Source organism: Streptomyces sp. NPDC012508 (assembly GCF_042902595.1).
Taxonomy (GTDB): Bacteria; Actinomycetota; Actinomycetes; order Streptomycetales; family Streptomycetaceae; genus Streptomyces.
Genome location: NZ_JBIBEO010000002.1, coordinates 727,400 through 948,668, shown reverse-complemented (window position 1 = coordinate 948,668; position 221,269 = coordinate 727,400). Strand labels below are relative to the sequence as shown.

Here is a 221,269-nt window from a genome sequence, read left to right as displayed (position 1 = left end):
GACCTCGCCGAGGACGGCATGACGATGATCGTCGTCACCCACGAGATGGGCTTCGCCCGCGAGGTCGGCGACAACCTCGTCTTCATGGACGGCGGAGTGGTGGTCGAGTCCGGCCACCCGCGCGACGTCCTGGGCAACCCGCAGCACGACCGGACGAAGGCATTCCTGTCCAAGGTGCTGTAGTTCGAAGGCACGGAAAGGGGCGGTACGGGGATCCCGTACCGCCCCTTCCCCATACCGGCCCGTCCCTGTACCGCCCCATACCCGTTACGGCCCGGGCGCGCCGCGCAGGACGTGGACGACGAAGGAGGCGACGTACCGAAGGGAACCGCCTGACCCTCGCATGCCCGGTCAGGGCCGGGTCGGACGCCGAGGGTGTCCGACCCGGCCCTTCGTGGTTCAGGTGCGCCTGGCAGCCAGCTCGGTGCGGACCTCGCGGGCGGCCGTGACGAGGTTCTCCAGCGAGGCGCGGGTCTCGGGCCAGCCGCGGGTCTTCAGGCCGCAGTCGGGGTTCACCCACAGCCTGTCGGCCGGGATGGCCTCAAGTCCCTTGCGCAGGAGAGCCGCCGCCTCCTCCACGCCGGGCACGCGCGGGGAGTGGATGTCCCAGACACCGGGTCCGGCCTCCCGGGGGTAGCCGTGCGCGGCAAGTTCACCGGCGACCTGCATGCGGGAGCGGGCGGCCTCCAGGCTGATGACGTCGGCGTCGAGGTCGTCGATCGCCTGGACGATGTCGCCGAACTCCGCGTAGCACATGTGCGTGTGGATCTGGGTGTCCGGCCGTACGCCGCCGGTGGTGAGCCGGAAGGCCTCCGTCGCCCACGCCAGATAGGCGGCGTGGCCGGCGGCCCGCAGCGGCAGCGTCTCGCGAAGGGCCGGCTCGTCGACCTGGATGACGGACACGCCTGCCGCTTCGAGGTCCTCGACCTCGTCGCGCAGGGCGAGCGCCACCTGCCGCGCGGTCTCGCCGAGCGGCTGGTCGTCCCGTACGAACGACCAGGCGAGCATGGTGACCGGACCGGTCAGCATGCCCTTGACCGGCTTCGAGGTCTGCGACCGGGCGTACGCCGTCCAGCGCACCGTCATCGGCTCGGGGCGGGAGATGTCCCCGGCCAGAACCGGAGGCCTGACGTAACGGGTGCCGTAGGACTGCACCCAGCCGTGCCGGGTGGCCAAGTAGCCCGTCAGCTGCTCCGCGAAGTACTGCACCATGTCGTTGCGTTCGGGCTCCCCGTGCACCAGGACGTCGACCCCCACCAGCTCCTGGAAGGCGAGGACCTCGCGGATCTCGTCCTTGATCCGCTCCTCGTACCCTTTGGCGCCGATCCGGCCGGCCCGCAGCTCGGCCCGCGCGGTGCGCAGCTCGGGCGTCTGCGGGAACGACCCGATGGTCGTCGTCGGCAGCAGGGGAAGGCGCAGACGGGCGCGCTGCGCGGCGGCTCGCTCCGCGTACGGGTGCGAGCGCCGCCCGTCGGCGTCGGTGACGGCGGCGGTACGGGCCCGCACGGCGGGATCCCTGGTCAGTGCGGACCCGGCCCGTGAGGCCAGGTCGGCCCGGTTCGCCGCGAGTTCGGCCGCGATGGCGGCCGTGCCCCGGCCGAGTCCGCGCGCCAGAACGGCGATCTCCGCCGTCTTCTGGCGGGCGAAGGCGAGCCAGCGGGCGACCTGCGGATCGATGTCCCGCTCGGCGGTGGCGTCCAGCGGTACGTGCAGAAGGGAACAGGAGGCGGCGACGTCCACCTGGCCGGCGAGGCCGAGGAGCGTGCCGAGAACGGCCAGGGACTTCGTGAGGTCGTTGATCCAGATGTTGCGGCCGTCGACGACGCCCGCGACCAGCCGCTTGCCGGGCAGGCCGCCGACGGAGGCGAGGTCGTCGAGGCTGGCGACGCCCGACTCGGTGAAGTCGAGGGCCAGTCCTTCGACCGGCGCCTTGGCCAGGACGCCCAGCGCGTCGCCGAGCCGCCCGAAGTAGGAGGCGGCGAGCAGCTTCGGCCGGTCGGTCGCGGTGCCCAGGTCGCGGTAGGCGCGGGCGGCGGCGCTCAGCTCGGCCGGGGTGCGGTCCTGGACCAGGGCGGGCTCGTCGAGCTGGACCCACTCGGCGCCGGCCCCGCGGAGATCGGCGAGCACCTCGGCGTACACCGGCAGCAGGCGGTCCAGCAGGGTCAGCGGCTCGAAGTCCGGGGCCACGCCCGGCGCGGGCTTGGCCAGCAGCAGGTACGTGACGGGACCGACGAGGACCGGGCGGGCGGTGTGGCCGAGCGCCAGGGCCTCCTTCAGCTCGGTGACCTGCTTGCCCGAGTCGGTGGAGAAGACGGTGTCAGGGCCGAGTTCCGGGACCAGGTAGTGGTAGTTCGTGTCGAACCACTTGGTCATCTCCAGCGGGGCGGTGTCCTGGGTGCCCCGGGCCATCGCGAAGTAGCCGTCCAGCGCGTCGGCCGCGACCGCGGAGCGGTGCCGCTCGGGCACGGCGCCGACCATCACGGTGGTGTCGAGGACATGGTCGTAGTACGAGAAGTCGCCGGTCGGCACCTCGTGGATGCCGGCATCGGCCAGGTCCCGCCAGTTCGACCGGCGGAGGCCGGCCGCAGTCTCCCGAAGGGCGTCGGCGCAGACGCGGCCCTTCCAGTAGCCCTCGACGGCCTTCTTCAGTTCGCGGTTCTGCCCCTGACGGGGATAGCCGTACACGGTGGCTCGTGCTGCCGCGGCTGCGGACTTCGGTGTCACGGAACTCTCCTTCGCGAGATGTGCCCTTGAACGCCCCGGTGACGGGACGCGGACGCGAAGGAACGCACGACCGGGCGGACCACGTCGCGGACCTGCCGCATGTGCCGCTCGAGATACGCCGACCCGCCCACGAGGTCACCGGGATCACCGCACGCGAACGGTCGCGTACGGGCAACGGGCAGGTCTTCGGACTCGCGGGCACGTCTGCCGAGGCAGACACCTAATGGCCGTCGCTTCCCAGACCCGTACGGGCCCAGTGCGTATGACGGCGGTCGTTCCCGCTCACCGCTGCGGGGCAGTCCCGGATTCCCACCGGGTTCCCTCTTACGACGCATCCCGCCATGGGGTCCCCCCATGCCGTTCAGGCCATGGGGGAGGACGGGGCGAACCAGCTGCAAGGGCCACCTTAGGCGGACGGACGGCGCCACCGCACACGCTTGCCCGCATTCCGGAACGCGCCGTGACGCGCCGGGCCGGCTCTCCTCCCGTATCCCGGCGCGTCGCGGGGGCCCGGCCGGGTCAGTTGCGGCTCGCGGTGCAGTCCGCCGGGGTGGGGCGGCCGGTCGGCCAGGCGAGGCCGACGAAGCGGATGCGGCCGGGCGCGTCGGGCGCGAGTTCCACCACGGAGACCGCCTTGTTGTACGGGTTGCCGTAGTTGTCCAGGCAGATCCAGCCGCTGGCGCCGTCGACCTTGCCCATCCCGTGCAGCCGCAGCCATGCGTCGCTGATCCGGCCCAGGGTGGGGATGACCGGGTCGCCGTCGTCACGCATCCGGATGGCGGTGACCGCGGTGAGCCCCGCGTCGTAGAACGTGATCGTCCGCGAGTCGGTGAGTTCCACCGGGCCGATGTCCCCGATCTCCTTGCCGGCCGCCAGCTCGGCCAGGGTGCGGAAGGCGGCCGCGGAGCCGCCCGTCGCGGGTGCCTCGGGGCCGCTCCAGGCGTCGGGGTGGGCGACCGCGGCGTACTGGAGCGTCACGCCCTTGCGGAAGGCGTTCCAGTCGAGGAGCTTGTCCGAGGAGAGGGTGGAGGCCCCGGAGCCGGTGATGATCGTGTACTTCTTCTCGGTGCAGCCCCGGTTGCCCAGTTCGTTGACGAACTGCCGTAGCTGGACGGGCCGTCCGGCGAAGTAGATGACCTTGGCCGCCGAGGTGCAGATGGTGTCGACCATCTGGTCGAAGGCGTTGGCGGTCGTGCCTTCCTCGTGGAACTCCTCGGGCGCCCGGTACTGCTCGGGGGCGCGGGGCGATCCGGCGGTCCGTTCGGCGAAGGCGCGCTTGAGCGCGTCGACGTAGTTGTCGCCGGTGCGGATGTCCTCGACGACCAGGGTGTGCTTGGGGTCGATGCCCTCGTTGAAGTGGGACAGGGCCCTGGCCTGGTCGGTCGTGGTGGGGACGACCCGGGCGAGGCCCGGGTACGCGTCGGGCCTCTGCGCACTGTTGCCCGAGTCGTCGGCGGTGATGGGACCGCCGACGACGGGAATACCACGCTCGCGGGTGAGATAGCCGATGGCGGCCTGGGTGGTGGCCGTGGAGACGTCGAAGCCGATCACGGCCCGGAGGTTGTCGGTCGCCGACTCCGACATGGTGCCGAGCTGTTCGGCGACGGGCCGCCAATGCGTGTGGCTGCGGCCGGGGTTGGCGAGCAGGAGCCGTATCGCCGGCTTCTTGCTGTTTGAGTCGTGGTTGGCGCGGTACTGCGCCAGGTAGGCGCCCTGCACCTCGTGGAGCGTCTTCTGCTGCTCGAAGGCCTGCGCAGGTGCCATCGGCAGCATCACGGCGACGGAGACGTGCGGTTCGCCCTTGATCCGCTCGTTCTCCGCCTTGATCCGCGCGCTGACCTCCCTGAGGTTGTCCGCGAAGACGAAACTGCCGTCGGTGACGCCCGTGCACTCCCGGGATCCCTCGGGTCCCCGTTCCTCGACGCCCTTGCCGCAGGCCGGATCCGGACCGAGGACGACGATGCCGGCCCATACGGCGGCGCCGAGCACGGCCAGGGCGACGACGAGGGCGGCCGCCTTGGTGAGCGGTCCGCCGGGGAGTCTTGCGATGAACGACGTCATGACGCGGCACCTTCCTGGACGGGCAGGTCGGGAGCCTGAACTCCGGCCCGCAGACGGGCAGGCCAGGCGGCGGACGCCTCGCGGTAGGCTGCGTGCGCGGCCTTGTTGCCGTACAGCGTCTCCAGCGCGATGCGGACGGTGGTCAGCTCGTCCTCGCGCGGCGCGAGGGTGAGCGGGTCGGAGAGCCGCCACAGCAGCGGCACCAGGGAGGCGATCGCGTCGTGGTGCGGCCCGGGAGGGTCGCTGCGGCAGGCGGTGCACGAGAGGAAGGGGCTCCCGGCCGGGGGCGCGTACCCCTCGCGCGGGTGGGGCGCTGAGCAGACGAGATTGAGCGACGTCAGCCATGCGCCGGGCGGGACGACGGTGAACCGGTGGTGCAGGACGCCGACCACCTCGTCGACCCGGCCCAGTGCCAGCGTGTGGTGCAGATACGTGTCGCCGCGCGGATCGCACAGGGAGCGCAGCCGGAGCTGGGTGTCGCGCCAGCGGTCGTGGGTGACGGCGGCGGCGAGCCGGTGCCGCAGCAGCAGATCGAGAGCACGGTCGCCGTCGAGACAGGAACGGGTCCGGTACTCGTCGGCCTCACGCACACGGACGGCGACCAGCTCCTCGGAGTGGTCCTCGGGATGGGAGTACGTCCACAGCCCGCGCCGGGTGCCAGCGTCGGCCGCGGCGGAGAGCAGCACCAGTCGCTCCCGTAACACCGGATCGGGCAGCAGCTTCGCGAGAAGCGCGGGCGCGGCCTCGTCGAGGAGTTCCCCGCCTCGTATCGTGCCCACCTCCTCGACACGGCGCACGGCCGCGTCCGCGAGGATGCGGGCGCTCGCCGCGCGGCCGCCGCTGTAGCGGGCGACGACGCGGGGGAGGTGGTCGGGGTAGTCGACGGAGCTGAGCATCTCCGCGATGTGGGCGGGTTCGATGTCGGGGATGCTCAGGACCAGCGGCCGCGCCGGCGGTACGGCGTCGCCGCCGACCTCGCTCAGCGGCGGGTAGCCGTGGCCCCTGCCGAGCAGCGTGGCGAGGGCCACGGGCCGGGTCGGGGCCTTGCCCGGCGCGGCGCCGTGTCCGGGGAGTCCGGCGTCGAGCAGGTCGAGGAAGACGCGTCCGACGTCGGTGTGGGCGTTGTCCAGAAGCAGCAGCGGGCGTGGCTTCCTGTTGAGCCTGCGCAGGGTGCCGTAGTTGGCGTCGATGTCGTCGAGGAGCGCGGCGACGAGGTGTTCCTCCGCGCTGCGTCTGCGGTCGTCGAGCCGGCGGAAGCCACGGACGAACTGGAAGAGCCGCTGCAGCGAGTCGCCCTGATAGCCCTGGTTGCGGTGCAGCCGGGCGCCCCACCAGGCGAGCGCGCCCTTGTCCGGCTCGCTCCGCACGAGCTGCGCCCGGGCGGTGTCGAGGACGATCCCGGCGATGGTGTCGAGGCCGGGGACGGCGGACAGGACCAGCGGGAGGTTGTCCGTGACGACGTCGAACCAGCGGCCGAGGCTCTCCCTGCGGCGCCGTACGTCGGGGTCCTCGGCGGTGATGAGGGTACGCAGATCGGCCTCGGCCCGGCGCAGATCGGGCGGTCGTACGTCGGTCTCGTCACTGTTCAGCGGCCGCCAGGCGGTGACGACGAGGAGGCCCAGCGACAGCCGTGGGAAGGCCATCGGCTTGCCGAAGTGCCTTACCTCGAGGCCGAGTTTGTACGCGAGGAGATACAACAGGTGCGTGATGCGGGAGGCGTTGGGTACGTCGTCGTCACCGTCGGCCACGCCGGGCTCGCCGAAACCCGCTGCCCCGAGGTCGACCCGGGCGAGCGGCACCCGGCCGTTGTACGCGTCATGGACGGCGCCGAGGAGGGCGGTCTTGCCGCTGCCCCGCCCCCCGACGATCCGTACGACGGGCGCGCCCCTGGGATAGGCGAAGGGGACGAGGTACCCGTCCTTGTGATGCAGCCCCACCAGCCGCGGGACGAACCCCTCCTGCAGGGCCTGCTGACCGTACAACCTCCCGCCCATGGCGCTACCGCCTCCCCCTGTCAGCCGCGCGTCAAGAGATCAACTGGTCGTGCACAAAGGGAACTTACCCGAGATGCGCCTGTTCGGCAGTGGGGTTGTGGGCGATCAGCGGGTCGAATCGGCAGACGACACGAGGGCGCCCCGGGTCGGCCCGCGCGCAGGCGGCCGCCCCTGCGGAACGGGTCGCGCCGACACGGGCCGCTTGAGTCGGGCTACCCGCGCCGACACGGGCCGCATGAGTCCGGCTACCCGCTTCGTCCGTTTTGATGCGGACGAGCGCGATCGTCCGACGACGCCGCTCCGGGAGCGGTAAGTGCCGGTCCGCTGGGTAGCCGCCGCCATATGGAAGCCAACGAGACCACCTCGCTGAGTGCCGTCGCGCTCGTCTGCACCCTGTCCCCGTCCCCGGCGCCGTCCAGCTCACAGCTGCTGGCCGAGCAGACCATGCGCGCCCTCGCCGAGCACGGGGTCACCGGAAAGGTGATCCGTGTCGCCGACCACGACGTCAAGCCGGGCGTAGAGGTGGACATGGGCGACGGTGACGCCTGGCCGGACATCCGGGACACCGTCCTGGCCTCGGACATCCTCATCCTGTCGACGCCGATCTGGCTCGGCCACCCCTCCAGCATCGCCCAGCGCGTCCTGGAACGGCTCGACGCGGAGCTCGGGGAGAGCGACGACGAGGGCCGCATGCTCACCTACGGCAAGGTCGCCGGTGTCTGCGTGGTCGGCAACGAGGACGGCGCCCACAAGGTCGGCGCCGATCTCTTCCAAGGCCTGAACGACATCGGTTTCACCCTCCCCGCGAACGCCATCACCTACTGGGTCGGCGAGGCCATGCAGGGCACCGACTACCAGGACCTCGACAAGGTCCCGAAGAAGACGGCGGCCACCACCGCCACCCTGGCGGCCAACGCCTCGCACCTCGCCCGCCGGCTCAAGGGCGCGCAGTACCCGCCGAGCTGACGCACTCCGCCGCCGGACGCAGATGAAAGGAGCGAACCATGACGGAGTTCGGCTACTTCCTCGCCTGCGAGGAATTCACCCCCGCCCAACTGCTGGACCAGGCACAGAGCGCCGCGGACGCCGGCTTCACCCGGCTCGCGATCTCCGACCACTACCACCCGTGGAACGACGCCCAGGGCAGTAGTCCCTTCGTGTGGTCGATGATCGGGGCCCTCTCGCAGAAGGTCGCTCTGCCGGTCACCACCCTGGTCACCTGCCCCACCGTCCGTATGCACCCCGCCGTCACCGCACAGGCCGCGGCCACCTCCGGCGTCCTGCTCGACGGCGGCTTCACCTTCGGGGTGGGCACCGGTGAGGCGCTCAACGAACACGTACTGGGCGATCGCTGGCCTCGCCACGAGGTGCGGGCCGACATGCTGGAAGAGGCCGTCGAGGTGATGCGCAAACTGTTCACCGGCGACCTCGTCAGCCACCAGGGCCGGCACTACACCGTCGACAACGCGCGCCTCTACACCGTCCCCCGCGTCCCGCCCCCGGTCTATGTCTCCGCGTTCGGCCCGAAGGCCGCCGAGCTGGCCGGACGTGTCGGCGACGGCCTCGTCCTCATGACGCCCGACGCGGAACTGATCGAGGCGTTTCGCGAGGCAGGCGGCGAGGGCAAGCCGGTCATCGGCGGACTGAAGGTCTGCTGGGACACCGATCGCGAGAGGGCCGTCGACACCGTCCGCCGCCTGTGGTTCAGCGAGATGCTGCCCGGCGAACTCGCACAGATCCTGCCGACCCCCACCCACTTCGAGCAGGCCGGCGAACTCGTCACCCGCGAACAGGTGTCCGAGAACGTCCCCTGCGGGAACGACGCCGACGAGCACATCGCGGCGATCCGCGCCTACGTGGACGCGGGCTTCGACGAGGTCTACGTCGGACAGATCGGCCCCGACCAGCAGTCCTTCTTCGCCGACTACTCCAAGACCGTCCTGCCGGCGTTCACCTCCTGACGAGAGGAAACACCCGTGTCCATCAAGGTGTCCGACTACGTCCTCCAGCGGCTGCGCGAGTGGGACGTGGATCATGTCTTCGCCTACGCCGGCGACGGCATCAACGGCCTTCTCGCCGCCTGGGGCCGCGCCGACGACAAGCCCCGGTTCGTCCAGTCGCGCCACGAGGAGATGTCCGCGTTCCAGGCTGTGGGGTACGCCAAGTTCTCGGGGAAGGTCGGCGTCTGCGCGGCCACCTCGGGCCCGGGCGCGATCCACCTCCTCAACGGCCTCTACGACGCGAAGCTCGATCATGTTCCGGTGGTGGCGATCGTGGGCCAGACCGATCGCAGCGCCATGGGAGGCTCGTACCAGCAGGAGGTCGACCTGCTGAGCCTGTACAAGGACGTCGCCTCCGCGTTCTGCGAGATGGTGACCGTCCCGGAGCAGCTGCCGAACGTCATCGACCGCGCCATGCGGACGGCGTACGCGCAGCGGACCGTCACCGCGGTCGTCATCCCCGCCGACGTGCAGGAACTCGACTACTCACCGCCGACGCACGCGTTCAAGATGGTCCCCTCCAGCCTCGGCACATCGTCCTACGCCGCCGTTCCGGCCGAGAGCGATATCGCGCGCGCGGCCGAGGTGCTCGACGCCGGCGAGAAGCCGGCCATCCTGATCGGGCAGGGAGCGCGCGGCGCACGCCAGGAGGTCGAGGAACTCGCCGACGTCCTGGGCGCGGGCGTGGCCAAGGCCCTGCTCGGCAAGGACGTGCTCCCGGACGACCTGCCCTATGTGACCGGCTCGATCGGGCTGCTCGGCACCCGGCCCTCCTACGAGATGATGCGGGACTGCGACACCCTGCTCGTGGTGGGCTCCAGCTTCCCGTACACGCAGTTCCTGCCCGAGCTGGACCAGGCCCGCGCCGTGCAGATCGACATCGATCCCTTCATGATCGGGCTGCGCTACCCCTTCGAGGTGAACCTGGTCGGAGACGCGAAGTCGACGCTCAGGGCGCTCCTGCCTCGGCTGAAGCGGAAGAAGCACGGGGGGTGGCGCAAGAAGATCGAGAAGGACACCAGCCGCTGGTGGGAGGTCATGGAGCGCAGGGCCGCCGTGGACGCCGACCCCGTCAACCCCGAGTACGTGGTCCACACCCTCGACGCCCTGCTGCCGGACGATGTGATCCTGGCCGCCGACTCCGGTTCCGCGGCCAACTGGTACGCCCGCCACCTGCGGATGCGTGGCGCGATGCGCGGCTCGCTGTCCGGCACGCTCGCCACGATGGGCCCCGGGGTGCCCTACGCGATCGGCGCCAAGTTCGCCCATCCCGACCGGCCCGCGATCGCGCTCGTCGGCGACGGCGCGATGCAGATGAACGGCATGGCCGAACTGATCACCGCCGCCAAGTACAGCTCCTCGTGGCAGGACCCGAGGCTGATCGTGGCGGTGCTGAACAACCAGGACCTCAACCAGGTCACCTGGGAGATGCGGGCGCTGACCGGAGCGCCGCAGTTCCTGCCCTCGCAGGCGCTCCCCGACGTGCCGTACGCGGACTTCGCCCGCTCCATCGGCCTCGGCGGGGTCCGTGTCGAGAAGCCCGAGGAGGTGGAGGGCGCCTGGCGGCAGGCCCTGGCGGCCGACCGGCCCTTCGTCATCGACTTCCGCACCGATCCCGCGGTGCCGCCGATCCCTCCGCACGCGAGTCTCGACCAGATCGAGGCCGCCGCCACGGCGATCGTCCAGGGCGACAGCGACCGTAAGGGCATGATCAGGCAGGGCCTGAAGGCGAAGGTCCAGGAGATGCTGCCCGGCCGCCGCCACCGTGACGACGGTCCGGACGCCGAGTGAACGGTCCGGACGCGAGTAGACACCGCTGGTACGGCGCCCGCGTACGGGGTACGCGGGCGCCCGCGTGAGCGGGGCGGTCCCGGGTTCTCCTGGTCAGAGCGCGAGCACGATGGCGTACACGAGGAAGAAGAGGGCGACCAGTACGGCCAGTCCCACGATGATCACCAGCGGGCCGCGGCCCCAGCCGGCCTTGAGCGGCCGATAGGGTCCGGCGCCCGTGCCGGTGCTGGCCTCTCCCGGGGGAGTCTCCCCGGGCGGCACGCCGCCGCCCGGTTCCAGCCCTGGTGTCGTACGGGGATCGGGGTCCGGGTTGCTTTCCGGGTATTTGTCGGTCATGTCGGGCGGGTCCCCGCCGTGGGCAGGACCATGCCTGACCGGCGCCGCGGGTTCTCCGCCAGGGACCGGGGGGCGGGTCAGACGCCGTCGATGCCCGTCTCCTCGTGGACCGCGGCCTCCTCCGCCGAGGTGATGCCGTCGTCCGGGCCGACGTCCTCGGCCACGATCGTGGTCGTACTGCCTCCGGAGGGCACAGCGAGGCGGCCGGCGAGGGACAGGCCCGACTCCGCGTCGACGGGCTCTCCCTCGCCGTCCTGAAGGTCTCCGATGTCGTCGCCCCCCGCGGCCTCGACGTCCGGGTTCTCCTGGGCGAGGCGGTCGTCGAGGGACTCGCCTTCGCGCTGTTCCCGTACGGTCGTGCCGTGCCGGGTCACGCCCCGGGGGAGATCGGGTGGGGAGTAGCCGGGCTCACCCATGTCTTCCGTGGCCGGTGTGCCGAGCGTGTTGTCCGGGTCGAGCTCGCCGTCCGGATGGTCGGCGCTGTCCGTGCTCGCGGGCTGGTAGACGTCGTCTCCGCGGGAGGTGGGCTGGTTCTCGGACATGGTCCGGATCTCCTCTCGGTGGGGTCGTGCCCCGCCCCGCCCAGGGCCGACGATCGGCCGTCCCCGCCCCCCGTCTCCGTGCTGATCGACATCCTCAGGGTATCCCCGGCAACGCCGGCAGGGCGGATCCTGGCCCGCCTCTCGCCTGCCCGCGGCTGCCCTCCTCATGCTCCCGTCGCGTCCCCGGAATCGATCGCCGACCGGGGCTACAGTGCCGAAGAGGCACGCATAACCGCCCTTCCGGAACATTTGGGGTAGAACTCATGAGCCTGAGCATGCGAAACCAGCTCCCTGGCACCGTCACGTCGGTCACGACCGGCGAGGCCATGGCCACCGTCAAGGTTCGCCTGGACGGCGGACAGGACGTCACCGCCGCCATCACGGCCGACGCCGTCGAGGACCTCCGACTCGGTGAGGGTGCCGCGGTGCGCATCCTGGTGAAGTCCACCGAAGTGGCCCTGGCCACCGGCCCCGTGGACGGACTGAGCATCCGCAACCGGATTCCCGGCACCGTGAGCGAGGTGTCGGCCGGTGCCGCCATGGCGAGCGTCAAGGTGGCCGTCGAAGGCGGCAGTCTCACCGCCGCCATCACGAAGGACGCCGTCGCGGACCTCGGCCTCGCGGCCGGCGCCTCGGTCGTGGCGCTCGTCAAAGCCACCGAGATCTCCCTCGCCAACGCCTGACCGCGACCTCGGTCGACCGGACGACAACGAGACCTTGCATATGTCAGGTCTCAGCCCTCAAACACCTCATAGATGCGGACGGCTTCGGCTGCTACGGTACGCAGCTGCCGCCCACCACACTGGGCTGCGTCCCTGCGGAGATCCCAGGAGATGGATCCCATGCACGCTGTCGTCCACCGCCGCCCCCAGTCCCGACGCACGGCCAGGGCCCTCGCCCTCGTGGCAGGAGCGGCCCTCGCCGTAACCGTCCCGTTCGCCGCGCACGCCAATTCCGTCGGGGTCACGGTCCGCACCCCCGTGCCACCGCCGGCCCCGCGTCCACGTTCGCCGAGATCACCACCGACGCCGCCTGCTCCAGCGGCCTGATCTCCGGAGGCGGCATCAGCCAGACCATCGGCACCGGCACCTCCTCCAACGGCAACAAGATCATCGGCACCGTCCCCAGCCCCGACGGAAGCACCGAGTACCTCGGCTCCACCGGCGTCGTCGGTACCGACGTCACCCACTGGCTCGGCATCGGCGGCAGCGGAGGCGCGGTCAACGCGTCCTTCTCCAGCACCCCGTACGCCATGTGTTTCAGCAGCACCCTCGTCGCTCACACCCAGGTGGTGATGAACAAGCTCGCCGGCCCCACGAGCAGCGGCACGGTCGGCCTCGTCACCGCCACCTGCCCCGCGAACACGCGACTGCTCGGCGGAGGTGCCCGCATCACCCCCGCGAGCGTCGGCAGCCTCAAGCCCATCGCCGGCTTCCCCACCGTCAACGACTCCGCCCACGGCTTCGGACAGAAGGCCGCCGCCCACGGCGAGACGAACCCCGACTCCTGGTCGGCGGTCGGCTGGAACGGCGGGGGCGGCAACAGCAACAACACCACCTACGCCTACGCCATCTGCAGCGGCACCGGCATCGACGTCAGCGGCGTCACGGTCACCGTCCGGCACACCTCGGTGAGCGGCCCCACCGCCGCCACCACCGGACAGAGGGCAACCGCCGGCTGCGGCGAGGGCGACGGCACCCTCGTCAGCGGCGGCGCGGCGATCAGCGGCGGCAGCCTCACGACCACCGGCTTCACCGGCCCGGGCTCGGTCGGCGACCACCTCAACGGCAGCTATCCCAGCACCTCCGGCGGCAGCCCCCTCGGCGACAGAACCACCACGGCCGCGTACTGGACCGCCGACGCCCACACCGGCGCCGGCAGCTCCCCGAACACGTACACCGACGCATGGGCACTCTGCGCCGACGACGGCATCTGAGTCCGTACCGCTCCCCGACGAACCGGAATCAGCAGAAGAACTGACACATGAACACATCCAGCCCCGCGCCGACCGCCGTCCTGGCCCTGGCCGGCGTCGCCGCTTCCCTGCTCGCCGCAGGCACGCTCCACCCGCCCACCCCGGCAGCCCCCCGACGGCCGCCATCGCCCACGCCGTCGCGGCCGAACCCGGCTGCGGCACGACGGGCGTTCCCACCACCGGTGCCGGAGCCGGATGCGACTGGACCGCACCCGGAACCGACACCTTCACCGTCCCGGCCGGAGTCAGCTCCGTGACCGTGGACCTGTCCGGTGCGGAGGGCGGCAGCGCCGTCGGCCACGTCACCCCCAACCCGCCCACGTCCGGGGCCCCCGGCGGCCTCGGCGGCCACACCCGCGCCACCCTCGCCGTCACCCCGGGCCAGGTGCTCCAGCTCACCGTGGGCGCCGCCGGCATACCCGGCAGCTCCAGGCGGGGGGAGTACGCCCGACCCGGCGGGTACGGCCACGGCGCGGGCGGCGGCGGTGCGCACGGTGGAGGGGGCTCCGGCGGCGGGGCCTCCGATCTCCGCCTGGGAGCGTTCGGCCCGGCCGAGCGGGTCCTGGTCGCCGGCGAGGGTGCGACCTCGACCTCCCACGGCACCGGCAGCCCCAACTCCCGTCTGGGCGGCCCCGGAGCGCCCGGCGGCGACACCGACCCCAACACCGGACTGCCCAATCCGGGCAGCGGCGGCAACGGCGGCGGTGGCGGGGGCGGCGGCTGGTTCGGCGGCGGTGGCGGTTCCGGCGGAGGCAATCCCGACAACCTGCCGGGCGCCGGCGGAGGCGGCGGCAGCGGCTATGCCGGCCCCGCCACCATCGGTGCGCGCCTGACGTCCGGCGTCCACCGCGGCAACGGCCGGGCCGCCCTCACCTGGCGGTACGACACGAGCCTCGCCCTCACCGCGGACACCACCACCCCGCTGTACGGGCGTTCCACGACCCTCACCGCCACGGTCACGTCCCCCGGCCCCACCCCGAGCGGCGGCGTCGCCTTCTTCGACGGTGACGCTCCGCTCGGCACCGTGCCGCTCACGGACGGGCGGGCCGTGTTCCGTACGCCGGTCCTGCGGCCGGGAAGCCACGCGCTCACGGCCCGGTACGAAGGCGACCGGGCGCACCACGCGAGCGGCACGCCCGAACCGGTCGCCGTCACCGTCGGGTTCAGCCGTCCCTGCCTGACCGGACGCCACGTGGGCCCGTTGACGGCGCGCGCGGGGGAGTCGCTCTGTCTCGCGGCGGGAGCCCAGCAGTACGGCCCGGTACGGATCGAGCCCGGCGCCGCCCTGGCGGCCTCGGACGCCGTGCTCACCGGAGGGCTCCGCCGACGGCGCTCTCGCGCTGTCCCTGTGCGGAGTGCGCGTCACCGGACCGCTGACCGCGCGGGGGACGACAGGACCGGTCCCCTGTGCGAAGGCGGCGCGGGCACCGGCCCGGTCACCTTCGAGTCCAACACGGGCGGCACCACTCTGGCCGGCACCACCGTCACCGGCCCGTTGAGGTGCGAGGGCAACACCCCCGCCCCCGAGACGGCGGGCATCACCGTGCGCGGACCCCGCCACGGCCAATGCCGCTGACCGCGGCGGTCCGATCGAGGTGAACGCCGACGCGGGCCGGGGATCCACGTCCCCGGCCCGCGTCCGGCCTCATGACAACTCGGCGACGCCGGGCCTGCGTCACGCCCCGTCCGGGTCCGTCCCGCCCGGCTCCTCGAAGGCGCGGAGCAGCCGTTCGGCAGCCACCGTCGCCGTCAACCCGCCTTCCCTGACCTGCTGTTCGAGCGACGGGGTCAGCGCCCGTACGGCGGGGTGCGCGTGCAGGCGCCCCAGCAGCTCCTCCCGGACCATCGCCCAGGTCCAGTCGACCTGCTGGTCGCGGCGGCGGGCGGCGAGGCGGCCCGTCGAGTCGAGGAGCGTACGGTGCTGTTCGAGGCGCTCCCAGACCGTGTCGAGACCGGTCGACTCGCGGGCACTGCAGTGCAGCACGGGAGGCGTCCAGGCGGCGTCCGCGCCGTGCATCAGCCGCAGCGCCCCCGAGAGCTCACGAGCCGCCGTACGGGCGTCCCGCTCGTGCGGTCCGTCCGCCTTGTTGACGGCGACCACGTCCGCCAGCTCCAGGACACCCTTCTTGATGCCCTGCAGCTGGTCTCCCGTCCGCGCGAGGGTGAGCAGCAGGAACGAGTCGACCATGTCGGCCACGGCGGTCTCGGACTGCCCCACACCGACCGTCTCGACGAGGACCACGTCGTAGCCGGCGGCCTCCATCACGATGATCGACTCGCGCGTCGCCTTGGCGACGCCGCCCAGCGTCCCCGCCGTCGGAGACGGCCGTACGAACGCCGCCGGGTCCACGGCGAGCCGCTCCATCCGCGTCTTGTCACCCAGGATGGAGCCGCCCGTCCGGCTCGACGACGGGTCGACGGCCAGCACCGCGACCCGGTGGCCGAGTCCGGTCAGCATCGTGCCGAACGCGTCGATGAACGTCGACTTCCCGACCCCCGGCACGCCGCTGATCCCGATCCGCCGCGCCTTCCCGCTGTGCGGCAGCAGCTCGGTCAGCAACTCCTGAGCCAGCAGACGGTGTTGGGGGCGGGTGGACTCGACGAGCGTGATCGCGCGGGCCACGATCGCCCGCTTCCCGCCGAGCACACCCTTCACATACGCGTCCCGGTCGATCACAACTCGTGCCCGAGGCCGTCCGACAGCCGCCGCACCAGGTCGTACGCCGCGTCCGGGATCACCGTCCCGGGCGGGAACACGGCCGCCGCGCCCATCTCCAGCAGCGTCGGCACGTCCTGCGGCGGGATGACACCGCCGACGACGATCATGATGTCCTCGCGCCCCTCCGCCGCGAGCTCCTCACGGAGCGCCGGCACGAGGGTGAGGTGTCCGGCGGCCAGCGACGACACCCCGACGATGTGCACGTCCGCCTCGACGGCCTGTCGCGCGACCTCGGCGGGCGTCTGGAACAGCGGGCCGACGTCCACGTCGAAGCCCAGGTCGGCGAAGGCCGTGGCGATCACCTTCTGGCCGCGGTCGTGGCCGTCCTGGCCCATCTTGGCGACCAGGATGCGGGGGCGGCGGCCCTCGGCCTCGGCGAAGGCGTCCACGAGGGTGCGGGTGCGCTCGACGGAGGGGGACTCGCCGGCTTCGTTGCGGTACACGCCGGAGATCGTACGGATCTGGCTCGCGTGCCGCCCGTACACCTTCTCCAGTGCGTCCGAGATCTCACCCACGGTCGCCTTGGCGCGGGCCGCGCGCACCGCGAGCTCCAGCAGGTTGCCCTCGCCGCCCGCGGCGCGGGTCAGCGCGTCGAGCGCGTCCCGGCAGGCGGTCTCGTCCCGCTCCTCGCGCAGCCGCCGCAGCTTGGCGATCTGCTGGGCGCGTACGGAGGAGTTGTCGACCTTGAGTACGTCGATCTGCTCGTCGGAGTCGACCCGGTACTTGTTGACGCCGATCACGGGCTGCCGCCCGGAGTCGATACGGGCCTGCGTGCGTGCCGCGGCCTCCTCGATGCGCAGCTTCGGGATGCCCGCGTCGATGGCCTTGGCCATGCCGCCCGCCGCCTCGACCTCCTGGATGTGCTGCCACGCCCGGCGCGCCAGGTCGTACGTCAGCTTCTCCACATAGGCGCTGCCGCCCCAGGGGTCGATCACACGCGTCGTGCCCGACTCCTGCTGGATGAGCAGCTGCGTGTTGCGGGCGATGCGCGCCGAGAAGTCGGTCGGCAGGGCGAGCGCCTCGTCGAGGGCGTTCGTGTGCAGAGACTGGGTGTGGCCCTGCGTGGCCGCCATCGCCTCCACGCACGTGCGGGTGACGTTGTTGAAGACGTCCTGCGCGGTGAGCGACCAGCCCGAGGTCTGCGAATGGGTGCGCAGAGAGAGGGACTTGGCGTTCTGCGGATCGAACTGCCTGACCAGCTTGGCCCACAGCAGCCGGGCCGCCCGCATCTTGGCGATCTCCATGAAGAAGTTCATGCCGATGGCCCAGAAGAAGGAGAGCCGGGGCGCGAACGCGTCCACGTCCAGGCCCGCTTCCCGCCCCGCCCGGATGTACTCGACACCGTCGGCGAGCGTGTACGCGAGCTCCAGGTCGGCCGTCGCACCCGCCTCCTGGATGTGGTACCCGGAGATGGAGATCGAGTTGTAGCGCGGCATCCGCTGCGAGGTGTACGCGAAGATGTCGGAGATGATCCGCATCGACGGCTTCGGCGGATAGATGTACGTGTTGCGGACCATGAACTCCTTGAGGATGTCGTTCTGGATGGTCCCCGCCAGCTTCTCCGGCGGCACGCCCTGCTCCTCCGCCGCCACGATGTACAGCGCGAGCACGGGAAGCACGGCGCCGTTCATCGTCATCGACACGGTCATCTTGTCCAGCGGGATGCCGTCGAAGAGCTGCCGCATGTCGTAGATCGAGTCGATCGCCACACCGGCCATGCCGACATCGCCGGTCACGCGCGGATGGTCGCTGTCGTAGCCGCGGTGCGTCGGCAGGTCGAAGGCGACCGAGAGCCCCTTCTGACCGGCGGCCAGATTGCGCCGGTAGAAGGCGTTGGACTCCTCGGCGGTGGAGAAGCCGGCGTACTGACGGATCGTCCAGGGCTGGTTGACGTACATCGTCGGGTACGGGCCGCGCAGATACGGCGCCATACCCGGATACGTCTCCAGGAAGTCCAGGCCCTCCAGGTCCTGCCCCGTGTAGAGGGGCTTGACCGCGATGCCCTCCGGGGTCTCCCAGAGCAGGTCGTCGCCCCCGGCGGCCTTCTTGACGGCCGACCGCCATTCGTCGGCGCCGGCCGCGGCGGTCGGAGTCCCCAGACCGATCGCGGAGAAATCGGGGATGGACATCAGGACACTCCCATGCGGTCGAGCGTGGCGGAGAGTACGGCGACGGCGTCGCAGCCGGCGAAGACGTAGGAGTCGACACCGGCGTGAGCGGCGGGCCGTCCGGCGAGGAAGACATGGCGGGCGCCGAGCGACCCGAGCTCCTCGGCCCGGGCCTCGGCCTGCTCCTCGTACAGCGCGTCGCTGGAGCAGAGACAGGCCTCGCTCGCCCCGCTCTCCTCGAAGGTGCCCTCCATGACAGGCTCGATTCCGCCCGCCTGGAAGAGGTTGGCGGCGAACGTGGCCCGCGCCGTGTGCGCCGCCGCGGGGCCGAGCGTGGCCAGGAAGATCCGGGGCCGGGTGCCGGTCGCGGCGAGGTGGGCGTCGGAACGGGCGCGCAGCGCCTCGAACGCGTCGTCGCGACGCACACGCGGCAGACCGCCGGCCGGCTGCTCCGTCGCCGGCTCGCGGACGACGGGCTTCTCGGTCAGGTTCGGGAACTCGCTGACACCGGTGATGGGTTCGCGCCGCTTGGCGAGCTTCGCGCTGCGCGCCTCCCAGGTGGCCGCGAGCTCCCGCCCGAGACGGCCCGAGCGCAGAGCGTCGGCCTGACCGCCCGTCCGCTCGATGCCCTGGAAGAACTCCCAGCCGGCCTGGGCCAGTTCGTCCGTCAACCGCTCCACGTACCAGGAACCGCCCGCCGGGTCGATCACCCGGGACAGATGCGACTCCTCGATGAGAATCGTCGAGGTGTTACGGGCGATACGGCGGGCGAACGCGTCCGGCAGACCGAGCGCGTGGTCGAACGGCAGCACGGTGACGGACTCGGCGCCCCCCACACCGGCGGCCAGCGTGGCCACCGTCGTACGCAGCATGTTCACCCACGGGTCGCGACGCGTCATCATCACCGACGACGTCACCGCGTGCTGCGTCTGCGCGCCGGCGCCACCTGCTCCGCACACCTCGGCCACCCGGGCCCACAGCCTGCGGGCGGCCCGCAGCTTGGCGATCGTCAGGAACTGGTCGGCGGTGGCCGCGTACCGGAACTCGAGCTGCCCGCAGGCCTGTTCGACGCTGAGCCCCGCCTCGGTCAGCTGCCGCAGATACGCGACTCCGGTCGCCAGCGAGCACCCCAGCTCCTGCGCGGCCGAACCTCCGGCCTCGTGGTACGGCAGCGCGTCGACGGTCAGCGCCCGCAGGCCCGGGTACTGCTCGGCACACCGCCGCGCGAGGCCGGCCACCGGCGCGAAGTCGAACGACCGGCCCGTACGCGCCTCGAAACCGAGCGGATCGGCGCCCAGGCTGCCGCGCGCCGCCTCCTTCGCGACACCCCGCTCCTCGTACAGCCGCAGCAACTCCCGCGCGGCGTCCTCGACCTCGCACCCCGCGTCGAGGACGACCGGTGCCAGGTCGAGGTACACACCGTCCAGGACCCGGCCGAGCGACGACACGGGCATACCGCCCTCGCCGACGACCAGCCAGAGCGAGGTGACACCGTTCTCCAGGTCGGTCAGCACCGCACCGCCGTCGGCGGTCGTGTGGCGTTGCCGCACGTCCCAGCCGCCCAGCGTGTTGCCCTCGGGGCGGCCGGACCGTACGAAGGGCGCGAAGCCGGGGAAGCCGGGATCGGACGCGGTATCACCGGCCGCGTAGAGGGGACGGACACGCAGTCCGTCCTCCAGGGTCGTCGTCAGGGCGTCCTCGGCCGCCGCGCCCTCCACGTCCTTGCCCGACTTGCTCAGCACGCCTGCCACAAGGCGCTGCCACTGCTCACGGGTTGCGTCGGAGAATTCGGCGGCGAGGCTGAGCCCGTCGTCGGGAAGGACTGTCATGCTCGGATGTTAGGCCAGGTAAACAAAGGGGCAGCAGGGCGCACGGCTGTGACCTTGCCCTCTCCCGGAAACCTTGAAGCGCAGGTCGCTTCCGGTCTAGGGGCCCGACCGCGCCTCGATCCGGTGCCGGACGACGGTCGTCAGCACCCCCAGGCGCGTCGACATGGCAGGGACGGGGGCCACGGCGTCGTCGATCCGACGCGCCGACTCCGGAAGCAGCGCGAGGTCGGCCTCGAAACGGGCGCGCGCCGCGTCCAGCGTGTCCGGCGGCTCCGTCCGCAGCCCACCGCGCATCACCGTCCGCAGCAAGGGCTCCGTACCCGCCGGCGGCTCCTCGTTCGCGAGGCCGAGGACGTCCCGGAGACCGGGGCCCCTGAACACCTGCTTCGGACCCGGCGCCGTCGTCTTCCCCGGCGAGAACTTCATGACCGGCGTGCCGTCGTACTCGACCAGCTTGTACACCGCGTCCAGGTACGGGGCGTCCGCCGCCACGCCCACCCGCGTCCCCACCGCGAAGACGTCGATCGGCGCCCCGTCCCGGACGAGCCCGGCGATCGCGTACTCGTCGAGACCACCGCTCGCGATGATCCCGACGTCCCGGAGTCCCGCCGCGTCCAGCGTGGCGCGGGCCCGGTGGGCGAGTGCGCCCAGGTCACCGCTGTCGAGACGGACCGCGCACCCCGGGCCGCGCTCCAGCTCGCCCAGGACGCGCGCGGCCGTCTCGACCCCACGGTCGGTGTCGTACGTGTCGACGACGAAGGTGACCGGCCCGGGGTGGGAGCGGGCGAACGCCCGGAAGGCCTCCTCCTCGGTCGGGAACGCCTGGACGTACGAGTGGGCCATGGTCCCCGAGCCGGGAATGCCGTACCGGACCGCGGCGGCGACGTTGCTGGTGCCGGCGAAGCCGACCAGCGCGCCGAGCCGCGCCGCCTGCGTCCCGGCCGCCGGTCCGTGGCTCCGGCGCAGCGAGAAGTCCACCAGGGGCCGTCCGCCGGCCGCGAGCACGCACCGCGCCGCTTTGGACGCGACCGTCGTCTGGTGGCAGAGCAGGGAGAGCAGGTACGTCTCGACGAGCTGGGCCTGCGGCAGCGGCGCGGTGACCTCGACGAGAGGCTCGCCCGCGAAGACGAGCCGCCCTTCCGGGACGGCGCGGACCTGCCCGTCGAAGGACAGGCCGTGCAGCGGTTCGAGCGTCTCGGCGGGCCATCCGAGGACTTCGGCGAACTCCCGCACGTCCGCCCGGCCGATCCGGAAGCGGGAGAGGTGCTCGAGGACAGGTTCAAGACCGGCGGCGACGAGGAACCCGCGGCCCGGCGGCAGCTCGCGGACGAAGAGGCTGAACGTGGCAGGCGCCCGCATGCCCTCCCGTAGATACGAGAGCGCCATCGTGACCTCGTACAGGTCGGTGGTGGTCACCTGCATGCTTCGAGCATGCGCGGCCGGCCGGCGCCCCGCACGGGGGCGCTCGGCCGGCCGGGCGGTGTCAGCCGATCGTCCACCGCTGCAGGACGGAGCCGGTGTCCGGCTGCTGGGTCGCCGGGGCGCCGTTCGCGGTCGACGCCGTGGTCAGGAGCAGCCCGCTCCTCACCGAGGCGACGGTGTACGTACCGTCCGGACGGCGCGTCATGGACCAGCGCTGGTTGGTGCCGCTCGTACAGGTCCACTGGATCACCCGCGCGCCGGCCGCCGTGGAGCCGCCGTCGACATCGGCGCAGAGCCCCGACTCGACGTTGACCAGCTGGTACGAGCCGTCCGGCTGCCGGGTGAACCGCCAGTTCTGGTTGGCGCCGCCGTTGACGGCATAGGTGATCAGCTGCGTGCCCGGGGTGGTGCTGTGACCGGGGTTGTCCAGCGCCTTGCCGCCCGTGACCAGGGTCCGGACGCCGTCGAGGGAGTCGGGTGCCTCGCCCACCGGGGTGAGCGTGAGCGTCTGCTCCGCCGCCGTGCGCGCCCCGCCGACGCCGCTGCCCGAAACGTCGGTCCAGGAGCGGGCAGGGGTGGTCTCGGCCGGCCGCGCCGAGTCCGCGGACATCCCGATCACCAGGCCGCTGTAGCGGTTGACCAGCCGGTACGTTCCGGTCGCCGAGCCCGCCGCGGTGGTACCGGGGACCACGAACCACTGCTGACCGACGGCAGGCCCGCCCGGCCCGGCCGCGGTGACGGACGGCCGGGTGCCCCAGGCGCGGCTGCCCGTGACGGTGGAGTCGACCCCGAGGAGCCCGCCGGTGGAGGCGTTCGCGACGCGATAGGAACCGTCACCCAGCGAGGTGAAGATCCATGCCTCCAGGGCCGCGCCGGATCCGGCCGGCAGCGAGGTGGTGGCGGACCCGCCGGAGACCTGGGCGAGGACCCGGCCGCCCCCGGAGGCGATGCGGTAGGTGCGGCTCGGGTCGACGGGGGCGGCGGGCGCCGACGTGCCGATCGTGACGTCGACGTACTCGCCCGACGAGCCGCCCGAGCATCCGAAGGAGCAGTACGAGCGGAAGTTCCTGCCCACGATCGCGGAGCTCGTCCGGCTCGTGCTGTCCAGGAACCAGCGGTACCACGAGGCGTTGGTGTGGCCGCCGGTGTCGCCGATCAGCCGCCACCGCTGCTTCGACAGGTCGTCGGTGGCGTAGAACTGCTGCGGCGCTCTGCCGCTCTGATCGACGGCCTGCGGTTCGCCGATGTACAGCCCGAGATACGCGTTGTACGTGATGTCCATGACGAACAACGGCGAGGTGGGCGGCATCAGCCCGGCCGCGACCTGCTGGCTCACGGTGCCGGTGTTCGCCGGGTCGTACTCGTCGGAGACGGGGGTGTAGCCCCTCGTCGTGCCGGCGGCGTCGACCGGGACCATGTTGCTCTCGCGTCCGCCCACGCCCGGCTCGGTCCAGGCGCCGTCGTACCACTTCCGCCAGGTACCGGGCGCCATCTTGCCGGAGATCGGGGCCCGGGCCACGTGCGCGTGGAAGGCCTTCCAGCCGCCGCCCTTCTCCACGATCCGAGAGCCGTAATACACGTAGAAGTATCCCGAGGCGGTGTCGACGAACAGGCGAGGATCACCGTCGCCGTAGTGGTACGTCTGCTGCGGGAAGGCCGCCGTGTCACCCCGCTTCGTGCTGTACGGAGAGGTGATGACATGGGACTTGATGCTCCAGGTCCGGCCCTGGTCGGTGGAGATCGCGTAGTCGATGCCGTCGTAGTGGACACCGTCACCGAAGGGCTGCGGGGTGAACTCGTTGTGCACCAGGCCGTACCAGGCGCCGGTGTCCGGGTCGACCCACACCCCGGCCAGATCGCAGAAGTTCCGCTGGGAGTATCCCGACCCGGCGGGCGGGGCGGTGGACTCCAGGCCCGTCGGGCTGTTGTTGCACCGCCAGGTGGTGTCGTTGTTCCGGTCGTCGCCGTTGGCGGGGTTCACGGCGTCGCTGATCGCGCTCGACCGGGTGGCGGTGTCGAGGTTCGTACCGGTGTAGAAGGTCCAGCGGCGGGGCTGGGTCGCTCCGTAGAGCGCGTGCGCCTGTTGGAAGTAGAAGGTGCCGTCCTTGTCGAGGTAGGGGGCGGCGGGGGTGTCGTCCGGGTGGGTCCAGGAACCCTTCGAGCCGACCGTGACGGTGTAGGTGGCGGCGGCCGGGGCGCTCTCGGCCGATGACGTCCCGGACGCGGCGCCACCGCCGCCGGTCAGGGTGAGGGCCACGGCGGCAAGAGCCGTGACCAGTACGGATCTTCGAGCGGGCATGCGTACTCCTCCCGGGGCGGCCCGCGATGCCCGCGGCGACCGCCCGTCGCGGAACCGGGCGTACCGCAGCCTGCTCGGCCCGACGTGCCGCGCACATGGACGGGCGCGAGGGAGGGCTTGGACTTTGGAGTCGCCCGGGGCCGCCGATCGCTCGGCGGTGCGCACCCAGAACCCTTGCGCGCCCGTGCCGTTGGAACACATGAGCATGGTCAACGAATCGAGGAGCATCGACATGTCGGATCAGTCCGCCGTGGTGGACCGCAGTCACCGCGTGCGCGTGGCGGAACGATGTCGCGAGATCACCGAGGCCCGCTGGTTCGCCACCGCCGTCTTCCTCCTCATCCTCGCCAACGCCGCGGTGCTCGGGGTGGAGACGTACGCCGGCGTCAGCGCCCGCTGGCACGCCGAGCTGCAGACGATCGAGCACCTCTTCCTGGCGGCGTTCACGACCGAGATGGTGCTCCGCGCCGGAGCGCACGCCGCGCGCCCGCTGGACTTCTTCCGGGACCCCTGGAACCTCTTCGACCTGGTCGTGGTCCTCGCCGCTTTCGTGCCGGCCGCGCGCGAGAACTCCACGGTCCTGCGCCTCCTCCGCCTCGCCCGCGTCCTGCGCGCCGCGCGCTTCCTCCCCCAGCTGCGGATCGTCCTCGTCGCCGTCGGCCGCAGCCTCCCCGGCACGGTCAGCTTCCTGCTCGTCGGGGCGCTGCTGCTGTACGTGTACGCCATGGTCGGCTGGGTCTTCTTCGCCGGGCACGACCCCGAGCACTTCGGCTCCATCGGGCGGGCCGTGCTCACGCTCTTCCTCCTGATGACCCTCGACGGGCTCGGTGACGCGGTCCACGCGGGCCTGGCGATCTCACGGTGGAGCTTCCTCTACTACGTCACCTACGTCCTCATCGCCTCGTTCGTGCTCGTCAACGTGCTGATCGGCGTCGTGATCAATTCCCTGGAGGAGGCCCGGGAGATCGAGAAGGCGGAGATGGAGGCGGCGGACAGGAAGGCGGCCGGCAAGACCGCCCCCGCTGTGGTCGGTGCTGGTGATGCCGGTGCCGATGTCGGTCCCGAGGCCGGCGTCGGCGTCGGCGTCGGCGTCGGTGTCGGTGTCGGTGTCGGTGGCGGCCTCGCCGTCGACGAGGCGGGCGTGCGTGAGCGGATCGCGGCGGCCCGGCGGGCCCTGGACGACGTCGAGTCCGCCCTCTCCTCGCTCCCGCCGCCGCGCGCTCACGCGCGCGTGGACGGACCATGGGAGTAGGAAGGGACGCGCGGCGGGCCTACGCGTCCCGACGGTGCGAGGAGGCAGACCATGACACGGACTCTTGAGTGGACGGTCGGCCTGGAACTGGTCGAAGAGGACGGCAGGACCAAGGCCGAGGCACATCTCAACACCGGCACGTCGACCCTCACCGGCCACGGCAGCGCACGGTGCAACCCGTCGGACGTGGACGTTCCGGCGATCGGTGACGAACTCGCGGCGAGCCGGGCCATGAGGGACCTGGCCGGGCAGTTGATGCGCGAGGCCAACCGGGAGATGGAGGCGGTGGGCGCGGGGACCGTACCTCAGCACACCGGTCCCGGATACGGGTGGCCCGAGGCGGTCTCGTAACAGGATCGCCTCACGCACCGGGCCCGCCGGCATCTCACCGACGGGCCCGTCCGCGTCACACTCCCGGCGGCCGCAGACCCTCGACCGGCGCGCCGTGACCGGGGCCCGGGTCCCCGAGCCGCTCCTGCCCCAGCTCCGGCGCCCGGTCCTCGGCCATGTGCTCGTCCTCGTCTCCGGCCTCGGCCTCGTCGTCGTACGACAGCCGGTCCACGACCTCCACCACGCCGTCGACGCTCTCGCAGAGCCGGACGAAGACCGGTGACAGACTCCGGCGCGTCAGCGTGCCGCTGAGCGTCACCCGGCCCTCGTCGACGTCGACGTGGAGCGCGGCGGGGGAGAGGCCGAGGATGCGGATGACGACGTCCTCCAGGATCTCCTCCTGGATCGAGCGGTCACGGCGAAGGAACAGCTGCAGCAGATCGCTCCGGCTGAGCACCCCGATGAGCTGACCGCCCGCGTCCACCACCGGCAGCCGCTTCACACGGTGCCGCTCCATCAGCCGCGCCGCCTCCACCGCCGTCCAGGACGGACGGGCCACCACCACGGGGCTGGACATCATCGCTCCGGCGGTGCTCGGGCCGTCCTTGGCGCTGTGGCGGCGCAGCAGATCCGCCTCCGACACCACGCCGACCGGGCGGTTGGCCTCGTCGACGACCGGTACGGCGGTGATGCCGTACTCGTCGAGCAATCGCGCGATCTCCTTGAACGACGTCCCCGGCTGCACGGCCACCGCGGTCGGCGTCATCAGGTCGGCGACAGTGCGGTTCCGCATCGTCCGTTCCGTCCCTTCTCCGCTCCTCCGTCCATGATCCCTCACATGGCGGGGCCGCCCGTGACACGGATGTTCCGCTGCGCGTCGACGTACGCCACCCCACCGCCGAACCTGTCGACGGCCCGGTCCCGTCACCCGGGGGAAGCGGCGCGTCCGCACCGCCCGCGTACCGCGCTAATTGGATTGCCCCCGTCCACCCGTTCGGATAGGAAGATCGCATGCTGAGGGGCAAGAAGGTCGGGCTCAGGGCCCGGCACGAGGACGACATCCCGATTCTGCGGGCCGAGCTCTACGACGACGTGGTCAACGCCTCGCGGGCCGAGAGCGGGCCGTGGCGGCCGATCACGCCCGGCTCGAAGGACCCGCGGCTCGCCGTGGACGACAAGGAGCAGGGACATGTCCCGTTCTCGGTGATCGAGCTGGACGGAGGCACGCTGGTCGGCACCGCGACGCTGTGGGGCATCGACAACCACAGCCGATCCGCGCACATCGGCCTCGGCCTGCTCCCCTCCTGCCGCGGCAAGGGCTACGGCACCGACGTCGTCGCGGTCCTGTGCCACTACGGATTCGTCGTGCGCGGCCTGCATCGGCTGCAGATCGAGACCCTGGCGGACAACGCCGCGATGCTCCGCTCCGCCGAGCGCAACGGCTTCGTCCGCGAGGGCGTGCTGCGCTCCTCGGCCTGGGTGATGGGCGAGTTCCTCGACGAGGTGCTCCTCGGGCTCCTCGTCGAGGAGTGGAAGCCGGAACCGAAGGCCTAGGGCTGCCACCCGGCGGTCAAGCGCGCCCGGCGGGGCCGCACTTGACCGTCGTGGCGGACTGGGGCGAACGCTCCCCTCATGCGGCCCTAGTTGAAGGGGTCGAGCGTGACGTACGCCTGCTGCGGACTGCCGTCGTGCACCAGGGACTCGTGCGCGCCGACGTCGTCGAAGGCGAAGCCGTAGGCCTTGCCGTCCGCCATGCGCGCGTGGATCTCGCGGGAGTAGTGGTTGGTGACGGCGTCCTGGTAGAAGCCGGCCGACGTGGTGTCCGGCTGCTGGGGGTTGGTGAGGAGCGTGGAGCGGTTGTAACCCGCGCAGAGAGTCCGGGAGATGGGGCCGCGAACCTGGTCGTTGGGGGCGTCCAGCCGCTTGTAGCAGCCGAAGACGCTGTCGGAGTCGGGCTTCTGGAACGAGGTGACGACCGCGCCCGCGGTATTGGTGAAGTTCATGACGTTGCCCGAGACGCGGCCGAAGTACTTCACGGACGGCTGGTTGGCGAAGGGCGTCACGGTGAGCGTCGAGGAACTGTACTTGGCCCAGACACGGTTGATGTAGTCGTCCATCACGGTGGACGGCAGCGCGCCTGCCTCGATGCCGTGACCCGGTGCGAGGGCGCGCAGCACGGTGCCGTCGGAACGGGTCTGGATCAGGTTCGCCCAGCCGCCGGGCCGGGCCCGGAGTGCGTTGAGGAAGCCGTTGTAGCCGCCGGGCTTGAGCCGTCCCGTGGTGGCGACGCTTCCGTCGGGGCGCTTGACGCCGACCGCGTACGGGGCCGAGACCATGTCGACCTGGGTGCTGTTGAGCCAGAGACCCGAGTCGTTGAGCGTGTACTCGGACCAGTTGAAGAGGATGTTCCGGTTGGGGTCGCTCGGGTTCTGGACGGCCGGCTGCACGAGGCCTCCGGTCGCCAGCTTGAAGACGAGCTTCTGGCCGTAGCTGAAGTAGATCCGGCCGGAGAACTTCGGCAGCCGGATCGTCATGGCCTGCCCCTGGGCGGGGCCGGGGATGGCGGCGTCGGGTGCCGGGACGGGGACCGAACCGCCGGCGGGCCAGGGGTGGAAGGTGCCGTTCGCATCCGCCCAGCCCTGACGGCCGGTGGAGAGCTCGGTACCGAGGTTGTAGACGTAGATCTGCTCGTTACGGCCGGAGTTGTTGGTGAACGTGAGCGGAATCGTGGCCGGGACGGCGGCGGCCCCGGCGGTAGCTGTCTCGGCCGTCGCGGCCTGGACCGTGGGGGAGGGGCCGGCGAGCGTGACGGCGGTGCCGATCAGGGCGGCGGCGGTGGCGGGCGCGAGCAGGACAAGCCTGCGCCGACGGCGGTGGGTTGGCACGTGGGGGCTCCTCGGGGTGGGGGATGCGAGGGCGTTGAGAGCGCTCTGAGAGCGCTCTCAGAATGGTGAGGATGTTATGGCCCTGTCAATGCTTCGGACGTCCGGGATGCTACGAGGGCCAGGCGCCGCGGTCGTTCAACCCCAGGACCAGCGCGGCGATGTTCCAGGCGTCGTCCTCACCCCGGTGGTGCCGGCCCTCCAGGGGCAGGCCCGCGATCTGCAACGCACGGGCCATGCCCGGGCGTCTGGGCAACCCGTTGGCCTCGGTGAAGACCGCCTTGGCATTGGTGTGCCGGTGACCGAAGGGGTACTCCGTACCCGTCACCCGGCACTGGTGCGTGAACTGCTTGCGGTCGTAGTCGCCCCAACTGGCCCACGGGCGGAGCCCGGCGGCGTGCTCGACGGCGAGCAGCCGGCAGGCCGCGGCGAAGTCCAGTCCGGTGTCGACCTCCGCCTGCGTGAGGCCGGTCAGCTCGGTGCAGAACTCGCTGACCGTCGAACGGGCGGGCCTGACCAGGATGCCGTGACGGGCCGTTCGCTCGCCGGCGTCCAGGTCGACGACGGTGAGCCCGATCTCGATGATCTCGCTCACGGCCCCGGGCGGGCGTTCACCGTCCCGCTCCCAGCAAGTGGCCTCGACGTCGACGATGTTGACCAGGCGTCCGTGGTTCATGACCACGAGGCTAGAGGGACGGCAGGCCGGCGGGCATCCGGATTTCGCGGCCCCGGGGCCATGGCTACTCCAGGTCCAGAATCTCCCGCAGGGCCGCGACCGCGTGTGCCCGGTGCTCGTCGAGCCACTGCACCGCTGCCTCCTCGTCACCGTTGCGCACCGCCGAGATGACCGCGCGGTGCTCGCGTACCGCCAACTCCCGGTTCGGCTCCTCCGTGTAGTACAGCGAACGGTAGGCGTCCGTGGCGTCCCACAGGGTGGTGATCAGCCGGACCAGACGCGGCATCCCGGAGGCCTCGATCAGGGCGAAGTGGAAGCGGCGGTTGGCCGCGGCCATCAGCGTGACATCGCCGGCGTCGGCCGCCCGTTCCACCTCCCGCTGGATCTTCTCCAGGGAGGCGAGCAGCCCGTCCTCGCCCCGCCGGACACCCATGCGGACGGCCTCGGTCTCCAGGAGCTGCCGGATCCGGTAGACCTCCTCCAGATCCGCGAGGGACAGCTCGGCGACGAAGTAACCCCGGTGGATGTGGTGGACGACGAGGCCCTCGCCCTCCAGGATCTTCAGGGCCTCCCGCAGGGGCACGCGGCTGACGTCGAGGCGGGCGGCGAGCGCGTCCTGGCGGATCTGCCCGCCGGGCCGCAGCTCACCGGCGGTGATCGCGCGCCGCAGTTCCTCGAGGACGAACTGCTGGGCGGTCGGCGGCCGCCCCTTCCGCACCGCGCTGCTCATCGCCTGTGACCCTTCCGTCGTTCGGTCGTTCGGTCGTTCGGTCGTCCGGTCGTCCGGTCGTCCGGCCGTGCTGTCGGTTCCGTCGGTCTCCGACCTGATCCGTATATCTTCCTACGGACCCTCGGGTGAGCCTTCCAGCTCGGCGAGCAGCGACGCGGTGTGCTCTCCCAGTCGCGGGGGTGCGGCGCGGTAGGAGGGCGGGGTGACGCCGAGCGTGATCGGGTTGACGACCTGACCCGGGCCGGCCGCCCCGTCCGGGACCCGGGGCGCGAGGCCCAGCCGGTCGGCCAGGTCGAAGGCCGCGGCGAGATCGTTGATCGGCCCGCAGGGCACTCCGGCGGCGGTGAGTTCCTCGAACCAGCTGTCGGCGGGCCGTTCGGCGAGTGGACCGGCCAGCGCCGCCACCAGCTCCTCGCGGTGGGCGACGCGGGCGGTGTTGGTGGCGAAGCGCGCGTCGTCGGCGAGGCCGGGCAGACCGAGGCGTACGCAGAGCGCCCGGAACTGGCGGTCGTTCCCCACGGCGAGGACCAGGGGGCGGTCCTGCGCCTCGAACACCTCGTACGGGGCGATGCTCGGGTGCCGGTTGCCCATGGCCCGTGGGACGACACCGGCGCCGAGGTGGGCGGCCGACTGGTTGGTGAGCGCGGACAGGAGCGAGGTGAGCAGGGAGACTTCGACCCGCTGGCCTTCGCCTGTACGGTCCCGGTGCCGCAGGGCGGCGAGGACGCCCATGCCCGCGTGGAGGCCGGTGATCACGTCGACGAGCGCGACACCCGCCTTCGTGCCCTGCCCGCCCGGCTCGCCCGTCACGCTCATCAGTCCGCCCACGGCCTGGACGAGGAGGTCGTAACCGGGCAGACGGGCACCCTCCGCGGCGCCGAATCCGGTGACCGAGCAGTAGACGAGTCCGGGGTTGGACGCGCGTACGTCCTCGTAACCGAGACCGAGCTTCTCCATCGTGCCGGGCCGGAAGTTCTCCACGAGGACGTCGGCGCGGTCGACGATCGCCCGTGCCCTCGCCAGATCGGCCGGGTCGGTCAGGTCCAGCGCGACGGAGCGTTTGTTCCGGTTCACGCCGAGGAAGTACGTGGCCTGGCCGTCGGCGAAGGGCGGACCCCAGGCCCGGGTGTCGTCGCCGGAGCCGGGCCGCTCGATCTTGATGACGTCGGCTCCCAGATCGGCCAGCAGCATCGTCATGTACGGCCCGGCCAGCACGCGCCCGAAGTCGGCCACCACGATCCCGGACAGGGCCCCGGGGCCGGGCTTCACCTGCTGATCTGCGTGCATCAGGCTCTCCTCCGGGGGTGATCGGATCCAGCTGGAACGTACGCATCGGAGATCAGATATTCAATACTGGATCCAAAATCCGATCTGCCGATACGCTGCGGTACGCCGAGTAGCCGCACGAGCCTGGAGGCCGTCCGTGAAGCCGTCGCCGCAGTCGTCACAGTCGCCGAACGCGTCGAAGTCGACTCCCGTCCACCCCTTCGATCTGCTGGCGATCGACGGCCTGTTGAGCGACGAGGAGAGGGAGATTCGCCGGACCGTGCGCACCATGGCGGACAAGGAACTGCGCCCCCACGTCGCCGAGTGGTTCGAGTCGGGCGCCATCCCCGCGCGCGAACTCGCCAGGCAGCTCGGCGGCATCGGCGTCCTCGGCATGCACCTGGAGGGCTACGGCTGCGCCGGCACCAACGCCGTCGCGTACGGGCTGGCCTGCCTCGAGCTGGAAGCCGTGGACTCCGGGCTGCGCAGCCTCGTCTCCGTACAGGGCTCCCTCGCGATGTACGCCATCTGGAAGTTCGGCTCGGAGGAGCAGAAGCAGCAGTGGCTGCCCGGCATGGCGGCCGGCGAGTACATCGGCTGCTTCGGGCTCACCGAACCGGACGCGGGATCGGATCCCGGAGCCATGCGCACCCGCGCCCGGCGCGACGGCGACGACTGGGTGCTCAACGGCACCAAGATGTGGATCACCAACGGCTCGGTCGCCGACGTGGCCGTCGTCTGGGCCCGTACCGACGAAGGCGTCCGCGGCTTCCTGGTGCCCGCCGGCACCCCCGGCTTCAGCGCGCCCGAGATCAAGCAGAAGCTGTCCCTCCGCGCCAGCGTGACCAGCGAACTGGTCCTGGAGGACGTACGCCTGCCGGCCGACGCGATGCTGCCCGAGGCGCGTGGACTGTCCGGCCCGCTCGGCTGCCTCAACGAAGCGCGGTTCGGGATCGTGTTCGGCGCCCTCGGCGCCGCCCGCGACTGCCTGGAGACCGCCATCGCGTACGCCCGCGACCGGATCGTCTTCGAGCGGTCCCTCGCCTCCTACCAGCTGACCCAGCAGAAGCTGGCGGACATGTCCCTGGAGCTCGGCAAGGGCATGCTCCTCGCCCTCCACCTGGGACGCCTCAAGGACGCGGGCGGCCTCACGCCCGAGCAGGTCAGCGTGGGCAAGCTGAACAACGTACGGGAGGCGATCGCCATCGCCCGCGAGTGCCGCACCGTCCTCGGGGCGAACGGCATCACCCTGGAGTACCCGGTGATGCGCCACGCCAACAACCTCGAGTCGGTCCTCACCTACGAGGGCACCAGCGAGGTGCACTCCCTGGTCATCGGCAAGGCTCTCACGGGCGAGCAGGCCTTCCGCTGAGCCCGGCCGTGCCGCTTCAGCCCGCCGTCACCCTGGCGAGGAACGCGTCCAGGTTGCCGGTCGTCCGCTCGATCCGCTCCTCGACGGTGAGCGACTCCTCCTGGCGGCCGGCCCGCAGTTTCGGCTGGCGCTTGCCGCGGATGTAGAGGGAACAGGCCAGGTCGGAGCAGATGTAGATGCCGACCGTGTTCCCTTCGCGTCCGCGGCTGCCGGCGAGCGGCGCCGCGAGCAGGGTCACGCCCGACGAGGCGTGCCCCGTCAGGCAGACCTGGCACAGGCTGGACTTGACCGCGCTCGTGCGGCTCGTGGCGGGGACCCGCAGGGTGATGCCGAGCGGGCCGTCCTCACGGGCCACCACGAGGTGCGCGCGCAGCGGCGCGCCCGGGTCGACCCAGCCGAGGAAGTCGAGGTCCTGCCAGGGGAGCTCGGCGAAGTCCAGCGGGAGCTTGAGCCTGCTTGCCTCACCCTTCGTGCAGTTCACGAAGGACGAGCGGATCTGTCGGTCGGTGAGAGGTTCCACTCGGTGGACCGTACACGGATCGCGGGGGCCCGGGCATCCGGATATTTCCCGAGCCCCGTCGGGCGGTCGCCTCAGGAGACCGGCTGCGCGTCCATGGCGTGCGCGAAGGTTTCCTCGCCGGCGTCCGGCCCGGACTGTGGCGCCGGCGGCGAGCTGTCCGCCGGCCCCGGGCTGATCACGGAGGCCGACTGGTCCGTCGTGCCGCCGGTGGGCGGCCCGTCCGTGGCGGGCCCCGACGGCGTATCGGGCGACTCCGGTGAGACGGGCGCTTCCGGAGACGCTGGCGATTCCGGCGAGACGGGCGACTCGGGGACCGGCGGCGACGTGTTCGGGGAGATCGAGGGGGGCTCCGAGGTCGGGGAGCCCGTCACCGAGCCGGAGACCGAGGGCGACGGGGGAGCCGTCGGCGGGGACGTCGGCTTGTCCTGACGCCCCGTGTCGCCCGGCTCCCGGGCGAACCAGCCGTCTTTCTCGGGGTCGTACACGATGAAGACGTTGACCACGGTCACCGCGGGCGTCACGACGACCACCTGGGAGGGCTGGTACCCCGCCCACCGGGTGCCCGTCGTCTTCGGAGCCTGCTGGGCGACCGGCGGTGTCAGCGGATTGCCGCAGGCGCAGCGCACCCGGGGCACACCCCGGTCGTCGACGAGCACCGCGGTACCGGCCTGGAGGACCGCCTGGTACGAGGTGGGGGCGCCGTCCCTGAAGCCGTGGTTGGTCACCCGGGTGTCGACCCGTAGCTGAAGCGGGGTCAGTGCGCGCAGATACCCCGGGACTTCGTTGGCCGAGATGCCGAGGACCGAGGCGAAGGCCGCGTTCTTGGCGGGCTGGTCGGCGAGATAGCGCACCTGTTGCTCGACGTCGCAGCTCGCCACGTTCTGCGTACCGCCGTACAGGCCCGCCGCCGAACCCGACACGCTGCGCGTGGCGTTGGCGTCCCCGGACCTGGTCGCGCTGGGCAGCGGGGCGGGCGACTGCGAGGCGTCGGCGGCGCGGGCCGTCGACTTGGTGTACGGGTCGGGGCCGGTGGCGCTGGCGTTCTGCAGGAACACCTCGCCGCCCGCCGACCCTCCGCCGTCGCCCCCGTTGCCGTCCGGACGGGTGAGGACGACCACCAGGGCGATGGCCGCGACCAGGACGGCGGCGATCGAAGCGACCTTCGGTACGGAACGCCACCAGGGTCCACCGCCACCCCCTTGGCCGCCGCCGGCTCCCTCGTCCGGTCCGCCGGGTGTCCCACCACCACCGGTTCCGTCACCGCCGCCGGGTCCGCCCCCGCCGCCCGGTCCGCCCCCGGAACCGCCCGAACCGCCCCCCGAGGCGCCGCGCGGCGGCCCGGAGGGCGGTGGGGGGCCGACCGCTCCTGGTGTGGTGCTCGGGCCCGACAGCGGACCCGAAGGGGGACCTGAGGGGGGTACTGAGGGACGGTCGGACGGCGGGTGGGAAGTCACGTTTTTTCCCTTTCTTCCGTTCCGCGCCCATTGTGTGCGCGGAACGGGTGCCGCCCGCAAGCGGACGGCGTCCACCGGTGCGGCGGAGGTCGACCAGCTCTCCTGCGGAGATCAACCCCCGGCACTAGCGTGGGGAGCGTGAGCAGTCAGCTCCCCACCACACCCCGCCCGGCGCACGACGCCCAGCACCTCGCCCGTCACTGGGGCGAGGCATTGGCCGCCGTCCTCGCCGGCTTCGTCGCGATGGCGATCGTCGCCGCGTTCGGCCTCTGGGCCGCGGGCGCCGCCGATCTGCCCAGCGGCTTCGTGAACATCGTCGCCGCGGTCGTCGTCATGGCCGCGGGCGGCCAGATCGACCTCTCCGGTGACGCCGGCGCACTCGCCGGCACCAACGCCGAACTGACCGCGATGCCCCTCACGGTCACCCTGGTGGGCGCACTGGTCACCGGTTTCTTCTTTCTCCTCCCGTTGCGCCACCACGCCGTCGCCCGGACCCGGGACCTGCTCGCCCGGGCGGCACGCGTCGTCCTGCTCTGGCTGGCCGCGCTCGCCGGCCTCTCCGCCCTCGCCCGCCACGACTTTCCCGTCTCGGTCGGCGGCGGCGAGAGCCAGGACACGATGTCCGACCTCTTCGGCGAACTCCTCGACGCGGTGAACCCCACCGTGGGATTCCGCACCGACGTGGGACCCACCCTGTTCTTCGGGCTGCTGTGGATCCTCGGAGTCCTCCTCATCGCGCTGCTGGTCTCGCGCGGGACCCCGCTTCCGCCCCGACTCGTCCGCTACCACGAGGCCGTGCGGCCGGTCGCCTCCGCGATGCTGCTCCTGCTCCTCGCGTACGTGCTCGTCGGCCTGGTCATCGGGATCGTCGTGGCGGCCACCCGGGGCCACGCGGCCGAGACCCTCGCCGTGATCCTGCTGGGCCTGCCCAACGTCAGCTGGCTCGCCCTCGGCGTCGGCATCGGAGGCTCCTGGGAGGGGACCGTCGAAGGGCCGTTCGGGCTGCCGATGCCGCAGATCCTCGACTCGGTCCTGCGCACCGACACCGGCGGCCTCTCCACCGTGGACCTGTCGTCCCTCGCCTCGTACGACTCAAGGGCCTGGTGGCTGCTGCCGGTCGCGGCCGTCCTCGTCCTGGCCGTGGCCTTCGTGGCCGCCGTCCGTTCGCCCTCCCGGACTCGACTCTGGCAGCACGCGCTCCACCTGGGCATCGCCTTCGCCCTGACCATGCTGGTCGTCGCCCCGGTCACTCTGGTCGAAGCGCGCTTCGGGCTCTCCATCCTGGGCATCGGCGAGCTCGAATCCCTAGGAGGCCAGGTCGTGCTGCGCCCCCACGTCTGGAGGACGGCCGGCTTCGCCGCGCTCTGGGGGCTCGCCGCGGGCTTCCTCGGCGGGCTCCTCGCCTCCCGCGTCCACCGCCGCGGCGAGGTGGACCCCTCTCGGGAGAGGGCGCCGAAGGGCTGAGATGGTCAGCGGCCGTTCGACCGTCCTGAATTCATCGGACCCGTCGGACTCATCCAGCCACCGGAGTCACCGGAGTCACTGGGCTCACCGGTACGAGGCGACAAGGCGCGCCAGATGCCGCCCCGCGACCTCCAGAGGAATCGTGCTGCGGGCGGTCTGGGCCGCCAGCTCGGCGCCCTCCAGCGTGGCGATCACCGTGTGTGCCAGCTCCTCGGCGTCGGCCTCGGCGAACCCTGTGGCGGCCAGCCTCCCCGCGACCACCGCCCGCCACCGTGCGAACGCCTCTGCCGCCGCCTGCTGGATGGCGGGGGCGCTCGTCGCCGTACCCACGACCGTGGAGGTGACCGGACACCCGTCGAGCCAGTCGGATTCCCGCAGCCCCTGGGCGAGGGCCGTGGTGAGCGCGACGAGGGCCTTCTCCGGCTCCGACTCGGCGTCGAGCGCCTCGCGCAGGAATTCGGTGAACTCCTCGTCGCCGAGCCGCACGGCGGCGGTGCCGAGCTCCTGCTTGCCGCCGGGGAAGAAGTGGTACACGGACCCGAGCGTCGCCCCCGCCTCGCGGGAGATCTGCTTGATACCGGTGCCTTCGTAGCCCTGGCGCTGCATCAGGCGTGACGTCGTACGGACGATCCGCTGCCGGGTTCCGGCGGTCTCGGGATCAACGGGGGCCATGGTCTTCACCCGGTCACCCTACCTAACTTGAGCGATCGTTCTAGTGCTGTGCTACGTTCCTCACCAGATAGAGCGTTCATTCTAGTGACGCTCCCGGGGAAGGGGATCTTTGTGAGCACGTCTGCTGTGAACACCCTGTCCGTGACGGTCATCGGTCTCGGCCCGATGGGCCAGGCGATGGCCGGTGCCTACCTGGACGCCGGCTACCGCGTCACCGTCTGGAACCGCACCGCGCGGCGGGCCGACGATCTGGTCGCCAGAGGTGCGGTGCGCGCCGCCACCGTCGAGGAGGCGCTGACGGCCAACGAGGTGGTGGTGCTGAGTCTGACCGACTACGCCGCGATGTACGCCATCCTGGAGCCCGCCGCCGCGGCGCTGGAGGGCCGTGTCCTGGTCAACCTCAGCTCGGACACCCCGGAGGGGGCCCGCGAGGGGGCCGCCTGGGCGGAACGGCACGGGGCGAGGCACCTCACCGGCGGGGTGATGACGCCGCCGTCCGGTATCGGCTCGACGGAGTTCGACACCTACTACAGCGGCCCCCGGGACCTCTTCGAGGAGTGCGAGGCCACTCTGAAGGTGATCACGGGTACGGACTACCGCGGGGAGGACCCGGGGCTGGCCGCCCTCTACTACCAGCTCCAGATGGACCTCTTCTGGAACAGCCTGACCGCCTGGCTGCACACCGTGGCGCTGGCGAACGCGCATAGCATCGGCGCCTCGGAGATCAGGCCGTACGCGGTCCAGACGCTGGGCGGGATGGGTCGGTTCATCGACTTCTACACGCCGCGGATCGAGTCGGGTCAGCACGGCGGCGACGTGGAGCGGATCTCGATGGCCGTGGCGAGCATGGACCACGTCGTGCACACGGCGCGGGACGCGGGCGTGGACACGGCCCTGCCCGCCGCGACGCTGGAGGCGTTCCGGCGGGCGGCGGCCGAGGGCTTCGAGGAGGACAGCCTCACGCGACTGATCGCGGTGTTCGGGCGGGGCGGGACCGACGCCGCCGCGCCGGCGAAGTAGCCCTGGGTCAGGACCAGATCGCGGGTGGTGCCCGGAACACGGGGCGGGCCCAGGCCGGCGGCTCGGGCGGCGGGGACGGCGGCTCCGGCCCGAGCGGTCCGGTACGGCCGCCCGGGCCGGGTCCGCCCCGTTCCAAGGCCGCCCGCAGTGCCGCGACGAACTCCAGACACGTCCCGTAACGCTCCTCCGGGGCCTTCGCCAGAGCCTTCGCCAGCACCTCGTCCGCCGCCTCCGGCAGCTCAGGCCGTTCCGCCGACAGCGGGGGCGGCGGATCGTACTGGTGGGCCCAGAGCAGCGCCATGTCGTCGTCACGGCGGAACGGCGGCATTCCGGTGAGCGTCTCCTGGACCACGCACGCCAGGCTGTACACATCGCAGCGGCCGTCCACCGGCTTCCCCGAGATCTGTTCGGGCGCCACGTAGTCGAGCGTTCCGACGAACTGCCCGACCGTCGTCAGACCCGTCAGGGACAGGGACTTCTTCGTGAGTCCGAAGTCCGTGAGATAGACGTGTTCCGGATGGTCGCGGTCCGTGCCCTCGGCGACCAGGATGTTGCCCGGCTTCACGTCCCGGTGGACCAGGTCGTGGGCGTGCGCCGCGTCCAGCGCGGATGCCACCTGTACGGCGATCCGACCCGCCGTCACCGGTGGCAGCGGGCCCTCGCGGTCGAGGAGCGCCCGCAGATCCCGCCCCGCGACGAAACGCATCGCGATGTACAGCACGCCTTCCGTCTCGCCTGCCTCGAAAACCGGCACGATGTGCGGATGGTCGATCGCGGCCGCCACCCGCGACTCGTGGGCGAACCGTTTACGGAAGGTGTCGTTGCGGGCCAGTTCGGGCGCCAGCAGTTTCAGCGCCACGGTCCGCTCGAGCCGCAGATCGAGAGCCCGGTACACGACAGCCATCCCGCCACGGCCGATCTCGGCCTCCACCACATAGCCCGCGATCTGCTTGCCGATCAGCCCCGACTCCCGGCCGGCGGGCAGATCCGTGTTCCGCGCCGCGTCGGCCATCAGCTCTCACCCGGCTGGTTCGACCGGTTCACGACCCGGGTCGGCGGCGGTCCCGCGGGGCTCTCCGCCGGCTTGTCCCCCTCATCGATACGGGGCACCACCCGCGTCGGCTCGTGCCCGGCCTCCGCCACCTCGCCCTCCGGCGGGGCGGAGGCGGCCGAGGGGCCGGCCGAGGCCGCGTACGTGCTCAGTGCCTTCCCGTCGCAGTAGACCCAGCGCTCGTGCTCCGCGTCGAACAGCCAGAGCGAATCGCCGTCGACGACGATCCCCACCCGCAGTCCGTGCGTACGCCGCCCGAAGGTGTCTCCATCGGCCCGGCCGGCCGCCAGCTCCTCCGCCGCCCGCCGATAGCGGCCGAGCGACTCCTCCGCACGGGCGATCAGAGGGCGGGGGTCGGCGGTCCTGGCGAGCGCCTGACGGGCCTCCGGCGGATCCACGGGTACGGAGACGAGCAGGCGGGCATCGACCCACGCGGTCCAGCCGTTGGAGCAGAGGATCTGGCCCCAGTCTCCGACCCGGTCCGTGAGCTGCACGGGCAGGAACGCGTCGAGGGGCACGGTCGGCATGTCCGGATCGGGAGCCTCCCAGGTCGGCAGACCGTCGCGCGGCACGACATGGGTCGGCCGGAAGTCCGGAATGTCGTCCGGTACCGGGGGAGTGACCGGGATGCCCATGGGCCGCCTGCCTTCACTGTGCCGGATAGTGGGTTTCTGATCCTGGACAACTGATCCTGGATCTTGGATCCAATATCCAGGACGTCGGTCGGGGGATATCGGCTACTTCCGCATGATCACCGGCTCCTGGCGCCGCAGCAGCCGCGCCACGATGAAGCCGAGAACGAGACAGAGCACGACGAGCATCCCCATGTCGAAGAGCCACGCGCCCAGCGTGTGATCCATGAGCGGATCCGTCGTCTTGTCGCTCGGTGCGATCGCCCCGATGTCGATGGTCGCCCCCATCGCCGCGAACGCCCACCGCGACGGCACCAGCCACGCCAGCTGTTCGAGGACGGGCGTCCCGGTGACGGTCAGCAGCGCCCCGCAGAACACCACCTGCACGATGGCGAGGAGGACGAGCAGCGGCATCGTCACCTCCTCCTTGCGCACCAGGGCGGAGACGAACAGTCCGAGCATCATCGCCGTGAACGAGAGCAGCGCGACCGCGAGCGTGAGTTCCACGAGAGGCGGCATGAGCACGCCCTTGCCGTCCGGGACGTTCAGCGGCACCCCGATCAGCGCGACCAGCGTGAGAACCACCGCCTGGACGACCGTGATCGTGCCCAGCACCACGACCTTCGACATCAGATACGCCGAACGGCTCAGGCCGACGGCTCTCTCCCGCCGGTAGATCGTGCGCTCCTTCACCAGCTCCCGTACCGCGTTCGCCGCGCCCGTGAGCACCCCGCCGACACACAGGATCAGCAGGACGTTCAGCGTCGACTCGGGGTTGAGGCTGCCCTCGGACAGCGCCCGGGCCATCGCACCCATCACGAACGGCAGAGCGATCATGATGGCGATGAACGTCCGGTCCGCGGCGAGCGCCGCGGAGTAACGCCGGACGAGGGTACGGAGCTGGGAACCCCAGCTCTGCGCCTTGCGCGGCGGACCGGGCTCCGGCGCGGCCTCCGCGGACGGCAGCCCCGGCCGTTGCATCGCGTCGGCGATGTACCGCCGGTGCTGGCGGGAGGAACGGTACTGCTCCGCCCAGTCCCGTCCGCGGTCGGTCTCGAAGGCCTCGAACGCCTCCGGCCACTGGGCGAAGCCGAAGAAGTCCAGCGACTCGTCCGGCGGTCCGTAGTACGCGACGCGACCGCCGGGCGCGAGCACGAGCAGCCGGTCGCAGACGTCCAGGCTCAGCACACTGTGCGTGACGACGATGACCGTACGGCCGTCATCGGCGAGCCCGCGCAGCATGTGCATCACGGAGCGGTCCATGCCCGGGTCGAGCCCCGACGTCGGCTCGTCCAGGAAGAGCAGCGACGGCTTGGTGAGCAGCTCGAGGGCCACGCTGACCCTCTTGCGCTGGCCTCCGGAGAGGCTGTGGATGGGCTGATCCACGCGCTCTCCGAGGCCGAGTTCGCCGATCACCTCGTCCACCCGGGCCCGGCGCTCGTCTGCCGCCGTGTCCTCGGGGAAACGCAGCTCGGAGGCGTATGTCAGGGCCTTCTTCACGGTGAGCTGGAGGTGGAGGATGTCGTCCTGCGGTACGAGACCGATGCGCTGGCGCAGTTCCGCGTAGTCGCGGTAGAGGTCCCGGCCGTCGTAGAAGACCGTGCCGTGGTCGGCGGGGCGTTGACCGGTGAGCGCCCCGAGCAGCGTCGACTTGCCCGCCCCAGACGGCCCGACCACCGCGAGCAGGCACTTCTGCCCGACGGGGAAGGACACGCCCTCCAGGAGGGTCTTGCGGCCCTGGTCGACCGTGACGGCCAGATCCTGCACGTCGAGGGAGACCTCGCCGGTGTCGGTGAACTCGACGAGCTGCCCTCCGATGAGGCAGAACGCGGAGTGTCCGACGCCGACGATGTCGTCCGGGGTGACACGGGCTTCGGCGACGGGACGGCCGTTGAGGAAGGTGCCGTTGTGGCTGCCGAGGTCCTTGATCCAGTACGTGCCGTCGGCGTGCGCCTCCAGTTCGGCGTGGTGCCGGGAGACGACCAGGTCGTCGACGACGAGGTCGTTGTCGGGAGCGCGCCCGATCTGCACGGTGCGGGTCGGCAGCGGACGCACGGACGTCGGCTGCCGGAAGGTGCCGGTCGCCGCCGGATACGAGACCGAGGACGGCCGGGGCGGGGTCCGCGGCGGGGCGGGAGCCGGGGGCTCCGGGGTCGGTACGGGCCGGGGCGAAGGGGCCGGCTCCGGACCCGGTACGGGTGGAGGCGCCGGCGTCGCGGGCCCGGGCTCCCGCGCGGGGGCCTCGGGCGATCCGGCCGAGGGGGCCTCCGCGACGGGGGCTTCGCCGAAGGGTGTCTCGGCGGCGGGGGCTGCCACGGCCGGCGGATCCGCCTCGGAACGTATGGGCTCAGCGGGTACGGGTGCGGAGGGCTCGGGCTCGGGCGCCACAGGCGCGGGAGCCTCGGGCTCGGCACGTACCGGCGCCGGTCCCGGTTCCTCGGACGGGGCGCTCGGTTCCTCGGGTGGGGCCTTCGGCTCCTCGGGTGGGGCCGTCGGTGCCGCAGCCCCCGACAGGACGGCGCGAGGACCGTCTCCGGGGTGCCCGAACCGTATGACCGTCCCCGGACCGACCTCGCGCACGGCGATGCGGTGGCTGTCGGCGAAGGTGCCGTTCGTGCTGCCCTCGTCCGCCAGCGTCCAGTGGTCGCCGACGGCCCGGAGGACCGCGTGGTGCCAGGATGCTCGGTCGTCGTCGAGGACGATGTCACTGGTGGGGTCGCGCCCGATGCGGTAGACCCGGCTCGGACTCATCACGGTCGCGTCCCCGGCGATCTCGAGGACGAGCTCGGGTGCGGCGGGCGCGACGGGCCGCTGTCCCATGCGTGAATTTTATCGTCCGGCGCTGATCCGTGCCTGCGAGAGCCGCCGGTATCGTGGGCGCCTCCATGCGACCGAAGGAGGCTCACCCGTGCCGAAAGGTGTCACCAAGCGCCGTCCCCGGACGCGGGCAGCCCTGCTGAGAGCCGCTCTGGAGACCTTCGCCGAGCACGGCTTCCACGCCACCACGATCGAGCAGGTCTGCGAGCGCGCCGGCTACACCCGTGGCGCCTACTACTCGAACTTCGCCAGCAAGGAAGAGCTGTTCCTCGCCCTCTTCGACGAGCACAGCGAACGGACCGTACGGCGGCTCGCGGAGGCCGTCGACAGCCTCGCCGCCGAGGAGTACACCCTGGAGCGGCTCGCCGAACTCGCCTCCCGGATCGAACCGGACGAGCGCGACTGGTATCTCGTCACCACCGAGTTCACTCTGCACGCCATCCGGGACCGGCAGGCGGCCTGGGTGCTCGCCCGGCACGACGCCCGGCTGCGGGCCGAGATCGCCCGGGGCCTGACGGACGTACTGCGCCGGGCGGGACGCGAACTGACCGTGGACGCGGACCGGTTCGCCCGGATGCTGATCGCCGTGCGGGAGGGCGGACTCGCGCAGAGCTACGTCGAGCCGGAGGAGCTGCCGCCCGGTTCTCTCGAACGGGACTTCCTGGCACCCCTGCTGGCGGCGTCGACGCGGGAGATCGACGTCGAGAAGTAGGCGACAGGGCCGTGGCCGAGGGCAGGTCAGTCGAAGAGATCCGGGTCCGACGCCGTGATCTGGTCCCACAGCGGCCGTGCCTGGAACCAGCCGGCCAGCGGGGTGCCGACCTGGCCCCGGGTGATCAGCGCCGTCTCGCGGTCGATCGACTGCGGCGTACCGGCGGCCATCGCCAACAGCTGGGCCTGGCACGAGCGTTCCATGGTGACGAACCACCAGACGGCCTCGGCGACCGAGTGCCCGACCGTGAGCAGCCCGTGGTTCTTGAGGATGACCGCCTTGTGCCCGGCGAGGGCCTTGGCGACGCGCTTGCCCTCGTCCAGCTCGTTGACCACGCCGCGGTAGTCGTCGTAGATCCCGTGATCCTCGAAGAAGGCGCACGCGTCCTGCGTGATCGGATCGAGCGGGATGCCGAGGCTGGAGAACGCCTTGCCGTGCAACGAGTGCGAGTGCGCGGCGGCGATCGCGTCGGGCCGGGCCGCGTGCACCTGGGAGTGGATGACGAACGCGGCACGGTTCACAGGGCGGTCGCCGTGGAGCAGAGTGCCGTCGTGCCCGACGAGGATCAGGTCGGAGGCCTTGATCTGGCTGAAGCTCATCCCGAACGGGTTGACCCAGAAGGCGTCGGGGTTCTCCGGATCGCGGACGGTGATGTGCCCGGCGACCCCCTCGGAGAACCCGAACTTCCCGAAGAGCCGGAAACCCGCCGCGAGTTGCTCCTTGCGGTACCGGCGCTCCTCCTCGACCGTGTCGAAGGTGGGCGGCAGGGGGAGGGTGACACCTTCGGGCAACGGGCCCACGGCGGCGGCCAGGGCGGGCGGGAGAGTGCTCACGGGGGCTCCTCACGGCGGTGGAACGCGATGCCGCCAAAAGATACAGCGGTGTATCCGATTCGCCAATGGTTGCGGCGTGGGGGTACGGGTGGCTACGGTCGGGCCAGAAAGCGCTTTCCTCCTCCCAGGGAGACGACCTCGTGCCGACAGCGGACGTCCTGATCTACACCCGCACCGCCGGCTACCGCCACGACTCGATCCCGGCGGGCGCGAAGGCGCTAGCGGAGCTCGCGGGGGCGGCGGGACATGAGGCCGAGGTGACCGAGGACCCGGCCGCCTTCACACCGGAGCGGCTCGGGCGGTGCGCGGCGGTCGTCTTCCTCTCGACGACCGGCAGGGTCCTCGGCGCGCCCGGCCGGTCGGCCTTCGCGTCGTACGTCATGAGGGGCGGGGGATTCCTCGCGATCCACGCGGCGGCCAACGCGGAGCCGGACTGGCCCTTCTACGGCGAACTGCTCGGTACGCGCTTCGACGGCCACCCGGAGATCCAGCCGGGCGTGGTGTGCGTGGACGCGCCCGACCACCCCGGAACGGCCGCGCTGCCGGGCCGGTGGGCCTGGACGGACGAGTGGTACAACTTCACGTCGAATCCCCGGGACGAGGGCGTACGGGTCCTGGCCCGCGCGGACGAGTCGACGTACCGGGGCGGCACGCTGGGCGCGGACCACCCCCTGGTGTGGTGCCGCGAGGCCGGCGACGGCCGGGTCTTCTTCACGGCGCTGGGGCACGCGGCGGAGGCGTACGAGGACCAGACGTTCCGGGAGCATCTGGCGGGCGCGCTGAGCTGGGTTTCCGGCGGGAGCGCCGCTCCCTGAGGCTCTGACCGTACGGGACGGCCCGCATCCCCCGAGCGACGGCGACCGTCCGCCCGCAGCCCCTGTCCCACGGCGGCCGGTCTCCGCCCGCGTCCGGCGCGCCGGATACGGGACCGGCCCGTCCCCGCCCCGCCCCGCCCGCGTCCGCAGTGCCGCCGTGACCGCCCCGCCCGCCCCCGGGCGACCGCCCTCTCGCAGGCAGAATCTCACCCCCGTGCCCCCTCCCCGATTGCGATCGGCCGCCGGGCGCGGGAGGGTGCCTGTGGGGCGGACGGGCAGGAGGAGACCGCATGGCCATCGCCACCGTGAATCCCGCCACGGGCGAGACACTGCGAACGTACGACGCGCACGGGCACGACGAGGTCGAGCGGCGGATCGACGCCGCGCACGAGACCTTCCGGCAGTACCGCACCACCACCTTCGCCGAGCGCGCCCGCCTCATGCGCCGTGCCGCCGATCTCCTCGACGAGGACGCCGAGGACGTCGCCCGCACGATGACCACCGAGATGGGCAAGACGATCAAGGCCGCGCGCGCCGAGGCCGCCAAGTGCGCCAAGGCCATGCGCTGGTACGCCGACCACGCCGAGGCGCTGCTCGCCGACGAGCACCCCGCCCCGGGAGACGTCCGGGACTCCGGCGCCGACACGGCCCGTGTCCACTACCGTCCCCTGGGCACGGTCCTCGCCGTCATGCCCTGGAACTTCCCCCTCTGGCAGGTCATCCGGTTCGCCGCGCCCGCCCTCATGGCCGGCAACACCGGTCTCCTCAAGCACGCCTCCAACGTGCCCAGGACCGCCCTCTACCTCGGTGACCTCTTCCGCCGCGCCGGCTTCCCCGAAGGCTGCTTCCAGACTCTGCTCATCGGGTCCGGCGCCGTCGAGTCCGTCCTGCGCGACCGCCGGGTCGTCGCCGCCACCCTGACCGGCAGCGAGCCCGCCGGACGCTCGGTCGCCGCCATCGCGGGCGACGAGGTCAAGAAGACGGTCCTGGAGCTGGGCGGAAGCGACCCGTACATCGTCATGCCCTCCGCGGACGTGCCGCGCGCCGTCAAGACCGCCGTCACCGCCCGCGTCCAGAACAACGGTCAGTCGTGCATCGCGGCCAAGCGCTTCATCGTCCACGGCGACGTCTACGACGACTTCGCCGAACGCTTCACCGCCGCCATGACCGCGCTGACCGTCGGCGACCCCCTCGACGAGTCCACCGACGTCGGCCCGATCGCCACCGAGCAGGGCCGCGCCGACCTGGAGGAACTCGTCGACGACGCCGTGGAGAAGGGCGCGACGGTCCTCTGCGGCGGCGCCCGTCCCGACGCGTTCCCGCGCGGCTGGTTCTATCAGCCGACCGTGCTCACCGGCATCACGCCCGAGATGCGCATCCACCACGAGGAGGCCTTCGGCCCGGTCGCCACGCTCTACCCGGTGAGCGACATCGAGGAGGCCGTGGCCGTCGCCAACGACTCGCCGTTCGGTCTCAGTTCGAACGTCTGGACCCGTAATGACGAGGACATCGCCTTCTTCGTACGGGACTTGGAGGCGGGCGGTGTCTTCGTGAACGGTATGACGGCCTCCCACCCCGCGCTTCCGTTCGGCGGTGTGAAGCGCTCCGGCTACGGCCGCGAGCTCTCCGGACACGGCATCCGCGAGTTCTGCAACGCGACCACCGTCTGGCAGCGCACCTGACCCTCGTCCGGCGGGGGGGGGCACCTGACCCTCGTCCGGCAGCGCACGCGACCACCGTCCGGCAGGGCACGCGAGCCACCGTCCGGCCCCCACGCCGCGTGGCGCGGGACCCGTCCTACCGGTCCCGGGTCCACGCCAGCAGCTGCTCCGCGGGCCAGGTGTTGATCACCCGCTCCGTCGGCACCCCGCACTCCTCCGCCCGCGCGCACCCGAAGATCTGCCACTCCAGCTGGCCCGGCGCGTGCGCGTCCGTGTCCACCGCGAACCAGACGCCTGCCTCCACCGCCTGACGCAGCAGCCGACGCGGCGGATCGAGCCGCTCCGGGCGGCTGTTGATCTCCACCGCCGTCCCCGACTCGGCGCAGGCCGCGAAGACCCGCTCCGCGTCGAAGACCGACTCGGGCCGCAGCCGGCCCCCGCTGACCAGCCGCCCGGTGCAGTGACCGAGGACGTCCATCAGCGGATTGCGTACCGCCTTCTCCATCCGCCGCGTCATCGCCGGAGCGTCCATCCGCAGCTTGGAGTGGACCGAGCCGACCACCACGTCCAGCCGGTCGAGCAGCTCCGGCTCCTGGTCCAGCGAACCGTCCTCCAGGATGTCGCACTCGATCCCCGTCAGCAGCCGGAACGGCGCCCACTCCTCGTTCAGCCGCTCCACCACGTCCAGTTGCTCGCGCAGCCGCTCGGGAGAGAGACCGCGGGCCACCTTCAGGCTGGGCGAATGGTCCGTCAGGACGGCCCACTCGTGCCCGATCCGCGCCGCCGTCCGGCCCATGTCCTCGATCGGGCTGCCGCCGTCCGACCACTCCGAGTGCAGATGACAGTCACCCCGCAGCGCGGCCCTGAGGGTCTCGCCGCCGTTGGCCTCCGGCACGGGGATCTCGGCCTCCAGGCGCTCCAGATACTCCGGAATCCGCCCCTCGAGGGCCTCCCGGATCACCGCCGCCGTCTTCGGCCCGATGCCCTTGACCGACTCCAGAGTCCCGGCCGCCGCACGCTGTCGCGCCTCGCCGTCCCCCATGGCCCCGACGGCGGCGGACGCGGTACGGAACGCCCGTACGCGGTACGTCGGCGCCTGCGAGCGCTCCAGGAGGAAGGCGATCCGGTCCAGTGCCGCAACGGGGTCCACAGCCGCTCCTCACTCACCCTCGGGCGGACGGCTCGGGCACGGCCTCCGCGTGCACCGGGCCGATCTCGCACCACACCGCCTTGCCCTCACCACGCGGCTCCACGCCCCACCGTGACGCGAGCGCGTCGAGCAGCATCAGTCCGCGCCCCGAGGTCGCCGCCTCGCCCGGTGTACGCCTGCGGGGCCAGGCGCTCGACCGGTCCTGCACCGACAGCCGTACCCGCCGGACCGGCTCCGGCAGCACCTCCAGCGTGAGCACCGCGCCGCCCTCGGTGTGCAGCAGTACGTTGACGAGCAGCTCGCCGGTCAACAGCTCTGCATCATCGGCGAGTTCGGCCATGTTCCAGTCCCGCAGCGCCTGCCCCACCGCCGCCCGCGCGTCCGAGAGGCCCTGCGGATCGGCCTGGTGGATGTACTGGTGGATGCGCGGCGCCCGCGGCGTGCCGGGGTCGGGGCTGCGTCGCAGCACGAGCAGCGCCACGTCGTCGCCCGCGCCCCAGCGCTCCCACAGCTGCTCCGACAGATGGTCCGCGAGCGCCTCCGCCTGCGGCGGTCCGCTGCTCATCGCCGACGACAGCGCCTCGAGGCCGGACTGGATGTCCGAGCCCGGCTGTTCGACGAGCCCGTCCGTGCACAGCACCAGCGTCTCGCCCGGTACGAGGTCGAGCCGGGTCTCCGGGAACTCCTCGTCCCCGAACACGGTCGCCAGCCCCAGCGGCAGCCCGCCGCGAAGCTTCGGCTGCCCGACCCGGCCGTCCGTGTGCCGGATCAGCGGCCCCAGATGGCCGGCCCGCACCGCGCGCAGGGTCCCGGTGCCCAGGTCGACCTGGGCGTAGGTGCAGGTCGCGAACCGGTTGGTGTCCAGCTCGGCGAGGAAGCGGGAGGCACGTGCCAGTACGGTCGAGGGCGCGTGGCCCTCACCCGCGTACGCCCGCAGCGCGATGCGCAACTGGCCCATGATCGCGGCCGCGTGCGTGTCGTGCCCCTGGACGTCCCCGACGACGATCCCGACCCGGCCCCGGGGCAGTGCGATCACGTCGTACCAGTCACCGCCGACCTGCCGTCCGCTCCACGCCGCGTGGTAGCGGACCGCGATCTCGCCGCCGGAGATCGCCGGGATACGGCGCGGCAGCATCGTCTCCTGCAGCCCGGTCGCCAGCTCCCGCTCCTCGTCGAAGAGGATGGCGCGCTGGAGGGACTGCGCGACGATCGCGGCGAGCCCGAGCAGCAGGTTGCGTTCGTCGGCGTTGAACGACGAGCGGCGCCGGTAGAACAGCGCCATCCCGCCGAGCGAACGTGCCTGGGCGACGAGCGGCAGATAGCAGGCGGACTTGAACCTCAGGCGTTCGACGTACGGCGCGAGTTCGGGGAAGTCACGCCCGATGGTGGAGAACGACGGCACGAACCGGGGCCGCCCGCTCAGCACCGTCTCGGCGAGCGGCAGGCCACGGTCGAGGCGGCGCTGGCGGAAGTCGTTCAGGGCGTCCAGAGACTCCCCGCTGAGCGCGATGATGTTGAGCGAGCCGTTCTCCACCAGGCCGAGCGCGAGCCCGTCCGCGCCGAGCCGGGCGAGCCCGCCGGGCCCGGTCATCGCCGCCGTCACGTCGTCGACCGTCACGGCCCGCGACAGCGCGTGCGTGGTCCGCTCGACGATGCTCGTCTGGACCTCGCGGCGCTTCTCCAGATCGAGGACGAACTCGGAGTGCGCGACCTCGGTGGTGGTGTCCCGGACGATCCCCACGATCCGGTGCGCCATGCCGTCGGCCGTCCGCAGAATCCGTGCCTGCACATGCGTCCACTGGGGTGTACCGTCCTCGTCCTCCGTCTGGAAGTGCGCGGAGTACGAGGTTTCGCCACTGGTGATCGCATGGCGGATCACCTGGTCGAGGCGGGCGCGCTCCTCGGCGTCGAGGCGCTGGACGAGCGTGGCGGGGCGCCCGTCGAACCCGCCCGAGTCCAGCCCGAAGACCAGCAGCCCGGCCTCGTCGACGTCGATCGTGCCCGTGTCGAGATCCCAGTCGAAGCTGCCGGTCCGGTTCATGGCGAGCCGTTCGGTGGGCCCGATCTCGCCACTGTGCGTGCGCCGGTCGTCATCGGTCATCCTCACCATTGTCGAACCCGCACCCCTCCGACGCCATGGCGGCGACACACCGCGTGCCGGAGTTGTGACCGAGCGGGGGAGAATGGGCCGGTGATCATCGCGTACCGCGTCCTCGGCCCCTGCCGGGCCAGGCTTGCAGACGGCCGGGAGGCCCAGCTCGGCGGCGCCCGGCTGAGGGCCCTCTTCGCGGCGCTGGCCGCCGCCGGCGGGCGCGACGTCCGGACGGGTGAGCTGATCGAGCTGATCTGGGAGGACAACCCGCCCGGGGACGGAACCGAGGCGCTCCAGGCACTGGTCGGGCGGCTGCGCCGGGTGCTGGGACGGGACGCCGTGGTCTCGCTCACCGGTGCGTACCGGATCACGGCCGAGCCCGAGGACGTGGACCTGTACGTGTTCGAGCGGCTGGCCGCCGAGGGGGCCGCGGCACTGGCGGCGGGGGACGCGGTGCGGGCGGCGCGGCTGCTCGACGACGCGCTCGGGCTGTGGCGCGGGCCAGCGCTCGCCGATCTGCCGGGCCGGGACGGCGAGCCTCTCGTCGTACGTGTCGAACAGCGCCACGCGCAGGCCCGCAGGGACCGGCTCGCCGCTGCCGTTGCCCTGGGCCAGGCCGGGACGGCCCTCCCCCCGCTGGAGGCCCTGGCCGCGGAGCACCCCATGGACGAGCCCCTCCAGGCGCTCCGCATCCGCGCCCTGCGGGCCGCGGGCCGCACGGCCGAGGCGCTGAAGGCCTACGAGGAGGTCCGTACCCTCCTCGCCGAACGCCTGGGGGCGGATCCAGGGAGTGAACTGCGCGCGCTGCACGCGGAGTTGCTTGCCGGTGAGACGTCGGAGGTGCGCCCACCTCCGCGTCTTCCCGCCCGGCTGACCTCCTTCGTAGGGCGCGGAAGTGAACTCGAAGCCCTGGTGGCCGAGGTGGCCGAGCGGCGTCTTGTCACCCTGCTCGGGCCCGGCGGCGTGGGCAAGACACGGCTGGCCCTGGAGGCCGCCGAAGGCGTGGCGGAGCGGGAGCCGGACGGGGTCCGCATCGCCGAACTGGCCTCCGTGCGCGAGGAGTCCGACGTCGCCGACGCCGTCCTCACGGCACTGGGCGGCCGCGAGACGCAGCTGTGGGCCGGTCCCGCCCGTGACGCGCTCACCCGGATCGTGGAGTACTGCGCGTCGCGCCGGCTGCTCCTCCTCCTGGACAACTGTGAGCACGTGGTGGGCGCGGCGGCGGAGCTGGTGGAGCAGGTGCTCGCGCGCTGCCCGGGAGTGACGGTTCTGGCGACGAGCCGCGAACCGCTGGGCGTACCGGGGGAGTTCGTACGAGCGGTGGAGCCGCTGCCGCAGGACACCGCGCTGCGGCTCCTGGGGGACCGGGGTGCGGCCGCCCGTCCCGGCTTCGACCCGGCCGGCGACCCCGAGGCGTGTGCCGAGATCTGCCGGCGGCTGGACGGTCTCCCGCTCGCGATCGAGCTGGCGGCCGCGCGGCTCAGGCTGCTGTCCCCGCGCCAGATCGCCGACCGCCTCGACGACCGATTCCGGCTCCTGACCTCGGGCGCGCGTACGGTCCTGCCCAGGCAGCAGACGCTCCGGGCGGTGGTCGACTGGTCCTGGGACCTCCTGACCGAGCCCGAACGCGCCGTGTTGCGCCGTATGTCGGTGTTCTCGGGCGGCTGCGACCTGTCGGCGGCGGAGGCGGTCTGCTCGGCGGGAGACGACGGGGTGTCGGGGCCGGGCGGTTCGGCGAGGGCCGGGGCGCCCGGGCCGGGTGGTTCGGTGGACGACGGGGCGTCCGGGGCGGGTGGCTTGGTGGACGATGGGGCGTCGGGGCCGGGCGGTTCGGCGGGGCGTACGGGTGGTGGTGCCCACGGTTCGGGGGCAGGCCGCTCGGCCGACGCCGTGGTGGACCCGGGTGCTCCGGCCGCCGGTGTCCGCGTCGGGGCCGTGACGTCGAGGGGCGACGTGCTCGAGCTGCTCGGCTCGCTCGTCGACAAGTCGCTCGTCGTCGCCGCGCCCGGCGACGACGCGAGCATGCGCTACAGGCTCCTGGAGACGGTCGCCGAGTACGCCGGCGAGCGCCTCGACGAGGCCGGGGACCGGGGTGACGCCGAGTGGCGGCACCTCGTCCACCACCGGGAGTTCGCCCGCACCGGGGACCCGGCACTCCGGGGGCCCGGGCAGGACGTCTGGCTGCGCCGATTCGAGCGCGAGCACGACAACCTGACGGCCGCCCTGCGGACCGCCGTCGACCGCGGCGAGGAACAGGAAGCGCTCTGTCTCGTCCACTCCATGAGCTGGTTCTGGCAGCTGCGCGCCCGGCAGACCGACGCCCGCGTCTGGTCCCACGCCGCGGCCGCCCTCGGCCCCGACCCGTTCGCGCCACCCGTACGGCCCGCCCTGCCGCTCGCGGACCGCTGCACCGACACGCCGCCGCCGTGGTCCGAGGAACAGCTGTGGGAGGCGCGACGAGGGTGCCGGCTGCTCGTGCTCGCGTCCGAGGGCGGCGAGGGCGCCACCGCGCTCCAGCGGCCCGGGATCCGCGCCCGCCTCGACGCCGTCGTCTCCGCGTACCGCCCCGGCCTGCCGCAGAACTGCCGCCAGCCGGGAACCATGTGGTTCTTCGCCCGCCTGATGACAGGCGAGTTCCACGATCTCGACGAGACCCTCGGCGCCCTCCTCGCCGCGTGCCGTACCGAGGGCTTCGACTGGGAACTCGCCTTCACCCACCTCGTACGGGCCAAACTCCTCGGTGGCCGCCCCGACGACGCCGAGGCGGCGCTCACCCGCTTCGAGCGGCTCCAGGACGCCTGGGGCATCGCCGAATCCCTCTCCGCGCGCGGCGAGGCCTACGAGCGGTCGGGCCGTCTCGCCGAGGCCGTCGCCGACTTCGAGCGGGCCGCGCACGCCACCGCGGGCCTCGGCGCCCGCTCCCAGCTCCCCGCCTTCAAGGCCAGGCTCGCCGCCGTACGGCTGAGGATCCCGTCCGACGACTCGGCGCGGTCGGCGGCCGAACAGCTCCTTGTCGAAGCCGCCGAGGAGGCCTCGACGGAGCCCGGCGGAGAGCCGGTCAGCCCGGCTCGGCTGCTCCTTGCCCAGCACTACGGACACACCGGACGCACCGCCCTCGCTCGGGAACAACTCGACCGGATGGAGGAGGAGTTCAGCAGCGACACGCCCGACCTCTTCATCGGCCTGACGGGGGGACTGCGCGGCTGGCTCGCGTGTCTCGACGGCGCGTACGCCGAGGCCGCCGCGAGGCTGACCCGTTCCGTGAGGGACGTGGAGAGCCTCGCCTACCTGGTGGCCCCCTATCTCGTGGTCGGTCAGTTCGCGACGGCCGCCTGGGCCAGGGCGGGACTCGGCTCGCCGAGCGACGCCGAGGACGGCGCCCGTCTCCTGGGCGCGTACGACGCCCATGCCGCGGACCCGGGCGGCGGGGGTTTCCGCCCCCTCACGGAGCAGACCGAGTCGTCGGTACGGGAACGCGCGGAGGACGCGCTGCGCGCGGTTCTGGACCCGGAGACGTACGAGCAGCGGTACGCGGAAGGCCGCGGCCTCTCGGTGAAGGAGGCCGCGGCACTGGTCTGAGACGTGAGGCTGCGCAGGCCGCTGCCGGGGTGGCGGGCCGCTCCACCGCCGACCGCCCGGGGCTCAGGCGGCCCACGGCCGCCCACCTGGGGGGCTTCAGGCGACTGGCCCCGCCCGCCTGGGGGGCTTCAGACGATCGCCCGCCGCCCACCTGGGGGCTTCAGGCGACCGCCCGCCGCCCGCCTGGTTTCAGACGACCGGCCCCCGCCCGCCTGGCTTCAGGCCGCCCCACCACCACCGTCGCCGCCGCCCGCCGCCTTCAGGCGCTCCCGGGCCTCGGCCAGGTCCTCTGGCGTCGGCGCGTCGTCCTGGGTGAGGCGGTGCCGCCAGTACCCGGTGAAGTCCACGGCGCGCCTGTCGTACCCCCGCTCCTCGACCAGGTGGCGCCGCAGCGCCCGTACGGCCCCGGCCTCACCCGCCAGCCAGGCGTACGGCTTCCCGGACGGCAGCGTGGCCCGGCGTACCGCGTCGACCACCGCCTCGGACCCCGAGGCCTCACCGTGCAGCCAGTGCACGCTCAGCGCGCCGTCCGTCACCAGGGCCTGCTCCTCGGTGGCGTCGGCGACCTGGACGTAGGCGACGGCCCGGTGCCCGGGCGGGAGTGCCTCGACGACCGTGGCCAGCGCGGGGAGCGAGCAGCCGTCGGCGGCGAGCAGCGTCCAGTCCGACGCGCCGAGGGGGATCGGCGTGGCGAAGTACGCCGAGGGTCCGAACATCCCGAGCGTGTCGCCAGGCCGCGCGGCCCGTGCCCAGCGTGTCGCGGGGCCTTGGTGCGCGCGGCCGCCCGCGCCGTGCAGGTAGAAGTCGATGTCGACGGTCCCGGCCGCCGGGTCGTGGGCGCGGATCGTGTAGCTGCGCATCCAGGGGCGCTCGGCCTCCGGGATCGCCCCGTACGCCGCGTACCAGCGCATGATGTCGCCGTCCGGGTCGGGGGCGGGCAGCACGGGCTCGGTCTGGCGGGGGCGCGGGAAGTAGAGCTTCACCTGCTGGTCGGGACCGGCGAGCGTGAGGCCGACGAGGGCCTCGCCGCCGAAGGTGACCCGCAGCATGCGCGGGGTGACGGAACGTACGGCAGTGACTCGGATTCGGCGGAGGGGGAAGGGATCGGGCTCGGGCCGGGACATGGGGGCTCCTGTTCGACGGCGTGTCCACGTCGGCGCGTGGAGGTGGTGGCCGGCCACCACCCTCCCGACGCGCGCCGACACGCACCCGACACGACGAGGGGCCGGTGCGTGTCACCCGCCCCGCACCGCCTCACGCCGGCCCCGATCCGGCCCGGATGCGATCCCGGGACCCGGACACGAGAATGGCCGGTACCGAAAGAACTCCTAGGAGGCGGCATGAACGCTGAGTCCGACAAGACATCTCCGGGGGACAGCCCGACGCCCGACCGCCTCTTGCATGCCGGGTCGGAGGGCGAATACACGGCTGAGGACCTGGTCCTCGCCTCAGGTCGTGACGTGAATCCGAAGAGCCTCGCGTGGGCGGAGCGCCGCATGGCGGAGAAGGGACGCGCCTCCCTGGACGAGCTCCTGCCCTGACCCACGCCCAGCAGAGTCCCCGACCGCCTTGGCCCGGCCTCTTCCCCCACCGGACCAAGGCGGTCGTCGTCGCCCCCGGCCGTCCGGGACCGTCGCGGGGCTTCCCCATTTGTGGAACACGTTCTACCGTGGCCGCCGTCGCGCGCACGGTACCCAGGACGCCGCCACGGGAGGCCCCCATGCACCTCGAGTACACGCCCGCCCAGCACCGCCTGCGCGAGGAGCTGCGTGCGTACTTCGCGGAACTCGTGCCGGACGACGTTCACGCTCGCTACGCCGACCCCGCCGCGCAGAAGCGGTTCTACCGCGAGACGATCCGCAGGCTCGGCACCGACGGCTGGCTGGGCGTCGGATGGCCGGTCGAGTACGGGGGGCGAGGGCTGAGCCCCATGGAGCAGTTCATCTTCTTCGACGAGGCGGCCCAGGCCGGTGTCCCGCTGCCGTTGATGGCGCTGAACACCGTGGGTCCGACCATCATGCAGTTCGGCACCGACGAGCAGAAGGCGTACTTCCTGCCGAAGATCCTCTCCGGTGAGATCGACTTCGCCATCGGCTACAGCGAGCCGGACGCCGGTACGGACCTTGCCGCCCTGAAGACACGGGCGGTCAGGGAAGGCGACGAGTACGTCGTCGACGGACAGAAGATCTGGACGACGAACGGGGACACCGCCGACTGGGTCTGGCTCGCCGTCCGCACCGACCCCGACGCCCCGGCGCACAAGGGCATCACGATGCTCCTGGTGCCGACGAGCGACCCCGGCTACTCCTGCACCCTCATCAACACCCTCGCCTCGCACGACACGACTGCCAGCTACTACGAGAACATCCGCGTGCCCGTCTCCCGCCGCGTCGGCGAGGAGAACAAGGGCTGGCGGCTCATCACCAACCAGCTCAACCACGAGCGCGTGACCCTCGCGGCCCACGGCACGATGGCGATCCGCGCCCTCCACGACGTCCAGCGCTGGGCCGCCGACACCAAGCTCGCCGACGGCCGACGGGTCATCGACCTCGGCTGGGTCCGCCGGAGCCTCGCCCGCACGCACACCAGGCTCGACGCGATGAAACTCCTCAACTGGCAGATGGTGAACGCCGTCCAGCAGGGCACCCTCACCCCCCAGGACGCCTCCGCCGTCAAGGTCTACGGCTCCGAGGCCCGCCGCGACGCCTACGCCTGGCTCATGGAGATCGTCGGCTCCGCCGGCGCCCTCAAGGAGGGCTCGGCAGGCACGGTCCTCCACGGCGAACTCGAACGCGGCTACCGCTCGGCCGTCATCTTCACCTTCGGCGGCGGCAACAACGAGATCCAGCGGGAGATCATCTCCTGGATCGGCCTCGGGATGCCCCGCGTCCGCCGCTGAACCCGGGGCGAGCCGATCGTCACGCGTTCTGCGTTTGACGACAGTCCGGCACGGGGCTGCACTGGAATCATGGACGCTGCGGCGACTCCGTCCTAGGGAGAGCAGCGATGACAACCCTGGAGAGTTTCAACCTTCTGCAGCCGTACAAGATCGCCGAGGAGACGTTCGTCATCCCGTGGGCCCTTGAGGCCCCGCCGGTCGGCCACTTCCCGATGAACTCGATGGTGATCCGGGGAACCGAACCGGTCCTCGTGGACACCGGGGCGCCCGCCGTGCGCTCCCAGTGGCTGGAGGCGGCCTGGTCCGTCGTGGATCCCCTGGACGTACGGTGGATCTTCCTCACCCACGACGACCGCGACCACGCCGGCAACCTTCTGGCGGTCCTCGCGGAATGCCCGAACGCGACCCTGCTGACGACATGGTTCTCCATCGGCCGCATGGCCGAGGAGTGGGAGACGCCCATCAACCGGTGCCGCTTCATGACCGACGGCGACACGATCGACGTGGGCGACCGCACCCTGGTCGCCAAGCGACCGCCGTTGTACGACAACCCCACGACCCGCGCCCTGTTCGACCCGAAGACCGACGTCCTGTGGGCCGTCGACACCTTCGCCACGAACGTGCCGACCCCCCTGCCCGAAACTGCGGCGCTGTCGCCGGACGAGTTCCGCGAGGGCCAGTTGTTCGGCGGAAGGCTGGTCTCCCCGTGGGTCGCCCTGCTGGACGCCCAGAAGTTCGGGACGGTCGTCACCGACTTCCAGCACCTGAACGCCGAGGTCATCGCCGGCTGCCACTGCCCGGTCCTCCGCGGCCCCCAGATCCCCGAGGCCTACGACCTCCTCCGCCGGCTCCCCGAAATGCCACCATGGACGGAGTTCACCCAGGCCGACCTGGACCAGTGGATGGCGGTTGCCGAGAGCTCGGTTCCCCCGGAGCAGCCGCGGCCGTCGGGGACGTGAGCGGCGCTGCCGCGCGGGGTTGGGACCTGCTGCCCGCCGGCGCCCACGACCGGAGACCCGCCACTCGGCCAGGCCGTGCTGATGACGGCCGACCCAGCACAACAGCGCCTGCTGGAACGCGCCCTAGCTCTGCGTCGGATTGCTGTTCAGCTTGCGGCGTTCACGCCGGTTGGGGTGGCGGATGACCACTCCTCCCATGCCGGCGGAACCGGTGAGCCGGACAAGCGGAGTTCCCGGCAGCCGGGCGGACGTGGTCTCGTCCGTCAGGCCACCGGCGCCGGGATCGATCCCACTGGTGTCCGCAGCCCAGCCGTCAGGGATGACGACCGTGACACCGGCCGTGTCCCCGTGCGCCTCCACCTCGACCTCCCTGAGGCGGCACTCCACCCGGGTGAAGTCGACCCTCACGCCTCCCACGCCACCATGGGCGATCACGCGCTCGGGAACCTCCCAGCGCCCAGGGCCGTGGGACACGCCGTACACGCCCCCCTTGAGCACCAACGGCGACGGGGCTCCGGAGGAACTCGGCCCCGGCAGATCGGCAGTCACCACGGCCAACTCGGCGTAGGTTCTGGCCTTCAGCGCCACCTCCAGGCGCGCGTCCAGCTCGTCGAGATCGATCCTTCCCTCCGCTGCCGCCTCCTGCAGCCGCTCCACGACCGCTTCACGGTCGTCGTGAGAAGCGCGAAGGTCCCCTGCTTTGACTCGGCGCGGAGAAGGCTCCGAAGATCGGAAGATCATGCCCCAAGGATAGCCAGCCCACGGACCGGACGGGCCAGGACCGCACATCCCGAACACCACGTGGGACGCCTCCCTCGGATCTTGCATGATGACCGGCATGAACACGGAAATCTGCGACCCGGCTGAGCTGGCCGCCCTCCGCGAGATCTTCGCGGCCCGCCCCGAGGCAGCGCCGCCGGCCGGCTGGGAGGCGGTGCGGTCCTTCGAGGCGGAGCACGGCATCGTGCTCCCGGAGCCGTACCGCACGTTCGTGGCGGAGATCTGCGACGGACTGCGCGCCGGACCGCCCTACTACGGTCTGCTGCCTCTCGCGCAGACGCCCCCGGACTGGGGCTCCGGCCGCCCTGAACGCCTGCTTGCCGAGCCTTTTCCGCTCACGGCGGCGTGGCTGTGGGAGGCGGAGGGCGATGAGGAGGCGCTGTCGGTTGAGGAGTTCGAGGCCCGGACGGACCCGGTGTTCGACCACGGCTCCCTGCTGCTGGGCACCGACGGCTGCGGCATGTACTGGCACTTGATCGTCACCGGCCCGCAGCGTGGTCACGTCTGGCAGATCGCCGGCGAGGGCGCGATGCCCTTCGGTCCCGAGTCCCCGGACGCTCTGATGCCGGGAACCCCTGGCTTCACCGGCTGGGCGACCCACTGGGCCCAGGGCCGCTCGTGGTTCGCGGGCACCTAGGACGTCTCCTTCGGATCGTCTGATCGCTGATTGACGGGTGTCGTCGGCTGATGCCCTGTGGGCGCGGTTCTGTTGGGGCGCGACGGCGTATTCGACGCAGCCGCGTGACCGTCGTCGTGCCCGAGCCCGTCCTCGTGAGCATGCCGCCTGCTCGTGGCCGATACTGCCCGCATGGGGGATCACGACACCGTCCGGGTACGTCTCCGCGCCGCCCTTGGCGCCGACGACCCGTGGACCGCGCTGTACGCGCTGAGCACCGACCCGTCCGGCCCTCTCGCCGAGGCGGTCGAGGAGCTGTACCGCACGGACGCGGACCGGGCGGCCTTCCGTCCGTATCTGACCTGGCTCCTGCGGAGCCTGGGCGAACCGGGCGACGCGGTGCTGCTGCGGTTGTTCGCCGACCCCGAGGTCGGCGCGGACGACCGCCGGGACGTGCTGAGGGCCGCCGTGGCGCGCGGGCTGCGGCTGCCCGCCGAGCTGCTGCGCATGCACGCGGACGAGGCCCCGGCGTCCCGTGAGGGCGATGCTCGTGCCGGCGGCTCGCCCGCCCCCGAGCTCGTCGACGCCATGGGGCTCTCCGGCGACCTTTCCTTCGCACCGCGCCTCGGTGCTCTCCTCGAGGACTCCACGGCCCCGCGCGGCCGCGCCGCGCTCGCGCTGGGCCGGCTCGGTGCCCGCCGGTGGACGGCGTCGATCGCCCGGGGGCTGTCCGACGTGACCGGACTCGACCGCACCGCGTTCGCCGTCGCCCTGGAGCTGATGGGCGATCCGGCCGCCGTACCGCACCTGCTGCGATGGCTGGCCGAGAGCGCCGAGGAGCGGGTGTACGACGTCCACCACGTGCTCGTACGGCTCACCGGTCGCGACCCGCTCCTGCCGGAGGGGGCGAGCGGGGCTGCGTACGCGGCGGCCGTGCGCACCGCCTGGGCCGACGGCCGCACCGAGCGCGCGCCCGGGACGATGCGGGACGTCGTCGTCGAATCCGGCGCGCGTGCCCGGTTCTCCGTCGACGGGGGCGCGGGCCGGATCCGGGTCGCCTTCGACCCGCCGTCGCCCGGCTCCACCTGGCCGCGCTGGGACCGGTCCCTGATGTTCGACCGGAAGCCGCTCTACCGGGTCGGCTCGCTGTGCGACACGTGTGAGCTGGGCCTGACGTTGCTGGACTGGCCGGACGACGAGGCGTCCCGGATCGCGGCCCGCATGCGCGGACGGCTGGCCGGCCTGGACCGGCTCGACACCGCGCTGCTCGTCGAATGGGCCCCCGTGCTGGGCGAGCTGGAGACCGGTCACTACCGCGCTCTCCTGCTCGACCTCCCCCTGGAGCAGGTGACAGACCCGGCCCGGTCGTGGTGGTACCGCCGTGCGGCGGCCAGGGCGCAGGAGGACGGCGACGAGTGCGAGTACGGTGACGACCTTCCCGGGGACCACTGGCCCGGCGTCGCGCACTTCCAGCTCACCACGCCTGTTCCGGGCGGCCGGGTGCCGTTCACCTACGGCGCCTTCCTGCCCTCACAGCCGCCCGAAACGCTCGACCCGGCGACCCTCGCCCGGCACGCGGCCGCGATAGCGGCGGGGGAGCGGCCGGCCGCCGTGGTGCTCGGCTGGATCGACGACCGGTACGTGGAAGCCCGGCACGAGGAGCGGTGGCTGGTCGGTGCGGTCCTGGACGGTCATCACCGGCTCGCCGCGTACGCGGCCGCCGGCGTGCCGGCCCGGGTGCTCCTGATCGCCCGCGTGGGCGGGGGCGGTGGCGCGGACGGCGGCCTGGAGGGACTGGCGGAGGTGGCCGCGGCGTACGGCTGCCGGGACTGAGCGCCTTCGCGGGGATGCGCCACCCGGTAGACGTCCGGATCTCTACGCACCTGGAAAGGCCACGAGCACGTCGATGGCGGCTCAGTCGGAGTCGGGGTCGCAGTCGCAGTCGTGGGAACGCGCGTCTTGATTCCGGCCCGGGCCGTCATCACGACCCGGACGTCCTGGCAGCCCCAAGGCGACCCGCTTTACGGCAACGAGCGCGTGAGCCACACCACTTCACCGTTCTCCTCCGTGGACACGTGGTCCCGCTCGAACCCGAGCTTTTCAAGGACGCGGAGGGAGGGCGTGTTCCACGTGGCGACGGTCGCCCAGAGCCGCCTCCGCCCGGTCGCGACAGCGGCATCCAGCACCGCGGCGGCCGCCTCGGTGGCATAGCCGCGCCCATGCGCGCGCTGGAACAGCTCGTACGCGATCTCGGGCTCCTCCACGGTGGACCGGCCGATGATCAGCCCGCAATACCCGATGAAGTCGCCTTCTTCACGGCGCTGGATGGGCAGGAGGGCGATCCCCGTGCTCTCCGTGGCGGAGAGCAGCTCCGCGATGGCCGTTCGGGTGTACTCGACCGTGGGCGTTTCCTTGCCGCGTTCGGAGAGGAGGGCGCGGAACTCGGCGGCGTCCGACTCGGCCCACGGCCGCAGTATCAGCCGCTCGGTCTCCAGGTGGAACGACATCGTCGCGTACGTAGGCATGCCCCCACTCTGCCGCATCTGTGCAACCGGCTCCGCCCGCGCTTTCGTGAGCCCCGTCCAGCAGGGCCGGCGGATCCGTCGGGACCATCGGGGGCTCGGCCATCCGCGCGCCGCCGACAGCGCCGCGCGGTCAGTGGTCGGCCGGTACGGGATCCGCGTTGCGTCGTGCGGCTCGCTCCTCCGCGTCAGCCAGGACGAAGAGGAGTGGAGGCAGGCCGAGTTCGAGAACCGTCAGTGCGATCTGGAAGCCGTGCGGGCGGCCGCGGGTGGCGAGGGAGAGCAGTCGGCCCACGCCGCCCAGGAGGAAGACGCCGGCCAGCCACCGCACCGCCTGTGCCGGGATCGGGCGCTGTCGTGCGGCCCAGAGCCAGGCAAGGCCGTAGCCGGCGAAGCATGCACCCATGAACCGGCCCCAGCTGTCGACCGTCGCGCCCGCGGAACCGAGCCCGGGGGTCGCCGCGTTGCCGAGTGCCACGTGGAACAGGCCGATCGCCACGCAGGACCAGCCCATCAGGTGTGTGAGTAAGCGCAGAGCCCTGGCCATTTCCCCCCCAAGCCGCCATGGCGGAGCTTAGTTGACATGTGTCTACTACAGTGGAGCGCCAGTAGACACATGTCAACTAAACTTCCCGCGTGCCTCCCCGCCAGCGGCTCACCCCCGCCGACCGCCGCGCCCAACTCCTCACCGTCGGGGCGCGGCTCTTCGCCGCGCATCCGTACGCCGACGTACTGATGGAGCAGGTCGCCGAAGAAGCCGGTGTCTCCCGGGCCCTGCTCTACCGTCACTTCCCCAGCAAGCACGACCTCTTCGCGGCCGTCTACCAGCAGGCCGCGGACCAGTTGCTCGCGCGGACGAGACTCGACCCCGCCGACTCCCTGGTGGAACAGCTCATCCAGGGAATGGACGTGCACCTCGACTACTTCGTGGCGAACCGCAACGCCGTCCTCGCCGCGAACCGGGTCCTCGCGGGCGACCCGGTGATCCAGACGATCATGACGAACGAGCTGGACGCGCTCCGAGCGCGGCTGCTGGCCGTCCTCCCGCTCGCGGACGAGAGCGCTCGCGAGGCCGTGTCCGCCGTCCTGAAGAGCTGGCTGGTCTTCGTCCAGGTCCTCTGCGTCGACTGGCTCACCCACGAGACCTGCCCCCGCACCCAGGTGCGCGACGTCTGCGTCGGCGCGGTCGTCGGCGCCCTCCGGCCGCTGCTCGCCGAGGACCCCGCGCCCGACTGGCCTCGACCGGCGTCCGGCGCGGGAGTACAGGCCGCCTGCCGTGCCACCACGCGGCCAGGTGGCGCGAGGGCGCCCGGGTGCGGCTCCTTTTCGGATGAACGTGGGCCGATCATCGAGTAGGGGAGGTGCTGGGGCGGGTAGGCCGGAACATCGAGTGCCGCCGTCCCCGACCGAGAAGAGCCCCATACGTGACGTTCGACGCCCCTCTCCCCGCGGACCTGCGGCAATGGGTTACGCACCTTCTGCCCGGCTGCCTTGCACAGGTCCTGGACGTCTCCTGGTCACGCGGTGACTCCAGGGTCTGGCGCGTGGATTCCGGGACGGCCGCGGCGTTCGTGAAGGTGAGCCCCAACCCGGAGAACTTCGCGCGCGAGGTGCGCGGCTACGACCACGCGGCCCGCTCCCTCGCCGACGGAGAGGCGCCTCGGCTCCTGGCCTGCGATCCGGGCCTGCGCGCCATTCTGAGTTCGCCGCTCCCGGGCCGCGTCGTCAGGGGCCTCCCCCTCACGGCCGCCGAGGAGACCCGCGTACACGAGCTCGCCGGACGGCTGCTCAGACGGTGGCACGATCACCCGGTGCCGACCACGGGCGGGGAACGCGCACGCATCCTGGCATCGGTCGCCCGGCAGGCCGAGGAGGCCGCGGCCTGCCTGGAGCACACCGCGCACCACCTCACCGACGCCCAACGTGCCCTCGTCCAGCGGGTGAGCCACGAGCTGCCTCGGCTCGCCGAGGATCTCCCGATCGTGTTCCGGCACGGCGACTACTCGACCCGTAACTGGCTCTGGGACTCTCGGCGCGACACCCACAGCCTGATCGACTTCGAGAAGTCCGACCACGGCATCGCCGTCGAGGACTTCGTGTGGCTGTGTTGCGCTGCTTGGCCCCCACGCCCCGAACTCGAGTCGGCGTTCCTCGGCGGATACGGACGGGGGCTGACCGACACCGAACGGCAGGCCCTGCCCCTCTTCACCGCACGTCTCGGCGTCTCCTACCTCGACGCGGGCGTCACGAACCAGGAACCGAAGCTCATCGACCGCGGCCGGACCATCCTCACGCGCATGGTGCACGCCACCGGGTGAGCGCCACGTGGCAAGCGCCACCGGGTCAGCGCCGTTCCGGCCGGGGACGCACCCCGTCGACGCCGATGCGCAGATGGCGCGGGCCGCGCAGCACCGCGTTGTGACGGTACGGCGGCGGGTCCTCCAACAGCCGGGGGTTGTCGAGGCGGCGGGCCAGCGTGGACAGCGCGATCTGGGTCTCCAGCCGGGCCAAGGGCGCGCCGAAGCAGGAGTGGACTCCGCTGCCCAGGCCGAGGTGCTGGATGTCCTCGCGGTCCGGGTCGAAGCGGTCGGGCTCCTTGAAGCGCTCCGGATCCCTGTTGCCCGCGGCGAGTACGAGCCAGATCCGTGAGCCCTTCGGAATGGTCACCCCGCGCACCTCGATGTCCGTGATGCAGGTGCGCTGCGGTACGAGCTGGACGGGAGGCTCGTAACGCAGCAGCTCCTCCACGATGCTGACGGCGAGGCCCGGGTCGTCGCGCAGCCTGTCGAGGACGTCCGGATGGCGGAGCAGGGTGAGCATGCCGTTGGTGATGAGGTTGACCGTGGTCTCGTGCCCTGCGATCAGGAGGAGTACGGCGGTGCTGAGCACCTCCATCGTCGTCATGCGCCCGTCCTCGTCATGACCCGTCACCAGTTGGGACAGCATGTCGTCACGGGGTTCCCTGCCCCGCTCCTCGACGAGCCCGGCCAGATACATGCCCAGCTGCAGCCGTGCCTCCTGCGCCTCCCGCCGCCGCTCGGCGGTGTCCCCGCCCGCGTCCGGGTCCAGACCGGCCACGATCGGGTCGACCCAGGAGCGGAATCGCGGCTCGTCCTCGCGCGGGACCCCGAGCAGCCGGCAGATCACGGTCACGGGAAACGGGTATGCGAGCTGGTCGACCAGGTCGATCTCCGTCGCACCCCCCAGGTCGTCGAGCAGCCCGGCGACGATCTCGGCCAGTTCGTCGCGCATGGAGTCGATCCGGTGGGGGCTGTGCGGCGGGCCGAAGGGGCGGTTGGCGAGCCGCCGCAGCCGGTCGTGCTCGGGCGGGTCGAGCCGGATGAAGCTCGGCGGCAGTCCCGTCTCCTCCGCGCCGCCCATGCCGGCGGTGCCTCCCTCGGCGCTCGCCGTGGTGAGGTTGGCGGCCTCCGAGCTGATACGGGGGTCGTGCAGCAGATGGAGGATGTCGTAGTAGGAGCTGATGACGTACGGGCCGCCCTCCTCCTCCTGAAGCACCGGGGTCCCGCGGAGCTTCTCGTACAGGGGGTACGGGTTCGCGCGATGGGCGTAGTCGGTGATCTGGCGCAGGAGCGGGACGGCGTGCGACATGAGGTGTCCTCGGGTCGAGAGGGCCGGAGCGGGCGGCCGGGTGTCGGTCGGCGGTGGGCCGGCCGGGTGTCGGTCGGCGGTGGGCCGGACGGGCGTCGTTCAGCGGTGGGCCGGGGTGAAGACCAGCTGTTGGTCGGTCGGTGAGTAACCGCTGAGGGTCACCGTCGGGCCGTGCGTCGGCAGGGACGGGTCGGGGAAATCCGCAGGGACCGGCTTGCGGCCCTCGGGCCGCCGGTCCACCGTCGGGAACTCCACGGGGAACGACGCGCCGGTCTCGATCAGCCGCCGGTAGAAATCCAGCCACCGCGAGTTGTCGAAGCTGACGGCCCCGACGACGCGGCCCTGATGGCCGTACACACCGATGAAACGCCGCTCGGCCGGCGTGCCCTGCGTGATCATGATCTCGTCGCCCATCGAGGGCACCCCGACCGACTTGATGTTCACGCCGAACTGGGACGACCAGAAGGCCGGCACCCCCATGTGCGGACGACGCTCCGCACTGGCGCTGATCATGTTGTGCGCGGCCACCTCGGCCTGCGCCACGGCGTTGCCCCAGTGCTCCAGGGACAGGAACTGGTAGTTGAACAGGGCGTTCGGGGACCGCGCCACATCTCCGGCGGCGTAGATGTCGTCCGTCACGATGCCCCGGACGTCGAAGGCACGGCAGCCCGCGTCGCAGGCGATGCCGCGGGGGCCCGCGCCGAGGCCCGAGCCCGCAAGCCACTCGGTGTTGCGGATCGCTCCGAGCGAGACGACCACGACATCCGCCTCGACCACGCCACCGTCGGAGAGATGCGCGGCCCGGATCCGGCCCGCCGCGTCGCCCTCCAGCGCGGTGACGGTGACACCCGTCCGCAGATCCACGCCGTTCTCGCGGTGCATGTCCGCCGCGACCACGCCGACCACCCCGCCGAGCGCGCCCACCAGGGGAGCGTCGGCGCGCTCCGTGACGGTGACGTCGATGCCCCGGTCCCGGCACGCCGAGGCGATCTCCGAGCCGGTGAACCCGGCGCCGACGACCAGCACGCGACGGGGCGCGGCCTCGATCCGGCGATGAAGCCCCACCGCGTCGTCACGGGTCCGGAGCGCGAAGACCCCGTCCAGCCGGGCTTCCTCCTCGTGTGGCCAGGGCCGGGCGCGCACGCCGGTCGCGATCAGCAGCCGGTCGTACTCCACCGCGTCCCCGTCGGCCAGGCGCACCTGTCTGGCCGCCATGTCGAGGCCCGTCGCCGCGACCCCGAGCCGCCAGGTGGCGTCGATCTCGCGGCGCCGGGGCAGCTCGGTGCGGTCGGGCGAGGCCTTACCCAGGAGGACCGCCTTGGAGAGCGGGGGGCGGTCGTACGGCTCGTACGGCTCGTCCCCGATCAGCGTGAGCGAGCCGGCGAAGCCCTCGGCGCGCAGCGTCTCCGCCGCCCGCAGCCCCGCCAGGGACGCCCCGACGATCACGATCCGGCCCTCGCGCCTGAGCCACGCGTGGAAATTTTCAGCCGACATCCGACGACTCCTGCCGGGGCGGAACGGGCCGAGGGGGCTGACCGGGCCGATCGGGCTGAACGGGCCGAGAGGGCCGATCGGGCTGACCGCTTGGAACGGCCTGTGAGGCCTGCGCCGCGGGGGTGTGTGCCGCTTCGGCCAGGCCCTCCACCATGATCGCCTGCACCGGGCAGGCCGCGACGGCACGCGCCACCTTCTCCCGGTGCTCTTCCTCGGCGCGTGGGTCGTAGACGAGGGACTCGTCACCGTGCATGGTGAAAACCTCGGGCGCGAGGAAGGCGCACTGGGCGTACCCCTGGCACCTGTTGAGATCGACGACAAGCCTCATCAGCGCTCCGGTCATCCGCGGCCAGGTCCCAGGGAGCCAGGGTTCGAAGGCGGCCTCGGACAGCGGTCATCTCCCCCGGACCAGCATGGAAGCCGCGGCGGGCTCCGCGCTCGCCGAGGGCAGCCGAAGGAGTGGTCCCCCGTGTCCCTGTGGTCGCCGTGGTCCCTGTGGTCCCCTGGCCACGGCGTGGACCGACGGCTGACGGTTCGTACGGACCGGGGAACGGCCCGCGGCCGTCGTCCGTGACGTCGACGCCTGGACGCCCGCCCAGGCGGGACCGGACCGCGCGGACCCGGACCCATCGCGAGCCCCAGCGCGGCGATCCGCAGCGCGGATGCGCTGAACCGCACGCGGAACCCGTCGACGCCGAGATCGAGGGGCCCTCTGTGCCTCACACCCCGGGACGGTGAGGCAGCGCCTCGCCGACAGCACCTGCCCTGCCGTCGTCCGCCTCGAACCGAGCACGGCAGACTGTGCGGTTCACCGTATGAATGGAGACCCCATGACGGACGCACCCCACCCCTCCCAGCCGGCCGACCCCGCCGACCTTGCCGACGTCGCAGACTCGACCGACCCGGCCGCGCCCGCCGACCCGGCTGCCGAGGGCGCCCCCGTCCACCCGCCGTACCCGGTGCGTACGAAGCGGCTCAGCCTGCGTCCGGTGCGTATGGACGACGTCGAAGCCATCTACGCGCACCGCTCGTTGCCGGAGGTCGCCCTCTATCTGCCGCACGAGCCGCACACGCGGGAGGTGACCGCCGAGGTCATCGAGCGCGTCATCGCGGGGGAGGCGCTCGCCAAGCCCGGTGACTGGTTCGACCTGGCCGTGGAGGACGAGTCCGGCCGGGTCGTGGGCGAGGTCCTGCTCCGGCGTGAGACCGACGAACCGGACACTGGGCAGGTGGGGTTCGCCTTCCACCCGGACGTGCACGGCACCGGGATTCCCTCCGAGGCCGTCGCCGCCGCGCTGGACATCGCCTTCGAGCACTTCGGCTGGCACCGCGTGATCGGGATCTGTGACATCCGTAACCGGGCGTCCGCCGCGCTCATGCGCCGCATCGGCATGCGCCATGAGTCCGTCCTCCGCGACGGCACCTTCCTCAAGAACGCCTGGTGCAGCGACTCGGTGTTCGCGGTCCTGTCCCGCGAGTGGCGCAGGACCCCGGAGCGCTCCGCGGACGAGCGTGCCGTCGACACGGCGGTCACCGTCTTCCTCTCCGCGTTCACCCGCCGCTCGGGAGAGCCGGTCAGCCTCGCCGCGGCCCGTGAGGTGCTCGCGCCGGACGCCGTGATCGAGTACGTGACGGCGGACGGGCAGGTCACGCGGATGGACGTCGACGAGTTCCTGGTGCCTCGTCAGGACTATCTGAACGGACCTGAGATGAGCGACTTCGAGGAGTTCGAGGTCCAGTTCTCGACGGTCGTCGGCGCCGATCGTGCCCTGCGGAGCTCCCTCTACTACAAGCATGGCATCCGTGACGGCGTCCCCTTCTCCGCGTGGGGCCGCAAGCACACCCGGCTGACGCGCGCCACGGGCGACTGGCTCATCGAGTCCGTCACCTGGACCGACGACCCCGAAGTCCGAGGCTGAGACGACCCCCACCCGCGCCCCACCACGACCCGCTGCATCGCCCCCTTCAGCGCCGTCCGGCGCTGACCCCGCAGCCCCGCACCCCCTCCGTCCTTCCCTCCGGATCAGGAGCCGATCACCCGGGTCCAGTTCGACTTCGTACAGACGATCCGGCGTCAGCACCCGTAGCCTGAACGCCATGAGGCAGGACGCCGACCCCGGGCTCTTCGGTCCCGAATCCGTCACCTGGCAGCTGCACGGCGACCCGGTGATGTGGATCGCCGGCGTCCGTGCCCTGTATCTCCAGGCCCTGCACCCCGTCGCGGTGCGTGGCGTCATGATCAACAGCGACTTCAGGAAGGACGCCTGGGGCCGACTGCTGCGCACGGCGAACTTCGTCGGCACGATCAGCTACGGCACCGCCGACGCCGCCGAGGCGGCCGGCGCACGGGTACGGAAGATCCACCGGCTGCTCGGGGTCGACGACCCCGAGCTCCTCCTCTGGGTGCACTGCGCCGAGGTCGACTCGTACATCTCCGTCGTGCGCCGCGCCGGCATCCCCCTCACCGACGCCCAGGTCGACCGCTACATCGACGAACACCGCGTCTCCGCCCGGCTCGTCGGACTCGACCCGCGTACCGTCCCCGCCACCGCCGGTGAACTTGCCTCCTACTTCGATGACGTTCGCCCGCGACTCGCCGCCGGGGAGGACGCCCGCACCGTCGACGCCTTCCTGCGCCGTCCACCCGTCCCGCCCGCCCTCGTCCCGGCGCGCGAGATCATCTGGCGGCGCGTGGCAGCACTCGCGTACGACTCCCTGCCCCTCTACGCCCACGAGCTCTACGGCCGGCCCGCGCCGCCGGCCGACACCGTCACGTACCGGCTCACCGCCGCGGCCAATCTGCTGCGCTCCGTCCCGGCCAGGCTCCGCTGGCGGCTGCCGCCAGGTCACATCTTGAACGCGATGGACCGACTGGGCCCTGACGCGCGCCCCGCGCCGTACACACTCAGGCACAAGGCGGCCATACTGGACCCGCCGGGGAGGGCGCGGAACATCAACGGGGGCGACAGCACGCGATGGCGGACACCAGGCTGATCCAGGGCCGGTACCGGCTGCACGACGTGATCGGACGCGGCGGTATGGGGGAGGTGTGGCGGGCCACCGACGAGTCGCTCGGCCGCAGGGTCGCGGTCAAGTGCCTCAAGCCGCTGGGACCGCAGCGGGATCCGGCCTTCATGACGGTGCTGCGGGAACGATTCCGGCGCGAGGCCCGGGTCGCGGCCTCCCTCCAGCACCGCGGTGTCACCGTCGTCCACGACTTCGGCGAGTACGACGGGGTGCTCTTCCTCGTCATGGAGCTGCTGGAGGGCCACAACCTCAGCCAGCTCCTGGAGGAGAACAAGCAGCACCCGCTGCCGGTGCAGGACGTCGTGGACATCGCCGAACAGGTCGCCGACGCCCTCGCCTACACCCACCGTCAGGGGATCGTCCACCGCGACCTCAAGCCCGCCAACATCATGCGCCTCGGCGACGGTGCCGTGAAGATCTGCGACTTCGGGATAGCACGCCTCGGCGAAGACATCGGCTTCACCTCCAAGCTCACCGGCACCGGCATCGCCATGGGCACGCCGCACTACATGTCGCCGGAGCAGATCAGCGGCGGCGAGATCGACCACCGCAGTGACCTGTACTCGCTCGGGTGTGTGCTGTACGAGATCGCCACCGGTGCCCCGCCCTTCGACCTGGAGGACGCCTGGGCCATCCTCGTCGGTCACCGGGACACCCCGCCCGAGCCCCTGCGGACGCACCGCGCCGAGCTGCCCGACTACCTGGAACGGATCGTCCTCGACCTGCTCGCCAAGACGCCCGACGGCCGGCCGACGGACGCGAGCGACCTGCGCCGCAGGATCGTGACCGCCCGCACGGGGCCGGGGCATGGATCGGTACCTGTCCATGGACCGGGGCCCGGACCTGCTCCGTTGCCTGGCCGTGGACCCGGACCTGCTCCGTTGCCTGGCCATGGGCCCGGACCCGGACCTGCTCCGGTGCCTGGACACGGAACGGTGCTCGGACCGGAGCCGGGGCCTGCCCACGGACCGGGTTCCGGCCCTGGTCCCGCCGCCGGGCCCGCTCTCGCGCCGCCTCCCGTACGGGTGCCCGGGGCGGCCCCGCGCCGACTCCCCTCCTGGGCACGGGGGATGACCACGGGGCACCGCGTCACCGCCGGTTCCCGCGCGTCGGGCACCGTGGCGTACGACCCGGCGGCCGAGCTCACGGGGGAGTGGACGACCGCGTCGCGAGTGCTTCCCCCGCGGAGCGCCGACCGTGCCGAACGGCCCGCTCCGCCGCGGGAGCTCCTCGCCGTGCTCGCCAGTCGGCACAAGGCGGGTCTGAGCCTCGGCCGGCTCGGCCGCTGGAACGAGGCGGAGGACGTGCACCGGTCCGTCGTCGAGGACCGTCGCCGCGTCCTCGGACCCGACCACCCAGACACGCTCACCAGCGGGTACGAACTCGGGTTCACGCTCAGCAGGCTCGCCCGCCCGGCCGACGCCCTGCGCGAGTTCGGCCGGGTGGCCGAGGCGCGTGAGCGCGTCCTCGGCGCGGACCACCCCGACACCCTGGCCGCGCGCCAGGAGACGGCGTACGTCCTCGGCCGCCTCGGGCGGCACGTCGAGGCGCACCAGGTCTACGCGGCGGTGCTCGCCTCGCGGGAGCGCACGATGGGCCCCGAGCACCCCGACACCCTGCGCTGCCGCCACAACCTGGCCTTCAACCTGGGCCGTCTCGGGCGCCTCGACGAGTCGTACCGGATGGCCGCGGAGGTGGCCGAGGCGCGCGGTCGGCTGCTCGGCGACGAACACCCGGACACGCTGGTGACCCGGTACGAAGTGGCGTACACCCTCGGCCAGTTGGGGCGCTGGGCGGAGGCGCTCACGACGTATCGCGAGGTCGCCACGGCGCGGGGCACCGTGCTCGGGCCGGACCATCCCGACACGCTCGCCGCCCGCTACGAGGTTGGCATCTGTCTGGGCCGGCTCGGCCGCAGCGCCGAGGCGCTGGATCTCTACCGCGACCTCGTCGACGCCCGCACCAGGGTGCTCGGCCCCGACGATCCGGAGACGCTGCGCGCCCGACACGGCCTCGGCGTCAATCTCGGACGTCTCTCCCGGTGGGAGGAGGCCGTGGAGGAGGCCCGTGACGTGTGGTCGACCCGCGAGCGCGTTCTCGGCGTGGACCACCCGGACACGCTCGTCAGCCGTCGCGAGATCGCCGTGGGCCTCGGCTGGCTTGCCCGCTGGGAGGACGCCCTCACGGTCTACCGCCAGGTCGCCGAGGCACGCGCGCGTGCGCTGGGCGACGGTCACCCGGACACCCTCGACAGCCGCCACGACGAGGCCCACTGTCTCGAACGCCTCGGCCGGCACACGGAGGCCGTCGAGCTGTACCGCCGGGTCGCCGCCCTGCGCGACGACGGCGGCGGCGGAAAGGGCGAGGGAGAAGCAGCGGGGGATCCGCCCCCACGCTAGACGCGTGGCGCTGGTCGCTTCGCGCTGAACACGCCCCGCCCCGGTGCGGGCCCCCGAGCCGCAACCCATCCCCGCTCGCGGGGTTCCGTGCGCGATCTTCGCGTGTTAGCAAGAGACATGACCGCACAGCGCTCGTACGACGCCGTCATCGTCGGCGGTGGCCACAACGGACTGGTCGCCGCCGCCTACCTGGCCCGCGCCGGACGTACCGTCCTCGTCCTGGAACGCCTCGGATCCACCGGCGGTGCCGCCGTCTCCACCCGGCCCTTCGCCGGGGTCGACGCCCGGCTCTCCCGGTACTCGTACCTCGTCTCGCTCCTGCCGCGGAAGATCGTGCGCGAGCTGGGGCTGCGGTTCGCGGTGCGGAAACGGTCCATCTCCTCGTACACACCGAAGGGCGACAGCGGTCTGCTCGTCGGCGGCGGCCCCGACCGCACCCGCGCCTCCTTCGCCGCCCTCACCGGCTCCGACCGGGAGTACGAGGCCTGGCAGGCGTTCTACGGCCGTACGGGAGAGGTGGCCGAGCGGGTCTTCCCCACGCTCACGGAGCCGCTGCCCTCCCGCGAGGAGCTCCGGGCCCGCGTGGCCGACGAGACGGCCTGGCGGATGCTCTTCGAGCAGCCGATCGGCGCCGCGGTCGAGGAGAACTTCGCCGACGACCTCGTCCGGGGCGTCGTCCTGACCGACGCCCTGATCGGCACCTTCGCCGACGCCCACGACCCCTCGCTGCTCCAGAACCGCTGCTTCCTCTACCACGTCATCGGCGGCGGCACCGGCGACTGGGACGTCCCCGTCGGCGGCATGGGCGCCCTCACCGACGCCCTCGCGGACGCCGCCCGCGCCGCCGGCGCGGAGATCCGCACCGGTCACGAGGTGACGCGTATCGAGACCGACGGCGTCCGCGCCGAGATCACGTACCGAACGGCGGAGGGCGAGGGGGTGGTCGCGGCAGGGCACGCGCTGGTGAACGCCTCACCCCAGGCCCTCGCCGGCCTCCTCGGCGAGACGCCCCCGCCGCCCGCCGAAGGCGCCCAGCTCAAGGTCAACATGCTGCTCACCAGGCTGCCGAAGCTCCGGGACCGCTCCGTCGACCCGCGCGAGGCCTTCGCCGGCACCTTCCACATCGCCGAGGGATACGGTCAGTTGGCCACGGCCTACGCCGAAGCCGCGGCGGGCCGGCTGCCGAGCGCGCCGCCCTCCGAGATCTACTGCCACTCGCTGACCGACCCGAGCATCCTCGGCCCGGACCTCGTCGAGCGCGGCTACCAGACGCTCACGCTCTTCGGACTGCACACCCCCGCCCGGCTGTTCGCCGCCGACAACGATTCCGCCCGCGCCGCCCTCCTCAAGGCGACCCTCGCCGAACTCGACGCCGTGCTGGACGAGCCGCTCGCCGACTGCCTCGCCGTCGACGCCGAGGGCCGCCCCTGCATCGAGGCGAAGACCCCGCTCGACCTCGAACGCGATCTGCGGCTGCCCGGCGGCCACATCTTCCACCGCGACCTCTCCTTCCCCTACGGGGAAGAGGGCACCGGCCGCTGGGGTGTCGAGACCGCGCACGCCAACGTCCTCCTCTGCGGCGCCGGCGCGGTCAGGGGCGGAGGTGTGAGCGGAGTTCCCGGGCACAACGCGGCGATGGCGGCGCTCGGCCGCTGACGCGCCGTTGCCCCTGGCACCCGTGGCACCCTCGTGTCACGGGTGCCGTTGACGCCGCTGGTGCCGTCCCGCTGGTGCCGTCCCGCTGGTCCCGTCGCCGCCGGTGCCGTCGACGCCCCTGGTGCGGCGCCCGGCCCGAGGCCCGGCCCCGCCCGCGCGGCGGGTGGCGTGAAGCTCACCTGTGGCGGTGCTTAAGAAAACCTCGATGGACCGGGAGCCTGACGTACGGAAGATTTCCTTCAGGGATCTTGGGCGCGAACCCGCGCCCGGACCCCGAAGGTCACAGGACACGCACGTCGGGAGCCATGGCATTGAAGGCACTGGTCAAGCAGAACGCGGAGCCGGGACTCTGGCTCATGGACGTACCGGAGCCGGAGATCGGCGCCGGAGACGTACTGATCAAGGTCAAGCGGACCGGTATCTGCGGGACCGACCTGCACATCCGCTCCTGGGACGGCTGGGCGCAGAAGACCATCGCCACGCCGCTGACGCTCGGCCACGAGTTCGTCGGCGAGGTCGTCGAGATCGGCCGTGACGTCGCCGACATCGCGGTCGGTGACCTGGTCAGCGGCGAGGGCCACCTCGTGTGCGGCAAGTGCCGCAACTGTCTGGCCGGCCGCCGCCACCTCTGCCGCGCCACCGTCGGCCTGGGCGTCGGCCGCGACGGCGCGTTCGCCGAGTACGTCGCCCTGCCCGCGTCCAACGTGTGGGTGCACCGCGTCGACGTCGACCTCGACGTGGCCGCGATCTTCGACCCCTTCGGCAACGCCGTCCACACGGCGCTCTCCTTCCCGCTCGTCGGCGAGGACGTCCTCGTCACCGGCGCGGGCCCGATCGGCATCATGGCAGCCGCGGTGGCGAAGCACGCCGGCGCGCGCAACGTCGTCATCACCGACGTCAGCGAGGAGCGCCTCGCGCTCGCCCGCAAGGCCGGCGTCTCGCTCGCGCTGAACGTCGCCGAGCAGACGATCGCGGACGGCCAGCGCACGCTCGGCCTCAAGGAGGGCTTCGACGTCGGCCTGGAGATGTCCGGCAACCCCCGCGCGATGCGCGACATGGTCGCGAACATGACCAACGGCGGCAAGATCGCCATGCTGGGTCTGCCCGCGGAGGACTTCTCCGTCGACTGGGCGAAGATCGTCACCTCCATGATCACGATCAAGGGCATCTACGGCCGCGAGATGTTCGAGACCTGGTACGCCATGTCCGTCCTCCTGGAGGGCGGCCTGGACCTCGCCCCGGTGATCACCGGCCGCTACGCGTACACCGACTTCGAGGCCGCCTTCGACGACGCCGCGTCCGGCAAGGGCGGCAAGATCATCCTCGACTGGACCGTCTGATCCCCTCAAAGGACCGAACCATGTTCACTTCCGTACGCGACGACCTCCGTACCACCCTCGACGAGATCCGCGCCGCCGGGCTGCACAAGCCCGAGCGCGTGATCGGCACGCCCCAGTCCGCGACCGTCGCCGTCACCGCGGGTGGTCAGCCGGGAGAGGTGCTCAACTTCTGCGCCAACAACTACCTCGGCCTCGCCGACCACCCCGAGGTGATCGCCGCCGCCCACGAGGCGCTGGACCGCTGGGGCTACGGCATGGCGTCCGTCCGCTTCATCTGCGGTACGCAGGAGGTGCACAAGGAGCTGGAGGCCCGCCTCTCCTCCTTCCTCGGCCAGGAGGACACGATCCTCTACTCCTCCTGCTTCGACGCCAACGGCGGCGTCTTCGAGACGCTGCTCGGCCCCGAGGACGCCGTCATCTCCGACGCCCTCAACCACGCCTCCATCATCGACGGCATCCGCCTCTCCAAGGCCCGCCGCTTCCGCTACGCCAACCGCGACATGGCCGACCTGGAGCAGCAGCTCAAGGAGGCCACCGAGGGCGGCGCCCGGCGCAAGCTGGTCGTCACCGACGGCGTCTTCTCGATGGACGGCTACGTCGCCCCGCTCGACGAGATCTGCGACCTGGCCGAGCGCTACGACGCCATGGTGATGGTCGACGACTCCCACGCCGTCGGCTTCGTCGGCCCCGGCGGCCGGGGCACCCCCGAGCTGCACGGCGTCATGGACCGGGTCGACATCATCACCGGCACCCTCGGCAAGGCCCTCGGCGGCGCCTCCGGCGGCTACGTCGCCGCCCGCGCCGAGATCGTCGCCCTGCTGCGCCAGCGCTCGCGGCCGTACCTCTTCTCGAACACCCTCGCCCCGGTCATCGCCGCCGCCTCCCTCAAGGTCCTGGACCTGCTGGAATCGGCCGGTGACCTGCGCGAGCGGCTGCGCGCCAACACCGAGCTCTTCCGTACCCGGATGACCGCGGAGGGCTTCGACATCCTCCCCGGCGACCACGCCATCGCCCCCGTCATGATCGGAGACGCGTCCGAGGCGGGCCGCATGGCGGAGCTGCTCCTGGAGCGCGGTGTGTACGTGATCGGCTTCTCGTACCCGGTCGTCCCGCAGGGCCAGGCGCGCATCCGCGTCCAGCTCTCGGCGGCCCATTCGTCCGATGATGTGAACCGGGCTGTGGGCGCGTTCGTCGACGCGCGCGCCGCCCTGCGAAACTAGGGGAATGATCGAAGCGCGGCGGCTGCACATCCTCCGGGCGGTGGCCGACCACCGCACCGTCACGGCGGCTGCCGCCGCGCTCTATCTCACCCCCTCGGCCGTCTCCCAGCAGCTCGCCGCCCTGGAGCAGGAGACCGGCCACCGCCTCGTCGAGCGCAACGCCCGCGGGGCTCGGCTCACCCCGGCGGGGGAGATCCTCCTCAGCCACGCCAACGCGGTCCTCGCCCAGCTGGAGCGCGCCGAGTCCGAACTCGCCGCTTATGGCTCGGGCGAGGCGGGCACGGTCACGGTCGCCGCCTTCGCGACCGGTATCGGCCTGGTCGTCGCCCCCGCCATCAGCGGCCTCGCCCGCACCTCGCCCGGCATACGGGTGCGGGTACGCGACGCGGAGGGCGACGAGAGCCTGCTGATGGTCCTGGACCGTCAGGTCGACGTCGCCGTGGCCGTCGAATACCGCGGCGCGCCGGGTGAGGACGACGCCCGGCTCACTCGCGTACCGCTGTACGCGGAGCCGTTCGACGCCGTCCTGCCGCTCGGGCACCCACTCGCCGGCGACGAGCAGGTGGCTCTGGCCGATCTCGCCAAGGACGCCTGGATCGGCCAGTCCGCCGGCAACCCCTGCCATGACGTGACCGTCCTGGCCTGCGAGTACGCCGGCTTCGCACCCCGTCTGGAGCACTCGTCCGACGACTTCCGGGCCGTCGTCGCCCTCGCCTCCGCGGGCGCGGGTGTCGCGCTGGTCCCGCGCTCGGCGCTGCGAGGCACGGTGCTCGACGAGGTGGTGATCCGGCCGGTGGACGGTGTCGCGCCCACCCGCCGCGTCTTCGCCGCCGTGCGCAGAGGAGCCGAGGAGCACCCCCTCATCAGCCCGGTCCTCGCAGCCCTGCGCGCGGCGGCGGAGCCGGCCGGCTGAGAAGCGTCCGGGGCGGCCCGTGCGCCCGGAGGCCCGGTGGGCCGGTGCCGCACGGAGTGCGTCCCCCCGGCTGCCGCCCACCGCGTGCGCCGTCCTCCGAGCCCTGTCCATCATGGGAGGAATGCCGGATCTCTCCAGGAGGCGCCATGGCCGTCACCGAAGGCACTGTGCCGTTCCGCGGCTTCCACACCTGGTACCGGGTCGTCGGCAGGCTTCACGACCCCGACGGGAAGCTCCCTCTCCTCGTGGTGCACGGCGGCCCCGGCCTGTCCCACGACTACCTGGAGGACCTCGGGGAGCTCGCCGACGGCGGCGGTCGTGCCGTCATCTTCTACGACCAGCTCGGCTGCGGCAGGTCCGACCAGGCGGAGGACCCCGGCCTGTGGACGCTGGACACGTTCGTGGCGGAGATCGACGCCGTGCGGCAGGAGCTCGGACTCCACCAATTCCATCTCCTCGGCCACTCCTGGGGCACCCAGGTGGCTCTCACCTACGTCCTCGGCAAGCCGTCCGGGGTGGCGGGTCTCGTCCTGGCGGGCGTCGTCGCCGACGCGCCCGCGTACGCCGCCGCGGCGCGACAGCTGAAGGACTCCCTTCCCGCCGAGGTCCGCGAGGTCATCGACCGGTGCGAGGCCGAGGGGAGGACCGACGACGAGGCCTACCTGGGCGCCACCATGGCCTTCTACCAGCGATGGCTCTGCCGCCTGGACCCCTGGCCCGAACATCTCGTCCGCTCCGCTCTCACCGTGCGGGAGGACATCAACGCGGCGCTGTGGGGCCCGGAGTGGAACGTCACGGGCAGCCTGAAGGACTGGAGCGTCGCCGACCGGCTGGGCGAGATCGACCTTCCCGTCCTGGTGACCTCCGGCCGCTACGACATGGTGACCCCCGACGTGGTCCGCCCCGTGGTGGAGAGCATCCCGGGCGCCATGTGGACGCTCTTCGAGAAGAGCGCCCACATGGCGTCCGCCGAGGAGCCGGAGTACTACCGCCAGGTGGTGGAGAGCTTCCTGACCAGAGTCGAGGGGGAGCACCCGGAGGCGTCCGGCAGATGACGGGCCCGCGGCCGGGTCAGTCCGCCGACCTGGTCCACCCCACCGCCTCGATCCGGGACCCGTCCGCCGGTCGCGCCTCCTCGAACACCCGGCGCCCGGAGGCGTCCAGGACCCGCAGGCCGTCCACGTACACCCCACGTCCGACATAGAGCCTGTCCGTCGTGTACCGCCATCGCAGGCGTACGGACGCGGCGCCGCCCACGTTCGTGAGGTCGGCGGCAGCCTCGTGCCAGACGCGCCCGGACCAGCCGCTCACCGAGCCCGCCGGGCGCGGCTGCGGTTCCTGCCCTCGCCGTACGGTGGTGAACGGCACCGGCCCCCAGGTCGCGCCCCCGTCCGTGGACGCCTCCAGGACGGAGGCGTCCACGCCCGGCTCGGTGTCCCACCACAGCGCGCACTCCAGACGCCTCGCCCCGTGGAGCGGCGGGAGCGTCAGCGTGGCGGTGGTCGCGCTCGCCATGCCCGAGAACCACGAGGTCCGGCCGCGCGCGGGGCGGACCGGGACGGCCCGGGCCAGGTTGTTCGCCGCGGCGACGCGGGGAGCCGAGCCGGAACGCCACGAACGGACCGGATGGACGGAGTTGCCGAGCACGACGAGGAAGGCGTCCGTCGTCGGGTCCAGGACCAGGCTCGTACCGGTGAAACCGGTGTGGCCGGCCGAGCGCGGGGTGGCCATCGCGCCCATGTACCAGTGCTGGTAGAGCTCGAAGCCCAGGCCGTGCTCGTCGCCAGGGAAGTCGGTGTTGAAGTCGGTGAACATCAGCTCCACGGACTCGGGGGCCAGGATCCGCGCGTCGCCGTAGGCGCCGCCGTTGAGCAGGGTGCGGGCCAGGACCGCGAGGTCCCAGGCGCAGGAGAACACGCCCGCGTGGCCGGCGACCCCGCCCAGGCTGTACGCGTTCTCGTCGTGGACCTCGCCCCACACCATGCCCCGGTCGAGGCCGGACCAGGGCAGCCGGGAGTCCTCCGTCGCCGCGATCTTCGGCTTCCAGGAGAGCGGGGGATTGAATCGCGTGCGGTGCATCCGCAGTGGAGCGGTGATCTCGCTTCGGAGCAGTGTGTCCAGGGTGCGACCGGTGATCTCCTCCAGGATCAGCTGGAGCGAGATCAGATTCAGATCCGAGTACAGGTAGCGGGTCCCGGGCGGGTTCGCCGGCGTCTCGGCCCAGATCAGCCGCAGCTTGCCCTCCCGCGTCGGCTCCTTGAAGAGCGGGATCCAGGCCCGGAACCCCGAGGTGTGAGTGAGCAGCTGACGGACCGTGATGTCCTGCTTCCCGCCACCCCCGAACTCCGGCAGGTACGTGGTGACCCTCGCCTCGAGGTCCAGGGCTCCACGCTCGATCTGCTGCACCGCCAGGATCGAGGTGAAGAGCTTCGAGACGGACGCCAGGTCGAAGACCGTGTCCTCCGCCATCGCGATCTGCTGCTCCGCCGGCAGCTCGATCCCGCTGTCCGTGGTCTCGTCGTACCGCGCGTACCGCACCGCAGCCCCGATCGGCCGGTGCAGCGCGACCGTCCCGCCCCGCCCGGCCAGCAGCACGGCTCCCGCGTACCACGGATGGATGGGGGAGGGCCCGAGGAACGCCTCGGCGTCGGCGACCAGCCGGTCCAAATGCTCGGGAAGCAGCCCGGCCCGCTCCGCGGACCCGCGCCGCAGGGTCGTCCGACCGCCCCCGGGCGTGGAGGCCGCGGCGGTCCCCGGGATCGAGCCGACCATCAACGCACCTCCCAGGGCGAGAAGCCGGCCGCCGAACGCCCGGCGACCGATTCCCCGGCCCACCGCAACCCTTGCCGATTCCTCCGTCATCCCTACCCTCTCCCACGCCTCTGAAAGAATCCTTCGGCCACACGCGCAACGGCTGAAACTTTCTTACCGGGGTGAGGGTGCGTCAAGGAAGCGGGCGGCGGAGCAAAGAATCTGACACAGCATCAGAAAATCTCTTCCCTCGGCCGATCCCCTGCGGCATCCTGCCGCCCATGAAGACGGAGCTGAGCCAAAAACTGGGGATCGAGCACGCCATCTTCGGCTTCACGCCCTTCCCCGCGGTGGCCGCCGCCATCACCAGAGCCGGCGGGTTCGGCGTCCTCGGCGCGGTGCGCTACACCGCCCCCGACGACCTCGCGCGCGACCTCGACTGGATGCAGGACCACACCGACGGACTGCCCTACGGCCTCGACGTCGTCATGCCCGCGAAGAAGGTCGAGGGGGTGAGCGAGGCCGACGTCGAGGCGATGATCCCGGAGGGGCACCGCGAGTTCGTCCGCACCACCCTCGCCAAACACGGCGTCCCCGAACTCGCCGAGGGCGAGGCCTCCGGCTGGCGCATCACCGGCTGGATGGAGCAGGTCGCCCGCAACCAGCTCGACGTCGCCTTCGACTACCCCATCAAGCTCCTCGCCAACGCCCTCGGTTCCCCACCCGCCGACGTGGTCCGGCGCGCCCACGATCACGACGTCCTGGTCGCGGCGCTCGCGGGCAGCGCGCGGCACGCCCGCCACCACGCGGAGGCCGGCATCGACATCGTCGTCGCCCAGGGGTACGAGGCCGGCGGGCACACCGGTGAGATCGCCTCCATGGTCCTCACCCCCGAGGTCGTCGAAGCCGTCTCCCCGCTGCCCGTACTCGCCGCGGGCGGCATCGGCAGCGGCGAACAGATCGCCGCCGGGTTCGCGCTCGGAGCCCAGGGTGTCTGGCTCGGCTCCCTCTGGCTCACCACCACCGAGGCCGACATGCACTCCCGTGCCCTGACCGCGAAACTTCTCGCCGCCGGCTCCGGCGACACCGTCCGCTCCCGCGCCCTGACCGGCAAGCCCGCCCGTCAGCTGCGCACCGAGTGGACCGACGCCTGGGACGACCCCGACGGCCCCGGCACCCTCCCCATGCCGCTCCAGGGGCTGCTAGTCGCCGAGGCCGTCTCCCGGATCCAGAAGTACGAGGTCGAGCCGCTGCTCGGCACGCCCGTCGGGCAGATCGTGGGCCGGATGAACTCCGAGCGCAGTGTGCAGCAGGTCTTCGACGAGCTGACCAGCGGGTTCGAGAAGGCCGTCGACCGTATCAACCGCATCGCCGGAAGGAGTGCCTCGTGAGCGAGAAATGGGGGTCCACCCGGACGGAGTCCGCAGGAGGGTTCTGGTCCCAGGCCGCCGCCGACCCCACCCGTACGGTGCTGATCGCGCCGGACGGCGAGGAGTGGACGGCCGGACGGCTCCACGCCGACGTGAACCGGCTGGTCCACGGGCTGCGCGCGGCCGGCCTGGAGCGGGGAGACGCCTTCGCGGTCGTCCTGCCCAACGGGGTCGAGTTCCTCACCGCCTATCTCGCCGCCTCCCAGGCCGGGTTCTATCTCGTCCCCGTCAACCACCACCTCGTCGGACCCGAGATCGCCTGGATCGTCGCCGACTCCGGCGCCAAGGTCCTCGTCGCCCACGAGAGGTTCGGGCCCGCAGCGACGGCCGCGGCCGACGAGGCGGGGCTGCCCGCCACCCACCGCTATGCCGTGGGCTCCGTGCCGGGCTTCCGGCCGTACTCCGAACTCCTCGACGGGCAACCGGAGTCCGTCCCGGAGGACCGCACCCTCGGCTGGGTCATGAACTACACCTCCGGCACCACCGGACGCCCCCGCGGGATCCGCCGTCCTCTGCCGGGCAAACTCCCCGAGGAGGCGTACCTCGGCGGCTTCCTCGGCATTTTCGGGATCCGGCCCTACGACGGCAACGTGCACCTCGTCTGTTCGCCGCTCTACCACACGGCCGTGCTGCAGTTCGCCGGCGCCGCCCTGCACATCGGCCATCCGCTCGTCCTCATGGACAAGTGGACCCCCGAGGAGATGCTGCGGCTCATCGACACCCACGGCTGCACCCACACGCACATGGTCCCGACCCAGTTCCACCGGCTGCTCGCGCTGCCCGAGGAGGTACGCAGCCGGTACGACGTCTCGTCGATGCGTCACGCCATCCACGGCGCCGCGCCCTGCCCCGATCACGTCAAGCGGGCGATGATCGAGTGGTGGGGGAGCTGCGTGGAGGAGTACTACGCGGCGAGCGAGGGCGGCGGCGCCTTCGCCACCGCCGAGGACTGGCTGAAGAAGCCGGGCACGGTCGGCAAGGCCTGGCCCATCAGCGAGCTCGCCGTCTTCGACGACGACGGCAACCGCCTCCCGCCCGGCGAACTCGGCACCGTCTACATGAAGATGAGCACCGGCGGCTTCTCGTACCACAAGGACGAGGCGAAGACCGCGAAGAACCGGATCGGTGACTTCTTCACGGTCGGCGACCTCGGCGTCCTCGACGAGGACGGCTATCTCTTCCTGCGTGACCGCAAGATCGACATGATCATCTCGGGCGGGGTCAACATCTATCCCGCCGAGATCGAGTCGGCGCTCCTCACCCATCCCGCGGTCGCCGACGCCGCCGCCTTCGGTATCCCGCACGCCGACTGGGGCGAGGAGGTCAAGGCCGTCGTCGAGGCGGCCGAGGGCCACGAACCGGGCGACGCGCTCGCAGCCGACATCCTGGCGCACTGCGAGGAGCGCCTCGCCGGCTACAAGCGCCCCAAGTCGGTGGACTTCATCGCCACCATGCCCCGCGACCCGAACGGCAAGCTCTACAAGCGCAGGCTCAGGGAGCCCTACTGGGAGGGTCACGAGCGCCCGCTCTAGCCGGGTTCCGGTGCCGGGTCACGTACAGTCGAACTGTCGTGCCCCGGCGCCGGACGGTGTGCTCCCGCTGTGCGTCGCCGAACGCCACCGACGCCACCGGACACCTCAGGGACATAGGCCACAAGTCGGTCGATGTCTCCTATATGGCAGGATGCAGGGCATGAGTTCGAGCGAGGCGGGGCTGGCACGGCAGTGGTCGACATGGGGACCGGTCCTTGCGGCCGTCGCCCTCGGGCTGACGTGGGGACGTGGCCTTCCCGGCTTCGTCGTCGGACTCGTCGCGGTCTGTCTGATCGCCGCCGTCCTCGCCGCTGTCCACCACGCCGAGGTCGTCGCCCATCGCGTCGGCGAGCCGTTCGGCTCGCTCGTCCTCGCGGTGGCGGTCACGGTCATCGAGGTCGGACTGATCGTCACCCTCATGGCGGGTGGTGGCGACAAGGCCTCCACCTACGCGCGTGACACCGTCTTCGCCGCCGTCATGATCACCTGCAACGGCATCGTCGGTCTCTCCCTCCTCGTGGGCGCCCTCCGCAACCGCGTCGCCGTCTTCAACGCCGAGGGCTCCGGCGGCGCGCTCGCCACCGTCTGCACCCTCGCGACCATGACCCTGGTGCTGCCGACCTTCACGACCAGTCATGCCGGCCCCGAGTTCTCCGGGGCGCAGCTGGCCTTCGCCGCCGTCGCCTCGCTCTGTCTGTACGGCGTGTTCGTCGCCGTCCAGACCTTCCGGCACCGCGACTACTTCCTCCCCGTCGCGCGCCCGGGCCACGAGTCCGAGGAGGACCACGCCGATCCGCCGACCGACCGGGCGACCCTGGCGAGCCTCGGCCTCCTCGTCCTGGCGCTCGTCGCCGTCGTGGGCCTCGCCAAGATCATCTCGCCGACCATCGAGGACGGTGTCGAGTCGGCCGGTCTGCCCAAGGCCGTCGTCGGCGTGATCATCGCCCTGATGGTGCTGCTCCCCGAGACGCTCGCCGCCGTGCGCGCCGCGCGCCGGGACCGGATGCAGACCAGTCTCAACCTCGCCTACGGCTCGGCGATCGCCAGCATCGGCCTGACGATCCCGGCGATCGCCCTCGCCTCGATCTGGCTCTCCGGACCCCTGGTCCTGGGCGTCGGAGCGGTCCACATAGTGCTGCTCGTGCTCACCGCCGTGGTCAGCGCCCTGACCGTGGTGCCCGGGCGGGCCACCCTGCTCCAGGGCGGCGTCCATCTCTCGATCTTCGCCGCCTTCGTGTTCCTCTCGTTCAGTCCCTGACGCAGGATCACCCCTGAGGTGGTGCCGCACCTCGTTCCGCTCAGGCAGGTGACCGGCTCCGGTACTTGACCCGCCGCCCCGGGGCCGACGAGGATCCCGCCTTGGAACGACTCCTCACGCGGACCGTCGACGGCGTCCTGCGCATGAGCGCCCAGCGCACCCCCGAACGGATCGCCGTACGGTACGCGGACCGCGCCTGGACCTACGCCGAGCTCGACGCGGCCGTGAGCACCGCGGCCGCCGTGCTCCGCGAGCGGTACGGGCTGGAGGCACGGGCCCGCGTCGCGACGTACGGCCACAACTCCGACGCGCCTCTCATCGCCTTCCTCGCCTGCTCCCGCGCGGACCTGATCCACGTTCCGGTCAACCACCACCCACGCCCGCGAGAAGCTCGCCCACTTCAAGGCTCCGGAGAGGGTCCTGTTCGTGGACGAGCTGCCGCGCAACGCCAGCGGGAAGATCCTCAAGCGGGAGCTTCGCGACCGCTTCGCCGCCTCCTGACGCCCGCCGACGCACGCGTTCGCCGCACCCGGTCCGTCCCCGTGCTCAGTGCTCGCCGCGCAGGTCCACGATCCGCTTGATCTTGCCCACCGACCGCTCCAGCGTCTCGGGATCGACCACCTCGACCCCGACCGAGACCCCGATGCCGTCCTTGACCGACTGCGCGATCGCCCGGGCCGCCTCCGCCCGCTGCTCGGGGGAGGCGTCCGGGCGTGCCTCGGCCCGTACCGTCAGCGCGTCGAGCCGGCCCTCCCGGGTCAGCCTCAGCTGGAAGTGCGGGGCCACCGCCGGCGTACGCAGCACGATCTCCTCGATCTGGGTGGGGAAGAGGTTCACCCCGCGCAGGATCACCATGTCGTCGCTGCGCCCCGTGACCTTCTCCATCCGCCGGAACACCCGCGCCGTACCCGGCAGCAGGCGGGTCAGGTCGCGGGTCCGGTAGCGGATGACCGGCATGGCCTCCTTCGTGAGGGAGGTGAACACCAGCTCGCCCTCCTCGCCGTCCGGCAGCACTTCGCCCGTGAACGGGTCCACGATCTCCGGGTAGAAGTGGTCCTCCCAGATGTGCAGGCCGTCCTTGGTCTCCACGCACTCCTGCGCGACGCCGGGGCCCATCACCTCCGAGAGCCCGTAGATGTCGACGGCGTCGATGGCGAAGCGCTCCTCGATCTCCCGGCGCATCGCCTCCGTCCACGGCTCGGCGCCGAAGATGCCCACCTTGAGCGAGGTCGTCCGCGGATCCACGCCCTGCCGCTCGAACTCGTCGAGCAGGGTGAGCATGTACGAGGGCGTCACCATGATGATCTCGGGCTCGAAGTCCTGGATCAGCTGCACTTGACGTACCGTCATGCCGCCCGACGCCGGGATGACCGTGCAGCCGAGCCGCTCCGCGCCGTAGTGTGCGCCGAGGCCGCCCGTGAACAGGCCGTATCCGTACGCCACATGGACCTTGTGGCCCGGCCTGCCGCCCGCCGCGCGGATCGAGCGGGCGACGACGTCGGCCCAGGTGTCCAGGTCGCGTTCGGTGTAGCCGACCACGGTCGGCCGGCCGGTGGTCCCGCTCGAGGCGTGGATGCGCCGGATCTCGGACTGGTCGACCGCGAACATCCCGAAGGGGTAGTGGTCCCGCAGATCGGTCTTGGCGGTGAAGGGGAAGCGGGCGAGGTCGGCGAGTGAGCGGCAGTCGTCGGGGTGGATCCCTGCCTTGTCGAAGGACTGCCGGTAGAAGCCCACGTTCTCGTACGCGTGACGCAGCGTGGACCGCAGCCGCTCCAGTTGGAGCGCCTCCAGCTCCGCACGACCGAGTCGTTCGCCGCTGTCCAGCAGATCCGTCATGTCCCGCCCACTCCCGTCCGAACGCCCTGAACGTCTGAAATCGGACTACCGATCATTCGGTAGATCCTTTCGAGGTCAGTAAATCCGGCCGGACCCGGCCCGTGGCAAGGGGGTGGCGCCGATTTTCTGAACCCGTGAGAGTCCCCCTACTCTCGGTGACCATGGTCCTCTGGCTGCTCAACCACCTCGGTACGCTCACCCTCGCCGTCCTGATCGTCGGAGGAACCGTCCTCGCGGCACTCGCCGGCAGCGTGCTGCTGCGCCGCAGACATCCCCGGCTCGCCGACGGTGAGCACAACGACATGGTGGGTGTCGTCCTCGGAATGTTCGGCGCCATCTACGGGATCATCCTCGCCTTCGTGATCGTCACCCTCTGGACCCAGATGGAGAACACCCAGAACGTCGTCGCGGCCGAGGCCACCGGCGTCGCGCTCATCGTGCGGGACGCCCGCGCGTTTCCGCCCGCGGAGCAGGCCCGGGTGAACGCGGCGGCCTCCGGATATGTGCACGCCGTCGTCGAGGTGCAGTGGCCGCTCATGCGGGAGGGCGCCGCGGACTACTCCGTCACCGGGGCGAAGCTCGAGTCGCTGTACGACGCCCTGCAGGCGTACGAGCCCGTCACCGAATCGCAGAAGGTCTTCTACGGTCAGGCCGTCGCCAAGCTGGACGACGTGGCCGGTGAGCGCCGGGCCCGGCTGACCATGGCCGGTCAGCAACTGCCCCCGCTCCTCCAGGTGCTCGCTGTCGGCGGCGCCCTGGTCATCATTCCGCTGACCTTCCTCTACGGCATGCGGAGCCGGCGCATGCAGCTGCTGTTCGTCGGGGCGGTTGCGGCGCTCATCGGGTTCAGCCTCCTGCTGGTCGTCGTCCTGGACCGGCCCTTCGCGGGGGAGCTGAGCGTCAGCCCCGCCCCGTACCAGGAGGGCGCGCTGGCGCAGTTCTGGGAGCCCGCCCAGGAGGTGTCCGCCGTACGGTGACGCGCTCGGACGGCGGAGCGCGCACGGCGCTCGCGGGGCGCCCCTGGCGGCCGAGTGCTGCGGCGCGGCCACACCGCATGCCTATGCCGTTGGCAACAATGCATTACATCTGGATGCGGAGAGTGACGAGCCTAGAGACTGTCAGGAACGGAGTCAGACCCCATGTCGGTCGACACAGAGCAGGCGCCCGCGGCACCCCCCGCCCCCTCCGCCGAGGTGCGGCAGATCCAGCTCAGCCTCAGCACGGCCGCGGCGTGCAACCTCGCGACCACGACCAAGTCCGAACCCCAGATGCAGGGCATCAGCTCCCGCTGGCTGCTGCGCAAGCTCCCCTGGGTCCACACCCCCGGCGGCACGTACCGCGTCAACCGGCACCGTACGTCGTCGGCGACGGCCGCGTGACCTTCGTCAAGAACGGCTCCGAGGTCGAGGTCATCCCGGCCGAGCTGACCGAACTGCCTCTGCTGCGCGGCTTCGACGATCCGAACGCTCTGGGCGCCCTGGCCGACCGGTTCGTGCAGAAGGAGTACGAGCCCGGCCAGATCATCGTGCATTCCGGCAAGAAGGCCGACCATGTCTACCTGATCGCACACGGCAAGATCGAGAAGCTCGGCACCGGCAAGTACGGCGACGAGACCCTGCTCGGCCGGCTCGGTGACGGCGACACCTTCGGCGGACAGATCCTCGGCGGGGACGGCACGTGGGAGTTCACGGCCAAGGCCACGACCGCGGTCACGCTCCTCGCCCTGCCCCAGTCGGCGTACAAGGCCGTCGCCGAGCAGTTCGAGAACCTGGGCCACCACGTCCGGGGCGTCCGCTCCGACGGCCACCGCCGACCCCTCAACAAGGCGGGCGAGGCGGCCATCGAGCTCAGCGCCGGCCACGTCGGCGAGGCCACCCTGCCCCGCCGTTCGCCGACTACGAACTCAGGCCGCGTGAGTACGAGTTGAGCGTGGCCCAGACCGTACTGAAGGTGCACAGCCGGGGCGCCGACCTCTACGACCAGCCGATGAACCAGACGCAGCAGCAGTTGCGCCTGACGATCCAGGAGCTGCGCGAGCGGCAGGAGTACGAGCTGGTCAACAACCCGGAGTTCGGGCTGCTCCACAACACGGACTTCGACCAGCGGATCCAGACCCACTCGGGTCCGCCCACCCCCGACGACCTCGACGACCTGCTGAGCATGCGCCGCGGCACCCAGTTCCTCTTCGCCCACCCCGGGCCATCGCCGCCTTCGGCAAGGGGTGCAACAAGCGCGGACTCATGCTCGGTTCCGCCGACGTGGACGGGCACGCCATCCCGGCCTGGCGCGGTGTCCCGATCCTGCCGTGCGGCAAGATCGGCGTCAGCGACCACCAGACCTCCTCGATCATCGCGATGCGGACCGGGGAGAACAACGAGGGCGTCATCGGCCTGTACCAGACCGGGATCCCGGACGAGATCGAACCCGGCCTCAACTGCCGTTTCATGGGGATCGACGAGAAGGCGATCATCTCGTACCTCGTCTCCACCTACTACTCGGCCGCCGTCCTCGTCCCGGACGCCATCGGCATCCTCGAGAACGTCGAGGTGCGCCCACGCGCCTGACCGCCGCCACCGGGCCGGCTGCCCCCACGACGTGACCGGGCAGCGCACCAAGGCGGCCCGACCCACTGTCGGGACATACAGGCCCTCGGAGCGCGGAAACCCACTTGCCGCGCGCCGAGGCCCGGTGCTGGAGTGCCGCCATGGACCAGACAGCGATACGCGCCCTGTTCGACCGCCAGCTGCGGCTCGGGGCCCGGCCCGACGGGCCCGGCAGCCGGGTGGAGCGCGACGGGCAGGTCGTACGGCAGACCGGTCCGGCCCACGCCTGGAACGGCATCCTCTGGTCCGGCCTCCGGGAGCAGGACGCCGACGAGGCCGTCGCCGGACAGATCCGCCACTTCACGGCGCTCGGCCTGCCCTTCGAGTGGAAGGTGTACGGACACGACGGCCCGGCCGACCTCGCCGCGCGACTGCTCGCCGCCGGGTTCACCCCCGAGGACCAGGAGACCCTGATGGTCGCCGAGGCGGCGTCGCTGCCGACGGCCGTGGACCTTCCCGAGGGCGTCGAGCTGGTCCCCGTCACCGACGCGGCCGGGGTGAAGCGGGTGACCGAGGTCCACGACCGTGCCTTCGGCGGCGACAGCTCCCACGTCGGCCGTCAGCTCCTCGACCAGCTGGCCGCCGCCCCCGACACCGTCGCCGCCGTACTCGCCATGGCCGGCGACGAACCCGTGAGCGCCGCGCGCCTGGAGCTGTACCCCGGCACGGACTTCGCCGGTCTGTGGGGCGGCGGCACGGTCGAGCCCTGGCGGGGCAAGGGCCTCTACCGTGCCCTGGTCGCGTTCCGTACGCGGATCGCCGTCGAGCGGGGACATCGCTTCGTCCAGGTCGACGCGGCCGACACGAGCCGCCCGATCCTCCAGCGCCTCGGCTTCACGGCCCTGACGACGACCACGCCGTACGTGTACGTCCCCTAGGACTCCTTGGCGCACGGGCGCCGGGCCGACGAGCGGAAGGGCCTACGGACGCGCCCAGTGGGTGGGACGCTCGAAGCCCTCCGGCAGGCGGGTCGCGTCGTCGCCGCGCGCCGCGTTCAGCTGGGGCTGGGTGAGGAAGAGGGCGCCGGTCAGGTTCGCGCCGGACAGGTCGGCGTCCCGCAGGTCGGCTCCGATCAGATCGGCCAGGGACAGATCCGCTCCCGTCAGGTCGGCGGCGATCAGCAGAGCCCCGCGCAGGTCCGCCCCGCGCAGCTCGGCCCCCCGGAGCCGGGCGCCGATCAGATCCGCGCCGCGCCGGCTCTTGGCCCTGCCGCCCGCCGTCGCCCGCACCAGGGCGCTGGTCTTCAGCAGGAGCGGGTTGACCTCGCCGCGTACGGCAGCGACGTCGAGCTTCTCCAGAGCGTCCGCCGACCCCTCGGTCAGCTGCTCCACCCGGGCCAGGGACCGGCGAAGCTCGGCGTGGACCGGGCGGGCGGCGGGCAGGGCGAGGGCCTCGGTGAGGTAGCGCAGCAGCTCGTGGAGCTGCCGCATCACGGGGAACACTTCGTACATCTGGCGCGAGGTCTCCGGGGCCTCGCGCCAGGAGACCCCGTGGAAGGTGACCTGGGAGACCTTCTGGCCCGCGCCGAAGCAGTCGTACACCGTGCACCCCGAGAAGCCGCTCGGCCGCAGCCTGGTGTGGATGCCGCAGCGGAAGTCCTCCTGGAGGTTCCGGCACGGCTCGCCCGAGGACTTGTTCACCGCGAAGTCCGCTGACTTCGCGAAGGGGAGTGCGACGCAGCAGAGTCCGAAGCAGTTGGCGCAGTCGCCTCGGAGGGTCTCGGGCATGGGTGTGGCGTTCCTTCGTCGATGGGGTGTACACCCACCGTATCGTGCTGTCGGCGAAATCGGTTGCGAAGATCATCAAGCCTCGCCGACGATCGGTGCCATGCCGATCTTCACGACGTACGACGGGACCGAACTTGCCTATGACGTGCGGGGCGTGGGTGAGCCGCTCGTCTGTCTCCCCGGCGGCCCGATGCGCGACGCCACGTACCTGGGCGATCTCGGGGGCCTCGACGCCCGTCGCAGCCTGATCGTGCTGCACCTGCGGGGCACCGGTGCCGCCGCGGAGCCCGCCGACCCCGCCTCGTACCGCTGCGACCGGCAGGTGGCGGACGTCGAGGCGCTGCGGCTCCACCTCGGCCTGGAGCGCGTCGATCTGCTCGGCCACTCGGCCTCGGGGAACCTCGCCACGCTGTACGCGGCGGCCCACCCCGAGCGGGTGCGCTCCCTCGTCCTGGTCACCCCGGGCACGCGGGCGGTGGGCATCGACATCACGGACGAGGAGTGGGACAGGGCCACCGAGGTCTTCGCCGGCGAGCCGTGGTACGCGGAGGCACGTGCCGCGCTGGCGACCATCGGCGCCGACACCCCGATGCCACGGGCCGTGGAGATCATCGCCCCCTTCGCCTACGGACGGTGGGACGAGGCCGCCCGAGCCCACGCGGCGGCGGGCCTGACGGAGAGGAACTGGGACGCCGCGGCCGCCTTCCACGCACCCGGCGCCTTCGACCCCGGGACGACCCGGGCAGCCCTGGCCGCCCTCACCGCGCCGGTCCTCATCCTGGCGGGCGAGTACGACGGCGGGCCGACACCGGCACGGGCGGCCGAGCTCGCGGAGCTCTTCCCTCATGCCGAGGTGGTTGTTCAGCGCGGTGCGGGTCACTTCCCCTGGGTGGACGACGCGGGCGCCTTCGCCCGCCCGGTCGCCGCGTTCCTCGACCCGGAGGTGCGCACGGTCACCGTCGACGGGGTGCGCCTCGCGTACCGGGTGTGGGGCGACGAGGACGCGCCGCCCGTCGTCCTGGTCCATGGCCGCGGCGCGAGCAGCGCCGACTGGACGCGCATCGCCGAGGAACTGGCCACGGACCGCCGCGTGTACGCCGTCGATCTGCGCGGACACGGTCTGAGCGACTGGACCGGTCCCTACGGGTTCGACGCGTTCCGCGACGAGCTGCGCGGGTTCCTGAAGGCCCTCGACCTCGGCGGCGCCGATGTGGTCGCCCACTCGATGGGCGGCGCCGCGGCCTACCTCCTCGCCATGGACGAACCCGGTCTGATCGGCCGGCTGGTCCTGGAGGAGGCGCCCGTCTTCTTCCCGCTGGACCCGCCGCGCGGCCGCGCGGCCCGCCCCGAGGGGCCGCTCGGCCTGGACTGGGACGTCGTGCTCGCGACGGACGCCCAGCTGAACGAGCCGGACCCCGCCTGGCGCGAGGGCCTCGCGGCGATCACGTCCCCGACCCTGATCCTGGCCGGCGGTGCGGCCGGCCACCTCGCGCAGGAGCGGCTGTCCTGGATGGCGGACCGACTGCCCGAGGGCCACCTCGTCACGATCGGTACGGGCCACGAGATCCACGCGTCCCGTCCGGCCGAATTCCTCACGGTCATCCGCGAGTTCGGGATCTAGCGCAGGGCGGACGTCGTCAGAGCACGTCGTACGTCAGATGCGTCGCGGTCGATGTCGTGATCACGCTCCGCTGCACCAGCGTGCGCGGAGTTCCACCGGTGAACAGGGGCGTCCCGGCGCCCAGCACGACGGGCGCGAGGTGCAGCGACAGCGCGTCGACCAGCCCGGCTTCGAAGGCCGAGCCGATCGTGGCTCCGCCGCCCATGAGGACGACGTCGAGGTCCTTGCCGCCGGCCGCCGACGCCGCCTCGGCACGCTCGCGCGCGGCGGTGACGGCGTCGGCCAGACCGGTGGTGACGAACGTCCAGTCGAGGCCGCTGAGCCGTACCGAATCCGGCGGCGAGCTCGTGACGACGACGAACGAGGGCTTTCCGACCTCGCCGGCGCCGTAGCCGGTCGTGTCGTCCCAGCCGTCCGGCCCGTCGACCAGCTCGAAGAGCCGACGCCCGAGAACCACGGCCCCCGAACGGACGGTCCCCTCGCGCAGGATCCGGCGGTCCTCGGGGTCCTCGGAGAACGCCCAGGCGTGCAGGGCCTCGCCACCGGTCCCCAGCCCGTTGTCCGGACCGGGGTCGGGCCCGGTGACGAAGCCGTCGAGCGAGACGGAGATGTCAGCGATGATGCGCGTCATGTTCGAGTCATACCAGCAGGGACCCGGTCCACCGGTGCCGTGCCCCGCGGCGCGCCAGGCGAAGGCTCGTGCGGTCCGAGGCGCCCCGAGCGGCCCCGCCAGGTCCTGGGCCCTGGGCCCTGGGCGCTGGGTCGCCCCGGGGGGCTCCCGGGGCGGTGTCGGCCGGGGGCGGGGTCATTCGGAGCCCTGGGCGTCCTCGGTGGCGGCGACCGAGCGGGCCCAGCGGTAGTCCGCCTTGCCGCTGGGGGAGCGCTGGATGCGGTCGGTGATCACCAGCTGGCGAGGGATCTTGTAGCCGGCGAGTCGTGTACGGCAGTGGGTCTGGACGGTCTCCAGGTCGAGCGCGGGGGCCCCGGCGCGCAGCTGGACGACGGCCGCCACATGGTTGCCCCACTTCGCGTCGGGCACCCCGGCGACCAGGGCGTCGTACACGTCCGGATGGGACTTGAGCGCCTGCTCGACCTCCTCCGGATAGACCTTCTCGCCGCCCGTGTTGATGCACTGCGAACCGCGGCCGAGGACCGTGACGATGCCGTCCTCGTCGACGGTTGCCATGTCGCCGAGCAGTACCCACCGCTCGTCGCCCTTCTGGAAGAAGGTCTCGGCCGTCTTCGCCGGGTCGTTGTAGTAGCCGAGCGGCACATGGCCGCGCTGGGCGAGGCGCCCCACTTCTCCGACCGCGACCTCCGCGTACGTCGCCGGGTCCACGACCCGCGTCCGCTCGTTGACCTCCAGGCGGAAGCCCTTCTCCGGGCCCGAGTCGTCCGTCGCCTTGCCGTTGGAGCCGGACTCCGAGGAACCGAAGTTGTTCAGGAGCAGCACGTTCGGTACGAGCGCCTGGAACTGGGCACGCACCGTCTCGGACATGATCGCCCCGGAGGAGGAGACGCTGAAGAGGGAGGAGAGGTCCGTTCCCTTGAGCGGTCCGTGGAGCGCGTCGATCAGCGGCCTGAGCATGGCGTCGCCGACCAGCGAGACGCTGGAGACCTTCTCCTTCTCGATCGTCCGGAGCACCTCCTCGGGCGCGTACTTGCGGTGGATCACCACCCGCTGGCCGTAGTTGAAGGCGATGAACGAGGTCAGCGTCGAGGTTCCGTGCATCAGCGGGGGAGCGGGGAAGAAGGTGATCCCCGAGCCGCCCGCCGCGACACGCTCGGCCAGCTCCTCAGGACGTTTGACCGGCTCGCCCGCCGGGTCGCCGCCGAAGAGCCCGGCGAAGAAGAGGTCCTCCTGACGCCACATGACGCCCTTCGGCATCCCCGTCGTACCGCCGGTGTAGATGATGAAGAGGTCGTCGGCGGAGCGCGGCGCGAAGCCGCGTTCCGGGGAGCCCCCTGCCTCGGCGTCCACGAACGCGGTGCAGTCGAGCGCGGGCGCGTCCTCGGGCGGGGTCCCCACCCGCACGAGGTGCCGCAGCTTCTCCGTCTGCGGCAGCGCGGCCGCGACCCGTCCGGTGAACTCGGCGTCGAAGACGAGCGCGGCGAGATCGGCGTCCGAGTAGAGGTAGACCAGCTCCTCCTCCACATAGCGGTAGTTCACGTTCACCGGCACGATCCGTGCCTTCAGGCAGGCCAGGACGGTCTGCAGATACTCGATCCCGTTGTAGAGGTGCAGGCCCAGATGCTCGCCCGGCCGGATGCCGGCATCGATCAGATGGTGGGCGAGCCGGTTGGCGGCGGCGTCGAGTTCGGCGTACGTGAGCCGGCGCTCCGCCCCCGTGCCCGGGTGGTCGACGTAGACGAGCGCCTCGCGCTCCGGGACCACGTCCACGACCGATTCGAACAGGTCGGCAAGGTTGTACTCCACCGTTCCTCCTGACCTCGCTGGTCGTCCGGGGCCTGACTGACTCGGCGGTCATTAGAGCGCCGGGCGGCGGAGGTGGGAAGGGGTCGCGCAGAAGAATCTGACTGAGTGTCAGAAAACTATTGAACTGGACCCGCACCTCCTGCAACCTGTTCTAGGTCTGGAGACGGGAGAACGCCCATGGGTGGGACCGAACACCTCACCGTGCAGCGCGAAGGCGCCACACTCGTGCTCACGCTCAACCGGCCTGAGGCCAAGAACGCGCTCTCACTGCCCATGCTGGTCGGGCTCTACGACGGCTGGCTCGAGGCCGACGCCGACGACTCGATCCGCTCCGTCGTCCTCACCGGCGCCGGTGGCACCTTCTGCGCCGGGATGGACCTCAAGGCGCTGGCGGGCAAGGGGATGGAGGGCGAGCGATACCGGGACCGGATGAAGGCCGACCCCGATCTGCACTGGAAGGCGATGCTGCGCCACCACCGCCCCCGCAAACCCGTCATCGCCGCCGTCGAGGGGTACTGCGTGGCCGGCGGCACCGAGATCCTCCAGGGCACCGACATCCGGATCGCGGGCGCCACCGCGACGTTCGGGCTCTTCGAGGTGGTGCGGGGGCTGTTCCCGATCGGAGGCTCGACGGTCCGGCTGCCCCGCCAGATCGCCCGCACCCACGCGCTGGAGATGCTCCTGACGGGGCGTCCGTACAGCGCGGAGGAGGCGGCCAGGATCGGACTCGTCGGCCGGGTCGTCCCCGACGGGACCGCGCTGGAAGCGGCCCTGTCCGTCGCCGAACAGATCAACGCGTGCGGGCCGCTCGCGGTGGAGGCGGTGAAGGCGTCGGTGTACGAGACGGCCGAGATGACCGAAGGGGAAGGGCTTGCGGCGGAACTGAAGCGCGGCTGGCCGATCTTCGAGACGGCGGACGCGAAGGAGGGCGCGCGGGCGTTCGCGGAGAAACGGCCGCCGGTGTACCGCCGCGAGTGACGCCCCCCACCCGCGCCGGTCTACCGCCGGGAGTGACGCTTCCCCACCCCCGTCGGGCTACCGCCGGGAGGGACGCTTCCCCACCCCCGTCGGGCTACCGCCGGGAGTGACGCCCCCCCCACCCGCCCCCTACGCCTGGGGCCGGGGCTCGCCCTCGGTTCGGGAAGGCGGGTGGGGAGAGAGCCCCGCGCAGCGGCCTCCGACCGCACCCCCAGCCCCCAACAAGGAGCCACGCTCATGACAGTCGCCCCCGTCCCGGAAACGCTCCGTGCGCCGCTCGTCGTCGAGTTTCCGTTCACCCGGTCCCTCGGGCCCGTGCAGGCCGCCTTTCTGACCGGGCTGCGCGAAGAGACCGTTCTCGGCGTCAAGGCCGAGGACGGGCGCGTGCTCGTACCGCCCGTCGAGTACGACCCCCGGACCGCGGCCGAACTCCGCGAACTCGTCGAGGTCGGCGCCACCGGCACCGTCACCACCTGGGCCTGGAACCCCGAACCCCGCACCGGACAACCCCTGTCCACCCCCTTCGCCTGGGTCCTCGTCCGGCTCGACGGCGCCGACACCGCCCTCCTGCACGCCCTGGACGCGCCGGGACCCGAAGCCGTCCGCACCGGGATGCGTGTCCGGATCCGCTGGGCCGCCGAACGGGCCGGCGCCATCACCGACATCGCCTGCTTCGAACCGTACGAGAGCGAAGAAGGCCACCGCCTGCCGCCCGCGCACGACGGCGCCTTCGACGACCCCGTCACCGGCATCGTCGCCCCCGCCCGGCTCGACTACACGTACAGCCCCGGCCGCGCGCAGACCGCCTACCTCCAGGCCCTCGCCGACAACAGGACGGTCGGCGAACGGTGCCCGTCCTGCACCAAGGTCTACGTCCCGCCGCGCGGCGCCTGTCCCACGTGCGGCGTGGCCACCACCGAACAGGTCGAGGTCGGCCCCCGCGGCACGGTGACCACCTACTGCATCGTCAACATCAAGGCCCGCGGCCTCGACATCGAGGTGCCGTACGTCTACGCCCACATCGCCCTCGACGGCGCCGGGCTCGCTCTCCACGGCCGGATCGGCGGCATCCCGTACGACCAGGTCCGGATGGGGCTCCGCGTCGAACCCGTGTGGAGCGAGGACGGCCGCTACCCCGACCACTACCGGCCGACCGGCGAACCCGACGCCGACTACGACACGTACAAGGAGCTGCTGTGACGCCGGACCGATCGGACCGACCGGACCGCGAGGTGGCCATCGTCGCCTTCGCCCAGACCGACCACCGGCGGCGTACGGACGAGTTGTCCGAGGTCGAGATGGTCATGCCCGTCCTCCACGACGTGCTGCGCCAGACCGGCCTGAAGACCTCCGACATCGGCTTCACCTGCTCCGGCTCCTCCGACTACCTCGCCGGGCGCGCCTTCTCGTTCACCATGGCCCTCGACGGCGTCGGTGCCTGGCCGCCGATCTCCGAGTCCCATGTCGAGATGGACGGCGCCTGGGCGCTCTACGAAGCCTGGGTGAAGCTGCTCACCGGCGAGGCCGACACCGCGCTCGTCTACTCGTACGGGAAGTCCTCACCCGGCTCCGTACGCGATGTCCTCACCCGGCAGCTCGACCCCTACTACGTCGCCCCGCTCTGGCCCGACTCCGTCGCCCTCGCCGCCCTTCAGGCACAGGCGCTCATCGACGCCGGACACACCGACGAACCCGCGCTGGCCGCCGTCGCCACCCGCAGCCGCCAGGACGCCACCGCGAACCCGCACGCCCAGCTGCCCGGCGCCCGCGACCAGGGCCCGTACGTCGTCGGCCCGCTGCGCACCGGCGACTGCCCGCCCATCGGCGACGGGGCGGCCGCCGTGATCCTCGCCGTCGGCGACCGGGCCCGCGAACTGTGCGAGCGCCCCGCCTGGATCCGCGGCATCGACCACCGGATCGAAGCCCACTCCCTCGGCGTACGGGACCTCACCGACTCGCCCTCCACCCGCTTCGCGGCCCAGCGCGCCGGGGCCTTCGACCAGCCCGTCGACACCGCCGAACTGCACGCGCCCTTCACCTCCCAGGAGGTCGTGCTCCGCCGAGCCCTCGACCTCGACGAGAGCGTGAGGGTCAATCCGTCCGGCGGAGCGCTCGCCGCCAACCCGATGATGGCCGCCGGCCTGATCCGCCTCGGCGAGGCCGCCGCCCGCATCCACCGGGGCGTCTCCGACCGCGCCCTCGCCCACGCCACCTCCGGGCCCTGCCTGCAGCAGAACCTGGTCGCCGTCCTGGAAGGGGAAGCCCGTGGCTAAGGAGCCCGTCGCCGTCGTCGGGATCGGCCAGACCAAGCACGTCGCCGCCCGGCACGACGTCTCCATCGCCGGACTCGTCCGCGAGGCCGCCCGGCGCGCCCTGGAGGACGCCGAGCTGACCTGGGCGGACATCGACGCCGTCGTCATCGGCAAGGCCCCCGACTTCTTCGAGGGCGTGATGATGCCGGAGCTGTACCTCGCCGACGCCCTCGGGGCGGTCGGCAAACCGATGCTCCGCGTCCACACCGCCGGCTCCGTCGGCGGTTCCACCGCGCTCGTCGCCGCGAACCTCGTGGCCGCCCGCGTCCACGGCACCGTCCTCACCCTCGCCTTCGAGAAGCAGTCCGAATCCAACGCCATGTGGGGCCTCTCCCTGCCGGTCCCGTTCCAGCAGCCGCTGCTCGCCGGGGCCGGCGGCTTCTTCGCCCCGCACGTCCGCGCCTACATGCGGCGCACCGGCGCCCCCGACTCGGTCGGCTCCCTCGTCGCGTACAAGGACCGGCGCAACGCGCTGAAGAACCCGTACGCCCACCTCCACGAGCACGACATCACCCTGGAGAAGGTCCAGGCCTCGCCGATGCTCTGGGACCCGATCCGCTACTCCGAGACCTGCCCGTCCTCCGACGGCGCCTGCGCGATGGTCCTCACCGACCGTGCGGGCGCGGAGCGTTCGCCCCGGCGGCCCGCCTGGGTGCTCGGCGGCGCGATGCGCAGCGAACCCACCCTCTTCGCGGGCAAGGACTTCGTCTCGCCGCAGGCCGGCAAGGACTGCGCCGCCGACGTCTACCGGCAGGCGGGGATCACCGACCCGCGCCGGGAGATCGACGCGGTCGAGATGTACGTCCCGTTCTCCTGGTACGAGCCGATGTGGCTGGAGAACCTGGGCTTCGCCGAGGAGGGCGAGGGCTGGAAGCTCACCGAGGCCGGCGTCACCGAACTCGACGGCGACCTGCCGGTGAACCCCTCGGGCGGCGTGCTCTCCACCAACCCCATCGGAGCCTCCGGGATGATCCGCTTCGCCGAGGCCGCGCTGCAGGTGCGCGGGCACGCGGGCGAGCATCAGGTGGACGGCGCACGCAGGGCGCTCGGGCACGCGTACGGAGGGGGCGCGCAGTTCTTCTCCATGTGGCTCGTGGGCGACCGTCCGCCCGGCGCGTGAGGTCTGTCGGCGCCGGATCCCGCTCGCTACCCTGAGCTCCGGACGACGACGTTGCGCTATGCGGGAGGAGCACGGACGTGGCGGAGAGCACCACCACCCAGCACGCCTTCGCGGGCTGGGACAAGCCCGAACTCGACCTCAGCGGGGCCGACTGGCGATCGAGCAGCCAGGGCGCGGGAGACGTCCAGATCGCCTTCGTCGAGGGCTTCATCGCGATGCGGAACGAAGGGCGTCCGGAGGCGCCGTCGCTGATCTTCACGCCGGCCGAGTGGCGGGCGTTCGTGGTCAACGCCCGCGAAGGTGAGTTCGACCTGACCTGACACGTCGTCGCCGCCCCTGTGATCCCACCCGCCCTAGGGTGGTGATCATGAGTGCAGAACGTGATCTGACCCGGCTCGTCGCCGGGATGCGGCCGGAACTCAACCCCGGCCGCTATGTCTTCACCACCGTGGACGGCCCCGCTCCAGGGGGAGTCGCCCCGGTCGTCACCGTCGCCGAGAGCGAGGGGCTCACGCTGGTCGTACGCCAGGAGGAGGCCGACGCCGCCGGGCTGCCGTACGACTATGTGGCCGCCTGGATTACGCTGCGGGTCCACTCCGCGCTCGATGCTGTCGGACTGACCGCGGCGTTCGCGCGTGAACTCGCCAGGGCCGGGCTGAGCTGCAACGTCGTGGCCGGATTCCACCATGATCACCTGTTCGTCGAACACGCCCGCGCGGACGAGGCGTTGGCCGCGCTGAAGGATCTCGCGGATCACCCGCACCGGTCCGCCTTCTGACCCTCGCAGGGGGCGTATACGGGCGTACGCTGGGGTCCTCGCGGGGCCCATCGGCCCGGCCGCACTCATCCGCGCGCCGGGTGTGCGCCCCCGGCGTGGGGGTGGAACGTGGCAGTACACAGTGGCAGGGCGGGCCGTCGAGGCTCCGGCCTCTTCGAGCGTGAGGCGGAACTCGCCGCGGCGGAAGAGGCGTTGAACCAGCTGACCGGCCTCGGTGAAGACGATCCGTGGCCGGAGCCGGAGGACCCGGACGAACGGGTCCCGCTCCCGCGCCAGACCCCACAACCCGGCGCGCCACCGGGCCCGCCGCTGCGCCTCCTCCGGGATGTGGCCGAGCCGCGCGATTCCCAGGCGGAGGACCGGGTCCCCGACGCGCGGGACGCGGCCGGGCCGCTCGACTCTCCGGGGGAGGCCCGAGTCGCCGACGCGCGGGACGCGGCCGAGCCGCGCGATTCCCAGGCGGAGGACCGGGTCCCCGACGCGACGGTGCGCCCGATCCGGACCGCCCGCACGCCGCGCGGGGGCATCCTCGCCTATGCCGCGCCGGCCGGGCTCGGGAAGACCACGCTGCTCGCCGAGATCCGGCGGCGCGCCGCCGCCAAGGGGTGCACCGTGCTCGCGGCGCGCGGTGGTGACCAGGAGCAGCGCGTCGCCTTCCACGTCGCCCGCCAGCTGCTCCAGCCGCAGCTCGCCGCGGCATCCGACACCGAACTCCGCTCCAGGCTGGGCAGTTGGTACGACATCGTCGGACCCGCCCTGGGGCTGTGCGCCGCCGGCGACGGAGGACCGCCGGACCCGCAGGGCCTGCGCGACGGGCTCGACTGGGTCCTGACCCACCTGGCCGTCCGACGCGCCCCGCTCGTCGTCGTCCTCGACGACGCCCACTGGGCCGACCCCGAGTCCCTCGGCTGGCTCTCCGCCTTCGCGCCGCGCGCCGAGGAGCTGCCCATGCTCCTCGTCGTCGCCTACCGGCCTGACGAACTCCCCGACAGCGGCGACGAGTTCACCGGACGGCGGTCCGGCAGGCGGCCCCTCGGCCTCGAACCCCTCACCTCTTCCGCCATCGCGAGCCTCGTCCGCGACCGGGTCGGGTCGCACGCCGACGACACCTTCTGCCGGGAGTGCTGGGCCGTCACCTCGGGCAACCCCTTCGAGGCCGTCGAACTCGCGGCCAAGGTCCGCGACCGCGGTCTCGAACCCCGGGCCGAGGCCGCGCACGAGCTCCGCGATCTCGCCGCAGCCGTCAAGGGCAGCGGTCTCGTGGCGACCCTCGAACGGCTCGGCACCGCCACCGTCCGCCTCGCCTGGGCCTGCGCCGTCCTCGGCACCGAGATCTCGCCCCAGCTCGCCGGCGCCGTCGCGGGGCTGGGCAGCGAGGCGGTCGCCGACTGCGCCGGACGCCTGCGCGACGCGCGCGTCCTCGCGGGCACCGAGACCCTCGAGTTCGTCCACCCGCTGATCGCCACCGCCGTCTACAAGGCCATCCCGCCCGCCACCCGCGTCGCGCTGCACGGCCAGGCCGCCTGGTGCGTCATCGACGCCGGCCTCGGCGCCACCGCCGCCGCCCGTCACCTCCTGGAGACCCACCCGGAGGGCGACCCCTGGGTCGTCGGCCATCTGCGCGAGGCCGCCCGCGAGACCCTGCGCGCCGGCGCCCCCGACGCGGCCCGCCGCTTCCTCGCCCGCGCCCTGCGCGAACCTCCCGCCGACGACGAGCGCGCCGCCGTCCTCTTCGAACTCGGCAGCGCCTCCCTGCTCACCGAGCCCGCCACCACCGTCAACCACCTCCGCGCCGCCCTGGAGGAGCCCGTCTCCGACCCCGCGCTGCGCCACGGCATCGTCTACCGCCTCTCCCAGGTCCTCGCCCACAGCGACCGGCTCGTCGAGGCCTCCGAACTCCTCGGCCGCGAGTCCCGGCTCACCACCGACGCCCGCAGCCGGCTCCGTATGCAGTCCGAGAAGTTCATGTGGGACGCCTTCCGCGCCGACGAACCCGACTCGCCCGCCCGCTCCCGCCGACTGGCGCGGCTCGCCGACCGGCTCACCGGCCGCGACCTCACCGAGCGGTACGTCATCGGCCTGCGGGCCTGGGACGCCACCCTGCGCGCCGAACCCTCGGCCGTCGCCGTCGGCCACGCCGAACGCGCCCTGGACGGCGGCCTGAGCTGGGCCGACGAGAGCCGCGGCTTCGAGGTCCCGGTCCTGGTCGCCCTCACCTTCCTCTACGCCGACCGGCCCGGCCGTGCCGAGGAGCTCTTCGCGGCCGGCACCGCGGAGTTCGAGCGCCAGGGCTGGCGCGGCGCCCACCTCTCCTTCGCGTACACGCTCCTCGGTTACATCAGGCTGCGTCGCGGCCGGCTCGTCGAGGCGGAGGACTTCGTCCGCGCGGGGCTTCGCCTCGCCGAGCGCGTCGGCCCCCGCACCCCCGCCCACTGGTACGCCGTCGGCGTCACGATCGAGGTGCTGCTCGCCCGCGGCCGTGTCGAGGAGGCCGCGCGGATCGCCCGTACCCACGACTTCGGCGAGCCGTTCCCCGCCGCCGTCACCTTCCCCGACTCGCAGACCGTCCACGCCGAACTGCTCCTGGCCTCCGGTCGTGTCGAGGAGGCGGCGGCCGAGCTGGCCGCCGTCGGCCGGCGCCTCGACCCGCGCGGCATGCGCAACCCGGCCTGGTGCCCCTGGCAGCTCCACCTCGCCCTCGCCGAGGCCCGGGAGACCCCCGAGCGGGCCACCGCGACCGCCCTGGAGGCCGTGGCCCGCGCCCGCCAGTACGGCGCGCCCTCCGCCATCGGCCAGGCGCTGCGCGTGACGGCCGAGGTCGTCGGCGGCGACGAGCGCGTGAAGCTCCTGGAGGAGTCCGTCGACTGGCTGGAGCGGTCGCCCGCCGCGTACGAGCTGGCGCGCTCCCTCGTGGCTCTCGGCGGCGCGATGCGCCGCACCGGACGCACCGGCGAGGCCGCCGAGTATCTCTACCGAGGTCTGGAGGCCGCCCAGACCTGCGGGGCGGACGGCCTGGGGGAGGAGGCCAGGGCGGAGCTGGCGGCCGCCGGGCTCAGGCCCCGCACCCTCCACTCGGCCGGCACGGACGCGCTCACCGCGCGTGAGCGCGCCGCGGCCGAGCTCACTGTCCGTGGCGAGGACGCGGCGGCCGCCCTGGGCACCGACGAGGCCACCGTGACCCAGCTCCTCTCGGCGGTCTACCGCAAACTCGGCACGGACCGCGCAGGCCTCACCCAGGCCCTCACCAAAACCGGCCGAGACCCCAGCGAAAGCCCCCGACACCCCTGACCCGCCAACGGCACGACCGCCCACCCGCCGACCGGGCGCCACGTTGGCGACGGGGTTCCCGTCCGGCAGGGGCCGACGGCCTGCCGGTCGGGAGTGCGACGAGCTGCGGACCGGGGCGACATGCCCCGCCGCGGCGGGATGGCGACGGGCTCCGCCCGGCGTAGTTCGAAGGCACGCCGCGCAGGCGAGCGGTTGCCTGCCGACAGGGGCGGCACGCCACGTCGGGCAGAGGAGCACATGCCCCGTCGCGGCGGGTCGTGGCGGATCCGTTCGGCAGGGTTCGGCGGGCCGCCGAGCGGGCGCGCGGCTGGGCGCCTAGCAGGGGCGCGGCGGCGCGTCGGACCGGGGCGGTGCGCCATGCCGGGCGGAGGGGGAAATGCCCCGCCGCGGCGGGTCGTGGCGGAGCCGTTCGGTGGGGGGCGGCTGGTCGTCTCGCGGGAGCGCGGCTGGCCGCCGGGCAGGGGCGTGGCAGCGCGCCGGACCGGGGCGGCGCGCGCCGCCGGATCGCGGTGCGACGGCTCGCCCGGCGCCTCTGTCATGGCGTGCCGTCGCGGCCCTCCGACGCCTCCGTCACCGCGTGCCCTCGCGGCCCTCCGGCGGACCCGCCCCGGCGCGTCGCGATGGGCGTCGGGGCACGTACCATGGCCGTATGTCCTTCCTCCGCCGCCGCAGCGCCGCCACACCCGCGGGCCCGGACTTCGACGTCCTGGCCATGGACCCGGGGGACTGGCCCGGCAACCTCGGTGCCGGTCTGCTGCCCGCCCCCGACGGCAGCTGCCAGGGCGTCTTCCTGCGCTACGACCTGTTCGGCGGCCGCGGCCCCGCGATGATCATCGGCAACCTCCCGGAGGGCTCCCCGGCCCGCGAGCTCGCCGATGGCCAGATCCCGTTCGAGGTGGCGCAGCTCCTCGCGGCCCTGGACAACGACGAGCCGGTCGAGGTCCTCGACACCGAGGACATGCCGGTGATGCAGGGCGACAACCTGCTGATCGTGCGCCGGCTCAAGCTCTCCGAGAGCCGCATCGCCTGCGTACAGTTCGACCGCAGCGACAACGTCCTGGTGACGATCGCCAGTTGGGACCGGCCGATCACCGACGATCTGTACGCGCTGCTCAAGCCGCTGCCCGCCGAGCTGTTCCAGCAGGGCTGACGAGGGGCGGGGGCCGATGAGCGCACGCGTCGACAGCTGGATCTGGGCGGTCCGCCTCACCAAGACCCGCTCGCAGGCGGCCGCCGCCTGCCGCGCCGGACACGTCAAGGTGAACGGCGAACGCGCCAAGCCCGCCCAGCCGGTGAAGCCCGGCGACGAAGTACGCCTCTTCCACGGCGGCCGGGAGCGGATCGTCGAGGTCAAGCAGCTCCTCACCAAGCGGGTCGGCCCGCCCGTCGCCGCCGAGGCGTACGTCGACAACAGCCCGCCGCCGCCCCCGCGCGAGCACGTGGCCCTGGCCGCCGTCCGCGACCGCGGCGCCGGCCGCCCCACCAAGCGTGAGCGCCGCGAACTTGACCAGCTGCGCGGCCGCCCCGCCTGACGTCGCCTCGCGGCGGGGCGTGAGACCACCGGGGGCACCCGCCCCTTCCGCGCTCAGGACACCTCGACGACGGTGCCTGTCTCGCGGGCGCGTTCCGCGGCGAGCACGGACAGGTGGCTGAGCAGCGACTCACGCGGACCGGACGAGACGAGCGAGGGGTCCTCGGCGGCGACCGCCGCGACGAAGGCCTCCATGAGGCCTTCGTCGCCGCCGCCGTGACCGCCTCCGGCGGACATGCTCCCGGTGGGCAGGGTGTCGACCGCCTCAGTGGTCCCTGTGCGGAAGTCGTGGATGTGCAGCATGCGGCCGTCGCCCCGGATCTCGCCGCGGGTGCCGAAGATCTGGGTGCGTCGGTTGGCCATCTCCGTGAAGCCCGTCATGGTGAACGTGGCGGTGGCGCCACCGGCGAACTCCATGGCGACCACCTGATGGTCCACGACGTCGTTGTCACAGGCGTACACGCAGCGCCCGTACGGGCCGGTGCGCAGCGCTTCCTCCAGGGCCGTCCCGGTGAAGTCGTCGAGCACGACCGACAGCGGCCAGCCCTTCTGGCCCGCGGCGAGCCGGTCGCCGTAGAACCGCACCGCGTCGAAGACGCACTCGCCACGCACGGGGCACTCCACACAGCGGTCGGCGGCGTCCTGGGGGCGGTTGGCGGGCGTGAAGTGCGTGAGGCGGCCGAAGCTGGAGACGCGCGCGGGCGGCTCTCCGACGATGTGCTGCAGCCAGTCCAGGTCGTGGCACGACTTCGCCATCAGCATGGACGTGGACTCGTCCGTACGCCGCCAGTTGCCACGGACGTACGAATGCGCCTGGTGCCAGTGGCCGACCGGTTCCAGGTGCTGCACGCTGATGACGTCCCCGATGCGGCCCTCGTCGACGACGCGCTTCAGCACCCTGGTGTACGGGGTGTACCTCAGGACGTGGCCCACGGCCAGGATCACTCCGGCCCGCTCGACGGCGTCGACGATGGCGCGGCAGGACTCCTCGTCCACAGCCATCGGTTTCTCCAGCATGATGTGGTAGCCCTGCGCGGCGAAGGCCAGAGCGGGCTCCAGATGGTCGCGGTCCAGGGTGCAGAGCAGGACCGCGTCCGAGACGCGTCCGCGCTCCACGATCTGGCGCCAGTCCGCCACGGCGGCGTCGGCGGCGAGGCCGTGCTCGGCGGCGAACCGTTCGCGCCGCACGCGCAACGGCTCGGCCACGGCCACGACCCGTGCGCGGTCCGGATGGCGCAGGGCGTAGCGGGCGTGACTGGTTCCGCGGTCACCCGCTCCGACCACCAGCAGCGTTGTTGCGTCGGGCATGTGTCGCTCCTTCTGTCGCGGACAGCCGGGGAGGGGGCGTCCGGGTCCGGGCCGAGGTGTACGGGGCCGGCCGGTGCGCGGGCCCCGACCCGCCGGCGAGGCCGGCCGTTCGTCAGGTCACAAGCTTCAGGGACTCCGGATCGTCCAGGAGTTCGCGGTTCACGGCGTCCAGGGCGATGCGGACGGCGCCGCGCGCCACCACCGCGTCGCCCAGAGTGCTGGTGGTGACGGGCGGTACGTGTTGGGTGATGTGGTCGAGCTGCTCGTTCAGCGAGGGGACCAGGGCGTCGGCCAACGGACTGATCCCGCCGGCGAGGACCACGAGCTCCGGGTCGACCGCCAGGATCAGGGCCGCGATCGCCGGGGCCAGCCGCCGTGCGAAGTCGTTGATGGCCGCGAGGGCTTGTGGATCCTTGTCCGCCGTCGCGCGGGTGAGTGCCTCGATGTCCGACTCGCCGGGCAGACGCTCACCGCTCCAGCGCAGGCACTCGAGGGCCGGCCCCAGGCCGAGGTGGGGGAGCGTGCTCATCTCGCCCGCGCCGCCACGGCGCCCTCGGTGCAGGCGCCCCGACAACAGCAGCCCGGCGGCGATCCGGCGACCGGCCAGGATGCAGACGGCGTCGTCCACCAACGCGGCTGAGCCGCGCCAATGCTCGGCCACCACGGCCAGATTGGCATCGTTCTCCACGAGGATCCGGCAGGAGAACGTGTCCGCGAACCGCCTGGCGAGGTCGACGTCGTTCCAGTCCGGGATCACCTGTGACCTGACCCTGCCCGTGGTGTCGACCATGCCGGGTACGCCGACGGCGATCGCGAGCAGCCGGCCGGAGGCCACGGAGTGTGCGGACAGGGTGGCGTCGAGACGGGCGCGCAGGAACTCGAGACGTGCCAGCCCCGTCATCTCCGGGTCGGTGTCCTCCCGTACGCGGGCGATCGTCTCGCCCGTGAGATCGGACAGGTCCATCACCACCTTGTGCAGGCCGATGTCCACGCCCACCACGACGCCGGCCTCGCCCCGGAACCGGAAGGAGCGGGCGGGCCTGCCGCCGGCCCTTCCCGAAGGGCTCCCTTCGCTCTCCGCCACCCAGCCGAGCGCGGACAGCGACTCCACCAGACCCTCGATCGTGGGCCTGGACAGGCCGGTGGCGGCGGTCAGCTGGCTGACCGTCTGAGGACTGCGGGCGTGCAACGCGCGGATCACCACGGCGGCGTTCATCTTCCGCAGACCGGCCAGGTCCCTACCCCGTATGCCACTGGGCACGTCCACGTCCTCCATCAGCCCGTCGCGGGTCCGTTGATGAAAGAGAGTTACACAACCTCTGCCGGGGGCGTCAATGGCAGACCATGAGGCGAACAGGTGCGGTTCCCGAGGTTATTCAAGAGACTTCGCTTACGTCCTTGACGAGGTCGCGCGAGAGAGCCATGCTCCCCCTGCGCAACCTCACCCCCGGCATCCGGCGCTCTCGACGGGGGTGTCCCGGTGATGCCCGCCCACGACACGTGACGCACCTGATCGCGACGCGACCCGCACAGCCTGATCACTCGTCAACTCTGTCTCTTTCGCTGGAGGCGTGCCATGTCCGGACTCCCCAACCCTGACCGTCGGGCCGTACTCAGACGTGCGATGGCCGTGGGCACCACCCTTGCCGCCGGTGCGTCCTTGGGTGGTTGTGCCATGGGCGGCGGAGGTGGTTCCGACGCCCCGCCCCGGGTCGCCGAGGGCGAGAAGACGGCGGACAACCCCCTGGGGGTCAAGAACGGTTCCACCGTGGAGCTCGTGTGGTTCAAGGGCGGCAACCCGAGCTATCTGCCGGACTCGGTCGACCCGATCTTCCGGAAGAAGTACCCCGAGGTGACGCTGAAGCGCGGCGCGACGGAACGGATGTCGCAGACGCTCCAGCCGCGATTCGTCGGCGGGAACCCGCCGGACTACGTGGACAACGTGGGTGCCGACAGCCTCGATCTCGGCGCGCTGATCCAGGGCGGGCAGGTGCTCGACCTGACCGAGCTGTACGAGGCCCCCTCGGTGGACGACCCGAAGAAGAAGGTCAAGGACACCCTTCTGCCGGGCGCCTACGAGAACGCGCTGATCGACGGCAAGCCCTACGTGCTCTCGTTCTACGCCCGTGCCTTCGGTCTGTGGTACGACGCGAAGCTCTTCGAGAGGGAGGGTTGGAAGGTCCCCACCACATGGGACGCCTTCCTCTCGCTCTGCGCGGAGATGAAGAAGGCCGGCATCACTCCCTACGGTTTCGCCGGCAAGAACGCCGCCGACTACCACTCGCAGGTCATCCTCACCTCGGCCACCAAGATCGGCGGCCATGACGTGATGCGCGCGATCGACAACCTCGAACCGGGGGCCTGGACCGCGCCCGCGGTCAAGCAGGCGGCCGAGGCGTGGGCGGAGGTCGGCGCCCGGTACACGGACAAGAGCTGTCAGGGTCTGATCCACACCGAGGTGCAGCTCCGTCAGAACCAGGGCAGGATCGCCCTCTACCCGTCGGGCGACTGGCTGGAAGCGGAGCAGAAGCTGTCCACGCCCAAGGGCTTCACCTACGCGATGATGCCGGTCCCGAGTGTCACCAGCTCGGACGCCCTTCCGGTACACGCCATCCACACGGCCATCGGGGGCGGCCAGACGTTCGTCCCCGCCAAGGCCAAGAACCCGGCGGCCGCCATGGAGTACATGCGGCTGATCTTCTCCCGGCAGGGTGCCAGGGCCTTCACCGCCGCGAGCGGCTGGCTGACGACGGTTCAGGGCGCGGCGGACGGTGTTCCGCTTCCTCCGGGAATGGCCTCGTCCCAGCGGGCTCTCGACACGGCCGCGGCGGACAAGTCCATGTTCGAGGGCAAGTACGCCGTCTGGTACAAGCCGTTGGCGGAGGAGCTGAAGAACGCCACGCTGGAGTTGATGTTCCAGGGCGGGTCGGGCGAAGCGTTCGCCAGGCGCATGCAGAAGAAGGCCGACGAGCTCAAGAAGGACTCCTCGGTCAAGAAGTTCAGGCGCTGAGCGGAGGCCGGACATGCGGCATGGCAGATACCCGTTCATCGGCGGCTTCCTCGTGGCCCCGGTGGTCCTCTACGTCGTGTTCGTCCTCGGCCCGTACGCCCAGGCCTTCCAGATCGCGCTCACGAACTGGCGCGGCGTCTCGGAGCAGGCGGACTACGTCGGCCTGGACAACTTCACCCGGCTCCTCCAGGACGACATGTTCTGGAAGGCGATGCGCAACCACGGCCTGATGCTGCTGGCCGTGCCGCTGTGCACCATCGGTCTCGCCCTCGTCTTCGCCTTCCTGCTCAACGTGGCCGGCAAGAGGCGTTCCGGCGGCACCAGCGGCCTGCGCGGGGCGGGCATCTACCGGGTGGTGTTCTTCTTCCCCCAGGTCCTGTCCATCGCCGTCGTCGGCGTGCTCTTCCAGGCGGTCTACCGCCCCGACGAATCCGGAGTCCTCAACGGTCTGCTGACCCGGTTCGGCATCGAACCGGTCGGATTCCTCACCGAGCCCGCCGTCGCCCTGTGGGCGGTCATGGCCGTCATGGTCTGGGGCGGTGTCGGCTTCTACCTCGTCCTGTTCGCCGCGGGCATGGCCGCCATTCCCAGAGAGCTGTACGAAGCGGCGGAGCTGGAGGGCGCCGGGCGGATCCGGACCTTCTTCTCCATCACGCTGCCGCTGCTGCGCGGCACCGTGCAGGTGGCCTGGGTCTACCTCGGCATCGCCGTCCTCGACGGCTTCGCGCTCGTCCAGGTCCTCTCGGTGAACATGGGCGGGCCCGACGGAGCCACCACCGTCGCCGGCCTGCAGGTCTGGCAGAACGCCTTCACCTACTACAAGTTCGGCTATGCCTCCGCCATGGGCGTCGTGATGTTCTTCGTCGTCATGACCTTCGCCGCCCTCACCATGCGCCTCACACGGCGCGAGCAGCTCGAGTACTGAGAGGGAGCTACGACAGCGATGCCGACCCGCACCGAAGCCCCGGCGATCTCCAAGGCGTCCGAACCCGGCCCGGATCCGCAGCCCGCATCCAGAGCACGTCGGGACCGCGAGCAGGTCGGCCTCCTCACCGGAATGGCCCACCTCTCCCTCGCCCTGTGGGCGCTGGTGGTGATCGTGCCGCTGCTCTTCACCTTCCTGAGCTCCTTCAAGAACACCGAGGAACTCTTCGGCGACCCCTTCACCCTGCCCGCAGCTCTGCGCTGGGACAACTGGGTCCGCGCCTGGGACACCGCCCACGTGGGGCAGTACATCCTCAACAGCGTCGTGGTCGTCTTCTTCGGCGTCGTCGGCACCATGCTGCTGGGTTCGATGGCCGCCTACGTGCTGGCCCGGTACGAATTCCCCGGCAACCGGTTCCTCTACTACATGTTCGTCTCCGGGCTGACCTTCCCCGTCTTCCTCGCCCTTGTCCCGCTGTTCTTCGTCGTGAAGAACCTCGGCCTCCTGGGCACCCACACCGGTCTCGTTCTCGTCTACATCGCCTACTCGCTGCCGTTCACCGTCTTCTTCCTCGCCGCCTTCTTCAAGACACTGCCCAAAGAGATCGCCGAGGCGGCGGTGGTCGACGGCTGCTCCCACACCCGCACCTTCTTCCAGGTGATGCTGCCGATGGCGAAGCCGGCCGTCGTCAGCCTCACGATCTTCAACGTGCTCGGGCAGTGGAACCAGTACCTCCTGCCGCTCGTCCTGCTCCCCGGCGACGCCCAGGACAAGTGGGTCCTGCCCCAGGGCATCGCTTCCATCTCCACCGCCGCGGGCAACCAGGCCGACTGGGGCGCGCTGTTCGCCGCCCTGACCATCTCGATCATCCCGATGCTCGTCATCTACGTCGTCTTCCAGCGCCAGATCCAGTCCGGCCTCACCGCCGGCGCGCTCAAGTGACCGACGCTGCCCACGGGTGAGGTGCCGGCTGTCAGCCGGCACCTCAGGGACGCCCGCTCTTCGCGAGCTACGGGGCGAACGCCGAGGCCAGCCGCGCGGCCGAGGTGCCGATACCGGTCGGGCCCCTCCTCGCCAGCGTCGCACCCCTGCCCGAGCGCGCGTCCTCGGGGCAGTAACGACGCACGCCCCGGTGCCAGTTGAGGATTCCGGCGAGCCAGTCCTCCAGCTCGCGCACATACGCCTCGAAGGCTGCCCGCCCTTGCGCGTCCAGAGCGAAGTCCTCGTAGAGCAGAGGCAGTTCGTGCCTCTTCACGTGCTCGAACTGGCGCAGCCGCCCGCGCATCAGATCGTCGACCATCGACACGGCCGTCGGGTAGTCGCAGTCGAAGAACTTCTGCAGGACGAGGACCCCGTTGTGGACCTCCCCCTCCACCTCGATCTCCTTCTGGTACGAGAAGAGATCGTTGAGGAGCGCCGCGTAGTCCGCGGCCGAGTTCTCCAGAGCCCGGACCGCGCCGCTGTCAAAGATTCCGGACGGCAGCCCGTCCGTGCGCCGGAGCTTGCACAGCAGCATGGTCATGTCCGAGCCGAAGGTGAAGCGGCGCATCTCGATGTAGTCGACGGGGTCGGGGACCCGGTGCTGCGCCTGGTTGTGCAGCTCCCACATCCAGCTGTCGAGCATCCCGTCCATGGCGCTGCGGAACCTGGCCCTGGCGTCGGCGCTCATCGGCCCGGCGGTCCGCGCCCACAGATCGGCCAGCGAACGCTCCATCGGACTGACGGCCGATGCCCGCGCCGCGTCCGGATCGGTCGGCGACATCAGGGACTTGAGGCGCTCGGTGCACTCCTTCGCGCCGATCAGGTTCCGCGGCCGGCCGAAGACCAGCGGATAGTAGTCGTCGCCGTACGTGCCCCAGGTCAGCCACTCCGCACTGAGCTCCAGCTCCTCGGGTGTGGCGTCGGGGTCAAGCCCCGCCGAGCAGAGCGCGAGGTCGAAGCCCTCCATCATCGGCCGGTCCCAGATGTCGTCCAGGAGCCCCATCCGCTCCGCCCAGTCCTCCGAGCGGCGCTTCGCCTCCTGGTGGTGCGGGTTGAGCGTCAGCGGGTAAGGCAGGTCGAAGTCCGGCAGCAGCGAGGCCCCGAACTTCTGGTGCGGGACGTGCGTCAGGGCGCGCAGGCGCGAGGCCGCGGGGCGGCCGAAGAGGGTCGTGATGTCCAGGGCCGACGTGCCCAGCACCCCCTCGAGACGCGAAGGCCCGGTGTCCAGGCCCTCGTTCATGTACCGGCTGGAGCGCATGTGCCATTCGTGGCCGCCCGACTGCCAGTCCTGCAGCCCCTTCGTGTACGCCGCGACCGCCGCGCACTCCGCGGGGGTCAGCCTCTTCTCCAGGCAGAGGCCGGGGACTTCGGTCAGCGCCGTGTTCTCGAACTGCTGGAGCCGTGAGGTCAGCAGGTCGTTGACGGCCTCGGCCGCCTCCTGCGTCGTACAGCCGAGGAACTTCTCCAGGACGAGCACGCCGTTGCTGTTCTCACCCTCGTCCTCGACCTCCCGCTGGTACGAGAAGAGGTCGTTGCGCAGATGCACCGCGTCGGAGAACGTGTCGCGCAGCACGAGCAAGGGCCTGGCGTGCGCCACCTGCTCCGGGACCTCGGCGCCCGCCGCGTACTCGACGAGCCCCGCCGACCAGGGGGCTCCGCCCACCTTGCGTCGCATCTCGATGTACTCGACGGGGTTGGCGATCCGCCCCTCGTTGATGTTGTCGAGCTCCCACAGGGACTCGTACAGCAGCGCCTCGGTCGCCGTGGCGAACCGTTCCCGCCAGGCGGTGGACATGGACGGGACCGTGCGCAGCCACAGGTCCGCGAGGCCGGCCTCCACCGGGTTGGTCGGCTCGGGCATCGGGGCCGAAGGGTCCTTCGGCATGAACAGCGGCAGCCGGTCCAGATACGCCTTGCTGCCCGGCCGGTCCTGGGTGCGCTTGAAGACCTCCAGGAAGTGGTCGTCGAAGAAGAACACCCAGGTGTACCAGTCGGTGACCAGCGACAGCGCCTGGGCGTCGCAGTCGGGATGGGTGTACGAGCAGAGCAGCGCGTAGTCGTGGGAGTCGAGGTCGTGCTCCTCCCAGACGCCGGAGCCCTCCAGCATCCCCATCTCCCGCGCCCACTCCCGGGTGTGCGTGCGAGCGGTCTCCACATGGGGATTGAGCCGCGCCGGATACGGAACATAGAAATCCGGCAGGACGAAGGGCTGAGCCATGCGTGCGGGGCCTTTCGGTGGGCGTGGGCGGTGACCGGCCGAGCCCTACCCCCCGCCCGTGTGCCCCACGCGACGCCGAAGTTAGTCATATGAACGGCGAGGAGTGGCGCCCGGAATCCCCGCCCCGGCACCACCCCTCGCCCCCTGGCCGGATTCGGCTCAGGCGCGGGAGACCCGCACGTCAGCCGCCTTCACGAAGGCGACCCGATGGCCGAACTGGATCTCGTAGTACTCCTCCTGGCCCCGGACGACCCGATGCCCCGTGGCGTCGAACACCGGAGCGAAGTAGTACTCGCCCGGGGTACGGTCACCCACCACGTACGACTGGCCCGCGAGCAGCTTGTACGGCAGCGGCGACACCGCCTGGACCGGCACACCGGCCGGGTACGCCGAGGCCTCCGGATAGGCGCGCCCGTACACCGGGACCTCCGCCAGGCCCTCCTTCGGGGTCAGGACCAGCCCTCGCGAGTTCACCGCCGTACGCTGCCCCTTCGGGTTGTGGAACCAGGCCTTCTGGCCCAGGTACCAGATCGCCGTCCAGTCGCCCCGGCGCTCGGCCACCGCGTACTGCTGGCCCGTCGAGGCCCGCGCCCCCGTGTCGTTGACCCCGGTCGTCGAGTCCTGGCCGTCCGGCCGCAGACCGGCGTCCTTCACCAGCGGGGCCTCCGCGCCCGGCGCCGTGTGCAGCCGGACCGCGCCGCTGCCGTGCGGGGCGCACGCCTCTCCCGCCTTCACACACCCCGTGTACACCGGCTGGTGCGCGGTGTACTCCGGACGGATCGTCACCACTCCCGCGTTAGCTCCCGCGGTCGAGGTAAACGGCCGCCCGAGCAGCTGGAAGTAGTGCGCCCAGTCCCAGTACGGCCCCGGATCGGTGTGCATCCCGCGGATCGTCGACGCCGTCGTGCCCGGCACGTTGTCGTGACCGAGGATGTGCTGCCGGTCGAGCGGGATGCCGTAGCGCTGTGCCAGATACCGCACCAGACGCGCCGAGGTGCGGTACATCGCCTCCGTGTACCACGAGTCCGGCGCGGTGAGGAAGCCCTCGTGCTCCAGGCCCACCGACTTGGCGTTCACGAACCAGTTGCCCGCGTGCCAGCCGACGTCCTTCAGCGGCAGATGCTGGGCGATGTGGCCGTCCGACGAGCGCAGCGAGTACTGCCATGACACGTACGTCGGGTCCTGAACGAGCCGGAGCGTGACGTCCCAGGTCGCCTCGGTGTCATGGACGACGATGTACTCGATCGACTGGGAAGCGGGCCGGTTCGCCTTGTCGTGGTTGCCGTAGTCCCCGTCCCCGAACTCCTCGTACGGCGCCGGGATCCACTCGCAGGCCACCGTCTTCGGACACTCGGTCCGCCCCGCCTCCGCCGTCCGCAGCCCCAACGACTGCACCTGCCCGGTCTCGGGCACGAGATCCGCGTCGCCCGCGAGGGTGACCACCTGACCGCTGTCGGTCCGCCGGGACTCACCGGACCGGATCACGTCGAACACGTCGTTCGCGTACGTCGTCGCGGTCGCCGTGTCGTCGGCGCCGGAGTAGCGCGCCACCGCGCCGAACCAGTCGGCCGGGTCGGCGCTGAGCGGCCGGCCCGAGGCGCGCTGGGCGGCGGCGAGCAGCGCCGCCCCGCCCTCGATGTTCGCCGCCGTCCCGGTCCGCAACTCCCGCGCCGGAATCCCCGTCAGCGCGGCCGCCCGGTCCAGCGTCCTCAGCCGCTCCGGCAGCTGCGCAGGCGTCGGCAGCGGGGTCTCCGCCTCCGTTCCGTGCCGTGGCGCGCGGGAGGCGTCCCCCCGCGCGTCCTCCTCGCCGTGCGAGTGGTGCGGGGCCTCGGCCAGCGCGGTCGCCGCGTCCGTGAGGTGCATCGGACCGTAGCCGCCGGTCACGCTCGGGGCGCCGCCGTGCGCGTCCCACCGTGACTGGAGGTACGACACCGCGAGCAGCACGCTCTGCGGCACGCCCTGCCGCTCGGCCGCCGCCGCGAACTGCCGCTGGAGCGAACCGGTTTCCAGCGGCTCGGCCGTGGCCGGCGGAGCGCCCGAGAGAAGGGGGAGGAGCAGGGCGGCGGACGCCACGGCGCCCACCGCTCGGGGAACCCGTCTGCGCGACGCGGAACGGTGCAAGGCAGCCTCCAGGTACCAGGGGTGATGAGGGGGCGTGCGGGGCCGGTCCTGTACAGGGGTATCGGCTTGCCGACGTTCCGTCAATCACCCGGCTCGACACGGGTCTTCCCATGTCAAGGGGGCTGTCAGGGCCGTCTCGCGGAGTTTCGCGACGGCGACGCGCCGGCCTGCGGCGCGTCAGTGGCGTGGACCAATGGGCGCGGGCGGGGCGCGGTCCAAAGTGGTGGGTGCCGGGGCGGTGGGTGCCGGGGTGGTGGGTGCCGGGGTGGAGCAGGAGCTTCGGCACCTGGCTCACACACTCGGAACGCCGCGCACCCGGTGTGTCGGCACCGGGCGCACGGCGTGTCACCCCCGTGAGCGGTCGGCGCGCGTCAGCGCGTACCGACCGCGGCGCGCACGGCCCGCCGTGCCATGGCGCAGTCGTCGTGCAGCCGCCGCAGCAGCCGCCGCTGTTCCTCACCGGGCGAGACCGCTCCCGAGGGGACGGGAACCGAACCGGCGGGCGGGGCCTCCTTGATGGTGCGCTGCACCGCCGTCTCGTACGTACGGATCTCCCGGGTGAGCACGATCATCAGGTTCACGAGGAAGGCGTCCCGGGACGCCGGCCCCGCCTGCTGGGCGAGCTGACTGATCTGCCGCCGGGCCATCGGCGCGTCACCGAGCACCGACCACATCGTCGCCAGGTCGTAGCCGGGGAGGTACCAGCCCGCGTGCTCCCAGTCGACCAGGACCGGGCCCGTGGGAGAGAGCAGGATGTTGGAGAGCAGGGCGTCGCCGTGACAGAACTGGCCCATGCCCTGGCGGCCACCGGCATGCGCGAGCCCGTGCAGCAGTTTCTGCAGGTCGTCCCGGTCACGGTCGGTGAAGAGACCCAGCTCGTGGTAGCGCGCGATCCGGGACGGGTAGTCCAGCGGCGCGTCGAAGGTACCCGCGGGCGGCCGCCAGGCGTTCAGCCGGGCGATCGCGCCCAGCGCGGCGCGCAGATCCGTACGGGGCGGAGCCTCGACGGGGTGGCGCGTCAGCGCCGCCGCCCGTCCCGGCATCCGCTCGATCACCAGCGTGCAGTTCTCCGGGTCCGCGGCGATCAGCCGGGGGGCTCGCACCGGTGGCCGGTGCCGGACGAAGGAGCGATAAGCAGCTATTTCGTGCTGGAACCGCTCGACCCACGCGGGGGAGTGGTCCAGTAAACACTTCGCGACGGCCGTGGCCCGCCCGGTCGTGCCGACGATCAGTACGGAACGCCCACTGCGCCGCAGGACCTGCACGGGGTTGAACTCCGGGCAGATCCGGTGCACGGAGGCGATGGCCATCCGCACCTGCGCCCCTTGAGGGCCGGACAGGTCGATTCTTCCGCTGAGCGGCTGAGCGGCACTGCCCGCCCAACGCCTCGCGCGGGCCGCCGGAACGACGGGGGCGAGGTACGGTCCGCTGCCGACCGGTACGGAACGGTGCTGGGGCCGGGGCGGGGCGGACACGGAGGACGATGCTGTGTACATGGAGGAGACAGATCCCTTCGTGTGCCGACGAGTTACGTGCGTCGCCCCGCCCGACCTCCGGGCCGCACCCTGGGGAATGTGGGCCGGTTGCCGGGGCGGGGTGGCGCGTTCCTACCTGACACCCGGGCGCGGGTGGCGGAACATCGGGCGCACCCTGGCGAAGCCTGGCGAATAGTCGCCAGCCCTATGACAGGGGGTTACTGTCAACTCAGCCGAGAACCTGGGGGCTTAGACGTGACCGGACAGACCAACACCCGCCTGGCAGACCTCTTCGGCCTCGCCGGCTGGTCCAAGGGAGAGCTCGCGAGGCTCGTCAACCGGCAGGCGGCGGCCATGGGCCATCCGCAACTGTCGACCGACACCTCACGGGTGAGGCGATGGATCGACATGGGGGAGACCCCGCGCGACCCCGTACCCCGGGTGCTGGCTGCACTGTTCACCGAGCGACTCGGCCGTGTCGTGACCATCGAGGACCTCGGGTTCGTACGACACGGGCGTGCCGGGAGACGGCAGAACGTCAGGAACACCGACAACCCTGACGGGCTGCCCTGGGCGCCCGAGCGTACGGCAGCGGTCCTCACCGAATTCACGGGAATGGACCTCATGCTCAACCGACGCGGCCTGATGGGCGCGGGCGCCGTGCTCGCCGCCGGCTCCGCACTCAGCAGCGCCATGCACGACTGGCTCCACACCGACCCCGCACGCGCCGCCGCGCAAGCCCCCCGCGTGAACGATCCCCTCCACGCCGACCCCGCTGGGTTCGACCGCTACGAGGCCGCCCCTATCGGGTCGGAGGAGATCGAAGCACTGGAGCGATCGGTGGAGGTGTTCCGCGCCTGGGACGCCTCCCGCGGTGGCGGCCTCCAACGCAAGGCAGTCGTAGGACAGTTGAACGAGGTGGGCGGCATGCTCGCCTACCGCCACCCCGACCACCTGCAGCGGCGCCTCTGGGGCGTCGCGGCCAACCTGGCAGTCCTGGCAGGCTGGATGTCCCACGACGTGGGCCTGGAACCCACCGCCCAGAAGTACTTCGTCATCGCCGCCCACGCGGCCCGGGAGGGCGGCGACCGGCCACGCGCCGGGGAAGCCCTGTCCCGCGCGGCGCGTCAGATGGTCCACCTGGGCCGGCCCGACGACGCACTCGACCTGATGAAGCTCGCCAAGTCCGGCTCCGGCGAGCAGGTCCTGCCGCGCACGCAGGCGATGCTGCACACCATCGAGGCCTGGGCGCAGGCGTCCATGGGCAAGGGCCAGGCCATGCGCCGTACGCTCGGCGAGGCCGAGGACCTGTTCGTCTCCGACCGGTCGGACGTGCCGCCGCCGAGCTGGATGCAGAACTTCGACGACGCCGACATGCACGGTATGCAGGCCCTCGCGTACCGCACCCTCGCCGAACACGACCCCACCGCCGCGGTCCCCGCCCAGCGCCACGCCAAGCTGGCTCTGGAGCTGCGCCGCAACGGTCACAACCGATCGAAGCTCTTCGACTACATCTCCCTCGCCTCGGCCTGTTTCATCGCCGACGACCCGGAGCAGGCCGACCGGTACGCGCGGCTCGCCCTGGTCTCCATGGGCGAGACCTCCTCGCACCGCACGTGGGACCGGCTGCGCGAGATGTACCGGCTGACCGGGCAGTACGCCGGCTACGCCAAGATCGAGGACCTGCGCGAGGAGATCGCGCTCGCGCTGCCCGAGCCGGCGTCGAAGCGGCCGAGGGCCCGCGGGATCTGAGGGCCGGCCCGACTCCTGTACGCACGAGAAAGGGCACACCGGCGCCTGCCGGTACGCCCTCCTGAGGGGTGCTTGCTCGCCGGGTGCGGGGCGGGCGCGCCGGGGCCTTTTCCGGCTGTGCGTGCCGACGCCTCACGGGCCTGGCTGACGCCTCACGGGCCTGGTTGCGTGGGTCTCATCGGCCGACCGGGACCAGTGGCCGACGCGGACCGGAGGCTGACGCTGACATGTGGCCGGCGCGTACCTGTGGCTGACGGGGCCTGGCCGGCCCGCGTGGGGCCCTGCTCGTCGGCGTGACCTTTCTCGTTGCTGTGGGCCTCGTCGACCGACCGGACCTAGTGGCCGACGCGGACCACCATCACGCAGGCGTCGTCCTCGCGCGGTGCCTCACCGAACTCCTCGACCACCGACCGTACGCAGTCCTGCGCGTCCCGGGCCTCCGTCAGCCGCGGAGCCAGGGCGAGCAGCCGCTGCGTACCCGTGTCGTCCATGCTGTCGCGGCGGGTCAGTCCGTCCGTGTGCAGCACGAGCAGGTCCCCGGGGAGCAGCCGGATCTCGGCCTCCTCGTACGCGGCCCCGGTCGTCGCTCCCAGGAGCACACCGTCGGGCCGCTTCAGGGCACGCCCTGTCCCGTCGCGGAAGAGCAGCGGGGCGGGGTGGCCCGCCTGGGCCCAGGAGAGGGTCTGGCTGACCGGCTCGTAGCGGCAGCACATCGCGCTGCCGAGCGCCGGCTGCACTGCGGATTCGAGCAGCTGGTTGAGATGGCCCATCAGGGCACCAGGGCGAATTCCGGCCACGGCCATGCCGCGCAGCGCGCCGAGGAGCATCGCCATGGACGACGTCGCGGAGACACCGTGGCCCGTGAGGTCACCGACGGTGAGGAGCGCATCGCCGTCCGGGAGCGCCAGCGCGTCGTACCAGTCGCCGCCGATCAGACCGGTCGAGGCGGCGGGCAGGTAGTGGCCCGCTACGTCGAGCGGGGCGCCCGGGCCGCCGTGGGCGAACCGCAGGGAGCCGCGCCACGGAGGCAGCACGGCCTCCTGGAGCTCGACGGCGACGCGCCGCTCTGTGCGCTCGATGTGGCGACGGCGCTGGAGGCTGTCCCGGGACTCGCGGACCGCGCGCTCGCTGCGGCGCAGCTCGCTGACGTCACGCAGGACGGCCCACATGGAGGCCGTGCAGCCGTCGGAGTCGAGGACCGGCTCGCCCATCATGTGGAGCGTACGGACCCGGCCGTCGGTGCGGACGATGCGGAACTCGCCGTCGATCGGCTTTCCGTCGATCAGACAGTCCGTCACCATCGCCTGGAGTACGGACTGGTCCTCGGCGAAGACCATCGAGGGCAGCTCGTCCAGCGACATCGGGCCGCTCTCGGGGTTCCGGCCGAAGATCTGGTACAGCTCCTCGGACCAGCTGACCTCGTCGTTCAGCAGGTTCCACTCGGCGCTGCCGACGCGGCTGAGGAGGGAGCCGGTGCGCGGGGCCGGGACGCCGTAGGCGGCGCCGGGGTCGGAGACGCCCTCGGCCTCGACCTCGATGACGTCGGCAGCGGGGGCGGCGGGGAGCTCGTCGGGGATGCCGGCCTTGAGCTGGCCCAAATGGGCGCCCAGATCGTCGAGCTGATGCACGGCCAGGTCGCAGAGGGCACGCTGCCAACGGTTCTTCGGGTCGTCCTCGTCCATCACGGCGTCCCGGCGCACGGCGTCCACGTCACCGCGCAGACGGCGGGTCTGCGAGATCAGCGCGTCCACGGTGCCGGGCTCCGGCGGCTGGGCTGGACGGTCCGCGTAGAGAGGGGACGGCATGTCGTACTCCGATACAGGCGCGACGCGGGCGAGCGGTGGAACGAGGCCCGGATACGACTGTTGCACAGGCGGAGACAGCCCGTAAGGGATTTGGCAACACTCGATACGGTGGTGCTTCTGGCACATGCCAACGGCCCGCCGATTATCGGCCATCGGGGTGGTAACGGAACGACACGGTGGGAAGGTTACGGTGCCGGTGTGGTGAACGACGAGATGGACACGGTGGGGACGGCGTTGCTGCTGGCGGCGGCGCCGGCGGGGCGGGGGCGAGCGATCGACGCGGCGTCCGTACTGCCCGCGCTGGCGGCCGTACCGCCGGGCGCGCTGACCGGCACGCCCGTGGCGACGGTCGTCGAACTGGCCGACCCGCTGGACCCGCAGACCGTCCTGACGCGTCTGCGCGCGGCCGCGGCGACACCGGGACCCCTCTCCGTCCACCTCGCGGGCCAGCTCCAACTCGACCGCCGTCAGCGCCTGCCGCATCTCGCGCTGGCGCGGAGCACCGCGACGACCCTGCGGTACACAGGGCTGCCGTGGCACTGGCTCGCGGCGGAACTCGCGGTGCGGCGGCCGGGAACGACGAGCGTGGTGGCCGACCTGGTCGCCGACACGGAGGTCTGGGACGGACTTGGCTCCACGCCGGGGCTCCTCTCGCTCGGGCCGGGCGTACAGCTGTACGGACGTGTCGCCCCGGCGCCGCGTCGTGGCGCGCCCACGACGCCCGACTACCTCCGCCACTTCGCCACGATCTGGCGCACGGGTGCCCGGCCCCCGCTACCGGACCTGCACGCTGCGGCGGCCGCGCACATGGGCTCGGCGCCGGCGCTGTATCTGACGCCGCAGACGGGAGCGTCCGCGAACGGATTCCTGGCCGCTCCGGCCCGGCCGGCCGCTTCTCCCGCCGACACCGACCCCCACCCCGCGATTCTCGCCGCCGCGCAGGCGGGGCGGCACGGGGAGGCCGTGGCGGTGGCCGTGGCCTGGGAGCAGGAGGCGCTGCGGCGTCACGGGCCGAGGTCACGGGAGGCCGTGCACTGGATGGAGGTGCGGGCCGACCTCGCGCGGCTCGCGGGGGAGGCCGCCCGCAGCTGCGAGTTGTGGATAGGAGCGGCGCAGGCCCGGCTCGACATGAGCCAGCCGCCGCAGGACCCGGACGTCGAAGGCGCCGTGGACCGGGCGCACCACCAATGGGAGCGCATCGCGGACCCGGCCCGCGCCCGCGCACTCGGCCCCACCCTCGTGGCCCTGCGCCGCCACGTCCCGGGCCGCAAGGCCGGCGCCCTCGCCGCACTCGAGCGCAGGATGGGCTGACCAGCCGAACCCCGCTCGCCCGCGGGGGTCCGCCCGCTCTCACGTGGCCGTGCCGGGTCCCTGGGTGGTCGCGGGGTGCAGGCCCGGTGGCCCCGGGCGAGGTGCCCGGGAGCTCGGCGCTGCTCGGCCCGGTGGTCCGGCTGAGATGATCGTACGTATGCACGCCTCTTCCTCCTCCGCCCCGGCCGACGCCCTCACCACCGCGCGTCTGCTGCTGCGCCCGGTGCGCACGGCCGACGTGCCGGCCGTCACCCGGCTGTGGACCGACCCCGAGGTCCGGCGCCATCTGGGCGGGCCGGTCACCGAGCAGGTCGTACGGATCCGGCAGCGGCGCGTCGTCGGCGCGGCCGGCGTGCACGCCGTGGTGCGGGCCGCCGACGGCGTACTGCTCGGGCTCGTGACCGTGGAGCCCGGAGCGCGGGACGGGGAGACGGAGATCTCGTACCAGTTCCTGCCCGAGCACTGGGGCCACGGCTACGCCCGCGAGGCCGTCGCCGCCGTCCTCGACGCCACGCTCCGCGACACTCCCAGCGTCGTCGCCCTGACCCAGGAGGCGAACCACGCCTCCCGGCGGCTCCTCGAAGCCGTCGGCATGACCCACGCCTCGTCCTTCATCGAGCACGACGCCCATCAGGTCCTCTACCGGCGCCGGCGCTGACCCCCGCGGCCCCCGCCCCTCAGCGGACCTTCTCGCCCGCCGCCAGCTTCGCCACCATCCGCTCCAGCCGCTGCGCCCGCCCCTTCGGGGTGCGGGCCTGCCACAGCCGCAGGATCACCAGGTACTGATCGGTCTTCCCGAGCCCCTCGTAGAAGGCCCGCGCCCGCTCGTCGGCCGCCAGGGCCGCCGCGAGGTCGTCCGGTACGGTCGCCTCCGCCTGGGACGGGTACGCCGCCTCCCACCGGCCGTCCGCCTGTGCGGCCCGGACCTCCGCGAGCCCCGGCTCGCGCATCCGGCCCGCCGCCGTGAGCGCCTCGACCTTGCGGACGTTCACCCGCGACCAGAGACTGCCAGACCTCCGCGGGGTGTACTTCTGGACGTAGTACACCTCGTCCCCGCCCTTGCGCTGCCCGTCGATCCAGCCGAAGCAGAGCATGCAGTCGAGGATCTCCCCGATCGCCGGCGACTCGCCGCCCTTGCCCTTCTTCGCGACCCGCAGCCAGACCCCGGGCGTGTCGGCGTGGTGGGATTCCAGCCATGCCTCCAGCTCCGCGATCGTCGTGACGGTGATCAGCTCGAGCCCCTCGTACCGCTCCACCGGATCGGTCCCCTGTCGTCGTCGGACGTCGCCCACGGACATCGCTCATGGACGTTGTCCGGGACGCTCATGACCACGATATTCGCCGACCCCGAATCACCCGCGGACGCCTCGTAACGGCGTGGTGACGCCTCGTCAGAAGCGCGCGTGCGTCGTGATGTCCGACTCGAACTGGGTGATCATCTCCGGCGTCACCGTCGGCCGGCACTGGCCGATCGCCTCCAGGTAGTCCGCCGTGGTCGCACCCGGCAGCCGTTCGTCGGCCGCCGCGCGGCCGCCGACGGCGACCAGATCCCGCTCGAAGGAGTTCTGGGCGGCGATCCGCGCCGCGTGCTCGATGTCGGCAGGTGTGAACAGGTCGCTCGCCGCCACCAGTTCGTCGATGTCGACGTCCGTCCGGCCCTCGGTGTACCGCGCCCAGATCGCGGCGCGGGCCGCCTTGTCCGGCGTACCGATCGGGATCAGGTAGTCGAAGCGCCCCGGGCGCAGAAAGGCAGGGTCGAGGGAGCGGATCGAGTTCGTCGCACAGACGAGCAGCCGCTCGTCCCGCTCACGGAACCCCGGGATGAGCTTGAGGAGTTCGTTGGTCACTCCGTGCATCCCACCGGGCTGCGCGGGCTCCTGACGGACCGGGGCGATCTCCTCCACCTCGTCGATGAAGACCAGTACGCGCTCCAGCTCCGCGATCCGGGCGAACGCCGAGCGCAGCGCCGCCGCCAGGTTTCCCTCGTCGGCGAGCCGGGACGGCAGGATCTCCACGAACGGCCAGCCGAGGCGCGAGGCGATGCCGCGTGCGAACGTCGTCTTGCCGGTCCCCGGCGGACCGAACAGGCCCACCGCGCGCGGTGGCCGCACACCGTGCCGCGCCGCGCGCTCCGGCTCGGCGAGCGGGAGCACGACACGCCGTTCGATCAGGTCCTTCTCGCGCTCCATGCCGGCGACTTTGGCCCACAGATCGCCCGGCAGCAGCCGGCCTCCGAGGTCGTCGAGGAGATTGGCGGCCGGGCCGTGCAGCGGCTCGACCTTCTCGAAGTACGCGACGGCCGGCTGTCGGGTGTAGCCGGCGTTGAGCAGGCCTTCGCCGAGCAGGTCCTCCTCGGGCAGGACGTACGCGATCCGGCCGACCCGTGCCGCGACCAGCCGCCGCTCCAGCTCGACGAGCAGGGCGCTGGCGAGCCCCCGGCCACGCCAGGCGGAGGAGATCGCGATCCGCATCACCCAGGCCCGTTCGCCCGAGACGCAGGCGAGCGCGGCACCGATGGGCACGCCCTGGTGGACGGCGACGACGGCCGGCTGGCGGGAGGTCAGGGCGCTGATGCACTCGGCCAGGGAGAACACGGACTCCTGTCCGAGCTCGGCCGTGGTGTCGATCAGATGGACGACCGCGGCGAGATCGCTCTCGCGGTAGTCGTGGATGAGCCAGTTCACCGGTACCGCCCCTCGTTCGTTCGATTTCGAACCGATGCGGCGAGGCTAGGGGCGGGGGAGGAGGCGGGTCGTGTGCCACGGTGCACAAGGAGCGCCCGGCAAGTGCTACGAAGCGTCACTGGCCGTACGGCGTCAGGCGGCGTCCGGCGGCGTCAGGGACGCGTAGGGGACGCGTAGGGGACGGCTTCCCGATCGCTTCCGGAACGGGCGAGGCCCCCGGAGGGAATCCTCCGGGGGCCTCGTCGGGGTGCAGCTCAGTACGCGGGCGCGAGCTTCGGGTTCGGGCCGTAGGCGTTGTCCGTCTGGTTGCCCTCGGTCGCGTGGAACACGATGAGGATGATGGCACCGACCAGCGGGATCATGCCGAGCAGGAGCATCCAGCCGGAGCGACCCGTGTCGTGCAGACGGCGGACGTTCACGGCGAGGGTCGGCAGGAACACGCCGAGCGCGTAGATGCCGGTCAGCAGCGGGGCCGTGGTGAGCACCACGTCGACGATCACCACGACGATGTAGGCGATGAAGTTGAACAGCGTGTACATCCAGTATTCCTGGCGGCGCGCACGGCCGGTGAATACCGCGTACTTCTTGAGAACGTCGAGGTACCAGTTCACTTAGTCCCCCCAAGGACTGGGAAATGCGAGCGGGAGCCTGTCCCTGTGGAGCAAGCTTACGCAGAACTTATGTGGCCGAAACGCGGCGGGTCAATTCGTTACCTGGGGTGGGGTGTTGGTGGCGGATGTGTCTGCATTTGCGCCCGTGGCGCGGCGACGGCGCCGTATCTCATTCGAGACACGGCGCCGTTCTGAGGGGGAATCAGAGATTCATCACGATTTTCTCGTCTTGCTCATGAGCAGCCCGCCCGCCGTGAGAGCGAAGAGGCAGACGCACGCACCGGTGATGACGTTGCTCAGGATCGCGCCAGTTCCGGCGTCGGCGGTGGCGACCACCCAGGGAGAGATGATCAGCCATGCTCCGAGCGCCAGGACCACGAAGTTGAGGTCCTGAGACCGCTCGGGGGCCATCGACATGCACAGGCCGAGGACCGCGAGGGCGATGCCGGTGACCAGGTTGCTGAGAGCGAGTTCTGGCCTGGCGGTTGAGAAGTGAACCACCCACCCGGAGACCGCGGCGTAGATGCCGGCGAGGATCACGAGCTCCTCGACCGCCGCCACACCTCGGGTCTGGAGGATTTGGGAGTATCGCTCCCGCATTTCCGTCGCGTCAGGGTGTCCCCTGATATCACCAGGACGGTGAGAGACGTCAGACATACGACTCGCCTCCTTCTGGCGTCTTGCACGTCTGACCGCGCTTGCGGCGTCGTGCCGCGGTTTCATTGTGCGCTTATCTCGCCTTTATGTGTAGATGTGCCCGATAAGCGATTCGCACAGAAATGGCGTCACGGATCTGCGCGTAACCGACAAGGAAGTGATCATTTCATGAACATCCCCTGAACAATCGCGCGCATCTCCGTATCGGTATGCGCTGCTATCGGTGATCGTCAGCCACGGCTGTACGGGCGGGTGATGATCTCCATGTTGTGACCGTCGGCGTCGTCGAAATACGCGCCGCGGCCGCCGAAGAGGCGGTTGACCTGCCCGGGCTCGGTGTGGTTCGGGTCCGCGTAGTACGTGACCCCCATCCGCTCGAGCCGCCCGATCATGGTGTCGAACTCCTCGTCGGGTACGAGAAAGGCGTAGTGCTGAGGGGTGAACGTGGCGTCGGCCGACTCGTAGTAGTCGAGGGTGACGCCGTTGCCGGTCTCCACCGGCACGAACGGTCCGAAGGGTGCGCCGACCTCCAGGCCGAGCACCTCGGCGATGAACGCGGCGGATGCCTGCTTGTCACGGGCGTATACGACAGTGTGGTTGAGCTCGATGGCCACGGAGGGTCCTCTCGAAAAGGCTGCGTCGGTGTCTTCCTGATGGGCTTGTCGCGCGCGTACGTGGCGTATGAACGCGTACGCGTACGTGGAAGACGACCGAGGCGGGCCTCGCGCCCGCCCGGCGGCGGTCACGCCAAGGCCGGGTGCCTCACTCGCTCACGGCCCATGGCCGACCCGGCAGTCATAAGGTCAGGCTAGCCAATGATCATCGGGGCGGGCAACGGCATTTCGGGGAGCGCGACGGAGCGCGGGGAGAGGTCCCGCCGGGCCCTGCGGCGTAATCTGGAAGTGGACTCGGGGGCTGGTACGTCCGATCGCCGGGAGGCGGACGAAGATGACCGGAATCGTGTCCCAGAGCTTCGACTCCGCAGATGAGACGCGTCCCTTCGAGGACGCCAAGGGCAGGCTGGACCTGATCAACGCGGACAGTGGTCCGGTCGGGCGTGCCGTGTTCGAGCCCGGCTGGCAGTGGTCCAAGCACGTCAAGCCCATTGCGGGAACCGACAGTTGCCAGGCCTCGCACGTCGGGTATGTCGTCAGTGGTCGGATGAAGGTCGTGATGGACGACGGGGAGTCGGCCGAGCTGGGCCCCGGCGACTTCATGGCCGTCGAGCCGGGACACGACGCGTGGGTCCTCGGCGACGACACCTGCGTGGTGGTGGACTGGTCCGGCTTCCGGGACTACGCGGTACGGAAGTGAGGCCGGCCGCCACAGACCGCAGCCGAGGGCGCCGGTGGTGTGCCCCGCGGCGGGTGCAGACCGCAGCCGAGGGCGTCGGTGGTGTGCCCCGCGGTGCACGCCGCCCACCGCGTGAGGCCGGCTGGGCGTACCCCGGTGGCTGCCGAAAAGCCCTGATCAACGGGGGCATTGGCCTGTTATCGTCGCCCGCATGCCCGAACTGATCGCCCCCACAGCTCGACTTCACCGCTCCTGGCTCGAAGCGCACGCCGAGTGGAGCCCAGGCGCCCATCAGTCGGGCGCGGGGATGAGACTGGCGGTGGAGGAAGCCTTCGCGATGCCCGAGGTCTTCGCCGCCTGGGTCGGGCGACTGCGGGAACAGGCCGACCCGGAACGGCCGTTGGCCAGGGGGTGGGTGCACGCCACGCACTGGTGGATCGTCGAGGACGGGGCGTACGTCGGCGCGATCGATCTGCGCCATGAGCTCAACGACTTCCTGCTGCGGGCCGGCGGGCACATCGGTTACAGCATCCGCCCCTCCGCCCGCCGACGAGGCCTCGCCACCTGGGCCCTGGGGGCGGTCCTTCCCGAGGCCCGAGCCCTCGGTCTCGACCGGGTCCTGGTGACCTGCGACGACGACAACGTGGCCTCCGCCCGCACGATCGAGCGCAACGGAGGGGTCCTGGAGGACACGCGCGACACGGAGATCGGCCGCAAGCGTCGGTACTGGATCGACCTGTGAGCGCGAAGGCGGGCGCGATGGAGGGGACGGACGGATTGGACGGCTTGGGCGGCATGGACGTGCCGGGTGAGGTCGACGAAGCGATCGCGGCGGAACTGCGCCTGTTGGAGCCGTCGGTGCGCTCCTCGCGCGCGCTCTCCGCGGAACTGCTCGACCCCGACTTCGTGGAGGTCGGGGCGTCGGGGCGCCGCTGGACGTACGAGGAGATGCTCGCCGCGCTGCCCGAGATGGCGGGCGGTTCGGAGGAGGGCCCGCGCTACGAGCCCTCGGGGATGACCGGCACGGCCCTGGCGCCCGGCCTGGTCCACCTGACGTACGACACGCACATCGACGGCCGGCACGCCCACCGCAGCTCCCTCTGGCGCCGCCACACCGACGGCACCTGGCGCATGTACTACCACCAGGCAACCCCGTTCCCGACGTAGCCCTCCGCGATGCGCCGTCGGCGCGGGCCCCCGGCGCCGCGCCCCCCGCTTGGAGCCGGCCGGGCGCAGGCGTCCTCTGCGCGGAGGCCACCAGGCGCCGCGCCCTCCTCTCGGGGGCCGGTCGGGCGCCGGCGTCCGGCGGTCCGTGGCACTACAGGGGTCTCGCTGGGGCAGATGCGTGCGGCGGTCGGTGTTGGGCGGCCCCCTTGGCCGGTCGGCATCGGCGTCCGGCGGTTCGTCTAACCGCTGGACGGCCGCGTCGGGGTCGCTGCGTGCGACCGTCGCGCGCGCCGCCCTTCGCCGAGCGCTCGGCCCCCAGCCACCGCCTGGCCGAGGAGCCGCCCGTCGGCCACGATGGATTGGCCCGGCCCGTCCGCCACGGCGCGCCGGTTCGGTCCGCGGGGGCGTCACGGCGCGCCGGTCCGGGGCGGGGCGAGCCGGAGGCACCCGCGCGACGCCCCGTCAGCCGTACGCGTCCGTCACGCAGGCGGGGTGAGCCGGAGGTACCCGCGCGACGCCGCGTACGCGTCCGTCACGCAGGCGGGGTGAGCCGGAGGTACCCGCGCGACGCCCCGTCAGCCGTACGCGTCCGTCACGCAGTCCCTCGCGCACGCGCCGCGTTCGTACGCGTCGCGGAGGGCGGCCGCCGCCAGGTGAGGGTCCGCGTTCGGGTGGGCGAATTGTTCGTCGGCCAGGCGGAGCACGTCGTCGACCGTGACGATCGCCGGCTCACCCGCTCCCGCCGCCCCGCGCGCCGACGCGATCGCCATGCCCGCCGCCCTCCGCAGCACCCGCTGCTGTTCCCGCTGGGCGGCGGCCCACGCCCGCGCCGGGGCCAACGGCCGGACCGCACACCCCTGGCGCGCGGCGCCCAGTGCCATGAGGCCCGCCCCGGCGGCCACGACCAGGATCCCCACCACCGTCTCCGCGTGCAGCCCCGTCACCCGGCCCCCTCCCGTCGAGGGACCCGTACCCAGTTCGACCCGAATCCAGGCACCGCCCTCCCTGACACGCGTAAGTGACACGTGTCACCTTCCCGCTTCAAGCGTTGACGCGGCCGATCCGCGGCCGGACGCTGCTCCCATGACCGTCACCACCGTCACCACGACCCGCGGCCCCGTCCGAGGCGAGCGCCGGACCGACGGGAGCCTCCGCTTCCTCGGCATCCCCTACGCGCAGCCGCCCGTCGGCGACCTCCGGTTCGCGGCGCCCGTACCGCCGGAGCCGTGGACCGAGCCGCTGGACGCCACCACCTACGGGCCGACCGCGCAGCGCCGCCCGTTCGCCGACGTCACCACGATTCCCGAGCCCTCCGTCCCGGGCGCCGGGGTCCTCAACCTCAACGTCTTCACGCCGCGCACCGACCCCGAGGCCGGGCTCCCCGTCCTCGTGTGGATCCACGGCGGCGGATACGTGGCGGGGTCGGCGGCCAGCCCCTGGTACGACGGATCGGCCTTCAACCGCGACGGTGTCGTCCTGGTCTCCCTCGGCTACCGGCTCGGCATCGAAGGGTTCCTGCACCTCGACGACGCCCCCGACAACCGTGGCGTCCGCGACTGGATCGCCGCCCTCGAATGGGTCCGCGACAACATCGCCCGCTTCGGCGGTGACCCGGCCAAGGTGACCGTCGCCGGCCAGTCGGCGGGCGGCGGAGCCGTGCAGACCCTGCTCGCCGTCCCCTCCGCCCAAGGCCTGTTCCGCGGCGCGCTCTCCGTCTCCGGGGCCGTCATGCGCCCCGACGGCCCCGAGGTCGCCCGCTCGGCGTCCCGGCTGTTCACCGCGCGTACCGGCGTACCGGCCACGGCCGAGGCCCTCCGCGACCTGAGCGACGACGAACTCCTCGACCTCCAGGACCGGATGGGCGCCCCGGGCCCGGACCGCGAGGGCCTGCCGCCGCTGCTGTCGCTGGCGCCCTTCGCGGACGGCGAGCTCATCCCGGAGCCCGTCCTCGACGCGCTGACGGCCGGCGAGGCGGGCGCGGACATCCCGCTCATGCTGGGCTTCACCGCCCACGAGTTCAACGCCTTCCCGGCCCCGGGCCCCGACGGCCCGCCCATGCCGCTCATCCTGGGCGCCCTCGGTCTGACCGAGGACCGGATGGACTCGTTCACCTCGGCGTACGGGGCGGCCGACCCGGACACGCTGTTCGGCCAGGCCCTGACCGACGTCACCTTCCGCGCACCGTCCCTGGCCCTCGCCGACGCCCGCGCCGCGCGCCGACGCCCCACCTGGCTCTACGAGTTCGTGTGGGAGTCGCCCGTCAACGGCACGGCCTTCCACTGCCTGGACCTGCCGTACGCCTTCGACCTCCTGGAGGCGGAGGGCGTGGCCGCCGTGGCAGGCGACGCCCCGCCCCGCGCCCTGGCCGACGCGATGCACCGTGCCTGGGTCGCCTTCGTACGGGACCAGGACCCGGGCGCGTCCTGGCCCCGCTACACGGCCGACGAGCGAGCCACGATGATCTGGGACTCGGAGCCGCGCGTCGAACGGGACCCGCTGAGTCGGGTCCGTGAGATCTGGCTCGCCTGACCGGAGTACTGCACGGCCACCCTGACCAGGTAGAACGGGTGCCTGACCGGCCATCGCACGGCTCGCCCGGCCGGGCCGTGCGCTGCCGACAGCGCCCTCTCACGTCGGTGGGTCCCGCTGAACGCTTCGACGATCGCCCCCGAGAAGCGCTCGGCGTCGGCGGGCCGGCGCGAGGTGATCAGCCGGAATCCCGTCGGACGCGGCGACCACGAACCGTTCGTGGGAACAGCGGTCAGGGCGAGGTGCGCGGAATTTCCTGGCCGGGCGCGGCCACGGGCGCGGTCATGTCGAGCAGCATCACGGCGTCGTGGTCGGGGGTGCCGGGTTCGGCGGTGTAGACGCCGATGCGCTGGCCGGGTGTGCCTTCCAGGTGCATGGACTGGGAGGTGAGCGTGACCGTGCCGACGCGGGGATGGTGGAAGGTCTTCTGCGCGGGCTTGCGGCCGGTGACCTCGTAGCGTTCCCACAGCCGGGCGAAGTCGGGGCTCTTGAGGAGCAGCTCACCGACGAGGTTGGTCAGGTCGGGGGCGTCGGGGGCGGTGCCGGCGACGGCGCGCAGCCGGGCGACGCAGCCGGTGATCTGGCGCTCCCAGTCCGGGAACAGGTCCCGCGCGGCCGGGTGGAGGAAGGGGTAGCGGGCGAGGTTGCGGTGCTTGGCCGGCCAGTCCTCCAGGCCCGCGTACAGAGCGAGACCGCCGGGGTTCCAGGCCGATGCGAGGCGGGTCCTGCTGGCCTACTTCTCCCGCCGGGGCGAGAACTACTACTACGGCGGCCGTACCGACCTGAAGGTCGGCAACACCGAGGTACTGGCCCGACAGATCGCCGGCCGCGTCACTTGGGACACCTATCGCATCCAGGCCGCCGACCCCTACCCGCACGACTACGACGCGACCGTCCGGCGCAACGTCCGCGAGCAGGACACCGACGCCCGCCCGGGCATCGAAGGCCGCCTGCCGTCCCTCGACGACTACGACACCGTCCTCCTGGCCGGCCCCATCTGGAACGTCCGAGCACCCATGATCATGACGACGTTCACCGAAGCCCTCGACTTCCGCGACAAGACCGTCCACCCGATCACCACCCATGCCATGAGCGGCCTGGGCACCACCGAACGCGACTACGCCGCCTCCTGCCCCGGCGCGAGCATCGCCGAAGGCCTCGCCGTACGCGGCGAAGAGGTCGAGGACGCCGACACCGAAGTCGAGGCATGGCTGCGACGCACCGGACTGCCCGCCCGGTGACCGCTCCTGCCGCGCACGCACCGGACTGCCCGCCCGGTGACCGCTCCTGCCGCGCACGCCGCACCCTCGAGGGTCTTAGACGTCGTTTCTTATGGCGTGATCGTTCGTTGAGCTGTGCATGACGGATCTCGTCGAGCAGCTGGTGCCGGATGAGTTGTGGGTGTTGTTCCGGCGGGTGGTGCCCCCAACGGTGGTGATACGTCCGCAGGGCGGTGGCCGGCGTCGGGCGGGTGACCGTGAGGCCCTGGCGGCGATCATCTTCGTGGCGACCTCGGGCTGCACCTGGCGGCAGCTGCCACCGGTGTTCGGTCCTGCCTGGCCGACGGTCTACCGCCGGTTCGCCCAGTGGAGCCGGGACAGAGTCTGGGCGAAGCTCTACCGCGTGATCCTTGACGAACTCGGAGCGAGAGGTGAGCTGGACTGGTCGCGGTGTGCGATCGACTCGGTCAGTCTGCGGGCCGCAAAAGGGGGCACCGCGGCAAGCCGGGATCGAAAATTCACCTGATCTGCGACCGGAATGGGCTGCCGCTGTCCCTGGGCATCTCCGGTGCGAACATGCACGACAGCCAGGGCCTGGAACCGCTCGTGCGCGGCATCCCACCCATCCGGTCCCGCCGCGGCCCCCGGCGCCGACGCCCGGCGAAACTGCACGCCGACAAGGGGTACGACTACGACCACCTGCGCCGATGGCTCCGTCAGCAGGGCATCCGCCACCGCATCGCCCGCAAGGGCATCGAGTCCTCGCAGCGCCTGGGCCGGCATCGCTGGGTGGTCGAGAGAACCGTGTCCTGGCTGGCGGGCTGCCGACGGCTGCACCGCCGCTACGAGCGCAAGGCCGAACACTTCCTCGCGTTCGTCGGCATAGCCGCAACTCTCATCGGCTACCGCCGTTTGACGACCCTGCTCACGGCCTGAGCCGGTCCTGCTGCACATCGAAGCAGTTCAACCCCATGGACTCAGCCACGGCTGCCGCATAGGCCGACGCCTCCTCGGCCATGCTGAACCGCATGGGGAAGTAGATCAGCGGACCACTGGCCTCGTCGATCAGCGGGCCGGTCGACCAGGGCGAGGTGTCCTCCTCGTCCTCGGTGAGGTCGCACCACCGGTCAAGAAGCGCCGCGACGTAGGCCGTGATGCGTTTGGACGGAGGCTCCTTGACCTCGCCATCGAGATAGCGGTCGTACAGGTCGCTGAAGGACTGGCGGGCGCTCTTGCCGTCCGCCGGTCGCACACCTTCCCAAACAGCCAGGTCGTAGCTCATGCCAGGAGGCTCTCACACCGCTCTGACAGCCATAAGAAACGATGTCTTAGCGCCGCGCGCCGCTAGACGGGGACGCTCCGGTAGTGGGTGGTGATCCTGCCCCCCTCGGCCAATACGTGGAAGGCGAGCGAGGGCGCCATCTCGTCCCGGTACACATGGACGCCAGGGCTGCCGTCCGACTCCCAGGGAAGCTTCGACATCGAGATCACGCCCGGGGCGACCAGCAGCGGGAGCCCGGCGAAGGTGGTGGCGGCCGCGGTGTGCGCGTGCCCGCACAGGAACGCGGCGATGCCGGGCCGGCGCTCGGCAAGCTCGGCGAGGCGGTGCTCGCCGAACTGACGGATCCCGTCCACGAACGGGATGTGCAGCGCCGTCGGCGGGTGGTGGAAGCCGACCAGGACGGGCACCTCCTCCGGCGTCTCTTCCAGTACGGACTCCAGCCAGGCGAGGGTCTCCTCCTCCAGGAACCCCTCGTCCTTCCCCGGCACCGACGAATCGCCGAGCGCCAGCACGAACCCGGCCCCGCGCAGCACCTGGTTCACCGGTGCCCCGGCCCGCGACACGCGCTCGCCCAGGAGCACCTGGCGGAAGACGTCCCGCCGGTCGTGGTTTCCCGGACAGACGAGCAGCGGGTGCCGGGTCCGCAGCAACTCCCGTACGTGGAGGTACTCCGACTCCAGGCCGTGGTCGGCGATGTCACCGGTCACCACGACCGCGTGGAGGTCGGTGTCGAGCGACTCCAGGTAGGCCATCACGGACCTGGTGCGCTCCGCGCTTCGCGGTGTGCTGTCGATGTGGATGTCGCTGAGATGCGCGATCACGATCACGGTGGGAACCCCTCTCCGGCGCGAGGCCGCGAGCACCGCGCACGGCCCCCGCGCCCCCCGACCCATGGGACGGCCTCCGCGTCCCCGCCGCGAAACTACTGTGCCCGCCCGGCAGTTGCGCGGGCCACCTCCGCACAAGTGGCCCGGGACCGCGCCGCACTCCGGCACATAGCATCGGGCGACAGCCGCCGTCCGCGCCTCCCGAGGCCTCGGTCGCGGGGCGCGGGCATCACGTCAGAGAAACGGACAACACCGATGCTGAAGGACTTCGCCGAGCTCTCCACACCCCTGATCGCCGACGCCTGTGTCCGGCTCGGTGAACCGCTGCGCGTCGCGCCCACCGGTATCGCCCCCGTCGTGCCGGGGCAGCGCCTCGCCGGACGCGTGCTGCCCGCCCGGCACTACGGAAGCGTCGACGTCTTCCTGGAGGCCTTCGGTGGGGCCGAGCCCGGGGACGTGCTCGTCGTCGACAACGCGGGCCGCCGCGACGAGGCCTGCGTCGGGGACCTGGCCGTGCTGGAGGCCGAGGCGGCCGGCGTCGCCGGTCTTGTCGTCTGGGGGCTGCACCGCGACACCCCCGACCTCGTCGAGATCGGGCTGCCCGTCTTCTCCTACGGCCGCTACGCACCCGGACCCGTACGCCTGGACGACCGGGAGCCGGAAGCCCTGCGTACCGCCCGGTGCGGCGAACACCGGGTGAGCGCCGCCGACGTCGTCTTCGGCGACGACGACGGCGTGCTGTTCGTCGCCGCCGACCGGGTCGGTGCCGTCCTGGAGACCGCCCGCGAGATCCACCGCACCGAGCGCGGACAGGCGCGCAGGATCAGGGCCGGCGAGACGCTGCGCGCGCAGACGCGGTTCGCGGAGTATCTCGACCGGCGGGAGGCGGACCCGTCGTACACCTTCCGACAGCATCTGCGCCGGATCGGCGGCGCCATCGAGGAGTAGAGGCCGTGCGGTGGATCAGCCGGCCCGGAAGCCGACGGTCCCGTCCGGCAGGACGGCCTCCACCGTCGCGCCGTGTTCGACGGTGCGGCTCACCGTGCAGAACTTCTCGTGCGTGAGCCGCACCCCGCGGGCGAAGACCTCGGCGGCCCGGGGGTTGCTCTCGGGCAGCTCGAACTCGTAGCTGACCCTGATCCGGCCCACCCGTCCGTCGTCCTCGGGTGCGGAGACCGACTCCACGACGATCCGCAGGTCGTCGTGGTCCACCGCGCGCGCGGTCCGGTCCACGACCATGCCGCCGCAGCCGCCCATGGCCGCGAGCAGCAGCTCGACGGGGGTGAACGAGGGCTGTGCGTCCGCGTCGTCCGCCGCTCCCATGCGCACCTCCGCCCCCCGGTCGTTGCGGGCGGTCCACTGCCGGTAGCCGGTGCGGACGGTCTCGATGCGGTAGTCGGCCATGGTGTCGTGGGCTCCTCGGTGTGCGTAACGGTTCGTACGGTGCGGTGGACCGACCACGCAACCCCACCGGGCCCGGCCCGCCAAGCTGGCGCGCCGGGTCGGCGTCGCCGCAGGGTATCCGTCCCCACTCGCGGTCCCGACCTGAGTACCTGGGCAGGTCCGAGTGAGTACGTCGTCCGATACCCGGCCGGTGGCCGCGCTGGTCGAATAGCACCATGATCTCCGACGCCCGGCGCAGCAGCCGCATGCAGCACGTCACGACCACCGGCACGGCGCTGGCGGGCGCGCTGCTCCCGCTCGTCGTCGGCATGCTGCTGGCGAGGAGCGTCGGCGCGGACCCCATGGCGCCGGTGAACGCCCTGATCACGAGCGGCGGCCAGCGGGCCCGGCTGGACCGCTGCCAGTTGCGCGCCGTGCGGCCGACGCGCGAGGGCCGGGGAACGGTGTTCGGCCGGACACGCCCGGTCCCCGCCCGACGATCGCTTCCCGCGAAGCCCGCGATGCCCGCGATGCCCGCGATGCCCGCTCTGCCTGCCCTGCGCGTACTGGGCGCCCGGCGTGAACTGCCCGCCCTGCGCGAACTGATCGCTCTTCCGCGTCGGTGAAACGTGCGCCAACGTTTGGCCAACTCCCGGTATAGCCACCTGCGTTGGGTCATAGCTGCGTAGCCTTGGGGGAGGGGAGTCGGCTGCGCGGGGGTGAGGCGTGTGACTGCTGGATCCGGGTCGATACGGCGGGGGAAGGGTCCATCGCGCGGCCGCTTCGCCCTCTGGCTCCTGGTCATGGCCACCCTCATCGTCGCGGCTCCCGCGGCCGCCGTCACGGCCGGTCCGTCGGACGCCCCACGCCCGACCGCCGTCAGGACCGCCGCCGCGCCCGCCGCCCGCGCCCCCTCGTGCGACCCACGGCGCGCGAGTCCGCGCCCCTCACGCGTCGACGGCGAGGCCGTGCGGCGCATCCGTGAGCGCGGTCATCTCATCGCGGGCGTGGACCTGAACAGCTACCTGTGGGCCTCGCTGGACCAGGACGCGCAGGAGCCGGCCGGCTTCGACATCGACCTCGTGCGGGCCATCGCGCGCGACATCCTCGGCCCGAAGGCCGCGGTCCGTTTCGTCAGCATGCCGCCCAGCCAGCGGATCCCCCGTCTCCAGGCCCGCCAGGTCGACGTGATCGTGCGCACGATGAGCATCACCTGCGAGCGACTGGCCGATGTCGCCTTCTCCAGCGTGTACTTCGAGACCGGTCACCGCCTCCTCGTGCCCGAGGGATCCGAGATCGCGGGCTTCGACGCGAAGCTGCGCGGCAAGCGCGTCTGCCTGAGCAAGGGGAGTTCGGCCTCCCCCCTGCTGGGCTCGTCCGGTACGGGAGCGGTCGCGGTGGAGACCTCGAGCCATCTGGACTGTCTGGTCGAGCTCCAGCAGGGAGACGTGGACGCCGTACTCACCCACGCCACGCTCGCCGCCGGGCTCGCCGCGCAGGACCCCACGCTGCGGATCGTCGGGCCGCGTCTCGACACCTCGCTGTACGGCGTCGCCATGAACAAGGGCGACACGGACCTCGTCCGCCGGGTCAACGCGATCCTGGAGGACTACCGCGAGGGCGGCGCCCGCAGCCCCTGGATGATCTCGTACAACCGCTGGCTGGCCCCGACCCTGGGCGCCCCTACGCAGGGCCCGCCGACGGCCGAGTACGCCGACTGAGCGATGAACGCGCCGGCCGACCCACGAACGCGCCGACCGACCCCCGGACGCCGACCGACCCCCGGACGCCGACCGACCCCCGAACGCCGACCGGCCCACGGAAGCCGACCGGCCCACGGAAGCCGACCGGCCCACGAGCGCGCCGGCCGCTCCCATGGCCCGCCCAGCCCCCGCGCCGTCAGCCCCGGAACGTCGCCGGCCGCTCCGGGGAGGCCTCGGCGAGGGCCTTCACCACTGCCTCCGCTCCGGCTCGCAGGCCGTAGACCGGGGTGTCGGGCTGCTGGCGCCACGACTCGTCGATGCCGCCCGCGTCGACCGTGTCGAAGCCCAGCTGGTCGATGAGGGCGCGGACCGTCTTCTTCGCGACCTCGTCGTCGCCCGCGACGGGGAGCGCCATACGCTCCGGGTCACCGGCCGGGAGCGGCCTGTCCAGGATGTCCTGCGCGTAGGTGCCGTTGAAGGCCTTGATCACGGGGTGGCCGAGGTGGCGCTCGGTCCAGCGGCTCTCGGTCAGGCCGTCGTCCTCGATGGCGGCGATCCGGCCGTCGCGCTGCTGCGGGTAGTAGTTGTTGGTGTCGATGACTGCGAAGCCCTCCGCTGCGCCGTCGAAAAGACCCGACGGCAGGTCGGGGACGGCCTTCAGCGGGACGGTCACGATCACGACCTCGGCGCCGCGCGCCGCCTCGCCGACCGTGACGGGCGTGGCTCCGGTCTCCTCGGCGAGTGCCGCGAGGGTCTCGGGGCCGCGGGAGTTCGCCACGGACACGTCGTGGCCGAGCGCCGTGAGACGGCGGGTGAGGTTGCCGCCGATGTTGCCTGCGCCGATGATGCCGATCTTCATGGAGCGTCCTTTCGAGCGGGTGCGGCGAGCTGCCACGCAAGACCGGAACCGCAGGCCCGGGTGCGCTATTCCCCGGTTCAGCGCCACCCCGACGTGAGGGCTTGGCGTGTCCGGAGTGAATCCTGTGCCGTTCCGGGGCCGGAGTGGTCGCCAAGTGCGCGATGATCCTGACGACTTCGTGTTTCGTCGAGAGGACAGCCGATGACAGCGCGCGACGAGGCGCGGCAGCATCCGCAGCAGGAGGAGTCCGTGCCGGGCGACGGCATGGTCCGGCGCCGGTTCCTCGGCTACGTCCTGGCCGCACCGACCCTCACCGTAGCCGCGCAGCTCGGCGAGGCTGTCCTGGCACCCGCCCCTGCGGCCGCGGCGGCGCCCGCCCTGGTGCCCTCACTGCCCGGACCGTCCGAGATCTACGACCTCAACGACATGCTCACGCATGCCGCCCTGCCCACCGCCAACCTGATCACCATCCGGATCGACCCGGACGGTACCGCCTCCTTCGCCCTCCCGAGGGCCGAGGTCGGTCAGGGCATCACCACCTCCAGCGCGATGCTGATCGCCGAGGAACTCGACCTGCCGCTGGAGAAGGTTCGCGTCACCCTCGCCGACGCCCGCCCGGAGCTGCTGTTCAACCAGCTCACCGGCGGCTCCAACACCACCATCTCGACCTTCACGCCCATCCGGATCGCCGCGGCCGTCGCCCGGGGCCGGCTGCTGCGCGCCGCCGCCCTCGAACTCGGCGAGCTGGCGGGCTCGCTCACCGCCAAGGCCGGGGCGATCGTCTCCTCGACGACGGGCCGGAGCCTCACCTACGGCCAACTCGCCGTGAAGGCGGCCTCCGTCACCGACACCGCGGTCGGCGTCGCCCTCAAGAAGCCGTCCGAGTTCAAAGTCATCGGCACCGCGCAGCGGCGGATCGACGCCCTGGAGGCCGTGACAGGACGCAAGAAGTTCGCCATGGACGTCCAGGTGCCGGACGCGCTGCCGACCATGGTCTGCCGGCCGCCCACCATCAACGGCACCGTCCGCTCCGTCGACAACGCGGACGAGGTCCGGGCCATGCCCGGCGTCACCGATGTCGTACGGATCTCGACCGGCGTCGCCGTCCGCGGCCGTACCTTCGGCCAGTGCATCGACGCCGTCCGCGCCCTGCGGGTCACCTGGGGACCCGGCACCGCCGAGGGCGACTCCGACGCGACCGTCCTGCGGACGCTGCGCGCCGCCGAACTCCCGCTCGTCGTACCGCCGTTGCCTCTTCTGACCAAGGCCGTCGACGCCCGGTTCACCTTCCACTTCGCCAGCAACAGCGCCCTGGAGACCAACTGCGCCGTCGCCGACGTGCGCGCGGACTCGGCCGAGATCTGGGCGAGCCTGAAATCACCCATCGTCGCGCAGGAGCAGATCGCCCTCCAGCTGGGTCTGCCGATCACCGCCGTGAAGGTCCATGTCACCGAGGGCGGCGGATCGTTCGGCCGCAAGCTCTTCCACGACGCCGCCCGTGAGGCCGCCGAGATCTCGCGAGCCATGGGCAAGCCCGTGAAGCTGATGTGGCACCGTACCGACGACTTCCGTCAGGGCCGGACGCACCCCATGTCGACGTCCCGGGTCAGGGCGACCTACTCCCTCGGCGAGGTGCTCACGTACGAGCAGCGCCACACCTCCGTCGCCACCGACTTCGGCCACGGCCTCGGCGAGATCATCACCTCCGCGGCCGCCCAACTGCCGGTCGGTGACCTCACGTTCTCCCAGACGATCTTCCAGCTGACGCAGCAGAGCCCGTACCACTTCGGTGTCACCACCCAGCTGCTCAGCGAGACCGACAAGGGGTTCAACACCGGCTCCATGCGCAACATCTACTCGCCCAACGTCCGGTGCGCGCAGGAGCTGGTCGTCGACGAACTGGCCCGTCGGATGGGCAAGGACGCGTACGAGTTCCGCCGCCGGCACCTGAAGGACGAGCGGGCCCGGGCCGTCCTGGACAAGGTCGCGGAGGTGGGGGAGTGGGGGCGGTCCCTGCCCGCCGGTGTGGCGCAGGGGATCGCGCTCCACCCCGAGTACCACTCCTTCGTCGCCGTCCTCGCCGAGATCGACTGCCGGCCCGGGACCACCGGCCGGAAGATCCGCGACGCGTACACCGGCCCTCGCGTGACCAAGGTCGTCTGCGCCGTCGACGTCGGCCTGGCGGTCAATCCGCGCGGTCTGGAGGCCCAGATGATGGGCGGGATCATCGACGGCATCGCCGTCACCCTCACCTCGGGCCTCCACCTCCGCGACGGGCACTTCGAGGAGGGGAGCTGGGACAACTACTTCTACACCCGGCAGTGGAACACCCCGCCCGAGCTGGAGATCGTCGTCATGCCCCCGACCTCGGACCGGCCGGGCGGCGCCGGCGAGCTGGCCGTCGCGGGCGCGATGGCCGCGGTCGCCTGCGCGTACGGCAGGGCCACCGGCACCATGCCGACGACCTTCCCCGTCAACCACGCCGAGCCGCTCGGCTTCGAGCCGCTGCCCACCACCCCGCCGATCCCCGCCTCGCCGGTCGACGGCCTCGACCGCGCCTTCTAGGACCAGGAGCCTCCGTGCCGCACCACACCTTCATCCTCAACGGCCGGCCCGTCACGGCCGAGGTCGAGGACGACGTCCGGCTGCTGTGGGTGCTCCGGGACGTCCTCGGCGTCACGGGACCCAAGTACGGCTGCGGGCTCGGCGTCTGCCAGGCGTGCACCAGCCACATCAACGGCAAGGCGTTCAACCCCTGCTCCGTGCCGGTCAAGGACATCGCCCCCACCGACGAGATCACCACCATCGAGGGCCTGCCCGCGACCGTCGGCGAAGAGCTCCACCCCATGCAGGAGGCCTGGCTGGATCTCGACGTGGCCCAGTGCGGCTACTGCCAGCCCGGCCAGATCATGACGGCTGTCGCCAAGGTCCGCGCCGCACGGGAGGCCGGGCGGGAGATCGACGAGGCCGACCTCGACGAAATCCGCAACATCTGCCGCTGCGGCACATACAACCGGATCCGCGAGGCGATCGTGGCGGGAGCCCGCCGCATGCCCTGACGAGGACCCGGATCGGGCGACCTGTTCCCCATCGTGGCGCTCCTGGTCCACGAGCGGTCCGTCGACGAGAAGTTGTCATGGGAGCGGTGCCGTTCCTTCCGGTTGTGTTCGTCAAGGCTTCCCCGGTCCTGCCGAGGATCCCCTGGGTACGACACACAGAGAGGCCCCCACGTGCAACGACGTGAGTTCGCAGCAGCCGTCACCGCCGCCATCGCCGCGCCGGCCGTCCTCGCCGCCCCGCCGGCTCAGGCCGCGGACTCCTCGCACGCCGGCGGGGCGGAGGAGCGGCACGCCGGGCGGGCGCTGCCGCACCACATGCTCGCCGTGCTGGCCGGCGCCCTCGACGACAAGGTCGCCGCCCGCGCCCTCGTCCCTCACCTCTACGACGTCGGGTTCGACCGGCACCCGGAGACGGCCGCCCTCGGCGAGCTCGACTTCGTCGTCGCGTACGGCTTCGGCAACCGCCCGCCGGCCGGCGGCGGTGACCCGTCGAAGGTGCGGTACGAGCCCGGCCCGGTCAACGAGGCGCTCGCCGACACCGTCGCCGCGCTGCGTGAGCGCCGCGACGTGCCCGTCTACGCGCAGTGGGAGATCGCCCACTTCCTGAAGTCCAAGCACCACATGACGGACGTGACCTCCATCGAACCGGTCGTCGCCCCCGACGGCACGATCACCTACCTCAGCACGGACGGAGTCGCCGCGCAGGTCGCCGAGGCGCGCGGCGCGCTGCCCGGTGGCATCGGCACCGCGGGCGTCATCGGCTTCCGCGACCATGTGAAGCGGTGTGTGCAGACCACCCGCGACCGGGGCATGCGGGCGTTCGCGCCGCGCGGGATCGAGCTGCCCGGTACGTACGACCCCGAGTCCGGCCAGGCCTGGACGCGCCGCCGCGACCTCTACCTGGTGCACGACATGTCGGCACAGTGGTCCGTCCTGCGCCAGAAGCTGATCGCGCGCGCCTTTCCCAACGGCTGACGCCCTCCCCAACGGCTGACGCCTCGCGTGACGGCAGGCGCGTTCCGAGTCTTGTGGGTGACGCGGCAACTCCTTACTGTCGGGTAAGTTGCCCTGGCGCACAGGGCAGTTGATGCCGCATGCCCTCCTGGAAGGAACACCGATGTCTGCTGCCCGGACGCGAGGCGCGCGCCGCCTCCTGCTCGGTTCGCTCGCCGCCGCCCTCGCTCTCACCGTCGGTGGCGGCGGTACCGTCGCCGCCGCCCCGCCCGCCGGTCCGGCCGCGCCCCAGGGCCTGCGCGAGGTCATGTTCGTCGGGAACAACTGGGACGGCACCGCCGACGTCATCGAGGCGACCGGCGACTTCGCGCGCATCGGCCGGATCAACGTCATACCGGACCGCGAGCGCCGCATGTGGGAGATCGGGCTCAACCCGATCAAGCTCGCCTTCTTCCTGGGCATCCGGCAGGGCCCCGGCGAGGGCCACGACCAGTTCGTCGACGACATGTACGCCACGCCGGACGGCTCGGCGATGGTGGTCTCGCGGCCGAGCTTCGCCGACGTCGTCTCCATCGACCTCCGCACCGGCGCGCTCAACTGGCGTTTCCCCGTCTCCGGTTTCCGCTCCGACCACATGGCCGTCTCGCCCGACGGCACCCGTGTCGCCGTCTCTGCCTCCACCTCCAACACCGTGCACGTGCTCGACATCACCACGGGCAAGCAGGTCGGCTCCTTCGCCACCGGCGACAAGCCGCACGAGAACGTCTTCTCGGCCGACGGCCGTCACCTCTGGAACATGGCCATCGGGGAGGTCACCACCGCCCTCGACGACCCCTTCTGGGACTGGACCAAGGGCGATCGCCGCATCACCGTCGTCGACGCCCGCACCTTCGAGCAGGTCCGCGTCATCGACATGCGCGCCCGGCTCGACGCCTTCGGCCGCAAGGATCTCTCCGACGCGGTCCGGCCCGTCGCCTTCACCCCCGACGAGTCGAAGCTCTACTTCCAGGTGTCGTTCTTCAACGGCTTCCTCGAATACGACATCGCCACCGACCGGATCACCCGGGTCAAGGAGCTCCCCCAGAACCCGGCCACCGACCCGGACCGCACCACCTGGGTCAACGACTCGCGGCACCACGGCATGTCCATGAGCCCCGACGGCTCCAAGCTCTGCGTCGCCGCCACTATGGACGACTACGCCACCGTCGTGGACCGCCAGACCCTGAAGGAGGGGCCGCTGGTGGAGGCGTCCAAGCCCTACTGGGCGACGGTCAGCGGCGACGGCCGGTCCTGCGTCATCTCGGAGAGCGGTACGGACCGGGTGACGGCGATCGACTTCGCCACCGGCCGCAAGGTCGCCTCCGTCTCCGTCGGTGACCACCCCCAGCGCGTCCGCCTGGCCCGCGTCCCCGCCGACTGGAGCGGCCCGGCCGCGCGCTGACGGCCTCAGCCCGCCGTGACGGACCCGGTCGCCAACTTCTCGCGTACGGCGTCGAGATAGGCGGCGACCGCGTCCCGATTGCGGGTCAGGCAACGGATGCGGTCGGTCATCCGGTCGCGCTCGTCCTCCAGTGTGGCGAGCATCTCCGGCGTGGCGTCGGGGAAGTGGATGGCGCGGGGCTTGTCGAGGCACGGGAGGATCTGCTTGATGATCCGCGTCGGCAGCCCCGCGTCCAGCAGGCCACGGATCTGCAGGACGCGGTCCACGTTCGACTCGTCGTAGGCGCGATAGCCGTTCGGCGCGCGAGCGGCGACGATGAGGCCCTGCTCCTCGTAGTAGCGCAGCAGTCTGCGCGGGGTGTCGGTGCGCTGCGACAGCTCTCCGATGCGCATGTGGTCCACCTCACGGGATCGCGCTTGACCTTCACATCAATGTGAGGGTTTCAGCATACAAGGCATGAGTAACTCCACCGCCTCGAAGGCAGGTTCGCCGAACCGCACCAGGAACGGCCGGCCCGCCGGCACCCTGCCCCTGCCCGCCCTCCTCGCCCTGGCCACCGCCGTCTTCGTCACCAGCCTCACCGAGACCCTGCCCGCGGGCGTCCTGCCCGCGATGAGCGCCGACCTCGGCGTCGGCGAGGCGGCCATGGGCCAGTCGGTCACCGTCTACGCGATCGGGACGGCGCTCACCGCGATCCCGCTGACCGCGGCCACCGCCGGCTGGCGCCGCAAGCGTCTGCTGCTCACCGCGGTGGCGGGCTTCGCCGTCGCCAACACGGTGACGGCCCTCTCCGCCCACTACGCCCTCACCATGGCCGCCCGGTTCCTCGCCGGCGTCGCCGCCGGTGTGGCCTGGGCCCTGCTCGCCGGATACGCCCGCCGGATGGTGCCCGTCCACCTCCAGGGCAAGGCGATCGCCGTCGTCATGACGGGCATTCCGCTCGCGCTCTCCCTCGGCGTGCCCGCCGGCACGTTCCTCGGCGCCGCGGTCGGCTGGCGGGTCACCTTCCTGGTCATGACCGCCCTCGCCGCCGTCCTCCTCGCCTGGCTCGTCCTCACCGTCCCCGACTTCCCGGGCCTGCCCAGGGGCGGCCGGGTGCCCATCCGGCGGACCCTCGCCGTCCCCGGCGTGGCCCCCGTCCTCTTCGTCACGCTGGTGCTCGTCCTCGCCCACACGATCCTCTACACGTACGTCGCCGCCTTCCTCGACCACCTCGGCATGGGCGGCTCCACCGGACCGGTCCTCCTGGCCTTCGGCGGGGCCTCGCTGCTGAGCCTCTGGTTCACCGGCCTGCACATCGACCGCCGGCTGCGGGCCCTGACGCTGGGCGCGACCGTGCTGTTCGCCGTCGCGTCCGGCACGCTCGCCGCGGCCACCGACAGCGCCGCCCTCGTCTACGCCGCCGCCACGCTGTGGGGCCTCGGCTGGGGCGGCGCCCCGACCCTGCTGCAGACCGCCGTGGGCGACGCCGGGGGCGAGGCGGCGGACACCGCGCAGACCATGCTCGTCAGCGTCTGGAACGCGGCCATGGCGGGAGGGGGCGTAGTCGGCGGGCTCCTCCTCGACCTGCTCGGCGCTGCCGCCCTGCCTTGGAGCGTCCTGCTGCTGCTCGTCCCCGTACTGACCGTCGTCGCGGCCGCCCGCACCCACGGCTTCCCGGTCCACCGAGGCCCCGCCGGCGCATGAGCGCCGAACGAAGCACCTCGGCCGGTACGGAAGGACCACACCGCACCCAGGCCGCCGTCCACGCCTGCGACATCGGCCTCGTCCGCCCGGCCGGCCACTGAGCCGTCAGTCCGTGTCGGTGGCCGCGATCACCGCGACCCGGGTGCGCGTCGGGTCGAGGACGGCGAAGGCGGTGTCCGAGAGATCGCCGAAGAAGAAGTCCCCGGTCCGGCGCGCCGGCGCCAGCCGCAGCCAGCGGTGGTCGGCCGCTGCGCGCACGGCGTGACCGTGGGGGACGGACAGGTCAAGGCCCATCAGGGCGTACAGCGCACGCCAGGTGGACAACCTGCAGTACGCGCCCGGCCGGCTGTCGCCCCACACTCCCCCCGATGCCGCTGCCACGTACAGATCACCGATGACGTCGTCCGCCGTGGTGTGCGCCGCCGCCAGCGTCTCCGCCGTGAGCCCGGCCAGACTCGTCGCGCCGAGCGCGGTCAGCAGCGCCGAGTTGAAATCGGCGGGGTCGAGCGGCTCCGGCAGCGTGAAGAACTCGGCTGCCGACCGGCCGAGTTCGGCGAACGGGTCGACGGCGACCTCGGTACGGCGGTCGTCCGGCGTGTGCAGCGCGGCCCGGCCCGCCCCGGCTCCTGTCGCGGTCGGCGCTGTCGCGGGGTAGCGGGCGTAGAGCTCCTCGGGGCTCATGGAGCCGAGCATGTCCCCCGGGCTCCACGCGCGCTCCCGTACGGTGTGCTCGAAGTGGAACGAGGTGAGAGGGAGCCACGAGAGCGGATGGCCGAGCTTCCGCAGACCCTCCTGATAGGTCGTGTACGGCTCGTCGAGCAGGCCCCGGCCGCCCAGTGCCAGCTCATGGAGGAGGCGGGCGCGGAACTCCGTGACGGGATCCTCGGACGCCGGTGCCTGCTCGAAGTGCGGCCGGAGGTGGACGGGGGTCGACCGCCGCCCCAACTCCCGTACCACATGGTCCATGAGCTTGGCGGCTCCGGGAGCCGGGACGAGCCGGGCCGCGTGCTCGCCGAGCCGGACCGCGCAGTCCGTGGCGGCCTGCGACCGCTGCCCGGTCAGGAGCTCGACGAGCTTCAGGACCTCCGGCACATACAACGAGCGTGCGGTGCGGGCCGGTTCGGTGGCCAGGACGTACAGCCGCTCGGGGTCGGTGGCGGCGTACACCTTCAGCGAGGCGTCGTTGGGCAGAGCGGTCGGTTCCGGCATGCCGCCCAGGCTACGGGCCCGGCCGACGCGTACGGCCCCGGGCCGGCGGCACCCGGGGCCGTACGCGCCACGTCTCCGTCAGACGGTGGGCGGCACCCGCGAGGGCCGTCCGGCTCCCCTGGTCAGGGAGTACCCGCCGATGCCGGCCAGCGCGCCGAGCACACCGCCGACAGCCGTCCAGATCCAGCGGTCGGACCACCAGCCCGAGGACCAGCCGTCCTCGGGCGCCCGCGCCTCCACCGCGGAGGGCGTGCCGGCCGAGGCCGCGTCCTCCGTCGTGGCACCGGGCACCAGCGGGGCCGCGAGCGAGCCGCCGCCCGCGTACGCGCCGCCCTGCTCGGCCGAGACCGCGCCGATCCTGGCCGTGAACGACTGCCCGAGATCCTCCTCGGGCAGACCCGTGACGGTCAGCCGCACGTAGTAGCTGCCGGGCAGCGGATCGTCGTCCCAGGTGTCGGCCCACGGGCGGACCGGACGCAGGGTGCAGGACAGCTCCACGGTCGCGGCCTCCTTCGCCGCGGCCCGGGACTGCATCCCGTACATGCACGGCTGGCGGCGGCGCAGCCCGTCGTAGACGTCGAGCCGCCAGGTGGAGGCGCCGTGCCGGGCGGTGGACTCGGGCAGGGTGACCGAGGCCGTCACGGTGGGCCGCTGCCCGGTGTCCGCGGGGAACACCCAGTACAGGTAGTCACCCGTGGAGGCCTCGGCGGTGGCCTGCTGGCCCTGCCGGAAGAAGGCGGCGGTACGGAACGTGGTGCCGGCCTCGGTCGGTCCGGCCGTCGCCTCGGCGCTCGCGCTGCCGCTCGGAGCCGGGGTGTCGGCCAGGACCGGCACGGCGGCCGGTCCGAACAGGACGGCGCCCGCCAGGACGACGGCGCTCAGCGCGCGTGCGGTACGCATCAGTTGGTCCTCCAGACGGCGACGCGCCAGCGGGACAGGAAGCCCCACAGCAGACCGCCCACGAAACCGGCCAGGACGAGCGCGCCCAGCAGCCACCAGCCCCGGCCGAGGCCGAAGGCGGCCACGTCCGAGGCCTCGTCGGGCGCGTCGACCAGGTCGACGGCCAGCTCGATCGGCATACCGGGCGTCGTCTTCACCGACGGAGGCGCGGAGAAGGAGTTGCTGACCTGGAGACAGACGGTCTCCGCCGCGGGCTTCGCGTCCCCGTCGGCACCGTCCACCGGCCGCTTGGGGTAGCGCAGTCCGGTCGAGATGACGTCCGTACGTCCGTCACCCGCCTCGGAGCCGCGCACGATCTCCCGGCCGCGCAGGGTCGCCGCCCGCAGCAGGACGCCGTAGTCGTCGTTGACGGCGCGGTCGGCGGAGACGCTCACCGAGGCGCGGAGCTCCTGGCCGGGCAGGACGTCCACCCGGTACCAGCGGTGCTGCCCGAAGGTCTCGCGGTCGGTGTAGAGCCCGGGCTTCAGGGTCGGGGCGTCGGCGCAGCGCTCGGCGCCGTCGGTGGCCACCGGGGTGACGACCGGGTCGGCCGCGCGGTCCACCAACTGCCGGACGCGCTTGGAGAGTTCCTCGGTGTGCCGGACCGAGGTGTACGTGCCGCCGGTCGCCTCCGCGATGCAGGTGAGCTGCTGGCGGATCTTGGCGTTCGGCACCAGGCCGAGGGTGTCGATGGTGAGGTGGATGCCCCGGGCGGCGATGTCGCGCGCCACCTCGCAGGGGTCGAGCGGGGCGCAGGTGTCCTCCCCGTCCGTGATGAGCACGATGCGGCGGGTGGCGTTGTCATCGCCCTTGAGGTCCTCCGCCGCACCGAGCAGGGCGGGCCCGATGGGGGTCCAGCCGGTGGGGGCGAGGGTCGCGACGGCGGTCTTGGCCTCGGTCCGGTCGAGCGGGCCGACCGGATAGAGCTGCCGGGTGTCCTTGCAGCCCTTCTTGCGGTCCTGCCCGGGGTAGTCGGCGCCGAGGGTGCGTATGCCGAGCTCCACCTCCTCGGGCACCGCGTCGAGCACCTCGTTGAAGGCCTGCTTGGCGGCGGACATCCGGGACTGGCCGTCGATGTCGCGGGCGCGCATCGAGCCGCTGACGTCCAGCACCAGCTCGACCTTGGGGGATTCCTTCGCCGCCGGTTCGTCGGCGGCGGCGCCGGTCGGGAACAGCCCGACGGCCAGGACGGCGAGCAGCGCGCAGGCCCCGGTCGACAGCCGTTTTCTCGTGATCATGGGCGGATCGTAGGGATGATCGTCCGACAATCCAAAACGGCCCCGTGCGCGGACGTCTGAGGGGGCGTCCGCGCGTCCGATACGTCCGCTAGCGGTGCTCGGGGTTCGGGAAGTCGGCGTGGCAGCCGGCGTCCCACGCGGAACGCTGGTTGCCGTGCGACGGGATGCCGCCGGCCCGCTTGAGCATCGCCGCCAGATGCATCAGGTTCCAGGCCATGAACGAGGTGTTCCGGTTGGTGAAGTCGTTCTCCGGCCCGCCCGAACCCGGGTCCAGATACGACGGGCCGGGCCCGGCCTCGCCGATCCAGCCCGCGTCCGCCTGCGGCGGGATCACATAGCCCAGATGCTGGAGGCTGTAGAGGACGTTCATCGCGCAGTGCTTGACGCCGTCCTCGTTCCCGGTGATCACGCAGCCGCCCACCCGGCCGTAATAGGCGTACTGCCCCTCGCTGTTGAGCAGACTCGAACAGGCGTACAACCGCTCGATCACCCGCTTCATCACCGAGCTGTTGTCACCGAGCCAGATCGGACCGCAGAGCACGAGGATGTCGGCCGCCATGACCTGCTCGTACAGCTCGGGCCAGGCGTCCGACTCCCAGCCGTGCTCCGTCATGTCCGGCCACACCCCGGTCGCGATGTCATGGTCGACCGCCCGCAGCAGCGAGGTCGCCACGCCCTGCCGCTCCATCACGGCCCTGCTGCGGTCGATCAGCCCCTCGGTGTTGCTGACCTCGGGGGAGCGCTTGAGCGTGCAGTTGACGAACAGGGCCCGCAGATCGTCGTAGCGGTACGTGGTCTCGGGCATCGGCCGTCTCCTCGCGGGTGGGGTCACCGGAGTGCCGCGGTCCGGAGCCCACGCCACCTCACAAGACTCCGCGGCGGCGAGCTGCCGGGCCAACGCTGGGCGACCGACCGGATGACGCGGCCGGGTGACACGACCGGAGGAGTGGGGCGGGCCGCACTCACAGCCGTATGTGCGCCGCCACGGGCAGATGGTCGCTGCCGGTGTCGGGCAGCGACCAGGTCGTGCCGACCTCGGCGTCGCCGCGCGCCAGTACGTGATCGATGCGGGCGAGGGGCAGGCCCGCGGGCCAGCTGAAGGCGAAGGACTCCCGGTTGCCGCGCACCTGGGACAGGACGGGCGCCAGGCCGCGGTCGTCGACGGTGCCGTTGAGATCGCCGAGGACCAGCACCGCCGAGGACCGGTCGGCCGTCAGCGCACGGCCGAGCCGTTCGGCGCTCTCGTCGCGCCACGCGGTCGCGTAGCCCTGCGTGGCCCGCACCCGGACCGACGGCAGATGCGCCACGTACGCCGTCACCGGCCCGTGCGGGCCGCGGACGACGGCCCGCAGCCCCCGCTCCCAGCCGGGGGCCACGTCCGCCGGCTTCAGGTCGACGCGCGCGATGTCCGTCAGCGGGAACTTCGACCAGAGCCCGACCGTCCCCACGGTCGCGTGATGCGGATGCGTGGGCGCGAGAACGACCTGGAAGGCGGGCAGGTTCGCCGGAGTCAGCTCCTGGAGCGCGACGATGTCGGGGTCGGGACCGAGGAGGATCCGCGCGACACGCGACGGGCTGGTGTTCTCGTCGCTCACGTTGTGCTGGACGACCGTCAGGTCGTACGCCCGGGAGGCGCCCGGCGAAGGCGACGCCAACGGCTCCCGGAACACCCCCAGCCAGACGGCGCCCACGACCACGCACACGACGGCCACGAGCGCCGAGCGGCGCAGGGCGGCGACGACCAGCCCGACGGGAACGGCGAGACCGAGCCAGGGCAGAAAGGTCTCCGCCAGACTCATCGGGTTCCCGGGCAGCCCGGGGAGCCAGGGATGAAACAGCAGCAGCACGCCGACCACGGCGACGACGACGGCCGTGAGCAGCCCGCGCCTCCTTCGTGTCCCCTCCACATGACCCCCTTCGGGGGAAGGGACGCCGTCAGGAAAGATCCAGTTCCCTGCTGCCGCGGTGCCGGCCGCGCCGCCTCACACCAGGCGTCCGTCCCTCGCGACCACGCGGCCCGCGCGCACCACCACGTCGCGGCGCGGCTGGTCGACCACGACCTGCGGCACGCACTCGCCCTCCACCAGCATGAAGTCGGCCGGAGAGCCGGTCCGCAGATCGGCGCGCGGAAGGCCCAGAAGCTCCGCGCCGCCGTCCGACGCCACCCGGAAGCAGGCCTCCAGCTCCCCGTCGAGCCGGACGTCCAGAGCCCAGCCCGCCAGCCAGGCGCGATGCAGCATGTCCGCGTTGCCGAACGGGCTCCAGTTGTCCCGCACTCCGTCCGAGCCGAGGCCGACGCGGACCCCGCGCTCGGCGAGGCGGCGGAAGGGCAGCACGGTGTTCACCGACAGCGCGACCGTCGTCAGGGAGACCCCGGCGTCCGCGAGGACGTCCGCGATCTCGTCCAGGTCACCGCCGGACAGCTCGGCCACCGCGAACGCGTGTCCCACGTTGACCTTGCCCCCAAGCCCCAGCGCCTTGGTGCGGGCGGCGATGTCACGCAGCGGCGCGAGGCCCCGCTCGCCCGTGTCGTGAAGGTGGATGTCGAGGCCCAGGCCGTGGCGCTCCGCGATACCGAAGACCGTGTCGAGCTGCCCGCCGTCACTCCTCGCGCCACCAAGCCCCGCGCCGTCGAGGTCGAAGCCCGCCGGGTCGATGCCGCCGATGTGCGAGACGAGTCCGGCGGCCGCCGCCTCCTCCAGGAGCTCGGCCACGCCCGGCGTGCGTCCCACCCCGTGCTGGGGGAAGGCGACCGCTTCGATGTCGAGGACTCCGCGCAGCTTCTCCCGCGCCGCGGCGAGGGCCTCGACGCCTTCGAGACCGTACGCGGGGGCGACGTCGACATGGGCCCGCGTCGCCCGGGTGCCCTGGGCCGCAGCGTGCGACAGCAGCCGAAGCGCCCGCTCGGCCACGGACGTGCCCTGCGCGCGGTACAGCTCCACGTCGCCCTCGACGTACGCCGCGATACCCCGCGCCGGCCGCCGGCTGTGCCAGGGCTCGCCCCACGTCGTCTTGTCGGGGTGGAGGTGCGCGTCGACGAGGGTCGGCAGGGCGAGCCGGCCGCCCCCGTCGACGTACTCCACGGCGGCGCCCTCCGGGACCGCGTCCGCCTCCACCAGGACGCCGTCCACCGCGGTCAGGTCGGCCGGCGGGCCGCCCCAGGGGCGCACGTCGCGGAAGACGGTGATGACGGGCGAAGCGTTCGGGGCCACGGTGAGAACTCCTCGATGAGCGGGCGGGTCGTCTTCGGGTGGTGGATCGGAAGGTGGTGTACCACGGGCGGTCCGCCTCGGAACCGCTAGAGGACGGCGACGCCGAGCGGGCGTTCACCCGCGGCGAGCCGCTGTGCCTCGCCGCTCCGGACATCGACGACGGTGATGCCGTCCCACCAGCCGTCGCGGGTGAAGCCGCCCGTGACGTACGCGGTCCGGCCGTCCTCCGACACGGCGACGTCCTCGTGCGGACCCTCCAGCGGGTACACCCGCTCGGTGCCGTCGGGCGCCCGGACCGTGAGCGAGGGACCCTCGTCCTCCGACGGGTCGATCGGCCCCGTCCCGACGACGAAGAGTGTGCCGTCGGGGGTGACCGTGGCGCCGTGCTGGTGCGTGTTCGCCGTCATCGGCGCGATCTCCGTGCGCCCGGTCCTCGGGTCGACCACCGCGAGTCGCTCCCCCTCGAAGGGGAGCAGCAGCCGGCCGTCGGAGGGCCGTACGACCGTGTAGTGCGGCTTGAGCCACGAGCCGAGGCCGCCCTCCGTGCCGTACGGGGCGACCTCGATACGGCGTGGATCGAGCGTGTCCGCCCGGACGACCGTCACATCGAACGAGTCGTGGTTCGTCGCGTACATCTCGGAGCCGTCCCGCGCCACGTCGACGTCGAAGGGCCGCCGGCCGACGGGGATCGTGTCGGTCACCTCGCGGCTCGCGGTGTCGATGACCTCCAGGGTGCCGTTCCCGCCGGGGACGTTGACGCCGACGTAGGCCCGCCTGCCGTCGGGGGAGAGCGCGATGCCCATGCCGCCGCCCCGGTACTCGCCCGTGGTGACGGGGCCGGTGTCGGTCTCGTACGGGATGAGGGCGAGCCGTACGCGGGTGCGGGTGTCGACGACGGCGACGCCCTCGGCGGTGGACACCCAGGCGCGCCCGTCGGCGCCGACGGCCAGGCCGTACGGCGCGGTCCCCACTTCGACGGAGCCGAGCGGGCCGCGCTTCGGGTCGACGAACGTGACGGTGTCGGAGCCGAAGTCGGCGACGAGGAGGGTCCCGTCGGGCGTCGGCGTGGGCGCCGTCCCGGGGGACGTGCGGGAGGACGAGGCGGGCGCGGGCGCGGGGGCGGTGTCGGTTCCGGTCCTGGCGTCGGCACCTGGGCCCGGTGCGCACCCGACGAGGACGGCCGCGACCGCGGCGGCCCCCGCGAGCACGCGCGCGCGTGCCGTCGTCCTGCTCGCGTGCGTCATCGGGCCGCCCTCCGTCCGGCGCGCGCCGACGCGGCCTCGAGGAGGCCGGCGATGCCGTCGAATCCGCGCCGCCGCGCGTGTTCGAGCGGGGTCGTCCCGTCGTGGTCCGCGAGCAGGGGATCCGCTCCGGCGGTGATGAGCAGCTCGACGATCTCCTCGTGCGGGCGCCCGCCGTCGCCGAGGATGACCGCCTCCAGCAGGGCGGTCCAGCCGAGCCGGTTGACATGGTCGACGTCCATGTCCGTCTCGCGCAGGACGGCCCGCACGTATGCGACATGGCCGCACTCCGCGGCGGGGATGAGCGAGGTCCCGCCGAAGCGGTTGGTGAGCGTCAGGTCCGGGTTCGCGCGGAGCAGCACGCGCATCATGCGCACACTGCCCGTCACCCCGGTGACCAGCCAGGGCGTGTCCGCCCGGCTGTCCCGCGCGTCGGGGTCGGCGCCCGCCTCGACCAACAGGCCGGCGGTGTCCACCTGGTCCGCCCGCGCGGCCAGCAGCAAGGGGGTGCGGCGCTCCGCGTCACGGCACTCGACGTGCGCGCCGGCACCGAGCGCGCCGGCCACCCCTTCGGTGTCCCCTCGCCGGGCGGCCGCGAGCAGCAGCCGGTCGTTCGGATCCATGGAGGTTCTCCTTCTCACGGCGGTCGGCAGCACGGTCGTCGTCCCTTCCCGTCGGACGGCGGAGGCGGGCGGTCCGCTCTCCTCACCATCGTGCGGCCGCCTCCGCGCGCCGTCGGTCGGACCAGTGGATGCCCCCGGGGTGCCGACCGGTGGACAGGCGGGTCGACCGATCGGATGACCCCGGTCGAGCGCCGCTCGGCCCGGGCGCCGTGAAAAGCATTGTCCGGACGGGTTCTCCGCAGGTCAGAATGGGCCTTCACCGACCAGGAGGAACCCATGAGCCAGGCGTACCTGACTCTCCAGGAGCTGCTGCCCCCGCAGGCGTTGGCCGAGGCCATCGACGCCGGGCACGTCACCCGCAAGGCACACCCCGAACTGCCGCTGTCCATCTACACGTACACGCGGGCGTGCCAGTACGAGCGGATCTGGAACCAGGTGACGACGCGCTGCCGAGGGCTCGTCGCCGACGACGCGACCGGGGCGATCGTCGCGCTGCCGCTTCCGAAGTTCTTCAACGTCGGTGAACACGAGACCGGTCAGCCCTACGCGCCCGCGCTGCCCGACGAGCCCTTCGAGGTCTACGACAAGGTCGACGGCAGCCTCGCGGTGATCTTCCACTACGCGGGCCGTTGGCAGGTCGCGTCCAAGGGGTCCTTCATCAGCGCCCAGGCGACCTGGGCGCAGCGCCGGATCGACGGCCGGGACACCGCGGCCCTGACGCCCGGCGTCACCTACCTCGCCGAGATCCTCTACCCGCAGAACCGTATCGTCGTCGACTACGGCGACCGGCGGGACCTGGTGCTGCTCGCCGCCTTCGGCCCCGGCGGCACCGAGATCCCGCTCGCCGAGGCGGCCGCCGACTGGACGGAGATCGGCTCCGTCGTACGGACCTGGCCCGCCATGCCGCTCGACGAACTGCTCGCCCTGACCGAGTCGAACACCCTGCCCGGCGGGTCCGCCGCCACCGGCACGGACGCCGAGGGCTTCGTGCTCCGCTACGCCTCCGGTGTGCGGGCCAAGGCCAAGCTGAGCGAGTACGTACGCCTCCACAAGGTGCTCACCGGTGTCACCGAGCGGGACATCTGGCGCAGCCATGGCATCCAGCGGTTCGCGGGGACGTCCGTCAAGCGCCTCGCCCAGGGACTGGGTTGCTCGGTCGCCGAACTCGGCGGCGTGAAGTCGGCGGGCGGCCGCCCGCTGGACGCGCTCCTGGAGCAGGTGCCGGACGAGTTCGACGCCTGGGTGCGCGGGGTCATCGCGCGCCTGGAGGACGAGGCCGCGGCCCGTGAGCGCGCCATCGACGAGGCCTACGCGCGCGTCGCCCACCTGGCGGCGGACCGGGGCGCCTTCGCCCGGGCCGTCAAGACGCTGCCGGTCGACGCCGACCTGCGGTCGGCGATGTTCCTGCGCCTCGACGGGCGTCCGACCGACCTCTTCGTCTGGCGCGCCATCAGGCCCGAGGCGTCCGACCCGTTCACGAACGATGTGGAGAACTGACCCGTGCCCGAAGTACATGTCATGACCGGGCTCCCCGCCTCGGGGAAGACGACGGCCGCCCGACGGCTCCAGGCCGAGGCCGAGGGCCGGATGCGTCGCGTCAACCTGGACGACCTGCGCACCATGCTGGACGTCCCGGCTCCCGAGCGCGGCCGCTCCCATGCGCACGAGCTGACCGTCCTCGACATCCAGGACGCGGCGGTCCGCTCGGCCGTCGAGGGCGGCTTCGACGTCGTCGTCGACAACACGCACCTGACCCCGCACATCCCCAAGCGGCTGAAGGCCGCGGTCGTCGGCCTCGACGCCCGTTTCGTGGTGCATGACTTCACCGGCGTACCGGTCGAGGAATGCGTACGGCGCGACGCCGCCCGCGAGCGGCCCGTCGGCGAGGAGATCATCCGGATCCTCGCCGACAAGCACGCCAAGGCCACCCGCGGCGGCTGGCGCCTGACCGCGGAGTGGCTGGGCGAACGGACCGCCGCCACGCCGTACGTCCCCGACCCGGCGCTCCCCTCGGCGGTGCTGTGCGACATCGACGGCACGCTCGCGCTGCGCGGCGACCGCGGCCCGTACGACTTCACCCGCTGCGACCTCGATCTGCTCAACGTCTCCGTGGCCCGCGCGCTGCGCGCGTTCCGCAGCGCCGACAACGACACGATCGTGCTGCTGTCGGGGCGCAGCGAGGATCACCGCGCCCTGACCGAGGCATGGCTCGCGCGTCATGAAGTGCCCTACGACGAGCTGTGGATGAGGGCCTCGGACGACGGGCGCGGTGACGACATCGTCAAGGCCGAGCTCTTCGACGCCCACATCCGACACCGGTACGCGGTACGGGTCTCGCTCGACGACCGCGACCGGGTCGTCGCCCTCTGGCGCCGTATGGGCCTGCCGACCTGGCAGGTCAACTACGGCAACTTCTAGACGGCGTCACACCACTGGCGCCTCCCCGTCGAGGAGGATCCGGGCCAGCTCGCGCGGCCGGGAGAACATGGGCCAATGGCCGGTGTCCATCCGCACGAGCTGCCACCGCTCGCTCTTCAGCAGCGTCGCCACGTCGGCGTTCGGCTCCTCGCCGTCCAGCAGGCACTTGATGTACGTCGCCGGCAGCTCGCCGAGCGGGCGGGCCACTTCGGCCGGCTCGGTGAGCGTGGCGCCCGGGTGGGGCGTCGCGCCGGCGACGATGCGCGCGACCTGCTCCGCGTCGAGGCCCTGGCCCTCGAATTCCGCTGCTCCCAGCGGCGCCCAGAAGCCGCCGTTCTCGGCGATCGACTTCTCCACCATCGCCCGGCCGTCCGGCCATGCCGACACGAACGACTCACCGTCCGCCGGCACGTTGGAGTCCACGAAGACCACCCGGGCGAGCCGGTCGCCGATCAGCCCGGCGGCCTGACCGACCGGGATGCCCGCGTAGCTGTGCCCGACCAGAACGACGTCCCGCAGATCGAGGCCCTCGATCACGTCCACGACGTCAGCCACATGCGTCCGCTGCCCCGCCTCCACACCCTGTCTCTCGGCGAGACCGGACAAGGTCACCGCATGAGCACCATGACCGGCCGCCCGCAACTCGGGCACCACCTCGTCCCACGCCCAGGCTCCGAGCCACGTGCCTGCCACCAGTACGAATTCCGTCATGCCGCCAACGTAGCGACGGGGTCCGACAATCGGGCCCGTGGGCTCGCAGTGCAGGGCCCGCCCGTCCGGCATGCTCCCCGTCCCCGTCCCCGTCCCCCTCCCCGAAGACGTGAGTCGCACCGGCCCGTCGGCCGCCCCGCGTCTACCCTTGCTGTATGGGCGGTGACCTGGTCGGACTGTTCCTCTGCGGTGACGTGATGCTCGGCCGCGGAGTGGACCAGATCCTTCCGCACCCCGGCGACCCGGCCCTGCGCGAGCGGTACGTGCATGATGCACGGTCCTATGTGGCGCTCGCCGAGGCGGTCAACGGCCCCATCCCGCACCGCGTGGACTTCGCCTACCCCTGGGGCGTCGCGCTCGACGTCCTGGACGCCGCCGCGCCCGACGTCCGTGTCACGAATCTGGAGACGGCGGTCACCACGAGCGACGAGTTCGTCCCCGGCAAGGCGGTCCACTACCGCATGCACCCCGAGAACCTGCCGAGCCTGACCGCCGCCCGCCCCGACGTGTGCGTCCTGGCCAACAACCACGTCCTGGACCACGGCCGCCGAGGGCTGGAGGACACGCTGGACGCCCTGGCGAAGCACGGCGTGCCCACCGTGGGCGCCGGCGAGGACGCCGAGGAGGCGGCACGGCCCGTGGTCGTCCCCCTGCCCGGCGGCGGACGGTTCGTCGCCTACGCCCTGGGCATGGCGTCCAGCGGCATTCCGCGGGACTGGGCCGCCACCGCGCGGCGCGGCGGCGTCCACTTCGCCTCGGGGCCCAGCCACACCGCCGCCACGCGCCTCCTCACCCGGATCCGGGACACCAGGCGCCCCGGCGACATCGTCATGGTCTCGATCCACTGGGGATCGAACTGGGGGTACGCGCTCTCCCGCGGCGACGTCGACTACGCGCACGCGCTGATCGACGCCGGCGCGGACGTGGTGCACGGCCACTCCTCGCACCACCCCCGCCCCGTGGAGGTCCACCGGGGCAAGCTGGTCCTCCACGGCTGCGGCGACCTGATCAACGACTATGAGGGCATCACGGGCTACGAGCAGTACCGCGACGACCTGCGTCTGCTGTACCTCGTCTCGCTGAGGCCCGAGGACGGCCGACTCCAGGAGGTACGCATGATTCCCCTGAGGGCCCGGCGCCTGCGGCTGGAGCACGCCCCCCGCCGAGACGCGCGCTGGCTCCACGACGTCCTGGGCCGCAAGAGCCGGCCCTACGGCGCGCGGGTCGACCTCGACGAGGACGGAACCCTCGTCGCCCGCCCCGCCTGACGGGCGGCGGCACGCACCGCCCGCGCACACGCTCCGGACCAGGGAGACGAGCGGCACATGTACTTCACCGATCGCACGGACGCAGGACGGCAGCTCGCCGCACGCCTGGAGCACCTCAAGGGCCATGACGTCGTGGTCCTGGGACTTCCCCGCGGCGGCGTGCCGGTCGCCGAACAGGTCGCGGACGCACTCGGAGCGCCCCTGGACGTCTGTCTCGTACGCAAACTGGGGGTGCCCTTCCAGCCGGAGCTGGCCATGGGCGCCATCGGCGAGGGCGGCGTCCGGGTCCTCAACGACCATGTCCTTGCCGACACCCGGGTCTCCGGCGGCGACCTGGCCGCTGTCGAGGCCCGTGAGCGCACCGTGCTCGGGCAGCGGGCCCGGCGCTATCGGGGCGACCGCCCACCGGCCCGCCTCGACGGCCGGACGGCCGTGGTCGTCGACGACGGACTGGCGACGGGCGCCACGGCGGTGGCCGCCTGCCGGGTCGTCCGTGCCCAGGGGGCCGCGCGGATCGTCCTCGCGGTGCCCGTCGCGCCGAGCGACTGGCCGGAGCGGATCGGCCGGGAGGCGGACGAGACCATCAGCGTCCACGAACCGGCGTTCTTCTACGCGATCGGCCAGTTCTACGAGGACTTCTCGCAGACACCGGACGAGGAGGTCGTCGCCTGTCTGGAGCGCCACCACGCCCGGCGCGGCACGGACGACCAGGACCCGGAGGTGCGCATCCCGGCGGGGGAGGCGCGGGTCGGGGGCCACCTGGTGGTGCCCGACGGCGCCCCGGGGATCGTGCTGTTCGCCCACGGCAGCGGCAGCAGCCGGCACAGCCCCCGCAACCGGGCCGTCGCGGAGAGCCTGAACCGCGCCGGTCTCGGAACGCTCCTGTTCGACCTGCTCACCGAGGAGGAGGCAGACGACCGCAGCAATGTGTTCGACACGGAGTTGCTGGCCGGCCGGCTGGCCAGGGCCACGCACTGGCTGGCGGGCCGGCCGGGCCTCGACGGGCTATGGATCGGCTACTTCGGCGCCAGCACGGGCGCCGCGGCCGCCCTGTGGGCTGCCGCCGACCCGCTGTCCGACGTGGCCGCCGTCGTCTCGCGCGGCGGCCGCCCGGACCTCGCCGGGGCGCGCCTCGCGCAGGTGCGCGCCCCGACGCTGCTGATCGTGGGGGGCCGCGATCCCCTCGTCCGGGAGCTGAACGAGACGGCGCAGGCGCGGCTCACCTGCGAGAACCGGCTTGTCGTCGTCGACGGTGCCGGGCACCTCTTCGAGGAGCCGGGCACGCTGGAAGTGGTCGGCGAACTCGCCGCGGGCTGGTTCGCCGACCACTTCCGGAGCGCTCGTGGGTGAGCGCCCGCCCGTTTCCGGAGCGACTGTCAGTACGGTCCGTTGACGTTGTCGATGGAGCCGTAGCGGTCCGCGGCGTAGTTGCAGGCAGCGGTGATGTTGGCGACCGGGTCGAAGAGGTCCATGGACGTACCGGGCACGTGGTAGGCCAGGAAGGTCGGCTCGATCACCTGCAGGAGGCCCTTGGACGGGGTGCCCTTGACGGCGTTGGAGTCCCAGAGGTTGATGGCCTGCGGGTTGCCCGAGGACTCACGCATGATGTTGCGGTGGATGCCCTCGTACGAACCGGGAATGCCGTACTTCTGCAGGACGTCGAGCGACTCGCGGATCCAGCCGTCCAGGTCGTTGGTGTAGCTCTTGGCGGCGGCCGGAGCGGCCTTGGCGGGGGTCTTGGTCGCGGCGGCGCCGGGAGCGGCGCTCCGCTCCTGCGAGCGGTCCGCGCGGTCCGTGCTCGTCGTACGGGCCGAGGACTTCTGCTTCTTGGCGGCGGCGGGCTTCCCGCTCAGCGAGAGTTCCAGACCGGGGTGAATAAGTGACGGATTGTCACCGACGGCCTTGCGATTCGCCTGGTACAGGGCCTTCCAGCCGCCTCGCACACCCTGTTCGTGCGCGATCACGGAAAGGGAGTCACCGCCGACGACGGTATAGATCTTGGCGGCGGAATTCCCCGCCGCGGGAACCGATTCCGCGATCTTCGCCGGGCTGGTGAAGGCGGTCTTCTGGATGGGCGCGACGGCGGGCGCCGCGTTCGGCGCCGCGTGCGCGCCGGCCGTCGCGACGAGGGGGAGAGCCAGCGCGGCTCCACCCGTACTCGCGAGGGCGATACTGCGGCTGAGGGGACGTCGCTTGGGGCGCCGGTGCTTACCGTGAGCGGGCATGAAGGATTCCTCTCCGGCGCCTGCGGGGTGAGCTGTCGGGTTCGGGCTGGAGCTGCCCGGCCGCACGGGTGCGGCTTCACCCCAAGCCGCTCCGGAAATCCGGGCGGCGAAAAAACTGGGTCCCCCGCTCCTGCCGACGGGTGAATGGCTGGTCTTTTCGGACGGTGGCAGGATTCGGCGATCCGTCCGGGTCGAGGGTGACCGTAGGCGAGAAATGTCGGACGGAACAAGGCTGGGCGTGGATGCGAAATGAACAGGGAATTCAGAAATGAGTTCCCGGCGGCGACGAGCACACCGAACTGCCTTGGGGCGTAAGGGGAGGGGGTCCGTCCGGATAGGTTGCGTCCCGATCGCGTGATTCATGTCACCCGGACGGCCAAAACGGTCATACCCGTAAATTAAGCCGAGTCGAGAAAAGGGACACAAGGGCATGAAATTGCCCTTGTGTCCCTTTTGGTAGGGACTGATGGTGTACGTCAGCCTGTGATGCTCGAGGCGCCGGTCTCGATGTGACCGGTGTAACGGCGCGACCAGGTGCCGTCGATGTCGGCCGTGATCGTGAAGTCGTACCAGCCGTCGTTGTACGCCACGGCGTTGAAGAAGTCCTCGCGCGAGGAGTTCGCCGGGACCGTGTACGTCCACGGCCCGTCCGTGCGGTAGGCGTTCGAGCGGATCGTGAAGGTCGCGGGACCGGCCGAGGCGTTGGTCATCCTGAAGTAGATCGCCGTCTTCCCGGTGCCCGGCTCGGTCGCGAACCGCGCCGCCACCTCGATCGCCTTGCCGGCCTTCGACGCGTCACCGATGAAACGGCGCAGGAAGCGGTTGGGGCCCATCATCGAGATGTCGTACTTGCCCGACCCGGACCCGAGCCCGATGTTGAAGAAGTCCGTGGACGTCGCCCCCGGGTCCACCGTGTACTGCCATGCCGCCGTGTCCCGGTGCTGGTGCGGGTGGATCGTGAAGTGCGCGGCCCGCTTCGCCTGCGCGCCGTGGTTCGTCATCGAGAACCAGGCGAGGATCTTGCCCGCCGCACCGAACTCGAACCGGTCGAGGTTGCCGTTGACCTGGTACGGCACGGCGCGCGCCGGACGGGTGCCGGACTCCTGCGCGGGCAGGGCGTTGTCCTGCGGCACCGGGTTCGGCAGCGGGCCGCAGGTGGACTGCCCGATGACCTTGGCCGTGGAGGGCAGGCCGGAGGGAACTCCGTACACCGGCCGCGCGAAGTCGAAGACACCCGTCAGGTCGCCGGTGACCTTCCGCCGCCAGGCGCTGATGTTCGGACAGGTGGCGGGGGTTCCGATGGCGGCCGTCCAGGTCTCCATGAAGCGCAGGACCGAGGTGTGGTCGAAGACCTCGGAGCTCACCCAGCCGCCGCGCGTCCAGGGCGACATGACGAGCATCGGGACACGGAAGCCCAGGCCGACCGGCACGCCGTCGATGTACTCGCCTGGGGTCCCGGGCGGAGCGACCGGCGGCGGCACATGGTCGAAGAACCCGTCGTTCTCGTCGTAGTTGAGGAACAGCACGGTCGAGTCGAAGACCTCGGGGTTCGCGGCCAGCGCGCGGTAGACGAGATCGACGAAGTGCGCGCCGTCGCCGGGCGGGGCGTAGGGGTGCTCGGAGAACGCCTCGCTCGCCACCACCCAGGAGACCTGTGGAAGGGTTCCGGCGAGGGCGTCGGCGCGGATCGCGGCGGCTATGTCGTCCGGGGTGGAGCCGGTGACCTTCGGCACGGAGCCCATGCCGCGGTCGTACAGCGGGTCGCCCGGCCGCGCGTCGGTGAACTTCTTGAAGTACGCGAGGCCGTTGTCGCCGTAGTTGTCCTGGGCGTTCTGGTAGACCTTCCAGCTCACACCGGCCCGTTGGAGCGCCTCGGCGTACGTCTCCCAGGTGAGCCCGGACTCTTCGCCGCCGTCCTTGCTGGAGGCGTCGATCTTGCCGCTCCAGAGGAAGGTGCGGTTCGGGCCCGTGGCGCTGAGAGCCGAGCAGAAGTACGCGTCGCAGACGGTGTAGTTGTCGGCGAGGGCGTAGTGGAAGGGGATGTCACCGCGGTCGAGATAGCCGAGGGTGCGGGTGTTGCCGACGCCCGTGACCCAGTTGTCCATCCGGCCCTTGTTCCACGCGGCGTGCTGCGAGGTCCAGCTGTGCGGCAGGTCCCCGTTGCACTGCGCCAGGGTCTCCCCGTCGACACCGCCCGCCGGCGGGGTGGCGCTCAGCTTCCACGGGTACTGGCGGCCGCCCCAGTTGGGCTGGTTGAACATGCCCCAGCCGCCCGGGATGTTCCCCGCCGCCCGGTCGCCGAAGCCGCGGACGCCGCGCAGTCTGCCGAAGTAGTGGTCGAAGCTGCGGTTCTCCTGCATGAGGATCACGACGTGCTTGACGTCGGTGATGGTGCCGGTCGCGGCGGAGGCGGCGGCCGACGCCGTGCCCGTGGGCAGCGTCGCACCCGCCACGAGCCCTGCCCCGATCCCGACGAATCCCCTGCGGCTGATGGGAGTCATGCCCCGCCTCTCGTGTCCCCGCGTGCCTCCTTGGCACACGGTGGACAGGATGGGGGAGGCGAGCTTAAAGGTATACCTTCGTGCGGTAATTCTTGGGTGAACTTACGAAGGGCGGCGGATGGTGGCGATTTGATTGGTCATGAAACGAACCAATGCGACGAGCGACACCGTACGGGTGCCGGTCAGCGTCGGGCGCGCCGACGGGCGATGAGCAGGCCGAGGACGATCCCCACGAGCAGAGTGACCGTGAGGACGCTCCAGAGCGGCAGCGTGACCTCCGAGAACCACAGGCGGATCGTGACCGAGTCGGTGTTCACCGCGATGAACCAGATCGCGAGGGCCGCGAGTACCACGAAACCGATCGTGCGCAGGCGCATGTCCTTGCCCTTGACCGTCACGGTCGGGGGAGGATGCGTCGATGATGCCTTACGGGCCATGCAGCCCATTATCGGACGTTTCGGGCGAGCGCGCTGGCTGTCGGATGTCCGTCATGGCCGGGATGCCTCGATTCGTGCCGAGGGTTAGGCTGCGTCGACGACCGCAGATGATCCGCTGACGGATGCCCGCCGACAGATGTCCGTCGACGCCGAGTGCGAGGCACGATGGCAGAGCGTGAGGAACAAGCGGGGCAGGAAGCCCCGGAGGTACCGGCAACCCCCGAAGGGCGGGAAGCCTCTGTGGGGCGTGGCCCCGAGGGGCGACAGGCCGTCGCCGTCTTCGACGACAGCGGTCTGGTCGTCGTCTGGACCCGGGCCGCCGAACGCCTCCTCGGCGTCCCCCGCGCCGCCATCCTCGGCCGCCCCGTGACCGAACTGCTCACGCTCGTCGACCTCGAGAAGTTGACCGAGGGAGTCACGGTGGGGCCGGTGGGGGAGGGGGACCCTCCCGGCCGCTGGGGTCTGTGGCCCGCAGGTCCGCTTCCCGGCGGAATCCGTTCCGGAGTCCTCGACGCCGTCTTCACCCAGTCCCCGGTCGGCCTGCACGTGCTCGACGCCGACCTGAACGTCCTCCGGATCAATTCGGCGGCCGGCGGGTTGCGCGGGGCCTCCGAGGAGGAGATCATCGGCCGCCCGTTCTCCGAGGTCTACTCCCGATTCGGCGCCGGATCGTTCGAGGACGCCCTCCGTGAGGTCCTGGCCTCAGGTGTGCCCATCTTCGACCAGCGGGTCGCGGGCTACCCCCTCGCGGATCCCGAACGCGAACACATCTACACGGTCTCCGTCTTCCGGCTCGAGGACGACCTGGGCCGTCCCCTCGGCCTCGTCGCCTCCGCCGTCGACGTCACCGCCCGCGACCGTGCCCGCGACCGGCTGGCCGTGCTGCACCGCGTCCACGCGCGGATGGGGCTCCGCCTGGACGCCGTCCAGTGCGCCCGCGAGCTCGTCCGGGCCGTCGTGCCCACCTTCGCCGACGTCGCCCACGTCGCCCTCACCACCGCGGAGCTCCACAGCCCCGACACGGACACGACGTGGGGAGACACGGCACTGCGCTGCGTGGCCGGCTGGCCCCCCGAGGCGGACGAGGCGCCGGAGGTGGGCGCCGCCCTGGACATGCCCTACGGCGACGCGCACGGGCCGGCTCCGTACGTGGAGGAGGCTCACGCGGCCGGGCCCACCCTCGTCGTGCCCCTCACCCTGCGCAGCGTCCTCCTCGGCGTCGCCCACTTCTCCCGGCCGCGCAGGCCCGACCCCTTCGAGGACGACGATCTGCGTCTCGCGGCGGACCTCGCCGCCCACACCGCCGTCTGCCTCGACAACGCCCGGCGCTACGAGCACGACCACGCGGTGGCACTCGCCCTGAAGGGAAACCTCGCCCGGTCGGGCCGCACCGGCCGGAGCGCCCTGGAGACGGCACACCGCTACCTCCCCACCGGACTCGGCGGCGGCGCCTGGTTCGACGTCATCCCGCTCTCCGGCAACCGTGTCGCCCTGACGGTCGGTCATGTCGAGGGCATCGGCCCGGAGGCCATGGCGGCCATGGTTCAACTCCGTTCGGCTGTCCAGGTGTTGTCCGCGCTCGACCTCGACCCGCACGATCTGCTCGCACGGCTCGACGACACCACACGCCGCCTCGGCGAGGAACGCGTGGCCGCCGGTACGGGGGGACCGCTGACCGCCCAGTGCGTGTACGCCGTGCACGACCCGGTCACGGAGACCTGCGCGATCGCCCGCGCCGGCCACCAGACCGTCCTCGTCGGACACTCCGACGGAAGCTGGCGGAGCGGTCTCCTGGAGGAGACGACCGCGCTGGGCGGTGAAGGTCCGCCGTTCGCCGCCGACGAGATCCCGGTGCCACCCGGCAGCACCCTCGTCCTCCTGTCCGGCCGGGCCGCCCCCGACGACGCGGCGCTCGCCGGGCTGCGCGCGCGGCTGGCCGGCGCGGTTCCGCCGCGTGCGATCAGCGCATCGGACCTCCACGACCTCCCCCTCGACCAGGCGGCCGTCCTCGTCGCCCGCACCCGGTCGCTCGACGCGGACGACGTCGCCTGCTGGGAGGTCACCCCCGAACTGACCGCCGTGTCCGAGGCCCGCCGCTGGGCCGTCCGCACCCTTGAGGAATGGGGCCTGACGGAGACGGCCTTCGCCGTCGAGCTCATCGTCAGCGAGCTCGTGACCAACGCGATCCGCCACGGCACCCCACCGATCCACCTCCGCATCATCCGCAACCCCGCGGATCACACGGTGACCTGCGAGATCTCCGACGCGGGGACCGCCGCCCCGCATCTGCGCCGGGCCAGGGCGGCCGACGAGGGCGGACGCGGCATCTTCATCTCCGGGGAGCTGTCGGACCGCTGGGGTGTCCGCTGGTCGGAGCAGGGCAAGACGGTCTGGACCGAGACCGCGTACACGCCCTGAGAACACGCCCTGAGACCCCTCGCCGGGCTTGAGCCCCGAGCTCAGCGTCCGTCGCGCGGCCCGCCGAAGGGCGTGGCGGTCCTCGGCCGCGGACCGGCGTCGTCCTGAGCCCGCAGGTCCGCGTCGTCCCGGGCCCACAGCGAGCGCACATGGCTGAGATGGCGGACCATGCAGGCCTCCGCGCCCCTCGCGTCGCCCGCCGGCATCAGGTCGAGCAGCTCCAGGTGCTCCTCGGCGGACGGCAGCAGCTCGCCGCGCTCGTCAAGGGCCGTCAGACCGTACAGCCGGGAGCGCTTGCGCAGGTCGCCGACCGTCTCCACCAGGCGCGCGTTGCCCGACAGGCCGAGCAGGGTGAGATGGAATCGGCGGTCCGATCCAGGTAGCCGATGAGGTCATGGGCGCGGGCCGCCGCCACGATCTCCTCGGCGATGGGACGCAGTGCCCGCAGCTCCTCGCGGCCCGCCGTGAGTGTCACCCGGCCCACGGTCGGCACCTCGATCAGCAGACGGATGTCCGTGTACTGGTCGAGGTCGCGCTCGTCGACCTCGGTGACGCGGAAGCCCTTGTTGCGTACCGGCTCTACCAGCCTCACGGGCGAGGTCGGGCATCGCCTCGCGCACCGGCGTCGCGGAGATGCCGAAGTCCTCGGCCAGGCCCGGCGCCGAGTACACCGCGCCCGGCTTCAGCTCGCCGGAGATCAGCGCGGCGCGCAGAGCGTGGGCCACCTGGTCGCGCAGGCGTTCCCGGGTGGTGACCAGCCGGGTCTGCTTCAGATGCCCCATGTGCCGTTCTCCGATGTCCATGTGACGCGCCGCCCGGCGGCCGGGAGTGGCGCCGCGCCCTCGCACGATTGCACACGAGGAAGCGTCTCGGGAACGGGTCGTCGGGGCCGAGGGCGGCCCGCTAGTCCGGGGGCTCGGGTACCGGGGGTTCGCGCCCGGGAGGTGCCTCGGGCGGTGTGGAGTCCGGTGGTTCCTCCGCCGGTTCGGGCTGCTCCGGCCTGCCGGGGTCGGGGTCGGATCCGGGAGTGGGGTCGGGGTCGGACTCGGGGCTGGGGTCGGGGTCGGACTCGGGAGTGGGGTCGGGGTCGGATCCGGGTCGGGGCTCGCGGGGGACGGGGTCCGGTTCGGCGGGCACGGTCATGGCTCACTCCTGCGCTCCGGGTTCTCCAAGGGGCTGGTCGCCGGCCCCTGCAGCACGCGGCCGTCGGACGCCGCGAAGCGGGAGCCGTGGCAGGGGCATTCCCAGGTGTCCTCCAAGGCGTTGAAGCCGAGCTCGCAGCCCATGTGGGTACAGCGCGGCGGACGGGCGACGAGATAGTGGCGCGCCACCGAGGCCTGCGCCCTGACCACGTCGGGGAATTCCCGCAGCGGCAGGGTCCGGCGCGGGTCGAACAGTTCGGTCCAGTCCGGACGCGGTCCGCCGGTCACATGCGCGGCGAGCAGCCGGCCCGCCATCACTCCGTTGCTCATCCCCCAGCCACCGAAACCCGTGGCCACGAAGACGTGCTGCGTGTCCGGGTGCTCATGACCGACGTACGGGAGATGGTCCGCCGACCGCACGTCCTGCGCGGCCCACCGGTACGTCTCCCGCGCCTCGCCGAACCCCGGGAAGATGCGGCGCGCCCAGCCGGTGAGCCGTTCGAGACGCTCGCCCGTGTGATCCGTACCGGGTTCGAAGGCCTCGCCGGTGACGATGAGCAGCCGGTGGCCGTCGTCGTACGGCGCGGTGCGCACCGAGCGGGTGCGGTCCTCCGGCGTGAGATACATGCCGTGCGGCGCCTGGTCCGTGGGCACCGGGGCCGCCACCACGAGCTCGCGCCGCACCGTGAGCCTCGTCAGCAGCGAACTGTGCACGGTCAGCGGGAAATGGGTCGCCACGACGACGTCCCGCGCGTGGACCGTGTGACCGGCCTCGGTCGTGATCCGGCAGTCCGCGTGCTCCCGCAGCCCGGTGACCCGCGTGTGCTCGTGGACCCTGCCGCCACGGGCGACGAGATCCTCCGCGAGACCGAGCAGGAAGCGGCGGGGATGGAAGAGGAGCTGGTCGTCGAGGCGTACCGCCGCGGCCACCGGGAAGGGGAGTTCGGTTTCCGTCACGTACGCGGTGTCGAGACCCGCCTCCAGGGCGGCAGCCGCCTCGGAGCGGATCTCCTCGGCCCGTCGCGCGTCCGTGACGTACGTGCAGGAGGGGGCGCGCTCCAGCTCGGCGTCGATGCCCGTCTCCTCGCAGAGCCGGACGACGTGCTCCAGGGCCTCCTGCTGGGCGCGGGCGTACCGGGCGGCGGCGAGGATGCCGTGGGTGTCGCGGAGCCGGGCGTAGGTGAGGCCGTGCAGGGCGGTCAGCTTCCCCGTGGTGTGGCCCGTGACGCCGCCGCCGATCCGGCCGGCCTCCAGGAGTACGACCTCGCGCCCCGCGCGGACGAGTTCGTGCGCGGTGCAGACGCCCGCGATGCCGCCGCCGATGACGACGGCATCGGCCGTCAGGTCCTCGGCGAGGGCCGGACGATCGGGGGAGGGGGTGTCATGCATCCAGTACGACATGCCGAAACTCACGTCCGCCGGCATCGCGCGCTCCTTCGGGCCGGGGCGGGGACCGTCGGCCCGCGTCTGCCCGCCAGGCTCCGGATCACGCGCGGCCTGGACCTGCGGCCGGGGGCTACGACTACGACCAGGCTACGGCTTCGGGGCGAGGCGCTCGACCGCGACGAGCGCCGCGTCGTCGCCGAGATGGCCGCCCGCGTAGACGCGCAGGTCGTCCCGCAGCCGGCCGAGCAGGGTCGGCGGATCGTCCCCGACCCAGGCCGCGAGACGCTCCGTCAAGGGGTAGAAGGCGCGCGAGTGGTCGCGGGCCTCGATGACCCCGTCGGTGTACAGCAGGAGCACGTCGCCCACGTCGAAGGGGAAGGTCTCCACCGTGACGTCGGGGGAGAGCACGTCCGCGAGCCCCAGGGGTGGGCTCGCGTCCGCGGTGTCGAGGGGGACGACCCGCCCGTGCCGCAGCAGCAGCGGCGGCGGGTGCCCGCAGTTCACCAGCCGTACCACCGGCTCCTGATCGGGGATGTCGAGGACCAGCGCGGTGACGAAGGCCTCGTCGGCGTCGTCGGCCGGCTCGTCGGGGCCGGATCCCGGCTCCTTCGCGGTCTCCGGCTCCTCCGCCGACCCCACGCCCGCCTCCAGATGCCCGATCAGCGCGGGCAGCTCCGACTCCCGCCGGGCCGTGACCCGGAAGGCGCCCAGGACGAGCGACGCCTCGCTGATCGCGTCGAGGCCCTTGCCCCGGGCGTCCCCGATCAGCAGCCGGGTCCCCGTGGCCGTACGGGCGGCCGCGTAGAGGTCGCCCCCCATCTGCGCCTCCTCCTCGGCCGCGAGGTAGACGGACGCGATATGGAGGGGGCCCGCGCGGTGGGGCAGCGGGCGCAGGACGACGCTCTGGGCGGCCTGGGCGATCGAGCGCAGCCGCGACACCCGGCTCTCGTCGCGTTCGCGCAGGTAGGCGAAGAAGGTGACGATGACCGAGATCAGGATCAGCGCCACGATCTGGTAGGTGTGGTTGAGGTCCGTCAGGCTCGTCCGCGCGATCGCCACCACCGCCTGCGCGAGGACCGCGACGGCGCCCACGAACGCCGTCATGCGCGGCCCCGCGAACGAGGCCGTCACCGCCGGCGCGGCGATCAGGAACGGTCCCAGATGGACCTCGGGAGGAGCCAGGATGTCCACCACGGTCACCACGGCGATCAGCGCGAACGAGGCGGTGAGCAGCAGCCGGCCGCCGCGCCGTGAGAGGCGGGGTGAGGGGTAGCGCCGGCGGGCATCCATGTGAAAGGCATACATCAGGTGATGGGGCATGTCCTGTTGCCGGGCTCCACGGCGCGGCGCGCGGCGCGCCTGCGCTGGTGCCGCCGCCGAATCGCTCGGCGAGGGAGCGTCCGTACGCACCGTGCGCCACCTCCTGCACAGGCCCCCCGGCCCCCTACCTCCGGCCTCCGGCCCGACACCGCCACCGGCTCGGTCGGTCAGGTCCGGCGCGCCGTCGCGTAGTCGGTGAGGCTGCGGACGGCCCGCCAGCCACGGCCCTCCGCCTTGGAGACGTCCAGGACGACCCGGTGGGCGAGCTGATCGACGGCGTACCGGGTCAGCGGCGGCTCGGCGCCCGGGCGAAGGCGCGCCACGGCCTCGGCCGCCGCCGCCGCGCCGCGGGCCAGCGGCAGAGGAAGGTGGTGGACCCGGGCGCGGACATCGTGGGCCCGCAGGACGGTCCTGATCGCCTCGTCGCGGCGGTACGGCACGGGGTCGGCGATGTTGTACGCGCCCGGGCCCCAGCCGGCGGCGCCCAGGCACGCGTCGGCGAGGTTCTCGACGGCCGTCAGGCTCAGGACGACGTCGGGGCCGGGCAGCAGCACCCGGCCGGCCCGCACGCGCGCGAGGAGCCGCGGCACGAGGTGCGGGTCGCCGGGGCCGTAGACCGCGCGAGGCCGGAGGACCACCGCCCCGGCGGCCAGTGCGAGGGCCTCGCCGGCCGCCTTCGTACGGCCGTAGGCGTTCAGCTGGCCGCGCACGGGATGGTCCTCGGTGATCCGGTCACGGCCGGGACCGGGCTCGTACACGCTGGCACTGCTCACCCAGACCACCGGGCGGCCCGCCGCCGCCTCCATGAGCCGGGCCGTGCCGTCGACGTTCACGGCCCGCATCGTCGCATCGGCCGGCGAACCGGGCACGGGGTCGCCGACCGCTGCCGCGCAGTGCACGACGAGGTCGGCCCCGGCGAGATCGGGCAGCGTGGTCTCGGCGTCCCACGGGACGTGCCGGCCGACCGGCCCTGGCCGCCGCCCCACGCACAGGACGTCGGCCCCACGGGCGGCGGCGAGGGAGGCGACATGGGAGCCGCAGAAGCCGCTCGCGCCGGTGACGGCGATCGTGATCATGCGGGGGACTCCGTGAGGGGGCGGGTGGCGGTGGTCGCGCGGACGGTCAGCCGGCGCCAGCCGGGCAGCGCGGCGCGCCGGTCCACGCGGGAGGCGACGACGGTCGGACGGTACGGGGCGAGTGCGGCGAGCACGTCGTCGAGCTGCGCCAGGGCGAGCCGCGCGCCGGGGCAGGCGTGCGGACCGGCACCGAAGACGAGCCGTGCGACGGCGGGCGGGGCGGGGCGGTGGGCGTCCGGCGGTTCGCGGTCGGCCCCCACGGCATGCCGCGCCACGAGCACGAGCCGGTCCCCGGCCTTCACCGGACACCCGCCGAGCACGGCGTCGGCGGCCGCCACGCGCGGCAGCAGCGGGGACGGCGCGGTGACGCGGAGCAGTTCGTCGACGAGAGCGGGCCGCAGCCGGTCGTCGGCGGCCTGCTCCCACAGACCGCCGTCGGCACACCACGCGGAGGCCCGCGGCACCGCGGCGACGGTGGTGTTGACGGCCGCGACCGCGATCATGGCGCGCAGCGCGGTCGGGGTCGCCGATCCGTCCGCCAGCAGCGCCTCCAGACGTGCCGTGGCCTTCGCCGCCGCGCGGGCGGTGCCCGGGAGCCGCGGTCCGGGAAGGTGGTCGCGGACGGCGGCGGCCGCGGCGTCCGCCGCCGCCTCGGCGAGGGCCGAGGGGTCGGCGGGGGTGTCGAGGAGGGCCCGTACGGTCGCGCCGGCGAGCTCCCGGGCCAGCGGCACGAGGTCGACGGGGTGCCCGGCGGCGAGCGGGGCGAGGCGGCGGGCGAGCACGGCCCGCCACACGGGTCGCAACCGCTCGACCCCGGCCGCACCGAAGTCCCCGGCGACGGCGCGCCGGGTGTTGCGGTGGTCGCCCCCCTCCTGGTCGAACAGGCTTCCCCCACCGGACAGTTCACGCACCACGCCCCCGGTGGTGCCGGCCGCCGCACGGTCCAGCGGGATGCGGGTGAGCGCCTCGCGGTACTCCTCGGTGCCGCTCACCAGAACCGCCCGGCCGGCCCGTGCCACGGGCCGGCGGCGCACGGCCGCGAGCAGAGCGAACAGCAGCGGATGCGACCGCGTGTACACCTGCCGGTCCCGCCGCCGCGCGTCCCGCAGAGCGGCCATGCGATCAGGCGTGGCACCGGGGGCTCCCGAGCCCCGCGCGTCACGACGGGGACTGGGGCCGTCAGGAGCCCCGCCGGGGGTGGCGTTCGTGTCCGGTGCGGTGGAGGCCGGCGCGTCGGTACCGGGGCAGCAGGGGGCCGCGTTCGCGTCCGGTCGGGCGGCGTCCCGCAGGGCCGCCGAGTCGGTCCCAGGACAGGGGCCCCCAGGAGCCCCGCCGGGGGTGGCGTTCGTGTCCCGTTCGGCCGTGGTCCGCGCGTGCGCAGCCGCGTCGGTACCGGGGCAGGGGCTGTGCGACGCCCCGCCCGGGGTGGCGTTCGCGTCCGGTTCGGTCGTGGTCCGCGCGTACGCCGGCGCGTCGGTGCCGGGCGCGGCGCACCGTCCCGTCTTCGGTTCCGCACCCGTACCCACGGCCCGGGCGGCCGTCATCGGACCGGCTCCGTCGGACGCGCGGCCGCCAGGCGTGCCGTTGCCGCGCGGTCCGGCTTCAGCGAGCGGCCGGACAGCGGGATGTCCGCGAGCAGCAGCGCGTCCGGGCGGGCCGCACCCATGCGCCGGAGCGGGCCCGCGAGCGCCGCCCGCACCCGGTCGCGGTCGGCCTCACGGCGGGGCTGGACGACGGCGACCAGCCGCTCGTCGCCGTCACCGGCCGGGACGCCCACCAGGAGCGCGAGTTCGACCCCGGGCACGTGCAGCGCGGGCTCGTAGAGGCCGGGGTAGATGTTCTCCGCCCTCCTCAGCACCATGTCCTTGCAGCGCCCCGCGAGCACGATCCGGCCGCGCGCGTCGAGCAGCCCCCGGTCGCCGGTTCGGACCCAGGGCTCGGGCTCCTCGCCGAGGTAGCGGTTCCGTGCCCCGCGCCCGGTCAGCAGCAGCTCGCCGCCCGGCCCGGTCCTCGCCGTCACCCCCGGCAGCGGCGCGCCCACCAGGTCGCCGTCGCCCGAGAACGCCGCCTTCTCCGCCTGCTCGACGGCAGCCGCCGGGAAAAGCTCGGTGAGCGCGTACACGCCCCACGCCTCGTCCGCCCCGGCGCGCCGCACACGCGTGAGCAGCTCGGCGCTGGCCGGCGCGGAACCGGTCCACACCCGCCCGCCGAACCGCGCGTCCACGGCCAGCACCGCCCTCAGCTGAGGCGGCGTCAGATAGGTGGCCTGCGGGTCGAGTCGCTGCATCTGGCGGGCCAGTACACCAGGGGACCGGGCGGGCAGAGCGACCGGCGCCCCGCTCGCGAGCGACGGAACGAGGACGAAGAACGTACCGCCGAGCACGGGACGCCCCGGCTTCGGACGTACGAGATCGGTCACCGTCGCCATACCGGCGGCCAGCGACGCACGCGTGTGGACCACCGCGCGCGGGCGTGAGGTCGTGCCCGACGTGAAGACGATCACCGCGTCCCCGTCCTCGTCCACCGCAGGCGGCAGGACCGACGTACCCGGCACCGCCTCCAACACCGGTGCGCACCCCGGCAGTCGGCGTCCGACCGTGGCCACCGGGCCGCCGAGCTCCGCGAGGTCCGGCAGCGCGAGCCGGGCCCGGCGGGCGAGCGGCCGCGCCCAGCCGGCGACCGCCTGCGCGGCCGCGTCGGCGAGCACGATGTCGGGGCGGGCCAGCGCGAGGCGGGCCCGCAGGACATCGGGGCCCGCGCCCGGGTCGAGCACGGCCGCCCGCAGCCCGAGCCGGTGGACGGCGAGCATCACGGCGAGCGCGCGCGGCCCTGGTCGTACCGCGACCCCCACCGTGTCACCGCGCTGCAGACCCCGCGCGTGCAGCGCGGACGCGTAGCGGTCCGCGAGGTCGGCGAGCTCCCCGCAGGTGGCCTTCGTGCGGACGGCACCGGAGCGGGTCGTGCCGAGCACGGCCGGGCGGCCGGGGTCCGACCGCAGGGTGTGAGCGAGAGCGTCCAGCATCAGCGAGGGTCCTCCCCGTGCCCCCCGGGTCCCCTGTCCAGGTACCAGCGGGCGGTTCCGACGATCCCGTACGCGCGCAGGCGCCGGGTGGAGTTCTCCACGACCATGTCGCGGGCGTGCACGATGGCGGTGGTGCTGCGGCGCACCCGGTTCAGGAAGAGCCGGTCGGTGGGGGAGGGCCGGCGGGGCATCCCGCCCACGGTCTCGTACAGCCGAGCCGTGATCGCCATGTTGTTCCCGGCGTGCATCCGGTACGGGGCGAGGTATCCGTGCCGGCGCCGGTGCGCCGGCCGTACCCGGCCGAAGAACGCGGCGACGCGGACGAGCATACGGAACAGGGCCCTGCCGACCGGCCCGTGCTCGTCCCTGCGGGCGTCGATCCGGCCGCACACCAGCCCCGCGCCCCCGCGCAGCGCGGCCCGGGCCGCCGCCGTCCAGCCGGGGTGCGGAAGGCAGTCGGCGTCCGTGCGGGCCAGCAGCGCGGCCCCGTGGCCGATCGCGTACCGGAATCCGGTGTCCACGGCGCAGCCCACGCCCTTGTCGCGCTCGTCGAGCACATGGACGGGGAACGGCGCACGCTCCGCGAACGCGCGGGCGATCGCCGCGGTGTCGTCCTCGGACGCGTTGTCCACCACGACAAGCTGGAAGTCCCGGTCCGCCTGGGCGGCGAGCGCCTCCAGGGTGTCGCCGATGCGTGCCGCCTCCTGATGCGCGGGCACCACGACCCACAGTGCGTCGTTCACGCCTTCTCCCAGACCATCGTCATGATGCTGACGCCACCGCCGAGGCCGACGAGCAGCACGCGGTCACCGGGGCGCAAGCCGTCGTGGACACGGTCGAGCTGGACCCCCAGCGTCGCGCTCGCGACGTTGCCGAGCTCGGGGACGGTGACGACGAGCCGGTCCTCCGGAACGCCGGTGATCTCCACGAACCGCTGCAGGTACGGCACGGTGACCTGATGGACCAGGACGTACCGGAAGTGGCGCCACTCGAGGCCCGTACGGTGCAGCACCCGGTCGATCACCGACGTGCCCACCTTCTCGAACACCTCGCGCAGCTCGCTGCCGTCGCCCCGGAAGTACGTGTGCTCGTCGCCGCGCGGATGGCGCGAACCGCCGCCGAATATTCCGCCCACCGGCCAGTGCTCGGAGTGCGTCTCGGTGTCCACGTCGAGGATCCCGCCGCGGTCCACCGCCTCCAGGACCACCGCGGCACCCGCGTCACCGAAGGTGTAGCCGGCGAACCCGTCCCGGAACTGGGCCAGGTCCGCGGGGTCGTGGCGGACGGCACGGCTCGGCGTCTCCCCGGTGACGACGAGGGCCCGCCGGGCCCGACCGGCCAGGATCATGCTCCGGGCCAGGTCGATGCCGTTGACGAAGCTGTTGCAGGCGTTGGTGACGTCCAGCGCGTGGGCCCGGGAACCCAGCTCGGCCTGCACGATGTGCGCGGTGGCGGGTTCCACCATGTCGCGCGTGGCGGAGGCGAACACCAGCAGATCGATGTCCTGAGGCTCGGCCCCGGCCCGCGCGAGGGCCTGCCGGGCGGCCCCCACCGCCAGAGTGGAGGCGTACTCGCCCGGCCCCACGACGCGCCGGGTCACGATCCCGGTGGCCCGCTCGAACACCCCGGCGGGCAACGCCATCCCACTGCCGGCCTCGACCCGGCGCCGCAGCCGCTCCGAATCCATGACCCGATCGGGCAGACACGCGCCGACCCCGGTGATCCCGATACGGAGGGGGCCGTCCGCGACGGCCTGATGACTGTTCATACGACGGAGGCTACGAAGGAAGGAAGCCACGGACCTGAGTGTCCGTACTCAACCTCCCTGAGGGAAAGCCCTCGTTCCTGGGTGGGGCCCTCGGGTCCGACAGGACGGGAACGACACCGCCCCACCGGCGTGCCGACGGCGGCGGTCCCGCACGGGGCCGGGCGAGGGGAGGGGGTGAGGCCTCGCGTGCCCTGCCGATACGGTGGTCGGAAGATCGTTCGGCGGAAGGTGACGGGAACATGCGACTCATTCAGGCCCCCGGCCCGACGGAGCCCCGACGATGACGGCGGACACCCCCGGCTCCACGGAGGCAGACGCTCCGCACGTTCTGGTACGCACCGAAGGACGGGCCGGGTTCCTCACCCTGAACCGCCCCCGGGCCATCAACGCGCTCACCCACCCGATGGTGCTCCGCATCCAGGAGGCGCTGACGGCCTGGGAGCACGATCCGGCCGTCGAGACCGTCGTCATCCAGGGCGCCGGGGAGCGCGGACTGTGCGCGGGCGGCGACATCCGCGCCATTTACGACGACGCCCGCACCGGAGGCACCGCCACCCTCGGCTTCTGGCGCGACGAGTACCGGCTCAACGCCCACATCGCCCGCTACCCCAAGCCCTACGTGGCCTTCATGGACGGCATCGTGATGGGCGGCGGAGTCGGCGTCTCGGCCCACGGCTCCGTCCGCGTGGTCACCGAACGGTCCCGTGTGGCGATGCCCGAGACGGGCATCGGCTTCGCCCCCGACGTCGGCGGCACCCACCTGCTGGGCCGGGCACCCGGTGAGCTGGGCACCCATCTCGCCCTGACCGGTGCCCAGGCCGACGCCGCCGACGCCCTCCTCACCGGCCTCGCCGACCATTTCGTACCGTCCGAGGACCTGCCCCGTCTGGCCGCGGAGCTCACCCGTGCGCCCGCGCACGAGGTGCTGCCCCGGTTCGCGCGGCCGGCACCGCCCGGCCGGCTGGCGGCCGCACGCGACTGGATCGACGCCTGCTACGCGGCCGGCACCGTGGAGGAGATCGTCGACCGGCTCCTCGACCACGGCGCCCCCGAGGCCAAGGAGACCGCCACCCTCCTGCTCACCAAGTCGCCGACCGCTCTCAAGGTCACCCTTGCCGCCGTCCGCCGCGCCCGGTCCCTGGGCTCCCTGGAGGCCGTCCTCGACATGGAGTTCGGGCTGTCCAGCGCCGCCCTCTCCTCCGCCGACCTCGTCGAGGGCATCCGCGCCCAGGTCGTCGACAAGGACCGCGATCCGCGGTGGACGCCGGCCACCCTCGCCGAGGTGCCGGAGGCCGACGTGGCACGGTACTTCGCCGAGCCGAGCGAGCCGCGACAAATCCGGTGACGCGACCGGGCTTCCTTCCCTAGACTCGCCGCACGTGCCGCCGAGATCACGGCGCGCGCCGACGACCGATGAGGGGAGCCCGACCATGCGTTGCCGCACTGCTGTCGTCGTGCCCCGGTCCCGGTACGACGTGATCCTGATGTCTCCCTCGGCCCGGTGCCGGCTGCGCGGCCGCCACCGGAAGCCCGCGACGAACGTCTGACTCCCTGTAACGCCCGATGCGCCTCGGGGCCGCCCGATCGGCATGCCCTGCATCGACCAGCCTCGAGGTCATGAGGCCCTGAGGTCATGAAGCTTGGCTCCTTGAGACCTTGAGACCTTGAGGTTCATGCGCCTCGGGATGTGACGGCCGCCCTGCCGCACGCCTCGTGCCGTGCCATGCCGTGCGACGGGGGTCAACGCTACGCCCGACTCCGGGCCGCTTCGTCCGGGAATCGCGCCGCCCTTTCTCGTACCCACCGAAAGGTCCGGGCCGTGCGTACCCACCTTCCCCGCCACCTCACCACCTCTCTGAACCGCGTCCGCAACCTGGGCATCCTCGCCCATGTCGACGCCGGCAAGACCACCGTCACCGAGCGGATGCTGTACCTCACCGGCGCCACCCACAAGCGCGGCGAGGTCCACGACGGCACCACCGTCACCGACTTCGACGCGCAGGAACGCGACCGTGGCATCACCATCTTCGCGGCAGCGGTCAGTTGTGTCTGGGACGACCACCGGATCAACCTCATCGACACACCCGGACACGTCGACTTCTCCGACGAGGTGGAGCGCTCGCTGCGTGTCCTCGACGGGGCGATCGCGGTGTTCGACGCCGTCGCCGGCGTCGAACCGCAGAGCGAGACCGTCTGGCGCCAGGCCGACCGGCACGGCGTCCCGCGGATCGCCTTCGTCAACAAGCTCGACCGCGCGGGCGCCGACCTCGACTCGGCCGTGGCGTCGATCCGGGACCGACTCCACACGGTGCCGCTCGTCGTCCAGCTGCCCATCGGCCGCGAGGACACGTTCACCGGAGTGGTGGACCTCTTGCGCATGCGCGCCCTGGTCTGGGCCGCCGGCGCCGACACGTACACCGAGGGCCCCGTGCCCGAGGCACTCGCGGAGGAGGCGTGGCGCAGGCGCCGCGCGCTCGAGGAGGCGGTGGCGGAGCTCCACGCGGCGGCGCTCGAGGAGTTCTGCGCCGCGTCCTCGCTCGGCGCGGACACGCTCACGTCCGCGCTGCGCGACCTGACGCGGACCGGGGACGCCGTGGTCGTGCTGTGCGGCTCGGCGTACCGCAACCGCGGGACGGAGCCGCTGCTCGACGCCGTCGTCTCCTACCTGCCCTCGCCTCTCGACGTACCGCCCGTGGGCGGCACGGCGGACGGCGTGGAGCAGGAGCGGGCCGCGGACCCGGAGGAACCCTTCGCCGCGCTCGTCTTCAAGGTCAACTCGACCGCCACCGGGCGGCTCACCTACCTCCGCGTCTACGCGGGGACCATCGGAAAGGGGGACGTCGTGCTCGACGTGGCAGCCCGGCGCACGGAGCGGATCGGCCGGATCCTGCGCGTGCAGGCCGACCGGAACACCGAGGTGGACCGGGCCGTCGCCGGGGACATCGTCGCGGTCGTCGGCGTGAAGGAGGCCCGCGCGGGCGCGACGCTCTGCGCGCCCTCCGCCCCGCTGCTCCTCGAACCGCCCACGGTGGCCGACCCCGTCGTCTCCGTCGCGGTCGAGGCGCGCCGGAGCCTGGACACCGACCGGCTGGCGACGGCACTGGCACGGCTCGTCGAAGAGGACCCCTCACTGACCGTCAGGACCGACCCCGAGACCGGTCAGACCGTGCTCTCGGGCATGGGTGAACTCCATCTGGAGGTGGCCGTGGAGAAGATCCGCCGGGCCCAGGGCCTGGAGATCGCCGTCGGCAGACCGCAGGTGGCCTACCGGGAGACGGTCGTCCGCGGAGTCTCCGGGCTGGTCCACCGGCACGTCAAACAGGACGGTGGTGCGGGGCAGTTCGCCCATGTCGTCCTCGACGTCGAACCGCTCGACGCCGAGGAACCGGGCACGGGGGAGTTCGCCTTCTCGTCCACGGTCACCGGCGGCCGCGTGCCGCAGGAGTACGTCCGCGCGGTCGAGGCCGGCTGCCGGGACGCCCTCGCCGAGGGCCCCCTGGGCGGCCATCCGGTCACCGGCCTGCGGGTGACGCTGACGGACGGCGCCACCCACTCCAAGGACTCCTCGGAGATGGCGTTCCGTACGGCGGGCCGCTTCGCGCTCCGCGAGGCTCTGCGCGCCAGTGCGATGACGCTCCTGGAGCCGGTGGTCGAGGTCACGGTGACGGCGCCGGACAGCGCCGTGGGCGGAGTGCTCGGTGACCTCGCGGCACGCCGGGGCCGGGTCTCCGGCTCGACCGCGCGCGCCGGGACGGCGGTCCTCACGGCGACGGTGCCGCTGGCCGAGCTGTTCGGCTACGCGTCCCGTCTGCGCAGCCGCACGCAGGGCCGGGGCACGTTCACCACCCGGCCCACGGGATACGCCCCCGTCCCGGCCGGCATGACGGCCACGGTGCTCGGCACGACCCGCTAGCGGCACCGGGCGGGCCCGCCCCGACGAGGGGCGGGCCCGTTCCGGCTGCCCGGCGCGCCGCACATATGATCATGTGGACGAACGGAGGGGGCGAAATGACGTCATCGAGGGGCTCCGCGCGGTCGCGTCGGAGGCAGCGGCGCGAGGACGGGGAAGAGGGCTGCTGCGCAGGGGCGCTCGACCACTGCACCGCCTGGTGCGCGACGCACTGCCCGCAGATGGCGCTGGTGCTGCTGCCGACCTTGTTCGCGGCGCTGCTGCGCCCCTCGTCCGGCCGGCGCCCGACGGCCGGACGGCCGAAGGGGCGGGTGGCCGGAGCGCTGCACGCGGGCGTCCAGTACTACCGGGAAGAGATCAGCCCGACCCGCCCGCCGTGCTGCCCGTACACGCCGAGCTGCTCCACGTACGCCGTGAAGGCACTGCACCGCCACGGCGCGCTGCGCGGCGGGCGACTCACGCTGACGCGGCTGCTCCGCTGCCGCCCGCCGCCGAGACTTCACAGACCCCGTCCCGGACTGACCCCCGAGGCCGAGGCCGAGCCCGTGGCCCGGCGCCCCGGGGCCTAGCCCGTGACCCCGCGCCCCCGGCCCGGCGTGCGGTCCCCGCGTACCCCCGGCTGTCGTCCCCGGCCTGGCGGGCGGTCCCCCCCGTACCCCGGCTGTCGTCCCCGGCCTGCGGGCGGGCACTGCGTACCGGCGTCGCGTCCATGGCCAGCGGGCGGGGCATCGCGTCCGGCCTCTCGTCCCCTGGCCCGGCGTCCCGTGACTTGGCTCCCCTGCCCCAAAGTTCCCCGGCCGACGTCCTCGGCTCCCCGGCTCCCTGGCCCGGCGTCCCCCGGCGCCCGGCCCTGCGGGCGGGCACGGCGTACCCCTGCCCGTGGTTGCCCTGGCCCGGCGACCCTCGGTCCCCGGCCCTGCGGGCGGGCTCCGCGTACGCCAGCCCGGCGTACGCCTGCCAGCCGTCCCCTGGCCAGCCGTTCCCCGGCCCTGCGGGCCGGCGAACGAGGCGATGGACATGGGGCAAGCGCGGCAAGGAGTAGGTGCCGTCGGCGCCCTCCGCGGCTCTGGACTCCTGGGCCGCGGGGACGGTGCCGCATCCTCCGCCCCGGGACCCCGCCTTGTGGCCTGAGCTGCGTACCTTGTTCCGCGGCCGGTGCCGCGTCCTCCGCCCGGGGCCTGTGCCGCGAACCCCGCCCTGCGGGCCGGTGCCGCGTCCTGCGCCCGCGGCCAGGTGCCGCGTACCCCGCGGCCGGTGCCGCGAACCCTGCACCCGCGGCCGGTGCCGCGAGCCGGATGCGGGGGGCGCGGGATAATGGGGGCTGCGACGCTGGAGGTGCCTGTGACCAGCACGGTCGGGCCGGCCCGAGGCGCCGGAGCGGTGGACGCCGCCCTCACGGGGACGGTCCGCCGTACCGGGGCCTCCATCGGCGGCGTCTACCTCATCGGCGCCGACCCCCAGGTCCTGTGCCTGGACGCCCTCTGCGGTGCCCCCGCGGAGTTCGCCGCTCCCTGGGCGAGGGTGCCGCTGGCCGCCCCCGCCCCGGTGGCCGACGCCGCACGCGAGGACCGCTTGGTCTGGGTCGGCAGCCAGCAGGAGATGGCCCGCTCCTATCCCCGGACCGCGATGGCCCTCCCGTACCCGCTCGCCCTCGCCGCCGCACCGATCACCGGCGCCCGGCGCTGGGGCACGCTCCTCCTGCTGTGGCCCGCCACCCGCCCGCCGCGGCTGACCCGGCGGGAGCACGGTCACGTCTTCTCGTGCTGCCGCCGGCTGGCGCGCCTCATGGACGAGGCAGCCGCGTCCGGACAGCCCTACCTCCCCGACGACCAGCCCCGCGAAGTACCGCTCGACACCGTCCGCCGGCCCACCACCCCGGCCCAGGTGGCCGCCGACTTCGCCGAGCGCCTGCCCGGCGGCAGCTGCGCGCTCGACCTGGAAGGGAACATCACCTTCCTCAGCTCGGGCGGCGCCGAACTCCTCGGCCGCGACGCCTCCAGCCTGCTCGGCACGCTGCCCTGGGTCTCGCTGCCCTGGCTCGACGACCCCACCTACGAGGACCGCTACCGGGCGGCCGTGATCAGCCGCGAACCCGTCTCCTTCACGGCCTGCCGCCCGCCCGACACCTGGCTGGACTTCCATCTCTACCCCGACGCCGGCGGCGTCAGCGTCCGTATCGTCGCCACCGGCGCCCCACCCCCGCCCGTCCCCGCTCCCGGGAGCGCGCCGAGCTCGTCCGCCCCCGCCCGCGCGGGGCAGCTCTACCAGCTGATGCATCTGGCCGCCGCCCTCACCGAGGTCGTCGGGGTGCAGGACGTCGTCGATCTGGTCGCCGACCAGATCGTGCCCGCCTTCGGCGCCCAGGGCCTGATCCTGTCCTCGGTCGACTCCGGCCGCCTGCGGATCACCGGGCACCGCGGCTACCCCGCCGAGTTCGTCGCACGGTTCGACGGGCAGCCGCTCGGCACCGCCTTCACCCCCGCCGGACAGGCGCTCGCCAGCGGAATCCCCTCGTTCTTCGCCGACCCGGAGGAGATGCGGCGGATCTACCCCGAAGGGCTCCCTGGCAGCGACAAACAGGCCTGGGCCTTCCTGCCCCTGATCATCTCCGGCCGGTCCGTCGGCCTCTGTCTGCTGTCCTACGACCGCCCCCACACGTTCCCGCGCGAGGAACGCGCCGTCATGACCTCGCTCGCCGGCCTCATCGCGCAGGCCCTCGACCGGGCCCGGCTCTACGACACGACGAAGCAGCTGGCCCACGGCCTCCAGCAGGCCCTCCTGCCCCACAGCCTCCCCACCGTGCCCGGACTGGACGTCGCCGCCCGCTATCTGCCCGCCACCCGCGGCATGGACATCGGCGGCGACTTCTACGACCTGATCCGGCTCGGCGACACCGCCGCCGCGGCTGTCATCGGCGACGTCCAGGGCCACAACGTCGCCGCCGCCGCGCTGATGGGCCAGGTCCGCACCGGAGTCCACGCGCACGCGACGCTCGGCGGGGCGCCCGACCAGGTCCTCTCGGCCACCAACCGGCTGCTCGTCGACCTCGACCCCGGCCTGCTCACCAGCTGCCTGTACGTCCACGTCGACTTCGCCCGCCGACGGGTGTGCCTCGCCGGGGCGGGCCATCCGCCGCCCCTCCTGCGCCACCCCGACGGCCGGACCGCGCCGGTGGACGTGTCACCGGGCCCGCTGCTCGGCATCGACCCGGAGGCCGTGTATCCGGTCACCGAAATCCCCCTGGTCGCCGGGCAGTTGCTCCTGCTCTACACCGACGGACTCGTCGAGACACCGGGAACCGACCTCGACGACTCCCTCGCCGCTCTCGCCGGTCATCTCTCCGCCGCCGACGACCGGGACCTGAGCGGGCTCATCGACACCCTCCTGGCGCGCGTCCGCCCCGCCTCCCGGCGTACGGACGACATCGCCCTGCTCGTGCTGAGGATTTCGGACACAGAGGGTCGGACCTCGGTGTAGCTCAGACCTCGGGGTAGCTCGGCCCCCGGCGCAGGTCCGGCCTCGGTGTAGCTCGTACCCCGGTGCAGGTCAGGCCTCGGTGTAGCTCACACCTCGGTGTAGCGCAGCAGGACCGCCACCCCGTCCGTGATCGGCAGCTCGTCCTCGGGTACGACGATCAGCTCGGCCTGAGTCCCGGCCGCCGCGCGGATCAGCGCGGCGCCCGCCGCCGGTTCCTCCCAGGTGAAGCGCAGCCCGAACGCGCTCAACTCCTCGCTGGACAGTGCGAGATGGCTGGGTGCCCAGCCGACCCACAGATGCCGGGTGTGCCGTACCGGACGGTCGAGGATCAGCGCCCGCACCTGCCCGCGCTGCAGGGCTGCGACGGACGCGTCGATCCCCTCCACGTACTCCGGGTGACGCGCCCGCTGACCGAGGTACGTGTCCAGCTGGTGCCGGTCGTGCGCGGGCAGCCGCCCAGCGAACAGGCCCGCGAGTTCGGCCTCCAGGAGCGCCCGCCCCGGCTCCGGGCGACGGGGATGGCCGTCCTTGAGCTTCACGAACAGGTCCCGCAGCTTGCGCGGGGCGGCTCTGATCAGGCTGTTCACGGTCGACGGATCACCGGCCAGCACGATCGCCTCCGTACCCTCGCCCTCCACCCCGTCCACCAGCTCGGCGAGCAGTTGTTCGGCCTCCTTCGGCCAGCCCTCGGCCGGGATCCGGCGGTGGACGCGGGGGCCGGGCGCGACCCGGCTCGCCGGCCAGTGGCCGGTCTCGTGGTCCAGCTCCACCTCGTCCTCGCCGCCACCGGGCTCGTGGGTGTGCACACGGTGGAGGAGGACGGCCGCGTAGGGGAAAGCCGGGGCGTGCTGGAGCGCGAGGGGGAGTACATCCGGCAGCATCCCGTACCGGGCGCTGCTCAGGGCGGGCGGTTCGGGCAGCCGTTCCGCGAGAACCAGGGCGCCCTGAGCGGCGAACAGCGCCTGGCCGTGCGGCCCCGCGACGTCCCGGTCCGATCCGGCCGCACGCGCGAGCGCGTCGATCGTGGCGTCGTCGGCGCCCTGGGAGCGCAGGCTCTCCCGGACGTTGCGCAGACGCAGCTCGATCGCGCGGTCCGGGTCGTCCCCGTCGCGCGAGGTGTCGAGGCAGACGGAGACGATCGGTCCGGGACGGGCGTAGAGCGGTTCGAGGAAGTGCAGTTTCACGGCTTCCTCCCGGGGAGGGACGGCACTACCACCCGGGCGGCTACCCGAGCCGCGCCCGCCGACACGAGGCCGGGGACTGCTGGGCGCCGCACCCCGCCGTCAGGCGGAGACCACCGGCCGCCGTGCCAGCCGTCGCGCTGCGACCCCGGCGCCCCTACCCCGCTGTTAGGCGGTGACCGCCCGGCGCGGCCGCGGGGTCAGTTCGCCACCGCAGTTGGGGCAGACGTCGTCCATCGCGTCGGCGCAGGGAACGCAGTAGGTGCACTCGTACGAACAGATGCGGGCGGGCGCGTCCTGCGGCAGCGCCGCCGCCGTGCAGCGCTCGCACGTCTCACGCATCTCCAGAGCCATGGTTCTCCCTCGGTGTGTGCCGGACGTCCACCGGGCGGGGTGGCTGTGCCCGGGCTCGCGGTCACCTCACTCTGTCGTCCGGGCGGCCCGACCGACAGCGCGGCAAGGGCCAAAGATCAACATGATCGGGTCGCGTCGTCCCGCGGCGGGGCCACCAGGGCGGGGGACTGGTTCGCGCGCCGCAGCGCCTCGGCGACGAATCCGCCGGCCTTCAGCTCCTCGACGAGATCGGTGAGGAAGCGCACCGTTTCGGGGCGCCGCGCCGGAGTCGTGCCGACGGCCTGCCGGATCTCCATGAACCGGCCCTCGATCAGCCGGACGTCGGGATGCGCGGCGACGAACGCGGTCATCGGCTGCCGGATCCCGGCCCCGGCCTCGAGGCCCTCCGTACGGAAGGTGTCGACGCCCTCCTCCCCGCGTACGACGGTCGCGTACCGGAGCGTGCGCGTGAGGTAGAGGTCGTACGCGGACCCGCGCTTCACGCCGATCCGTACGCCCTCGCGGTCGACGTCGGCGGGCGTCGCGAGCCCGGAGTCCGCGGGCACGGCGTACACCCCCTCGATCACGACGTACGGGGAGGTGAAGGCGACCTCGGCCTCGCGGGCCGGCTCGACGGCGAGGAAGCAGAGGTCCGCGCGGCCCGTGGTCATCGCCTCGTACGACTTACGGGCCGCGTCGAAGCAGACGAGCTCGACGGGCACGCCGAGGCGCGCGCCGATCTCCCGGGCGATGTCGACGGTGACCCCGCCGGGGGCCTCGGGCGTGCCGTGCGCCAGGACCGGATTGCCCAGGTTGATCGAGGCCCGCAGGACGCCGGTCGGCGCGAGATCCCGGGCGATGTCCGCGGTCGCAAGGGTCATGCGCCGGAGTCTAGGACAGGGGTCCCGGGGCCGACGGTCCCAAGGGCCCGGTCGCGGGGTGGGTCCGGCGGTCGGACACCACCGGGCGGCCCACGGGTCGACCCGGCGGTCGGTCCTGAAGACGGTCGCGGGATCGGCCGCACGGTCGGTCCCACAGATCGGTCGCGGGGTCGACCCGGCGGTCGGTCCCGCCGTCGCTCCGGCTACCGGGCCCTCGGCCGACCGGGGTCGGTCCTACGGCCGGACCGCGGTCGCCGAGAGTCCGGTCGCGGGGTCAGTCGCGCGCGCGGGGGCGCGGCCAGGGGCGTCCCTCCAGGCGCTCGATGTCGGTGTTGAAGCGCCGGAGGTACGCGGCGAAGCCGGCGACCTCGTCGGCCGTCCAGTTCTCCAGGACCCGTTCCAGGCCGTGGACGTTCGCCGCGCGGTCCGCCTCGAGCCGCCGTCGCCCCTCTTCGGTGATGCTGAACTTGCGCGCGATGCCGCCCTCGGGGTCCGGGATACGTTCGACGACCCCGGCCTTCAGCATCGCGGTGGTCTGCCGGTGGAGCGTGGAGGCGTCCAGGCCGAAGGCCTCGCTGAGCTGCCCGATGGACAGCGGTCCGTCGATCTCGATGCGGCTGAGCAGCACGTAGGCGCTCCGGTCGAGCCGCCCGTCGGCGCCGCGCGCCCGGGGATTGAACAGATGCGAGTGCCGCCCGACGAGCATGGTCTCGAACTCGATCAGGTGCGTGGGCTTTTCCATGGGCCCCATCCTCCCAACCCCGCGTCGTGCCCGGTCACCCACCGGACGCTCGTATTGCATCGTACAGGGAGTATGTATGCTGCAATCTCTATGCATCATGCAATCCGTGGACGCGCATGCCGCCCGTTCCGCCCCTCAGGGAGATCCACGTGACCAGCTCCAAGACCGACGCGCGCCCCCGTGCCGTCGTCGGCGTCCTCGCCTTCGCGGGCATCGTGGCCGCGCTCACCCAGACTCTGGTGGTGCCCCTCCTGGGCGACCTCCCCAGGCTCTTCGGCACCTCCGCGTCCAACGCCTCCTGGGTGGTCACGGCCACGCTGCTCTCGGCCGCGGTTGCCACCCCGGTCGCCGGAAGGCTGGGTGACATGTACGGCAAGCGGCGCATGCTGCTCGTCTCCCTCGCACCCCTCGTGCTGGGCTCGGTGGTCTGTGCGCTGTCCTCGTCCGTCGACCCGATGATCGTGGGCCGCGGCCTCCAGGGACTGGGCATGGGCGTGGTGCCGCTCGGGATCAGCCTGCTGCGCGACGTGCTGCCGACCGAGCGACTGGGCGGTTCCATCGCCCTGATCAGCGCCTCGATGGGCGTGGGCGGCGCGCTCGGCCTCCCCTTCTCCGCCGCCGTCGCCGAGAACGCCAGCTGGCGCGTGCTGTTCTGGGTCGTCGCGGCACTGGCCGCCGTGGTCGGCGTCCTCGTCCGGCTGTGCGTCCCCGCGGGCCGTACCGCGTCGGAGGCGGGCCGCTTCGACGTGCCCGGCGCGGTCGGTCTGGGCGGCGCCCTGGTCAGTCTGCTGCTCGCCGTCTCCAAGGGCTCCGACTGGGGCTGGACGAGCGCCACGACCCTCGGGCTCTCCGCCGCCTCGGTTGCCGCACTGCTCGTCTGGGGCTGGTGGGAACTGCGCACCTCCGAACCGCTGGTGGACCTCCGGGTCACCGCCCGTCCGCTGGTGCTGATGACCAACGCGGCCTCGGTGCTGGTCGGTTTCGCGATGTACGCGCAGTCGCTCGTCGTGCCCCAGCTGCTCCAGCTGCCCGAGGCCACCGGGTACGGACTGGGTCAGTCCATGCTCGCGATGGGGCTCTGGATGGCCCCGGCCGGACTGATGATGATGGTCCTCGCCCCCCTCGGCGCCAAGCTCACCGCCGCCCGCGGCCCCAAGATCACCCTCGGTGTGGGCAGCCTCGTCATCGCCCTCGGTTACGCGTGCGCCCTGCCGCTCATGGGCACGACCGTCGGCCTGCTCGTCGTGACCCTCATCTGCAACACCGGTGTGGGCCTCGCGTACGGCGCGATGCCCGCCCTCATCATGGGCGCCGTGCCCCGGTCCGAGACCGCGTCGGCCAACAGCTTCAACACGCTGATGCGTTCGATCGGCAGCTCCGTCTCCGCTGCCGTGATGGGCGTGGTCCTGGCCCAGATGACCACGGACTTCGCCGGCCATCTCCTGCCCTCCGAGGGCGCGTTCCGCGTCGCCCTGCTCATCGGCAGCGGCGTGGGCCTCGCCGCCGCGGCCGTCGCCTTCCTCATCCCGGTCCGTCCGGCGGCCGGGGCCGACGGGACCGACGGGACCAACGCGGCCGACCGGTCCGACGCCTTGCCGCACCTGCCGTCCGGCGCGAAGGTCTGACGGACCGGCGACCGCCACCCTTCATCGCGCCGTCATCGGCCGGTCCTCCTCGCGACAGCGGGGTTCGAGAGAACTGATCTGGGCATGCCAATCGCGCAACCCCCATCACATCTCGCGCCCCGCACGGCGGTCCCTCAGGAGGACGCAGTTGAAGACGAGTTCGTGGACCCGCAGGGTCACGGTCACCCTCGGCAGCAGTATCGCGCTGGTCGTGGCGGTCTCGGGCAGCGCGTTCGCGGCGCCGCCCCCGCCGCTGCCCGCCAACGCCGACGGGCTCGAGCAGACGTTCCAGCCCGCGTACGACTACGACACGGACGGCTGCTACTCCTCGGCGGCCATCGGCCCCGACGGCACGATCAACCCGGGCCTCAAGCCCACCGGCGCCCTCAACGGCTCGTGCCGGGACGCTTGGGACCTGGACAACACGAACGGGTACTCCCGCGCCAAGTGCAACAACGGCTGGTGTGCGGTCCTCTACGGCCTCTACTTCGAGAAGGACCAGGCGATACCCGGCATCAGCCTCGGCGGCCACCGTCACGACTGGGAGCACGTCGTGGTCTGGATCCAGGACAACCAGGCCAAGTACGTCTCCACCTCCGCGCACGGTGAGTTCAACACGTACGGCCGTGACCAGATCCGCTGGGACGGGACGCATCCCAAGGTCGTCTATCACAAGGACGGGGTGAGCACGCACTGCTTCCGTCCCGCCAACGCGAACGACGAGCCGCCGGAGAACCACAAGGGCCAGTGGCAGTTCCCGGCCCTCGTCGGCTGGAACGGCTACCCCGCCGGGGTGCGCGAAAAGCTCGTCCAGACGGACTTCGGCAGCGCCCACTTCGGCCTGAAGGACGGCAGCTTCGCCCCGCACCTCGCGAAGGCGAAGCCCGCCGGCATCCCGTTCGACCCGTACGCCTGAGCACGGCTCGTGCCCACCGCGCCGCCCCCGTGGACGCTTCAGTCCACGCGGACGGCGCGGGCGGGCGCGTCGAGGCTCTGGTGTCCGCCGCTGGCGATCATGCGGACGTTTCCGTCCTCGTCGATCTCGGCCTGCACGATGCCGGTCTCGTCGGAGTACACGGGGTGCCCGCCCGCCCCCTTGCGGTCCGTCCGGGTGACGACGATGGAGTCACCCGAGGTCGGGAAGGTCAGCTCAAAGCGCTCGGCATGCTGCATGAAACTGTTTATACCGACACCTGACGCCGAATCGGCTGCCCGCACGGCGGCCGTGGCCGGACCGGCACCGGAAACCGATCATTCGGCGGCGCGGTCCCGGAGGCCGAACCGTACGTCCGTCAGCCGCTCCGACACCTCCCACAGCCGGCGCCCGGTCGCGGGATCGGCCGCGTCGGGGGAGAGCGGCACGAGGCTCGGCCCGCCGCGCAGCTCGCCCCGCCCGTCCGGCCCGAAGAACTGTCCGCCCTCCACTCCGGGGGCGGTCGCCGCGTAGAGCTGCGGCAGCGCGCCGCGGTCGGGCGTCTGGGCGAACGGCTTGAGCAGACGGCCGAAGACAACGCGCACGATGGCCACCGGCGCACCGGTCTGCAGACGGGTCGCGCTGTAGCCGGGATGGGCGAGCAGGCTGCGGACCGGACTGCCGGCCGCGGTCAGCCGGCGGTGCAGTTCGTGCCCGAAGACCGCGTTGGCGAACTTCGACTGGTCGTAGAAGGGCATTGGCGCGTAGCCCCGCGCGCCGTCCAGGTCGTCGAAGCGGAGACGGCCCTTACGGTGGTTGAGCGAACTCACCGTGACCACGCGTGGATCGTCCGCGGCGCCCAGCAGGTCGAGCAGCAGCCCGGTCAGCGCGAAATGGCCGAGGTGGTTGGCGGCGAACTGCAGCTCGTGCCCCTGAGCGCTCAGCGTCCGGGGCGGGGCCATCACGCCCGCGTTGTTGACGAGCAGGTCCACGCGCGCGTGCTCCTCGTGCAACCGCTCGGCGAAGGCGCGGACCGAGTCGAGATCGGCGAGGTCCAGGCGGCGTACGTCGAGCCGGGCGCCCGGATGCCCGGCGGTGATCTCCGCGGCCGCCCTGCGGCCCCTGGCCTCGTCGCGCACCGCGAGGATCACGTGCCCTCCCCGGTGGGCGAGCGCCCGCGAAGTCGCCAGACCCAGGCCGCTGTTGGCCCCGGTGACGACGTGCACCCGGCCCGTCCGGTCCGGGATCCGCTCCGCGGTCCACTGGCGCGTCTCGTCCCGGTCGTCCCGCCGCGTCTCCCGCTGTATCTCCGTCATGCGGCACACGTTGCCCTCGATGGCACCAAGTGTCAATAAGTGCCTGAGTGCCATTCAGGGCATGGGGTGTACGCTGTGTGTCGTGATTCCGAGTCCTGAACTGACCCTGGCCGAGCGCAAACGGCTCCTCGTCGCCAACGAGTTGACCGAGGCCGCCCTGCAACTCCTCGCCCTGAAGGGGTTCGACGCGGTCACCGTCGACGAGATCGTGGCCGCCGCCGGCGTGTCCAAGCGGACGTTCTTCCGCTACTTCGCGTCCAAGGAGGACGTCGTCGTCCAGTTCCTGGCCGACATGGGGGCGGGCATCCGTGCCGAACTTGCCGCGCGCCCCGCCGGCGAACCGCCGTCGGTCGCCCTCCGTCACGCGATGCGGGTGCCCGTCGACGCCTGCACCGACCACCCCGACCACACCGAACGGGCACTGCGCGTCGTGCGGCTGATCCTGCGTACCCCCGCCCTGCACGCCCGTTTCCTGGAGCGGCGGCTGCGCTGGAGCGACGACCTGGCGGCGGAGCTGACACACCGTCTGAAGCTCGACCCCGCCGATCTGTACCCGCGACTCGCCGCCGGAATGGCGCTCACCGCCTTCGACGCCACCCTCGACCGTTGGAGCGCCGAAGACGGCACCGACGACCCCGCAGAGCTGATCGAGCGGGCCTTCGCCCTCCTCGCCCCGGCCTTGGACGGCCCTCCGCGCCCGGCGCCACTACCCGCGGCCACCCCGAGCTGAACACGACTGGTCTGCGTGCCGGCCGGCTGCGGGGCCGTCGGCCCCGTCCCTGACGAGCGCCGCGACCTGATCGGTGACCAGATCGAGCAGCGCCGCCGAGTCCTCGTCGTGGCCCACCACGAGGAGGTTCAGGGTCAGGCCGTCGGTGACCGCCGCGAGGTAGCGCGCCAGCACCGGCACGGGGACCAGGAGTTCGAGCACCATGCTCGCGTCGAGCTCCTCGATGAGTTCCTGGTAGATCTCGGCGTACCGCTCGTGCTGGCGGCGGGCCAGCGGCTCGAACCCCGGGGTGCGCAGCGCGTGCTGGGTGAGCTCGTAGGTCAGCATGTGCTCGCCCGGATGGGCGCGGACATGCTCCCAGTACGCCTCGAAGCCGGCCCGGATGGTCTCCCTGAACGTCTCGCGCGGCCGCAGCGCCTTCTTCACCGTGCCGACGTAGTGGTCGGTGATCGCCATGATCACGGACTCCAGCAGGGCCTGCTTGGAGTCGAAGCAGTAGTGGAAGACGCTCAGCGACACGCCCGCCTCCGCCGCGATGGACCGGGTCGTCGTATGCGGCACGCCGTCCCGGGTCATGGCGCGGATGGCCGCCTCGGTCAACTGCCGGCGCCGTTCCGCGAGCGGCATACGGGACATGCGGTGGTTCCTTTCTGGTACGGCGTCCGGAGTCGCCAGGGCCCCGGGATACGGCCCCGGGATGCCCGGGATACGGCCCGGGATACGGCTTCGGACGAGGCGACGAGGCGTGCAGCCCCCGTCGCCCCGCCCGGGCCGGCGGTCAGCCGCTGTAGACGCCCACCTCGCGGAGCGAGTACCCCCAGTCGGTGCCGCGCTGCTGACCGAGGATCCGGACGTACCGCGCGGTCGTCCCGGAGAACGTGACCGTGTCCAGTCCGCCGTCACCGCTCGTGGTCGACCAGGCGGTGCGCCAGGCGGCTCCGTCGTCGGAGACCTCGACACGGTACGCCTTGCCGTACGCCCGCTCCCAGTCGAGCGTGACCTTCTTGACCAACTGCGGCTTCCCGAGGTCGATACGGAGCCACTGCCCGTCCTTCCACTCGCTCGCCCAGCGGGTCCCCAGGTCGCCGTCGACGGCCCGGCTCGCCGCGAACGTGGTGAAGGGGTTCCACCACTCCGTGGTGGACGCCGACGCCGGCGCCCCCGAGGCGAGGTTCACCCCGGCCCGGTGCCGCTCGGAGGCGCCCCAGGTGTCGAGGTAGGACTCGGCGCCCCGGAACAGGTCGTTCACCACGTCCTGGCCGCCGACCACCCGGATGTCCTCGATCCAGTCCGGCACCATGCCGTTGTGCGCGGCGCCGTCGGTGTTGAGGTCCCAGGTGCGCCGGCCGGTGGTCTGCCGGTCGATGACGGAGCCGCCGTCGGTGCTGCGGAACGGGTACTTCACCGGGTTGGGCGTGTCCGCGCCGCGCGGGCCCGGCCAGCCGCCGACCCCGTTCATGTCGGTGCCGTAGCCGTACCCCACGCCGTACTTGTCGCGCAGCGCCTCGGTCCGCTCGGCCTCCGCGATGAAGCCCTCGGAGCCGTTCATGTACTGGGCGATGAACCCGCCGAGCCCGTAGACCCGCTCGGTCCAGTTCAGGTCCATCCAGCTGTGCGAGGAGATGACGCCCGGGTACGCCGCGGACTCCATGATGTCCAGCGCCCGGCCCGTGGCCTTGACGCTCATGTGGTCGATCTCGAGCATCATCTTGCGCTGCATCATGCCGCGTACCGCGTACTCGCCGAGTTCTGTGAGACCCCGGGTGTTGCACTGTGCGTCGGCCGCGTATCCGGGGACCGACACGCCCGCCGGAAGCTGCTTCTCCGCCTGGGGCGCCGCGGCGAGCCCGATCGGGTTGTCGTGCTGCGGACCGGTGCACTTCTCGGTCTTCCAGAAGGTGCCGGTCGACAGGAACTGGCCGACGTTGATCGCGGTCCCCAGCGCGCCCCCGTCGAACCGCACCCCGCACAGGGCGTTGTCGAACTTGTGGCAGAGGAACATGCTGCGCACGCCCAGCTGGTGGAGCTCGTCGAGTCCGCGGTCGATGTCGGCCCGGCTGCACTGGGCGACGTCCAGGATCTGCTTGCAGCCGAAGGGCTCGGAGGTCTCCACACCGAGCACGACCGCGAGCTTGCCCTGCTGGATGACGTCGCGGGCCTGCTCGGAGTCGGTGACGATGCGGAACCAGCCCTTGCCCGGGCCGCCGAACATCTTGTCGATGTAGTCCTGCATCTCGTACGTCTTGCGGGCCTGCAGACGGATCGAGGTCATCTCGTCGCAGCCGCGGTCCTTGAAGAAGTAGACCGAGCAGATGACTCCGTTGGTGACCAGGTCGTTGACGAGCACGCGCTGACCGCCGCGCCAGGCCCGCTCCACCCAGGCGTAGTAGTTCTGCTGGTGGGTGAGCGAGTCGTGGGCGGGCCAGTCCTTGAACGTCGGCCAGCCGTCCGGGTCGTGCTTGCCGTCGCCGCCCTTGGTGATGAAGTCGAAGACCGCGAGCGAACCGTCCGGGTAGTGCTCGGGGCAGTCCTTGAGCGCGTCGGCCACGCCCTGCTCCGAGAACGTCTTGCCGCAGATGAGGCGTCCGCCGAAGGCCTCGTTGGACATCAGGTGGTTGTGCGCGTCGACGAACCCGCGCACCTCGCCCCGCTCGTCGGTGCCCTTGAACGGTGCGCCCTGGACGTTGATCTGGGAATCGGGGGCGGGGCGGGCGACGGGGTCCCACCAGGAGCTGTCGGCGGCGGAACCGGGGGCGGGCCCGAGCAGCATGGCCACCGTGGCGAGCAGCAGCGACAGCACGGCCAGCGGCCCGCGCCTGCCGGACGTACGGCTGTGCGTGGGGGGTCTCATGGACATCACTCACGTCTCGGGTCGGGGAATTGTCATGTTCCGTGCGAAAGGCGTGGTGAAGGATCCCGACTCCTGGTAGTGGAGTCAAGAGTCCGGGACAGATGACCTGATGTGGAACGCCGACGTCTCAAATCAGCCACGCGGGCGGCTTTTTGATCTTCCGTCAGGATCCCGACGCCCTCACCCTGGAACTGCGCCCTCCACGTATCGCTCGAAAGGACTCCCTGTGAGCCGGCCGAACACCCCGATCGTTCTCGACCCCACCGGGGCCGACCGCCACGCCGAACACCGGCTGCTGCGCGCCCACGGAGCCGCCGCGCTCGTGGACGTCCTCGGCGTACAGGCGTGGTCGATCAGCGACCCGGTCCTGCTCAGAAGGCTCCTGACCGGCCCGGACGTCTCCAAGGACGGCCGCCGTCACTGGCCGGCGTACGACGAGGCCGTACGCGACTGGCCGCTCGCCCTCTGGGTCGCGGTGACCAACATGTTCACCGCCTACGGCGCCGACCACGCCCGCCTCCGCCGTCTGGTCGCCCCCGCGTTCAGCGCCCGACGGGTCGCCGCCCTGCGCCCCGTCGTCGAGGCCCTCGTGACCGAGCTCCTCGACGACCTGGCGGCCGAGCCGCACGGCGACGTCGTCGACCTGCGCGAACGGCTCGCGTACCCGCTGCCCATCGCCCTCATCGGCCACATGATGGGCGTCCCCGAAGCCCGCCGCGCCGGCTTCCGCGCGCTCGTGGACGGCGTCTTCGACACCACGCTCACCGCCGAGGAGGCCACGGCCAACGCCGTACGCCTCTACGGGCTGCTCGACGACCTCATCGCCGCCAAACGGGCCGCACCGGGCGACGACATGACCTCGCTCCTCATCGCCACGCACGACGAGGAAGGCTCCACCCTGGCCGAGGCAGAACTGCGCGACACCCTCCTCCTGGTGATCAGCGCCGGGTACGAGACGACGGTCAACGTCATCGACCAGGCGGTCACCTCCCTGCTCACCCACCCGGACCAGCTCGCCCACGTCCGCGCCGGCCGGTCCGGCTGGCACGACGTGGTGGAGGAGACCCTCCGCCTCGAACCGGCCGTCAAGCACCTCCCGCTCCGCTACGCGGTCACGGACATCCCGCTCCCCGACGGCCGGACCATCGCCCAGGGCGACGCCATCCTCGCCTCGTACGCGGCGGCCAACCGCCATCCCGACTGGCACGGTCCGACGGCCGACACCTTCGACGTCACCCGCCCCACCAAGGATCACCTCACCTTCGGCCACGGCATCCACTTCTGCCTGGGTGCCCCCCTGGCCCGCCTCGAGGTGGCCACGGCACTGGAGCACCTCTTCACCCGCTTCCCCCACCTCACGCTCGCCGTCGAACCCGCCGAGCTGCGCCCCCTGCCCTCCCTGATCAGCAACGGCCACCAGTCCCTGCCCGTCCGCCTCCACCCGAAGTAGCACCGGCCGCCGTTACCGAGTGGACGTGCGGGAGCCGTAAATGAGTTGACCGGCTCCGGTGCGTCCGGGCAGGCTCCGCCACGACTGGACGACCACATGGCCGAGGCTGCCCGACGCGCTGGACGCGCGGGGCGACGACCCGGCGGATCGGAGACCGAGGGATGACGTCCCACCTCCACGCCCTCTGTTTCGACGCGGACGACCCGCAGCGGCTCTCCCGGTTCTGGGCCGAGTTCCTCGGCTGGGAGAGCAGTGACGACCCGGACGGCGGCATCGTCCTGGTGCCGAGCGACGACACGGGATTCCTGATCCGGTTCCTCCCGGCCCTGGAGCCGAAGACGACCCAGAACCTCCTGCACTTCGACCTGACGAGCACGTCCGAGGACGACCAGCGGAAGACCGTGTCGAAGGCGCTCGAACTGGGCGCCCGCCACATCGACATCGGTCAGAGCCCCGACGACGGGCACGTGGTCCTCGCCGACCCCGAAGGCAACGAGTTCTGCGTCATCGAGCCGGGCAACTCCTTCCTCGCCGAATGCGGCTTCATCGGAGCGCTCGCGTGCGACGGTTCGCAGGCGGTCGGGTACTTCTGGAGCCGGGCGCTGGGCTGGCCGCTGGTGTGGGACCAGGACCAGGAGACCGCGATCCGCTCGCCCCGCGGCGGGCCGAAGGTCACCTGGGGCGGCCCGCCCCACATGCCGATGACCGGGAGGGCCCGCCTGCGCTTCGACCTCGCCCCACCCGCCGACGGCGATCAGCACGCCGAGGTCGAACGTCTCCTCTCGCTCGGAGCCACGCGCCGCGGCCCCGCCACCGTCACGGGCGACGCCGCCCCTGTGCTGCTCGCGGACCCCGACGGCCAGGAGTTCCGCGTCCTGCCTCCCCGCTGAGGCCGGTTCACCGCCCGGGGCGCGGAGGCCGTGCCGTACGAACCCCGGCCGCCGGGGCGCACGCACCCTCCGGTCCCCGCCCGTCCCCGTCGTGCACCGTCGGTGCGCATGTGGCGCGCACCCCGCCACCTGGGATGAAATGCCCAGGACGGAAGCACGACAGCACGGAGGAAGGACGATCGTGGCACGTGGGGGAAAGAAGTCGCTGCTCTGGGCCGCGACGGCGGTGGCGGTGGCGCTGGCCGCCCTGGGGCTCTACTGGTTCCAGCCCTGGAAGCTGTGGCAGGACGAGACGGTCGACGAAGCCCTCCCGACGGCGGCGCCCGGGACCACCGCCTCGCCCGGGGCCTCGGACGCGAACCCGTCCGCAGGGCCGCAGACGGTCGCGCAGGGCGACCTGATCAGCCACGAGCACAAGACCACCGGCACGGCGAAGCTCATCCGCCTCGCCGACGGCAGTCTGACCCTGCGTCTGGAGGACCTGAACACCAGCAACGGCCCGGACCTGCGGGTGTGGCTGACCGACGCCCCGGTCAAGGAGGGCGTGGCCGGCTGGCGGGTCTTCGACGACGGCGCGTACGTCAGCCTGGGCAAGCTGAAGGGCAACAAGGGGGACCAGAACTACCCGCTCCCGCCCGGCACCGACGTGTCCGCCCTCACGAGCGTCACGATCTGGTGCGACCGCTTCGACGTCTCGTTCGGTGCGGCCGGTCTGAAGGTGTGAGGTGCCGGGGCTGGGGCTGGGGGCCTGCGCGTCGGCACGGGCCCCCAGGCGCCGCCCTAGGACGCCGGGGCCGCCGCGGCGCGCGCGATCCGGTCGAGGGTCGTGCGCATTCCGTGGCGGTTGACCGCGATCCGGCGCTCGGGGTTCGTGCCGGCGAAGACGGTCCCGAGGATCTCCGCGAGGCGCGAACCGCGGCCGGTACGCAGGTCCTGCCAGGTCTCCGTCACGCGTGTACCGGCCCCCTCCGCGGCGAAGTGGTAGCCCCAGCGGGCCATCGGCAACCCGAAGACGCCGACGTCGAACGTGAACTCCTCGCCCTCGCGCGCCGCCGAGACCCGCCCGGTCGTGAACCAGACGAACGGCCCACGCCGGTTGAAGCCCACGAACCGGCTGCCGGTGCCCACGGGAGGCCGCGGCACCCAGACCCCCCGGCACTCGGGACTCCACCGGCCCATGTCGCGAAGGTTCGCCACCAGCCGGTACACGACCTCCGGCGCGGCGTCCACCACGACGGACTCCTCAAGACTCCACTGGCGCCCCATCGACGACCTCCCTGTCGCTCCGTCGGACTTACCGGCGGGTAGGGTAGCGGACCCGGTGCTCGGGGCGCCGAGTCCGAGCAGGACGCCGAGGTGCTGTGCCCAGTGGACCGCCAGGGGCGCGGCGAGACCGCGGAGCTCGAGGCCGCCGGGGAACTTCCGCTGCGGCTGCGCATCGCGCCCTGGTGCCAGCCCGGCATCGACGACGAGGGGCTGCGGGCACTGATCGAGCAGCAGGGCACCGGTGGGGAGCTGTGGCGGGTCGCCGGGGTGAAGCTGTTCATGGACGGCACGATCGACAACGGCACGGCCTGGCTCGAACGCCCGTATTGCCACGGCGAGTCGACGCACGCCTTCTGGCCGGACCCCGAGGTTTACACGCGGATCGTGGGCGAGCTGCACCGCGCCGGCGTGCCGACAGCCACGCATGCGATCGGTGACGCCGCCGTACGGCATGTGCTCGACGCCGTCGAGAAGGCCCAGGCCGGCGGGGCCAGCGGGATCCGGCACCGGATCGAGCACATCGAGAGCGTGCCCGACGACACGCCGGCCCGGTTCGCGGAGCTCGGTGTCGTGGCGTCCATGCAGCCCACCCACTGCTGCGACTTCACCCGCGCCGACCACACCGACAACTGGTCCCGCCGGCTGGGCGAGGAACGCGCCTCGCGCGCGTGGCGGTGCCGCGACCTGTGGGACTCGGGCGCCACGGTCGTGCTCGGCTCCGACTGGCCGATCGCCCCGTTCCCGCCGCTGGGCGTGATGGCGGGAGCCCGCCACCGCCGCCCCACGCGCGACCTCACCCAGCCCCCGCACGGCCCCGAGCAGGCGCTGACGGCCCTGGAGGCGTTGCAAGGGATGACGACGGGCCCCGCCTTCGCGGCGGGCGAGGAGCATCGGGCGGGCCGACTGGCCGTCGGCCACCGCGCAGACCTGACCGTCCTCGCGGACAACCCCCTCACCGTAGCGGCGACGGACCTGGCAGACCTCCCGGTCCTCCTCACGGTCCTGGACGGCCGCCCCACGCACTGGCACACGAACCTCTGAGCGTCACGGCAGGGCTTCGGTGGCGGCGGCTGCGGCCTGGGCGATGAGCTTGTTGTCGTAACGGGCGTCGGGGCTGTGCCGGTTGGACAGGACGGCCAGGACGATGGGGGCGCGGCCGGGCGGCCAGAGGACGGCGATGTCGTTACGGGCGCCGTAGGTGCTGCCGGATCCGGTCTTGTCGCCGACGGTCCAGTCCTTGGGCACGCCGGCTCGGATGAGGTCCGCCCCGGTGGTGTTGGTGCGCAGCCAGGTGGTCAGCCTGGCGCGTTCGGCGGGGCGGAGAGCGTCGCCGAGGACGAACGTACGCAGGTCCTGCGCGAGGGCCCGGGGGGTACTGGTGTCGCGCGTGGCGCCGGGCGCCCACTCGTTGAGCCCGGGCTCGCGCCGTTCCATGCGGGTGACGCCGTCGCCCAGCTCCGCGAGCGTCGTCTGGAGGCCCTTGGGGCCGCCGATCCGGTCGAACAGCAGGTTGGCGGCGGTGTTGTCGCTGTACCGTACGGCGGCGTCGCACAGCTCGGCGAGGGTCATCCCGGTGGCGGTGTGCCGTTCGGTCACGGGGGAGTGGGGGACCAGGTCGTCCCGGGAGTACGTGACCACCCGGTTCATGCCGTCGCCGGGGTGCTTGCGCAGCACGGCGCCTGCGGCCAGGGCCTTGAAGGTGGAGGCGTAGGGGAAGCGGGCGTCGCCGTTGTACGCGACCTCACGGCCACTTCCGGTGTCGAGGGCGTACACGCCCAGACGGGCGCCGTAGGTCCGCTCCAGCGCCTGGAACCGTGCTCGGGCCGCCTCCGCACCGCTCGGCGTGGAGGCCGACTCCCGTGGCGGTGGGGCGCTGTCGGCCGGGGGCCGGTCCTCGCCGCATCCGGTGAGCGGCACCAGCACGAGCGCGGCCAGTACGGCGAGGAGACGTTGCCGGGGGCGGTAGAGCCGCATGGGGGAGGCTTCCTGGTGTGGGTGCGTCGGTCGTCGGGCCGCGCGCGGGTCATCGGTCGTCGGTCGTCGGTCATCGGTCGTCGCGCCGCGCGCGGGTCATCGGTCGTCGGGCGTCGGGCGCGACGGACCGCACGGCGCAGAACTGGTTGTACGCACCACTCTGCCATCAGCCGCATCCCACGCGACGCCCCGCGTTTCCGGCGGCGTGTCTCACGGTGAAGTCCCGTTCCGGACCGCCCATATGGCCTGACAGCGCACGTACTCGCGGCGGTGTCAGTAGGACATGCGACGATCGCAAGCATGATCGTCTCGCTTGATGGCCTGTTGCCCACCGCAGGTACGCACGTCTCGACCACCTACGCCGACTGGGTTGCCGCACACGACCCGGACGCGGAGGCGATGGCGCGTGACCTCGTCCAGGACATGGGTTCGGAGCTCAACCGGTCCTGGACCAAGCCCGGTCGGTTCGTCGACACGATGGCGGCGCGGGCGCGGCGGTTGCCGCCGGCGCACCTGCCGTGGTTCTGGGACACCGTCGGTCATCGGCTGATCGGTTACGGGAGCCGGCCAGGTGCCCGTGCCTACGTGGCGGCGCGGGCGGCCGAGGCGCAGCACGGGCTCCCGGTGGATCCCGCCTACCGCCGGGCCAACGGGCTGCTGTTCGCCAAGGGCGGGGCGATGCCGGCCAAGGAGTTCGGGGCCCATCAGCGGTTCCTCACCGAGACGTTGGAGCCGGCCGACGCGCACGAGGCACTGGACGCCTTCCTGACGGCGTGGGCGAGCTCCGCGGCGGACCTGCCGGCGGATCTCGTGCGCCGGGTGCGGGCCTCCGCCAAGGCGGCCGGGCACGGGGACGAGGAGGTCGCGCGGCTGGTGGGCGCCATCCTGTCCGTCACCCGCAAGAAGTCGGTGCCTGACGCGTTGCTGACCGCCGCCGCCCCGGTCCTCCGGGCGCATCCGCCGACGGACACGGTCGCCGCCGGGCTCGTCGAGGTCTTTCCGGACGGCGCGACGGACGGCGGGGCGTGGCTGCGGATGCTGATCGCCTGCGGCGCGGCGGAGGCGATGGAGTCCGGGCGGGTCGTGCCGGAAGGCGGCCTGCCCTACTGGGTCGGCACCTTCGTGAACATGTACCAGTACGCTGCCCAGTCCGGCGGCGGGGTCGCCCGGCAGCCGCTGCCCGCGGAATTCCTCGACCTTGTGGTCCGGTTGGGGCCGCGACTCCGGGCCGCGGGCGAGGCGGTGACGCTGCACACCACCCGCCACTACTACACGGGCTTCGACGCGGACGTGCTGGACGCCTGTCTGGCGGCCGGGGTCACGGTCGTCGACCCGGGCCCGGAGACGCGGATGCGCTTCTGGGGCGACCGGTCCCGGCGGGACCTCGTCGCGCTCGCCGCCGATCCGGTGTTCGGCCCCCGGCTGGAGGGAACCGTCCACGGGAACCTGCTGCCCGACTGGTCCAACGCGCGCCGACGGCAGCCCGGCTCGGCGGTGACGCTGCTGCCCGGCAACGAGGGCATCGCCAACGAGGTGGCCGGGCGGGTCGGCAAGCTGGTCGACACGGTCGCGGGCGGTGGCATGGGCGGGGCCGAGGAGGCCGTGGCCGAGCTGGAGACCCTGCTGGACCGGCCGACAGTGGCAGCGCTCGATGGGATCGCCGACGCCCTCGCGGGCGCGTCGGGCGCGGGCGCGCTGCGGCGCTCGCTCGCGGCCGGCCTGCCGGAGGAACTGGCCTGGCCGGCCCTGGAGTCGGTGTACGCGGAGTTCGCGGCGCACGCCCGCGAGGGCGCGGTCCGCACGGACACAGGTGCGGACGCGGACGCGGACTCGGGCGCCGGCGCGGGCCGGGGCACGGGCGCCGGGGGTGAGGCGGCGGCGGACGGCGCGCTGCCGGGCGTTGCCGGGGTGACCTGCACCTGGCCCGTGCTGACGGTCTTCGGGAAGGACCGCGCGGTCGCCGTCGCCCCCGACGGCGTGCGGGGCTCCTGCGGTTTCTCGGTGCCGCGGGACGCGACCACGTTCGCCGTCCACTACGTGGGCGGGTCCTTCCTGGTGAGCTGGTCCCTCAAGGCGAACCCGTACTTCTGCGACACCGCCGTCTGGGCCGACCGTCCCGAGGAGCCGTTCACGCCGGGCCAGCTGAGTGGCCTAGTCCCCTTCGGCGGCAGCCTGGACGGGGCGTACGGCTTCCAGTTCGAGACCGCCGACGGCGGCGGGCGGCACGGCGGCAGCCGGGCGCTGCGTCCCGGCGACACGGAAGGCATCGACGGGGACGAACTGCAACTCGGCGACGGCTCCCGCATCTGGACCAACGCCGTCTTCGGCAGGAGGCCCTGGGACGTGGTCGACCCCGTCACCGGGGAGCGGCAGGGCGCGACCGAGCTCCCCGACTTCCCGGGCCGCGCCCCGAACGCAGATCCGGCCGCGGAGCCGTCCGAGGCGGGCATGTCCCTGGCCCGAGAGGCCCTGCAACTGGCACCGCTGCCCGCCGGTCTGACCGACTCGCCGCTCGGCAGCCGGGACGGACTCGTCGGGACCCGGGTCCTCTTCCGCACCCGGTACCGCAACAACGCGCCCGACCACTACCTGGTGGAGAGCGTTGACGGGCGCACGGCCCGGTTCGACATCGACCGGCAGGGACAGAAGCCGTGGGGCCTGTGGGCGCCGCCGGAGGCCGCGGCGCAGGACGTGGTCCTCGCCGAGGCGGAGACCCGGACGGGAGTTCGCGCGTACACCGCCGACGGCTCCCTGCTGTGGGAGCTGGCCGGGCACCGTTCGCCCAGTCACCCGCGGGCCAAGCCGATCAGGAAGGTCACCGTGTCGGGAGGCGTGGCCCTGCCACCGGCCTTCTGGTACCTGCTCCGTACCCGCGACGCGGCCGGCTCCCGGGCGCTGCGGACCGTGGGACCGCAGACGGCGGACGCACTGCTCGCGGCCGCCCTCGACGGCACGGAGGCGCTGCGCGCGGCCGTGGCCCGGGAGCTGCCGGACATCAACGATCCGGTGCTGGCCGACGCCGTCGTCGCGGTGGCCGAACGGGCCGCGCGCGTGGAGGAACGGCGACGCGCCCTGCACCACCGCGTCACCTTGCTCGCCGAGGCGCCGCCCGCCCTGCCGCGCCTGTCCGCGCCCGACACCGAGCTGATGCCCGCCCTGTTCGAGCTGGTCTCGGACGGCGAGCACGATTCGTGGCGGCGGACGCGGGACGCGGCCCTGCCGGCGACGCTGACCGCGCTCGCCGCCGACGGAGCCTGTCTGGAAGGGACGATCGGGGAAGAGGTGCGGCGGCTCTCGCCGCCGGCGCCGCCGCACGACTGGTCACAACTGCTCGGCGCGATCGACGCCGTGGCATGGCGGGCGGCCGTGGCGCCCACGCCGGACGTCGAGCGGGCCGCTCTGCTGGCGCTCCTGGACACCTGGGCCGACCAGCCGTTCGCCCGCGCGGGCAGCCGGTGGTGGGTCGGTCGCGTGGACGGCACCGGAGTCCTGGACGGCCTGCGCGGAAGCGGCGTTCCGGTGGCGTCCGCGGCGCCGCGGCGCGGAGGTTCGGGCCGCTGGTTCGTCGCACCCGCGTCCGGGGACGGTGACGGCGATCCGGTACCGGCGGCGGTTCCGGAGGCACGACTCGTACGGGTGGAGCGCGACGACGTCACCCGGCTTCGGGCCCTGGTGGCGGCCGTCGAGGCGAACGGACCCGTCCCGGTGCCTGAGGCGGCGGCCGCGCGTTTCGCCGAACTGACGGGCGTACGACGGGCCGTGGCCCGGCTTGTGGTGGCCGGCCTGGTCGGCCACCACGACCGGGACGAGGGCCGTGCGCTGGCGCGCAAGGCCCCTTACAAGGCGACCCCGAAGACGGCCGAGGCGTACGAACAGCTGCGCACGCGCCTCGGGGGCGACGGCCGGCGCGCCGTTCTGGCCGCCGCTCTCCCCGAGGACCCGGCGGAGCTCTGGCGGCCGGGTGGCGCCGAGTCGGCCGCGGAGCGGATGGCGGAGGTGTGGCGGGAGCGGCTCGGGGTCCTGCCCGCCGTCCACGACGAGGCGGCCGACGCCCTGGAGGCCGACCTGGGCCTCGCCGAGGTGTGGGCCAGGCGCCTGGCCGGCGGCTACGAGGCGGCCGAGGATGCGACGGTGGAGGCGGCCGGCTGGGAGCTGGCGGCGACCCCGTACGGCATCGGGGTGGAGGTCCAGCCCGTGCCCCCGGAGGGTCCCGAGCTGCCGTACGGAACGCCCGTGGGCCTCGCGCTCGGCCAGATCGCGAGCGCGCTGGTGTGGGCGTTGACGGACCGGCCGGTCGGCGACCCGGCGGTGGCCGGCGCCGCGGCCCTGTACGAGCGGCTGCGGGCCGAGTTGGAGCGTCCGGAACTCCTGCTCGAGCTGCGCGGCGGACGGGTCCAGGACACTTCGGCGCGGATCGCCGAGCGCTTCGGGCCCGAGCGGCTCCCGGTGGGGAGGGGCCGCCGCAAGGAGGAAGGCCCGGTTCCGGTGACCGCGTACGACTCCGGGGCGCTGGTGGTGTGCGCGCCCGGCGGTGGCTGCTTCCTCCGGCCCGCGGCGTGCGCCGACCCCGAGGTCTGGGGCCGGGTCCGGGAGGTCACGGACCTGACCGAGGAACTGGACCGGGTGGCACCGCTGCTGGTCGGCGGCGGGCTGGAGCGGATGATGCACCGCGCCCGGTCGGGGGCGGTGCCGGCCGGCGCGTACGAGGCGGATCCGCGGCACTCCTGCCCGGAGCTGGTCACGGAGGCGGCAGGGAAGCTCGGCGTGGGCCGGGACGCGGCGGCGCTGTACCTCCAGCTGGCGACGCTGGCCACACCCACCGACCGCAACGTGCGGAGGTGGAACGGCTGGTCGACCAAGCGCCACGCGGAGGTACGCGCGGAGCTGGTCGCCACCGGCGCCGTGGTGGAGGCCAAACGGGCACGGGCGGGCCGGACGGTGTTTCTGCCGGGCGAATGGACCGAGCTGAAGGCCCCTCACCTGCCGCTGGAAACGGTCAAACTGGCGACGCACGAGGTCCGCCTTCTGTGGGGCAATACGATCCACGCCCCCTTCGGCCGAATCCTCCCACCGTCCCCGCTGCACGAGATGTTCGCGGCAGCCTGGGACCGCCACTAGAGCCCGCCCCTCACCAGGCCGGCGCGGCCCGGACGCCCACCGCGTCCGGTGGCCGCGCCGCCTCCACGCACCCGGCGGCGGAGCCCAGGCTGCTGCTCTGGGTCCCGCCGCCGGCGGTGGCCGGTCCGGTCGGCCGTGCCGTCATGCCGCCGCGAGCGCCAGCGTCGGGGACAGCCGGGACGCCCGGACCGCCGGGTACAGCCCCGCGACCGTGCCGATCACCAGCGTCGCGGCGAAGCCGCCGCCGACCGCCCATGGCGGGACCACCCACGGCAGGCCGCCCGTGTACGCGTACACGCCCGTCGCCGCGCCGCCCAGGGCCACGCCCGCGAGGCCGCCGAGGCCGGACAGCATCAGGGACTCCGTGACGAACTGGATCCTGATCTGTCCCCGGGTCGCCCCCAACGAGCGCCGCAGGCCGATCTCGTGGCGGCGTTCGAGCACCGAGATGATCATGGTGTTCGCGACGCCGACCCCGCCCACCAGCAGCGCGATCCCGCCCAGGCCGAGGAGCAGCGACGAGAACGCCCCCTCGGTGGCCGCCTTGGCCTGAAGCGCCGAGGACGGATCGCCGACCTGGACGTTCTGCGGGTTCTGCGGGTCGATAGTCGGGGCCAGCAGCTTCTGGACGGACGGCACGGACGCGTCCGTGGACCGCTCGTACACCGCCGTCGGATGCCCGTCGAAGCCCAGCAGCTTCTGCGCACCCTCCCAGCCCACCAGCGCCGAGCGCTCGATCTCCGGCGCGAGGGGCAACGGGTCGAGGATGCCGACGACCGTGAAGTACCGGTCGTCGATCCAGACCAGCCGCCCCGGCTCGGTGATGCCGAGCCGCCCCGCGGCCACATGGCCGAGGACGACGGACGGATAGCGGCCGTTGGCGGCGTTCAGCCAGGTACCGGTGCCCATGCCGCCGCGCAGCACTTCGAACAGCCCCTCCGTGGTGGCCTTCACCGCGATGCCGCCCGTCTCGCCCTCGGGGATCTTCTCGGAGCGCCGGACGGAGTGGTCGAGTTCGCCTGTGGCGCCGACGTCCTCGACCCCCTCGATCCGCCCCACCATGCCGACCGCGTCCTTCGGCAGCTTGACCTCCTCACCGCTGAACATGCCCTGACCCGGCTTCGCCACCAGCATGTTCGTGCCCAGGGCGTCGAGCTGCCGGATCAACTGGGCCTGGCTCGACGCCGAGATGCCGACGACCGCGATCATCGTGGCGATCCCGATGGCGATTCCGAGCGCCGACAGCACCACCCGTACGGGACGGCTGCGCAATCCGGCGGACCCGACGTGGAGGACGTCACGCGGGGTCAGCCGTGCCGCCTTGAGCGGCCTGCGTGAACGGGGCATCAGACGCCGGCCTTTCCGAACGCGGTACCGGTTCCGGTCCCGGCGACGCCTGGCCCTGTGCCGGGCGGGTCGACCGGCTCCGCGCCGGACAGGTTCCCCAAGCCCGCGCCCCGCCCCTCGACGGCCGCGACTCCGGAGGCCGTCCCCGTCCCCGCCCCTCTCCCCGTCCCCGGCGCGCCGCCGCCGCCCGTGTCCGCCGTGACCCGCCCGTCGCGGATACGGACCTGCCGAGGCAGCCGTCCCGCGATCTCCGTGTCGTGCGTGATCACCGCGATCGTGGCGCCGTCCGCGTTGAGCTCGTGCAGCAGGTCCATCACCGCCTCGCCGGACGCCGTGTCCAGCGCGCCGGTCGGTTCGTCCGCGAGCAGCAGATCCGGCTCGCCGACGACCGCGCGGGCGATGGCCACGCGCTGCTTCTGCCCGCCGGACAGTTCGTGCGGCCGGTGCTTCATCCGGTCGGCCAGCCCCACGCGGGCCAGAGCGTCCGCGGCCATTGCCCGCCGCCGGGCCCGTGGGAGCCCGGAGTACAGCAACCCCTCGGCGACGTTCTCCAGCGCGCCCACCCCGGGCACCAGGTGGAACGCCTGGAACACGAACCCGATGTGGCGGGAGCGCAGCGCGGAGAGCCGCCGGTCGGTCAGCGAGGCCACGTCGTGGCCCGCGATCTCGACCGTTCCCGCGCTGGGCCGGTCCAGGGTGCCCACGATGTGCAGCAGGGTGGACTTGCCCGAGCCGGACGGGCCGACGATGCCGAGGAGTTCCCCCTCGCCGACGGTCAGATCGACCCCGTCGAGCGCGCGGACCCCGCCCGCGTACTCCTTGGTGACCCCGGAGAGACGTACGACCGTACTCACGGTGCTGACATCGGTCATGCGGACGGCACCCCGACCTTCATGCCCTCCCGCAGACCGCTGCCGCTGATCTCCACACGGCCCTGGCCGAACATGCCGAGCTCCACCTCGACATCCCGCGCCTTGCCGTTCTCGACGACCTGGATGCCGAAGCCGCCGCCGGGCAGGGCGAGCAGCGCGTTGACGGGGACCGTGAGGACGTCTTCGCGCGTCTCGCCGGTGAGTTCGACGGTGACGGGGGACTGGTCGACGCCTGTGACCTTCTCCGGCGCGTCGAAGGAGACCGTGACGTCGATCTTCGGCGTCCGGTCCTGGGGATCGTCACCCGCGGAGGCGGTCCTGCCGACCGACGACACCTTCCCCCGGGCCCGCGTCCCGTCCGGCAGCTGCACGACGACCCGCGTGCCGGCCTTCGCCAGACCGGAGTCCGCCACAGGGATCTTGAACCGTACGACCCGCTCGGAACCGGTCACCGTGAGCACCGGCCGACCGGGAGCGACCTGGTCGCCCAGTGAGCTGCCCGCCTCCTTGACGCGTACCGCGCTGCCGGCGAAGGCGATCGTGTCGGGGCCGATCGTGCCGGTCCGCTTCAGCTCGTGGGACTTCTGCCAGCGCTTCACCGCGTCGGCGGTCTTCGCCGAGAACTCCTCGTCGACCGTGAAGCCGACGTACCCCAGGGCGGCGAGGTTCTCCTCCAGCTGCCGGACGTCCTTGCCCTTGTCGCCGGTCTTCAGGGTCCGGTACATGGGCTCGGCCCCGTACATCAGGCGGACGGGCCGGCCGTCGACCTCGTACAGCCGCTCGTCCCTCTCGACGGTCGAGCCGCTCGGCGCGAGCCAGGTGAGGGTGCCGGCCGGGCCCGCGTTGATCTTCCGTTCGCCGAGGTGGCCGAGCGTGCCGTCCTGCTGGGAGCTGTCGCTGAGGTCGCCGCGGGTCAGCGGGACCGTCGAGGGCGGCAGCCCCGGGTCGGCGACGGCCTGCGGTCCGTCCCCCGCGTCCAGGGTGGTGACGGCAACCCCACCGCCCGCGACCGCCGCGATCGTGGCCAGGGCGGCCACCAGCCTGCGCCGCCCGCTCATCGCGACACGCTCTCGCACGCCTTGTTGGCCTTCTCGAACTTCTTCATCTCCGCGCCCTGCGGTACGGGCCGCGCCGCCGACATGCCGCCTTCGCCGAAGGTCGGGTCCGGCATGTCGAACCCGTTCTTCCGCATGCACTGGGCGTACTTGATCATCTTGTCCTTGTCGGCCTGGGTCAGCTCCTTGCCCATGCCGGCCCCGCCCTTGTCCCGGCAGGCCTTGAACGCCTTCTCCATCTTCTCCTTGGACATGCCGTCGCCGCCGATGGTCAGGCCGACGCCCTCCTCGCCCGGCTTGGGCTCGGGAACGTCGAGGCCCTGCTCGCGCAGACACTTCCGGTGCTCCAGGGCCTGGTCGGCCTTCTTGCCCTCGTCGCTCACGGTCTCGCTGCCGGCCTTCTTGCCGCCGTCGGCGGTGCAGGCGGTGGCGAGGAGGCAGAGAGAGGCGAGGGAGGCCGCGGCGGCCAGCTGGAGGGTCTCTCGGGTACGTCGAGTTGTCATGAGCCGGATCGTGCAGACAGGAGGTGTTTCGTTTCTCTCAGCGGATCGGTTAACAGAGACGAAAGGTCTCTTCCGATACACAGGGTGCATGCGTGTACTACTGGTGGAGGACGAGGCATTCCTCGCCGAGATGATCGCCGAGGGGCTGCGCCGGGACGCGCTCGCGGTCGACGTGGCCGGAGACGGCCTGGAGGCCCTGCGGAAGATGCAGTTCGGCGAGTACGACGTCGTCGTCCTCGACCGTGACCTGCCGGGGATGCACGGGGACGACGTGTGCCGCAGGGTCGTCGAGCAGCGTCTGACGACCCGGGTCCTGATGCTCACGGCGGCGGGAACCGTACGGGACCGGGTCGACGGCCTCGGGCTCGGCGCCGACGACTACCTGACCAAGCCCTTCGCGTACGACGAGCTGCTCGCCCGCGTCCTCGCCCTCGGCAGGCGTGCCCGGCCCGCGCTGCCGCCCGTCCTCGAACGCGCCGGGATCGTCCTGGACACCGCCCGCCGCCAGGCGAGCCGCGACGGCCGCCATCTGCAACTGTCCCGCAAGGAGTTCGCGGTCCTGGAGGCCCTGCTGCGCGCGGAGGGGGCCGTGGTCAGCGGCGAGGACCTGATCGAGCAGGTCTGGGAGGAGCACACCAGCTACCGCACGAACGCGGTACGGGTGACGCTCAGCAAACTCCGCGCGAAGCTGGGCGAGCCGCCGGCGGTGGAGACGGTACCGGGCGCGGGCTACCGGATCGCGTCGTGAACGCGGGACGCCGGAACCTGGGGCCGGGCCGGAATCCGGGGACCGGCCGGAATCGGGGGACCGGCCGGAATCGGGAGACCGTGGCCGGCGCGGGCGACGGCGGCGGCACCCCGCGGATCGTCGCGGCGGCTCGGCGTGTCGCGGGCGGCGAGCGGTCGCGGCTGACGGCACTGTACGGCGGGCTGCTGCTGCTGGCCGGCGCGCTGCTCACGGGAGTGGTGTACGTCCTGGTCAAGGAGGGCCTCTACGCGTCGATCAGCGTCGCGATGACGACCGCCGTCCCCGCGCAGCGTCTCGACGAGCTTCCGGCCACCCCGAACCCCACCGCCTCACCGCTGTGGCAGGAAGCCGTTCCCGCGAGCCCGGGCCCGTTGCCACCCGGTGTCAGCCGCGGGATGGCGATCACCCGGACGCTGAGCGACGCCGCCGAGAGCGCGGCCCTGGAGCGGCTGCTGACGGTCTCACTCGTCGTCCTCGCCGTGTACGCCGTCGTGTCCGTCGTCCTCGCCTGGTGGATGGCGGGCCGGGTCCTGCGGCCCGTTGCGGTGATCACCGACACGGCCCGCCGTCTGTCGGGGGAGAACCTGCACGAGAGGATCGCGCTGGAAGGACCGCCGGGGGAGCTCAAGCACCTCGCCGACACCTTCGACGACATGCTCGGTCGTATGGAACGGCTGGTGTCGGCGCAGCAGCGGTTCGCCGCGAACGCGGCCCACGAGCTGCGGACCGCACTGGCCGTGCAGCGGGCCGCGGCCGAGATCGGACTCGCCGGCGAGCCGGAGCCGCAGCGGGTCGCGCGGATCCGGGCGAAACTCATCGAGGTCGCCGACGACAGCGAACGGACCATCGACGGGCTGCTGCTGCTCGCGGCCTGCGACCAGGGACTACGGGAACGGCGGCCGGTGGCGGTGCACGAGGTCGCGAGGAAGACGGTGGATTCGCTGGCGGCCGAGGCGGAGGAGCGAGCCGTGAGTATCTCGGCCGACCTCCGGCCCCTGACGGTTCCGGGAGACACCGTGCTGCTGGACCGGCTGCTCCACAACCTGGTCGCGAACGCGGTACGCCACAACGTGCCGGGCGGCCGCGTACGGGTCCGTACGGGACCGGACGGCATCGAGGTCGGGAACACCGGCCCGGCGGTACCTCCCGACGTCGTCCCGTTGCTCTTCGAGCCCTTCCGCCGCCTGACCGAACGCACCCACGCCCCGGGCGAGGGCGCGGGCCTCGGCCTCTCGATCGTCGACTCCATCGCCCGCGCCCACGGCGCGACGGCGGAGGCCTCGGCCAACACGGAGGGCGGCGGCCTGACGGTCCGGGTGCGGTTCGCGCGGTGAACGATCAGCGGGTCGGACCGGACCGCGCAGCGGGTTGGGCGTGGTTCCAGCCGGTGAGTTCGGCGGGGCGGTTGGTGATGATGCCGTCGACGCCGTACTGCTCGTACGTGCGCCACTTCTCGGCCGTGTCCACGGTCCATACCCATGTCGCGATGCCCGCCCGGTGCAGGTCGGCGACGATGCCGGGCCGGGTTTCGAGCGCGGAGCCGCTGGGGTTGTAGGAGGCGAGGTGGAGTTCCTCGGAGACGGCCACGGGGTCGGCGTCCAGGGTGCTGCGGAGGAGGGCGAGGGGCAGCTCGGGTGCCACCTCGTGGACCCAGCGCAGATGCTGGGGGTCGAAGCTCTGGACGACGACCCGGCCGGTCATCTGCTGTGCCTTGACGACGTCGACGACGGCCGTGACCTGCCGGCGGGTGTCGGCCCGTTTGATCTCGAGGAGCAGGTTCCCGCCGCGGGTCCGCAGGTCGGCCAGCTGTGCGGCGAGGGTGGGGACGCGGGCACCGGTGAAGACGGGGGCGAACCAGGACCCGGCATCCAGCCCGTCGAGTTGGGCGGACCTCAGGGCGGTGATGTCCCCGCTGCCGTTCGTGGTGCGGTCCACGGTCCTGTCGTGCATCAGGTAGGGCACGCCGTCCTGGCTCAACTGGACGTCGTTCTCGATGAAGTCGGCCCCGGAGCGCCGTGCGACCTCCTGGGCGACCATCGTGTTCTCCGGCGCGAGCGACGAAGCCCCGCGATGGGCGACGACCGTCATCGGCGCCCCTGCCGCCCGGAGGAACGGAGAGGTGGCCCCGGAGCGGTGGTCGGTCAGGTGCTGCCCGGAGGTGAGCAACCTCGGCGAGGGACGCGTACCGGTGGCGGTGGCACCGGTCAGGCAGAGCAGGGTCATGGCTGTGGCCGTGACCAGGACGATGCGGAGGCGGGCCGGAGGCATGCGGGGAGGCTAGTACGCCAGGCGGCCGCGCACGACCGCCACCATACCGAAGCGCACCCCCGGCCCACGCCATCGGCGTACGGCAACCGGCAACCGGCCCACCGGCCAGCAGGCCAACCGGCAACCGACCCACCGGCCCGTCGGCAACCCTCCCACCGGCCCACACCGCCGGAGGCGATCGTTTACGGACAGCCTTCAGCCGCCGCTCAGAGGCGAGCCCCATGCCGGATCGTGCCACGGTTTCCCGGTCAGGCCGGTGAGGAGTCGCTCAGCCGTGCTCAGGGCGAGGTCCTGCGTCACCCCTACCGCAGTCAGCGCGGCACTGAGCCGCCCTGACGCCCCCTCCGGCACGTCCAGGCCGTTCAGGAGGGGAAGAAGCAGCAGGAGGCGGGCGGAAGGATCGTCGACACCCTCGGCGTCCGGTGCCGGGCTGTCGGCGATCCGGACCAGTTCCGGCCAGGTCAGCTCGGCTCCCGGAAGCTCCCCTTCCCACGTGGCGGTCTGCTGGACGCAGTCCCCCACGGGACGGGTGAGCACGAAGTCGATGCCGTGGTCGCCGGGCAGGTTGCGGAAGACCACGACGACTCCGGAGCCGTCCGCGCCGGGCACCCGGAAGGCAGGCCGGCGTTCAGGATCGAAGAGGACCTCGGACAAGGCATCGACATCGGCGCCGTCCTCACCGAACCACTCCGGAACGGGACGCTCGGTGCCGGCTCCGCCGACGCAGATCTCCGACAGGTAGTTCGACCAGAAGCCCGGGCGGGCCAGCAGCGGCTCCCCGGCGTCCAACGGGCCGTGGTCGTATCCCTCGATCAGCACCCCGTAAGCCTGTCATCAGCCACTGACATGGCTCGTCCTGGGGTGGCACGGCTCTGCCGCGTGCTCAGCCTGTCGTGGTCAGACAGAAGGGATGGCCGGCCGGATCGATGAGGACGCGCCACCGCTCGTTCGGCTGGAACTCCGGCTTCGTCGCGCCGAGGTTCAGCAGGAGACGCTCTGCTTCGTCGAGATCATCGACGGTGAAGTCCAGATGGAACTGCTGGGGCACGTCGTGACCGGGCCAGACGGGCGCCCGGTATCCGTCGACCCGTTGGAATCCGATCAGCAGCCCGTCCGCCCCCGCGACACCGGCGAAGGCGTCGTCGGACTTCGGGTGAAGCTCGAGACCGGTGGCCTGCTGGTAGAAGGCGGCCAGGGCCCGGGGATCGGCACAGTCGAGCGTGACGGCCGACAGCTTCATCAGCGGAGGCATGGCAACAACTCCTTGGTGCGCTCGGACACCGCGGTCTCGAACCGGTCGGACGTCACAACGTAGTGATCAACTCCCCACATCGCTACCGGATTCACGACCAGGCTCACCCCCGCAGGACTTCTATCCTGCGGGAATGAACTCCCTGTCGGTGGACGAGATCCGAGCGCTGCACATGAAGCACGCGCCCAGCGCAGAAGCCTTCGAACTCGTCTTCACGCACTGCGAGATCGTCTGGAAGATCGCGCAGCAACTGCTCCCCGTTCCCGGCCTCGCCGTCGACATGGAACTGGTTCGTACGGGCAGCCTGCTCCACGACATCGGCGTCTATCGCCTGTACGACGCCGGGGGCCGGCTGGACAAGCGGAACTACGTGCGCCACGGACTGCTGGGACACGAGATCCTGGCGGGGGAGGGGCTGCCGGAGATCCTGTGTCGATTCTGCTCCTGCCACACCGGAGTCGGACTGACCCGCCACGACATTCGCGAGCAGGGCCTCCCGCTGCCGCCGGGCGACTACACGGCGGAGACTCCCGAGGAACGACTCGTGATGTACGCGGACAAGTTCCACAGCAAGACGACCCCGCCGACCTTCGTGCGCCCCCACACGTACACCGCCCACCTCTCCCGATACGGCGCGCACAAGGTCCAGGCCTTCGACGAACTGCGCGCCACCTTCGGCGACCCGCACCTCGGGCCGCTCTCGGATGCTCATCATCACGCCGTGATCTGATGGCTCCACCACCCGATTCGCTCATACGTACGAATATTCGTCTACGCTGGAACCATGACCGCACCACGACCGCAGATGCCCGGCCTCCAGGGCTCGCTCTTCGACCAGGGCGCCGACATCCGGCCCGGCCACCTGGACGGGGTCCGGCGGATCGCGCTCGACCGCGGGGCCTGGGTCGACCATCTGCCCGGGTGGTTCCACGGGGCCGACGCGCTCTTCGAGGAGCTGGCCGCAGGCGTCCCGTGGCAGGCCGAGGAGCGCACGATGTACGACAACGTGGTCGCCGTCCCCCGCCTCCTCGCGTACTACCGCGAGGGCGCTCCCCTCCCGCACCCCGCACTCCTCGACGCCCGTGAGGCACTGAGCGCCCACTACGCCGGCGAGCTCGGTGAACCCTTCGTCAGCGCCGGCCTCTGCCTGTACCGCGACGGCCGCGACAGCGTCGCCTGGCACGGCGATCGCACGGGACGCTCCGCCACGCACGACACCATGGTCGCGATCCTCTCCCTCGGAGACCCCCGCGACCTCGCTCTCCGCCCGCGCGGCGGCGGCCCCGTCGCGCTCAGGCTCCGCCTGGGGCACGGCGACCTCGTGGTCATGGGCGGCTCGTGCCAACGCACCTGGGAACACGCCATCCCCAAGACGAGCCGCGCCGTCGGGCCCCGTATCAGCGTCCAGTTCCGCCCCCGGGGTGTCGGCTGACCCGTGCGCGCAGCCCCCGGGCAGGCTTGTCACCGGCACCGCATACCATGACCGCTCATGAGCGCGAGCGAGGACCGAAGACCCCTGGTCGACGGGCGTTTCCACCTGATCTCCCGGCTGGGCAGCGGCGGCATGGGCACCGTCTGGCGAGCACGTGACATCGCCCTGGAGCGCGATGTCGCCCTCAAGGAGGTGCGGCCGCCCGACCCCGCCCTCGAGGACGCCAATCCCGGACTCGCCGCCCAGATGCGCGAACGGGCGGTCCGCGAGGCACGCGCCCTGGCGCGCCTCTCGAATCCGCACGTCGTGACGATCCACCACATCGTCGAACCCCAGGACGGCTCGCACCCCTGGATCGTCATGGAGCTCGTCGAGGGGCGCTCGGTGTACGAGCGTCTCGCCGAGGGCCCCATGTCCGTCGAGGAGGCCCTCACCCTCGGGCGGCAGGTCCTGTCCGCCCTGCGCGCCGCCCACTCCGCCGGCATCCAGCACCGCGACGTGAAACCCGCCAACGTGCTGCTCCGCCCCGACGGCAGCGCCGTCCTCACCGACTTCGGCATCGCCGTCATCAGCGAGGCGACGTCACGGCTCACCGCCACGGGCGACCTGATCGGTTCGCCCGAGTTCATCGCCCCCGAGCGGGTACGAGGCGAGGAGGGCAACCCGGCCTCCGACCTGTGGTCGCTCGGGATGCTCCTGTACGTCGCCGTGGAGGGCCACCACCCGCTGCGCCGGGCCACCAGCCTCGCGACCGTCGTCGCCGTACTCGACGATCCGATCCCGGCACCGGTGAGATCCGGCGCGCTGACTCCCGTACTCGCGCAACTCCTCGTACGCGACCCGGCGTCGAGGCCCGACGCGGCACGGCTGGAACAGCTGCTGGCCGATGCCGCGTCCGGACAGTCCGGTACGAGGGCCCCGGCGCAGGCGACCCCAGGTTCGTTCGGCTCGCCGTACTCCCACCCCGCGTACGCGCCGCAGCAGCAGCCGGCCGGGCAGCCGTGGCACACCCCCACCGTCCCCTCCCACGCACCGGCGCACGGGTCCCCGGCGGTCGGCGGCGGATTCGGTCCGCCCACGCTGCCCGTGCCGCCCTCCGCGTCTGCCCGCCCGCGCCGCCGGGCCGCGGTGCTCGCCGCCTCGCTCGCCGTCGCCGCCGTAGTGGTCGTCGTGGGCGTCGTGAAGCTGCTCCCCGACGGGGGCTCGGGATCCGGGGCCAAGGGGGGAACGACCCCGACGAACGCGGGCCGCACCCCGGGCCAGGAGACATCCGGCAGCGGTACGGGGAAGGGCGCCGGGAAGCAGTCCAGCACCGCGCCCGCGCCCACGCCCGGCGGCACCCTCCTCACGACGGCGAACGTCCGTACCGTCATCCAGGCGTTCCGCGAGGCCAGCGGTTCGACCACGATGAAGGAACTGACGATCTACGAGGGCTACGCCCGCGCCTCCATCCCGACCCGGCCCGGCGCGAAGACCTATGACGCGTACGAGTACCGCGACGGAATCGCCCGCAGGACCGGCCCGGGCGGAACCATCGACGCCGACGCGGCCGACGAGCAGCCGTTCGACGCCGCCGCCATGCCCTGGGACGACCTTCCCGCACTCATGAAGCGCGGAGAGAAGGAGTTGAAGGTCGAGCGCCCCACCATGCGCTACGTCATCGTCGACCGCTGGACCTTCAACGACGACCGCCCGACCCTGCGCTTCTACCTCATCAACGAGTACAGCGCGGTCGGCTACCTCGCCGTCGACAGCAACGGAAAGGTCGTGTCGACCTACCCCTCGTCGTGACCCCGCCGTGCGCCCAGGCCTCTGGGCTCAGACGATGCGGGCCCCCGTTCCGCTCACCCGTACCCGGGCGTCGCCTGCGCGCAGTTCGACCGTCAGCAGGCTCGGGCGTCCCATGTCGGCGCCCTGGTGGAGGGTGAGGACCGACGCGTCGGGGACCAGGCCGAGTTCGCGGGCGTAAGCCCCGAAGGCACCGGCCGCCGCACCCGTCGCCGGGTCCTCCACCACCCCGCCGACGGGGAACGGGTCGCGCACGTGGAAGACGGTCGCGGACTCGCGCCACACCAGCTGCACGGTGATCAGGTCGAGCCGGTGCATGAGCGCCTCGAGCCGGGGGAAGTCGTACGCGAGGTCCGCGAGGCGCTCCCGGGTCGCCGCACCGAGGACGAGATGACGGGCGCCCGCGAAGGCGATCCGCGGGGGCAGGGCGGTGTCGAGGTCGGCGGCGGGCCAGTCGAGGGCGGCGAGCGCCTCGGCGAGGTCGGCGTCGGAGACCCCCTCGACATACGGTTCGACGGTGGTGAGCGTGGCCCGCGTGACGCCGGCGTCCTCGGTCACGCTCACCGGCACGGTCCCCGCCCGCGTGGCGAACGCCAGGTCGCCGGAGCCGATCCGCTCACCGAGGGCGACCGCCGTCGCCACCGTGGCGTGGCCGCAGAACGGGACCTCCGCCTTGGGGCTGAAGTACCGGATCGTGAAGGCACGCCCACTCACGCCGCCGAGGTCCGCGGGCGGGGCGGTCAGGAACGCCGACTCGCTGTAGCCGAGGTCCGCGGCGATGGCGAGCATGGCGCTCTCGTCGAGTCCGGCCGCGTCCAGGACGACTCCGGCGGGGTTGCCGCCTTCGGGGTCGGTGGAGAAGGCTGTGTAGCGCAGGACTGCGGGCTGTGTCGTCATGATCGTCACAACTCCGCGACCCGGGGAACAGTTCCCGCGGGTCCGCGGGCGTTCGCCGCACGCGGTCTCATTGCCGGCCCCTGCCGCCTGCCCGCCTGCCCGCGCCCTGCTCGGCGGGAGCGGAGCATTCCCGCCGGGCAGAGTGCGGCGCCGGCCCGGAAGGGACGGCCCCGAGGTCAGGCCATCTGTGCCAACGCACCGAGCGCCGCCTGCTCGGCGGTCTCCCGGTCCTCGGCGACCAGTCCGATGCGCGTGCGGCGGTCGAGGAGGTCGGAGGCGTCCAGGGCGCCTTCGTGGCGGACCGCCCAGACCAGTTCGGCGCAGGTGACGGGGTGGCCCGGGACGACGGGCCGGGCGAGGTCCGGATTCGCGACGCCCAGGTCGTGCACGGCCGGTGCCTCGGTGCCGTAGCGGCGTACGAGGCGGGCGGGCACGTCGAGTTGGGCCAGGGTCCGCGCCCGGGCGGCGCCGACGAGCGGGGTGGAGGCGGTGCGGCAGGGGCCGGCGGTGAGACCGCGCGCGGCCACGGCGGCGTCGACGGCGTCCTGCGCCATGCGCCGGTATGTGGTGAGTTTGCCGCCGACCACCGTGACGACGCCGTCGGGCGAGGTGAGGACGGCGTGCTTACGGGAGATGTCGGCGGTGCGGTCCCCCTCCCCGCGGGTGTCGAGGAGCGGTCGCAGGCCGGCGAAGGCCCCGACCACGTCGGCGCGTCGGACGGTGACATCGAGGGCGGAGCCGAGGACGTCGAGGAGGAAGCCGATGTCGGTCTCGGGCACGTCGGGCACGTCGGGCACGTCGCCGTCGACGGGTTCGTCGGTGAGCCCGACGTACACCCGGCCGTCCTGCTGGGGGAGGACGAGGACGAAGCGGTTGGTCTCGCCCGGGATCGGGATGTGCAGACCGGCGGAGAGCCGGCCGCCGAGGTCCACGTCGCGCAGGACGAGGTGGGTGCCACGCGAGGGCCGCAGCCGTACGTCCTCCACGAGGCCGCCCGCCCACACCCCGGTCGCGTTGACGACGACGCGCGCGCGGATGCGCAGCTCCTGGCCGGTCGTCTCGTCCCGTACCCGCGCACCGTCGCCGGTGAGTTCGAGGGCGCGGGTGCGGGTGAGGACTCGGGCGCCGTGCGCGGCCGCCGTGCGGGCGATCGCGGTGACCAGCCGGGCGTCGTCGGTGAGCTGGCCGTCCCAGGAGAGCAGCCCGCCACGCAGCCCCGTGGGGCGCAGGGCAGGGGCGAGGTGGCGCGTCTCGACGGCGGAGAGGGTGCGGGGCGCGGGCAGCGTGGTGCGTGCCGTACGGGCGGAGACGCGCAGCAGATCGCCGGCGATGAACCCGGCGCGCGCGAGGGCGGCCTGGCCGCGGCTGACGAGCGGGGTGAGAGGCAGGACGAAGGGCTGGGCGCGGACCAGGTGGGGAGCGGTCCGCTCCATCAGGACGCCGCGTTCGACGGCGCTCTCGTGGGCGACGTCGAGCTGTCCACTGGCGAGGTAGCGCAGTCCGCCGTGGATCAGCTTGGAGCTCCAGCGGGACGTGCCGAACGCGAGGTCGTGGGCGTCGATCGCGGCGACGGAGAGCCCGCGCGTCGCCGCGTCGAGGGCGGCTCCCGCTCCGGTGGCGCCGAGTCCGACGACCAGGACGTCGACCTGGGTGCCGTCGGCGAGCTCGGCGAGCTCGCGGCTCCGGCGTTCCGCGTGGAGCGAGGAGGAGTTCACAGGGCTCTTGGGGCTCATGGGGTGAGGGTCCTCTCCAGCAGGGTGCGCAGCTCGTCCAGGAAGGCGGCTTCGCTCAGTTCGGGATCGGTCTCGTCGGTCATGGTGCGCAGCGAGAGCGTGAAGGACTGCACGACGAGCAGCAGGGACCTCGCCTGCAGGTCCGCGGGCGCGTGGCGTACGGACCCGTCCGTGTGGCCCTCGCCGAGCGCCGTGACGAGGAGGCGGAGGAAGGCCTCCTGGCTCGCGCCCCGGCGGTCGAGGATGTAGGGCAGCAGCAGCTCGGGGTCCACGTCGAGGATCTTGTGGAAGAGCGGGTGGGCGCGGAACGCGGCGGCACCCGCGACGAGCCCGTCCACGATCCGCGACCGCACGGGCCGGTCGTCGCCGCCGACCGGCATGGCCTCGGCGGCGACGGCGATCCACTCACGGGTCATCAGGTCGCCGACGAGGCTGCGGACATCGGGCCATCGTCGGTACAGCGTCATCCGCGACACGCCCGCGCGCCGGGCGACGTCGGTCAGGGTCGTGCGCCGTACGCCGACGGCGAGTACGCAGTCGCGTGCGGCGTCCAGCACGGGATCTGCGTCCGAGTGGTTGTGACGAATGGGCGTCATCTGTCACAGTGTAATGCCAGTACGGGCCGAGCGGCAGCACCGTCCGTGAATCAGACCGAGAGGAACGTCTCGAAATGGACATGTTGTGGAGCGGCTGGGGCGACCCGGCCAAGGCGGCCCCGCTGCCCGACGCGGTGACCGGCCTGCTGCGCGACCTGCTCGGCGTCACCCCCCGCCCCAGCGGCCCGTCGACCCTCGACGACATCGAGCCCCCCGCCCCGGCACTGACCGACCAGGCGCGCGACGCGCTGCGGGCCGCGCTCGCGGCCCCGGACGCCCTGCGTGACGACGCCGAGAGCCGTATCCGGCACACCCGCGGCAAGTCCACCCCCGACCTGCTCCGCATCCGGGCCGGCGAGGTCGACGACATCCCCGCCGCCGTCGTCCTCCCGGCCGACCACCACGAGGTCCTCGCCGTGCTGCGCGCCTGCGCCGCCCACGGCCTGTCCGCCGTCCCGTTCGGCGGCGGCACCTCCGTCGTCGGTGGCCTCACGCCCGAGACGAAGCGGTCGTTCGTCGCCCTCGACCTGCGCCGCCTCGACCAGCTGCTGGCCGTCGACGAAGTGTCCCGCACCGCGACACTCCAGCCCGGCCTTCGCGGGCCCCAGGTCGAGGCGCTGCTGAACGAGAAGGGCTGGACCCTCGGCCACTTCCCCCAGTCGTTCGAGTGGGCGTCCGTCGGCGGCTTCGCCGCGGCCCGCTCGAGCGGCCAGGCCTCCGCCGGGTACGGCCGCTTCGACGAGATGGTCCTCGCCCTCACCGTCGCCACCCCCGAGGGCACGCTGGAGACCGGGCGCGCCCCGCGCTCGGCCGCCGGCCCCGACCTGCGCCAGCTGATCCTCGGCTCCGAAGGGGCCCTCGGAGTCATCACGGCGGTGACCGTGCGGATCCGCCCCCTGCCGCAGAAGCGCGTCTACGAGGGCTGGCGCTTCGCCTCCTTCGAGGCCGGGACCGCCGCCCTGCGCCGACTCGCGCAGGACGGCCCGCGCCCCACCGTGCTGCGGCTGTCGGACGAGACCGAGACCTTCGTCGGACTCGCGCAGCCCGACGCGATCGGTGCCGCCGACACTCCGCCCAGCTCCGGCTGCATGGCGATCGCCGGCTACGAGGGCACCGAGGAGGAGACGTCGGTCCGGCGCGCCGCCGCCCGCGAGATCCTGCTCGCCTGCGGCGGAGAGTACGTCGGCGAGGAACCGGGCGACCGGTGGGAGCACGGCCGCTACAACGCGCCGTACCTGCGCGACGCCCTGCTCGACGCCGGCGCCTTCGCCGAGACGCTGGAGACCGCCGGCTTCTGGTCCACGCTGCCCGAGCTGTACGCGGGGGTGCGCGACGCGCTGACGAGCACCCTCACCGAGGCCGGCACTCCGCCGCTGGTCATGTGCCACATCTCGCACACGTACGAGAACGGTGCCTCGCTGTACTTCACCGTCGTCTCGGCGCAGGGCGAGGACGCGGTCGCCCACTGGGCCCCCGTGAAGCAGGCCGCCAACGACGCGATCCTGGCGGCGGGCGGCACCATCAGCCACCACCACGGCGTCGGCACCGACCATCGCGACTGGTACGCCCGCGAGATCGGCCCGCTGGGAGTGCGCATGCTCCAGGCGGTCAAGGCCGAGGTCGACCCGTCCGGCGTGCTCAGCCCCGGGGTACTCATCCCCGTCCGCTGACCGTCCGCCGGCCCGTCCCGCAGCCGCCGACCGCACCCTCCCGTCCGCTGACCCCTTCTCCCGTCCGGAGGCCTGATCCATGCGACAGTTCACCGCCGTCGTCAACCCCACCGCCGGGGGATCCAGCGGGACGGCGGCCCTGCTCCCGCTGGCCCGCCTGCTGCGGGAAGCGGGTGCGCGGCTCGACACCGTGTACAGCCGCAATCTGGAACACGCGCAGGAACTCGCCCGCAAGGCGGGAGCACAAGGGCACGTCGTGCTCGCGGTGGGCGGCGACGGGATGGCCGGCTGCGTCGGCGGCGCGCTCAGCGGTACGGACACGGTGTTCGGCCTGGTCCCCGCCGGCCGCGGCAACGACTTCGCCCGCGCACTGGAGCTGCCCACCGATGCCCCGGGGCTCGCGCGGGTGCTGCTCGACGGCGTGCCGCGCGCGGTCGACACGATCGAGGTGGAGTCCGCCGTGCACGAGCGGATCTCCGTCCTCGGCAGCGTGTACGCGGGCGTCGACGCGGTCGCCAACCGTCACGCCAACGCCTCTCGTCTGCTGCGCGGTGCCGCGTCGTACTACGCGGGCGGGCTGCGTGCCGTCCTCGCGTGGCGGACGGCCACGTACCGGATCACGATCGACGGGGTGCCGCACGAGCGCGACGGCTACACCGTGGTCGCGGCGAACTCCGGCTTCTACGGCTTCGGCAGAAACGTCGCGCCCGGCGCCAGCCTCGACGACGGGCTGCTGGACGTCGTGGTGATCGGGGACGCGCCCAAGCGCCACTTCTTCGCGACCATGAACGAGCTGAAGACGGGGGCGCACGTGAACCGCCCCCAGGTGGAGATCCTGCGCGGCAAGGAGATCCGCATCGAAGCGGACCGCCCGCTCCCGTACGGCGCCGACGGCGAGGTCGACGCCACTCTTCCGGTGACCGTGCGCGTGCAGCCGGGGGCGCTCAACGTCCTGGTCTGACCCGGCCAGGAGAGGGCGGCGCCCCACAGCCGCCCTCAGCACGACGATGGGCCACTCGCCTCGGCGCGGGTGGCCCATTGTCGTCACGTCAGGTGCGGACCCCGCGTCATACCGTCGTAAACCCGCAGGTTAGAGTCGTGAGCGGTCGCGCCGCCGCACCAGGGTGATGCGCGGGACCGGGCCGGCTGTCGATCACAGTGCCCCTCCGACATCCCCCACCGCTCCTGCCCCATCCGGCCCTCGGCCGCCTGCCAGAGAAACAGCGCACATGAGTACCGACGCCCCCCTGCGTCCCGAGCCCACCCGCACCACCCTCGAAACACCCGGACCCCGCCCGAGCCCGTGCCCCAGCCTCCGTGCCCGTCTCCGTTCCCGGCGGTGGGGCGGCCGCGCGCCTGCCAGGCCCACGCCCGTGGCCGCGTTCCACAGCGTGAGTGCCGCGACAGCCGTCCTGCTGACACTCGTCGCGATCGGCGCGGTCATCCACGAACCGGTACTGATACCCCCGCTGGCCGCCAGCGCCGCTCTGGTGCACGCAGCGCCCACACTGCCCCTCGCCCAGCCCCGCAGCGTCATCGTCGGCCACCTCCTCGGCGCCGCCATGGGCTACGCCGCCCTCGCCGTCGGGGGCAGCAACGCGTGGAGCGCTGCCGTCGCCGCCGGTCTCACCCTGGCCCTGACCACGTTCGCCCGTACTCCGCACGCTGCCGCATGCGCGACCGCCGTCGTCATCGTGCTGCAGACACCCACGCCCGCCCGATTCGTCCCGCTTCTCTTCGGCTCCACGGTCCTCCTCGTGCTGACGGGGTACGCCGGCTCCCGCATCCGCCGCACATCACCGAGGTACCCCGCCTACTGGTGGTGACCCACGCCCGTCGAGCCCCCCGGGGCTCGCGCGGATGTCCTCCGCACGGCCCCAGGACGGCGCGTCAGGCCCACGTCTGGGAGTAGTACTCCTGATAGTTGCGCCTGCCCTGCCTGGCTTCGATCCAGCGGCTGATCAACAGCAGGACGAGGCTTGCCGCGACGACGGCGAGGCCCGGTGCCACACCCCCGAGAGGCCCGAAGTCGTCCGCGATGCCGGAGACGATGCCCGGACCCGATCCGGCCCCGGTGCCGCCCGCGCCCGGCCCCGCGCCGGGCGGACCCGCCTGGGCGTCGGCCGATGAGCTGGGCCGGGGCGAGGGGGAGTCCGTGGTGGAGTCCCCGGAGGGGGTGCTGGGCGCCGGGGAGGAGGGGAGTGCGGGACTCTGCACCTGTCCCGGGTCCGTCCGGCCGACCAGCCTCACCCCGAGCGTCTGCATCGCCGTCACCGCCGGCTGGAAGTAGGTGATGCCGCCCCGAGCGCAGTTGCCGTTCCCGCCGGAGGTCACGCCCAGGGCGAGTCCCCGGACGAACAGGGGGCCGCCGCTGTCGCCGCGTTCGGCGCAGACCGTGGTCTCGATCAGCCCGGTGACGGTGCCTTCGGGGTAGTTGACGGTGGCGTCGAGAGCGGTGATCCGGCCCGTCCGCAAGCCGGTCGTGCTGCCGCTGCGGAAGACCTGCTGTCCGACGACCGGTTCGGCCGCACCGATGATCCGTACGCCACGCCTCCCGTCGAGCGTCACCACGTCGGCGTCGTCGAGCGAGGCGCCGTCCGCGTACCGGACGAGGGCGAAG

Annotated in this window: 184 protein-coding genes, 8 pseudogenes and 2 riboswitches (1 of these 194 only partly in view); of the genes and pseudogenes, 95 read left to right on the top strand and 97 right to left on the bottom strand. The window is 72.4% G+C overall.

All coding sequences use genetic code 11. The annotated features are described in order from the left end of the window. Window positions 1–183, top strand: a pseudogene (locus ACFY8U_RS10335) (ectoine/hydroxyectoine ABC transporter ATP-binding protein EhuA); the annotation flags it as partial. 216 nt (window positions 184–399) lie between these two features. On the opposite strand, the gene metE reads toward ACFY8U_RS10335, so the two are convergent. The 3 genes from metE to ACFY8U_RS10320 all read right to left on the bottom strand — a co-directional run bounded on the left by metE (window position 400) and on the right by ACFY8U_RS10320 (window position 6,779). Further along, window positions 400–2,724: a 5-methyltetrahydropteroyltriglutamate--homocysteine S-methyltransferase gene (metE, locus tag ACFY8U_RS10330; protein ID WP_389568202.1), complete on the bottom strand. Its 2,325-nt coding sequence runs from the start codon at window positions 2,722–2,724 to the stop codon at window positions 400–402. A 159-nt stretch (window positions 2,725–2,883) separates the two neighbouring features. After that, window positions 2,884–3,095, bottom strand: a riboswitch (cobalamin riboswitch). Window positions 3,096–3,243: 148 nt separating this feature from the next. After that, window positions 3,244–4,785, bottom strand: a complete 1,542-nt coding sequence (locus ACFY8U_RS10325; protein ID WP_389568200.1) for a hypothetical protein — start codon at window positions 4,783–4,785, stop codon at window positions 3,244–3,246. Then, window positions 4,782–6,779, bottom strand: coding sequence for a hypothetical protein (locus tag ACFY8U_RS10320; RefSeq protein WP_389568198.1), 1,998 nt, complete (start codon window positions 6,777–6,779; stop codon window positions 4,782–4,784). The genes ACFY8U_RS10325 and ACFY8U_RS10320 overlap by 4 nt, the downstream gene beginning before the upstream one ends. A gap of 342 nt (window positions 6,780–7,121) precedes the next feature. Between ACFY8U_RS10320 and ACFY8U_RS10315 the strand changes: the two genes are divergently transcribed. Genes ACFY8U_RS10315 through ACFY8U_RS10305 form a run of 3 tightly spaced genes read left to right on the top strand, consistent with a single transcriptional unit; the run spans window position 7,122 to window position 10,570 of the window. Beyond that, complete coding sequence (locus ACFY8U_RS10315) at window positions 7,122–7,745, top strand: flavodoxin family protein (RefSeq protein ID WP_389568195.1); 624 nt, start codon at window positions 7,122–7,124, stop codon at window positions 7,743–7,745. Window positions 7,746–7,783: 38 nt separating this feature from the next. Continuing rightward, on the top strand, window positions 7,784–8,740 hold the full coding sequence (locus ACFY8U_RS10310; protein WP_389568193.1) for a TIGR03557 family F420-dependent LLM class oxidoreductase: 957 nt from the start codon (window positions 7,784–7,786) through the stop codon (window positions 8,738–8,740). Window positions 8,741–8,755: 15 nt separating this feature from the next. Next, window positions 8,756–10,570, top strand: a complete 1,815-nt coding sequence (locus tag ACFY8U_RS10305; RefSeq protein WP_389568190.1) for a thiamine pyrophosphate-requiring protein — start codon at window positions 8,756–8,758, stop codon at window positions 10,568–10,570. 93 nt (window positions 10,571–10,663) lie between these two features. Here ACFY8U_RS10305 and ACFY8U_RS10300 read toward each other — a convergent pair whose 3' ends face one another. Continuing rightward, complete coding sequence (locus ACFY8U_RS10300; RefSeq protein ID WP_361605731.1) at window positions 10,664–10,906, bottom strand: DUF6480 family protein; 243 nt, start codon at window positions 10,904–10,906, stop codon at window positions 10,664–10,666. Between the two features lie 77 nt (window positions 10,907–10,983). Further along, complete coding sequence (locus ACFY8U_RS10295; protein ID WP_389568187.1) at window positions 10,984–11,448, bottom strand: DUF5709 domain-containing protein; 465 nt, start codon at window positions 11,446–11,448, stop codon at window positions 10,984–10,986. A gap of 263 nt (window positions 11,449–11,711) precedes the next feature. Here ACFY8U_RS10295 and ACFY8U_RS10290 point away from each other — a divergent pair, with 263 nt between their 5' ends. Next, window positions 11,712–12,131, top strand: coding sequence for a molybdopterin-binding protein (locus ACFY8U_RS10290; RefSeq protein WP_389568185.1), 420 nt, complete (start codon window positions 11,712–11,714; stop codon window positions 12,129–12,131). A 280-nt stretch (window positions 12,132–12,411) separates the two neighbouring features. On the opposite strand, the gene ACFY8U_RS10285 is transcribed toward ACFY8U_RS10290, so the two are convergent. Then, a complete protein-coding gene (locus ACFY8U_RS10285; RefSeq protein ID WP_389568182.1) occupies window positions 12,412–12,702 on the bottom strand; it encodes a hypothetical protein in 291 nt (96 codons plus the stop codon). On the opposite strand from ACFY8U_RS10285, the gene ACFY8U_RS10280 reads away from it, so the two are divergent. Both ACFY8U_RS10280 and ACFY8U_RS10275 read left to right on the top strand, forming a co-directional pair. Further along, window positions 12,701–13,384 (top strand): hypothetical protein, encoded by a 684-nt coding sequence (locus ACFY8U_RS10280; RefSeq protein ID WP_389568179.1) that lies wholly within the window; start codon window positions 12,701–12,703, stop codon window positions 13,382–13,384. The genes ACFY8U_RS10285 and ACFY8U_RS10280 overlap by 2 nt on opposite strands. 292 nt (window positions 13,385–13,676) lie before the next feature. Then, on the top strand, window positions 13,677–14,999 hold the full coding sequence (locus ACFY8U_RS10275; RefSeq protein ID WP_389568176.1) for an Ig-like domain-containing protein: 1,323 nt from the start codon (window positions 13,677–13,679) through the stop codon (window positions 14,997–14,999). Between the two features lie 99 nt (window positions 15,000–15,098). Here the strand turns inward: ACFY8U_RS10275 and meaB are convergent, their stop codons facing one another. From meaB to ACFY8U_RS10250, 5 genes are all read right to left on the bottom strand, one after another. Next, window positions 15,099–16,100: a methylmalonyl Co-A mutase-associated GTPase MeaB gene (gene meaB / locus ACFY8U_RS10270; protein WP_389568173.1), complete on the bottom strand. Its 1,002-nt coding sequence runs from the start codon at window positions 16,098–16,100 to the stop codon at window positions 15,099–15,101. Beyond that, the gene (scpA, locus tag ACFY8U_RS10265; protein ID WP_389568170.1) at window positions 16,097–18,271 is read right to left on the bottom strand and encodes a methylmalonyl-CoA mutase; all 2,175 of its coding nucleotides are present in this window, start codon (window positions 18,269–18,271) and stop codon (window positions 16,097–16,099) included. The genes meaB and scpA overlap by 4 nt, the downstream gene beginning before the upstream one ends. Next, window positions 18,271–20,079 (bottom strand): methylmalonyl-CoA mutase family protein, encoded by a 1,809-nt coding sequence (locus ACFY8U_RS10260; protein ID WP_389568167.1) that lies wholly within the window; start codon window positions 20,077–20,079, stop codon window positions 18,271–18,273. Before ACFY8U_RS10260 ends, scpA begins: the two co-directional genes overlap by 1 nt. 96 nt (window positions 20,080–20,175) lie before the next feature. Next, window positions 20,176–21,501 carry a nicotinate phosphoribosyltransferase gene (locus ACFY8U_RS10255; RefSeq protein WP_389568164.1) on the bottom strand — a complete coding sequence of 442 codons (1,326 nt, stop codon included), beginning with the start codon at window positions 21,499–21,501 and terminating at the stop codon, window positions 20,176–20,178. A gap of 61 nt (window positions 21,502–21,562) precedes the next feature. After that, window positions 21,563–23,800 (bottom strand): RICIN domain-containing protein, encoded by a 2,238-nt coding sequence (locus tag ACFY8U_RS10250; protein ID WP_389568161.1) that lies wholly within the window; start codon window positions 23,798–23,800, stop codon window positions 21,563–21,565. Window positions 23,801–24,032: 232 nt separating this feature from the next. On the opposite strand from ACFY8U_RS10250, the gene ACFY8U_RS10245 reads away from it, so the two are divergent. Together ACFY8U_RS10245 and ACFY8U_RS10240 are read left to right on the top strand one after the other, a co-directional pair. Next, window positions 24,033–25,052: an ion transporter gene (locus ACFY8U_RS10245; protein WP_389568158.1), complete on the top strand. Its 1,020-nt coding sequence runs from the start codon at window positions 24,033–24,035 to the stop codon at window positions 25,050–25,052. Between the two features lie 51 nt (window positions 25,053–25,103). Then, complete coding sequence (locus ACFY8U_RS10240; RefSeq protein WP_361433997.1) at window positions 25,104–25,403, top strand: DUF1876 domain-containing protein; 300 nt, start codon at window positions 25,104–25,106, stop codon at window positions 25,401–25,403. Between the two features lie 55 nt (window positions 25,404–25,458). On the opposite strand, the gene ACFY8U_RS10235 is transcribed toward ACFY8U_RS10240, so the two are convergent. Beyond that, window positions 25,459–26,175 (bottom strand): CBS domain-containing protein, encoded by a 717-nt coding sequence (locus ACFY8U_RS10235; RefSeq protein ID WP_389568155.1) that lies wholly within the window; start codon window positions 26,173–26,175, stop codon window positions 25,459–25,461. A 218-nt stretch (window positions 26,176–26,393) separates the two neighbouring features. Between ACFY8U_RS10235 and ACFY8U_RS10230 the strand changes: the two genes are divergently transcribed. After that, the gene (locus tag ACFY8U_RS10230) at window positions 26,394–26,936 is read left to right on the top strand and encodes a GNAT family N-acetyltransferase (protein WP_389568152.1); all 543 of its coding nucleotides are present in this window, start codon (window positions 26,394–26,396) and stop codon (window positions 26,934–26,936) included. Window positions 26,937–27,022: 86 nt separating this feature from the next. On the opposite strand, the gene ACFY8U_RS10225 is transcribed toward ACFY8U_RS10230, so the two are convergent. The 4 genes from ACFY8U_RS10225 to ACFY8U_RS10210 all read right to left on the bottom strand — a co-directional run bounded on the left by ACFY8U_RS10225 (window position 27,023) and on the right by ACFY8U_RS10210 (window position 30,957). Further along, window positions 27,023–28,267 (bottom strand): glycoside hydrolase family 64 protein, encoded by a 1,245-nt coding sequence (locus ACFY8U_RS10225; protein ID WP_389568149.1) that lies wholly within the window; start codon window positions 28,265–28,267, stop codon window positions 27,023–27,025. Between the two features lie 109 nt (window positions 28,268–28,376). Then, a complete protein-coding gene (locus ACFY8U_RS10220) occupies window positions 28,377–28,940 on the bottom strand; it encodes an exonuclease domain-containing protein (protein WP_389568146.1) in 564 nt (187 codons plus the stop codon). Window positions 28,941–29,004: 64 nt separating this feature from the next. After that, window positions 29,005–29,670: a GntR family transcriptional regulator gene (locus tag ACFY8U_RS10215; RefSeq protein WP_389568143.1), complete on the bottom strand. Its 666-nt coding sequence runs from the start codon at window positions 29,668–29,670 to the stop codon at window positions 29,005–29,007. 111 nt (window positions 29,671–29,781) lie between these two features. Continuing rightward, complete coding sequence (locus tag ACFY8U_RS10210; protein ID WP_389568140.1) at window positions 29,782–30,957, bottom strand: CaiB/BaiF CoA transferase family protein; 1,176 nt, start codon at window positions 30,955–30,957, stop codon at window positions 29,782–29,784. Window positions 30,958–31,093: 136 nt separating this feature from the next. Between ACFY8U_RS10210 and ACFY8U_RS10205 the strand changes: the two genes are divergently transcribed. Then, window positions 31,094–32,308, top strand: coding sequence for an acyl-CoA dehydrogenase family protein (locus ACFY8U_RS10205; protein WP_389568137.1), 1,215 nt, complete (start codon window positions 31,094–31,096; stop codon window positions 32,306–32,308). Between the two features lie 16 nt (window positions 32,309–32,324). Here ACFY8U_RS10205 and ACFY8U_RS10200 read toward each other — a convergent pair whose 3' ends face one another. Continuing rightward, complete coding sequence (locus ACFY8U_RS10200; RefSeq protein WP_389568134.1) at window positions 32,325–32,828, bottom strand: FBP domain-containing protein; 504 nt, start codon at window positions 32,826–32,828, stop codon at window positions 32,325–32,327. A 71-nt stretch (window positions 32,829–32,899) separates the two neighbouring features. Then, a complete protein-coding gene (locus ACFY8U_RS10195) occupies window positions 32,900–34,282 on the bottom strand; it encodes a DUF6777 domain-containing protein (RefSeq protein WP_389568131.1) in 1,383 nt (460 codons plus the stop codon). 138 nt (window positions 34,283–34,420) lie between these two features. Between ACFY8U_RS10195 and ACFY8U_RS10190 the strand changes: the two genes are divergently transcribed. Beyond that, the gene (locus ACFY8U_RS10190) at window positions 34,421–35,746 is read left to right on the top strand and encodes a streptophobe family protein (protein WP_389568128.1); all 1,326 of its coding nucleotides are present in this window, start codon (window positions 34,421–34,423) and stop codon (window positions 35,744–35,746) included. Between the two features lie 84 nt (window positions 35,747–35,830). Here ACFY8U_RS10190 and ACFY8U_RS10185 read toward each other — a convergent pair whose 3' ends face one another. Next, entirely contained in the window at window positions 35,831–36,418 is a 588-nt protein-coding gene (locus tag ACFY8U_RS10185; protein WP_389568125.1) for a TetR/AcrR family transcriptional regulator, read from the bottom strand. 111 nt (window positions 36,419–36,529) lie between these two features. Between ACFY8U_RS10185 and ACFY8U_RS10180 the strand changes: the two genes are divergently transcribed. Next, window positions 36,530–37,438, top strand: coding sequence for an NAD(P)-dependent oxidoreductase (locus ACFY8U_RS10180; protein ID WP_389568123.1), 909 nt, complete (start codon window positions 36,530–36,532; stop codon window positions 37,436–37,438). 7 nt (window positions 37,439–37,445) lie between these two features. Here the strand turns inward: ACFY8U_RS10180 and ACFY8U_RS10175 are convergent, their stop codons facing one another. The 3 genes from ACFY8U_RS10175 to ACFY8U_RS10165 form a co-directional block, all read right to left on the bottom strand. Further along, a complete protein-coding gene (locus ACFY8U_RS10175) occupies window positions 37,446–38,450 on the bottom strand; it encodes a serine/threonine-protein kinase (RefSeq protein ID WP_361434022.1) in 1,005 nt (334 codons plus the stop codon). Continuing rightward, entirely contained in the window at window positions 38,450–39,124 is a 675-nt protein-coding gene (locus ACFY8U_RS10170; protein ID WP_389568120.1) for a hypothetical protein, read from the bottom strand. Before ACFY8U_RS10170 ends, ACFY8U_RS10175 begins: the two co-directional genes overlap by 1 nt. Window positions 39,125–39,226: 102 nt before the next feature. Further along, window positions 39,227–41,941, bottom strand: a complete 2,715-nt coding sequence (locus ACFY8U_RS10165; protein ID WP_389568117.1) for an FHA domain-containing protein — start codon at window positions 41,939–41,941, stop codon at window positions 39,227–39,229. A gap of 88 nt (window positions 41,942–42,029) precedes the next feature. Between ACFY8U_RS10165 and ACFY8U_RS10160 the strand changes: the two genes are divergently transcribed. Then, on the top strand, window positions 42,030–42,650 hold the full coding sequence (locus ACFY8U_RS10160; RefSeq protein ID WP_389568115.1) for a TetR/AcrR family transcriptional regulator: 621 nt from the start codon (window positions 42,030–42,032) through the stop codon (window positions 42,648–42,650). A 26-nt stretch (window positions 42,651–42,676) separates the two neighbouring features. Here the strand turns inward: ACFY8U_RS10160 and ACFY8U_RS10155 are convergent, their stop codons facing one another. Next, entirely contained in the window at window positions 42,677–43,483 is an 807-nt protein-coding gene (locus tag ACFY8U_RS10155; protein ID WP_389568112.1) for a class II aldolase/adducin family protein, read from the bottom strand. Window positions 43,484–43,623: 140 nt separating this feature from the next. Between ACFY8U_RS10155 and ACFY8U_RS10150 the strand changes: the two genes are divergently transcribed. Beyond that, the gene (locus tag ACFY8U_RS10150) at window positions 43,624–44,298 is read left to right on the top strand and encodes a ThuA domain-containing protein (protein WP_389568109.1); all 675 of its coding nucleotides are present in this window, start codon (window positions 43,624–43,626) and stop codon (window positions 44,296–44,298) included. Window positions 44,299–44,588: 290 nt separating this feature from the next. Further along, entirely contained in the window at window positions 44,589–45,980 is a 1,392-nt protein-coding gene (locus tag ACFY8U_RS10145) for an NADP-dependent succinic semialdehyde dehydrogenase (protein ID WP_389568106.1), read from the top strand. 115 nt (window positions 45,981–46,095) lie between these two features. On the opposite strand, the gene ACFY8U_RS10140 is transcribed toward ACFY8U_RS10145, so the two are convergent. Both ACFY8U_RS10140 and ACFY8U_RS10135 read right to left on the bottom strand, forming a co-directional pair. Beyond that, window positions 46,096–47,109 (bottom strand): PHP domain-containing protein, encoded by a 1,014-nt coding sequence (locus ACFY8U_RS10140; RefSeq protein WP_389568104.1) that lies wholly within the window; start codon window positions 47,107–47,109, stop codon window positions 46,096–46,098. A 13-nt stretch (window positions 47,110–47,122) separates the two neighbouring features. Further along, window positions 47,123–49,210 (bottom strand): SpoIIE family protein phosphatase, encoded by a 2,088-nt coding sequence (locus ACFY8U_RS10135; protein WP_389568101.1) that lies wholly within the window; start codon window positions 49,208–49,210, stop codon window positions 47,123–47,125. Between the two features lie 96 nt (window positions 49,211–49,306). Between ACFY8U_RS10135 and ACFY8U_RS10130 the strand changes: the two genes are divergently transcribed. Next, window positions 49,307–52,780: an ATP-binding protein gene (locus tag ACFY8U_RS10130; RefSeq protein ID WP_389568328.1), complete on the top strand. Its 3,474-nt coding sequence runs from the start codon at window positions 49,307–49,309 to the stop codon at window positions 52,778–52,780. 218 nt (window positions 52,781–52,998) lie between these two features. On the opposite strand, the gene ACFY8U_RS10125 is transcribed toward ACFY8U_RS10130, so the two are convergent. Continuing rightward, entirely contained in the window at window positions 52,999–53,904 is a 906-nt protein-coding gene (locus ACFY8U_RS10125) for a siderophore-interacting protein (protein ID WP_389568099.1), read from the bottom strand. Window positions 53,905–54,120: 216 nt separating this feature from the next. Here ACFY8U_RS10125 and ACFY8U_RS10120 point away from each other — a divergent pair, with 216 nt between their 5' ends. From ACFY8U_RS10120 to ACFY8U_RS10110, 3 genes are all read left to right on the top strand, one after another. Continuing rightward, on the top strand, window positions 54,121–54,321 hold the full coding sequence (locus ACFY8U_RS10120; RefSeq protein ID WP_361434042.1) for a hypothetical protein: 201 nt from the start codon (window positions 54,121–54,123) through the stop codon (window positions 54,319–54,321). A gap of 179 nt (window positions 54,322–54,500) precedes the next feature. Then, the gene (locus ACFY8U_RS10115) at window positions 54,501–55,679 is read left to right on the top strand and encodes an acyl-CoA dehydrogenase family protein (protein WP_389568096.1); all 1,179 of its coding nucleotides are present in this window, start codon (window positions 54,501–54,503) and stop codon (window positions 55,677–55,679) included. A 107-nt stretch (window positions 55,680–55,786) separates the two neighbouring features. After that, a complete protein-coding gene (locus ACFY8U_RS10110; RefSeq protein WP_389568093.1) occupies window positions 55,787–56,638 on the top strand; it encodes an MBL fold metallo-hydrolase in 852 nt (283 codons plus the stop codon). Window positions 56,639–56,761: 123 nt separating this feature from the next. Here ACFY8U_RS10110 and ACFY8U_RS10105 read toward each other — a convergent pair whose 3' ends face one another. After that, window positions 56,762–57,295 (bottom strand): DUF1707 domain-containing protein, encoded by a 534-nt coding sequence (locus ACFY8U_RS10105; RefSeq protein ID WP_389568091.1) that lies wholly within the window; start codon window positions 57,293–57,295, stop codon window positions 56,762–56,764. 169 nt (window positions 57,296–57,464) lie between these two features. Here ACFY8U_RS10105 and ACFY8U_RS10100 point away from each other — a divergent pair, with 169 nt between their 5' ends. Continuing rightward, window positions 57,465–58,055, top strand: coding sequence for an SMI1/KNR4 family protein (locus tag ACFY8U_RS10100; protein WP_389568088.1), 591 nt, complete (start codon window positions 57,465–57,467; stop codon window positions 58,053–58,055). A gap of 171 nt (window positions 58,056–58,226) precedes the next feature. Beyond that, a complete protein-coding gene (locus ACFY8U_RS10095) occupies window positions 58,227–59,867 on the top strand; it encodes a hypothetical protein (RefSeq protein WP_389568086.1) in 1,641 nt (546 codons plus the stop codon). A 188-nt stretch (window positions 59,868–60,055) separates the two neighbouring features. Here the strand turns inward: ACFY8U_RS10095 and ACFY8U_RS10090 are convergent, their stop codons facing one another. Further along, entirely contained in the window at window positions 60,056–60,559 is a 504-nt protein-coding gene (locus ACFY8U_RS10090) for a GNAT family N-acetyltransferase (RefSeq protein WP_389568083.1), read from the bottom strand. A 130-nt stretch (window positions 60,560–60,689) separates the two neighbouring features. Further along, window positions 60,690–61,103 carry a DUF4345 domain-containing protein gene (locus ACFY8U_RS10085; RefSeq protein WP_389568080.1) on the bottom strand — a complete coding sequence of 138 codons (414 nt, stop codon included), beginning with the start codon at window positions 61,101–61,103 and terminating at the stop codon, window positions 60,690–60,692. Between the two features lie 89 nt (window positions 61,104–61,192). Here ACFY8U_RS10085 and ACFY8U_RS10080 point away from each other — a divergent pair, with 89 nt between their 5' ends. Together ACFY8U_RS10080 and ACFY8U_RS10075 are read left to right on the top strand one after the other, a co-directional pair. Next, window positions 61,193–61,912: a TetR/AcrR family transcriptional regulator gene (locus ACFY8U_RS10080; protein ID WP_389568077.1), complete on the top strand. Its 720-nt coding sequence runs from the start codon at window positions 61,193–61,195 to the stop codon at window positions 61,910–61,912. A 68-nt stretch (window positions 61,913–61,980) separates the two neighbouring features. Next, complete coding sequence (locus ACFY8U_RS10075) at window positions 61,981–62,874, top strand: aminoglycoside phosphotransferase family protein (RefSeq protein WP_389568075.1); 894 nt, start codon at window positions 61,981–61,983, stop codon at window positions 62,872–62,874. 25 nt (window positions 62,875–62,899) lie between these two features. On the opposite strand, the gene ACFY8U_RS10070 is transcribed toward ACFY8U_RS10075, so the two are convergent. From ACFY8U_RS10070 to ACFY8U_RS10060, 3 genes and pseudogenes are all read right to left on the bottom strand, one after another. Beyond that, entirely contained in the window at window positions 62,900–64,165 is a 1,266-nt protein-coding gene (locus ACFY8U_RS10070; RefSeq protein ID WP_389568072.1) for a cytochrome P450, read from the bottom strand. Between the two features lie 99 nt (window positions 64,166–64,264). Next, on the bottom strand, window positions 64,265–65,659 hold the full coding sequence (locus ACFY8U_RS10065; protein WP_389568070.1) for an NAD(P)/FAD-dependent oxidoreductase: 1,395 nt from the start codon (window positions 65,657–65,659) through the stop codon (window positions 64,265–64,267). A gap of 139 nt (window positions 65,660–65,798) precedes the next feature. After that, window positions 65,799–65,987 (bottom strand): annotated as a pseudogene (locus tag ACFY8U_RS10060) (ferredoxin); the annotation flags it as partial. 502 nt (window positions 65,988–66,489) lie between these two features. On the opposite strand from ACFY8U_RS10060, the gene ACFY8U_RS10055 reads away from it, so the two are divergent. The 8 genes from ACFY8U_RS10055 to ACFY8U_RS10020 all read left to right on the top strand — a co-directional run bounded on the left by ACFY8U_RS10055 (window position 66,490) and on the right by ACFY8U_RS10020 (window position 77,269). After that, window positions 66,490–67,578, top strand: a complete 1,089-nt coding sequence (locus tag ACFY8U_RS10055; RefSeq protein WP_389568067.1) for a GNAT family N-acetyltransferase — start codon at window positions 66,490–66,492, stop codon at window positions 67,576–67,578. Window positions 67,579–67,756: 178 nt separating this feature from the next. Further along, complete coding sequence (locus ACFY8U_RS10050) at window positions 67,757–68,653, top strand: oxygenase MpaB family protein (protein WP_389568065.1); 897 nt, start codon at window positions 67,757–67,759, stop codon at window positions 68,651–68,653. After that, on the top strand, window positions 68,635–71,085 hold the full coding sequence (locus ACFY8U_RS10045; protein WP_389568064.1) for a tetratricopeptide repeat protein: 2,451 nt from the start codon (window positions 68,635–68,637) through the stop codon (window positions 71,083–71,085). Before ACFY8U_RS10050 ends, ACFY8U_RS10045 begins: the two co-directional genes overlap by 19 nt. Window positions 71,086–71,202: 117 nt before the next feature. Continuing rightward, window positions 71,203–72,741: a phytoene desaturase family protein gene (locus ACFY8U_RS10040; RefSeq protein WP_389568061.1), complete on the top strand. Its 1,539-nt coding sequence runs from the start codon at window positions 71,203–71,205 to the stop codon at window positions 72,739–72,741. A gap of 311 nt (window positions 72,742–73,052) precedes the next feature. After that, a complete protein-coding gene (gene tdh / locus ACFY8U_RS10035; protein ID WP_361434370.1) occupies window positions 73,053–74,081 on the top strand; it encodes an L-threonine 3-dehydrogenase in 1,029 nt (342 codons plus the stop codon). Window positions 74,082–74,101: 20 nt separating this feature from the next. Continuing rightward, window positions 74,102–75,301 carry a glycine C-acetyltransferase gene (locus tag ACFY8U_RS10030; protein ID WP_389568059.1) on the top strand — a complete coding sequence of 400 codons (1,200 nt, stop codon included), beginning with the start codon at window positions 74,102–74,104 and terminating at the stop codon, window positions 75,299–75,301. Window positions 75,302–75,305: 4 nt separating this feature from the next. After that, window positions 75,306–76,214 (top strand): LysR family transcriptional regulator, encoded by a 909-nt coding sequence (locus ACFY8U_RS10025; RefSeq protein WP_389568056.1) that lies wholly within the window; start codon window positions 75,306–75,308, stop codon window positions 76,212–76,214. Window positions 76,215–76,360: 146 nt separating this feature from the next. Then, window positions 76,361–77,269, top strand: a complete 909-nt coding sequence (locus ACFY8U_RS10020; protein WP_389568054.1) for a proline iminopeptidase-family hydrolase — start codon at window positions 76,361–76,363, stop codon at window positions 77,267–77,269. Between the two features lie 16 nt (window positions 77,270–77,285). Here the strand turns inward: ACFY8U_RS10020 and ACFY8U_RS10015 are convergent, their stop codons facing one another. Next, the gene (locus tag ACFY8U_RS10015) at window positions 77,286–79,076 is read right to left on the bottom strand and encodes a serine hydrolase (protein WP_389568051.1); all 1,791 of its coding nucleotides are present in this window, start codon (window positions 79,074–79,076) and stop codon (window positions 77,286–77,288) included. 170 nt (window positions 79,077–79,246) lie between these two features. On the opposite strand from ACFY8U_RS10015, the gene ACFY8U_RS10010 reads away from it, so the two are divergent. From ACFY8U_RS10010 to ACFY8U_RS09990, 5 genes and pseudogenes are all read left to right on the top strand, one after another. Further along, window positions 79,247–80,356, top strand: a complete 1,110-nt coding sequence (locus tag ACFY8U_RS10010) for an NAD(P)H-dependent flavin oxidoreductase (protein WP_389568049.1) — start codon at window positions 79,247–79,249, stop codon at window positions 80,354–80,356. Further along, window positions 80,353–81,927: an acyl-CoA synthetase gene (locus ACFY8U_RS10005; protein ID WP_389568046.1), complete on the top strand. Its 1,575-nt coding sequence runs from the start codon at window positions 80,353–80,355 to the stop codon at window positions 81,925–81,927. The genes ACFY8U_RS10010 and ACFY8U_RS10005 overlap by 4 nt, the downstream gene beginning before the upstream one ends. A 160-nt stretch (window positions 81,928–82,087) precedes the next feature. Next, window positions 82,088–83,185 (top strand): calcium:proton antiporter, encoded by a 1,098-nt coding sequence (locus tag ACFY8U_RS10000; protein WP_389568043.1) that lies wholly within the window; start codon window positions 82,088–82,090, stop codon window positions 83,183–83,185. A gap of 143 nt (window positions 83,186–83,328) precedes the next feature. Continuing rightward, window positions 83,329–83,559, top strand: a pseudogene (locus ACFY8U_RS09995) (AMP-binding protein); the annotation flags it as partial. A 1-nt stretch (window position 83,560) separates the two neighbouring features. Next, window positions 83,561–83,686: pseudogene (locus ACFY8U_RS09990) on the top strand (hypothetical protein); the annotation flags it as partial. Between the two features lie 45 nt (window positions 83,687–83,731). Here ACFY8U_RS09990 and paaK read toward each other — a convergent pair. Continuing rightward, a complete protein-coding gene (gene paaK, locus ACFY8U_RS09985; protein WP_389568040.1) occupies window positions 83,732–85,021 on the bottom strand; it encodes a phenylacetate--CoA ligase PaaK in 1,290 nt (429 codons plus the stop codon). A 161-nt stretch (window positions 85,022–85,182) separates the two neighbouring features. Between paaK and ACFY8U_RS09980 the strand changes: the two genes are divergently transcribed. The 3 genes and pseudogenes from ACFY8U_RS09980 (at window position 85,183) to ACFY8U_RS09970 (ending at window position 88,502) form a co-directional block, all read left to right on the top strand. Next, the gene (locus tag ACFY8U_RS09980; protein WP_389568325.1) at window positions 85,183–85,998 is read left to right on the top strand and encodes a DUF4239 domain-containing protein; all 816 of its coding nucleotides are present in this window, start codon (window positions 85,183–85,185) and stop codon (window positions 85,996–85,998) included. Between the two features lie 162 nt (window positions 85,999–86,160). After that, window positions 86,161–87,585: pseudogene (locus ACFY8U_RS09975) on the top strand (family 2B encapsulin nanocompartment shell protein). A 140-nt stretch (window positions 87,586–87,725) separates the two neighbouring features. Then, on the top strand, window positions 87,726–88,502 hold the full coding sequence (locus tag ACFY8U_RS09970) for a GNAT family N-acetyltransferase (RefSeq protein WP_389568037.1): 777 nt from the start codon (window positions 87,726–87,728) through the stop codon (window positions 88,500–88,502). A 42-nt stretch (window positions 88,503–88,544) separates the two neighbouring features. Here ACFY8U_RS09970 and ACFY8U_RS09965 read toward each other — a convergent pair whose 3' ends face one another. Then, window positions 88,545–89,351: a pentapeptide repeat-containing protein gene (locus ACFY8U_RS09965; protein ID WP_389568034.1), complete on the bottom strand. Its 807-nt coding sequence runs from the start codon at window positions 89,349–89,351 to the stop codon at window positions 88,545–88,547. A gap of 100 nt (window positions 89,352–89,451) precedes the next feature. Between ACFY8U_RS09965 and ACFY8U_RS09960 the strand changes: the two genes are divergently transcribed. After that, window positions 89,452–90,972: an alpha/beta fold hydrolase gene (locus tag ACFY8U_RS09960; protein WP_389568032.1), complete on the top strand. Its 1,521-nt coding sequence runs from the start codon at window positions 89,452–89,454 to the stop codon at window positions 90,970–90,972. A gap of 16 nt (window positions 90,973–90,988) precedes the next feature. Here ACFY8U_RS09960 and ACFY8U_RS09955 read toward each other — a convergent pair whose 3' ends face one another. Together ACFY8U_RS09955 and ACFY8U_RS09950 are read right to left on the bottom strand one after the other, a co-directional pair. After that, window positions 90,989–91,603 carry a dihydrofolate reductase family protein gene (locus ACFY8U_RS09955; protein ID WP_389568030.1) on the bottom strand — a complete coding sequence of 205 codons (615 nt, stop codon included), beginning with the start codon at window positions 91,601–91,603 and terminating at the stop codon, window positions 90,989–90,991. Window positions 91,604–91,777: 174 nt separating this feature from the next. After that, window positions 91,778–93,409 carry an acyl-CoA synthetase gene (locus ACFY8U_RS09950; protein WP_389568028.1) on the bottom strand — a complete coding sequence of 544 codons (1,632 nt, stop codon included), beginning with the start codon at window positions 93,407–93,409 and terminating at the stop codon, window positions 91,778–91,780. A gap of 177 nt (window positions 93,410–93,586) precedes the next feature. Here ACFY8U_RS09950 and ACFY8U_RS09945 point away from each other — a divergent pair, with 177 nt between their 5' ends. The 9 genes from ACFY8U_RS09945 (at window position 93,587) to ACFY8U_RS09905 (ending at window position 103,417) form a co-directional block, all read left to right on the top strand. Further along, complete coding sequence (locus ACFY8U_RS09945) at window positions 93,587–94,387, top strand: crotonase/enoyl-CoA hydratase family protein (RefSeq protein WP_389568025.1); 801 nt, start codon at window positions 93,587–93,589, stop codon at window positions 94,385–94,387. Between the two features lie 237 nt (window positions 94,388–94,624). Next, window positions 94,625–95,587 carry a Zn-ribbon domain-containing OB-fold protein gene (locus ACFY8U_RS09940; RefSeq protein ID WP_389568023.1) on the top strand — a complete coding sequence of 321 codons (963 nt, stop codon included), beginning with the start codon at window positions 94,625–94,627 and terminating at the stop codon, window positions 95,585–95,587. Then, complete coding sequence (locus ACFY8U_RS09935; protein WP_389568021.1) at window positions 95,584–96,660, top strand: thiolase domain-containing protein; 1,077 nt, start codon at window positions 95,584–95,586, stop codon at window positions 96,658–96,660. Before ACFY8U_RS09940 ends, ACFY8U_RS09935 begins: the two co-directional genes overlap by 4 nt. Then, the gene (locus ACFY8U_RS09930) at window positions 96,653–97,819 is read left to right on the top strand and encodes a thiolase domain-containing protein (protein ID WP_389568018.1); all 1,167 of its coding nucleotides are present in this window, start codon (window positions 96,653–96,655) and stop codon (window positions 97,817–97,819) included. The genes ACFY8U_RS09935 and ACFY8U_RS09930 overlap by 8 nt, the downstream gene beginning before the upstream one ends. A 77-nt stretch (window positions 97,820–97,896) precedes the next feature. Then, window positions 97,897–98,139 carry a DUF397 domain-containing protein gene (locus ACFY8U_RS09925; protein ID WP_361605935.1) on the top strand — a complete coding sequence of 81 codons (243 nt, stop codon included), beginning with the start codon at window positions 97,897–97,899 and terminating at the stop codon, window positions 98,137–98,139. A gap of 47 nt (window positions 98,140–98,186) precedes the next feature. Then, window positions 98,187–98,597, top strand: a complete 411-nt coding sequence (locus ACFY8U_RS09920) for an ACT domain-containing protein (RefSeq protein ID WP_389568015.1) — start codon at window positions 98,187–98,189, stop codon at window positions 98,595–98,597. A gap of 486 nt (window positions 98,598–99,083) precedes the next feature. Beyond that, complete coding sequence (locus ACFY8U_RS09915; protein WP_389568322.1) at window positions 99,084–101,885, top strand: ATP-binding protein; 2,802 nt, start codon at window positions 99,084–99,086, stop codon at window positions 101,883–101,885. 649 nt (window positions 101,886–102,534) lie between these two features. Beyond that, window positions 102,535–103,035: a hypothetical protein gene (locus ACFY8U_RS09910; protein ID WP_260230756.1), complete on the top strand. Its 501-nt coding sequence runs from the start codon at window positions 102,535–102,537 to the stop codon at window positions 103,033–103,035. 16 nt (window positions 103,036–103,051) lie between these two features. Continuing rightward, complete coding sequence (locus ACFY8U_RS09905) at window positions 103,052–103,417, top strand: RNA-binding S4 domain-containing protein (protein WP_361434112.1); 366 nt, start codon at window positions 103,052–103,054, stop codon at window positions 103,415–103,417. 53 nt (window positions 103,418–103,470) lie between these two features. On the opposite strand, the gene ACFY8U_RS09900 is transcribed toward ACFY8U_RS09905, so the two are convergent. Both ACFY8U_RS09900 and ACFY8U_RS09895 read right to left on the bottom strand, forming a co-directional pair. Continuing rightward, on the bottom strand, window positions 103,471–104,724 hold the full coding sequence (locus ACFY8U_RS09900) for a Gfo/Idh/MocA family protein (protein ID WP_389568012.1): 1,254 nt from the start codon (window positions 104,722–104,724) through the stop codon (window positions 103,471–103,473). Window positions 104,725–104,836: 112 nt separating this feature from the next. Continuing rightward, on the bottom strand, window positions 104,837–105,985 hold the full coding sequence (locus ACFY8U_RS09895; protein WP_389568009.1) for an ROK family transcriptional regulator: 1,149 nt from the start codon (window positions 105,983–105,985) through the stop codon (window positions 104,837–104,839). A gap of 363 nt (window positions 105,986–106,348) precedes the next feature. On the opposite strand from ACFY8U_RS09895, the gene ngcE reads away from it, so the two are divergent. The 3 genes from ngcE to ACFY8U_RS09880 are packed head-to-tail and all read left to right on the top strand — an operon-like array spanning window position 106,349 to window position 109,601. After that, the gene (gene ngcE, locus ACFY8U_RS09890) at window positions 106,349–107,734 is read left to right on the top strand and encodes an N-acetylglucosamine/diacetylchitobiose ABC transporter substrate-binding protein (protein ID WP_389568006.1); all 1,386 of its coding nucleotides are present in this window, start codon (window positions 106,349–106,351) and stop codon (window positions 107,732–107,734) included. 13 nt (window positions 107,735–107,747) lie between these two features. Next, complete coding sequence (locus ACFY8U_RS09885) at window positions 107,748–108,659, top strand: carbohydrate ABC transporter permease (RefSeq protein ID WP_389568004.1); 912 nt, start codon at window positions 107,748–107,750, stop codon at window positions 108,657–108,659. Window positions 108,660–108,677: 18 nt separating this feature from the next. Continuing rightward, window positions 108,678–109,601, top strand: a complete 924-nt coding sequence (locus tag ACFY8U_RS09880) for a carbohydrate ABC transporter permease (RefSeq protein WP_361602394.1) — start codon at window positions 108,678–108,680, stop codon at window positions 109,599–109,601. Window positions 109,602–109,668: 67 nt separating this feature from the next. Here the strand turns inward: ACFY8U_RS09880 and ACFY8U_RS09875 are convergent, their stop codons facing one another. From ACFY8U_RS09875 to ACFY8U_RS09865, 3 genes are all read right to left on the bottom strand, one after another. Then, entirely contained in the window at window positions 109,669–111,858 is a 2,190-nt protein-coding gene (locus ACFY8U_RS09875; RefSeq protein ID WP_389567999.1) for a germacradienol/geosmin synthase, read from the bottom strand. A 159-nt stretch (window positions 111,859–112,017) separates the two neighbouring features. Beyond that, on the bottom strand, window positions 112,018–113,940 hold the full coding sequence (locus ACFY8U_RS09870; RefSeq protein ID WP_389568319.1) for an N-acetylmuramoyl-L-alanine amidase: 1,923 nt from the start codon (window positions 113,938–113,940) through the stop codon (window positions 112,018–112,020). Window positions 113,941–114,350: 410 nt separating this feature from the next. Continuing rightward, entirely contained in the window at window positions 114,351–115,475 is a 1,125-nt protein-coding gene (locus tag ACFY8U_RS09865) for an aminoglycoside phosphotransferase family protein (RefSeq protein WP_389567998.1), read from the bottom strand. A 234-nt stretch (window positions 115,476–115,709) separates the two neighbouring features. Here ACFY8U_RS09865 and ACFY8U_RS09860 point away from each other — a divergent pair, with 234 nt between their 5' ends. Then, a complete protein-coding gene (locus ACFY8U_RS09860; RefSeq protein ID WP_389567995.1) occupies window positions 115,710–117,206 on the top strand; it encodes a hypothetical protein in 1,497 nt (498 codons plus the stop codon). Between the two features lie 335 nt (window positions 117,207–117,541). Here ACFY8U_RS09860 and ACFY8U_RS09855 read toward each other — a convergent pair whose 3' ends face one another. After that, on the bottom strand, window positions 117,542–119,011 hold the full coding sequence (locus ACFY8U_RS09855; protein ID WP_389567993.1) for a PP2C family protein-serine/threonine phosphatase: 1,470 nt from the start codon (window positions 119,009–119,011) through the stop codon (window positions 117,542–117,544). A 213-nt stretch (window positions 119,012–119,224) separates the two neighbouring features. Between ACFY8U_RS09855 and ACFY8U_RS09850 the strand changes: the two genes are divergently transcribed. Both ACFY8U_RS09850 and ACFY8U_RS09845 read left to right on the top strand, forming a co-directional pair. Continuing rightward, window positions 119,225–120,322 (top strand): hypothetical protein, encoded by a 1,098-nt coding sequence (locus ACFY8U_RS09850; protein WP_389568317.1) that lies wholly within the window; start codon window positions 119,225–119,227, stop codon window positions 120,320–120,322. Between the two features lie 157 nt (window positions 120,323–120,479). Continuing rightward, on the top strand, window positions 120,480–120,980 hold the full coding sequence (locus tag ACFY8U_RS09845) for a GNAT family N-acetyltransferase (protein WP_389567990.1): 501 nt from the start codon (window positions 120,480–120,482) through the stop codon (window positions 120,978–120,980). 19 nt (window positions 120,981–120,999) lie between these two features. Here the strand turns inward: ACFY8U_RS09845 and ACFY8U_RS09840 are convergent, their stop codons facing one another. The 5 genes from ACFY8U_RS09840 to ACFY8U_RS09820 form a co-directional block, all read right to left on the bottom strand. After that, window positions 121,000–121,551 carry a YdeI family protein gene (locus tag ACFY8U_RS09840; protein WP_389568314.1) on the bottom strand — a complete coding sequence of 184 codons (552 nt, stop codon included), beginning with the start codon at window positions 121,549–121,551 and terminating at the stop codon, window positions 121,000–121,002. Between the two features lie 162 nt (window positions 121,552–121,713). Further along, complete coding sequence (locus ACFY8U_RS09835; RefSeq protein ID WP_361674026.1) at window positions 121,714–123,006, bottom strand: bifunctional GNAT family N-acetyltransferase/ATP-binding protein; 1,293 nt, start codon at window positions 123,004–123,006, stop codon at window positions 121,714–121,716. A gap of 254 nt (window positions 123,007–123,260) precedes the next feature. Then, the gene (locus ACFY8U_RS09830) at window positions 123,261–123,617 is read right to left on the bottom strand and encodes a DUF805 domain-containing protein (RefSeq protein ID WP_389567988.1); all 357 of its coding nucleotides are present in this window, start codon (window positions 123,615–123,617) and stop codon (window positions 123,261–123,263) included. 213 nt (window positions 123,618–123,830) lie between these two features. After that, entirely contained in the window at window positions 123,831–124,217 is a 387-nt protein-coding gene (locus tag ACFY8U_RS09825; protein WP_361602421.1) for an SPW repeat protein, read from the bottom strand. Between the two features lie 287 nt (window positions 124,218–124,504). Further along, window positions 124,505–124,888: a VOC family protein gene (locus ACFY8U_RS09820; protein WP_361602424.1), complete on the bottom strand. Its 384-nt coding sequence runs from the start codon at window positions 124,886–124,888 to the stop codon at window positions 124,505–124,507. Window positions 124,889–125,222: 334 nt separating this feature from the next. Between ACFY8U_RS09820 and ACFY8U_RS09815 the strand changes: the two genes are divergently transcribed. From ACFY8U_RS09815 to ACFY8U_RS09805, 3 genes are all read left to right on the top strand, one after another. Then, the gene (locus ACFY8U_RS09815; protein ID WP_361769386.1) at window positions 125,223–125,588 is read left to right on the top strand and encodes a cupin domain-containing protein; all 366 of its coding nucleotides are present in this window, start codon (window positions 125,223–125,225) and stop codon (window positions 125,586–125,588) included. 190 nt (window positions 125,589–125,778) lie between these two features. Beyond that, a complete protein-coding gene (locus ACFY8U_RS09810; protein WP_361602430.1) occupies window positions 125,779–126,309 on the top strand; it encodes a GNAT family N-acetyltransferase in 531 nt (176 codons plus the stop codon). Window positions 126,310–126,362: 53 nt separating this feature from the next. Continuing rightward, window positions 126,363–126,734: a DUF4440 domain-containing protein gene (locus tag ACFY8U_RS09805; RefSeq protein ID WP_389568311.1), complete on the top strand. Its 372-nt coding sequence runs from the start codon at window positions 126,363–126,365 to the stop codon at window positions 126,732–126,734. A gap of 575 nt (window positions 126,735–127,309) precedes the next feature. Here ACFY8U_RS09805 and ACFY8U_RS09800 read toward each other — a convergent pair. Further along, window positions 127,310–127,678, bottom strand: coding sequence for a hypothetical protein (locus tag ACFY8U_RS09800; RefSeq protein ID WP_389567983.1), 369 nt, complete (start codon window positions 127,676–127,678; stop codon window positions 127,310–127,312). A 139-nt stretch (window positions 127,679–127,817) separates the two neighbouring features. On the opposite strand from ACFY8U_RS09800, the gene ACFY8U_RS09795 reads away from it, so the two are divergent. Continuing rightward, window positions 127,818–129,263: a carboxylesterase/lipase family protein gene (locus tag ACFY8U_RS09795; protein WP_389567981.1), complete on the top strand. Its 1,446-nt coding sequence runs from the start codon at window positions 127,818–127,820 to the stop codon at window positions 129,261–129,263. Between the two features lie 232 nt (window positions 129,264–129,495). Here the strand turns inward: ACFY8U_RS09795 and ACFY8U_RS09790 are convergent. Further along, window positions 129,496–129,975 (bottom strand): annotated as a pseudogene (locus ACFY8U_RS09790) (transcriptional regulator); the annotation flags it as partial. Here ACFY8U_RS09790 and ACFY8U_RS09785 point away from each other — a divergent pair. Continuing rightward, a complete protein-coding gene (locus tag ACFY8U_RS09785) occupies window positions 129,917–130,504 on the top strand; it encodes a flavodoxin (RefSeq protein WP_389567978.1) in 588 nt (195 codons plus the stop codon). The pseudogene ACFY8U_RS09790 and the gene ACFY8U_RS09785 sit on opposite strands and share 59 nt — an antisense overlap. 118 nt (window positions 130,505–130,622) lie before the next feature. After that, a protein-coding gene (locus ACFY8U_RS09780; protein WP_389567975.1) for an IS5 family transposase occupies window positions 130,623–131,419 on the top strand; the annotation gives its coding sequence in 2 pieces (ribosomal slippage) (window positions 130,623–130,959 and window positions 130,959–131,419; 798 coding nt in all). Here the strand turns inward: ACFY8U_RS09780 and ACFY8U_RS09775 are convergent. Both ACFY8U_RS09775 and ACFY8U_RS09770 read right to left on the bottom strand, forming a co-directional pair. After that, window positions 131,409–131,765, bottom strand: a complete 357-nt coding sequence (locus ACFY8U_RS09775; protein WP_389567972.1) for a hypothetical protein — start codon at window positions 131,763–131,765, stop codon at window positions 131,409–131,411. The two genes, ACFY8U_RS09780 and ACFY8U_RS09775, sit on opposite strands and share 11 nt — an antisense overlap. Window positions 131,766–131,827: 62 nt before the next feature. Beyond that, a complete protein-coding gene (locus ACFY8U_RS09770; protein ID WP_389567970.1) occupies window positions 131,828–132,592 on the bottom strand; it encodes a metallophosphoesterase in 765 nt (254 codons plus the stop codon). Window positions 132,593–132,847: 255 nt separating this feature from the next. Between ACFY8U_RS09770 and ACFY8U_RS09765 the strand changes: the two genes are divergently transcribed. After that, complete coding sequence (locus tag ACFY8U_RS09765) at window positions 132,848–133,540, top strand: RraA family protein (protein WP_389567968.1); 693 nt, start codon at window positions 132,848–132,850, stop codon at window positions 133,538–133,540. Window positions 133,541–133,555: 15 nt separating this feature from the next. Here the strand turns inward: ACFY8U_RS09765 and ACFY8U_RS09760 are convergent, their stop codons facing one another. Then, window positions 133,556–133,996, bottom strand: coding sequence for an OsmC family protein (locus ACFY8U_RS09760; protein WP_361434160.1), 441 nt, complete (start codon window positions 133,994–133,996; stop codon window positions 133,556–133,558). Between the two features lie 215 nt (window positions 133,997–134,211). On the opposite strand from ACFY8U_RS09760, the gene ACFY8U_RS09755 reads away from it, so the two are divergent. After that, entirely contained in the window at window positions 134,212–134,601 is a 390-nt protein-coding gene (locus tag ACFY8U_RS09755; RefSeq protein ID WP_389567965.1) for a hypothetical protein, read from the top strand. Between the two features lie 177 nt (window positions 134,602–134,778). Further along, window positions 134,779–135,696, top strand: coding sequence for a glutamate ABC transporter substrate-binding protein (locus tag ACFY8U_RS09750; RefSeq protein WP_389567963.1), 918 nt, complete (start codon window positions 134,779–134,781; stop codon window positions 135,694–135,696). A gap of 178 nt (window positions 135,697–135,874) precedes the next feature. On the opposite strand, the gene ACFY8U_RS09745 is transcribed toward ACFY8U_RS09750, so the two are convergent. Continuing rightward, window positions 135,875–136,537 (bottom strand): NADPH-dependent F420 reductase, encoded by a 663-nt coding sequence (locus ACFY8U_RS09745; RefSeq protein WP_389567960.1) that lies wholly within the window; start codon window positions 136,535–136,537, stop codon window positions 135,875–135,877. Window positions 136,538–136,738: 201 nt separating this feature from the next. On the opposite strand from ACFY8U_RS09745, the gene ACFY8U_RS09740 reads away from it, so the two are divergent. The 4 genes from ACFY8U_RS09740 to ACFY8U_RS09725 all read left to right on the top strand — a co-directional run bounded on the left by ACFY8U_RS09740 (window position 136,739) and on the right by ACFY8U_RS09725 (window position 141,991). Beyond that, the gene (locus tag ACFY8U_RS09740; protein ID WP_389567957.1) at window positions 136,739–139,102 is read left to right on the top strand and encodes a molybdopterin cofactor-binding domain-containing protein; all 2,364 of its coding nucleotides are present in this window, start codon (window positions 136,739–136,741) and stop codon (window positions 139,100–139,102) included. 14 nt (window positions 139,103–139,116) lie between these two features. Continuing rightward, complete coding sequence (locus ACFY8U_RS09735) at window positions 139,117–139,596, top strand: (2Fe-2S)-binding protein (protein ID WP_361602460.1); 480 nt, start codon at window positions 139,117–139,119, stop codon at window positions 139,594–139,596. Between the two features lie 171 nt (window positions 139,597–139,767). Then, entirely contained in the window at window positions 139,768–140,571 is an 804-nt protein-coding gene (locus tag ACFY8U_RS09730; RefSeq protein WP_389567955.1) for a hypothetical protein, read from the top strand. 142 nt (window positions 140,572–140,713) lie between these two features. After that, window positions 140,714–141,991: a YncE family protein gene (locus tag ACFY8U_RS09725; RefSeq protein ID WP_389567951.1), complete on the top strand. Its 1,278-nt coding sequence runs from the start codon at window positions 140,714–140,716 to the stop codon at window positions 141,989–141,991. Between the two features lie 5 nt (window positions 141,992–141,996). Here the strand turns inward: ACFY8U_RS09725 and ACFY8U_RS09720 are convergent, their stop codons facing one another. Further along, window positions 141,997–142,383: a MerR family transcriptional regulator gene (locus tag ACFY8U_RS09720; protein ID WP_389567949.1), complete on the bottom strand. Its 387-nt coding sequence runs from the start codon at window positions 142,381–142,383 to the stop codon at window positions 141,997–141,999. A gap of 64 nt (window positions 142,384–142,447) precedes the next feature. Between ACFY8U_RS09720 and ACFY8U_RS09715 the strand changes: the two genes are divergently transcribed. Further along, window positions 142,448–143,677, top strand: a complete 1,230-nt coding sequence (locus ACFY8U_RS09715) for an MFS transporter (protein WP_389567946.1) — start codon at window positions 142,448–142,450, stop codon at window positions 143,675–143,677. A gap of 105 nt (window positions 143,678–143,782) precedes the next feature. Here ACFY8U_RS09715 and ACFY8U_RS09710 read toward each other — a convergent pair whose 3' ends face one another. From ACFY8U_RS09710 to ACFY8U_RS09675, 8 genes are all read right to left on the bottom strand, one after another. Beyond that, window positions 143,783–144,886, bottom strand: coding sequence for a DUF6183 family protein (locus ACFY8U_RS09710; RefSeq protein WP_389567943.1), 1,104 nt, complete (start codon window positions 144,884–144,886; stop codon window positions 143,783–143,785). Window positions 144,887–144,964: 78 nt separating this feature from the next. Then, entirely contained in the window at window positions 144,965–145,786 is an 822-nt protein-coding gene (locus tag ACFY8U_RS09705; protein ID WP_389567940.1) for a hypothetical protein, read from the bottom strand. Continuing rightward, window positions 145,786–147,063: a VWA domain-containing protein gene (locus tag ACFY8U_RS09700; RefSeq protein WP_389567937.1), complete on the bottom strand. Its 1,278-nt coding sequence runs from the start codon at window positions 147,061–147,063 to the stop codon at window positions 145,786–145,788. The genes ACFY8U_RS09705 and ACFY8U_RS09700 overlap by 1 nt, the downstream gene beginning before the upstream one ends. Window positions 147,064–147,151: 88 nt before the next feature. Next, a complete protein-coding gene (locus ACFY8U_RS09695) occupies window positions 147,152–147,868 on the bottom strand; it encodes a flavodoxin family protein (RefSeq protein ID WP_389567934.1) in 717 nt (238 codons plus the stop codon). Window positions 147,869–148,025: 157 nt separating this feature from the next. Then, window positions 148,026–148,970, bottom strand: coding sequence for an endonuclease/exonuclease/phosphatase family protein (locus tag ACFY8U_RS09690; RefSeq protein WP_389567931.1), 945 nt, complete (start codon window positions 148,968–148,970; stop codon window positions 148,026–148,028). 75 nt (window positions 148,971–149,045) lie between these two features. Then, on the bottom strand, window positions 149,046–150,275 hold the full coding sequence (locus ACFY8U_RS09685; protein WP_389567928.1) for an amidohydrolase: 1,230 nt from the start codon (window positions 150,273–150,275) through the stop codon (window positions 149,046–149,048). Between the two features lie 86 nt (window positions 150,276–150,361). After that, complete coding sequence (locus ACFY8U_RS09680; RefSeq protein WP_389567926.1) at window positions 150,362–151,519, bottom strand: hypothetical protein; 1,158 nt, start codon at window positions 151,517–151,519, stop codon at window positions 150,362–150,364. After that, complete coding sequence (locus ACFY8U_RS09675) at window positions 151,516–152,139, bottom strand: ankyrin repeat domain-containing protein (RefSeq protein ID WP_389567923.1); 624 nt, start codon at window positions 152,137–152,139, stop codon at window positions 151,516–151,518. Before ACFY8U_RS09675 ends, ACFY8U_RS09680 begins: the two co-directional genes overlap by 4 nt. Before the next feature lie 276 nt (window positions 152,140–152,415). Between ACFY8U_RS09675 and ACFY8U_RS09670 the strand changes: the two genes are divergently transcribed. Beyond that, window positions 152,416–153,636, top strand: a complete 1,221-nt coding sequence (locus ACFY8U_RS09670; protein ID WP_389567920.1) for an RNA ligase — start codon at window positions 152,416–152,418, stop codon at window positions 153,634–153,636. Window positions 153,637–153,639: 3 nt separating this feature from the next. Continuing rightward, window positions 153,640–154,557 carry an AAA family ATPase gene (locus ACFY8U_RS09665; RefSeq protein ID WP_389567917.1) on the top strand — a complete coding sequence of 306 codons (918 nt, stop codon included), beginning with the start codon at window positions 153,640–153,642 and terminating at the stop codon, window positions 154,555–154,557. 6 nt (window positions 154,558–154,563) lie between these two features. Here ACFY8U_RS09665 and ACFY8U_RS09660 read toward each other — a convergent pair whose 3' ends face one another. Then, window positions 154,564–155,268 carry an alpha/beta fold hydrolase gene (locus ACFY8U_RS09660; protein WP_389567914.1) on the bottom strand — a complete coding sequence of 235 codons (705 nt, stop codon included), beginning with the start codon at window positions 155,266–155,268 and terminating at the stop codon, window positions 154,564–154,566. A 155-nt stretch (window positions 155,269–155,423) separates the two neighbouring features. On the opposite strand from ACFY8U_RS09660, the gene ACFY8U_RS09655 reads away from it, so the two are divergent. Both ACFY8U_RS09655 and ACFY8U_RS09650 read left to right on the top strand, forming a co-directional pair. Then, window positions 155,424–156,536, top strand: a complete 1,113-nt coding sequence (locus ACFY8U_RS09655) for a CapA family protein (protein ID WP_389567912.1) — start codon at window positions 155,424–155,426, stop codon at window positions 156,534–156,536. 57 nt (window positions 156,537–156,593) lie between these two features. Beyond that, the gene (locus ACFY8U_RS09650; protein ID WP_389567910.1) at window positions 156,594–157,886 is read left to right on the top strand and encodes a phosphoribosyltransferase family protein; all 1,293 of its coding nucleotides are present in this window, start codon (window positions 156,594–156,596) and stop codon (window positions 157,884–157,886) included. Window positions 157,887–157,912: 26 nt separating this feature from the next. On the opposite strand, the gene ACFY8U_RS09645 is transcribed toward ACFY8U_RS09650, so the two are convergent. From ACFY8U_RS09645 to ACFY8U_RS09635, 3 genes are all read right to left on the bottom strand, one after another. Beyond that, window positions 157,913–158,761: a transglycosylase SLT domain-containing protein gene (locus ACFY8U_RS09645; protein ID WP_389567907.1), complete on the bottom strand. Its 849-nt coding sequence runs from the start codon at window positions 158,759–158,761 to the stop codon at window positions 157,913–157,915. Window positions 158,762–158,765: 4 nt separating this feature from the next. Beyond that, a riboswitch (cyclic di-AMP (ydaO/yuaA leader) is annotated at window positions 158,766–158,951 on the bottom strand. Between the two features lie 286 nt (window positions 158,952–159,237). Continuing rightward, window positions 159,238–161,262: a phosphocholine-specific phospholipase C gene (locus tag ACFY8U_RS09640; protein WP_389567904.1), complete on the bottom strand. Its 2,025-nt coding sequence runs from the start codon at window positions 161,260–161,262 to the stop codon at window positions 159,238–159,240. A 182-nt stretch (window positions 161,263–161,444) separates the two neighbouring features. Next, a complete protein-coding gene (locus ACFY8U_RS09635; protein WP_389567902.1) occupies window positions 161,445–161,699 on the bottom strand; it encodes a lipopolysaccharide assembly protein LapA domain-containing protein in 255 nt (84 codons plus the stop codon). A 240-nt stretch (window positions 161,700–161,939) separates the two neighbouring features. On the opposite strand from ACFY8U_RS09635, the gene ACFY8U_RS09630 reads away from it, so the two are divergent. Further along, a complete protein-coding gene (locus tag ACFY8U_RS09630; protein ID WP_389567899.1) occupies window positions 161,940–164,117 on the top strand; it encodes a PAS domain-containing protein in 2,178 nt (725 codons plus the stop codon). A 41-nt stretch (window positions 164,118–164,158) separates the two neighbouring features. Here ACFY8U_RS09630 and ACFY8U_RS09625 read toward each other — a convergent pair. The 9 genes and pseudogenes from ACFY8U_RS09625 to ACFY8U_RS09585 all read right to left on the bottom strand — a co-directional run bounded on the left by ACFY8U_RS09625 (window position 164,159) and on the right by ACFY8U_RS09585 (window position 173,831). Beyond that, a pseudogene (locus ACFY8U_RS09625) lies at window positions 164,159–164,899 on the bottom strand (GntR family transcriptional regulator). Between the two features lie 121 nt (window positions 164,900–165,020). Further along, the gene (locus ACFY8U_RS09620) at window positions 165,021–165,260 is read right to left on the bottom strand and encodes a hypothetical protein (RefSeq protein WP_389567897.1); all 240 of its coding nucleotides are present in this window, start codon (window positions 165,258–165,260) and stop codon (window positions 165,021–165,023) included. Further along, window positions 165,257–166,684, bottom strand: a complete 1,428-nt coding sequence (locus tag ACFY8U_RS09615; RefSeq protein WP_389567895.1) for an FAD-dependent oxidoreductase — start codon at window positions 166,682–166,684, stop codon at window positions 165,257–165,259. Before ACFY8U_RS09615 ends, ACFY8U_RS09620 begins: the two co-directional genes overlap by 4 nt. 108 nt (window positions 166,685–166,792) lie before the next feature. Beyond that, the gene (locus ACFY8U_RS09610; protein WP_389567892.1) at window positions 166,793–167,935 is read right to left on the bottom strand and encodes a PP2C family protein-serine/threonine phosphatase; all 1,143 of its coding nucleotides are present in this window, start codon (window positions 167,933–167,935) and stop codon (window positions 166,793–166,795) included. Window positions 167,936–168,132: 197 nt separating this feature from the next. Next, on the bottom strand, window positions 168,133–169,041 hold the full coding sequence (locus tag ACFY8U_RS09605; RefSeq protein WP_389567890.1) for an NAD-dependent epimerase/dehydratase family protein: 909 nt from the start codon (window positions 169,039–169,041) through the stop codon (window positions 168,133–168,135). After that, entirely contained in the window at window positions 169,038–170,159 is a 1,122-nt protein-coding gene (locus tag ACFY8U_RS09600; protein WP_389567887.1) for a cytochrome P450, read from the bottom strand. Before ACFY8U_RS09600 ends, ACFY8U_RS09605 begins: the two co-directional genes overlap by 4 nt. A gap of 422 nt (window positions 170,160–170,581) precedes the next feature. Further along, a complete protein-coding gene (locus ACFY8U_RS09595; RefSeq protein ID WP_389567885.1) occupies window positions 170,582–172,063 on the bottom strand; it encodes a class I adenylate-forming enzyme family protein in 1,482 nt (493 codons plus the stop codon). Next, complete coding sequence (locus ACFY8U_RS09590; protein WP_389567882.1) at window positions 172,063–172,806, bottom strand: glycosyltransferase; 744 nt, start codon at window positions 172,804–172,806, stop codon at window positions 172,063–172,065. Before ACFY8U_RS09590 ends, ACFY8U_RS09595 begins: the two co-directional genes overlap by 1 nt. Next, window positions 172,803–173,831, bottom strand: coding sequence for a 3-oxoacyl-ACP synthase III family protein (locus ACFY8U_RS09585; protein ID WP_389567879.1), 1,029 nt, complete (start codon window positions 173,829–173,831; stop codon window positions 172,803–172,805). Before ACFY8U_RS09585 ends, ACFY8U_RS09590 begins: the two co-directional genes overlap by 4 nt. A 280-nt stretch (window positions 173,832–174,111) precedes the next feature. On the opposite strand from ACFY8U_RS09585, the gene ACFY8U_RS09580 reads away from it, so the two are divergent. The 4 genes from ACFY8U_RS09580 to ACFY8U_RS09565 all read left to right on the top strand — a co-directional run bounded on the left by ACFY8U_RS09580 (window position 174,112) and on the right by ACFY8U_RS09565 (window position 181,218). Beyond that, a complete protein-coding gene (locus ACFY8U_RS09580) occupies window positions 174,112–175,176 on the top strand; it encodes an enoyl-CoA hydratase/isomerase family protein (RefSeq protein ID WP_389567877.1) in 1,065 nt (354 codons plus the stop codon). Window positions 175,177–175,650: 474 nt separating this feature from the next. Next, window positions 175,651–177,744: an elongation factor G gene (gene fusA / locus ACFY8U_RS09575; protein WP_389567874.1), complete on the top strand. Its 2,094-nt coding sequence runs from the start codon at window positions 175,651–175,653 to the stop codon at window positions 177,742–177,744. A gap of 95 nt (window positions 177,745–177,839) precedes the next feature. Then, a complete protein-coding gene (gene yidD / locus ACFY8U_RS09570; protein WP_389567871.1) occupies window positions 177,840–178,310 on the top strand; it encodes a membrane protein insertion efficiency factor YidD in 471 nt (156 codons plus the stop codon). Between the two features lie 772 nt (window positions 178,311–179,082). Beyond that, entirely contained in the window at window positions 179,083–181,218 is a 2,136-nt protein-coding gene (locus ACFY8U_RS09565) for a SpoIIE family protein phosphatase (RefSeq protein ID WP_389567868.1), read from the top strand. Between the two features lie 86 nt (window positions 181,219–181,304). On the opposite strand, the gene ACFY8U_RS09560 is transcribed toward ACFY8U_RS09565, so the two are convergent. The 4 genes from ACFY8U_RS09560 to ACFY8U_RS09545 form a co-directional block, all read right to left on the bottom strand. Continuing rightward, window positions 181,305–182,402: a hypothetical protein gene (locus tag ACFY8U_RS09560; protein ID WP_389567865.1), complete on the bottom strand. Its 1,098-nt coding sequence runs from the start codon at window positions 182,400–182,402 to the stop codon at window positions 181,305–181,307. Between the two features lie 165 nt (window positions 182,403–182,567). Then, window positions 182,568–182,753 carry a DUF1272 domain-containing protein gene (locus ACFY8U_RS09555; protein WP_361602577.1) on the bottom strand — a complete coding sequence of 62 codons (186 nt, stop codon included), beginning with the start codon at window positions 182,751–182,753 and terminating at the stop codon, window positions 182,568–182,570. Between the two features lie 116 nt (window positions 182,754–182,869). Next, window positions 182,870–183,613 carry a transporter substrate-binding domain-containing protein gene (locus tag ACFY8U_RS09550; protein WP_389567862.1) on the bottom strand — a complete coding sequence of 248 codons (744 nt, stop codon included), beginning with the start codon at window positions 183,611–183,613 and terminating at the stop codon, window positions 182,870–182,872. Between the two features lie 274 nt (window positions 183,614–183,887). After that, window positions 183,888–184,355 (bottom strand): MarR family winged helix-turn-helix transcriptional regulator, encoded by a 468-nt coding sequence (locus ACFY8U_RS09545; protein WP_389567860.1) that lies wholly within the window; start codon window positions 184,353–184,355, stop codon window positions 183,888–183,890. 149 nt (window positions 184,356–184,504) lie between these two features. Here ACFY8U_RS09545 and ACFY8U_RS09540 point away from each other — a divergent pair, with 149 nt between their 5' ends. Then, a complete protein-coding gene (locus ACFY8U_RS09540) occupies window positions 184,505–185,980 on the top strand; it encodes an MFS transporter (protein WP_389567857.1) in 1,476 nt (491 codons plus the stop codon). A gap of 148 nt (window positions 185,981–186,128) precedes the next feature. After that, a complete protein-coding gene (locus ACFY8U_RS09535) occupies window positions 186,129–186,896 on the top strand; it encodes an NPP1 family protein (RefSeq protein ID WP_389567854.1) in 768 nt (255 codons plus the stop codon). Window positions 186,897–186,934: 38 nt separating this feature from the next. On the opposite strand, the gene ACFY8U_RS09530 is transcribed toward ACFY8U_RS09535, so the two are convergent. Together ACFY8U_RS09530 and ACFY8U_RS09525 are read right to left on the bottom strand one after the other, a co-directional pair. Continuing rightward, window positions 186,935–187,153 carry a DUF6296 family protein gene (locus ACFY8U_RS09530; protein WP_389567851.1) on the bottom strand — a complete coding sequence of 73 codons (219 nt, stop codon included), beginning with the start codon at window positions 187,151–187,153 and terminating at the stop codon, window positions 186,935–186,937. Window positions 187,154–187,231: 78 nt separating this feature from the next. After that, entirely contained in the window at window positions 187,232–188,209 is a 978-nt protein-coding gene (locus tag ACFY8U_RS09525; RefSeq protein WP_389567849.1) for an oxidoreductase, read from the bottom strand. Between the two features lie 82 nt (window positions 188,210–188,291). Between ACFY8U_RS09525 and ACFY8U_RS09520 the strand changes: the two genes are divergently transcribed. After that, complete coding sequence (locus tag ACFY8U_RS09520; protein WP_389567847.1) at window positions 188,292–188,939, top strand: TetR family transcriptional regulator; 648 nt, start codon at window positions 188,292–188,294, stop codon at window positions 188,937–188,939. Here ACFY8U_RS09520 and ACFY8U_RS09515 read toward each other — a convergent pair. Next, entirely contained in the window at window positions 188,916–189,575 is a 660-nt protein-coding gene (locus tag ACFY8U_RS09515) for a TetR/AcrR family transcriptional regulator (protein ID WP_389567843.1), read from the bottom strand. The two genes, ACFY8U_RS09520 and ACFY8U_RS09515, sit on opposite strands and share 24 nt — an antisense overlap. Window positions 189,576–189,717: 142 nt before the next feature. Then, window positions 189,718–191,796, bottom strand: coding sequence for a discoidin domain-containing protein (locus ACFY8U_RS09510; protein ID WP_389567840.1), 2,079 nt, complete (start codon window positions 191,794–191,796; stop codon window positions 189,718–189,720). A 220-nt stretch (window positions 191,797–192,016) separates the two neighbouring features. Here ACFY8U_RS09510 and ACFY8U_RS09505 point away from each other — a divergent pair, with 220 nt between their 5' ends. From ACFY8U_RS09505 to ACFY8U_RS09495, 3 genes are all read left to right on the top strand, one after another. Next, the gene (locus ACFY8U_RS09505; protein WP_389567837.1) at window positions 192,017–193,240 is read left to right on the top strand and encodes a cytochrome P450; all 1,224 of its coding nucleotides are present in this window, start codon (window positions 192,017–192,019) and stop codon (window positions 193,238–193,240) included. A 161-nt stretch (window positions 193,241–193,401) separates the two neighbouring features. After that, the gene (locus ACFY8U_RS09500) at window positions 193,402–194,130 is read left to right on the top strand and encodes a VOC family protein (protein ID WP_389567834.1); all 729 of its coding nucleotides are present in this window, start codon (window positions 193,402–193,404) and stop codon (window positions 194,128–194,130) included. Window positions 194,131–194,311: 181 nt separating this feature from the next. Next, window positions 194,312–194,854 (top strand): DM13 domain-containing protein, encoded by a 543-nt coding sequence (locus ACFY8U_RS09495; RefSeq protein WP_389567831.1) that lies wholly within the window; start codon window positions 194,312–194,314, stop codon window positions 194,852–194,854. A gap of 56 nt (window positions 194,855–194,910) precedes the next feature. Here ACFY8U_RS09495 and ACFY8U_RS09490 read toward each other — a convergent pair whose 3' ends face one another. Continuing rightward, window positions 194,911–195,396 carry an SRPBCC family protein gene (locus ACFY8U_RS09490; RefSeq protein WP_389567828.1) on the bottom strand — a complete coding sequence of 162 codons (486 nt, stop codon included), beginning with the start codon at window positions 195,394–195,396 and terminating at the stop codon, window positions 194,911–194,913. A 132-nt stretch (window positions 195,397–195,528) separates the two neighbouring features. Here ACFY8U_RS09490 and ACFY8U_RS09485 point away from each other — a divergent pair. Continuing rightward, window positions 195,529–196,437, top strand: a pseudogene (locus ACFY8U_RS09485) (amidohydrolase); the annotation flags it as partial. 3 nt (window positions 196,438–196,440) lie between these two features. Here ACFY8U_RS09485 and bla read toward each other — a convergent pair. Further along, window positions 196,441–197,370: a class A beta-lactamase gene (bla, locus tag ACFY8U_RS09480; RefSeq protein ID WP_389567825.1), complete on the bottom strand. Its 930-nt coding sequence runs from the start codon at window positions 197,368–197,370 to the stop codon at window positions 196,441–196,443. Between the two features lie 300 nt (window positions 197,371–197,670). Between bla and ACFY8U_RS09475 the strand changes: the two genes are divergently transcribed. Continuing rightward, window positions 197,671–202,488 carry a hypothetical protein gene (locus tag ACFY8U_RS09475; RefSeq protein WP_389567822.1) on the top strand — a complete coding sequence of 1,606 codons (4,818 nt, stop codon included), beginning with the start codon at window positions 197,671–197,673 and terminating at the stop codon, window positions 202,486–202,488. A gap of 141 nt (window positions 202,489–202,629) precedes the next feature. Here ACFY8U_RS09475 and ACFY8U_RS09470 read toward each other — a convergent pair whose 3' ends face one another. The 4 genes from ACFY8U_RS09470 to ACFY8U_RS09455 are packed head-to-tail and all read right to left on the bottom strand — an operon-like array spanning window position 202,630 to window position 206,265. After that, window positions 202,630–203,835, bottom strand: coding sequence for an ABC transporter permease (locus tag ACFY8U_RS09470; RefSeq protein ID WP_389567819.1), 1,206 nt, complete (start codon window positions 203,833–203,835; stop codon window positions 202,630–202,632). Continuing rightward, on the bottom strand, window positions 203,835–204,707 hold the full coding sequence (locus ACFY8U_RS09465; RefSeq protein ID WP_389567816.1) for an ABC transporter ATP-binding protein: 873 nt from the start codon (window positions 204,705–204,707) through the stop codon (window positions 203,835–203,837). Before ACFY8U_RS09465 ends, ACFY8U_RS09470 begins: the two co-directional genes overlap by 1 nt. After that, entirely contained in the window at window positions 204,704–205,765 is a 1,062-nt protein-coding gene (locus ACFY8U_RS09460) for a peptidoglycan-binding protein (protein WP_389568308.1), read from the bottom strand. Before ACFY8U_RS09460 ends, ACFY8U_RS09465 begins: the two co-directional genes overlap by 4 nt. Then, entirely contained in the window at window positions 205,762–206,265 is a 504-nt protein-coding gene (locus tag ACFY8U_RS09455) for a hypothetical protein (RefSeq protein WP_389567813.1), read from the bottom strand. The genes ACFY8U_RS09460 and ACFY8U_RS09455 overlap by 4 nt, the downstream gene beginning before the upstream one ends. An 88-nt stretch (window positions 206,266–206,353) precedes the next feature. On the opposite strand from ACFY8U_RS09455, the gene ACFY8U_RS09450 reads away from it, so the two are divergent. After that, window positions 206,354–207,013, top strand: a complete 660-nt coding sequence (locus ACFY8U_RS09450; RefSeq protein ID WP_361602645.1) for a response regulator transcription factor — start codon at window positions 206,354–206,356, stop codon at window positions 207,011–207,013. Window positions 207,014–207,129: 116 nt separating this feature from the next. Further along, the gene (locus tag ACFY8U_RS09445) at window positions 207,130–208,347 is read left to right on the top strand and encodes a sensor histidine kinase (RefSeq protein WP_389568305.1); all 1,218 of its coding nucleotides are present in this window, start codon (window positions 207,130–207,132) and stop codon (window positions 208,345–208,347) included. Window positions 208,348–208,351: 4 nt separating this feature from the next. Here ACFY8U_RS09445 and ACFY8U_RS09440 read toward each other — a convergent pair whose 3' ends face one another. From ACFY8U_RS09440 to ACFY8U_RS09430, 3 genes are all read right to left on the bottom strand, one after another. Beyond that, the gene (locus ACFY8U_RS09440) at window positions 208,352–209,281 is read right to left on the bottom strand and encodes a glycerophosphodiester phosphodiesterase (RefSeq protein WP_389567810.1); all 930 of its coding nucleotides are present in this window, start codon (window positions 209,279–209,281) and stop codon (window positions 208,352–208,354) included. Between the two features lie 195 nt (window positions 209,282–209,476). Next, complete coding sequence (locus tag ACFY8U_RS09435) at window positions 209,477–210,100, bottom strand: hypothetical protein (protein WP_389567807.1); 624 nt, start codon at window positions 210,098–210,100, stop codon at window positions 209,477–209,479. 64 nt (window positions 210,101–210,164) lie between these two features. Beyond that, window positions 210,165–210,533 (bottom strand): VOC family protein, encoded by a 369-nt coding sequence (locus ACFY8U_RS09430; protein ID WP_389567804.1) that lies wholly within the window; start codon window positions 210,531–210,533, stop codon window positions 210,165–210,167. A 133-nt stretch (window positions 210,534–210,666) separates the two neighbouring features. Between ACFY8U_RS09430 and ACFY8U_RS09425 the strand changes: the two genes are divergently transcribed. Genes ACFY8U_RS09425 through ACFY8U_RS09415 form a run of 3 tightly spaced genes read left to right on the top strand, consistent with a single transcriptional unit; the run spans window position 210,667 to window position 213,756 of the window. Beyond that, window positions 210,667–211,263, top strand: coding sequence for an HD domain-containing protein (locus ACFY8U_RS09425; RefSeq protein WP_389567801.1), 597 nt, complete (start codon window positions 210,667–210,669; stop codon window positions 211,261–211,263). Between the two features lie 54 nt (window positions 211,264–211,317). Then, entirely contained in the window at window positions 211,318–211,965 is a 648-nt protein-coding gene (locus ACFY8U_RS09420; RefSeq protein WP_389567798.1) for an alpha-ketoglutarate-dependent dioxygenase AlkB, read from the top strand. 57 nt (window positions 211,966–212,022) lie between these two features. Beyond that, entirely contained in the window at window positions 212,023–213,756 is a 1,734-nt protein-coding gene (locus ACFY8U_RS09415; RefSeq protein ID WP_389567795.1) for a protein kinase, read from the top strand. 27 nt (window positions 213,757–213,783) lie between these two features. Here the strand turns inward: ACFY8U_RS09415 and ACFY8U_RS09410 are convergent, their stop codons facing one another. The 3 genes from ACFY8U_RS09410 to ACFY8U_RS09400 all read right to left on the bottom strand — a co-directional run bounded on the left by ACFY8U_RS09410 (window position 213,784) and on the right by ACFY8U_RS09400 (window position 216,979). Then, on the bottom strand, window positions 213,784–214,650 hold the full coding sequence (locus ACFY8U_RS09410) for a PhzF family phenazine biosynthesis protein (protein WP_389567793.1): 867 nt from the start codon (window positions 214,648–214,650) through the stop codon (window positions 213,784–213,786). A gap of 176 nt (window positions 214,651–214,826) precedes the next feature. Further along, complete coding sequence (locus ACFY8U_RS09405; protein WP_389567791.1) at window positions 214,827–216,383, bottom strand: glycerol-3-phosphate dehydrogenase/oxidase; 1,557 nt, start codon at window positions 216,381–216,383, stop codon at window positions 214,827–214,829. After that, entirely contained in the window at window positions 216,380–216,979 is a 600-nt protein-coding gene (locus ACFY8U_RS09400; RefSeq protein WP_389567789.1) for a TetR/AcrR family transcriptional regulator, read from the bottom strand. The genes ACFY8U_RS09405 and ACFY8U_RS09400 overlap by 4 nt, the downstream gene beginning before the upstream one ends. A 74-nt stretch (window positions 216,980–217,053) precedes the next feature. On the opposite strand from ACFY8U_RS09400, the gene ACFY8U_RS09395 reads away from it, so the two are divergent. The 3 genes from ACFY8U_RS09395 (at window position 217,054) to ACFY8U_RS09385 (ending at window position 220,475) form a co-directional block, all read left to right on the top strand. Then, a complete protein-coding gene (locus ACFY8U_RS09395) occupies window positions 217,054–218,649 on the top strand; it encodes an FAD-binding oxidoreductase (protein WP_389567786.1) in 1,596 nt (531 codons plus the stop codon). A gap of 79 nt (window positions 218,650–218,728) precedes the next feature. Beyond that, window positions 218,729–219,610, top strand: a complete 882-nt coding sequence (locus ACFY8U_RS09390; protein ID WP_389567783.1) for a diacylglycerol/lipid kinase family protein — start codon at window positions 218,729–218,731, stop codon at window positions 219,608–219,610. A gap of 430 nt (window positions 219,611–220,040) precedes the next feature. After that, entirely contained in the window at window positions 220,041–220,475 is a 435-nt protein-coding gene (locus ACFY8U_RS09385) for an HPP family protein (RefSeq protein WP_389567781.1), read from the top strand. A gap of 64 nt (window positions 220,476–220,539) precedes the next feature. Here the strand turns inward: ACFY8U_RS09385 and ACFY8U_RS09380 are convergent, their stop codons facing one another. Next, window positions 220,540–221,269, bottom strand: partial view of a S1 family peptidase gene (locus ACFY8U_RS09380; RefSeq protein WP_389567778.1) — the 3' portion only. Its footprint extends 713 nt past the window's final position; 730 of the gene's 1,443 nt are visible here — the last part of the coding sequence; its start codon lies beyond the right edge, outside the window; the stop codon is at window positions 220,540–220,542.

Coding starts and splice junctions, on each gene's coding strand:
- ACFY8U_RS10325 (WP_389568200.1), bottom strand. CDS start 4,785: ATGACGTCGTTCATCGCAAGACTCCCCGGCGGACCGCTCACCAAGGCG.
- ACFY8U_RS10320 (WP_389568198.1), bottom strand. CDS start 6,779: ATGGGCGGGAGGTTGTACGGTCAGCAGGCCCTGCAGGAGGGGTTCGTC.
- ACFY8U_RS10315 (WP_389568195.1), top strand. CDS start 7,122: ATGGAAGCCAACGAGACCACCTCGCTGAGTGCCGTCGCGCTCGTCTGC.
- ACFY8U_RS10310 (WP_389568193.1), top strand. CDS start 7,784: ATGACGGAGTTCGGCTACTTCCTCGCCTGCGAGGAATTCACCCCCGCC.
- ACFY8U_RS10300 (WP_361605731.1), bottom strand. CDS start 10,906: ATGACCGACAAATACCCGGAAAGCAACCCGGACCCCGATCCCCGTACG.
- ACFY8U_RS10295 (WP_389568187.1), bottom strand. CDS start 11,448: ATGTCCGAGAACCAGCCCACCTCCCGCGGAGACGACGTCTACCAGCCC.
- ACFY8U_RS10290 (WP_389568185.1), top strand. CDS start 11,712: ATGAGCCTGAGCATGCGAAACCAGCTCCCTGGCACCGTCACGTCGGTC.
- ACFY8U_RS10280 (WP_389568179.1), top strand. CDS start 12,701: ATGTGTTTCAGCAGCACCCTCGTCGCTCACACCCAGGTGGTGATGAAC.
- ACFY8U_RS10285 (WP_389568182.1), bottom strand. CDS start 12,702: ATGGCGTACGGGGTGCTGGAGAAGGACGCGTTGACCGCGCCTCCGCTG.
- scpA (WP_389568170.1), bottom strand. CDS start 18,271: ATGTCCATCCCCGATTTCTCCGCGATCGGTCTGGGGACTCCGACCGCC.
- ACFY8U_RS10260 (WP_389568167.1), bottom strand. CDS start 20,079: ATGACAGTCCTTCCCGACGACGGGCTCAGCCTCGCCGCCGAATTCTCC.
- ACFY8U_RS10255 (WP_389568164.1), bottom strand. CDS start 21,501: ATGCAGGTGACCACCACCGACCTGTACGAGGTCACGATGGCGCTCTCG.
- ACFY8U_RS10250 (WP_389568161.1), bottom strand. CDS start 23,800: ATGCCCGCTCGAAGATCCGTACTGGTCACGGCTCTTGCCGCCGTGGCC.
- ACFY8U_RS10245 (WP_389568158.1), top strand. CDS start 24,033: ATGTCGGATCAGTCCGCCGTGGTGGACCGCAGTCACCGCGTGCGCGTG.
- ACFY8U_RS10240 (WP_361433997.1), top strand. CDS start 25,104: ATGACACGGACTCTTGAGTGGACGGTCGGCCTGGAACTGGTCGAAGAG.
- ACFY8U_RS10235 (WP_389568155.1), bottom strand. CDS start 26,175: ATGCGGAACCGCACTGTCGCCGACCTGATGACGCCGACCGCGGTGGCC.
- ACFY8U_RS10230 (WP_389568152.1), top strand. CDS start 26,394: ATGCTGAGGGGCAAGAAGGTCGGGCTCAGGGCCCGGCACGAGGACGAC.
- ACFY8U_RS10220 (WP_389568146.1), bottom strand. CDS start 28,940: ATGAACCACGGACGCCTGGTCAACATCGTCGACGTCGAGGCCACTTGC.
- ACFY8U_RS10215 (WP_389568143.1), bottom strand. CDS start 29,670: ATGAGCAGCGCGGTGCGGAAGGGGCGGCCGCCGACCGCCCAGCAGTTC.
- ACFY8U_RS10210 (WP_389568140.1), bottom strand. CDS start 30,957: ATGCACGCAGATCAGCAGGTGAAGCCCGGCCCCGGGGCCCTGTCCGGG.
- ACFY8U_RS10185 (WP_389568125.1), bottom strand. CDS start 36,418: ATGGCCCCCGTTGATCCCGAGACCGCCGGAACCCGGCAGCGGATCGTC.
- ACFY8U_RS10175 (WP_361434022.1), bottom strand. CDS start 38,450: ATGGCCGACGCGGCGCGGAACACGGATCTGCCCGCCGGCCGGGAGTCG.
- ACFY8U_RS10170 (WP_389568120.1), bottom strand. CDS start 39,124: ATGGGCATCCCGGTCACTCCCCCGGTACCGGACGACATTCCGGACTTC.
- ACFY8U_RS10165 (WP_389568117.1), bottom strand. CDS start 41,941: ATGGGACAGCGGCCCGTCGCGCCCGCCGCACCCGAGCTCGTCCTCGAG.
- ACFY8U_RS10145 (WP_389568106.1), top strand. CDS start 44,589: ATGGCCATCGCCACCGTGAATCCCGCCACGGGCGAGACACTGCGAACG.
- ACFY8U_RS10135 (WP_389568101.1), bottom strand. CDS start 49,210: ATGACCGATGACGACCGGCGCACGCACAGTGGCGAGATCGGGCCCACC.
- ACFY8U_RS10125 (WP_389568099.1), bottom strand. CDS start 53,904: ATGTCCCGGCCCGAGCCCGATCCCTTCCCCCTCCGCCGAATCCGAGTC.
- ACFY8U_RS10120 (WP_361434042.1), top strand. CDS start 54,121: ATGAACGCTGAGTCCGACAAGACATCTCCGGGGGACAGCCCGACGCCC.
- ACFY8U_RS10115 (WP_389568096.1), top strand. CDS start 54,501: ATGCACCTCGAGTACACGCCCGCCCAGCACCGCCTGCGCGAGGAGCTG.
- ACFY8U_RS10110 (WP_389568093.1), top strand. CDS start 55,787: ATGACAACCCTGGAGAGTTTCAACCTTCTGCAGCCGTACAAGATCGCC.
- ACFY8U_RS10100 (WP_389568088.1), top strand. CDS start 57,465: ATGATGACCGGCATGAACACGGAAATCTGCGACCCGGCTGAGCTGGCC.
- ACFY8U_RS10095 (WP_389568086.1), top strand. CDS start 58,227: ATGGGGGATCACGACACCGTCCGGGTACGTCTCCGCGCCGCCCTTGGC.
- ACFY8U_RS10090 (WP_389568083.1), bottom strand. CDS start 60,559: ATGCCTACGTACGCGACGATGTCGTTCCACCTGGAGACCGAGCGGCTG.
- ACFY8U_RS10085 (WP_389568080.1), bottom strand. CDS start 61,103: ATGGCCAGGGCTCTGCGCTTACTCACACACCTGATGGGCTGGTCCTGC.
- ACFY8U_RS10070 (WP_389568072.1), bottom strand. CDS start 64,165: ATGTCGCACGCCGTCCCGCTCCTGCGCCAGATCACCGACTACGCCCAT.
- ACFY8U_RS10065 (WP_389568070.1), bottom strand. CDS start 65,659: ATGTCGGCTGAAAATTTCCACGCGTGGCTCAGGCGCGAGGGCCGGATC.
- ACFY8U_RS10055 (WP_389568067.1), top strand. CDS start 66,490: ATGACGGACGCACCCCACCCCTCCCAGCCGGCCGACCCCGCCGACCTT.
- ACFY8U_RS10050 (WP_389568065.1), top strand. CDS start 67,757: ATGAGGCAGGACGCCGACCCCGGGCTCTTCGGTCCCGAATCCGTCACC.
- ACFY8U_RS10045 (WP_389568064.1), top strand. CDS start 68,635: ATGGCGGACACCAGGCTGATCCAGGGCCGGTACCGGCTGCACGACGTG.
- ACFY8U_RS10040 (WP_389568061.1), top strand. CDS start 71,203: ATGACCGCACAGCGCTCGTACGACGCCGTCATCGTCGGCGGTGGCCAC.
- ACFY8U_RS10030 (WP_389568059.1), top strand. CDS start 74,102: ATGTTCACTTCCGTACGCGACGACCTCCGTACCACCCTCGACGAGATC.
- ACFY8U_RS10025 (WP_389568056.1), top strand. CDS start 75,306: ATGATCGAAGCGCGGCGGCTGCACATCCTCCGGGCGGTGGCCGACCAC.
- ACFY8U_RS10020 (WP_389568054.1), top strand. CDS start 76,361: ATGGCCGTCACCGAAGGCACTGTGCCGTTCCGCGGCTTCCACACCTGG.
- ACFY8U_RS10015 (WP_389568051.1), bottom strand. CDS start 79,076: ATGACGGAGGAATCGGCAAGGGTTGCGGTGGGCCGGGGAATCGGTCGC.
- ACFY8U_RS10010 (WP_389568049.1), top strand. CDS start 79,247: ATGAAGACGGAGCTGAGCCAAAAACTGGGGATCGAGCACGCCATCTTC.
- ACFY8U_RS10000 (WP_389568043.1), top strand. CDS start 82,088: ATGAGTTCGAGCGAGGCGGGGCTGGCACGGCAGTGGTCGACATGGGGA.
- paaK (WP_389568040.1), bottom strand. CDS start 85,021: ATGACGGATCTGCTGGACAGCGGCGAACGACTCGGTCGTGCGGAGCTG.
- ACFY8U_RS09980 (WP_389568325.1), top strand. CDS start 85,183: ATGGTCCTCTGGCTGCTCAACCACCTCGGTACGCTCACCCTCGCCGTC.
- ACFY8U_RS09970 (WP_389568037.1), top strand. CDS start 87,726: ATGGACCAGACAGCGATACGCGCCCTGTTCGACCGCCAGCTGCGGCTC.
- ACFY8U_RS09965 (WP_389568034.1), bottom strand. CDS start 89,351: ATGCCCGAGACCCTCCGAGGCGACTGCGCCAACTGCTTCGGACTCTGC.
- ACFY8U_RS09960 (WP_389568032.1), top strand. CDS start 89,452: ATGCCGATCTTCACGACGTACGACGGGACCGAACTTGCCTATGACGTG.
- ACFY8U_RS09955 (WP_389568030.1), bottom strand. CDS start 91,603: ATGACGCGCATCATCGCTGACATCTCCGTCTCGCTCGACGGCTTCGTC.
- ACFY8U_RS09945 (WP_389568025.1), top strand. CDS start 93,587: ATGGGTGGGACCGAACACCTCACCGTGCAGCGCGAAGGCGCCACACTC.
- ACFY8U_RS09940 (WP_389568023.1), top strand. CDS start 94,625: ATGACAGTCGCCCCCGTCCCGGAAACGCTCCGTGCGCCGCTCGTCGTC.
- ACFY8U_RS09920 (WP_389568015.1), top strand. CDS start 98,187: ATGAGTGCAGAACGTGATCTGACCCGGCTCGTCGCCGGGATGCGGCCG.
- ACFY8U_RS09910 (WP_260230756.1), top strand. CDS start 102,535: ATGTCCTTCCTCCGCCGCCGCAGCGCCGCCACACCCGCGGGCCCGGAC.
- ACFY8U_RS09905 (WP_361434112.1), top strand. CDS start 103,052: ATGAGCGCACGCGTCGACAGCTGGATCTGGGCGGTCCGCCTCACCAAG.
- ACFY8U_RS09900 (WP_389568012.1), bottom strand. CDS start 104,724: ATGCCCGACGCAACAACGCTGCTGGTGGTCGGAGCGGGTGACCGCGGA.
- ngcE (WP_389568006.1), top strand. CDS start 106,349: ATGGCCGTGGGCACCACCCTTGCCGCCGGTGCGTCCTTGGGTGGTTGT.
- ACFY8U_RS09885 (WP_389568004.1), top strand. CDS start 107,748: ATGCGGCATGGCAGATACCCGTTCATCGGCGGCTTCCTCGTGGCCCCG.
- ACFY8U_RS09880 (WP_361602394.1), top strand. CDS start 108,678: ATGCCGACCCGCACCGAAGCCCCGGCGATCTCCAAGGCGTCCGAACCC.
- ACFY8U_RS09875 (WP_389567999.1), bottom strand. CDS start 111,858: ATGGCTCAGCCCTTCGTCCTGCCGGATTTCTATGTTCCGTATCCGGCG.
- ACFY8U_RS09865 (WP_389567998.1), bottom strand. CDS start 115,475: ATGTACACAGCATCGTCCTCCGTGTCCGCCCCGCCCCGGCCCCAGCAC.
- ACFY8U_RS09855 (WP_389567993.1), bottom strand. CDS start 119,011: ATGCCGTCCCCTCTCTACGCGGACCGTCCAGCCCAGCCGCCGGAGCCC.
- ACFY8U_RS09850 (WP_389568317.1), top strand. CDS start 119,225: ATGGACACGGTGGGGACGGCGTTGCTGCTGGCGGCGGCGCCGGCGGGG.
- ACFY8U_RS09845 (WP_389567990.1), top strand. CDS start 120,480: ATGCACGCCTCTTCCTCCTCCGCCCCGGCCGACGCCCTCACCACCGCG.
- ACFY8U_RS09825 (WP_361602421.1), bottom strand. CDS start 124,217: ATGCGGGAGCGATACTCCCAAATCCTCCAGACCCGAGGTGTGGCGGCG.
- ACFY8U_RS09815 (WP_361769386.1), top strand. CDS start 125,223: ATGACCGGAATCGTGTCCCAGAGCTTCGACTCCGCAGATGAGACGCGT.
- ACFY8U_RS09810 (WP_361602430.1), top strand. CDS start 125,779: ATGCCCGAACTGATCGCCCCCACAGCTCGACTTCACCGCTCCTGGCTC.
- ACFY8U_RS09805 (WP_389568311.1), top strand. CDS start 126,363: ATGGACGTGCCGGGTGAGGTCGACGAAGCGATCGCGGCGGAACTGCGC.
- ACFY8U_RS09795 (WP_389567981.1), top strand. CDS start 127,818: ATGACCGTCACCACCGTCACCACGACCCGCGGCCCCGTCCGAGGCGAG.
- ACFY8U_RS09775 (WP_389567972.1), bottom strand. CDS start 131,765: ATGAGCTACGACCTGGCTGTTTGGGAAGGTGTGCGACCGGCGGACGGC.
- ACFY8U_RS09765 (WP_389567968.1), top strand. CDS start 132,848: ATGCTGAAGGACTTCGCCGAGCTCTCCACACCCCTGATCGCCGACGCC.
- ACFY8U_RS09760 (WP_361434160.1), bottom strand. CDS start 133,996: ATGGCCGACTACCGCATCGAGACCGTCCGCACCGGCTACCGGCAGTGG.
- ACFY8U_RS09755 (WP_389567965.1), top strand. CDS start 134,212: ATGATCTCCGACGCCCGGCGCAGCAGCCGCATGCAGCACGTCACGACC.
- ACFY8U_RS09750 (WP_389567963.1), top strand. CDS start 134,779: ATGGCCACCCTCATCGTCGCGGCTCCCGCGGCCGCCGTCACGGCCGGT.
- ACFY8U_RS09745 (WP_389567960.1), bottom strand. CDS start 136,537: ATGAAGATCGGCATCATCGGCGCAGGCAACATCGGCGGCAACCTCACC.
- ACFY8U_RS09740 (WP_389567957.1), top strand. CDS start 136,739: ATGACAGCGCGCGACGAGGCGCGGCAGCATCCGCAGCAGGAGGAGTCC.
- ACFY8U_RS09725 (WP_389567951.1), top strand. CDS start 140,714: ATGTCTGCTGCCCGGACGCGAGGCGCGCGCCGCCTCCTGCTCGGTTCG.
- ACFY8U_RS09720 (WP_389567949.1), bottom strand. CDS start 142,383: ATGCGCATCGGAGAGCTGTCGCAGCGCACCGACACCCCGCGCAGACTG.
- ACFY8U_RS09715 (WP_389567946.1), top strand. CDS start 142,448: ATGAGTAACTCCACCGCCTCGAAGGCAGGTTCGCCGAACCGCACCAGG.
- ACFY8U_RS09710 (WP_389567943.1), bottom strand. CDS start 144,886: ATGCCGGAACCGACCGCTCTGCCCAACGACGCCTCGCTGAAGGTGTAC.
- ACFY8U_RS09705 (WP_389567940.1), bottom strand. CDS start 145,786: ATGCGTACCGCACGCGCGCTGAGCGCCGTCGTCCTGGCGGGCGCCGTC.
- ACFY8U_RS09700 (WP_389567937.1), bottom strand. CDS start 147,063: ATGATCACGAGAAAACGGCTGTCGACCGGGGCCTGCGCGCTGCTCGCC.
- ACFY8U_RS09695 (WP_389567934.1), bottom strand. CDS start 147,868: ATGCCCGAGACCACGTACCGCTACGACGATCTGCGGGCCCTGTTCGTC.
- ACFY8U_RS09680 (WP_389567926.1), bottom strand. CDS start 151,519: ATGACGCACGCGAGCAGGACGACGGCACGCGCGCGCGTGCTCGCGGGG.
- ACFY8U_RS09675 (WP_389567923.1), bottom strand. CDS start 152,139: ATGGATCCGAACGACCGGCTGCTGCTCGCGGCCGCCCGGCGAGGGGAC.
- ACFY8U_RS09670 (WP_389567920.1), top strand. CDS start 152,416: ATGAGCCAGGCGTACCTGACTCTCCAGGAGCTGCTGCCCCCGCAGGCG.
- ACFY8U_RS09660 (WP_389567914.1), bottom strand. CDS start 155,268: ATGACGGAATTCGTACTGGTGGCAGGCACGTGGCTCGGAGCCTGGGCG.
- ACFY8U_RS09655 (WP_389567912.1), top strand. CDS start 155,424: ATGGGCGGTGACCTGGTCGGACTGTTCCTCTGCGGTGACGTGATGCTC.
- ACFY8U_RS09650 (WP_389567910.1), top strand. CDS start 156,594: ATGTACTTCACCGATCGCACGGACGCAGGACGGCAGCTCGCCGCACGC.
- ACFY8U_RS09645 (WP_389567907.1), bottom strand. CDS start 158,761: ATGCCCGCTCACGGTAAGCACCGGCGCCCCAAGCGACGTCCCCTCAGC.
- ACFY8U_RS09640 (WP_389567904.1), bottom strand. CDS start 161,262: ATGACTCCCATCAGCCGCAGGGGATTCGTCGGGATCGGGGCAGGGCTC.
- ACFY8U_RS09635 (WP_389567902.1), bottom strand. CDS start 161,699: ATGGCCCGTAAGGCATCATCGACGCATCCTCCCCCGACCGTGACGGTC.
- ACFY8U_RS09620 (WP_389567897.1), bottom strand. CDS start 165,260: ATGACCGTGCCCGCCGAACCGGACCCCGTCCCCCGCGAGCCCCGACCC.
- ACFY8U_RS09615 (WP_389567895.1), bottom strand. CDS start 166,684: ATGCCGGCGGACGTGAGTTTCGGCATGTCGTACTGGATGCATGACACC.
- ACFY8U_RS09610 (WP_389567892.1), bottom strand. CDS start 167,935: ATGGATGCCCGCCGGCGCTACCCCTCACCCCGCCTCTCACGGCGCGGC.
- ACFY8U_RS09605 (WP_389567890.1), bottom strand. CDS start 169,041: ATGATCACGATCGCCGTCACCGGCGCGAGCGGCTTCTGCGGCTCCCAT.
- ACFY8U_RS09600 (WP_389567887.1), bottom strand. CDS start 170,159: ATGGCCGCTCTGCGGGACGCGCGGCGGCGGGACCGGCAGGTGTACACG.
- ACFY8U_RS09595 (WP_389567885.1), bottom strand. CDS start 172,063: ATGCTGGACGCTCTCGCTCACACCCTGCGGTCGGACCCCGGCCGCCCG.
- ACFY8U_RS09585 (WP_389567879.1), bottom strand. CDS start 173,831: ATGAACAGTCATCAGGCCGTCGCGGACGGCCCCCTCCGTATCGGGATC.
- ACFY8U_RS09580 (WP_389567877.1), top strand. CDS start 174,112: ATGACGGCGGACACCCCCGGCTCCACGGAGGCAGACGCTCCGCACGTT.
- yidD (WP_389567871.1), top strand. CDS start 177,840: ATGACGTCATCGAGGGGCTCCGCGCGGTCGCGTCGGAGGCAGCGGCGC.
- ACFY8U_RS09555 (WP_361602577.1), bottom strand. CDS start 182,753: ATGGCTCTGGAGATGCGTGAGACGTGCGAGCGCTGCACGGCGGCGGCG.
- ACFY8U_RS09550 (WP_389567862.1), bottom strand. CDS start 183,613: ATGACCCTTGCGACCGCGGACATCGCCCGGGATCTCGCGCCGACCGGC.
- ACFY8U_RS09545 (WP_389567860.1), bottom strand. CDS start 184,355: ATGGAAAAGCCCACGCACCTGATCGAGTTCGAGACCATGCTCGTCGGG.
- ACFY8U_RS09530 (WP_389567851.1), bottom strand. CDS start 187,153: ATGCAGCATGCCGAGCGCTTTGAGCTGACCTTCCCGACCTCGGGTGAC.
- ACFY8U_RS09525 (WP_389567849.1), bottom strand. CDS start 188,209: ATGACGGAGATACAGCGGGAGACGCGGCGGGACGACCGGGACGAGACG.
- ACFY8U_RS09515 (WP_389567843.1), bottom strand. CDS start 189,575: ATGTCCCGTATGCCGCTCGCGGAACGGCGCCGGCAGTTGACCGAGGCG.
- ACFY8U_RS09510 (WP_389567840.1), bottom strand. CDS start 191,796: ATGTCCATGAGACCCCCCACGCACAGCCGTACGTCCGGCAGGCGCGGG.
- ACFY8U_RS09500 (WP_389567834.1), top strand. CDS start 193,402: ATGACGTCCCACCTCCACGCCCTCTGTTTCGACGCGGACGACCCGCAG.
- ACFY8U_RS09490 (WP_389567828.1), bottom strand. CDS start 195,396: ATGGGGCGCCAGTGGAGTCTTGAGGAGTCCGTCGTGGTGGACGCCGCG.
- bla (WP_389567825.1), bottom strand. CDS start 197,370: ATGCGGCTCTACCGCCCCCGGCAACGTCTCCTCGCCGTACTGGCCGCG.
- ACFY8U_RS09475 (WP_389567822.1), top strand. CDS start 197,671: ATGATCGTCTCGCTTGATGGCCTGTTGCCCACCGCAGGTACGCACGTC.
- ACFY8U_RS09470 (WP_389567819.1), bottom strand. CDS start 203,835: ATGCCCCGTTCACGCAGGCCGCTCAAGGCGGCACGGCTGACCCCGCGT.
- ACFY8U_RS09465 (WP_389567816.1), bottom strand. CDS start 204,707: ATGACCGATGTCAGCACCGTGAGTACGGTCGTACGTCTCTCCGGGGTC.
- ACFY8U_RS09460 (WP_389568308.1), bottom strand. CDS start 205,765: ATGAGCGGGCGGCGCAGGCTGGTGGCCGCCCTGGCCACGATCGCGGCG.
- ACFY8U_RS09455 (WP_389567813.1), bottom strand. CDS start 206,265: ATGACAACTCGACGTACCCGAGAGACCCTCCAGCTGGCCGCCGCGGCC.
- ACFY8U_RS09450 (WP_361602645.1), top strand. CDS start 206,354: ATGCGTGTACTACTGGTGGAGGACGAGGCATTCCTCGCCGAGATGATC.
- ACFY8U_RS09440 (WP_389567810.1), bottom strand. CDS start 209,281: ATGCCTCCGGCCCGCCTCCGCATCGTCCTGGTCACGGCCACAGCCATG.
- ACFY8U_RS09430 (WP_389567804.1), bottom strand. CDS start 210,533: ATGCCTCCGCTGATGAAGCTGTCGGCCGTCACGCTCGACTGTGCCGAT.
- ACFY8U_RS09425 (WP_389567801.1), top strand. CDS start 210,667: ATGAACTCCCTGTCGGTGGACGAGATCCGAGCGCTGCACATGAAGCAC.
- ACFY8U_RS09420 (WP_389567798.1), top strand. CDS start 211,318: ATGACCGCACCACGACCGCAGATGCCCGGCCTCCAGGGCTCGCTCTTC.
- ACFY8U_RS09415 (WP_389567795.1), top strand. CDS start 212,023: ATGAGCGCGAGCGAGGACCGAAGACCCCTGGTCGACGGGCGTTTCCAC.
- ACFY8U_RS09410 (WP_389567793.1), bottom strand. CDS start 214,650: ATGACGACACAGCCCGCAGTCCTGCGCTACACAGCCTTCTCCACCGAC.
- ACFY8U_RS09405 (WP_389567791.1), bottom strand. CDS start 216,383: ATGAGCCCCAAGAGCCCTGTGAACTCCTCCTCGCTCCACGCGGAACGC.
- ACFY8U_RS09400 (WP_389567789.1), bottom strand. CDS start 216,979: ATGACGCCCATTCGTCACAACCACTCGGACGCAGATCCCGTGCTGGAC.
- ACFY8U_RS09395 (WP_389567786.1), top strand. CDS start 217,054: ATGGACATGTTGTGGAGCGGCTGGGGCGACCCGGCCAAGGCGGCCCCG.
- ACFY8U_RS09390 (WP_389567783.1), top strand. CDS start 218,729: ATGCGACAGTTCACCGCCGTCGTCAACCCCACCGCCGGGGGATCCAGC.